Annotated in this window: 203 protein-coding genes and 2 tRNA genes (1 of these 205 running past the window's edge); 102 read left to right on the forward strand and 103 right to left on the reverse strand. The window is 51.6% G+C overall.

Features of this window, described 5'->3' with window-relative positions; genetic code table 11:
- Together DXV75_RS06325 and DXV75_RS06330 are read right to left on the reverse strand one after the other, a co-directional pair.
- Positions 1-654, reverse strand: partial view of an OmpP1/FadL family transporter gene (locus DXV75_RS06325; protein ID WP_115592558.1) — the 5' portion only. Its footprint begins 624 nt before the window's first position; 654 of the gene's 1,278 nt are visible here — the first part of the coding sequence; the start codon lies at positions 652-654; its stop codon lies beyond the left edge, outside the window.
- Between the two features lie 233 nt (positions 655-887).
- Entirely contained in the window at positions 888-1,364 is a 477-nt protein-coding gene (locus DXV75_RS06330) for a cupin domain-containing protein (protein ID WP_115592559.1), read from the reverse strand.
- An 84-nt stretch (positions 1,365-1,448) separates the two neighbouring features.
- Between DXV75_RS06330 and DXV75_RS06335 the strand changes: the two genes are divergently transcribed.
- The 13 genes from DXV75_RS06335 to tmpT all read left to right on the forward strand — a co-directional run bounded on the left by DXV75_RS06335 (position 1,449) and on the right by tmpT (position 11,576).
- Positions 1,449-2,567, forward strand: coding sequence for an FAD-binding domain-containing protein (locus DXV75_RS06335; protein ID WP_115592560.1), 1,119 nt, complete (start codon positions 1,449-1,451; stop codon positions 2,565-2,567).
- Positions 2,561-2,719, forward strand: coding sequence for a DUF2256 domain-containing protein (locus tag DXV75_RS06340; RefSeq protein ID WP_115592561.1), 159 nt, complete (start codon positions 2,561-2,563; stop codon positions 2,717-2,719). The genes DXV75_RS06335 and DXV75_RS06340 overlap by 7 nt, the downstream gene beginning before the upstream one ends.
- 114 nt (positions 2,720-2,833) lie before the next feature.
- A complete protein-coding gene (locus tag DXV75_RS06345) occupies positions 2,834-3,139 on the forward strand; it encodes a hypothetical protein (protein WP_115592562.1) in 306 nt (101 codons plus the stop codon).
- 6 nt (positions 3,140-3,145) lie between these two features.
- On the forward strand, positions 3,146-3,406 hold the full coding sequence (locus DXV75_RS06350; protein WP_115592563.1) for a hypothetical protein: 261 nt from the start codon (positions 3,146-3,148) through the stop codon (positions 3,404-3,406).
- A 37-nt stretch (positions 3,407-3,443) separates the two neighbouring features.
- Positions 3,444-3,857: a GNAT family N-acetyltransferase gene (locus DXV75_RS06355; protein ID WP_115592564.1), complete on the forward strand. Its 414-nt coding sequence runs from the start codon at positions 3,444-3,446 to the stop codon at positions 3,855-3,857.
- A gap of 148 nt (positions 3,858-4,005) precedes the next feature.
- Entirely contained in the window at positions 4,006-4,872 is an 867-nt protein-coding gene (locus tag DXV75_RS06360; protein ID WP_115592565.1) for an AraC family transcriptional regulator, read from the forward strand.
- A 362-nt stretch (positions 4,873-5,234) separates the two neighbouring features.
- Positions 5,235-6,086: a DNA alkylation repair protein gene (locus tag DXV75_RS06365; RefSeq protein ID WP_115592566.1), complete on the forward strand. Its 852-nt coding sequence runs from the start codon at positions 5,235-5,237 to the stop codon at positions 6,084-6,086.
- Positions 6,087-6,644: 558 nt separating this feature from the next.
- Entirely contained in the window at positions 6,645-7,202 is a 558-nt protein-coding gene (locus DXV75_RS06370; RefSeq protein ID WP_115592567.1) for a GbsR/MarR family transcriptional regulator, read from the forward strand.
- A 10-nt stretch (positions 7,203-7,212) separates the two neighbouring features.
- Entirely contained in the window at positions 7,213-8,604 is a 1,392-nt protein-coding gene (locus DXV75_RS06375) for a cytochrome ubiquinol oxidase subunit I (protein WP_115592568.1), read from the forward strand.
- Complete coding sequence (locus tag DXV75_RS06380) at positions 8,594-9,604, forward strand: cytochrome d ubiquinol oxidase subunit II (protein ID WP_115592569.1); 1,011 nt, start codon at positions 8,594-8,596, stop codon at positions 9,602-9,604. Before DXV75_RS06375 ends, DXV75_RS06380 begins: the two co-directional genes overlap by 11 nt.
- Positions 9,605-9,697: 93 nt before the next feature.
- On the forward strand, positions 9,698-10,414 hold the full coding sequence (locus tag DXV75_RS06385) for a 2-phosphosulfolactate phosphatase (protein WP_115592570.1): 717 nt from the start codon (positions 9,698-9,700) through the stop codon (positions 10,412-10,414).
- A gap of 67 nt (positions 10,415-10,481) precedes the next feature.
- Entirely contained in the window at positions 10,482-10,919 is a 438-nt protein-coding gene (locus tag DXV75_RS06390) for a GFA family protein (RefSeq protein WP_115592571.1), read from the forward strand.
- Positions 10,920-10,937: 18 nt separating this feature from the next.
- Positions 10,938-11,576 carry a thiopurine S-methyltransferase gene (tmpT, locus tag DXV75_RS06395; RefSeq protein WP_115592572.1) on the forward strand — a complete coding sequence of 213 codons (639 nt, stop codon included), beginning with the start codon at positions 10,938-10,940 and terminating at the stop codon, positions 11,574-11,576.
- Between the two features lie 258 nt (positions 11,577-11,834).
- On the opposite strand, the gene DXV75_RS06400 is transcribed toward tmpT, so the two are convergent.
- A complete protein-coding gene (locus DXV75_RS06400) occupies positions 11,835-14,189 on the reverse strand; it encodes a cytochrome c peroxidase (protein ID WP_115592573.1) in 2,355 nt (784 codons plus the stop codon).
- A gap of 671 nt (positions 14,190-14,860) precedes the next feature.
- Here DXV75_RS06400 and DXV75_RS06405 point away from each other — a divergent pair.
- The 7 genes from DXV75_RS06405 (at position 14,861) to DXV75_RS06435 (ending at position 21,933) form a co-directional block, all read left to right on the forward strand.
- The gene (locus DXV75_RS06405) at positions 14,861-15,310 is read left to right on the forward strand and encodes a YaiI/YqxD family protein (protein ID WP_115592574.1); all 450 of its coding nucleotides are present in this window, start codon (positions 14,861-14,863) and stop codon (positions 15,308-15,310) included.
- 403 nt (positions 15,311-15,713) lie between these two features.
- Positions 15,714-16,940 (forward strand): amidohydrolase family protein, encoded by a 1,227-nt coding sequence (locus DXV75_RS06410; RefSeq protein ID WP_245953137.1) that lies wholly within the window; start codon positions 15,714-15,716, stop codon positions 16,938-16,940.
- A 1-nt stretch (position 16,941) separates the two neighbouring features.
- Complete coding sequence (locus DXV75_RS06415; protein WP_115592575.1) at positions 16,942-18,237, forward strand: OprD family outer membrane porin; 1,296 nt, start codon at positions 16,942-16,944, stop codon at positions 18,235-18,237.
- 14 nt (positions 18,238-18,251) lie between these two features.
- Positions 18,252-19,742, forward strand: a complete 1,491-nt coding sequence (locus tag DXV75_RS06420) for a porin family protein (protein ID WP_115592576.1) — start codon at positions 18,252-18,254, stop codon at positions 19,740-19,742.
- A gap of 37 nt (positions 19,743-19,779) precedes the next feature.
- Entirely contained in the window at positions 19,780-20,382 is a 603-nt protein-coding gene (locus tag DXV75_RS06425) for a DUF4136 domain-containing protein (protein ID WP_115592577.1), read from the forward strand.
- Positions 20,383-20,696: 314 nt separating this feature from the next.
- Positions 20,697-21,041, forward strand: a complete 345-nt coding sequence (locus tag DXV75_RS06430; protein ID WP_115592578.1) for a hypothetical protein — start codon at positions 20,697-20,699, stop codon at positions 21,039-21,041.
- 232 nt (positions 21,042-21,273) lie between these two features.
- A complete protein-coding gene (locus tag DXV75_RS06435) occupies positions 21,274-21,933 on the forward strand; it encodes a YitT family protein (protein ID WP_115592579.1) in 660 nt (219 codons plus the stop codon).
- 6 nt (positions 21,934-21,939) lie between these two features.
- On the opposite strand, the gene gluP is transcribed toward DXV75_RS06435, so the two are convergent.
- From gluP to alr, 4 genes are all read right to left on the reverse strand, one after another.
- Positions 21,940-23,250 carry a glucose/galactose MFS transporter gene (gene gluP, locus DXV75_RS06440; protein ID WP_115592580.1) on the reverse strand — a complete coding sequence of 437 codons (1,311 nt, stop codon included), beginning with the start codon at positions 23,248-23,250 and terminating at the stop codon, positions 21,940-21,942.
- On the reverse strand, positions 23,247-24,392 hold the full coding sequence (gene nagA / locus DXV75_RS06445; protein WP_115592581.1) for an N-acetylglucosamine-6-phosphate deacetylase: 1,146 nt from the start codon (positions 24,390-24,392) through the stop codon (positions 23,247-23,249). Before nagA ends, gluP begins: the two co-directional genes overlap by 4 nt.
- 75 nt (positions 24,393-24,467) lie before the next feature.
- Positions 24,468-25,376, reverse strand: coding sequence for a glucosamine kinase nucleotide-binding domain-containing protein (locus tag DXV75_RS06450; RefSeq protein ID WP_115592801.1), 909 nt, complete (start codon positions 25,374-25,376; stop codon positions 24,468-24,470).
- Positions 25,377-25,816: 440 nt separating this feature from the next.
- The gene (gene alr, locus DXV75_RS06455) at positions 25,817-26,896 is read right to left on the reverse strand and encodes an alanine racemase (RefSeq protein ID WP_115592582.1); all 1,080 of its coding nucleotides are present in this window, start codon (positions 26,894-26,896) and stop codon (positions 25,817-25,819) included.
- Positions 26,897-27,029: 133 nt separating this feature from the next.
- On the opposite strand from alr, the gene DXV75_RS06460 reads away from it, so the two are divergent.
- From DXV75_RS06460 to DXV75_RS06480, 5 genes are all read left to right on the forward strand, one after another.
- Complete coding sequence (locus tag DXV75_RS06460; protein WP_115592802.1) at positions 27,030-28,610, forward strand: sodium:solute symporter; 1,581 nt, start codon at positions 27,030-27,032, stop codon at positions 28,608-28,610.
- A 13-nt stretch (positions 28,611-28,623) separates the two neighbouring features.
- Positions 28,624-29,556: an N-acetylmuramic acid 6-phosphate etherase gene (gene murQ, locus DXV75_RS06465; protein WP_115592583.1), complete on the forward strand. Its 933-nt coding sequence runs from the start codon at positions 28,624-28,626 to the stop codon at positions 29,554-29,556.
- On the forward strand, positions 29,553-30,710 hold the full coding sequence (locus DXV75_RS06470; RefSeq protein WP_115592584.1) for an exo-beta-N-acetylmuramidase NamZ family protein: 1,158 nt from the start codon (positions 29,553-29,555) through the stop codon (positions 30,708-30,710). The genes murQ and DXV75_RS06470 overlap by 4 nt, the downstream gene beginning before the upstream one ends.
- Positions 30,711-30,794: 84 nt before the next feature.
- Positions 30,795-33,632 (forward strand): FAD-binding and (Fe-S)-binding domain-containing protein, encoded by a 2,838-nt coding sequence (locus DXV75_RS06475; protein ID WP_181898369.1) that lies wholly within the window; start codon positions 30,795-30,797, stop codon positions 33,630-33,632.
- Positions 33,625-34,962 (forward strand): M14 family zinc carboxypeptidase, encoded by a 1,338-nt coding sequence (locus DXV75_RS06480; RefSeq protein WP_115592585.1) that lies wholly within the window; start codon positions 33,625-33,627, stop codon positions 34,960-34,962. Before DXV75_RS06475 ends, DXV75_RS06480 begins: the two co-directional genes overlap by 8 nt.
- A gap of 73 nt (positions 34,963-35,035) precedes the next feature.
- Here DXV75_RS06480 and DXV75_RS06485 read toward each other — a convergent pair whose 3' ends face one another.
- Positions 35,036-36,052, reverse strand: a complete 1,017-nt coding sequence (locus tag DXV75_RS06485; protein WP_115592586.1) for a mechanosensitive ion channel domain-containing protein — start codon at positions 36,050-36,052, stop codon at positions 35,036-35,038.
- Positions 36,053-36,150: 98 nt separating this feature from the next.
- Positions 36,151-37,947 (reverse strand): glycoside hydrolase family 3 protein, encoded by a 1,797-nt coding sequence (locus DXV75_RS06490; protein WP_181898370.1) that lies wholly within the window; start codon positions 37,945-37,947, stop codon positions 36,151-36,153.
- A gap of 169 nt (positions 37,948-38,116) precedes the next feature.
- On the opposite strand from DXV75_RS06490, the gene DXV75_RS06495 reads away from it, so the two are divergent.
- The 3 genes from DXV75_RS06495 to ggt (DXV75_RS06505) all read left to right on the forward strand — a co-directional run bounded on the left by DXV75_RS06495 (position 38,117) and on the right by ggt (DXV75_RS06505) (position 43,546).
- The gene (locus DXV75_RS06495) at positions 38,117-40,255 is read left to right on the forward strand and encodes an N-acetylmuramoyl-L-alanine amidase (RefSeq protein ID WP_115592588.1); all 2,139 of its coding nucleotides are present in this window, start codon (positions 38,117-38,119) and stop codon (positions 40,253-40,255) included.
- A 239-nt stretch (positions 40,256-40,494) separates the two neighbouring features.
- Positions 40,495-41,868 carry a Na+/H+ antiporter NhaC family protein gene (locus DXV75_RS06500; RefSeq protein ID WP_115592589.1) on the forward strand — a complete coding sequence of 458 codons (1,374 nt, stop codon included), beginning with the start codon at positions 40,495-40,497 and terminating at the stop codon, positions 41,866-41,868.
- Positions 41,869-41,872: 4 nt separating this feature from the next.
- Entirely contained in the window at positions 41,873-43,546 is a 1,674-nt protein-coding gene (gene ggt, locus DXV75_RS06505; RefSeq protein WP_115592590.1) for a gamma-glutamyltransferase, read from the forward strand.
- Between the two features lie 28 nt (positions 43,547-43,574).
- Here the strand turns inward: ggt (DXV75_RS06505) and DXV75_RS06510 are convergent, their stop codons facing one another.
- From DXV75_RS06510 to purE, 12 genes are all read right to left on the reverse strand, one after another.
- Positions 43,575-43,991 (reverse strand): VOC family protein, encoded by a 417-nt coding sequence (locus tag DXV75_RS06510; RefSeq protein ID WP_115592591.1) that lies wholly within the window; start codon positions 43,989-43,991, stop codon positions 43,575-43,577.
- 78 nt (positions 43,992-44,069) lie between these two features.
- Positions 44,070-45,476, reverse strand: coding sequence for an aldehyde dehydrogenase family protein (locus DXV75_RS06515; RefSeq protein WP_115592804.1), 1,407 nt, complete (start codon positions 45,474-45,476; stop codon positions 44,070-44,072).
- Positions 45,477-45,604: 128 nt separating this feature from the next.
- The gene (locus DXV75_RS06520) at positions 45,605-46,903 is read right to left on the reverse strand and encodes an adenylosuccinate synthase (protein ID WP_115592592.1); all 1,299 of its coding nucleotides are present in this window, start codon (positions 46,901-46,903) and stop codon (positions 45,605-45,607) included.
- Between the two features lie 166 nt (positions 46,904-47,069).
- The gene (locus tag DXV75_RS06525) at positions 47,070-47,255 is read right to left on the reverse strand and encodes a DUF2065 domain-containing protein (RefSeq protein ID WP_115592593.1); all 186 of its coding nucleotides are present in this window, start codon (positions 47,253-47,255) and stop codon (positions 47,070-47,072) included.
- A 19-nt stretch (positions 47,256-47,274) separates the two neighbouring features.
- Positions 47,275-48,435, reverse strand: coding sequence for an aminotransferase class V-fold PLP-dependent enzyme (locus DXV75_RS06530; RefSeq protein ID WP_115592594.1), 1,161 nt, complete (start codon positions 48,433-48,435; stop codon positions 47,275-47,277).
- A 95-nt stretch (positions 48,436-48,530) separates the two neighbouring features.
- On the reverse strand, positions 48,531-49,391 hold the full coding sequence (trxA, locus tag DXV75_RS06535; RefSeq protein WP_115592595.1) for a thioredoxin: 861 nt from the start codon (positions 49,389-49,391) through the stop codon (positions 48,531-48,533).
- Between the two features lie 136 nt (positions 49,392-49,527).
- Entirely contained in the window at positions 49,528-50,634 is a 1,107-nt protein-coding gene (locus DXV75_RS06540) for a PQQ-dependent sugar dehydrogenase (protein WP_115592596.1), read from the reverse strand.
- A 23-nt stretch (positions 50,635-50,657) separates the two neighbouring features.
- Positions 50,658-51,131, reverse strand: coding sequence for a Dps family protein (locus tag DXV75_RS06545; protein WP_115592597.1), 474 nt, complete (start codon positions 51,129-51,131; stop codon positions 50,658-50,660).
- Positions 51,132-51,261: 130 nt separating this feature from the next.
- Positions 51,262-51,738: a copper chaperone PCu(A)C gene (locus tag DXV75_RS06550; protein WP_115592598.1), complete on the reverse strand. Its 477-nt coding sequence runs from the start codon at positions 51,736-51,738 to the stop codon at positions 51,262-51,264.
- A 112-nt stretch (positions 51,739-51,850) separates the two neighbouring features.
- Positions 51,851-51,926: transfer RNA gene (locus DXV75_RS06555), tRNA-Thr, on the reverse strand.
- 62 nt (positions 51,927-51,988) lie between these two features.
- Positions 51,989-53,128 carry a 5-(carboxyamino)imidazole ribonucleotide synthase gene (locus tag DXV75_RS06560; protein ID WP_115592599.1) on the reverse strand — a complete coding sequence of 380 codons (1,140 nt, stop codon included), beginning with the start codon at positions 53,126-53,128 and terminating at the stop codon, positions 51,989-51,991.
- Complete coding sequence (purE, locus tag DXV75_RS06565) at positions 53,125-53,616, reverse strand: 5-(carboxyamino)imidazole ribonucleotide mutase (protein WP_115592600.1); 492 nt, start codon at positions 53,614-53,616, stop codon at positions 53,125-53,127. Before purE ends, DXV75_RS06560 begins: the two co-directional genes overlap by 4 nt.
- Before the next feature lie 284 nt (positions 53,617-53,900).
- Here purE and DXV75_RS06570 point away from each other — a divergent pair, with 284 nt between their 5' ends.
- Complete coding sequence (locus DXV75_RS06570; protein ID WP_181898371.1) at positions 53,901-54,818, forward strand: LysR substrate-binding domain-containing protein; 918 nt, start codon at positions 53,901-53,903, stop codon at positions 54,816-54,818.
- Positions 54,819-54,845: 27 nt separating this feature from the next.
- Positions 54,846-56,045 (forward strand): Na+/H+ antiporter NhaA, encoded by a 1,200-nt coding sequence (gene nhaA, locus DXV75_RS06575; protein WP_115592602.1) that lies wholly within the window; start codon positions 54,846-54,848, stop codon positions 56,043-56,045.
- Positions 56,046-56,121: 76 nt separating this feature from the next.
- Here nhaA and DXV75_RS06580 read toward each other — a convergent pair whose 3' ends face one another.
- From DXV75_RS06580 to trxA (DXV75_RS06595), 4 genes are all read right to left on the reverse strand, one after another.
- Positions 56,122-57,411: an amidohydrolase gene (locus tag DXV75_RS06580; protein WP_115592805.1), complete on the reverse strand. Its 1,290-nt coding sequence runs from the start codon at positions 57,409-57,411 to the stop codon at positions 56,122-56,124.
- An 81-nt stretch (positions 57,412-57,492) separates the two neighbouring features.
- Positions 57,493-58,674: a cyclopropane fatty acyl phospholipid synthase gene (cfa, locus tag DXV75_RS06585; protein WP_115592603.1), complete on the reverse strand. Its 1,182-nt coding sequence runs from the start codon at positions 58,672-58,674 to the stop codon at positions 57,493-57,495.
- A gap of 191 nt (positions 58,675-58,865) precedes the next feature.
- Positions 58,866-60,131 (reverse strand): transcription termination factor Rho, encoded by a 1,266-nt coding sequence (gene rho / locus DXV75_RS06590; protein WP_115592604.1) that lies wholly within the window; start codon positions 60,129-60,131, stop codon positions 58,866-58,868.
- Between the two features lie 277 nt (positions 60,132-60,408).
- Positions 60,409-60,735, reverse strand: coding sequence for a thioredoxin TrxA (gene trxA / locus DXV75_RS06595; RefSeq protein ID WP_115592605.1), 327 nt, complete (start codon positions 60,733-60,735; stop codon positions 60,409-60,411).
- Positions 60,736-60,836: 101 nt separating this feature from the next.
- Between trxA (DXV75_RS06595) and rhlB the strand changes: the two genes are divergently transcribed.
- Positions 60,837-62,129 carry an ATP-dependent RNA helicase RhlB gene (gene rhlB, locus DXV75_RS06600; protein WP_115592606.1) on the forward strand — a complete coding sequence of 431 codons (1,293 nt, stop codon included), beginning with the start codon at positions 60,837-60,839 and terminating at the stop codon, positions 62,127-62,129.
- 2 nt (positions 62,130-62,131) lie between these two features.
- A complete protein-coding gene (locus DXV75_RS06605) occupies positions 62,132-63,643 on the forward strand; it encodes a Ppx/GppA phosphatase family protein (protein WP_115592607.1) in 1,512 nt (503 codons plus the stop codon).
- A gap of 87 nt (positions 63,644-63,730) precedes the next feature.
- Here the strand turns inward: DXV75_RS06605 and hemB are convergent, their stop codons facing one another.
- Genes hemB through tatA form a run of 7 tightly spaced genes read right to left on the reverse strand, consistent with a single transcriptional unit; the run spans position 63,731 to position 69,304 of the window.
- Complete coding sequence (gene hemB, locus DXV75_RS06610) at positions 63,731-64,729, reverse strand: porphobilinogen synthase (RefSeq protein ID WP_181898372.1); 999 nt, start codon at positions 64,727-64,729, stop codon at positions 63,731-63,733.
- Positions 64,726-66,627, reverse strand: coding sequence for a sensor domain-containing diguanylate cyclase (locus DXV75_RS06615; RefSeq protein WP_115592608.1), 1,902 nt, complete (start codon positions 66,625-66,627; stop codon positions 64,726-64,728). Before DXV75_RS06615 ends, hemB begins: the two co-directional genes overlap by 4 nt.
- A 6-nt stretch (positions 66,628-66,633) precedes the next feature.
- On the reverse strand, positions 66,634-67,413 hold the full coding sequence (locus DXV75_RS06620; protein WP_115592609.1) for a TatD family hydrolase: 780 nt from the start codon (positions 67,411-67,413) through the stop codon (positions 66,634-66,636).
- Positions 67,414-67,953, reverse strand: coding sequence for a hypothetical protein (locus DXV75_RS06625; RefSeq protein ID WP_115592610.1), 540 nt, complete (start codon positions 67,951-67,953; stop codon positions 67,414-67,416). It abuts the gene before it with no gap.
- Between the two features lie 47 nt (positions 67,954-68,000).
- Positions 68,001-68,756, reverse strand: coding sequence for a twin-arginine translocase subunit TatC (tatC, locus tag DXV75_RS06630; protein ID WP_115592611.1), 756 nt, complete (start codon positions 68,754-68,756; stop codon positions 68,001-68,003).
- Positions 68,757-69,056, reverse strand: a complete 300-nt coding sequence (gene tatB, locus DXV75_RS06635; protein WP_115592612.1) for a Sec-independent protein translocase protein TatB — start codon at positions 69,054-69,056, stop codon at positions 68,757-68,759.
- On the reverse strand, positions 69,056-69,304 hold the full coding sequence (tatA, locus tag DXV75_RS06640) for a Sec-independent protein translocase subunit TatA (protein ID WP_115592613.1): 249 nt from the start codon (positions 69,302-69,304) through the stop codon (positions 69,056-69,058). Before tatA ends, tatB begins: the two co-directional genes overlap by 1 nt.
- A 238-nt stretch (positions 69,305-69,542) precedes the next feature.
- On the opposite strand from tatA, the gene DXV75_RS06645 reads away from it, so the two are divergent.
- On the forward strand, positions 69,543-70,463 hold the full coding sequence (locus DXV75_RS06645; protein ID WP_147291804.1) for a hypothetical protein: 921 nt from the start codon (positions 69,543-69,545) through the stop codon (positions 70,461-70,463).
- Between the two features lie 98 nt (positions 70,464-70,561).
- Here the strand turns inward: DXV75_RS06645 and ilvN are convergent, their stop codons facing one another.
- From ilvN to DXV75_RS06670, 5 genes are all read right to left on the reverse strand, one after another.
- Entirely contained in the window at positions 70,562-71,059 is a 498-nt protein-coding gene (gene ilvN / locus DXV75_RS06650; protein WP_115592615.1) for an acetolactate synthase small subunit, read from the reverse strand.
- Positions 71,059-72,777, reverse strand: a complete 1,719-nt coding sequence (locus tag DXV75_RS06655) for an acetolactate synthase 3 large subunit (RefSeq protein WP_115592616.1) — start codon at positions 72,775-72,777, stop codon at positions 71,059-71,061. The genes ilvN and DXV75_RS06655 overlap by 1 nt, the downstream gene beginning before the upstream one ends.
- Before the next feature lie 270 nt (positions 72,778-73,047).
- On the reverse strand, positions 73,048-73,422 hold the full coding sequence (locus tag DXV75_RS06660; protein WP_115592617.1) for a MaoP family protein: 375 nt from the start codon (positions 73,420-73,422) through the stop codon (positions 73,048-73,050).
- A gap of 186 nt (positions 73,423-73,608) precedes the next feature.
- Positions 73,609-74,097 carry a DUF4442 domain-containing protein gene (locus DXV75_RS06665; RefSeq protein ID WP_115592618.1) on the reverse strand — a complete coding sequence of 163 codons (489 nt, stop codon included), beginning with the start codon at positions 74,095-74,097 and terminating at the stop codon, positions 73,609-73,611.
- 148 nt (positions 74,098-74,245) lie between these two features.
- Positions 74,246-77,614 carry a TonB-dependent receptor domain-containing protein gene (locus DXV75_RS06670; RefSeq protein WP_245953139.1) on the reverse strand — a complete coding sequence of 1,123 codons (3,369 nt, stop codon included), beginning with the start codon at positions 77,612-77,614 and terminating at the stop codon, positions 74,246-74,248.
- Positions 77,615-78,140: 526 nt separating this feature from the next.
- Here DXV75_RS06670 and DXV75_RS06675 point away from each other — a divergent pair.
- Together DXV75_RS06675 and DXV75_RS06680 are read left to right on the forward strand one after the other, a co-directional pair.
- Complete coding sequence (locus DXV75_RS06675; RefSeq protein WP_115592619.1) at positions 78,141-78,995, forward strand: ABC transporter substrate-binding protein; 855 nt, start codon at positions 78,141-78,143, stop codon at positions 78,993-78,995.
- Positions 78,996-78,997: 2 nt separating this feature from the next.
- Entirely contained in the window at positions 78,998-80,479 is a 1,482-nt protein-coding gene (locus DXV75_RS06680; RefSeq protein ID WP_115592620.1) for a methyl-accepting chemotaxis protein, read from the forward strand.
- 403 nt (positions 80,480-80,882) lie between these two features.
- On the opposite strand, the gene DXV75_RS06685 is transcribed toward DXV75_RS06680, so the two are convergent.
- Together DXV75_RS06685 and orn are read right to left on the reverse strand one after the other, a co-directional pair.
- Positions 80,883-80,958, reverse strand: a tRNA-Gly gene (locus DXV75_RS06685).
- A 137-nt stretch (positions 80,959-81,095) separates the two neighbouring features.
- Positions 81,096-81,641: an oligoribonuclease gene (gene orn / locus DXV75_RS06690; protein WP_115592621.1), complete on the reverse strand. Its 546-nt coding sequence runs from the start codon at positions 81,639-81,641 to the stop codon at positions 81,096-81,098.
- 85 nt (positions 81,642-81,726) lie between these two features.
- Here orn and rsgA point away from each other — a divergent pair, with 85 nt between their 5' ends.
- From rsgA to DXV75_RS06710, 4 genes are all read left to right on the forward strand, one after another.
- On the forward strand, positions 81,727-82,770 hold the full coding sequence (gene rsgA, locus DXV75_RS06695; protein ID WP_115592622.1) for a small ribosomal subunit biogenesis GTPase RsgA: 1,044 nt from the start codon (positions 81,727-81,729) through the stop codon (positions 82,768-82,770).
- Between the two features lie 112 nt (positions 82,771-82,882).
- Positions 82,883-83,746, forward strand: a complete 864-nt coding sequence (gene asd, locus DXV75_RS06700; RefSeq protein WP_115592623.1) for an archaetidylserine decarboxylase — start codon at positions 82,883-82,885, stop codon at positions 83,744-83,746.
- Between the two features lie 12 nt (positions 83,747-83,758).
- A complete protein-coding gene (locus tag DXV75_RS06705) occupies positions 83,759-84,634 on the forward strand; it encodes a DMT family transporter (RefSeq protein WP_115592624.1) in 876 nt (291 codons plus the stop codon).
- Between the two features lies 1 nt (position 84,635).
- The gene (locus tag DXV75_RS06710; RefSeq protein ID WP_115592625.1) at positions 84,636-85,367 is read left to right on the forward strand and encodes a glycerophosphodiester phosphodiesterase; all 732 of its coding nucleotides are present in this window, start codon (positions 84,636-84,638) and stop codon (positions 85,365-85,367) included.
- Here DXV75_RS06710 and DXV75_RS06715 read toward each other — a convergent pair whose 3' ends face one another.
- The 3 genes from DXV75_RS06715 to DXV75_RS06725 all read right to left on the reverse strand — a co-directional run bounded on the left by DXV75_RS06715 (position 85,368) and on the right by DXV75_RS06725 (position 88,025).
- On the reverse strand, positions 85,368-85,820 hold the full coding sequence (locus DXV75_RS06715) for a MerC domain-containing protein (RefSeq protein WP_115592626.1): 453 nt from the start codon (positions 85,818-85,820) through the stop codon (positions 85,368-85,370). It lies immediately after the preceding gene.
- Between the two features lie 99 nt (positions 85,821-85,919).
- A complete protein-coding gene (locus DXV75_RS06720; RefSeq protein ID WP_115592627.1) occupies positions 85,920-86,714 on the reverse strand; it encodes a divergent polysaccharide deacetylase family protein in 795 nt (264 codons plus the stop codon).
- Positions 86,715-86,873: 159 nt separating this feature from the next.
- The gene (locus tag DXV75_RS06725; protein WP_115592628.1) at positions 86,874-88,025 is read right to left on the reverse strand and encodes a murein hydrolase activator EnvC family protein; all 1,152 of its coding nucleotides are present in this window, start codon (positions 88,023-88,025) and stop codon (positions 86,874-86,876) included.
- A gap of 191 nt (positions 88,026-88,216) precedes the next feature.
- Between DXV75_RS06725 and DXV75_RS06735 the strand changes: the two genes are divergently transcribed.
- From DXV75_RS06735 to gpsA, 4 genes are read left to right on the forward strand one after another with little or no spacing between them, the layout of a single operon-like run.
- Complete coding sequence (locus tag DXV75_RS06735) at positions 88,217-88,642, forward strand: rhodanese-like domain-containing protein (protein ID WP_115592630.1); 426 nt, start codon at positions 88,217-88,219, stop codon at positions 88,640-88,642.
- Between the two features lie 9 nt (positions 88,643-88,651).
- Complete coding sequence (gene grxC / locus DXV75_RS06740; protein ID WP_115592631.1) at positions 88,652-88,909, forward strand: glutaredoxin 3; 258 nt, start codon at positions 88,652-88,654, stop codon at positions 88,907-88,909.
- Positions 88,910-88,950: 41 nt separating this feature from the next.
- On the forward strand, positions 88,951-89,463 hold the full coding sequence (gene secB, locus DXV75_RS06745; protein WP_115592632.1) for a protein-export chaperone SecB: 513 nt from the start codon (positions 88,951-88,953) through the stop codon (positions 89,461-89,463).
- An 11-nt stretch (positions 89,464-89,474) separates the two neighbouring features.
- Positions 89,475-90,476: an NAD(P)H-dependent glycerol-3-phosphate dehydrogenase gene (gene gpsA / locus DXV75_RS06750; protein WP_115592633.1), complete on the forward strand. Its 1,002-nt coding sequence runs from the start codon at positions 89,475-89,477 to the stop codon at positions 90,474-90,476.
- Positions 90,477-90,494: 18 nt separating this feature from the next.
- Here the strand turns inward: gpsA and DXV75_RS06755 are convergent, their stop codons facing one another.
- From DXV75_RS06755 to DXV75_RS06780, 6 genes are all read right to left on the reverse strand, one after another.
- A complete protein-coding gene (locus DXV75_RS06755) occupies positions 90,495-90,749 on the reverse strand; it encodes a hypothetical protein (RefSeq protein WP_115592634.1) in 255 nt (84 codons plus the stop codon).
- A 492-nt stretch (positions 90,750-91,241) separates the two neighbouring features.
- The gene (gene trmL / locus DXV75_RS06760; protein ID WP_115592635.1) at positions 91,242-91,706 is read right to left on the reverse strand and encodes a tRNA (uridine(34)/cytosine(34)/5-carboxymethylaminomethyluridine(34)-2'-O)-methyltransferase TrmL; all 465 of its coding nucleotides are present in this window, start codon (positions 91,704-91,706) and stop codon (positions 91,242-91,244) included.
- A gap of 75 nt (positions 91,707-91,781) precedes the next feature.
- Positions 91,782-92,003, reverse strand: coding sequence for a hypothetical protein (locus tag DXV75_RS06765; RefSeq protein ID WP_115592636.1), 222 nt, complete (start codon positions 92,001-92,003; stop codon positions 91,782-91,784).
- Positions 92,004-92,163: 160 nt separating this feature from the next.
- Entirely contained in the window at positions 92,164-93,132 is a 969-nt protein-coding gene (locus tag DXV75_RS06770; RefSeq protein ID WP_115592637.1) for an alpha/beta fold hydrolase, read from the reverse strand.
- The gene (locus DXV75_RS06775; RefSeq protein ID WP_115592638.1) at positions 93,117-94,499 is read right to left on the reverse strand and encodes an ATP-binding protein; all 1,383 of its coding nucleotides are present in this window, start codon (positions 94,497-94,499) and stop codon (positions 93,117-93,119) included. Before DXV75_RS06775 ends, DXV75_RS06770 begins: the two co-directional genes overlap by 16 nt.
- A complete protein-coding gene (locus DXV75_RS06780) occupies positions 94,496-95,221 on the reverse strand; it encodes a response regulator (RefSeq protein ID WP_245953140.1) in 726 nt (241 codons plus the stop codon). The genes DXV75_RS06775 and DXV75_RS06780 overlap by 4 nt, the downstream gene beginning before the upstream one ends.
- A 192-nt stretch (positions 95,222-95,413) precedes the next feature.
- Between DXV75_RS06780 and DXV75_RS06785 the strand changes: the two genes are divergently transcribed.
- Positions 95,414-96,190 carry a Spy/CpxP family protein refolding chaperone gene (locus DXV75_RS06785; RefSeq protein ID WP_115592640.1) on the forward strand — a complete coding sequence of 259 codons (777 nt, stop codon included), beginning with the start codon at positions 95,414-95,416 and terminating at the stop codon, positions 96,188-96,190.
- 82 nt (positions 96,191-96,272) lie between these two features.
- Here the strand turns inward: DXV75_RS06785 and DXV75_RS06790 are convergent, their stop codons facing one another.
- A complete protein-coding gene (locus DXV75_RS06790) occupies positions 96,273-96,689 on the reverse strand; it encodes a methylglyoxal synthase (RefSeq protein WP_115592808.1) in 417 nt (138 codons plus the stop codon).
- Positions 96,690-97,237: 548 nt separating this feature from the next.
- On the opposite strand from DXV75_RS06790, the gene argC reads away from it, so the two are divergent.
- The 7 genes from argC (at position 97,238) to DXV75_RS06825 (ending at position 104,841) form a co-directional block, all read left to right on the forward strand.
- Positions 97,238-98,254 carry an N-acetyl-gamma-glutamyl-phosphate reductase gene (gene argC, locus DXV75_RS06795; protein ID WP_115592641.1) on the forward strand — a complete coding sequence of 339 codons (1,017 nt, stop codon included), beginning with the start codon at positions 97,238-97,240 and terminating at the stop codon, positions 98,252-98,254.
- Positions 98,254-99,042, forward strand: coding sequence for an acetylglutamate kinase (argB, locus tag DXV75_RS06800; RefSeq protein ID WP_115592809.1), 789 nt, complete (start codon positions 98,254-98,256; stop codon positions 99,040-99,042). Before argC ends, argB begins: the two co-directional genes overlap by 1 nt.
- On the forward strand, positions 99,039-99,950 hold the full coding sequence (locus DXV75_RS06805) for an ornithine carbamoyltransferase (RefSeq protein ID WP_115592642.1): 912 nt from the start codon (positions 99,039-99,041) through the stop codon (positions 99,948-99,950). Before argB ends, DXV75_RS06805 begins: the two co-directional genes overlap by 4 nt.
- 14 nt (positions 99,951-99,964) lie before the next feature.
- Entirely contained in the window at positions 99,965-101,173 is a 1,209-nt protein-coding gene (locus DXV75_RS06810) for an argininosuccinate synthase (RefSeq protein WP_115592643.1), read from the forward strand.
- 9 nt (positions 101,174-101,182) lie between these two features.
- Positions 101,183-102,565 (forward strand): argininosuccinate lyase, encoded by a 1,383-nt coding sequence (gene argH, locus DXV75_RS06815; RefSeq protein ID WP_115592644.1) that lies wholly within the window; start codon positions 101,183-101,185, stop codon positions 102,563-102,565.
- 7 nt (positions 102,566-102,572) lie between these two features.
- Positions 102,573-103,886, forward strand: a complete 1,314-nt coding sequence (gene argA, locus DXV75_RS06820; protein ID WP_115592645.1) for an amino-acid N-acetyltransferase — start codon at positions 102,573-102,575, stop codon at positions 103,884-103,886.
- Between the two features lie 64 nt (positions 103,887-103,950).
- A complete protein-coding gene (locus tag DXV75_RS06825; RefSeq protein WP_115592646.1) occupies positions 103,951-104,841 on the forward strand; it encodes an alpha/beta hydrolase family protein in 891 nt (296 codons plus the stop codon).
- Here the strand turns inward: DXV75_RS06825 and yghU are convergent.
- The 4 genes from yghU to DXV75_RS06845 form a co-directional block, all read right to left on the reverse strand.
- Positions 104,822-105,679, reverse strand: a complete 858-nt coding sequence (gene yghU / locus DXV75_RS06830; RefSeq protein ID WP_115592647.1) for a glutathione-dependent disulfide-bond oxidoreductase — start codon at positions 105,677-105,679, stop codon at positions 104,822-104,824. The genes DXV75_RS06825 and yghU overlap by 20 nt on opposite strands.
- A gap of 157 nt (positions 105,680-105,836) precedes the next feature.
- Complete coding sequence (locus DXV75_RS06835; RefSeq protein ID WP_245953141.1) at positions 105,837-106,817, reverse strand: DUF4382 domain-containing protein; 981 nt, start codon at positions 106,815-106,817, stop codon at positions 105,837-105,839.
- A 696-nt stretch (positions 106,818-107,513) separates the two neighbouring features.
- A complete protein-coding gene (locus DXV75_RS06840; protein ID WP_115592649.1) occupies positions 107,514-109,205 on the reverse strand; it encodes an NAD-dependent malic enzyme in 1,692 nt (563 codons plus the stop codon).
- Positions 109,206-109,259: 54 nt separating this feature from the next.
- Complete coding sequence (locus tag DXV75_RS06845; protein ID WP_115592650.1) at positions 109,260-111,929, reverse strand: penicillin-binding protein 1A; 2,670 nt, start codon at positions 111,927-111,929, stop codon at positions 109,260-109,262.
- A 140-nt stretch (positions 111,930-112,069) separates the two neighbouring features.
- Between DXV75_RS06845 and pilM the strand changes: the two genes are divergently transcribed.
- The 9 genes from pilM (at position 112,070) to DXV75_RS06890 (ending at position 121,346) form a co-directional block, all read left to right on the forward strand.
- On the forward strand, positions 112,070-113,134 hold the full coding sequence (gene pilM, locus DXV75_RS06850) for a type IV pilus assembly protein PilM (RefSeq protein WP_115592651.1): 1,065 nt from the start codon (positions 112,070-112,072) through the stop codon (positions 113,132-113,134).
- Positions 113,122-113,712, forward strand: a complete 591-nt coding sequence (locus DXV75_RS06855; protein WP_115592652.1) for a PilN domain-containing protein — start codon at positions 113,122-113,124, stop codon at positions 113,710-113,712. The genes pilM and DXV75_RS06855 overlap by 13 nt, the downstream gene beginning before the upstream one ends.
- Complete coding sequence (locus tag DXV75_RS06860) at positions 113,709-114,317, forward strand: type IV pilus inner membrane component PilO (protein WP_115592653.1); 609 nt, start codon at positions 113,709-113,711, stop codon at positions 114,315-114,317. Before DXV75_RS06855 ends, DXV75_RS06860 begins: the two co-directional genes overlap by 4 nt.
- 2 nt (positions 114,318-114,319) lie before the next feature.
- Complete coding sequence (locus DXV75_RS06865) at positions 114,320-114,859, forward strand: pilus assembly protein PilP (protein WP_181898380.1); 540 nt, start codon at positions 114,320-114,322, stop codon at positions 114,857-114,859.
- On the forward strand, positions 114,852-116,627 hold the full coding sequence (locus DXV75_RS06870) for a type IV pilus secretin PilQ (RefSeq protein WP_115592655.1): 1,776 nt from the start codon (positions 114,852-114,854) through the stop codon (positions 116,625-116,627). The genes DXV75_RS06865 and DXV75_RS06870 overlap by 8 nt, the downstream gene beginning before the upstream one ends.
- Before the next feature lie 408 nt (positions 116,628-117,035).
- Positions 117,036-117,551, forward strand: a complete 516-nt coding sequence (aroK, locus tag DXV75_RS06875; RefSeq protein WP_115592656.1) for a shikimate kinase AroK — start codon at positions 117,036-117,038, stop codon at positions 117,549-117,551.
- Positions 117,552-117,576: 25 nt separating this feature from the next.
- A complete protein-coding gene (gene aroB / locus DXV75_RS06880) occupies positions 117,577-118,644 on the forward strand; it encodes a 3-dehydroquinate synthase (protein ID WP_115592657.1) in 1,068 nt (355 codons plus the stop codon).
- Positions 118,645-118,751: 107 nt separating this feature from the next.
- A complete protein-coding gene (locus DXV75_RS06885; RefSeq protein ID WP_115592658.1) occupies positions 118,752-120,260 on the forward strand; it encodes an SPOR domain-containing protein in 1,509 nt (502 codons plus the stop codon).
- 249 nt (positions 120,261-120,509) lie between these two features.
- Entirely contained in the window at positions 120,510-121,346 is an 837-nt protein-coding gene (locus tag DXV75_RS06890) for a Dam family site-specific DNA-(adenine-N6)-methyltransferase (protein ID WP_115592659.1), read from the forward strand.
- 19 nt (positions 121,347-121,365) lie between these two features.
- Here the strand turns inward: DXV75_RS06890 and DXV75_RS06895 are convergent, their stop codons facing one another.
- The 3 genes from DXV75_RS06895 to DXV75_RS06905 all read right to left on the reverse strand — a co-directional run bounded on the left by DXV75_RS06895 (position 121,366) and on the right by DXV75_RS06905 (position 122,846).
- Complete coding sequence (locus tag DXV75_RS06895) at positions 121,366-121,563, reverse strand: DUF2970 domain-containing protein (RefSeq protein WP_115592660.1); 198 nt, start codon at positions 121,561-121,563, stop codon at positions 121,366-121,368.
- Positions 121,564-121,598: 35 nt separating this feature from the next.
- Positions 121,599-121,877 (reverse strand): hypothetical protein, encoded by a 279-nt coding sequence (locus DXV75_RS06900; protein ID WP_115592661.1) that lies wholly within the window; start codon positions 121,875-121,877, stop codon positions 121,599-121,601.
- A gap of 240 nt (positions 121,878-122,117) precedes the next feature.
- Entirely contained in the window at positions 122,118-122,846 is a 729-nt protein-coding gene (locus tag DXV75_RS06905; protein ID WP_115592662.1) for a TorF family putative porin, read from the reverse strand.
- Positions 122,847-123,236: 390 nt separating this feature from the next.
- Here DXV75_RS06905 and rpe point away from each other — a divergent pair, with 390 nt between their 5' ends.
- The 9 genes from rpe (at position 123,237) to DXV75_RS06950 (ending at position 132,255) form a co-directional block, all read left to right on the forward strand.
- Positions 123,237-123,905: a ribulose-phosphate 3-epimerase gene (rpe, locus tag DXV75_RS06910; protein WP_115592663.1), complete on the forward strand. Its 669-nt coding sequence runs from the start codon at positions 123,237-123,239 to the stop codon at positions 123,903-123,905.
- Between the two features lie 53 nt (positions 123,906-123,958).
- A complete protein-coding gene (gene trpS, locus DXV75_RS06915; protein WP_115592664.1) occupies positions 123,959-124,969 on the forward strand; it encodes a tryptophan--tRNA ligase in 1,011 nt (336 codons plus the stop codon).
- 22 nt (positions 124,970-124,991) lie between these two features.
- Positions 124,992-125,594 (forward strand): anthranilate synthase component II, encoded by a 603-nt coding sequence (locus DXV75_RS06920; RefSeq protein WP_115592665.1) that lies wholly within the window; start codon positions 124,992-124,994, stop codon positions 125,592-125,594.
- A 124-nt stretch (positions 125,595-125,718) separates the two neighbouring features.
- Positions 125,719-126,882, forward strand: a complete 1,164-nt coding sequence (locus tag DXV75_RS06925) for an HDOD domain-containing protein (protein WP_115592666.1) — start codon at positions 125,719-125,721, stop codon at positions 126,880-126,882.
- Between the two features lie 284 nt (positions 126,883-127,166).
- Positions 127,167-128,375, forward strand: a complete 1,209-nt coding sequence (locus DXV75_RS06930) for an aspartate aminotransferase family protein (RefSeq protein WP_115592667.1) — start codon at positions 127,167-127,169, stop codon at positions 128,373-128,375.
- Between the two features lie 25 nt (positions 128,376-128,400).
- The gene (gene astA / locus DXV75_RS06935) at positions 128,401-129,435 is read left to right on the forward strand and encodes an arginine N-succinyltransferase (protein ID WP_115592668.1); all 1,035 of its coding nucleotides are present in this window, start codon (positions 128,401-128,403) and stop codon (positions 129,433-129,435) included.
- Between the two features lie 15 nt (positions 129,436-129,450).
- Positions 129,451-130,920, forward strand: a complete 1,470-nt coding sequence (astD, locus tag DXV75_RS06940) for a succinylglutamate-semialdehyde dehydrogenase (protein WP_115592669.1) — start codon at positions 129,451-129,453, stop codon at positions 130,918-130,920.
- A gap of 18 nt (positions 130,921-130,938) precedes the next feature.
- The gene (locus tag DXV75_RS06945) at positions 130,939-131,748 is read left to right on the forward strand and encodes a DUF1338 domain-containing protein (RefSeq protein ID WP_115592670.1); all 810 of its coding nucleotides are present in this window, start codon (positions 130,939-130,941) and stop codon (positions 131,746-131,748) included.
- A gap of 117 nt (positions 131,749-131,865) precedes the next feature.
- Positions 131,866-132,255, forward strand: a complete 390-nt coding sequence (locus tag DXV75_RS06950; protein ID WP_115592671.1) for a GFA family protein — start codon at positions 131,866-131,868, stop codon at positions 132,253-132,255.
- Between the two features lie 4 nt (positions 132,256-132,259).
- Here DXV75_RS06950 and parC read toward each other — a convergent pair whose 3' ends face one another.
- Positions 132,260-134,581, reverse strand: a complete 2,322-nt coding sequence (parC, locus tag DXV75_RS06955; protein ID WP_115592672.1) for a DNA topoisomerase IV subunit A — start codon at positions 134,579-134,581, stop codon at positions 132,260-132,262.
- Between the two features lie 192 nt (positions 134,582-134,773).
- Between parC and DXV75_RS06960 the strand changes: the two genes are divergently transcribed.
- Positions 134,774-137,902, forward strand: coding sequence for a hybrid sensor histidine kinase/response regulator (locus tag DXV75_RS06960; protein WP_425451686.1), 3,129 nt, complete (start codon positions 134,774-134,776; stop codon positions 137,900-137,902).
- A gap of 18 nt (positions 137,903-137,920) precedes the next feature.
- Here the strand turns inward: DXV75_RS06960 and DXV75_RS06965 are convergent, their stop codons facing one another.
- On the reverse strand, positions 137,921-138,604 hold the full coding sequence (locus DXV75_RS06965) for a DUF2982 domain-containing protein (RefSeq protein WP_115592674.1): 684 nt from the start codon (positions 138,602-138,604) through the stop codon (positions 137,921-137,923).
- 367 nt (positions 138,605-138,971) lie between these two features.
- Here DXV75_RS06965 and DXV75_RS06970 point away from each other — a divergent pair, with 367 nt between their 5' ends.
- From DXV75_RS06970 to DXV75_RS06980, 3 genes are read left to right on the forward strand one after another with little or no spacing between them, the layout of a single operon-like run.
- Entirely contained in the window at positions 138,972-139,997 is a 1,026-nt protein-coding gene (locus DXV75_RS06970; protein WP_115592675.1) for an aspartate carbamoyltransferase, read from the forward strand.
- Entirely contained in the window at positions 139,990-141,270 is a 1,281-nt protein-coding gene (gene hemL / locus DXV75_RS06975; protein ID WP_115592676.1) for a glutamate-1-semialdehyde 2,1-aminomutase, read from the forward strand. The genes DXV75_RS06970 and hemL overlap by 8 nt, the downstream gene beginning before the upstream one ends.
- A 27-nt stretch (positions 141,271-141,297) precedes the next feature.
- Positions 141,298-142,389, forward strand: coding sequence for an adenylate/guanylate cyclase domain-containing protein (locus DXV75_RS06980; protein ID WP_115592677.1), 1,092 nt, complete (start codon positions 141,298-141,300; stop codon positions 142,387-142,389).
- On the opposite strand, the gene DXV75_RS06985 is transcribed toward DXV75_RS06980, so the two are convergent.
- Both DXV75_RS06985 and ggt (DXV75_RS06990) read right to left on the reverse strand, forming a co-directional pair.
- Entirely contained in the window at positions 142,386-143,303 is a 918-nt protein-coding gene (locus DXV75_RS06985) for a Dyp-type peroxidase (protein ID WP_115592678.1), read from the reverse strand. The two genes, DXV75_RS06980 and DXV75_RS06985, sit on opposite strands and share 4 nt — an antisense overlap.
- A 76-nt stretch (positions 143,304-143,379) precedes the next feature.
- Complete coding sequence (ggt, locus tag DXV75_RS06990) at positions 143,380-145,065, reverse strand: gamma-glutamyltransferase (protein WP_115592679.1); 1,686 nt, start codon at positions 145,063-145,065, stop codon at positions 143,380-143,382.
- A gap of 340 nt (positions 145,066-145,405) precedes the next feature.
- Between ggt (DXV75_RS06990) and DXV75_RS06995 the strand changes: the two genes are divergently transcribed.
- Entirely contained in the window at positions 145,406-146,242 is an 837-nt protein-coding gene (locus DXV75_RS06995; RefSeq protein ID WP_115592680.1) for a glycosyltransferase family 2 protein, read from the forward strand.
- A gap of 243 nt (positions 146,243-146,485) precedes the next feature.
- On the opposite strand, the gene DXV75_RS07000 is transcribed toward DXV75_RS06995, so the two are convergent.
- Both DXV75_RS07000 and glnK read right to left on the reverse strand, forming a co-directional pair.
- Positions 146,486-147,733: an ammonium transporter gene (locus tag DXV75_RS07000; RefSeq protein WP_115592681.1), complete on the reverse strand. Its 1,248-nt coding sequence runs from the start codon at positions 147,731-147,733 to the stop codon at positions 146,486-146,488.
- Between the two features lie 32 nt (positions 147,734-147,765).
- The gene (gene glnK, locus DXV75_RS07005) at positions 147,766-148,104 is read right to left on the reverse strand and encodes a P-II family nitrogen regulator (RefSeq protein WP_115592682.1); all 339 of its coding nucleotides are present in this window, start codon (positions 148,102-148,104) and stop codon (positions 147,766-147,768) included.
- Between the two features lie 583 nt (positions 148,105-148,687).
- Between glnK and DXV75_RS07010 the strand changes: the two genes are divergently transcribed.
- From DXV75_RS07010 to DXV75_RS07030, 6 genes are all read left to right on the forward strand, one after another.
- Positions 148,688-149,611 (forward strand): DUF808 domain-containing protein, encoded by a 924-nt coding sequence (locus tag DXV75_RS07010; RefSeq protein WP_115592683.1) that lies wholly within the window; start codon positions 148,688-148,690, stop codon positions 149,609-149,611.
- A 15-nt stretch (positions 149,612-149,626) separates the two neighbouring features.
- Positions 149,627-150,121 carry a DUF1993 family protein gene (locus DXV75_RS07015; protein ID WP_115592684.1) on the forward strand — a complete coding sequence of 165 codons (495 nt, stop codon included), beginning with the start codon at positions 149,627-149,629 and terminating at the stop codon, positions 150,119-150,121.
- A 134-nt stretch (positions 150,122-150,255) separates the two neighbouring features.
- Positions 150,256-152,355, forward strand: a complete 2,100-nt coding sequence (locus tag DXV75_RS07020) for a winged helix-turn-helix domain-containing protein (protein WP_181898373.1) — start codon at positions 150,256-150,258, stop codon at positions 152,353-152,355.
- Positions 152,356-152,496: 141 nt separating this feature from the next.
- The gene (gene mddA / locus DXV75_RS07025) at positions 152,497-153,258 is read left to right on the forward strand and encodes a methanethiol S-methyltransferase (RefSeq protein ID WP_115592686.1); all 762 of its coding nucleotides are present in this window, start codon (positions 152,497-152,499) and stop codon (positions 153,256-153,258) included.
- Between the two features lie 31 nt (positions 153,259-153,289).
- The gene (locus DXV75_RS17105; RefSeq protein WP_181898374.1) at positions 153,290-153,430 is read left to right on the forward strand and encodes a hypothetical protein; all 141 of its coding nucleotides are present in this window, start codon (positions 153,290-153,292) and stop codon (positions 153,428-153,430) included.
- Positions 153,431-153,786: 356 nt separating this feature from the next.
- Entirely contained in the window at positions 153,787-154,086 is a 300-nt protein-coding gene (locus tag DXV75_RS07030; RefSeq protein WP_115592687.1) for a hypothetical protein, read from the forward strand.
- A 250-nt stretch (positions 154,087-154,336) separates the two neighbouring features.
- Here DXV75_RS07030 and mrcB read toward each other — a convergent pair whose 3' ends face one another.
- On the reverse strand, positions 154,337-156,670 hold the full coding sequence (gene mrcB, locus DXV75_RS07035; RefSeq protein WP_115592688.1) for a penicillin-binding protein 1B: 2,334 nt from the start codon (positions 156,668-156,670) through the stop codon (positions 154,337-154,339).
- A gap of 160 nt (positions 156,671-156,830) precedes the next feature.
- Between mrcB and DXV75_RS07040 the strand changes: the two genes are divergently transcribed.
- Positions 156,831-158,042, forward strand: a complete 1,212-nt coding sequence (locus DXV75_RS07040; RefSeq protein ID WP_115592810.1) for a lytic murein transglycosylase — start codon at positions 156,831-156,833, stop codon at positions 158,040-158,042.
- 24 nt (positions 158,043-158,066) lie between these two features.
- Here the strand turns inward: DXV75_RS07040 and hrpB are convergent, their stop codons facing one another.
- Positions 158,067-160,511, reverse strand: a complete 2,445-nt coding sequence (hrpB, locus tag DXV75_RS07045; RefSeq protein ID WP_115592689.1) for an ATP-dependent helicase HrpB — start codon at positions 160,509-160,511, stop codon at positions 158,067-158,069.
- Between the two features lie 93 nt (positions 160,512-160,604).
- Between hrpB and thpR the strand changes: the two genes are divergently transcribed.
- The 6 genes from thpR (at position 160,605) to DXV75_RS07075 (ending at position 169,259) form a co-directional block, all read left to right on the forward strand.
- The gene (gene thpR, locus DXV75_RS07050; RefSeq protein ID WP_115592690.1) at positions 160,605-161,252 is read left to right on the forward strand and encodes an RNA 2',3'-cyclic phosphodiesterase; all 648 of its coding nucleotides are present in this window, start codon (positions 160,605-160,607) and stop codon (positions 161,250-161,252) included.
- Positions 161,253-161,365: 113 nt separating this feature from the next.
- A complete protein-coding gene (gene purU, locus DXV75_RS07055; RefSeq protein WP_115592691.1) occupies positions 161,366-162,220 on the forward strand; it encodes a formyltetrahydrofolate deformylase in 855 nt (284 codons plus the stop codon).
- Positions 162,221-162,348: 128 nt separating this feature from the next.
- On the forward strand, positions 162,349-162,627 hold the full coding sequence (ppiC, locus tag DXV75_RS07060; RefSeq protein WP_115592692.1) for a peptidylprolyl isomerase PpiC: 279 nt from the start codon (positions 162,349-162,351) through the stop codon (positions 162,625-162,627).
- Positions 162,628-162,787: 160 nt separating this feature from the next.
- Positions 162,788-164,962 carry a M3 family metallopeptidase gene (locus tag DXV75_RS07065; protein WP_115592693.1) on the forward strand — a complete coding sequence of 725 codons (2,175 nt, stop codon included), beginning with the start codon at positions 162,788-162,790 and terminating at the stop codon, positions 164,960-164,962.
- A gap of 235 nt (positions 164,963-165,197) precedes the next feature.
- Positions 165,198-167,117 (forward strand): methyl-accepting chemotaxis protein, encoded by a 1,920-nt coding sequence (locus DXV75_RS07070; protein ID WP_115592694.1) that lies wholly within the window; start codon positions 165,198-165,200, stop codon positions 167,115-167,117.
- A gap of 222 nt (positions 167,118-167,339) precedes the next feature.
- Positions 167,340-169,259 (forward strand): methyl-accepting chemotaxis protein, encoded by a 1,920-nt coding sequence (locus tag DXV75_RS07075; RefSeq protein ID WP_115592695.1) that lies wholly within the window; start codon positions 167,340-167,342, stop codon positions 169,257-169,259.
- A 56-nt stretch (positions 169,260-169,315) separates the two neighbouring features.
- On the opposite strand, the gene DXV75_RS07080 is transcribed toward DXV75_RS07075, so the two are convergent.
- Together DXV75_RS07080 and DXV75_RS07085 are read right to left on the reverse strand one after the other, a co-directional pair.
- The gene (locus tag DXV75_RS07080; RefSeq protein ID WP_115592696.1) at positions 169,316-169,903 is read right to left on the reverse strand and encodes a hypothetical protein; all 588 of its coding nucleotides are present in this window, start codon (positions 169,901-169,903) and stop codon (positions 169,316-169,318) included.
- A 155-nt stretch (positions 169,904-170,058) separates the two neighbouring features.
- Positions 170,059-170,964: a hypothetical protein gene (locus DXV75_RS07085; protein ID WP_147291805.1), complete on the reverse strand. Its 906-nt coding sequence runs from the start codon at positions 170,962-170,964 to the stop codon at positions 170,059-170,061.
- Between the two features lie 411 nt (positions 170,965-171,375).
- On the opposite strand from DXV75_RS07085, the gene DXV75_RS07090 reads away from it, so the two are divergent.
- Positions 171,376-173,175 carry a cation:proton antiporter gene (locus DXV75_RS07090; protein WP_115592698.1) on the forward strand — a complete coding sequence of 600 codons (1,800 nt, stop codon included), beginning with the start codon at positions 171,376-171,378 and terminating at the stop codon, positions 173,173-173,175.
- Positions 173,176-173,543: 368 nt separating this feature from the next.
- Here DXV75_RS07090 and waaA read toward each other — a convergent pair whose 3' ends face one another.
- The 12 genes from waaA to rpsJ form a co-directional block, all read right to left on the reverse strand.
- Complete coding sequence (waaA, locus tag DXV75_RS07095) at positions 173,544-174,851, reverse strand: lipid IV(A) 3-deoxy-D-manno-octulosonic acid transferase (protein ID WP_115592699.1); 1,308 nt, start codon at positions 174,849-174,851, stop codon at positions 173,544-173,546.
- A gap of 166 nt (positions 174,852-175,017) precedes the next feature.
- Positions 175,018-175,275 (reverse strand): 30S ribosomal protein S17, encoded by a 258-nt coding sequence (gene rpsQ, locus DXV75_RS07100; RefSeq protein ID WP_115592700.1) that lies wholly within the window; start codon positions 175,273-175,275, stop codon positions 175,018-175,020.
- The gene (gene rpmC, locus DXV75_RS07105) at positions 175,275-175,466 is read right to left on the reverse strand and encodes a 50S ribosomal protein L29 (RefSeq protein WP_115592701.1); all 192 of its coding nucleotides are present in this window, start codon (positions 175,464-175,466) and stop codon (positions 175,275-175,277) included. Before rpmC ends, rpsQ begins: the two co-directional genes overlap by 1 nt.
- Positions 175,466-175,879: a 50S ribosomal protein L16 gene (gene rplP / locus DXV75_RS07110; protein WP_115592702.1), complete on the reverse strand. Its 414-nt coding sequence runs from the start codon at positions 175,877-175,879 to the stop codon at positions 175,466-175,468. Before rplP ends, rpmC begins: the two co-directional genes overlap by 1 nt.
- Positions 175,880-175,881: 2 nt before the next feature.
- The gene (rpsC, locus tag DXV75_RS07115) at positions 175,882-176,586 is read right to left on the reverse strand and encodes a 30S ribosomal protein S3 (RefSeq protein WP_115592703.1); all 705 of its coding nucleotides are present in this window, start codon (positions 176,584-176,586) and stop codon (positions 175,882-175,884) included.
- A 9-nt stretch (positions 176,587-176,595) separates the two neighbouring features.
- Positions 176,596-176,928 (reverse strand): 50S ribosomal protein L22, encoded by a 333-nt coding sequence (gene rplV, locus DXV75_RS07120; RefSeq protein ID WP_115592704.1) that lies wholly within the window; start codon positions 176,926-176,928, stop codon positions 176,596-176,598.
- Between the two features lie 11 nt (positions 176,929-176,939).
- Complete coding sequence (gene rpsS, locus DXV75_RS07125; RefSeq protein WP_115592705.1) at positions 176,940-177,215, reverse strand: 30S ribosomal protein S19; 276 nt, start codon at positions 177,213-177,215, stop codon at positions 176,940-176,942.
- 15 nt (positions 177,216-177,230) lie between these two features.
- Positions 177,231-178,055, reverse strand: a complete 825-nt coding sequence (gene rplB, locus DXV75_RS07130; protein ID WP_115592706.1) for a 50S ribosomal protein L2 — start codon at positions 178,053-178,055, stop codon at positions 177,231-177,233.
- A 14-nt stretch (positions 178,056-178,069) separates the two neighbouring features.
- On the reverse strand, positions 178,070-178,369 hold the full coding sequence (rplW, locus tag DXV75_RS07135) for a 50S ribosomal protein L23 (RefSeq protein ID WP_115592707.1): 300 nt from the start codon (positions 178,367-178,369) through the stop codon (positions 178,070-178,072).
- A complete protein-coding gene (gene rplD, locus DXV75_RS07140) occupies positions 178,366-178,971 on the reverse strand; it encodes a 50S ribosomal protein L4 (protein ID WP_115592708.1) in 606 nt (201 codons plus the stop codon). The genes rplW and rplD overlap by 4 nt, the downstream gene beginning before the upstream one ends.
- Before the next feature lie 18 nt (positions 178,972-178,989).
- A complete protein-coding gene (gene rplC, locus DXV75_RS07145; RefSeq protein ID WP_115592709.1) occupies positions 178,990-179,628 on the reverse strand; it encodes a 50S ribosomal protein L3 in 639 nt (212 codons plus the stop codon).
- Positions 179,629-179,646: 18 nt separating this feature from the next.
- A complete protein-coding gene (gene rpsJ / locus DXV75_RS07150; RefSeq protein WP_010179497.1) occupies positions 179,647-179,958 on the reverse strand; it encodes a 30S ribosomal protein S10 in 312 nt (103 codons plus the stop codon).
- A 465-nt stretch (positions 179,959-180,423) separates the two neighbouring features.
- On the opposite strand from rpsJ, the gene DXV75_RS07155 reads away from it, so the two are divergent.
- The gene (locus DXV75_RS07155; RefSeq protein WP_115592710.1) at positions 180,424-180,606 is read left to right on the forward strand and encodes a hypothetical protein; all 183 of its coding nucleotides are present in this window, start codon (positions 180,424-180,426) and stop codon (positions 180,604-180,606) included.
- A gap of 93 nt (positions 180,607-180,699) precedes the next feature.
- Here the strand turns inward: DXV75_RS07155 and DXV75_RS07160 are convergent, their stop codons facing one another.
- The 13 genes from DXV75_RS07160 to DXV75_RS07220 form a co-directional block, all read right to left on the reverse strand.
- A complete protein-coding gene (locus tag DXV75_RS07160) occupies positions 180,700-181,299 on the reverse strand; it encodes a tetratricopeptide repeat protein (RefSeq protein ID WP_425451688.1) in 600 nt (199 codons plus the stop codon).
- Positions 181,300-181,331: 32 nt separating this feature from the next.
- Positions 181,332-182,144, reverse strand: a complete 813-nt coding sequence (locus DXV75_RS07165) for an SDR family oxidoreductase (RefSeq protein ID WP_115592712.1) — start codon at positions 182,142-182,144, stop codon at positions 181,332-181,334.
- Between the two features lies 1 nt (position 182,145).
- Positions 182,146-182,817: an iron-containing redox enzyme family protein gene (locus tag DXV75_RS07170; RefSeq protein WP_115592713.1), complete on the reverse strand. Its 672-nt coding sequence runs from the start codon at positions 182,815-182,817 to the stop codon at positions 182,146-182,148.
- 22 nt (positions 182,818-182,839) lie between these two features.
- On the reverse strand, positions 182,840-184,282 hold the full coding sequence (locus DXV75_RS07175; protein ID WP_115592714.1) for an AMP-binding protein: 1,443 nt from the start codon (positions 184,280-184,282) through the stop codon (positions 182,840-182,842).
- Positions 184,279-184,968 carry a thermostable hemolysin gene (locus DXV75_RS07180; protein WP_181898375.1) on the reverse strand — a complete coding sequence of 230 codons (690 nt, stop codon included), beginning with the start codon at positions 184,966-184,968 and terminating at the stop codon, positions 184,279-184,281. The genes DXV75_RS07175 and DXV75_RS07180 overlap by 4 nt, the downstream gene beginning before the upstream one ends.
- Positions 184,969-184,982: 14 nt before the next feature.
- Positions 184,983-186,764 (reverse strand): ArnT family glycosyltransferase, encoded by a 1,782-nt coding sequence (locus DXV75_RS07185; protein WP_245953142.1) that lies wholly within the window; start codon positions 186,762-186,764, stop codon positions 184,983-184,985.
- Positions 186,751-187,416 (reverse strand): TVP38/TMEM64 family protein, encoded by a 666-nt coding sequence (locus tag DXV75_RS07190; RefSeq protein ID WP_115592716.1) that lies wholly within the window; start codon positions 187,414-187,416, stop codon positions 186,751-186,753. The genes DXV75_RS07185 and DXV75_RS07190 overlap by 14 nt, the downstream gene beginning before the upstream one ends.
- Before the next feature lie 9 nt (positions 187,417-187,425).
- Positions 187,426-188,175, reverse strand: a complete 750-nt coding sequence (locus DXV75_RS07195) for a glycosyltransferase family 2 protein (protein WP_115592717.1) — start codon at positions 188,173-188,175, stop codon at positions 187,426-187,428.
- 134 nt (positions 188,176-188,309) lie between these two features.
- Complete coding sequence (locus DXV75_RS07200; RefSeq protein WP_115592718.1) at positions 188,310-189,014, reverse strand: hypothetical protein; 705 nt, start codon at positions 189,012-189,014, stop codon at positions 188,310-188,312.
- Positions 189,011-189,778 carry an FTR1 family protein gene (locus DXV75_RS07205; protein ID WP_115592719.1) on the reverse strand — a complete coding sequence of 256 codons (768 nt, stop codon included), beginning with the start codon at positions 189,776-189,778 and terminating at the stop codon, positions 189,011-189,013. The genes DXV75_RS07200 and DXV75_RS07205 overlap by 4 nt, the downstream gene beginning before the upstream one ends.
- Complete coding sequence (locus DXV75_RS07210) at positions 189,768-190,121, reverse strand: cupredoxin domain-containing protein (RefSeq protein WP_115592720.1); 354 nt, start codon at positions 190,119-190,121, stop codon at positions 189,768-189,770. Before DXV75_RS07210 ends, DXV75_RS07205 begins: the two co-directional genes overlap by 11 nt.
- Positions 190,108-191,427: an ATP-binding protein gene (locus DXV75_RS07215; protein WP_115592721.1), complete on the reverse strand. Its 1,320-nt coding sequence runs from the start codon at positions 191,425-191,427 to the stop codon at positions 190,108-190,110. The genes DXV75_RS07210 and DXV75_RS07215 overlap by 14 nt, the downstream gene beginning before the upstream one ends.
- A 4-nt stretch (positions 191,428-191,431) precedes the next feature.
- Positions 191,432-192,100 (reverse strand): response regulator, encoded by a 669-nt coding sequence (locus DXV75_RS07220; protein ID WP_115592722.1) that lies wholly within the window; start codon positions 192,098-192,100, stop codon positions 191,432-191,434.
- A 392-nt stretch (positions 192,101-192,492) separates the two neighbouring features.
- On the opposite strand from DXV75_RS07220, the gene DXV75_RS07225 reads away from it, so the two are divergent.
- Complete coding sequence (locus DXV75_RS07225) at positions 192,493-194,715, forward strand: GspE/PulE family protein (RefSeq protein ID WP_115592723.1); 2,223 nt, start codon at positions 192,493-192,495, stop codon at positions 194,713-194,715.
- A 22-nt stretch (positions 194,716-194,737) separates the two neighbouring features.
- Here the strand turns inward: DXV75_RS07225 and DXV75_RS07230 are convergent, their stop codons facing one another.
- The 3 genes from DXV75_RS07230 to DXV75_RS07240 form a co-directional block, all read right to left on the reverse strand.
- A complete protein-coding gene (locus tag DXV75_RS07230; RefSeq protein ID WP_115592724.1) occupies positions 194,738-195,463 on the reverse strand; it encodes a sugar-binding protein in 726 nt (241 codons plus the stop codon).
- Positions 195,464-195,602: 139 nt separating this feature from the next.
- Positions 195,603-199,583: an ATP-binding protein gene (locus DXV75_RS07235; protein WP_181898376.1), complete on the reverse strand. Its 3,981-nt coding sequence runs from the start codon at positions 199,581-199,583 to the stop codon at positions 195,603-195,605.
- A 198-nt stretch (positions 199,584-199,781) separates the two neighbouring features.
- Entirely contained in the window at positions 199,782-200,666 is an 885-nt protein-coding gene (locus DXV75_RS07240; RefSeq protein ID WP_115592726.1) for a LysR family transcriptional regulator, read from the reverse strand.
- A gap of 575 nt (positions 200,667-201,241) precedes the next feature.
- Here DXV75_RS07240 and DXV75_RS07245 point away from each other — a divergent pair.
- Together DXV75_RS07245 and DXV75_RS07250 are read left to right on the forward strand one after the other, a co-directional pair.
- The gene (locus DXV75_RS07245; protein WP_115592727.1) at positions 201,242-202,252 is read left to right on the forward strand and encodes a 5'-methylthioadenosine/S-adenosylhomocysteine nucleosidase family protein; all 1,011 of its coding nucleotides are present in this window, start codon (positions 201,242-201,244) and stop codon (positions 202,250-202,252) included.
- A gap of 486 nt (positions 202,253-202,738) precedes the next feature.
- Entirely contained in the window at positions 202,739-204,610 is a 1,872-nt protein-coding gene (locus DXV75_RS07250; RefSeq protein ID WP_115592728.1) for a sugar phosphate isomerase/epimerase and 4-hydroxyphenylpyruvate domain-containing protein, read from the forward strand.
- A 40-nt stretch (positions 204,611-204,650) separates the two neighbouring features.
- On the opposite strand, the gene DXV75_RS07255 is transcribed toward DXV75_RS07250, so the two are convergent.
- From DXV75_RS07255 to DXV75_RS07265, 3 genes are all read right to left on the reverse strand, one after another.
- On the reverse strand, positions 204,651-205,094 hold the full coding sequence (locus DXV75_RS07255) for a DUF2721 domain-containing protein (protein WP_115592729.1): 444 nt from the start codon (positions 205,092-205,094) through the stop codon (positions 204,651-204,653).
- A gap of 135 nt (positions 205,095-205,229) precedes the next feature.
- Entirely contained in the window at positions 205,230-205,796 is a 567-nt protein-coding gene (locus tag DXV75_RS07260) for a YceI family protein (RefSeq protein ID WP_115592730.1), read from the reverse strand.
- Complete coding sequence (locus tag DXV75_RS07265) at positions 205,789-206,355, reverse strand: cytochrome b (protein WP_115592731.1); 567 nt, start codon at positions 206,353-206,355, stop codon at positions 205,789-205,791. The genes DXV75_RS07260 and DXV75_RS07265 overlap by 8 nt, the downstream gene beginning before the upstream one ends.
- Before the next feature lie 113 nt (positions 206,356-206,468).
- Between DXV75_RS07265 and DXV75_RS17270 the strand changes: the two genes are divergently transcribed.
- The 3 genes from DXV75_RS17270 to DXV75_RS07275 all read left to right on the forward strand — a co-directional run bounded on the left by DXV75_RS17270 (position 206,469) and on the right by DXV75_RS07275 (position 208,026).
- The gene (locus DXV75_RS17270) at positions 206,469-206,600 is read left to right on the forward strand and encodes a hypothetical protein (protein ID WP_281268910.1); all 132 of its coding nucleotides are present in this window, start codon (positions 206,469-206,471) and stop codon (positions 206,598-206,600) included.
- Positions 206,601-206,997: 397 nt separating this feature from the next.
- Entirely contained in the window at positions 206,998-207,402 is a 405-nt protein-coding gene (locus tag DXV75_RS07270; protein ID WP_147291806.1) for a hypothetical protein, read from the forward strand.
- A gap of 201 nt (positions 207,403-207,603) precedes the next feature.
- Positions 207,604-208,026 carry a hypothetical protein gene (locus DXV75_RS07275; protein ID WP_115592733.1) on the forward strand — a complete coding sequence of 141 codons (423 nt, stop codon included), beginning with the start codon at positions 207,604-207,606 and terminating at the stop codon, positions 208,024-208,026.
- A 56-nt stretch (positions 208,027-208,082) separates the two neighbouring features.
- On the opposite strand, the gene DXV75_RS07280 is transcribed toward DXV75_RS07275, so the two are convergent.
- The 5 genes from DXV75_RS07280 to DXV75_RS07305 all read right to left on the reverse strand — a co-directional run bounded on the left by DXV75_RS07280 (position 208,083) and on the right by DXV75_RS07305 (position 216,460).
- A complete protein-coding gene (locus tag DXV75_RS07280; protein WP_115592734.1) occupies positions 208,083-208,583 on the reverse strand; it encodes a GNAT family N-acetyltransferase in 501 nt (166 codons plus the stop codon).
- 113 nt (positions 208,584-208,696) lie between these two features.
- On the reverse strand, positions 208,697-208,993 hold the full coding sequence (locus DXV75_RS07285) for an excalibur calcium-binding domain-containing protein (protein WP_115592735.1): 297 nt from the start codon (positions 208,991-208,993) through the stop codon (positions 208,697-208,699).
- An 11-nt stretch (positions 208,994-209,004) separates the two neighbouring features.
- The gene (locus DXV75_RS07290) at positions 209,005-213,537 is read right to left on the reverse strand and encodes a PAS domain S-box protein (protein WP_115592736.1); all 4,533 of its coding nucleotides are present in this window, start codon (positions 213,535-213,537) and stop codon (positions 209,005-209,007) included.
- A 251-nt stretch (positions 213,538-213,788) separates the two neighbouring features.
- Positions 213,789-214,625: a siderophore-interacting protein gene (locus DXV75_RS07295; protein WP_115592737.1), complete on the reverse strand. Its 837-nt coding sequence runs from the start codon at positions 214,623-214,625 to the stop codon at positions 213,789-213,791.
- A 623-nt stretch (positions 214,626-215,248) separates the two neighbouring features.
- Complete coding sequence (locus DXV75_RS07305) at positions 215,249-216,460, reverse strand: MFS transporter (protein WP_115592739.1); 1,212 nt, start codon at positions 216,458-216,460, stop codon at positions 215,249-215,251.
- Between the two features lie 873 nt (positions 216,461-217,333).
- Here DXV75_RS07305 and DXV75_RS07310 point away from each other — a divergent pair.
- The 6 genes from DXV75_RS07310 to DXV75_RS07335 all read left to right on the forward strand — a co-directional run bounded on the left by DXV75_RS07310 (position 217,334) and on the right by DXV75_RS07335 (position 224,446).
- Positions 217,334-219,877: an efflux RND transporter permease subunit gene (locus DXV75_RS07310; protein ID WP_115592740.1), complete on the forward strand. Its 2,544-nt coding sequence runs from the start codon at positions 217,334-217,336 to the stop codon at positions 219,875-219,877.
- A gap of 12 nt (positions 219,878-219,889) precedes the next feature.
- The gene (locus DXV75_RS07315) at positions 219,890-220,705 is read left to right on the forward strand and encodes an outer membrane lipoprotein-sorting protein (RefSeq protein WP_115592741.1); all 816 of its coding nucleotides are present in this window, start codon (positions 219,890-219,892) and stop codon (positions 220,703-220,705) included.
- Positions 220,702-222,018: a hypothetical protein gene (locus tag DXV75_RS07320; RefSeq protein WP_147291807.1), complete on the forward strand. Its 1,317-nt coding sequence runs from the start codon at positions 220,702-220,704 to the stop codon at positions 222,016-222,018. The genes DXV75_RS07315 and DXV75_RS07320 overlap by 4 nt, the downstream gene beginning before the upstream one ends.
- A gap of 10 nt (positions 222,019-222,028) precedes the next feature.
- Complete coding sequence (locus DXV75_RS07325; RefSeq protein WP_115592743.1) at positions 222,029-222,244, forward strand: YgaP family membrane protein; 216 nt, start codon at positions 222,029-222,031, stop codon at positions 222,242-222,244.
- A 295-nt stretch (positions 222,245-222,539) separates the two neighbouring features.
- On the forward strand, positions 222,540-223,373 hold the full coding sequence (locus DXV75_RS07330) for an MliC family protein (protein WP_115592744.1): 834 nt from the start codon (positions 222,540-222,542) through the stop codon (positions 223,371-223,373).
- A 113-nt stretch (positions 223,374-223,486) separates the two neighbouring features.
- On the forward strand, positions 223,487-224,446 hold the full coding sequence (locus tag DXV75_RS07335) for a cation diffusion facilitator family transporter (RefSeq protein WP_115592745.1): 960 nt from the start codon (positions 223,487-223,489) through the stop codon (positions 224,444-224,446).
- A 16-nt stretch (positions 224,447-224,462) separates the two neighbouring features.
- On the opposite strand, the gene DXV75_RS07340 is transcribed toward DXV75_RS07335, so the two are convergent.
- Positions 224,463-226,994, reverse strand: a complete 2,532-nt coding sequence (locus DXV75_RS07340) for a glycoside hydrolase family 3 protein (RefSeq protein ID WP_115592746.1) — start codon at positions 226,992-226,994, stop codon at positions 224,463-224,465.
- A 698-nt stretch (positions 226,995-227,692) separates the two neighbouring features.
- Here DXV75_RS07340 and DXV75_RS07345 point away from each other — a divergent pair.
- Positions 227,693-230,668: a TonB-dependent receptor gene (locus DXV75_RS07345; RefSeq protein ID WP_115592747.1), complete on the forward strand. Its 2,976-nt coding sequence runs from the start codon at positions 227,693-227,695 to the stop codon at positions 230,666-230,668.
- Positions 230,669-230,686: the final 18 nt, after the last annotated feature.

The following is a 230,686-nucleotide window of genomic DNA, read 5'->3' on the forward strand; positions in this document are numbered from 1 at the left end:
ACCCCAGTCGTCGCCTTCAAGCTGCAGAATGGTTGCGTTGCCCGGAATGGCACCCATTGTTGCCTGCCCGATCAGCTTGGGAGTTGAAGTGGAGATTTTTGCCTCTGCATAAGTAGCGCTCACGCCAAAGCCCAGGCTCAGGGTATCAGTTACTTTATAGGCCACAGCTGGGTTCAGCGTTACTGTGGTGATCTCGGCGTCATCTGCAAAATGAAGGGCATTGTAATCTTCACTGTAATCGGTAGACAGACCGTAATTCGCAAACGCTCCGAAACCAACAGAAAGCCTGTCATTCAGCGGCGTGACAAAAAATGCGGCTGGTACAAACGCATCGCCAGCGATATCGTCTTCACTGGCATCTACAGTAAGGGGCGTACCGGTAACATTAACTGTCAAGTCACCATCAACGTCAATGTTGGGGTTGATGTAGCTTAACGCCGCACTGACCTGGGTAGTTTTGAATACCGTCATTGCAGCAGGGTTTGTGGCCAGAATAGTGGCGTTTTCAGGCAAAGCCGCCTGGCCCGCAAAGGAACGGCCGAGGCCATTGGCACTGTGTTCGTTGATTTGAAAACCTGCGGCGAATACAGAAGGAGCGCTAGCTGCAGCCAGAGCGGCGGCAACAGACAGGCGCAAAAATGATTTAATCTTCATAAAAAACTCTACTACTGCTTGATAACTGGATAACGAAAAGCGGCCATAATACCGATACGACGCTAACGGCCAGAATACAGATTGACTCTTGATGATAGTCGGGTTCATGCCCGAACGCTGAATTTTCGGCGCGCAGTGTAATGAAGTCTTGGCTTACCTGCAATGCAAGTTAACGTAAAGTTCCGCAAGCTATACAAAAATGTGCTTTGACCTTTTACCAGAAAAATTAACCGTTACGGTTCCGCAGGTGCAGCCACCCCCTTGTTGTTCCATTTAAACACAACAAACTTCAAGGGCTTATCTCCGCTGTTTAGCACACCGTGCAAATCCCATGGCGCAGCATAAAGAATATCTCCGGCCTGGGCTGTAAAAGTTTCATCATTCAGTGTCCAGATTCCAGCCCCTTCGATAACCATTAGAAATTCTTCTTCTGCGTGCTGGTGCGGTGGGTGAATTTCCTGGCCAGGTTCGATAACCGCAACCCCAACCAAAGTATCCTCCGTTCCATACGTCTGGCCAGCAAAATACTGATAGAACACACTGCCGGATAACTGTTCCATCTGGGCCTGAGAGAGTGTAACCACGGACGTTGCCAGCGGAACTGGTTGCGTTTGGGCTTTGTTGTTTTCCTGACTGATCGCGTTCGCGCAGCACACCGACGAGAGCGCCCCTGCCACACAAATTGACCTGGCGAGTTTGAGTGGTTTCATAACAAGCTCCATTTGGATTAGTATCGCGGCGCACGCCGCAATACGGTGATCAGTTTGGTGTTAATACCTGTATTAACGTTCACTATGACCGATGCTCAATACGCCCGCAACTACCTTATTGACTACCAGGAACTGGATGCCTGGGTTGAGGCCGCAGACCCTGTTGCGTACGCCCAAAACCGCAATTACCTCAACGGCAATGTTACCCGGCTTAGCCCCTTTATTACCCACGGCATTTTGCAGTTACCCGGCATTTTGGCCGCTGTCCTTTCCCGGTTCAGCCCAGCACAATGTGAGCGGCTGATGGCAGAATTTGCCTGGCGGGAATACTTTCAGTACCAGTGGTTACAGCAGGCAGAGGGAATATTTTCTGATCTGGTTAGGGCGCAACCGTCAGCACTTTATAAACAGCCAGCACGAGCACTCATTAATGCCAGCAGCGGGATAGACGTTATTGATGACAGTGTCCGCCAGCTCACTCAGCGTGGTTATATTCACAATCATGCGCGCCTTTGGCTCGCATTCATGCACTGCCACGTTGCTAAAACCCACTGGTTCGAACCGGCCAGGTGGCTGTTTTATCATTTGCTGGACGGCGACCTTGCGAGCAATTTTTTAAGCTGGCAATGGGTGGCTGGCACTTCCCGAAACCGCATCTATACCGCCAACCAGGACAACATAAATAAGTACTCACATACTCTTCAGACCAATACCTTCATAGATCTCACTTACCCACAACTGGAAGACATGGAATTACCCCAATGCTTTGCACAACGCGACGAGCTTGCGCTTCCTTTTTCATTGCCTGAAAGCCATTTTGATTCACAGCGCCTGAGTCACAACACCACCCTGTGTTATTCAGTCTGGAATCTTGACCATAAATGGCACAGGGGGGCAGCCGTCAACCGGGTATTAATCATTGAACCGGATTTGTTCCAGCGCTTCCCCATCAGCCCACTGAGATGGCGCTTTATTTTGCATTGGGCAAACAAAATCGAAGGCATGCAGATATTTGTCGGCGAATTCTCCCGTTTTGAACATCAGTTGCCCGCATCGCAACGCCTTATCCATCGGGAACACCCTACCACGGTGCATTGGCGTGGAAGCCGCGAGCCCCGGCGCTTTGTTTGGCCTTGCCCAGATGAACCTCTTAAAGGCTTTTTCCCGTTCTGGCACAAAGTAAAACGGGCGCACCAATGTTGACCGATTCCAAGCTTTGCCCGGTTTGCCAGCGCCCTTTTGAGAATCGGAAAAAATGGCAGTCGCGCAATCAATGGGCCTCTATTGTCTACTGCTCAAAGCGTTGTCGTACCCAGGCCCGCAGCAGGACGAAGAGCCTGCCCCCTGAAGCCTGACACTATTTTTTATGGCCACCCATTTTACTCTCCTCGTAAAAACCTGGCGCTGGCATTTGTGGGCACTATCTGTCTAAACTGGCACTGAACCCGAAGGACGCAAGGACAGCACCTATGAAGCTCTCATTCAAACCCGACCCGGCGGTACTTATCACCGAGGTCCTCACCATCGTTATCGGTATTCTGCTGGCGCTGGCCGCCAACGAGTGGAATAACCAGCGCCTGCAATCCAACAAACTGGATGCCATCCTGCAAATGGTAGAGCAGGAAATCGACTACAACCTCAAAGTGATGGAGGTTATTCACGCCAAAAACACAGAGGCTCTGGCAAACCTTGAAGAGACAGACAGCGAGAAAGAGAGCCAGGTGATTCCTGGCCTGCAAATTCGTGAAACCGCGTGGCAGACCTTACTGACTTAAGGCGTGATGGAAAACTTACCGCTGCAGTTGCTCAAAAACCTGCATGAACACTACGCCATGCTAGATATGTATAAAACCCTGAGCTATCAGACCGTGCAAACCATCCTGTCCACCCAGGCCATTGTTGGCGGGATCGGCAAGGACATGAAACTGGCCCGCAGCAATACCCTGTATGAAGATAATATTAATCTGATTGTCAGCCTGGAAGCGTCATTGCTGGCCCATCAGAAACAAACTCTTGAACGGGTGCGAAACCGGGAAATCTGACTCATCCCTACTGGAAAATTCACCACGCAGACGCAACATGACGATTGAATACAAAATTAACCACTCCATCACCACTGAACAGTTTCTCACACTGCTTAAGGCCTGTACGCTCGGAGAGCGCCGCCCGGTTGATGACATACCGTGCCTGGAAGGAATGCTCGCCAACAGCAACCTGATCGTCAGTGCCTGGAGCGGTGAACGCCTTGTGGGTATTGCCCGCAGTCTGACGGACTTTCACTATGCCTGCTATCTGTCCGATCTCGCGGTAAGCGAAGACTATCAAAAACTGGGAATTGGAAAACAACTTCAAATTCTTACCCAGATGCAGCTGGGGCCTAAATGTAAGCTCATACTTATCGCAGCGCCCACCGCAAATGAATACTACCGGCAGATTGGCTTTAGTCACAATCCTCGCTGCTGGGTACTTGAGCGGGACGCATCGGTAGGTTGATTTCACCGCAGCCCGCCAGCAACCGTGTATCGACACTGTGGCTTAAGATCCGGATTACGATATAAAGCAAATGTGGACACGCAGGCGCGAAGACCAAGGTCTAGTCTGTGGCAAAACCTGTTCAATTCAATGTTAAGGAATAAGCCCGATGATTGACCGTAAAGCCTTGGTATTGTCACGTATGGAACGTGTCGTCACTTTATTGCAAGACAACCTGTTTGAAGAAACTGCTGTAGATTTGAACACCCTTGCCGAAGCGGCAGCACTGTCACCCTTTCATTTTCACCGGCTTTATCGCTTGGTAACCGGAGAAACCTGCGGGGAAACCCTCTGCCGACTGAAACTGGCTGCCGGAGCCAGACATCTGGCCATGGCCGCAACGGTCACCGATGCAGCTATGCAAGCCGGCTTTTCCTCCAGCCAGGCTTTTGCCAAAGCGATGAAACGAGAAACAGCCCTCAGCCCCACGCAGCTTCGCGATGATCCGGAGCTTTTGAGCAGTATTGCAGGCCAGTTGTCGCAACCTGCCAGTTTTCAATCCGCCGTTCCTCGTGGCTGGCTTACCATTGAACTGGTATCACTGGTGCCCATGCGCCTGGTAACCCTGCGCACCGAACACCTGTATCCAAACCTGTTTGAAACCTATACCCGACTGTTTGAAATTGCCGGAGATCCAACGCAGGTCACCGCCATTATCGGCATACCACGAGGGGACTCGGGAGACGCAGCCAGTGGCGTATTTGACAGCGCCCTGTTATTGAACGAGGCGCCCCAAAACCTGCCAACTGACCTATTCTGGCAGAATACCGCCGAGGGCGAATATCTGCGCGTGCGCCACGCAGGCAGCTATGATGGTCTGGAACAGACCGTAGACAACCTTTACCTGACGATGTTGAGTATAAACGACCTCTGGCCCGCCGATGCTCCCTGCATCTATCACTATCTCGACGACCCCGAGGAAGTTTCTGAACCGCTTCTGCGGACGGATATCTACCTGCCGGTAAACAGGGCCTGAACTAGGTATGGGAAAGGCTGGCAAGAATAAATACGTCCACATTTACCAAGTGAAGCTTTTCCAAAACTGATGAAAATCCTCGCCACTGTGGAGTCTAATTAAAGGTGAAATGAGTCAAATCATCTTGTCCTGAGACAAAGGAAAAGAATTGTTAATGGTAGTAGTAATTCAAGTGTAGGGAATGTGCCATAGCTGCCGATCGAGGTTCTTCAGACGTTCGGCAGCTCCTCAGTTAAAGCGGACACCTGATATCCTTTCCTCTGAAAACACAGATCATGTTTTTTCAGGGGCAACGGGTGTTACTATGAAGCCTCAGTAATAAGCTGTTAGTCCATGAAAAGGTGAGTATCGCAGGTAGCTAGATGACGTTACGAACGCCCAAAATTCCCTATGCACCAAGGTCAATCCAAAAGGGTACTCCGCTTAAGGTTTTGCTAAATCAAGAGGCCATAGAGTGTCTAGCCGAAAACATTCTATACGTTCATCAGGATTTTAAATCAAAATCATTTTGTGAGTGCGCACTTGCCGCTTTAGATACGCTTGAATTAATGCAACGTGGTCAGCACATCGCAAAAGCCCTGCATCAATTCCTGCCAAGCAACTATTCAGAGGCAATTGCAATCCTTGTAGCGTCACTTACCCCCGAACAAGCTGATGCAGACGAGTTTGGGTTGGCAGAATTTTTTTATCTGCCACATAGTTTTTTTATTTCCGAATACGGGCAAGATAAAAAATACAACAGCGGCAAAGACCCTTTCGAAACATCAATGTGGGCGTTGCATGCATTAACCACGAGATTTACGTCAGAGTTCGCAATTCGTACTTTCCTCATCCAGCAGCAAGAGCGCACACTGGAACAGGTTAATAAGTGGCTCAATGATCCTAACCCCCATGTCAGGCGCCTCTGTACAGAGGGTACGCGACCTAAACTGCCATGGGGCAAACGGATCCCGTCATTAATAGCTGACCCGAAGCCAACCTTGCATATACTGGAAACTCTAAAAAGCGATAAATCATTGTATGTGCGCCGCAGTGTTGCTAACCATCTTGGAGATATCGCGAAGGATCACCCAGAGGTCGTATTCACAATGTGCAAACGCTGGTTGCAAGCGGGAGCATCCAAAGAATTACGGTGGCTTATCCGGCATGCAGTGCGTCACCCAGCGAAAAAAGGAGACTCGAGGGCACTGCAAATTCGCGATGCGGCAAAATGAGGTTAGCTCTATGGCTTACAGGTCACGGACTGATAAGTACGTCACCGTCCGTTCCTTGTCTTACTGAGCCTGAATTCATTTATATGCGAATTCATCGTTCCACTTAATTTCTTTTTTTACGATCACCGATGAGATCAGCATAAGCACGAAAAGGCTGCCGACCGCCCACTTTTCAATGATGAAACTTGCAACCGCGAGCAGTATCATACATGCATAGCCTAAGTTTGAGTTAATCAGATTTTTTGGCATCTCGCAGGAGCCTTCCGTGTGATTCAATTTCCATTCAAATCAGAGTATCAAACAACGTATTGAATATCCGCAGTTTGTCTTCAGAGGAGCTTCACTGGAAGGAAATCAAGCAACCGCCTCCCGCTTAAAGCAGTCATTAAAGCTTGTGCAATACTCTACCCTGGCCGACGACAAAAATTTCCCAGACGGCGCTCAATCCATTTCACCAATGATGAGAATCCACAACTCAACAAAAATATTTTTCTTGATCTGGATCAAGCACCTTTATAAACTTTCAGTAATTTCTGAAAGTTTATAAAGGTGCATTTTATGCCAATGACCCCTCTGATGACTTCCGCGGTAATGCATTTCGGTGAAATGGGTAACCGCTGGGGATTTAACCGCACAGTTGGCCAAATGCTGGCACTCATTGTTTTGAGTGAAGCGCCGGTTTCGGCCCAGGAAATTGCAGACGACCTGAACATATCCAGAGGCAATGTCAGCATGGGCCTGAAAGAACTGCAATCCTGGCGGCTGGTTAAACCCCACCTGGTCCCAGGTGAACGCAAGGATTTCTTTATTCCGGCGGGAAGTGTCTGGGAACTGGCCAACCGGGTATTTGAAGAACGCCGCAAACGGGAAATAGACCCCACACTGAGTTTGTTGCGCGACCTGCTATTGGATGCCCCTGCCAACACTGGCGACAGCCAGGCACAAAGAAAGTTAACCGAGATCCACGATTTACTAGAAGCGGCAACGTCCTGGTCTGAGGAACTGCAGGCATTGGGGCCAGATAAACTGCAAACACTGATGAAACTTGGCGCAGGGGTTGGCAGGATGCTCGAACTCAAAGACAAATTACTGCCCGGTAAATCTTCTTCCAACTGAGGAGCCTGTTTTGGACGCCCTGATTCTATCCCGCCTGCAATTTGGCCTGAACATCAGTTTTCATATTCTGTTTCCAACCATCACTATCGCACTGGGTTGGTACCTGTTCTACTTCAAACTGCGTTCCGATATGAGCGGGCATCCGGTCTGGATGCGGATATACCGCTTCTGGGTACGAGTGTTTGCGCTGACATTTGCGCTTGGGGTTGTCAGTGGAGTGACCATGTCGTTTCAGTTTGGTACCAACTGGCCGGGATTCATGGAAACCGTCGGCAATGTGGCCGGGCCACTGCTTGGCTACGAGGTGCTGACCGCATTCTTCCTCGAGGCCACATTTCTGGGCATTATGCTGTTTGGTATCAGAAGGGTACCCAATTGGCTGCATACCCTGTCCACCCTGATTGTGGCCGTCGGAACCACCTTATCGGCGTTCTGGATCCTGGCGCTGAACAGTTGGATGCAAACCCCACAGGGGCATGAAGTCATTGAAGGTATAGCCTACGCGCGGGACTGGTCTGCGATTATTTTCAACCCGTCTTTTCCTTACCGTCTCAGCCACACACTGTTGGCGTCCGGGTTAACGGCAAGCTTCCTGATTGCGGGGCTGTCTGCCTACCGGACACTTAAAGGTGACAACAAGCTGGCACCAAAAATAGCAATTAAAACAGCCACTTACACCGCATCAATTCTGATCCCGCTACAAATTTTTGCCGGCGACCTCCACGGCCTCAACACGCTGGAACATCAGCCGCAAAAGGTTGCAGCAATGGAAGGGATCTGGGAGACCCGGCAAGGTGTGCCATTGCTGCTGTTTGCCATACCCGATGAAGCCAAGCGAACTAACCATTGGGAACTGCCTGTTCCCAATGGAGCCAGCCTGATTCTTACGCATCATATGAACGGTGAAATCAAAGGGCTGAACGAATTCCGGGGTCAGCACCCTCCCGTTGCACCGGTATTCTTTTCGTTTCGGATCATGGTGGGTATGGGCATGCTGATGCTGCTGGTTGCCTGGGCTGGCAGCGTTTACCTTTTAAAACAGAAGCCCATGCCGGTCTGGATGCTCAAGTGGCTTGCTCTCATGACCTTCAGTGGCTGGATTGCCACGCTTGCCGGCTGGTATGTTACCGAAGTGGGGCGGCAGCCATATCTTGTCAGTGGTGTACTCAAAACAGCCGATGCAGTGACACAGATCCCACCAGAAAACGTCGGCCTGTCTTTTTCCCTTTATCTGTTGTTGTACCTGTTTTTGCTGGTTTCCTACATCACCACTTTACGCCTGATATGCCAGCGCGCGGTCAACATAGAAGAAATCAGCGACGAGGAACGCTTATCCGCCCAACCGGCCCGGGTAGAGGGTATGCCACCATTGAGCGACAAAGGAGCAGACAATGCCATTTGATTACTTATCCACTGCGACTCTGGCCAATATTTACATCGGCTTACTGGGCCTTGCTGTGCTGCTGTATGCCATTCTGGACGGCTACGATCTGGGTGTTGGTGTTTTGTTTCCGCCCCGCAATGAAGGGTTTCGTGACACCATGATCGCGTCGATTGGCCCATACTGGGATGCCAATGAAACCTGGCTGGTACTGGCCGTAGGCCTGTTACTGATTGCCTTTCCATCCGCTCACAGCCAGATTTTGCAGGCCCTGTATTTGCCTGCCACCTTCATGCTGCTGGGGCTGATATTAAGAGGCGTAGCCTTCGATTTTCGTGCCAAAGTGATTGCCACCCACAAACGCAAATGGGACCTGACATTTAAATACGGCTCTCTACTCACAACTCTATCGCAGGGATACATGCTTGGCATTTATGTCACGGGCCTGCGAACAGACCTGTGGGCTCAGTGTTTCGCTCTGCTCGCCGCATTTGGAGTCACTGCGGCATACATGTTCATTGGTGCATGCTGGCTGATACTGAAAACCGAAGGGGAACTTCAACGCAAAGCCTTCCAGTGGGCAAAGCGGGGCCTTTGGGTGCTTTCCATCGGCATTGTGGCGGTGTCTGTTGCAAACCTTACCCTGCACAGTGAAGTGCGTGAACTCTGGCTTGGCACATCGATGGGCTTTGTGCTTGCAGCCATACCGGTGGCATGCTTTGCCTTTTTGGGCCTGTGCGGCCTCGTTCTTGCCCGTCTGCCACAGGCCAAAGGAAAGGGCGAGTGGCTGCCGTTTATGATCGCGTTACTGGTGTTTTTCCTGAATTTTCTGGCCCTGGGGCTCAGTTACTACCCTTATGTTATTCCAGGTCAGGTCACCATTCTGGAGGCCCTGAGTGACAGCGATTCGTTGCGCTTTTTGCTGGTAGGTACTGCCATTGTCGTGCCCTGCATTCTGGCCTACACGGTGTTGGTGTACCGGATATTTTCTGGCAAGGCCGAGCAGCTGACTTATTACTGAGGCCTGAGAGGTCGAATGACCGTGGTTTCGATTGGCCTTTGCCCGGCACAGTGATAATCTTGAAGTCTAAAACCCGGAACTGGCAATAAAATCATGCACATAGTAACAACCGATTTTGTTTCAGGTGCACAAGCTGCGCGCGGCGTAGCAGTTATCATAGACGTATTTCGTGCCTTCACCGTGGCCTGCTATGGGCTGGAGCGGGGTGCCAGTGCGTTGCTTCCGGTTGGCGAGGTAGAAGAGGCCCTGGCGTTACGCCAGCAATATCCGGATGCTCTGCTGATTGGAGAGCGGGAGGGCAAGCCCTTACCCGGTTTTGATATCGGTAATTCTCCGTCCCAGATCCTGAGTACACGCCTGAATGGTCGCCCGGTCATACAAACTACCCACGCAGGCACCCAGGGGCTGGTAAACGCAACGCAGGCCGACGTGGTTTTGACCGGTGCGCTGGTTAACGCAGCAGCCACCGCTCGCTATATTCAGAGCCTCGCTCCGGAAACAGTAACTTTGGTGCGAATGGGCTGGAAAGCCGAAACCCGAACGGATGAAGATGACGCGTGCGCGGAATATCTGCACCGCTTGCTGCTGGGTGAAACACCAGACACTAACTCGCTCAAGCAACAACTGATGCGCTCTCCCTGTGCAGCACGTTTTCTGGACCCTGCCCAGCCCTGGAATCCGCGCGAAGATCTGGGCCTTTGCCTGGCAGTAAACCGTTTCAACTTTGCCCTTAAAGCCAACCGGAACTCAAAGGGGCAGTTGGCGTTAACGCACGTTCAGTTGCCTCAAATCTGCCCGTCTCCACCCTAGGGGAACCCTCAATGGGTTGCGCTTGTCTACATAGCCAGTCCTCACCTGGCAGCCAAACGGAGCGCAGATGAACTTTAAAATACATTGCCAGTGCGGCCGGGTGGTTTTTGATGTCACCGGGCAACCCATTGTCCATGCAACCTGCCATTGTTCAGATTGCCGCACGCTTTTGGGTGTCCCTTTTCATGCAGTGACGGCCTGGAATCGGGATGACATAATCCTGAAGGAAGGTCAGCGTTTTCTGTCTTTGTTTCAACACCCCACTTTGAACATGCAAAAGCATTTTTGCGTTAACTGTGCGCAGGTCCTGTTCAATACCAACAGCATGGGCTGGCGGGTGCTAGCGCAACCTCTCATTGAAGCCTGCCTGCCAGAGGGCCTGCCTGAAGCTCTCAGCTCTGACAAACACCTGTTCTATGACCAACGGGTAGTCGATATTAATGACGAGTTACCCAAGTACTTGCGGGGAACCAGCGGCCCACTTTATGATGCTACGACATCCTGACCGCGAAAATCTGACCCTATGCACACTGAGTTCTGGCTGGAAAAGTGGCACAACAATGACATCGGATTTCATCGTAGTTCAGTAAATCCTCTGCTAACCCGCTTTATAGAGCGATTAAACCTGCCGAAAAGGGCTCACCTGTTCCTACCTTTGTGCGGAAAAACCCTCGACATTCACTGGTTACTCAAACAGGGCTACCGCATCACAGGGGCAGAATTGAGTGAAAAAGCCGTACAGGAACTGTTTGCAGAGCTTGGTTGTCAGCCCGAAATCGCAAATATTGGACCTTTCGTTCGCTATAATGCCGGGCCATTAACCGTTTTTCAGGGTGATTTTTTCTCACTGAGCCAATCGCACATTGGTGGTATTGACGCCCTTTACGATCGGGCAGCCCTGGTTGCTTTGCCGGCCAGCATGCGCCTCCGTTACGCCAATCATCTGAGAGAGATAACAGGCTCAGCGCCCCAGCTACTGATAACCTACGATTACGATCAAACCATCATGTCAGGCCCGCCATTCAGTGTTACCCCACAAGAAGTCGCGGAGCTTTACCAAGCGCACTGTCACCTTGACTGCCTCGAAGTCGAAGCGGTTGAAGGTGGCCTTAAAGGCCAGTGCGAAGCAACAGAGCGGGTGTGGTTGCTCACGCCCCGTTAAGGCACAGAAAAAAGCCCCAAATTTGGGGCTTCAGTGTGTTGATAAAGTCCCGTTTTTTACGCGAAACACTCTGCAGACTGGAGACAAACGTAGCGAGCGAAGAAAGTGCAAGGAAAAAGTCGCCGAAAAACCGCAGTTTACAAATGGTAAATGAGGATTTTGAGAAGACTTTTGACGCCGCAATTTCAAGCGCAGTAGTTTGTCATCAGTCTGAAGCCCCAAATTTGGGGCTTTAAACTTGATACTTACTTTACTGCACTACTCGGGAATAGTCCCTCTAGGGCCGCCTACCCGCCCCTGCATGCCAGAGGCAAACAGATCTCCGGAGTTAGGTATGCACCAACCTGAATCGGCGTCGTAACCACGCTGGCCAATAGCGGGTAATTCAAAAATGATGTCGTCCGCTTTACCATCACCGTTATTGTCGCTGTTGCTGTGCCCGACACTCAAAGGTAATGAGGGGTGATCAAATGGTGCGGCGTCGCACTGAACCCGTCGGTCGGTCAAAGATTGCAGAAATCTCACCAGCGCGGAAATGTCATCGGTGGCGACATTACAGTCGTTCCCTGGAAGCTCACAATCAAGTAAATTCAACCTACCCAGCCCGGTCTGAACATTGGAATGACAACTTTGCGTTGACTGCGTCAGTTCCTGATAAGTCCGTTCACCGTCTAAACCGGTGCCTGAGTTGTCACCGGTTGCACACTGTGCTCCCATTGCATCCAAATCACCGGAAAAATTGATGTTACGCCGGTTGGTGGCACGATTGTAATACTGAATCATCTGGCGCAATGTTGCGAACATACCGGATGAGGAATACGGAGGAGTCAGGGCTACGTTCCTCAAGGTTGGAGATTTAATGGCTCCCGCTACGGTCACCTTGGAATCAGCGGTAGTGGCATTGCGCCCAAGATTGAAATGCTGGAAGTTTTCCACCGCGGTTGCCAGTTCCGGGTCAACTATGTTGGCATTGATTGCCTGCTGTCGCCCCATTCCCCCGCGCATGGCCACCAGCACGTTTTTGTACTGCTGTGCATAGGAAAGTGGATTGCCATAGGGATCGGTGGCCCCCAGTTTCAAGTCGGTGAAGGTTGGACGTATCCCGGTATTCATAAAACCTGTATCAGAGATGCCCGGTGTCGTCCCGGCTCTGTCGAGCACGGTGCGGTTTTGCACCAGTGGCCCTACTGTTGCGTTGGCAAGGTTCTGGGCATTAGAGAAGGTATCCTTGCCACCGTGGCAAACGTTACATCCACCGCCAACCGGTGTGGAGTTTGGGTCCCGGCGCTGAAAGAAAATTTTACAGCCTCGAAGCAGCAACTCATCCACATCAGCGTTGGCGGTACAGCCAAATGGCCGGCCAGTGCGAATGTCGCGAACCGTCAAAGTACCATCGCTAACCATCTGATCAAATTCACTCTGGTTTGAAATGAGTGTTGATTCATAAGCCATGATGGCCACACCCCAGAACAAGCTGAAGTTATGCTCGGTTTGAGTAAAACCGGTGTCACTGGTGGCGCTGTTTAACTGGCCGTTCTGTACCCGCCAGTAGCCGGTTGCGTTCCAGTACTTGGGTTTGAACGCACGTTTGATAAGCTCTTCATAGGTGTAGGTCACTGCAAGACCCATATTGTTGAAGTACACCAAGCCAGAAAACACACTGTCGTTATCCGACACTTCCTGATGCATCAGCGGGCGCACAAGGTCTCCCATCAGCTTACGGCCAACGTGCGCCAGGGTTCTGCCATTGCACGACATTTCAATGTCATCCACCACTGGCCCTACCGCCTGAGAAGCAAGCGAAGCGTCAGCTATCGAAACGAAGCCCAGTTCAGGCTGCGAGCCTTCCTGGATGATCAAACGTTTATTGGGGTCACCATTAATATCACGCATACCATGCTTGCCAACGCCATTGAACATGTTGGCAGCGGAACCGTCCCAGTTTGATCGACGGTTAAACACTGAATTGATAATGGTCTGGCTATTGCGCCGGGCAGCCTGCCTGGAAGGCAACCCACCAACATGGAAAATGTCATCATTGGCCGGTGAGCAGGTTTCAGAGCCGTCCAGATCGCTGACTCCGATGAACTCCATATCGTAGGCTGCTGTAGATGAAACCACGTCGTTGGTTGATGTCACCACCCGCGAGTTTCGATTGTTTGCCTGTTGAATCTGGTACAAGGGAAAATCATTTTCCCTGAGTGTGTAGTTTGGGCCAGCAGACGCACCAGAGGGCATGTCGCCACCTCCAACAGTGCGGGTATCCGAACGGTCCGAACCAAAGCGATTGTCACCGTTATTGCCAGCAGTAACATCTTTGGCTCCGGGAGACAGTTGGTTAGTAAGACGAATATCGGCACCAGCGTTGAAATGGCAACTGGCACAGGCGACACCATCGCTACCTGCCTGTATGTCCCAAAACAGTGCTTTACCGAGTACGATCGCCCATTCCTCTCCTGACTTGCCGTCTGTGCGCTGATCATTGAGCACATCGGACAGATCCGGGCGGGCGGGGTTTAAACGAGCTTGTCCATTAGCAGGTGAAACGAAAAACGAAAGCATTATGGCCGCGAACACGGCCGGAATAAATGCCGGGAATAGCGTTCTTGTCATGAGTCTTTCCACCTTCAAAACGATTAGTGAGGAATAGGGGAAGTGCCAAAGGCGAAAAACAGGACAGATCCAAGCCCTATCTTGCAGTATCAACTCTGCCTGTAATCAAGACGAAAGAATTCACACCTTATTGAGAAACAGGGTGTTTTTCACATTTCGTCAAACAATTTCTCGAACGGCGGGAAACATGGTTTTTGGTAATTATGGGTTTGAGTATATCCCCAATATGACAAAAATCACTTTATTCACAAAAAATAAAATTAAGCTTTACTTCAACGTATTTTTTAATGAATGCATTCCAGTCAAAAGCGCCTGAATCCTTGCATTTTTTATTACGTACTGATCCCTAGTAACTTTCTACCCGCATTCGTGCCAAAAATTGTTACCGGCCCATCTCTCACCTGGAAACAACAGCTTTAAGATCTACTTAACGCTACAAACGGCAATAAACCTTCCGGCTAATGAGCGGAATAAACTCTTATAAATCAGCAACTTCTTTGAGCACGGGCCATTTACACGCTGTGATGTTGTTACTTCCCTAACAAAATCCAGGCTCGTTGACTGCCGGTGAGCCTGTGGTATTGTTCACAACAGTGCGGTTCCGTGCACAGTGTGTATCAAGTGAGCCCTGCGACTGAGTTCTCCCACTGCCGTTTCAGAAGGTTGTTCGTATGAAAATATGGGTAGATGCCGATGCATGCCCGGCCCCAATCAAAGAGATCCTGTTTCGTGCAGCTCAACGAACCAAACTCACACTAACACTGATTGCCAATCACGCCATGCGGATCCCGCCATCACGCAACATTTCCCTTCAGGTAGTCCCCAGCGGCTTCGACAAGGCCGATGAAGAAATCGTGCGCCTAGCCCAGCCCAACGACCTGGTCATTACCAGCGACATTCCACTGGCCTCGGACGTCATTGATAAAGGCGCGCTTGCATTGAGCCCCAGGGGCGAACTGATGACCAGGGAAAACATTCGCTCCCGCCTTAACATGCGGGATTTTCTGGATACCATGCGTGCCAGTGGTATCCAGACCGGAGGGCCGGCGGCACTGTCTCAAAGCGAACGTCAGGCCTTCGCCAACCAGTTAGACCGATTGATCCAACAATCCCTTCGCTGAAGTATTAGCAATTAAAGGTATGCCTGGTACTAATTCCGGTCAGGATGACGGTTTTGCACCTTACCTCAGGTATACCCGTGTAATCATTGTTTAACGAAAAAGCTTAGATTTCTGATGCTTGATATTTGCGCAACCCCATATCAGGTTATAAGCTTTTTACCGACTGATGTAAGCAAGTGCAGCCTTTGCAAACCGCAGCGCCGAAGTTTGGACGACCTGAATCCATTCCCGTTTCAGTGCGGTTTCCTTGACTTCTATTGTCCTGCCAATGGCTGGTGACTGAAAGGTTCATGAGACTCGTCGAAATTCCGTTTTGACTGTCCGGGCTTTCAGTCATCGCTCGGGAAGTAGTGCTTTTCGGCCCGTTCACGGGCTGTTCACGAATTCAAAAAGGAACGCTCTGATGTCAAACAATCTTCTTAACACTCTTCGCACTTTCAACCAGGTAAAGAATGGGCAACGTGCCAGTGATGTTTCCAGAATTACATTCCGCACCGCAATGACAGCTGCACTTGCGGTGTATCTCAGTGCCTGTTCCACCATGCCCGACGACGAGGAAGCCGAGCCTATGGTATCGGTCAGCAATGATTCCCGGCCATTGAGCTCTTTTGCACTTCCACCGGACCAGCAGGACTGCTACGACCGCACCAGCGAACCTTACACCGCCGTAGTCGACTCACATTTTCACCCGCGTCCTTTCGGCGGTTCGGCCATTCCTGCACCGGAACTGTTCAACTTTTTTGATAACACAACCGTTCGGTTTGTGAATTATTTTGGTATTGGCCAGGTTCTGGATCTTCAGTCAGGGTGCACCTACTACCTGGACTGCCCCGGCGTCCCTGCTTCCCCAAGCATTAAAAATGATTTTGTGAACGGTATGGAGGTCATGGCCTACCCCCATGAAAACCTGCACATAACACTTTCAATGACATTTATGGATTTGGCTCACCCGGAAAACATCACCTCGCTCATAGAGCTTTATGACAAAGAGTACCCCGGCATGTTCAGTTGGTCCGGCGAGCTGAATGTGATGAAGCAAGCCTTGCTTGGCAACCTGCACGAACCGGCTACCAAGGAGAGCATTGATGGCTGGGCGCCTTTTATGGCGGTGCTGCAGGAAAGAGGGATTCCGGTAACCCTGCATTCAGATTTGGGTAACGACGCCAATCCCACCGAATTTCTTCCGCTGATGGAATATGTTCTCGCCAGCTATCCGGACAACAAAATTGTGTGGGCACATATGGGTCTCTCCAAAGAGCTGGCCAATATGAACCCCTACGAACACGTAACCATCATGCAAAGACTTCTCGGCGACTATCCCAATCTGATGCTGGATATCTCTTGGGACGTGCTGTTCAACGCTTACCATGAGTGGGGACCGGTGTTCATCAATTTCTTCAACAGCCACCCTACCCGCATTCTGCCTGGCACTGACTTCGTCGCCGCAGGAACCAAAAGCTTTGACCAGTACGCCAAGGAACTGGATGTCACCAGTCGGGCGCTCAAAGCCATGGACGACAACGCATTCCGACACATCGCACTGGGTGAAAACTATTTTCGCCTGATGGGGCTGGATTACTACGCACCTGATATTTGCCCAACCACAGCAGCCGTATCTGCGGGGCAATAGCATGAAACGCGAAAAAGCCATAACGCTTGGCGGCCTTATGGCAGCCCAGCTGCTGTGCGGTTCGGTAGCTGCCGCTGCAGAAAACGAAACTGACGACGAACCAAACCAGCAAAGTGATCTGGAACCGTTACTGATTGAAGGATACAGCCGCAAAGCGTTTATTGACGACACAACACTGGTATTCAAACCGCGAACTTACTATCTGAACCGGGACAGGGATACCAATCCTGATACCGCCGGCTGGGCCGTGGGTGGCGCTTTGGAGTACAAATCAGGCTGGTGGAAAGACAGCATCCGGCTGGCGGCGACCCTTTACACCTCGCAAAAACTTTATGGCCCTGAAGACAAGGACGGCACGCTTCTGTTTAAACCTGGCCCGGACGGCTTTTCCACCCTTGGTGAACTGAATATTACCTACCGTTTCAGCGAAGATCAGGGCGTTCGCCTGGGCCGGCAGCGGTTTGAGCTGCCTTACCTGGGTAGTCATGACATTCGTATGGTACCCAATACGTTTGAAGGCATCGCTGTTGGAAATGTTTCTCCCGACGGCTTTGGCTATATGGCTGGGTACGTGGACAAAATTAAACGCAAGAATGACGATGATTTCATACACATGTCAGAGGCAGCAGGCGCCGAAGGATCGAAAAAGGGGGTATGGTTCGCCGGTGCACGTTATACCGCGAACGACGGCCCGCTGGTAAGTGGCATATATCAGCGCACCGAAGATGTTTTCGACACCCTGTTTGTGAAACTGGAAGGCCCTCTGCTGACCGAGCAGAATTTTAAACTCAAAGGCTATGTACAGTACACCGATCAACGCAGTTCGGGGAACGAGCTTATTGGTGAGTTTGATACGTCTCTGCTGTCCACCAAACTGGAAGTCTCGTACGGCAACGTTACCTGGAGAGCGGCTTACAGTACCACCGATGACAGCTACGGCATTCAGAAGCCGTATGGCAACCCGTCTAACTACCTTTCCGTCATAGTGGATGACTTTGACCGGGCCGGCGAAGATGCCTGGCTGTTTGGTGCATCTTATAATTTCAGTCGTGTGGGTGTCGGCGACCTTAGCGCCTTCGCGAACATTGTCTGGGGCGATACGCCCGATTCCGGCGTCAACGCGAGCCCGGATGAAACCGAATATGACCTGACTTTCGATTACCGCATTAAAGAAGGCTGGGCAGAAAGACTGTGGGTTAGGGTGCGCGCTGCCTATGTGGACCAGGAGGAAGCACAGGGCGGTAACGATTTTCTCGATTTTCGCATCATCCTTAATTACGACTTCAATTTGCTATGACCGGAGATTACGTTATGACTCTGCGCCCGACTTATCTGGCTGTCTGCTCGGCACTGATTTTCAGCTCTGCTGTGTATGCACAGGAACCTGCTGAAACGCAACAACTGAAGCAGGAAATAGAACAGCTCAAGGCACTGCGTGACGAACTGGCGCGGCAAGCCTCTGAATTTGAACGCCGGATTGCCGCCCTGGAAAATCAGGTGTCCGGAACCGAGCAGGCCATCACTGTAGTCCCTCAAGTACCTGCTCCCCAAGCCACTTCGCCAGTTCCTCCCGAGTACCATGTGAAACAGGTAGAGGATAAATCCACCTGGGGAACCTTCGAGCCCGGCAAAGGCTTTGTGCTGGCCCGTACCGATATGGGTGAAGTGGATTTCAGTGTTTTTACCTACGCGCGCTATCTAAATCAGGATAATTTTGACGACACTTACACCGACACATTCGGACGTGTGCGTGAACTGGACATTCGCAACGACATCCAGATGCAAAAGCTCACTCTGAACTTTAAAGGCTGGTTGTTCGACCCGAAATTCCGATATCTGTTCTACACCTGGACTTCCAACACCAGCCAGGGCGACCTTGCCCAGGTAGTGGTTGCCGGGAATCTGGGTTACCAGTTCAGCGACGCGTTTCAGTTGTATGCCGGTATCGGCGGTTTGCCATCTACACGCTCAACCAACTACACCTTCCCAAACTGGCTCAAGAACGATCATCGCTCCATCGCTGACGAATTCTTCCGCGGTTCCTACACCACCGGGATCTGGGCATCGGGTAAACTTGCTCCGGGTCTGGAATACCGAGCCATGCTGGGCAACAACCTAAGCCAGTTAGGGGTAAACGCGGCCCAGTTGGATGACGGGTTGAATACCGTTTCTGCTGCACTTTGGTGGATGCCTACAACCGGTGAGTATGGGCCAGGCAGCGGTTTTGGTGATTACGAATATCATCAGGAACTCGCTACCTTGTTTGGCATTCACTACACCCACAGCCGAGAAGATGCCCAGGGGCAGTCTGACACCGAAGGTTTTGAAAACTCCCAATTGAGGTTGTCGGACGGCACTTTGATTTTCAGTGATGACCCTTTTATGACCGGCGGCGATGTGCGTAAGGCCACCTATGAAATGGTGGCCGTAAACGGTGGTATGAAATACCGCGGGTGGTCTCTGGACGGAGAGTTTTACTATCGCCGGCTTGATAACTTCCTGACGACAGGGCCGATCCCCATCTCATCGCTGGATGACTATGGCTTCCAGGTACAGGGTTCAACCATGCTGATGCCTGAAACCTTACAGGCCTTTGTTGAGTACTCGAAAATCTACGGAGACTATGGCAATCCCTATGACTTTACCTTGGGGCTGAATTGGTTTCCGATGGCCCGCAAGGATGTTCGCATGAGCTTTCAGGGGCTTTATCTGAAAGATTCACCGGTTGGTTACTCCTCTGTACCTTTTGCGGTAGGTGCACACGGATGGGCCTTTTCCACCGATCTCATAGTGGCCTTTTAAACGCGTGCAAAGTTTAGCGAACCGATAAGGAAACACAATGAAAGCACTTAAAGTGTCTCTGATGTTGATAATGCTCATAGTAGTAGTGGCCTGCTCCAGTCGTTATAGCGTTGAATCCGATTATGACGACAGCTTTGATTTTAGTGCTCTGAGTACCTACCAATGGTATGCCGGAAACGAATACACGCAGCAGACCAAAACATTTCTCAACAATGACATTCTGGATAAACGCATTCGCGAAAACATCGATGGCGCGCTCCAAGCCCGTGGCTATTTGAGCAGTGATGCGAATGATGTCGATTTTCTGGTTAACTATAGCGTTACCTCTGAGCCAAGAGTGGACGTGGATACTTACAATACCTACAGCGGCTTTGCTCCAGGTTGGGGTTACGGCCGTTACGGGCCCGGCCCATTCGTATACGGCGGCGTTGGTATGGGCTATCAGAACACCGAAACCCGTGTGACCCACTATGACCAAGGTTCTCTGGTTATTGATGTCATCGACCCGGTAAGCAACAAACTGGTTTGGCGTGGCACCGCAAATGGGAGGCTGCCGAAAAATATGACCCCAGAAGAGAAATCGGAAGCCGTTAAAAACGTTGTGAATAACGTATTATCCAATTTTCCACCCTCTAAATGATTTGCGGGATCCATTTGCGTGAACCATACTTGCAAGGTGTTAATCTTTGGTTACCAGAAGCTACATCCTGTAACATTCACGCAGTTCTGTGCGAGCAATACCCTTTGAATCACGCTCTTCCACGGCGGTATTGAATAACCTTACCGCCACTTGGTTGTGGATAGGTTTATAACCATAGCAACACACTTTTCAGCTTTAACCGGAAGTCAATCGTCGTCGTTCCTTCGATAGCGTTATTCCGGCCGCATTTGCAACAAAAATCGTAATCTCAGGTCTTATCACTAATACGGAAATCACCGTAAAAGGAATTCATCATGTCTGCACTGTTGATTGCAGTTGTTGTTGATTTATCGCTTTTTTTTGCGATTGCCTGGTGGCTGGCCAGTTCCAGACACCTGAGTCGCCCTTCCAATGTCATGTGCGAGTTACAGAATGCTGTCTCTATCAGACAAAATTCTCTGGCGCGTCTTTTTACCGGCTTTTCAACCACTATCAGCAAAGCCAATGTTTGCAGGATACAGGTGACCGATCAGTGCTTAACCCTGTACACCCGCTCCAACTTCGCCATCGACATATGGGTGGCTCCAAGCCAACTTGATGCCAATGCCGCGCGGGCACGAAGTTTGTTCCCCTCGGCGGATTACCTCGAAGTCGTTTGAACTTGCAGGGCTGTTGCGCAGCACACCTGTGCTGCGCACTTTCCTCAATACCTCACACCCCCATTAACAAAATAAAAACCTTTTAGTTACTTAATTACCAAAAACTGTAAAGCATGGCGTACCCAAATGCATCAGGCCGCCTGTGGCAGATTGGTTCATAAACCTGAATCGCTTCAGCAGGCTGCGTATAATACGCGCCCAATTAATCCCCGTATTAATCAGACAGTCAGCTATGCAGAAACGTTGCCACAGTATTGTTGAAGATATTTTCGCGTTAATTTGCGCTGGCCTGTTCGTGGCATTTGGCGTGTATTTGTTCCAGTCCCAGAACCTGATGGTTGGCGGTGTTGCAGGCCTGGCACTGTTGGGTACCCACTGGCTGAGCCTGGATTTCAGTGTGCTGTTTTTTATCATCAACCTGCCGTTTTACCTGTTGGCCTGGCGGTATATCAGCAAACGTTTTACCTTGAACACTTTTACCACAGTAGCAACTGTGTCACTGATGAGTGAGTACCTGCCCCAATTCGTGAATATTTCTCAGGTTCACCCAATATTTGCGGCAATTTTTGGCGGTATTTTAATTGGGGTGGGCATGCTGATGATGTTTCGGCATACCTCAAGTATGGGCGGACTGGGCATTCTGGCGTTTTTTCTGCAAAGCCGCTTTGGCGTGCGTGCCGGCAGCTTTCAGCTGGCCGTCGACAGTGCCATCCTGCTCAGCGCACTGACGGTGATAGACGTTTCTCTGGTTATGATTTCCGTGCTGGCGGCGTTGTGCCTCAACATGGTAATTTCACTGAATCACCGCCCGGAGCGGTACAGCCTGCCCATGCGCCAGGCTAACGCATCGGAAGAGCTTGTTGATTCGGAGCTGCAAACACAAACCAGCTAGGGCCTGTTAATTGTCAGCACGCTTCCAACTGCGTTTTTTGTGCCCGTAAAGGGCATAAAAAGCAATGAATACGTAACCCGGAATCAACAGCAGATAGGCGGTTTTTCTGCTCATGATTTCTGCCATGCTTCCGTATACCAGTGGCAAAACCGCCCCTCCGGCAATTCCCATAATCAGCATGGCTGAACCCCGCGCCGTCAGCGCTCCCAAATCCGCCAGCGCCAGAGGCCAGATGGCGGGCCAGCACATGGCATTGGCCAGCCCCAGCATGGCAATTAAAGCAATCGGGTCCGGTATGACGGGTATCCCCGACCATCCCCATAAAGCTGAAGACACCCGATAGCTGTTTTCATCGCTTAATAGGATCAAAACCGACAGTAAGATTCCCAAAACCGCGGATGCCAGCAGCGCCTGACTCTGGCTGAGCCAACCCGGAACCAGCAACAGCCCCATTACGTAGCCCATTAACATGGCTGCCATTGTATAGGAAGTCAGGCTGGTCACGTTCTGCAGCCCCAATGAAGAGCCGTACAGGCCTATGGTGTCTCCCGCTATCACCTCAACACCAACATAGAAAAATATCGCCACTGCTCCCAACACCAGCTGAGGGTGCCGAAAAATGTGTCTTTGCCCAAAACTCCTGTCTTCCTTCGGCTCATGGATATCCGGCAACGCCACCCGAAACAACGCGGCAGCCAATACCAGCATGATTACTGCCATGGCCACATAAGGTGCAATCACCTGATCAGCCATAGCCGCGACTTTAGCTTCCCGTGCCTGCGGCTGAAGAGTGGCAACACTGGCAGCACTGACATCCTGAAAATTTGCCAGCACCAGTGCCGTAAACACCATCGGTGACAGCATACCCGCGCTCTTGTTAAGAAAGCCCATAACCGCAATTCTAACAGCCGCGTATTCCTGCGAGCCCAGCCGTACAACGTAAGGATTGGCTGCGGTTTGCAAAATGGTCAGCCCGCTGCCGACCACAAACTGCGCCAACAGAAATATTCCGAACCAGCGGGTGTAGGCTGCTGGCACAAACATCAGCAGACCCATCGCCACCAACACCAGACCGATCACCATGCCATTTTGATAACCGGTTTTTTCCAGCACCCGCGACATGGGTAATGCCATTACCACAAAAGCGATGTAAAAGCAGAATGCCACCAACAGCGCCTGAACTTCATTCAGGTCACAGATAATTTGCAAAAAGGGGATCAGAGCCCCGTTCAGCCAGGTAATAAACCCGAAAATAAAAAACAGCACCCCAATAGTGGCCATCGGCATCCAGGCAGGAAGGGCAGTATTCTTGGTCATTCCACCGGTTCCTGATCATTCAGCTCGATTTTTGTCCCCTGTTGCCATAAATGGCGAATGGACAGATTTTCGTCCAGACACAGAAAACTCGCTGCGCTACCAACTGCAATCTGGCCCATGGTATCCTGCAACCCAAGCAGGGTAGCCGGTGTGGTACTGGCCATGGCAACGGCGTCCGCTAAATCGACCCGACACCAACTAACAGCGTTTCGAACAGCCTCTATCATCGTCAGGCATGAGCCTGCCAGGGTACCATCCGGCGTAGTCAGTTTATTGCCGTGGCGCAGAATTCGGGTATCAAAAAATTCAACGTCATTAAGCTCGGTGCCCGCTGGCGCCATAGCATCGGTGACCAGAATCATACGCTCAGGCCCCTTCGCCCGCATTGCAACCTGGCAGGTTTGAGGGGCCACGTGAAACCCATCCAAAATGAGGCCACAGTAGGAGTGAGCACTTGCCAACGCCACCCCGACCATGCCTGGTTCCCGGGATTGCATGGGCGACATGGCATTAAACAGATGGGTAAATCCAACCGCCCCGGCATCAAGGGCCTGCTCAACCTCGGCAGCGTTGGCATTGGAATGCCCCAAAAACACCAGAACCCCGGCCTGGCTTAGCGTTTGAATCACGCTCACTGGCACGGTTTCGGGCGCAAGTGTCACCATCACTTTCCCCAGTGCAGGGTCGCTGATAATGGCCAGTTCCCTGTCTGTAGGAGGCCGAATGAATTGCTCACTGTGCACACCTTTGCGTACAGTGCTCAACCAAGGCCCTTCGAAATGCACACCGACAATACCGGCAACGCCCTGCTCTCGGGCTTTCACAATACTGGCTGCAGTGCGGGCCATAACCTCAACCGAGTCGGTGATGAGGGTTGGCAGCATTGCCGTGGTTCCAAAGCGACGATGGGCCTGCATCATTGTACTGATGGCATCCACGCTGCATTGCTGGTTCAGCAATACGCCACCACCGCCGTTGACCTGAATATCAATAAACCCCGGCACAATTTTAAACGGATAATAATCTGCATCCGCAGCAGAGTCGGCTTGTCCAACGGCAACGATGCGCCCGGCCGTAACTTCAATCAGCAGATCCCGCTGCCAGCCTGAAGGGGTTAATACCTGCTTACCTATCAGTTTCATTTCGCCCCCAAACCTGTACTAAACAGGCCAGAATAATCCTACTTTTGCCTCTGACAACCCAACTCCCATTCATGTTCAACAGGCCTTCCGGCAAGATTTCATATAGAGCACCGCCCCCCATTCCGGGCCGGATTGCGCTTCAACAATTGCCTTTAATACATCGTCGGCCAACCAGGGCTGTATCTTTTCAGCCAGGCCTCCGGCGAGCACCAGTTTGCCCTCGCAATGAAGCAGTGCTCTGCGTGCAATCTCACTCAGGTAATCAGCGCCACTTTGCACCAGGGTTCCTGCCACTTCGCTGTTGCCGGTCTGCGCCAATTGCAATACCAAAGGTGCCAGTTCGGCAAATTGGGCAGGAGCTGCCAGATTGAGCAGGTTCACCAAATCGGCACTGTCTTCCGCCTGGTAATGCTGCAACACCGCATCCACCAGCGGGTCGTTGCCAACCACTCCGTCCATGGCCTCCAGGGTGTAGCTTGCTGCCTGCCTGCCAAGCCAGGCACCACTGCCTTTATCTCCCAGTTGGAACCCATGCCCGCCTGACTGGATCAGCTTCCCATCGTGCAGGGCGGCGGCGCAGGAACCGGTTCCGGTAATAAGCACTGCACCGTTTCGGCCCAAGTGAGCGCCCAGTATTGCGGTATGAAGATCTGAAGTGAAACAGAAACTGTAAAATGGGTGTTGCCAATGGCTGAGCATTGCGTTTGCAGATGGCACATTCGCCCCTGCAAGACCTGCTGCAACCGGGGTGCGTTCAAATTGGCCGGGTTCAGCCAAGCCGGCATCTGCCAGGGCCGCAGTAACGGATTCGACAAGAGAATGGAGTGCACCATCCGGCTCGCGGGCAATATTGGCCGGGCCTCCAACTCCTGTACCCAAACACTGACCCTGAAAGTCAAACACCTGGGCGCGACATTTGGTGCCGCCGCCGTCCACGCCAACATAGTACTGTGAATCTGATCCCAGCTGTTTATCTTCGTCCATCACCAATAACACTTGATAGCCACCACAACGTGCGAGCTAAGGTAGCAGCGGCGCTCAATTACCTCAAGTACCCGAATTAAGATGAAAAAAATAACCAGTGAAAAAGGAGATTGAAAGCCACAATTAAAAAAGCCCGGCATTGCCAGGCTTGAACATCCTTGAACTACTTAGACGGTTTCTTCGGCACAGGACGGGAATACGCCCCCCGATTTACTCTTGGTCTTGAGTAAGTGGTACGCATAAGGTTCCTTGGTTAATTGTTTGAGTAGGATACTTACCCAATCAAGATTATGCTGTTCTACTGTTTGATTGGGCAGAGCCAGTATAAAGGAGTTCTGCCAGCCTTGGCGATAGGACAAAAGCATTTTTTCGTTCAAAATTTCAACACAATGCTAACAATTCGTCGCCAGCCCGCTAAAAATCAGGCCTGACACCAGAGGTCAGACATGCTTAACAATTCGCGGAACCCTCATAGAAAGCCGGGTCAGCAGTTCGTAGGAGATAGTTCCGGCCGCATGGGCCACTTCATCTACCGGAATTGTATTGCCCCATAACTCTACTCTGTCACCGGGATAAACGGGCTCCAGGTCAGTGACATCCACGGTGATCATATCCATCGATACCCGCCCGGCGAGGCTGGCCCGCTGACCATTTACAGCCACCGGAGTGCCATTCGGACAATGGCGAGGATAGCCGTCGGCGTAGCCAATCGCTACGGTAGCGATTCGGCTCGGCCGGGTTGCCCGCCAAGCCTGCCCGTATCCGACTGATTCTCCACTGGCAACGTTTCGCACCGCCATTACCGAGCTGCGCAATGTCATGGCAGGACGAAGCTCAGGGGCTCCGTCTACCGGCTTAACCAGTGGCTCACCACCGTACATTGCAATACCTACCCGGTTCCAGTCACCATGGCTGGCTGGCCAGCCAACCGTTGCCGGCGAGTTTGCCATACTGACAGCAAGCCCGGTTTGCTCACGCAGCAGGCTGAATCGCAGCAGTTGCTCACGGGTAAAGGGGTTATCGGGGTCATCCGCTGAAGCAAAATGCGTGGTCAGTACAGTTTGTGAAGAAAATACCGGAGCGTATTTGTCCAGCATTGGCAGCACCTGCCCTGGCTCAAAACCGAGACGGTGCATTCCGGTATCCACCTTAAGCCACACAACCGGGCGCTGTGACGACGGGCATCTGGCAAGCCAGGCCAGTTGTTGTTCCGTGTGCGCAACCAGTATGCAGTTGTGCTGCGCCGCCAGCTGACATTCCCGATCCTGATGCGGCCCTTCCAGCACCACAATCGGCGCGGTAATCCCGGCCTCACGCAATGCCAGCGCTTCTTCGATTATCGCCACGGCAAACTGGCCGCACTGGCCTCTCAGCAATCGGGCTACATTCACCGCACCATGCCCATAGGCGTCCGCTTTGATAACCGCCATGGTCTTACTGGTTGGAGCCAGCGCGGACAAAGCCTTGTAGTTATCAATAATGGCATCGGCGTGGATGATTGCCTGGGTCTGTCTGCTCAACGTCTACCTGCTTAAGTACTTGTTTGAAAACAAAGTCCCAGTGTACCACGAGAAAAATCGGAGAAAATTCCAACTTCACAATATATTTGCAATAATCTATTCTCAGCTTCACCCATTCAGCCTGATGGACCTTATGCTTAGTCAGTACTCCGGCGCCGATGTCCTGGTATTTTTCCTGTATGCCCTGTTGTTACTGGCCAGCGGCTGGGTACTGAATCAAAAGTCCCGCAGCAGCGACGACTACTTTCTTGGTGCACACCGAATGCCGGTTTGGGTAGTGGCTGTTTCAGTGTTGGCAACCTCTCAGTCTGCCGCCACGTTTCTCGGCGGGCCTGATCAGGGTTACCGCGGCGACCTCACTTACCTGAGCACCAACATTGCGGCCTTTCTCGCAGCGATATTTGTCGCAATTTTTCTGATGCCAAAGTTCTACCAAAACAGGGTTTACACCGTTTACGAACTGGTTGAACAGCGCTTCGGCGCAGCGGCCAAACGTCAGGCCGGGCTGATGTATTTATCGGGGCGGGTATTTGCCAGCGGAGCGCGCCTGTACATGGCAGCCCTCGCCGTTGCCATGATCCTGTTTGGCGACATTCAGGCCAGCAGTGTCATTACCGCTACCATTGTCATCACCCTCACTGGTTTGCTTTACACAGTATACGGTGGCATCCGCACAGTTATATACACTGACGTAATACAGGCCACAGTTTACGTCGTTGCAGCCATCGCGGTTATTGTCGTGCTGCTGCAGGCCATTCCAGTCAGTACCCAGGACATAATTCACGCGCTGCAACAACCCGCCGACGGACAACCTTCCAAATTGCGCCTGCTGAATACCGGGCTGGATTTCAGCAACAGCGGCGTGTTCAGCCTGGCCTCGGTACTGACCGGCTTTGTGTTACTCAATATCGCCGCTTTTGGCCTCGACCAAGATATGACCCAGCGGGTGCTGACCTGCAAGGATGCCCTTTCCGGCAGCCGGGCTATGCTGATGTCAGTGGTCATGCTGATACCGGTTATGCTGCTGTTCTTGGTCATTGGGCTGCTGCTGTATGTGTATTACCAGCGCCCCGACCTGATGAACACCGGTGCTCCCAGTTTTGCCGGCCAGACCGTCACCATATTTATGTATTATGTACTCAACGAGTTACCGCACGGTGTGAAAGGTCTTGTCACCGTTGGCATTCTGGCGGCGTCGCTTTCTACCCTGAATTCCGGGCTCAACGCCATGTCCAGCGTCCTGGTCCAGGACTTATACCGGCCCTGGCGACAGCAACGGGGCCACACTCTCGATGAGCAGCATTACGTTAATGCCGGGCGTCTGGGAATGGTGGCGGTTGCCCTGGCTCTGGGCATAATGGCCTGCCTGTGCTTTTACTGGCAGCAATACACTCAAACACCTCTGCTGCAATTTGCATTAGGGGTAATGGTATTTTCGTACAGCGGCTTGCTGGGCGTGTATTTTACCACCCTGTTCAGTCGTCGCGGCAACGCCACTACCGTACCGCTGGCGCTGGGAACTGGCTTTCTTACTCCACTAATGATGCAGCCGTTCGTCCAGCCACTGTGGTTACCCGAATCATTGCAATTTGAACTGGGTTTTACCTGGCAACTGGTAATTGGCTGTACCGTTTCCACCCTGATTTGCGCAGCAGGCAGCGCCCGGGAAACGGAAGCCTTACCGGCTGCCGACAACAATGTCACTCATATCTAATACAGGTTCGTTCATGCAAAAACACACACCCTCAAACGCGACTCTGCTTAATCAGCTCGATCGCATTATTTCTGAAGGGCGCAACCCGGATACACTGGATATTGACTTACTGCCCACCAGTGAAATTCTAGACAAAATTAACCGCGAAGACGCCAAAGTTGCACAAGCGGTCAAGCAGGAAATTCCGCATATTGCCGAAGCGGTGGAGGCCATTGTTAAAAGCTTTCAGGCTGGCGGACGGCTGGTTTACCAGGGCGCCGGTACCAGCGGGCGGCTTGGCATACTGGATGCGGTAGAATGCCGCCCCACCTTCAGTGTGCCCGATAATATGGTATGCGGCATCATTGCCGGTGGCGAAACTGCCATACAGCACGCAGTAGAAGGCGCGGAGGACAACGAGGCCCAGGGGCGTGCTGATCTTCAGGCAATTGGCTTTAACCGCAATGACACACTGGTCGGCCTCTCAGCAAGTGGCCGCACCCCCTACGTTCTGGGCGGCCTGAAATACGCTGCCGAGTTGGAATGCGCGACGGTTTCGATTACCTGCAACCCGGGCTCTGACCTGCTGACCCATGCCCAGATTGGCATTTGCCCGGTGGTCGGCCCGGAAAGCCTGACCGGTTCCACCCGCATGAAATCCGGCACCGCGCAAAAACTCGTGCTCAATATGCTCAGTACCGCCAGCATGATCAAGATGGGCAAAACCTACCAGAACCTGATGGTAGATGTGAACGCCAGCAATGAGAAACTGCGCGCACGCGCCATTCGCATTGTGATGCAGGCCACCGACTGCGATGAGGCTGCGGCGGCGAGCGCGCTAAAAGCAGCAAACAACCAGGCCAAACTGGCGATCCTAATGATCCTGACCAACAGCAACGCAGAACAGGCAGCCAGCCAGTTGGCGGAGCACCAGGGTTTTCTGCGTAAGGCCGTGCAAGCAAAATGAATGTTCAGCGCCGTTTTTTTCTGCTCACCTGCCTGCTGATTCCTGGCATATGTCAGGCCATGACAACAGCGGCGGAACAAAGCCAGCTCTACCTGCCCAAGCTGCAGAACAAACAGGTAGCACTGGTGGTAAACCAGACCTCGATGGTGGGAAATACCCACCTGGCAGACTACCTGCTGGAAAACGGCATCAAAGTTTCACGGGTGCTGGCGCCGGAACACGGATTCCGCGGCCAGAGCGGTGCCGGCGAACACATTGCGGATGGAAGGGATGACAAAACCGGCCTGCCAATATTGTCCATATACGGCAAAACCCGTAAACCCACCCCAGAGATGCTCGAAGGCATAGATACTCTGGTGTTTGATATTCAGGATGTCGGCGCACGATTTTACACCTACATCAGCAGCCTGCACTACGTCATGGAAGCGGCTGCCGAGCAGGGTGTGGCTGTGATGGTACTGGACCGCCCCAATCCCAATGGCCGCTTTGTGGATGGCCCCGTTCTTCAGCGTTCGTTTCAGTCGTTTGTGGGTATGCACCCCATCCCGGTGCTTCACGGCATGACCGTAGGTGAGCTGGCGCGAATGATAAAAGGCGAAGGCTGGATAAATCAGGCGGGCAAGCTCGGTCTTACCGTGATCCCGGTCAGTGACTACAATAAGTCCCAATCCTACCCTCTGCCGGTAGCTCCCAGCCCGAACCTGCCCAATGCCACGGCAGTAAGGCTATACCCGTCATTGTGTTTTTTTGAGGCTACCACCGTCAGTGTCGGGCGCGGAACCGACTGGCCATTTCAGGTTATCGGCCACGACAGGGTTCCTTTGGGCACCTTTGAATTTACTCCGCAAAGCCGCCCGCAAAGCGCCCCTCAACCCAAACTGCAGGGCAAAACCCTGATGGGCCAGGACTTAAGGTTTGCCCATATTGAAGGCCTTGACTTAACCCTGTTCATGGAAACCTACCAGCGGTTTGCACAACGGGGTGAAACCTTCTTTTCCAGCCCGGATTTTATGGACAAGCTGAGCGGCACCGATGAACTGCGCAAAGCCATCGAGGCAGGTAAAAGCGCCGAAGAAATTCGCGCCAGCTGGCAGCCCGCCCTGAACGAATTCAAGCGCCTGCGCCAACCCTATCTGCTCTATCCGGGGAGCTGAGCATTGCACAGAACAGATACAAAGCCATTGCCAGGCCCAACAAAATCCCCTTAAATAACCCTAACCTTTTCAAGGAGCGCCAATGTGACCGCAGACAGCCAGCCGCCAGCACACAGGGATCAATCTAACTGGGCGGAGTTTCGCAACAGGCTGCCTGATGTGATCCCCGATGAACGTATCATCAGCGATATCAGCCGGCGGGTGGCGTTTAGTACCGATGCCAGTTTTTACACCAAAATCCCCAGGCTGGTGGTGCAGGTTGCCAACACTGAAGAAATGCAGCAACTGCTGCAACTGGTTAGCCATCATGGTATTGCGGTTACCTTTCGGGCAGCGGGCACCAGCCTTTCCGGTCAGGCAATCAGTGATTCGGTACTGATAATGCTGACTCGTGACTGGCAGCAGACCCGAGTTCTGGAGGACGGCAGGCGCATTACCCTGCAACCTGGCGTTATTGGCGCTGCGGCCAATCAGGCACTGCGCCCATTTCAACGCAAAATCGGGCCGGACCCAGCCTCAATCAATACCTGCAAAATCGGCGGCATTGCGGCCAACAATGCTTCCGGCATGTGTTGCGGCGTGAAAAACAACAGCTATCACACCCTTGACGAAATTCAGTTTGTGCTCAGCGACGGCACCTGTGTGGATACCGGCAATGCGGCCAGTGTCGGGCGTTTCCGCACCAGTCATGCCACATTACTGAAAGGCCTGTCGGAACTGGCCATGGTAGTGCGCAATAACCCTGCACTTTCATCACGTATCGAACACCAGTACCGGCTTAAAAACACCTTGGGCTATGGCATCAATGCGCTGCTCGATTTCGATGATCCTGTCGACATTCTGAGCCACCTGCTGATCGGTTCAGAAGGCACACTGGCCTTTATCGCCAGCATCACCTACCGCACGGTTGCCATACCGGCTGCCAGCGCAACCGGGCTGTATCTGTTTGGTGATATTCGCCAGGCCTGTGAACAAATCCCGGCCCTGCGGCAACACAACGTCAGCGCGGTGGAACTGATGGATACCCGGGCACTGCGTTCGGTCGCCAATTTGCTGGCCCCCTTCTGCGACGCACCGGTTAAGGATGGCGAGGTGGCGCTGCTTATTGAAGTAGGTGCCGGTGACGAAGCCACACTGAATGCCCGCCTGGCGCACATAAACCGTGAACTTGAGGGCAGCGCGGCAAAACCCATGTGCCCCTTTACCCCAGAGCCGCAACGCTGTGCAGAGCTGTGGAAAATTCGTAAAGGCCTTTTTCCGGCAGTGGGTGCTGTGCGACAAACCGGTACCACGGTAATCATTGAAGATGTTGCCTTTCCGCTGGAGTATCTGGCCGATGGTCTGAATGGGCTGGAGCGCCTTTTCCGCCAGCATGGTTACGACGAAGCGATCATTTTCGGCCATGCCCTCGACGGCAATGTGCATTTTGTGTTCACCCAGGGTTTTGAAACTGCCGGGGACATCGAACGCTATCAGCACTTCATGCAGGATGTGGCACAACTTGTGACGGAGCAGTTTCAGGGCACCCTGAAAGCAGAGCACGGTACCGGCCGCAATATGGCTCCGTTTTTAGCCCTTCAGTGGGGCGAAGATGGTGCGGGAATAATGCGGCGCATCAAAAACCTGCTGGACCCGGCGGGCGTGCTCAACCCTGGGGTTATCATTAACGATGACCCGAAAGCCCACCTCAAAGATCTCAAATCCCTGCCCAGCGTCGACCCGATTGTAGATAAATGCATAGAGTGCGGATTTTGCGAACCCCAGTGCCCTTCATTGCACTACACCTTGTCTCCCCGTCAGCGCATTGCGCTTCAGCGCCGCAGGGCCACATTAGCGGTGGAAGAACGGGTGCAGATCGACCGGGATTTCCAATTTCTGGGCGTGGATTCCTGTGCCGCTACCGGCTTGTGTGCAACCACCTGTCCGGTGGGCATCAACACCGGCAACTGGATCACTGAACTGCGCACCCGCGCAGCCAGTCATGCATGGGTAGCTAACTATACCCGAAGCCATCTGAGCAGCCTGTTGGCTGCGGGCAGAGCAGGCCTGAGTACTGCCCGCCAGCTGGCCCGATGGCTGGGCCCAGACAGGCTGTCTGATTTCAGCAGGCAGGCGAACAGACTGACCGGAGGGTTGATTCCGGTGTGGTACGACGCCCTGCCGGATGGTGCCGACACCCATTACCAAACCAGCGCGGGCTTTAGCCAAAAGGTGGTTTACTTTATTACCTGCCCTAACCGGGTGTTTGGCAGTTCCGGTGGCGAAGAGGCTCTGCCGGATGTGGTTGTCCGGCTGCTCAACAAAGCCGGGTTTGAAGTTCTTGTTCCCAAACGCAGCGAGGGCCAGTGCTGCGGGCAACCCTGGCAAAGCAAAGGTTACCCGGACCACAGCAGGCAAGCCAAAGAGGGCCTCACAGAGTTATTGCAACGGTTCAGTGAAAACGGCAAATGGCCGGTAATTGTGGACGCCAGCCCCTGCGCCCGGCAATTGCAGGATAATGAAAAGCTAAAACTGTTTGAAATCACTGAATTTTTACTTACCCAGGCAGTACCGAGGCTAAAAATCACGCCTAGCGACGAAGCCATTATGCTGCACATTACCTGCAGCAGTACCCACATGGACAATGGGCTGGCATTAAGAACATTAGCGCACCTATGTTCTGAAAATGTCACTGAGGCTGAGAACATCACCTGTTGCGGTTTTGCCGGCGATAAAGGCTTCACGCACCCCGAATTGAACGCTGCTGCGCTGGCCTCACTTCCTGCCGCCATTCCACAAGGATGCCAGCGCGGCGTGAGCAACAGCCGAACCTGTGAGTTGGGCCTTAGCCACCACAGCGGGATCCCATACGCGCATATCCTTTATTTGCTGGATGAAGTCAGTCGTCCTTTGAGCCCCTCAGAGAGTGAGCAGCATGAATAAACCCGTTTATACCCCGGCAACGTTGGCCGCCGGAAATTTTAAAAAATACCACTGGCCGGAACTAAACCGACTCCACCTGACATTCGGTGATATCGAACCTGTGTTAAACACGCTGGCTCGGTCAGGGGAAATTGATTGCCAACTGCTGGGGCATTCCTATGCAGGGGTGCCAATCCAACGCCTGAGCATAGGGCGGGGGCCACGAAACATCCTGGCCTGGACCCAGATGCACGGCGACGAAGCCACCGCCACCGCCGCTGTGCTCGACTGGCTACACTGGCTTAACTCAGGCGCAGACACCGGTCTTCCTGCAGACTGGAAGCAACGGGTATCGATTCACATTATTCCCATGCTTAACCCCGACGGCGCCGCTCAATGCACACGGCATAATGCCCAGGGCATCGACATCAACCGCGATGCTCTTGGATTACAAACCCCGGAAGGAGCAATTTTGATGTCGCAGGCCCAATTACTGGAACCGGAAGTGGCGTTCAACCTGCACGATCAGAATGCCTATTACAGTGTCGGAGAAACCGCCCACCCCAGTACAATAGCCTTTCTGGCCCCGGCATTTAACACCGAAAAACAGGTTGATGACGCGCGCTACCGGGCCAAACAGCTGATTGCCTGCATGCAGGAGGCCATCCGTCACTGGCTGCCAAACGAAGTCGCCCGCTACGACGACACCTACTCAAAGCGTTGTTTTGGTGACAATATTGCGGCCTTGTCTATAAGCACCATTCTGATTGAAAGTGGCGCTGGTTGGGATGACCCTCACCGCCAGACGGCGAGAAAAATGAATGTAGTGGCCCTGCACAGTGCGCTGGCGGCGTTGCTTGACGGCAGTTATCGAAACTACACGCCGAAAGATTATTACCATATCCCGGAAAACCGTGAAGATGGCTTTTGCGATCTTAAAATCGAAGCCCTGACGGTTCCCGGCCGCCACCTTTTTGTGGCCGATATGGCCATCAATATTGATCGCCACAGCGGCGAAGCCCGCATAGCTGCAATTGGCGATTTGTGCGTCATGCAGGGGTTTAAAACACTACGCCAACCTGCTCTTCAACTATGCCCCCGCAAAGGCTTCGCCATTACCGGGCCAATGACGCTCGATGACTCAGAGTACCTGCAACTTATGCGTGAAGGGGTGGGTTATTTTTACGGTGATGCAAACGAGCTTAATATCCAGACCACGCTGCCGGTGCTGGTTGTTTCTGCCCCTTTGCCTGAACTGCCGATGCCCGGAGATCAGGCCTGTTTGCTGCTTTCTAAGCCAGATTCAGCACCGCATCTGGCAATACTGAACGGCCAACCGGTAGAGTTCTGACACCGCGTTCAACCGTCCTGTCAGCTTTGTTAGCCTTAGGAGGCCCGCCATCGTTTTCGGACTGCTGCTGGCTCTACACCAGCTCAGCCAAACGGATTTTTAGCTGCTCCCTGCGGCTTTTGAGGCTTTCCTTAAGTTCACCTTCTGCGGTTTTAAGTTGCTCCTCAAGCTCGGCCAGGCTGTTCTCCAGCTGCTGGCGCTTGCTTTCCTGCTGTTCTGCCTCCTGGGCCTTGTCAAACACAATAGCATCTGGGTCGCCTTCCTCTGCGCTATCTGAGGTAACTACCTTATGACGCGGGATCATCTGTACCCCTGGCTGCTGCGCTCGCTGATTCATAAAGGACGGCGAAACGATTTCGATGCCCGCCTGATGCAGATGATCCAGCACCGCTTTATGCAAGCGGGATCGGGCACCGAGCATACTTTTCACATCTTTCAGCAGGCCGGCAACGCGGTATGAAACGGAAAAATCGCCCAACTGCGTGATTTGCACGAAAGGCTCTTCCAGCTCAATCGATTCCGCTGCTTTAATCAGTTCAGCTTCAATATCACCGTGAAAAATTTCGTAACCCAGGCTCAGCTCCACCGAAATGATCGCCCCGGAAGAGCGCACCACCGTCACCGGCGAAGTGATCAGCGTATTGTTGGCAAATGCGATCAGTTCCCGCTTTTCGGTTTGTACTTCGGTATCCAGAATGCCCATTTCTGTTACCCGCCCGGCATGATCATGCACCCGGATAAAATCGCCAATCCGAAAGGGCCTGTTGATGCGAAGTACAATACCGGCCATCAGGTTCGACATGATGCTGGTGGAGGAGAAAGCTATCATTCCTGACAGCACTACCCCAATCAGGGCAATGATCTGGTTACGGGTTTCCACACTGACCGGCAGAAACAGCACAAACGTCACCAGGCCGACAATGCACAAAACCACAATACCCACCTGACGTGGCATTTTCTGGTCGCCGGTGAGCGCGGTTTGTCTGCCGATCAGCAGGTAGTAACACAGGTAAACAACACCGACGATCGCCGCCAGCGCCACCAGTGCCGGAATGATTGTGGTGATTAACACCACGCCCTCACTTTTCATGTGAGCCCCTGAATTTAAAGCGAAGTGTTTAAACTATAGCCAAATTCAGACTTTGCAAAAGCGACTTTCAGGGAAATTCAGCGCAGAAAAAAACGGGGTTAATCCGTCATTCTGACGCTCACTGGCAGGCTGCCAGATACCGGAGCCAGCCCCAGCATCCCCAATACCAGAGCATCGAACACCGCCCCCTGCATCTGCCCTTCGCGCTCATCCACGTTATAGCCGTAGGTGGTCAGCGCGGCATCTGCACTGTTAGTGAACTGACTGGCTACGTAGGGTGCCCGCAGGGCAACCAGAATAACGGGCACATGTTTACTGCGGGCGGCCTGCATGGCATTTTGCATCCACTGGTACTGGGCTGTTTTGTTCGCCCTGGGCTTCAATGTATTCAGATCGTCCATACCCCCCATTTCCACCACACTGTGTTGCGGTGAAATATCGCCAATGATCAGGGCATCCGCTTTTGCCCACTGAACCCAGGGTTTATCGGCAGGAATGGTAGCCAGGCTCAGGCAGGATACGGTCAATTTGCGGTTCGCCTTGTTCGCACTGTATTCAAACGCCTCGCAGCGGGCCTGATCTGGCATAACCGCCTGCCAGTGGCCGGAGGCTTCCAGCGGCAACACACCAGAATCGTAAATCAGCGTCAGGGCATCCCGGGCCAACTCGCGTTCCAGCTGCTGATTGGCAGTGTCGGGCAAGGCGCCCCGAGCCTGGTGGATTCGTTTGCTGAGCGGCTCAGCAAGAAAAGTCCCCACAGAATATCCCTCTTTCAGCTTCGCAATTCGCCGGGCGGATGCCATCATTGCCTTTTCTGACAGCTCACCCTTCACTACCGCCTGCTGAAGTGTTGAGCGCAATTTCCAGAACCCCTTGATATCGCTGGCATTGCGAATTCGGTAAGGCATCAGAGCGATGTCTGCTCCGGCGTTAAAGGTTTGTACCACCGCACCGGCGGGATCGAAATAATGGGCGATGCCCGCCATATCCAGTGCATCGGTGACAATGACGCCTTGGTAGCCCATTTGCTGGCGCAGCAATCCGGTCAGAATGGCCTTCGACATAGTCGCGGGCAGGATGGTCTTTTCGCCATTGAGGGCTGTGAAGGTTTGATTGTCCAGTTGAGGGTACTGAATATGGGCGGTCATGATCATGCCCGGCGCTGCCTCCTGAGCAATAATGTGCCGAAACGGGGCCAGATCGACCTGCTCTATGACGCTTTTGCTGTGCTCCACCCTGGGCAGGCCAGTGTGGCTGTCAATGTGGGTATCGCCGTGCCCGGGAAAGTGCTTGAGTGCACTGATTATTTGCTGGCTTTGCATTCCGGCTACCGCAGCAGCGCCGAGTTCGGCAACCCATTTGGGGTCCTCACCGTAGCTGCGCACATTAATGACAGGATTGTCGGGGTTTACATTTACATCTACCGTAGGGGCAAAATTTACATTAAAGCCCAGGCGTTTGATCGCCCTGCCCAGCCCAACTCCGACGCGGCTGGCGTATTGGGTGCCATGTTCAGGGTAAGTTGCCCCAATTGCCATATTGCCGACAAAACGGGTGGCAATACTGGCATCCAGCCGCGCCACACGCCCGCCTTCCTGATCGATGGCAATAAACAGCGGCGGCAACCCGTGCCGGGCCATTAAGGCCTGTAGCTGGTAGTTCAGCGTGACAATCTGCTCAATACTGTGCAAGTTTTCAGAAAACAGGATCACACCACCGATTTTTCCGCTCACCAGAATATCGGCTATTTCAGGCGTCAGCCCTTTCACCGGTTGCCGACACTGTTCGCTGGCCGTACTGTCATAGCAGAAATAACGAAAATCCAGCATCAGCTTCTGGCCCAAAGCCAGGTCGATATCCTCAGCAGCATCAACAGCGACGGCCTGGTTTGCCATACTGAAAGCTACTGCACACACAAGGCCCCACAGAACCGTTCGACGAATACCCAACATAACAACCCGAATTTGGAGGAATCACAATGCCCGCCATCCTACCCCAGGGTAGAAATAAAATAAATTTTACTGCCTCCAACGCCGCTTTCAGCGCCACCAACAGCAGCAAGCTATGGTAACTTTGGGCTTTTGTCGCCAGAATACAGGTCATCGCCACAAACAACCCGGGGTTACTTTGTTTTCCGTTTACTGGCAGCAGGGAAGAAAATCACAATTCAGGCAATTAGTGTACTCAACCGGGGCATTGCTGATGTTCGGCTGTGCGACCGTTAAACAGCTGCCTTCGGAAAACCACGATAAGCGAATCCGCTCGCTGGTCATTCATTTCACCGCCATTGATTATGCGCAAAGTGTGCAGGCCCTGGTTGGTAAGGACGGGCTCAGCTCACATTATCTGTTGCCGGAATCCCGCGATCCCAGTTATCCCCACTCCAACCTGACCCCCTTGCAACTGGTGCAGGAAGAAGACAGAGCCTGGCATGCCGGCAAGAGTTACTGGCAAGGGCGCACCAACCTGAATGACAGTTCAATCGGCATTGAACTGGTGAATGTACCAGACTGCCAGCCGGAACTACTGGCAGCGCCACAGGGCCCGGAATACAGCAGCCCCTCGTGCGTGTTTCCCGCCTACGATGGGGACCAAATCGGGCAGCTTATCGAACTCGCCAGCGACATACTGGCCCGCAATCCGGATATTCACCCTACCGCCGTGGTTGGGCATTCGGACATTGCTTTTAACCGAAAACGCGACCCCGGCCCCCGTTTTCCCTGGTATCAGCTTTATCAGGCGGGCATTGGCGCCTGGTATGACGATGGAACCCTGGCCCGCTATCGCCAGTTGTTCAGCGAGCAACGCCCGTCTGTCTACCTGTTTCAGAAGGCACTGCGTTCCTATGGCTATGGCGTCAATGAAAGCGGTGTCCTGGACAAGCAAACCAAGAACGCCTTGAGTGCGTTTCAACTGCATTTTTTGCCTGCCGGAGTGACCGGCCTACCCGACAGCGAAACGGCCGCCATCCTGTTTGCACTGCTGGACAGATATTTTCCTGACCAGTTGGCAGAATGTGTTAATGATTTTGAACAACAGGTAGAGCTCATAAGCACACAACAACCGCCCGATAAACGAGGCCAACTGGACCAAACTCTCATCGGCCAAACACCCGACAGCACCAACCAGCCTTATCTTCGACAGACTTTCAAAGCTTACGCCGGAGCGGGTTGGATTTCCCTAGCAGCCTCCCAGGATTCCTTTGCAGACATTCGCATAAACGGTCAGAAGATTAACATTGCCCAGCCACTGGAAGCTGGCCGGAACTATACGTATTCGCTGGCCAGACGCACCCGTAACGGCCTCAACACCCTCTCCCTGGAAAACTTGCAACCGGACAACGTCAGTCTGGACGTGCGCATTCCTTATCCAGTACTCACAGGCGGCCACGCCGAAACCACAATTGAAGATGATAAAGTGGATAAACTCATCCAGCAGCGCATTGCCGCTGGTTTACCGGAAGCCGTGCTGCTGGTTTTCAAAGACGGTAAAATTATTAAACACACAACTTACGGAACTGCCCGCAAATCGGCCTCCACCAGTCAGACATCAATACCTCCAGAATCGCCGAAGTCAGGCCACTCCCGTGGATTGCTGGCAATGTTCACACAGCGAATGACCGGCCTGACAGCGAACGAGTACTGCGAAAACCTGCAATACGCGCCGTTGGGGCTTGATTCCCATGGCGCCGCTGCGCAAGTTGCTGCCTTTGATGTCAGTGACGACTTCAATAATTCGCTTTGTTACGGTAAAAATTTACCTTTTAGCGCGCCTGACTTGACGTTGGCAGAGGATAAGAGTGCCACGCTGCATTCCGACGCGCTGGAACTGGCAACCCTGTTGCAATCGCTGCTAAACGGTGGCGGATACAATGATCGCAGATTGATAGGCACTGACACGGTGCAAGGGTTGCTGTCTCCGGGCAGCAAACAAGGTGGGAGCGCATCAGGCTTGCAACAGGCAAACAAGCTGCGCCACTACTTTGGCCCCTATGCCAGTAACTCTGCGTATGGCGTTGCCGGGCAGCCCGGGCTAATTGCACTGGTCGAACCCGAACTCGAGATGGGCATCGTTTTTCTGACCCGTGAACCCAATACATCCGACTACACCGACGAACCTGCCAGTACGCAAGCTTCAGCGGAGCCTGAGTTCTTTGCCGAAGTGGTAAGCCTGATTTACGAATCGGGGCTCAACGCTCCATAAGTCAGTGAAGATTTAACGGCGGTTTTCCGACAAAGCGAAACAGGCGCTAGGAATTACTGAGTAAACTGGGTAGTCTTATGTTGATTCCATTTGCCACCAATGCAGAGGCTTGTGGAATGTAAATTCTGTTTTTGGGTGGCACAAGCCCACCCATTTGAGTTTTTAGTTGTAAACCCACTGCGCAGCAAGGTTCAATCAACGCCCCAACAACAATCACAATAAGGTAATGGGAATTCTGTATGGACTGGGTGTCAATTCTCCCCCCGCTGGTAGCGATCATTGTCGTTTTCTGGAAGAAAGAAGTCATTATGGCGTTACTGCTGGCAGTATTGTGCGCAGAAGCGCTGATCCTGATTAACGCCGGCGGAGCTGTGGCGCTTTCCCCCATCACATCGGTGGAGCGAGTAATAGAAGTCGCGTCCAGCCCGGGCAACACCCGCATCCTGCTGTTTTCAGTACTGGTCGGGGCGCTGCTGGCCTACATCCGTGACTCCGGCGGCGTGACCGCTACCGTTGACTGGCTGACCCGCAAAGGCGTAGCCAAAAATCGCCGTCAGGTGGGCGGACTGACCATGTTTACCGGCATAGCGGTTTTCATCGAATCCAACCTGAGTGTGCTGACCGCGGGTATTTTCGCCCGGGGCCTGTTTGACAAATTCGGTATGAGCCGTGCGCGCCTGGCCTATATCATCGACAGCACCAGTGCGCCAGTGTGCATCCTTATCCTGCTAAACGGCTGGGGAGCCTTTATACTGGGGCTGCTCGACACTTACGAACTGGAGACCTCATCTGCAAGCATTCTTTGGGGCTCGGTACCATTAAACTTTTACGCGCTCTTTACCCTCGCCATCGTCGCGTACACCATTGTCAAAGACAAAGTTCACGGCCCAATGGCGAAAGAGGATGAGCAGGTTGCTCACTCTGACACCCCGCTGACCACCGAACCAGCCACCAAAGCCCGCTTTATGCTGGTTCCGCTGCTGACCATGGTTATCAGCATGGTCGGCTTTATGCTGTGGACCGGCAATGGCGTGCTGGCCGAAGGCAGCGGCAGTAAATCGGTGTTGTACGCAACCATTCTGGCCACTTCGGTGGCGTATTTCCTGTTGCTTTTCCACCGCCGGTTTAACCACCATGAAGCGGTTGCCATCGGTTTCAAAGGCATGGGTGAATTGCTCCCACTGGTAACCATTGTGTTGCTGTCGCTGACTCTGGGAAGCAGCCTGAAAGTGTTGGGTACCGGCGTATTTGTTGCCGGCATTGTGGGTGAGTATCTGCCGCTGTTCCTTATTGTGCCGATGCTGTTTATCGCCGGTGCCATCATGTCGTTCACTACCGGAACTTCCTGGGGTACCTTCGCAATTCTGATACCCATTGGCGTACCGCTGATTCAGGCTCTGGGGCTACCGCCCAGCCTGGTGATTGCCGCGATACTGGGCGGGGGCGTATTTGGTGACCACTGTTCGCCCATTTCCGATACCTCTGCCGTATCCTCCATTGCTGCCGGTTGTGATCTGCTTACCCACGTGCGCACCCAGTTGCCCTACGCGCTGGTTGCCGGTGGTATGACCCTTGTCGCTTATGTAATAGCAAGCCTGGTAATGATTGGATAACCCTATGCGAAGTATCTTTATAGCAGTACTGATATTGGTTTGTACCGGCTGTGCCCGCCAAATCGAAACCGTAACCATACCCTCTGCGGGCCAACAGGCGGTTGCCATGCCCGATACCTTCAGTGCCGACGCGGCCATGGCGGTGCTGGCCGAAGGTGGCAACGCTGTTGACGCCGCGATCACTGCCCAGTTTGTGCTGGCGGTTACCTATCCAGAGGCGGGCAACATAGGCGGTGGCGGCTTTATGACCCTATCCATCAACGGACAGGCAGATTTTCTCGACTACCGAGAAATGGCCCCTGGCGCCGCTCACCGGGATATGTATCTCGATGAACAGGGTCATGTTCACCCCTATGAATCCTTATTCGGCGCCAAAGCTTCAGGCGTTCCCGGCACTGTGGCGGGAATGTGGGAAGCACACCAGAAGTACGGCAGCCTGCCATGGTCACGGCTGGTCCAGCCCGCCGTAGACCTTGCTGAACAGGGCTTTGTAGTGCCTGAGCACCTTGCAGGCCGGATTTCCCGCTACCTGGCGCGGGTACAAAAGCAGGGGCTATTTTCCAATTTTGGCGATTACTTTGCCCACGCAACCGCAAACTCCGTGTTCTCACAGCCAGAACTGGCCGAAACCCTCAAGCGCATACGCGACCAAGGCAGGAACGGCTTTTATGACGGTGAAACAGCCCGCATCATTAGCAGTTATATGCAACAAAACGGGGGGTTGATTACCGCACAGGATCTGGCCAGCTATGAAGCCAAGTGGCGTACGCCCATTACTCACACTTGGCGCGGGTATACGGTTATTACCGCGCCGCCACCCAGTTCCGGCGGTGTGGCTGTGGTGCAGTGGCTGGGCATGATGGAACCCTGGTTGGAGTCGTTACCCGAGCACAACAGCAGTCAGTACATCCATCTGTTATCGGAAGTGGGCAAACGGGTATTTGCCGACCGCGCGGAATACCTGGGTGATCCCGATTTTGTTGAAGTACCGGTTCAGGCACTGACAGAGCCTGCCTATCTGGCGAAGCGCTCCAGCGAAGTCAACCCGGATGCCATTTCGGTAACCGAAGACATCGCTCCAGGTTTATATGAAAGCGAAGACACCACCCATTTCTCAATTGTTGATCGCTGGGGCAACGCAGTCGCCAACACCACCACCATCAACCTCAGCTTTGGTGCAGGTGTAGTGGTTAGTGGTGCGGGCTTTTTGCTGAATGACGAAATGGACGATTTCAGTGCCAAAGCGGGTGTGCCAAACTTCTTCGGCGCCATCGGCGGCACCGCCAATGAGATACAGCCCTTCAAGCGCATGCTGTCTTCCATGACACCCACCATTGTTTTGAAAGGCCGTGACGTGGCACTGGTAACCGGTTCTCCGGGCGGAACAACCATTATCTCGTCCGTAACCCAGTCGGTGCTGAATACCCTGGTATACGACATGACTGCCCAAGCTGCTGCGGATGCCCCAAGAGTCCACCATCAGTTATGGCCCAAAGACACCATTCGCCACCATTCGGGGCTGGACGCCAGCACACTGGAAGAACTGGAGAGACTGGGTTACACCCTCGACAACCGCAGTTTTGGTGACCTGCACCTTATTACAGCGACGGTGGACGGAATGGATGCCGCTTCCCAGTCCAGCGGGCGGGGCAAAGCCATCGTTAATCCAGCGCAGTAGTCACAGGGGGCTGCACCCGGCTGAGTGCTCAGCAGGCGAACAACTGTTCCAGATCGGCAAACGCTTTAAATTCCAGTGCGTTACCAGCAGGGTCACGGAAAAACAGCGTGGCCTGTTCGCCAGGCTGACCTTTAAACCGTATGTACGGTTCTATAATAAACTCAATGCTGGCAGCCTGAAGCTTATCTGCCAGTAGCTGCCAGTCCTGCATACTCAACACCACACCAAAATGCGGAACAGGCACGGCGTGACTGTCAACACTGTTGTGCCGGGGGGAGGAAGGCATTTCATCCACCAGATGGGTCACCATCTGGTGTCCGTAAAAGTTCCAGTCGATCCAGCGGTCGCTGCTGCGGCCCTGCTCACAGCCCAATAAATCTCCATAAAAGGCCCTGGCCTGTTGCAGATTATCCACAGGGATAGCAAGGTGAAATGGTTGTGGCATGAAATACTCCAATAACGACGATAATACACTGCCGGGCCTTTCAGCCCACTGGCCAGCCAGGCCCGGCTTTAAAAAAGACTAAATGAGCTTTTTCAGCAACTTGAGTTTCAGCTTGCTGAAGGGGGCATACCGGATGGGAACGTCCAGCCAGAAGCTGCGCTTCATCACCGACTTGAAATGACTGAAAGTCGCAAACCCGGACTCGCCATGATACTGCCCCATTCCGCTGCAACCCACTCCGCCAAACGGCAACGACGGGTTGGTCATGAACATCAGGGTGTCGTTAATGCAGACACTTCCGGCACTGGTCTGTGCCAGCACCTTTTGCTCAAACGCCTTATTATTGGTGAACAGATACATCGCCAGCGGCTTGGCCCTCAAGTTAACAAATTCGACGGCCTGTTCCAGCGTATCGACGGTGATCAACGGCAATATGGGGCCGAAAATTTCTTCCTGCATCAACGCAGAATCCAGTGGAGGGTCAACAACCAGAGTGGGTGCCAGCTTGCGTGCAGCCTCGTCAACTTCACCCCCTATAACTGAGTCAAGGTCGCTCAGGTAACCCACCAGGCGTTGCAAATGTCGCGGGTTGACGATGCTGCCATAATCACTGTTGGATAACGGTTGCTCACCATACTGGGCCTTGAGTTCAGCTCTCAGAGCCTCAATCAGGCTGTCAGCATACTGCCGGGTAACCAGCACATAATCCGGGGCAATACAGGTTTGGCCGGCATTCAGCCATTTTCCCCACACTATGCGCCGGGCAGTTGCACGAATATCAGCGTTACCATCCACGATGCAGGGGCTCTTGCCCCCCAATTCCAGTGTCACCGGTGTCAGATGCTCCGCTGCAGAGCGCATCACTATGCGACCGACCTGTTCACCGCCAGTGTAAAAAATATGATCCCAGGCCAGCGACAGTAAATCGGTTGTCTGTTCCTTGCCTCCTTCAACCACTGCCACCGCAGACGTGTCCATATAGCGATGGATCAGCCGGGCAATCAATGCAGAAGTGTGAGGAGACAGTTCTGAAGGCTTAAGTACCGCACAGTTGCCTGCCGCCAGGGCGGCAATAAAAGGGGCAATGACTAATTGAAAAGGATAGTTCCAGGCCCCGATGATAAGCACTGTACCCAGGGGTTCGGGCAAACGGAAGCTGGTTGCTGGTTGCGCTACCAGCGGCGTGGACACCTTTCTTGGCTTCATCCAGCCGGATAAGTGCTTCAGGGTATGTTTGATGTCTGCCAGTATGTAGCCAATTTCCGTGCTCCAGGCTTCGGATTCGGACTTACCCAAGTCGGCCTGCAACGCCCCTTGAATTTCCTGCTGGTTGTCTTCGACTAATCGCTTCAGCGCCAATAACTGCGCTCGTCGCCAGTCAAGTGGGCGTGTTTTCCCGGTTGAAAAACTGTTTTTCAGTGCGCTGACCAATTCACTGAAGGGCTTGACTGCATCAGCAGCCTGCATTGCGGGTTGAGAAGACATACGCCCCCGAAGCATTCGTAATAATCAGATGCCCACTATACCAGATCCGGTGACATTAAAAACAAAACAGCCTGCGCAAAAGGCAGGCTGTGAGCAGTGTGTTATTTGTCTGTGGACAAACTGTGTACTTAAGCGTCGTAAGGGTGGCGCATCACAATGGTTTCATTACGGTCCGGCCCGGTAGAAATGATGTCTACCGGCACACCGGTCAGCACTTCCAGCCGGCTGATATAGTTCTTCGCCGCTTTAGGCAGCTTATCGTATTCAGTAATACCAAAGGTGGTTTCAGTCCAGCCCGGCATTTCTTCGTATACAGGAGTCACCAAATCGTAACCGTCGGCTGCCATTGGCGGTACATCTTTGATGTTACCCTCGGCATCCTTGTAACCCACGCAAATCTGCAGGGTTTCCAGGCCGTCAAGTACGTCCAGTTTGGTCAGGCAGAAACCAGTGATAGAATTAATTTGTACGGCACGTTTCATGGCCACGGCGTCAAACCAGCCGGTACGGCGTTTACGCCCGGTGGTTGCACCAAACTCGTGCCCTTTAACGCCAAGATGCTCGCCTACATCGCAGTCGAGTTCAGTCGGGAACGGACCAGAACCCACACGGGTGGTATAGGCCTTAACAATACCCAGTACATAGTCCAGCTTCAGCGGGCCAAAACCGGCACCCGTCGCCACACCACCAACGGTAGTGTTTGAAGAAGTAACATACGGGTAGGTGCCGTGATCAATATCAAGCAATGTGCCCTGGGCGCCTTCGAACATAATGGGCAGGCCAGCTTTGTGGGCTTTATCCAGTTCATCGGTCACATCGACAACCATTGCCTTGAGAATGTCTGCCACAGCCATGGCCTGTTCAAGGGTCTGGTCAAAATCAACCGGCTGTTCACCATAGTACTCGGTGAGCATAAAGTTATGGATGGCCAGCACTTCTTTCAGTTTGGCAGCGAAGTCTTCCTGGTTGAACAGGTCACCCACCCGCAGACCGCGACGGGATACCTTATCTTCGTAAGCCGGACCGATACCGCGGCCGGTAGTCCCTATGGCCTTGCTACCGCGAGCTTTCTCGCGCGCCACATCCAGGGCCACGTGGTAGGGCAGAATGAGTGGGCAGGCTTCACTGATTTTAAGGCGCTCACGCACCGGCACACCGCGCTCTTCCAGCATGGTGATTTCTTTCATCAGCGCTTCCGGGCTCAACACCACACCATTACCAATGATGCAGGTAACGTTGTCACGTAAAATACCGGACGGAATCAAATGAAGAACGGTTTTTTCACCGTCAATTACCAGTGTATGACCTGCGTTGTGCCCACCCTGATAGCGCACTACGTATTTTGCCCGATCAGTCAGAAGGTCAACGACCTTACCTTTACCCTCGTCACCCCACTGGGTGCCGAGTACCACCACATTCTTTGCCATGAATCATTTGTCTCAGAAAATTAGGCGTGGATTCTATCAAAAATCGCCATGGATGATCATCACTTTTATGAGCAAAAATGCAGCAATGCGGGAAAAAATCATCCAAGTTATGGAAAATAAACGCCCGACATTATTTGATGAGGTGTTCACATCCCGGCGGCAATATTCAGTGCAGCAAATAAAAAAGGCTCACCGACCCGACAACGACCAGAATCCCTCCTACCTGCCGCAACTGATTGGAGGGCTGCTGGCTGACCTGCAGCATATATAAACGCCAGCGATTGGGCATTAACAGTGGCCCGAGACCTTCTACAATGCAGACAATTGCCAGAGTAGGCCAAAACCATTCCATACTGAACCTCCGATAAAGGTTATGTTTGAGACAGGCAATCCAGTTGAATACTGTCGGCTTGATGATACAGAGAGAAGCCAAAACGAAGACGATTGCCCCTGAAGTCAGTCAGTATCCCATGAGTTCGCAATTTGCCTGCCAAATCGGCAGTTACTTCGGCATCAGGCAGGTTAAACGTCAGAAAATGTCCGCGCTGACGGGGATCCTGAACCAGCAGGTTTGAATGATTTAACAGTGGGTGGCTATAGCCTTCCAGCCTTTCCAGAAAGGCATTTTGTACCTGGCGCACGTGATGATCAATGTCAGCCACCGTAATCCGGTGGGTGGCAAACAATTCAAACACTGCACGCATACGGTACAGCGCGCTGAAGTCCATGGTAGCTCCGGCAAACCGCATGCCATCCTGACTGTACTGGACATGACCGGCCCTGGGCTTGTCCAGTGCACCAAACTCGGCAAACCAACCGGTATACAACGGCCGCAAGTCACAACCTTTGGGCACATGGGCAAAACATGCTCCTTCACCTGCCTGTGCGTATTTATAGCCACCAGCCAGGTAGAAAACCCGGTCCTGCAACTGTGACAAATCGGTAGGTATCGCCATAAACCCGTGATACCCGTCAATCACAACAATGGTGTCTGTGTGGGCTGCAGCATCGACAATTCGTTGCAGGTCTCGAACAACAAAGCCTGAGTTAAAAAACACCTGACTGATGAACAATACATCTACTGCCTGTTGGGCGAGTTGGTCAATCATCCGTTGGCTGAAGTTATCAAACGGCTGTGTCGGCACAGTGATCAGATTGACGTTATCCCACTCCGCCATGCGGCTTGCCTGCCGGTGAAAGCTGTGGAACTCACTGTCAGTAGCAACGATATTGACGAGTTTTCGCCAGTCCAGACAACTGAGTATGCGAAATAGGAGCTCATGAGTATTGGGTGCAAATACGATTTGCTGTGGGCAAGCGGTATTCAGCACCGAACTGATGGATTGCTGTAACTCAGGGATGAGCGTAGCAAAAAAATACTGCCATTTATCGTCAACCAAGCGGGCGGTGTCATCCCAGTACTGAAGCATGGCCTGGCGGGTAACATCCGGCCAGTAGTAGTGACTGTGGCAAGAAAAGTGCTGTTTACCTTCATTGGCAGCAAGAAAACGTGAATAGAATTGTTGATACATGAGTCTGCTGTGTCAGGGTAAAAACCCAACGGTAACAAAAAAGCCCTGTGGTCCACAGGGCTCTGAATAACTCGGGTTAAACGGGTTGAAGCTGGTTAGTACAACAAACTGTACACTTTGCGGCGATACTGGGATTTGAGCGGGTCGCCGTCAGCCAGGGCATTAATCATGTCAAGCATAACCTTTTTCGCCTCGCCAAAATTCAAGTCCTTAACCAGCACCCCGTATAATAATTCCAGCGCCTGTTCGGCTTTATGGGCCTGCTGTAATTGCACCGCCAGTTCGACCTTCAGTTGCAGATCATCCGGTTGTTTTTCCACCGCTTCCTGCAACTGCTTCAGTTCCGGCGATTCTGCTGCCTGTTCTGCCAGTTCAATCTTGCCGGAAAGGGACTGATAGCGGCTGTCCTGATCCACCAGTTTGATACTTTCCAGTTCTGCTTTGGCCTGAGCGATCGAGCCGGTTTCAATCAAACAATCTATGAACAGGTAGCGGGCGTCCAGATTTTCATTGTTCAGTTCCCAGGCCTGTCTGGCAAGCGGGAAGGCGCTTTGATAATCACCTTGTGCAACCAGCTCTGCGGCCTTTACCAGAAATTCGTCTTCCGGCTTGGGTAAATACTTTGCCAGCATTTCACGTATCTGTGATTCGGGCTGAACGCCGGCAAAGCCGTCAATCGGCTGCCCGTCTTTTACCAGCATCACGGTTGGCAGGTTGCGAATACCAAACTGGGCGGCCACTTCCTGCTGCTGATCACAATCCACTTTGGCAAGGATCAACGAGTCAGAGTATTCAGCAGCAATTTTATCCAGGATAGGCATCAGGTCCTTACAGGGTTCACACCACTCGGCCCAAAAGTCCACCATGATGAGCTTTTCCCGGGAGTCCTGCAGGATCACCTGCTGAAAGTTTTCCAGTGTGATATCTACCGTGTTGTTTGCCACTAAATTGTCCATTCGTGCGCCTCTTGTTTCATTCTGTTCTGCTATATGGGGGAGAGAGGTAGAAAATGCAAGTAACGTCTCCCGCGTCGTCCTTTAGCTTACGCATAGAGAAGGCCCGACTTGCGGGCCTTCTCGTTACCTGGCTCACTTACTCTGCGGGTGACACCTGCAACAATTTTCCTTCCGGAGAATCGGTAAGCAGATAAATCAGGCCGTCGGGGCCTACCGTCACATCACGAATGCGTTCCTTTCGCTCCTTCAGAAATTCATGCTGTTCGCCGGGTGTGTCTCCGTCCATCTCGATACGCCTCAGGTGAGTAAACTTCAACGCTCCGACCAGTAGGTCTCCCTGCCAATCCTTGAACGCTTCCCCCGAATAGAAGGTCATCCCACTGGGTGCAATCGAAGGGTCCCAGTACAACACGGGTTGCTCCATGCCCTCCATGTGCGTTTTATCAGAAATGATATCGCCGTTGTAATTAATACCGTAGGTAATCACCGGCCAGCCGTAATTGTTGCCCTTCGCCAGCTTATTGACTTCATCACCGCCTTTTGGGCCGTGCTCCATGGCCCACACCTCTCCGGTAACCGGATGGATAGTCAGGCCCTGAACATTCCTGTGGCCATAAGTGAAAATTTCCGGCGCCTTACCGCCGATAAACGGATTGTCCGCGATGGGTTTCCCTTTGGTATCGATGCGCACTATGGTACCGAAATGGTTGTCGGTGTTTTGCGCTTCTTCCTTGAAGAAATTGCGATCGCCCAAGCTGGCATATAGGGCATTTTGAGCGTCAAAGGCTAATCGACAGCCAAAGTGAAAACCGTTGTCAGCCACTGAATCGGCGATAAAAATATCCGTGACATCGGTAATTGATGACTCGCCAAGCTTCGCCCTGGCAACACTGCTGCTACTACCGCCTTCAGTGGGGCGGCTGTAACAGAAGTAGATGGTTTGATTAGTGCTGAACCCAGGGTCCAAGATGATGTCCAGCATCCCGCCCTGGTTCACCGCTGCCACTTCAGGAACCCCGGCAAGTGGTTCCCCCAGCCCGGTTTGCATGTCGAAGCGACGAATTTTTCCGGCTCGCTCCGTCAACAGAATGTCGCCGTCGGGCAGAAATACCATACCCCAGGGGTTGGACAGCCCCACCGCCAGTTCCTTTACGTTGAGGGACGCAGCGAAGGTTGAGGAGGCAAATAAAACAGTGCCCAGCATTGACGCCAGGCACCCGAATTTCTTAAAAGATTTAGTCATAAATACTTGTCGTTTTTTGATGATTAATTCGGTAGCGAAGCCCGCAGCATCCAGGCGGTTTTCTCATGTACCCGCATACGGTCGCCTACCAGAGCCGCAGTAGACTCATCGTCTGCCTGCTGAGCTATTTTAATGACTTCGCGACAGGTTTTCACTACCTGCTCATGACCATGAGTAAGCAGACGCACCATTTCCTGTGCTTCCGGCACACCTTCAACTTCCTCAATGGAACTTAACTTGGCAAAGGCCTTGTAGGTTCCGGGCGCAACCACACCCAATGTACGGATACGCTCTGCAATTTCATCTACCGCTTCAGCAAGCTCGGTGTAGTGTTCTTCGAACATCAGATGGAGCTCCCGAAACAGGGGCCCGGACACATTCCAGTGAAAATTATGAGTTTGCAGGTAAAGGGTGTAGGAATCGGCCAGCAGACGTTTCAGACCTTCGGCAATTTCATTGCGATCACCTTCAGAAATTCCTATATCGATCTTGCTCATTGGATACTCCCGTGTTGGGTGGAGCGTTTCAGACAGAGCCTGGCTCCACGTTGGTTACCTTTTGATAGCCGTTCCGGAGGGATTTGGATTAAAAATACAGCTGACGTCAATCCCGCCCTTTGGCTGTTCTTTAGTCACCACTATGATGATGGTGGTGACCCGCGGGTTTATCAACCGTTAATATCGAAACGTCCAAATGAATCTGCTGCCCCGACACAAATGTCAGAGTAAGTGGCACTGTGTGACCTGGCTCTAGGGCCTTTTTGAGCCCTATTAACATGATGTGATAACCACCAGGGGAAAAGTCCAGCGTGCCGCCAGCAGGAATCAGTACCCCGTCTCTGACTTGTCGCATTTTCATCATGTCATTGTCCATTTCGGTAGTGTGGATTTGGGCATCTGAGGCGACGTCCAAACTGGTACTCACCGAAATCAATGTTTGTTCCTGACCGCCTCTGTTGACCAGCGTGAGGTAAACCGCACCGGTTTTGGCCATGGAAAACGTTGCCCGGGCATAAGCATCTGCCACTTCCACCTCCGCCCAGGCTGCGCTCACCGAACTGACAAGCAACCCTGACAATAACACTAACTTTTTGAAAAACTGCATAAAGATTCCAGCTCACGGTTAATTACCGAATAGTAGTGAAGAAATTGGAAAAGTGAAAGTAGCGCTGGAATAGCAAAGCTCTGCCGTCAGAGCAGAATCAAAATGGGAAGATTGGTGCCGGCTGCCGGAATCGAACTGGCGACCTACTGATTACAAGTCAGTTGCTCTACCAACTGAGCTAAGCCGGCGGAAAAACGATGGTGGGCGTTCAATATCGTTGGCCCTGATATTATTGTCAAGGCCAACTTTTTCAGCACTTAGACAAACGTTGTGCTTCGTTAACCAGTTTGGGGAAAAATTCCAGCGGCAGATACTGGCTCAGGGTGTGCATTTTCTCACCCAAACCCGCGTAACTTTTCGCCACCAGGTTAATGTGGCCCATTTTACGTTTGTCACGCACAGATTTGCCATACCAGTGTAAATGGCAGCCTGGAATGCTGAGCAAATCACGGGAAAAACTGCTACAACCAATCACATTGATCATGGCACTGGGGCCGATCGCAGCGGTATCACCCAAAGGTAACCCGGCCACCGCACGAAGATGGTTTTCAAACTGGCTGATGTCGGCACCACTGAGTGTCCAGTGGCCGGAGTTGTGCACCCGCGGCGCTAACTCATTCACCAGTAGCTCGTCCCCACACTGGAACATTTCCACTGCGAGTACACCGACATAGTCCATGCCCTCGGCCAGCGTCTTGAAGATGGCTTCCGCTTTCTCCTGTAGGGCCAATGATACCTGGGGAGCCGGTGCCACAGAAACGTGCAACTGACCCTGGTGATGAAGATTTTCAGCCAGCGGATAGACTTTCACTTCCCCACCCTTGCCACGGACGCCAATCAATGACAATTCACGATCAAAGCTGAGCATGCTCTCTACCACCAACGGCACGGTTTTCAAATCCAGTCCGCTCAGTGACAATTTCAGCTCGTCCAGTTGGCTGGTATCGGTCAGACGCCACTGGCCGTAACCATCGTAACCATCACGGCTGGCCTTGATAATCAGTTTGTCACCCAGCAGGTCGATGCACTCATCCAACTCCGACAGGTCGCTGATCACCTTATGCGGGCAATTTGGTACCTGAAGGGAATCCAGTAAACGCTTCTCTCTCACCCGGTCTGCCCCTACCAGAATGGCGTCGATTGAAGGCATCAGCTTGGCCGACCTTGCAGCTTGTTCAAGAAGCCTTTCCGGAACATGCTCAAACTCAACGGTCAGCGCGTCTGCCGCTTCTATCGCCTGGGCCAGGCTGGTGTCCAGTGGTTGTTTGCTGACCGGATGAACAACCGTATCGTTACTTACATCAACGGCCTGTACATCAATACCGAGCGGACACCCCGCCAGATACATCATTTGTGCCAGCTGGCCAGCGCCGTAAACGAGGACTCTCATTGGTCAAGCTCCAGGGTGCCATTCGCCATTACAGTATCTGTCTGCTGTTGGCGGAATGCACGAATGGCATCCCTTACCTTTGGTTCCTGCAACGCAACCACCTGAGCTGCCAGTAACCCCGCATTAGCCGCCCCGGCTTCGCCGATCGCCAGGGTACCTACCGCTACCCCTTTGGGCATCTGTACAATCGAGAGTAAAGAATCCAACCCGTTAAGTGCCTTGGATTTAACCGGGCAACCGAAAACCGGCAAATGGGTGTGTGCTGCAATCATACCCGGCAAGTGAGCGGCGCCTCCGGCTCCCGCAATAATCACACTGTACCCCTGTTCTTCTGCCGTTTCCGCAAACTCTACCAGCAGATTGGGGGTTCGGTGGGCAGAAACCACCTTGGCATCGAATTCCACACCAAACTCTTTCAGCATCAGCGCTGCTTGTTGCATGGTTGGCCAATCCGATGTTGAACCCATAACGATTGCGACTTTTGCCATGAACGATTCCTCGACAGGTTATTTTTCGGCCAGGAGCATCTCTAGAGACCGCCCCTTTCACCGGAGTTTTCTTCAGACTCGGCCAGGCATACGCCATTAGCCAAATCCGGCTTCAGGAAAAGCCGGCGATTGTAGCGCAAAAATTCAGCCATGCCCATAGTGGCGAGCTGGGCGCCACTGAATAGCCTGGCACACTGCCACCAGCGGTGGCTGTCGCCATCCCCTTATAAAAATCAATAGTTTGAAAAATGGATTTTACGCTACCAGCGACTAAACTCGATGCTATGAACTCATTAACGTTTCGGTTGCTGGAAGTTTTTCGTCACGTGGTGGACTGTGGCTCGGTCACTGCGGCTTCCTCGTCCCTGTCGTTATCCCAGCCAACGGTATCCCTGCAACTCAAAAAGCTTAGCGCAATTATAGGCATTCCGCTGCTTGAGCATGTGCACGGTCAGGTCATTATGACCGATGCTGGCAAAGCTCTGTACGAATACGCTCAAACGGTGCTCAGCGCACAGCAGAAACTGGATAGCCGGATTCACGCTATTCGGGGCATGCAGACCGGCTCGCTGAATCTGGCCGTGGTCAGCACCGCTCAGTATGTTGTGCCGCCGTTTTTGAGCCAGTTTTGTCACGAGCACCCAAATATTGAAGTCAATTTCACCGTAGGTAATCGGGCTCAGGTTATTGAGCGTCTGCGTCAAAACCTGGATGACCTGTACGTATTCAGCCATCCACCTGAAGACAGTTCCCTGATGAGTGCACCTTTTATGCAAAATCGCCTGGTTGTGATCGCACCGAGCTCCTATTCCGGGCCGGACCACTGCTCTCTCGAATCATTGTGCGGGCAAAAATTTTTGTTACGTGAACCGGGCAGCGGAACACGCCGAAGCCTGCAAACTTACTGCGAGCCAAGGAATATCACCTTCGCAAATGTGGTGGTGATGGAAAGTAATGAAGCCATCCAGGCTGCAGTCGCTGCCGGGCTCGGGCTGGCGATCATATCAGAGCATACGCTCACTCCGGCTTCGTCTGAGCAAATAAGGATACTGACGGTGCAGGACTTTCCACTTAATGCCCAATGGCATGTCGTAACGACTCAACACCGGCCTATGAATCTGGCAGCCCAGGCTTTTCGTAGTACATTACTGGCGAGTACCAGTGGTTTTCACACACTGCCGGTAAACCATCGCCCCCAGTGATAATCCAACCCTGCTTAAAAAAGGAGAATGAGGTTGAGTACGCCCCTGATAAGTGATTTCCTGAAACGGGAAACCATTGCTGGTTTGCTGCTTATTCTTGCTGCTGTTCTGGCTCTGGTCATCGCCAATTCACCACTGGATTATCTGTACGATCAACTCATCAGTGTTCCTGTCGTGGTGGCGGCTGGCTCCTGGAGTATTGATAAGCCTCTGCTGCTTTGGATTAATGATGGCCTGATGGCGATCTTCTTTTTTCTTGTAGGCCTGGAGCTCAAACGGGAAGTTTGCGAAGGGGAGCTTTCCAACCCAAAAGACATTGTGTTGCCCGCATCAGGGGCAATTGGCGGCATGGCGCTACCTGCCTGTTTGTACGTTTGGGTTAACTGGGGAGACAGCGTTGCCATGTCCGGCTGGGCAATTCCCGCTGCCACCGACATTGCCTTTGCCTTGGGCATTCTTTCCCTGCTGGGCAACAAGGTACCGCCCAGCCTGAAAATCTTTCTGGTGACACTGGCAATCATCGATGACATTGGTGCAATTGTAATTATTGCCCTGTTTTACACCGACAACATCACTGAAACCGCTTTAATTGTGGCCGCAGTGTGCTTGCCCATATTGTGGTGGATGAACCGAAGAAATGTGGTTGATTTGCCTTCCTACCTGCTGGTAGGGCTGGTTTTGTGGGTTGCCATGCTGAAATCCGGCGTGCACGCCACATTGGCCGGCGTGGTCCTGGCGGCTTTCATTCCAATGCGTAACCGCAGCAATCCGAAACATTCTCCAGTTCTTGAGCTGGAACACAGCCTTAATCCTGCTGTGAGTTATGCCATCGTGCCTGTTTTTGCCTTTGCAAATGCCGGTATTACGTTCTCCAGCATCAGTCCGCAAGGCATATTCCACCCGGTCACCTTCGGGATTTTTCTCGGCCTGGTAGTAGGCAAACAAATCGGGGTGTTCGGCTTCTGCTGGCTGGCCGTCAAACTCAAGCTGACGCGCCTGCCTGACGACCTTTCTTTCAGGCATATATACGGGTGCGCCCTCTTGTGTGGCGTTGGATTTACCATGAGTTTGTTTATCGGCGCGCTGGCTTTTGAACAAACCGGCGTCAACCGTATGTTTGACGAACGGGTGGGGATCCTCGCAGGCTCGCTGGTTTCAGCCATTTTGGGCTACTCTGTGTTGCGGTGGGTAGGGCGAAAATCAGGTGCCGAGGAACATAGCCAATAGAGCATTCCACGGCCGTTTTTGTCGCATTTCACAGCTCTAGCGAGTAACCACACTCTGAACCGACTCGAAGGCCTGATCAGTTTTGCTGCATATAATCCAGAGTAAGATTGGTAAGCAAACGCACGCCCAGTTTCATACCTTCATCGTCAACATAGAACTCAGGAGTATGATGGGCCGGTGAGTCAGCCTCTGGAACATCCAACGGCTTACCGCCTACCCAAAGGTACAACCCCGGCACCTGTTCCTGAAAAAAGGAAAAATCTTCCGCACCGGTAACAGCTTTGGCCAGAATCGTATTTTCCTTTCCAGCGGTGCGCTCCAAGGTTGGCAGCATGGTTGCTGTCAGCGCCGGGTCGTTGTAGGTAATCGGATAGTTGTAGTCCAGCGGCAGGGTTAGTTCTGCCTCAGCCCGCATACTCTCTGCAATGCCCTTAACCTTCCGATGCATGGCTTCATAAATGAGTTCGCGGGCGTCTTTATCAAGGGTACGTATGGTGCCCACCAATTCCACTTCGCTGGGAATTATGTTGGAGCGGTTGCCTCCATGGATTGAGCCCACAGAAACTACAGCCGCATCGTCTATCACGCGAACTTCACGGCTGACAATGGTTTGTAGCCCCATAATCATCTGTGCGGCGGTTACCACCGGGTCAACACTTTTCCAGGGGTAGGCACCGTGTGCCTGTTTGCCTTTGATGACAATTTTAAACGGGTCTACTGCAGCCATTGTGCCACCCGGCTGATAGCGCACGGTCCCCACATCGGCATTGGCACTGATATGCAAACCGAATATCACGTCAACATCCGGGCTTTTAAGTACCCCTTCCTGAACCATGATTTCAGCCCCGCCTTTTTCTCCCGCAGGCGCCCCCTCTTCGGCTGGCTGAAATATGAATTTTACTTTGCCGGACAGCTGATCCTTCATATCAGTTAGGATTTTCGCCGCCCCCATCAGCATCGCCATATGGGTATCGTGCCCACAGGCATGCATTACAGGTACTGTCTGGCCATTAAACTCGCCAGTTTGCACCGACCTGTAGGGCAAATCGTTTTGCTCTGGAACAGGCAGACCATCCATATCGGCACGCAGTGCGACAACCGGCCCTGGCTTACCACTGTCCAGTATGGCAACCACCCCTGTTCTGGCTACCCCGGTAGTCACATCCAGACCCAACCCGTTCAGGTAGCTGGCTATGTATTCCGCGGTTTTGAATTCCCGGTTGGACAGCTCGGGATACTGATGAAGGTGATGTCGCCATTCAATCACCTGAGGCTCCAGGGCATCGGCCAGCTCATCGACCTGGCTTTGGGCGTGACTAAATAACGGGAGTAACAACAAACTTGTGACCAGCAATGTGCGCTGCATAACGTTGGCTTCCATACGTGATGTGAGAATATTCAGAGTAAATGACCTTGCGGCCAATTCCAAGCTGCAACAATAGCTTCCTTAACGGCAGGTGTAGCGTGGCAAAGGGCGCAACTTTTTACGCAAAACCACCTGAAACAACTGAAGATTACGGCAGCGAAATGCCCCTGCGCAAGACTTCAGGTAATAACTCCACATCCTGAAGAAACGTTCTGAATAGCCACTTTTCAGGCTGGGCCAGGCAAGACTGAAGTTGTTGTGCCAGGCCATCAGGGTTCTATCGTAATCGGGGCCGAAGTTGTGCACATCTTCAATCACAAAATAGGGCTCGGCAGCTGCGCTGATTTCCCGCAACGAGGGGATCGCTCCGTTGGGAAAGATGTATTTGTGGATCCAGGGATCGGTGCATTTTCGGGTGGCATCTGAGCCGATAGTATGCAAAACAAATATGCCGTCTTCAGCCATAAGATCGCAGGCAGTTTGCATGTAAATAGGGTAATTTTTTGGCCCTACATGTTCAAACATCCCAATCGATACCAGCTTGTCGAATTCCCCCTTCAAGCTGCGGTAATCCTGCAACTCAATGTTAACCGGCAATCCGGCACAGCGCTGCAGGGCCAATACCTGTTGTTCGCGGGAAATGGTCACTCCGGTTACATTAACCCCATAATGCTCTGCGGCATATTGGGCAAAACTTCCCCAGCCACAGCCGATGTCGAGCACGTTTTCGCCTGGCCTGAGATACAATTTCTGGCATATCAGGTCCAGTTTGGCCACCTGAGCCTGGTAGAGGTCTCTGGCCTTTTGCCAGTATCCACATGAATAAGCCATGGTTTTGTCCAGCATGGCCTGGTAGAGGTTGTTGCCAACGTCATAATGCTGCTCCCCTACCTGCCACGCCCGCGTGCAGCTTTGCAAATTGCACAATTTGCCCAGCAGGCGATTTCTGATGTAGACCCATTTATTCTGCAGGCGCTGGTCAAACTGCACGCTCAGAACCCGGCTGACAAACTCATCCAGTTGCTGGCATTCCCAATCACCGTCCATATAGCTCTCGCCGGCACCCAAACTGCCCTGACGACACAGACGGTCGTAAAAGCGTGGATTCTGGACTTGGGGATCCCAGGGGCGCTCTCCGTTTAATTTTATGTCGGCTGGTGCCAGCATGGACTGCAATCCGTCACGGATTCTTGCCTGTTGTCGGGTTACCGATAGTGAGGAAAATACGGGATTTTGCTGGCTGTGAGGAACACTGTCTGCCATGCCAATCTCCTGCCGGTGACCTGTAATGGCCAGATTTAAGATTGATTAAAGTATAGACAGACTGATACGAGTTTCCTGATCATCTCACCACAGCAGGTGATACAAACAGAAACGCGAATAAAGCAGGGGATTTGAGACAAATTCGACGTATGCCAGCAACGGCCATCAGGCTGTTGCTGGCCGTCAGTGGATTAGCCCTTTTGACGCTTCATGGCGTCGAAGAACTCATCATTGGTCTTGGTCATGGCAAGCTTGTTGATCAGGAACTCCATGGCGTCGATTTCTGACATTTCGTGCACAATCTTACGCAGGATCCACATTTTCTGCAGCTCGTCCTGATTGGTCAGCAACTCTTCACGGCGGGTTCCTGAGCGGTTGAAGTCAATTGCAGGGAAAACACGCTTCTCAGCAATCTTGCGGTTCAGGTGCAGTTCCATGTTACCGGTGCCCTTGAACTCTTCGTAGATAACTTCATCCATTTTGGAACCGGTATCGATCAGCGCTGTGGCAATGATGGTCAGGCTGCCGCCTTCCTCAACGTTACGGGCAGCACCGAAGAAACGCTTCGGTTTATGCAGGGCATTGGCGTCAACACCACCGGTCAGTACCTTACCGGAAGATGGAATAACGGTATTGTAAGCGCGGGCCAGACGGGTAATGGAGTCCAGCAGAATCACCACGTCTTTTTTGTGTTCAACCAGACGTTTTGCCTTTTCGATTACCATCTCAGCGACCTGAACGTGGCGGCTGGCCGGTTCGTCGAATGTTGATGCAACCACTTCGCCCTGCACCAGACGGTGCATCTCGGTCACCTCTTCAGGACGCTCGTCAATCAGCAACACCATCAGTTCACATTCGGGGTGATTTGCGGCAATCGATTGGGCAATGTTCTGAAGTAACAGGGTTTTACCCGCTTTAGGCGGTGCCACAATCAAACCACGCTGGCCTCTGCCAATAGGTGATGCCAAATCCAGCACCCGCGCAGTAATATCCTCGGTTGAACCATTACCACGCTCCATGCGCAAGCGGGACGCTGCATGCAGTGGTGTAAGGTTCTCAAACAGGATCTTGTTGCGGGAGTTTTCAGGTTTGTCGAAGTTGACTTCGCGGATTTTCAGCAGGGCAAAATAGCGTTCACTGTCTTTGGGTGGGCGGATTTTGCCGGAAATCGTGTCACCAGTACGCAGATTGAATCGTCTTATCTGGCTGGGTGAAACATAAATATCGTCGGGGCCAGCCAGATAGGAAGAATCGGCCGATCGCAAAAAGCCAAAGCCGTCCTGGAGGATCTCCAGTACACCGTCTCCAAAAATGTCTTCACCGCTTTTTGCGTGGGCTTTGAGAATGGAGAAGATGATGTCTTGCTTTCTGGCTCGCGCCATGTTTTCCAGGCCCATTTCTTCGGCCAGGGCAACCAATTCGCTGATTGGTTTATTCTTGAGTTCAGTTAAATTCATACTGGTGGGTCTTTGTGCTTGAACTTCGCTTATGAGACTTAATAGTCACTACATGATTGAATAGGTTTATTTACGCCCAGATGTGGGCCAGCAGAACGGTGCTCAGATGGGAGCAATCAAAACGTTAGCACCATAATTGTCTTTGGTCCAGCGTTTTAATCAGAAAATGTTAAAAAAATTTTAAAAGACGTTCAGATTTGCTTAATGCATGCCACTACCAGGGGAATAAACTAAAAAACCCGGTCACTTCCGACCGGGTTTTTTTACTCAATTCGAATTATAGGTTTTCGTTCAGAAACTCAGCCAGTTGAGTTTTTGACAGGGCACCAACCTTGGTCGCGGCGACGTTACCGCCTTTGAACAATAACAGGGTAGGAATGCCACGGATACCGTATTTGGGTGGCGTTTCGTTATTTTCATCGACATTCAGCTTGCCAACTGTTAATTTGCCTTCAAACTCGTTCGCAATTTCTTCTAGAATTGGTGCGATCATTTTACACGGGCCACACCACTCTGCCCAGAAGTCAACCAGCACAGGACCGTCAGCATTGATAACATCTGCTTCGAACTTATCATCAGTTAACTGGATAATTTTGTCGCTCATTCTTTTCTCCGTAATTTGGTCTGTCGCTGATTTGTCTCAGCTCTACCATAAGTGTTATATAGAAACTGTTTTTTAATGCAAGCACAGATAAGCTATAAGCTATGCAAACTACTCACTTAACCGAAACTCACTTTTCTGATCTGCCGATCAATACCAAAGTCATTGATGCGCTAACGGCAGCGAATTTTACTCACTGCACGCCAATTCAGGCATTGTCTCTGCCTCCACTGCTGGAAGGTCTGGATATTGCGGGTCAGGCACAAACCGGAACCGGCAAAACCATTGCGTTTCTTGTCGCCACTTTCCACTATCTGCTCAGCCAGCAAAGTGCCGAAGAAGGCGCTTCGTCACCCGGACCAAGAGCCATTATTATGGCACCAACCCGTGAACTTGCTGTACAAATATATAATGACGCCAAGCTGCTCAGTGAACACACCGGCTTATCACTTGGCCTCATATATGGGGGTGAGGGTTACCAAAGTCAACGCGAAGTACTCGAACAGGGCGTAGATATTATTATTGGTACTACCGGGCGCATACTGGATTACTACAAACAGAACGTATTCAGCCTGAAAAACATTCAGGTTGCGGTACTCGACGAAGCCGACAGAATGTTTGACCTCGGCTTTATCAAGGACATCCGCTATTTGTTCCGGCGCATGCCTCCGGCAACAGAGCGCCTGAGTATGCTGTTTTCCGCAACCCTGAGCTATAGGGTGCAGGAGCTGGCATACGAGCACATGAATAACCCCACCCATGTGCAAATTGAGCCGGAACAAAAAACCGCCAGCCGGGTAAAGGAAGAATTGTTCTATCCCTCCGACGACGACAAGATGCTTCTTCTGCTTACCCTGCTGGAAGAAGAATGGCCGGAGAAAGCCATTGTTTTCGCCAATACAAAACACGCCTGCGAGAGAGTCCATGACTGGCTCAGCACCGATGGTCATCGGGTGGGCCTATTGAGTGGCGACGTGCCGCAGAAAAAACGCCTTTCCATTCTGAAAGATTTCAGTGAAGACAAGCTCGATATACTGGTTGCTACCGACGTTGCTGCCCGGGGCCTGCACATCGACAAGGTGTCGCATGTATTTAACTATGATTTGCCCGATGATGCTGAAGACTACGTTCACCGTATTGGTCGTACCGGCCGTGCAGGGAAAAGCGGGCACGCCATCAGTTTTGCCTGTGAGAAATATGCGCTAAACCTGCCAGACATCGAGCAGTACATTCAGCACGCCATTCCGGTAACCGATTATGATCGCACAGCATTGCTGGATGACGTAACACCGCCCAAGGCCCGCAAGCGCAGCCGTACGCCGAATGACCGCAACTCGTCCCGTCGAGGGCGCAGCAGCAGAGGCCGCGGTAAGCCTTCAGGAAACCAGAAGTCCTGATAATGCAGCCAGAGCGTCAGCCATCCCCCGTAATCCAAGGCGAATATTACGCCGCCGTTGATCTGGGTTCGAACAGCTTCCATATGGTCGTCGTTCATGTGGTCAACGGCAGTGTGCAAATCATCGGCAAGATAAAGCAGAAAGTCCGCCTGGCTGCCGGCTTGGATGAACATATGGCGCTCGACGACATTAGTATGGAAAGAGGCTGGCAATGCCTGCAGACGTTTTCGGAACGGCTTCAGGACATCCCTGCCTCAAACATACGGGTCGTTGCCACCGCAACTCTCAGACTTGCCACCAATGCCCAGGTTTTTATCAAGAAAGCGGAGCAGATTCTGGGTCACAAGCTTGAAGTGATCAGTGGTGAAGAAGAAGCACGCCAGATCTATCTTGGCGTCGCCTACACCTCTGCCAACCAGGGTAATTCACTGGTTATTGACATTGGTGGTGCCAGCACTGAAATCATCATTGGCAATGACATGCAGCCTATCCATCTGGTCAGCCTTGATATGGGATGTGTGACCTTTATGGAGCGCTACTTTCAGAACGGGCACCTGAGTGAACAGAATTTCGCCAGCGCCAAGGCGGCGGCTCACGCACTGCTGGATTCAGTGGCTGAGTCATTTTTATGCTTCGACTGGCAAAACTGTCTGGGCGCTTCCGGTACCCCTCAGGCCATTACCGAAATACTGGTCACGCAGGGCATCAGCGACGCTATCCGTCTGGATTACCTTCACGCCCTGGAGCAACAGTGCGTTGCCTGTGCGGAGTTGGAACAACTCGACATCGAAGGCCTGGAAGAATCCAGAAAGCCCATCTTCCCAAGTGGATTGGCTATTCTGATCAGCCTGTTTGAGCGCCTGGAAATCGACACAATGAACATTTCCGGTGGTGCCCTGAGAGAGGGTTTGATTTACGGCATGCTCGACAACACACAGGAAAATGATCGTCGACAGCAAAGCCTGAATCAGGCAATGGCCAGGTATCACATCGACAAACATCACGCCGAATCCGTGCGAACCGTGGCACTGAAACTGTGTCACCAAATGTGCGCGCAGGCCAGCATTTGCCATCTGGACACTGAGGCGGTGTTGGGAGCGGCGGCCACTCTGCACGAAATCGGTCTGCACATTGAATATAAAAAGCATCATGAACACGGTGCTTACATATTAACCTACATTGATCTGCCAGGTTTTACACGGCTACAGAGAGCCGGAATACGGGATTTGGTGCGCAGCCACCGCCTTACTATCAACAGCAATGTGTTTGAACATTACCACGACGAAGTACGCCCCATGCTCGAGGGTTTGCTTCGGGTGCTGAGGATCTCGGTGGTACTGTGCCTCAGACGTCAAAACAAACATGTGCCGGAAGTGAAACTGACGGTAAATGGAAACCACTGGTCCCTGAATTTCCCGGACGGGTGGCTCAAGGCCCACCCACTGATCAATGCCGAACTGGCCAACGAAGCCTGGTTGCAGCACAAAGCCGGTTGGGAACTGGTTTGCAGCTAAACTCCCCCGAAATGACTTTCCTGAACCACAGCGATTAAGCCACGACATCCCAGACCTGCGCCTGACAAGTTCTGTAGCAACAACTTCTTATGATTTAAGTAATCGTGCCGCCTGAGGCGCGAAATAGGTCAGAATGCCATCGGCGCCGGCACGCTTAAAGGCCAGCAATGATTCCAGTATGACCGCCTCTTCGTTCAGCCAGCCATTGGCAAACGCCGCCTGGTGCATGGCATATTCACCGCTGACCTGATAGGCAAAGGTTGGTACCCTGAGTTCATCCTTACAGCGTCGAACTACATCGAGATAGGGCATACCCGGTTTTACCATCACCATATCGGCTCCTTCCTGAATATCCAGCGCAATTTCATGCAAGGCTTCATCGCTGTTGGCTGGGTCCATCTGATAGGTTTTCTTGTTCCCACCCTTGATATTGGCCGCAGAACCCACCGCATCACGAAAAGGCCCGTAGTAAGCGGAAGCGTATTTGGCGGCATAGGCCATTATGCAGGTGTTCACGAAACCGGCTTCTTCCAGCGCGTTACGAATGGCACCGATTCGGCCGTCCATCATGTCAGAAGGGGCAACAATATCTGCCCCTGCCTGGGCATGAGACAGGGCCTGCCTGACCAGCACGTCCACTGTAGCATCGTTAACCACATAACCTGATTCATCCACCAGACCATCCTGTCCGTGGGACGTAAAGGGATCCAGCGCCACGTCAGACATCAGCATCAGTTGTGGAAAACGGCTTTTCAATGCCCGCAGCGCCTGCTGCGCCAGACCGTTAGGATTAAACGCTTCACTGGCACACTCTGATTTAAGGTTCATTGGCGTTACCGGGAACAGGGCCAGGGCCGGGATCCCCAAATCCACCCACTCCTCGGCCTGCTCCAACAACAAATCTACCGACAATCGCTCAACCCCCGGCATCGAAGGCACGGCTTCACGCAGCCTTTCTCCGGGCAACACAAACACAGGATAAATCAAATCCTTCACGGTAAGTTGATGCTCGGCGACCATATCCCTCAAAGCATCCTGAGCACGCAGGCGGCGCATGCGCCGGGCGGGGAAAGAAGAATGAATCATGTATCCTGTCCTGATGTTAAAAATTGGCCGTGAACCTGGTTTCTGCCACCTTGTTTGGCAGCGTACAGCATTCGGTCGGCAAGTTTGAGTAATGCCAGTTCCTGCTCGTCATAACCAACAATTGTGGTCCCCACCCCGGCGCTGAGGGTCATACTGACCGGATGGCCATCAACAATCACCGGTGTTGCCTCGATCGTTGCGCGGATCTGATCAACCAGTTGGGTTGCCCCTTCCAGCTCGGTATTGGGCAGAATAATAGCAAATTCTTCACCGCCATACCGACAGACATCGTCTGTAGGACGTTTCAAAATGCCTGGTAGTAACTTCGCCACATGGCGTAAACACGCATCGCCAGTCGCATGACCATAACGATCATTAATTTGCTTGAAATGGTCGATATCCACCATGACGAGGCTAAGCGGTGTCTGTTCGCGCCGGCTCAAACGGGCTTCTGCCTGCAGGCGTTTGTCAAAATGACGCCGGTTGCGAATACCGGTGAGGGAGTCAATGGTATTCAGGTTTTCCAGCTCCCGGTTGGCTTCAGAAAGCTCCCTGAGTGCAATTTCAAGTTCCAGCGTTCGCTCTCCCACCTGATATTCAAGCTCAGCCTGGTACTGCTGCTGAACACTCATTAGCTCGGCCTGCGCATCCAGTGCCTGCTTTTCCTGCTCAAGAGCCTTGTTCTGCGCATCGGTTTTCTCTTCCTGATTGTGGCTGTAACTGATGGCAAGCACCAGGGTAAGCAGTAACGTCTCTACTGCCGCGCCCAGGATGAGCAGGTAAGTGGAAGGCACAGGAAAGGCAATCAGATTGAAATTATCAAAGCTTGCTGTCAGGCCACTCAACAGAAGAATCGACCAGGCAAACGCATGATAACGGGCCAGCACATTGCCCTTCATTGCCAGCCAGACGCTTACGGACAATATGAAGACCACTACCGTGCTGAGCATAACCAGAAAAATCTTGATCACATAGGCATACGGCAACACCAGGCTGAGCAGGATATTACCCAGGAAAAGCAGACTGATTAAGGTAAGCAGCCGTGATACCAGTCGGCTATGCTGATCGACCTGCAACAGGCGATTGGTAAACAACACGGCAAACATTATGGTTGTATTGGCAAAAATGACAACCGCCCTGCCCTGGAACCAAACCTGGGCTGGCCACAAATGCGCGTATGCCTGACCGTGCAGCACGGCGAGTGTCAGCATCATGGAAAAAACGTAACCGGCATAAACAAGAAAACTTAGGTTGCGGGTAGTGAGGAAGAAAAAACCGTTGCTCAGGCCAATGGCCATGAGCACTCCGAAAAACATCCCCATCAGTAAATTGTGCTGCGAGGTATACTCGATAAACACCTGCTCTTTCCACAGGCGAAGAGGCAGCTTAATCGTCCCGGAAGTTTTTACCCTCATTAACACTTCGATTGGAGCTTCGCTGCGCGGAACCTCAACAATATGACTTTCATGAGCGATTTCCCGATATGCAAATGGCAGATTATCCCCCAGTCTTTTGTGCGCAAGCGGCGCAGGGTTTCCTCGGGAATAGAAGGTAACATCAATATTGTCCAGTAACGGATAATTGATCTCCAGCAGGTCCGCGTCATGCTCCGGCAAGGAGGCGGGCAAACTGAAGCGAAACCAATAGGGGTGGTCATGCATACCAAGGTTGACCGGATTTGCCGCTGGTTGCCAGTCTATCGAGCTGTCCCCCATGAGTTGCCGGGCATCAAACCGGCCGTCGGGATCACTCACAAAACGAAGTTGGGATATCTCTGCATAGTGCTGCTGCGCCGGAGCATACTGATGCATCACCACCACAAAAAACGCTATCACTGCTGCGGTAATTGCCAACAGCCAAACATCGTAACGGCGACTGGTAATCGAATTTAACTGCATCAGTGGTTATTGCCCCAGCCCGAACAGCAAACAGGTATTGGCATAGCTGTGCTGGCTTAATTGTTCCACTGACAGATTCTTGATTTCAGCTACCGTTTGAGCAATAAAAGGCAAATACGCTGGCTGATTGTTCGATGTTCTGGGCTTGCGATTTTTTGGATACAGATAGGGGGCATCCGTTTCCAGAATCAGTTTTTCGATGGGCAAAAACGGCAATGCCTGGCGTAATTGTTCACCGCGCTTCGGGTCACAGATCCAGCCCGTAATACCAATGTGCAAGCCCAATTCCAGATAAGCCTGCATGTGCTGCTGATGTGACGTAAAGCAATGCGCAATGCCAGAGGCGAGTTCACCCCGAACGTTGTTCAGACAGGCCAGTTGAGTATCGAATGCATCCCGCTCGTGCAAATAGACCGGCATATTCAATTCTGCCGCCAGTTCAAGCTGACGCTCAAACACCTTAAGCTGGGTATCCTGGGGCGAAAAATTACGATTGAAATCGAGCCCGCACTCACCGATGGCCACTACACCAGGCTTCCCGGCGGCAATTCTTAACGCATCAAAATCAGCATCTGTTACCAGCCGGGCACAATGAGGGTGCACTCCAACGGTGTAACACAAACTCTCGGGATACTGTTGGTAAAGCTGTTCAGCCAGCCGCCATTCTTTGGGTTGGGTAGTAATAACACACATCCGGTTTACACCGGCCTGGTGCGCTTCAAGCAAGGTTTCCCTGGGAGCCAACCTGTTATCCAGTAAATTGACTCCAGCATCAAACCATTGCATTTATTCCTCCCGTACGACTTTTATCCTGCGCTTGACCTTGTCGGTAGAGAGGTAAAATGCCCCCAGCATACCCCGTTCTACGTAGACCTGATCTCCCACTTTAAGCCTGAGCGGACTGCTGTCAGTTTGCGTCCAGACAGTACCATTATCCAGCGTAATGATGTACTTATCATAGGGAGTTTCGCTGAGTTTTGTAATTTTGCCATACAGACGCTCATCCTGGTCGACCTTGGGCGCCTGCTTGTGTTCCAGGCCAAAAGCAATTTCCTGCCCCGAAGAGGCAACTTTCGGAGAATTTACCTGGGCTTCGGTTTTGGGCGGCACAGCAACAACAGGAGGGTTTTCAGAGCCTTTCGACGGCTGGAGCTGGAGCTGGTTCTGATTCAGTGATTCAGCCAGCCTGTCGTAGCACAAAAGGCGTTTCAGGCTATCATTCTCAGCGCTACACTGACTCAGTGACTGCTCCAGTGTTGCAGCATTCAACATGGCAGGTACACACCATGTAAGTCCACAGCACACTAACAGGGCTTTGTACTTCATTGTGATTCCTTTTTGTTATTGAACTTTGTACAGGATAGGCCCCGGCATCACACCGTTGGGCGCGAGGCATCGTCTTCGGCCTCGTCATCATTACGGTTTGCGTACAGACCGCCAATAATGACCCCCACTTCAAACAGTATCCACATGGGAACTGCCAGCAGCGTCTGGGAAATGACATCCGGCGGCGTTAGCAGCATGCCAATTATAAACGCTCCCACAACGACGTAAGGGCGCTTAGCGCGCAAACTTTTAGCATCGGTAACCCCGGTCCAACACATCAGAATGATCGCGATGGGAATTTCAAACGACACCCCAAAGGCGAAAAACAGCTTGAGGACAAAATTCAGGTAACTGGAAATGTCTGTTGCGACAGTTACCCCGGCTGGCGCAACACTGGTGAAAAATGCGAACGCCAATGGAAACACCACGAAGTAGGCGAACGCCATTCCGGTGTAAAACAGCAGGGTACTGGAAAACAGCAAGGGTGCCACCAGCCGCTTCTCATTGCGATACAGGCCTGGGGCAACAAACGCCCACACCTGATACAACACGTAAGGAATAGCGATGAAGAAAGACAGTACCAGCGTCAGTTTAAACGGTGCAAAAAATGGCGACGCCACATCCGTTGCAATCATCGATGAGTTGTCCGGCAACGCATCCAGCAACGGCTTTGCCAGCCACTGATACAGGTCCTGGGCAAAATAGGCCAGGCACAAAAATACGATCAGAACACTCAGTAACGCTTTCAGAATGCGGCTGCGCAATTCTATCAGATGAGAAATTAAGCTGTTTGCTTCAGACATTTATTTTTTTTTGTAGGGTTCCTGCACAGAACTGGCGGCACTTTTCAGTTCATCGACACTCTGTTGCAACTCGGGAGACAGGTCTTTCAACCCCTTCTGTTCGGCCTTTTTGAGATTTTCATGTAACTCATGAACCCGTAACTGATGCTCAACCTCCTGCTTGAAACCAGAGGCCATGTTGCGCACACTGCGGACGGTTTTTATGGTTGAACGCATTGCCCCAGGCAAGCGTTCCGGCCCCAGCACCAGTAGCGCCAAAACCCCAATAACCAGTATTTCCCAAAAGCCAATGTCAAACATCAGGGTTTTTCTTTTGTTTCACTTTCCGTTTTCAGCGATTCACCCTGTACAGGTGACTGGTCTGCAGTTTTACTTTCAACCCGCTTGTTTTCCTGAAAATCGGCGTCTTCCTCTTCAGTAACGGCTTTTTTGAAACCCTTCACTGCACCACCCAAATCAGAACCAATACTCTTTAACCGCTTGGTACCAAACAGCAAAACAACGATCACCAATATGATCAACAGCTGCCAAATGCTAATACCGCCCATAACATCCTCCTAAACATCAAGGCGAACAGTATGCCACCGCCAGCGGAAGCTTTCATCAGATAATTTGGTATTGGTGAAACATCCTGCAAAAAATATCCGCCCATTTTTGAGCCTGTTGATTTGACCTGCCTGCAAGAAGGCTGCATGCTTGAATTCATGACGCATTTTCGCTCTCTTCGAATACATGCTGTGTAGCTACCTGCTTTTCTGTTCCACGTTCATTTTTGATCAGCAAGGTTTGACCTTTCGGCAACAGGCGCCACATGCGCAGACTGATCAGGCACAGGACCAGGCGGACGTGTTACAGCCTTCTCCAAGCTGGTTCGACAACTGGCAACAGGGCCTGACGAATTCGATGGACTACACCGTTCAGCAACTGGACAGTTTCTTTGCCCTTGAAGGCAGCGAAGCTTACCAGAACGCCCGTGCGGAAGGGCGCATCAGGCTGGGCTGGGAGCCCCGTTCCCGGGATATGAGCGAGGTGAAGCTGCGGTTCCGTATTCGGGTCCAGCTGCCATCACTGAAGAACCGTGTCGACCTGCTGCTCAGCGACAACGAAGAGTTTGCCGATGAAGACAGTCTGGACGCCGTTCGGGACCAATCACTCACCCGAAGCGACAACGCTACGGTAGCGTTACGTTTCAAGCGGCGGGAAGATTCAAAGTTGTCATTCCGTGTGGGTGCAGGGCGCAGAGACCAGCTTTACACCAAAACCCGATATCGCGACAGCCTGGCCATCAACCAGGCCTGGTCACTGCTTTACGACGCCGAAGCCTACTATTACACCCGGGATCACTGGGGAAGCGAGCTGGGCGGCGACATTCAGTACGTGACCCAGTCAGACAATGTGTTCCGCTTTAACAACCGCTTCTACTTTCGTGATATCACCAATGACTGGCTGTGGCGCCATGAGTTACAGCATCTGCAGGTGCTGACCCAGGAATCGGCCGCTATCTACACCCTGTACACCGAAGGATTGTCGCAACCCAACTGGAATCTGGATAAGGTTTACGCCAGCTTTCGCTGGCGCACAAATCCGCTTCGTGAGTGGTTATTCTTTGAGGTAGAACCCTTTGTATTGTGGCTGCGGGATGAATCTTTCGAACCGTCCTACGGCGTAGCTTTAAGGGTAGAGGCCCATTACGGTAAAGACAGCTGACCCTGACATTCAGCCGCGCAGTGAAATTTGAGGGGGCAGGATACGACAAAGCCGGCACTCGGCCGGCTTTGGTATTGAAGAAACACGGTTCTTGATGATCAGGGGCGAAGTGCCCGCTCCCCACGAGCCAAACCACACACACCGGTTCTGGAAGACTCAATGATCTCGGTACACTGACTCATGGTGGCAGCAAACGCATCCAGTTTGTCGCTAGTACCGGTAATTTCAATGGTATAATTTGCGGAATTCACATCCACAATACTTCCCCGAAAAATGTCACTGTTACGCTTCACTTCTGCTCGCACCGCTTCACTGCGTGTGGCCACTTTGATAAGCATCAGCTCACGTTCAATGTGTGCCCCCTCGGTTAAGTCCACCACCTTCAGAACATCAATAAGCTTATTCACCTGCTTGGTGATCTGCTCAATTACCTTGTCATCACCATGGGTGATGATGGTCAGCCTTGACAGGCTTGGATCGTCTGTGGGTGCTACGCACAATGAGTCAACGTTGTAGCCGCGCTGGGAAAAGACTCCAACAATGCGGGACAAGGCTCCAGGGGCGTTTTCCATTAATACTGAAATAATTCTCTTCATCAGGTTCGCTCCGTCTTGCTCAGGCGCATGTCATCCATTGCCCCAAATTTGATCTGCATGGGGTACACGTGTTCATTCTGGTCAACTGCAATGTCCATGAAAACCAGACGATCGGTATAACTGAAACAGCGCTCCATAGCCTCATCAAGCTGATCAAGGCTTTCAACCCGAATACCTACGTGACCATAGGCTTCAGCCAGTTTGACAAAATCTGGCATCGAATCCATGTAGGAGTGAGAATGCCGGCCTTTATAAATCATATCCTGCCACTGGCGTACCATGCCCAGTGCGCGGTTATTCAGTGAAATGATCTTGATAGGCAGGTTGTACTGCAGGCAGGTCGACAGTTCCTGAATGTTCATCTGGATACTGCCGTCACCGGTAACCACAACCGATGTGGCCTCCGGATGAGCAAACTGTACGCCCATAGCGGCCGGCAGCCCAAAGCCCATTGTCCCAAGTCCACCAGAGTTGATCCACTGACGGGGCTTGGCAAATGGATAATACAACGCAGCAAACATCTGATGCTGCCCCACATCTGAGCTTACGTAGGCCTCACCATTGGTGTGCTTGTACAGCGCTTCAATAACCCGCTGAGGCTTGATTACTTCGCCTTCCTGCTGGTAGCGAAGGCACTGGCGCTCGCGCCACTGGCCTATTTGCTGCCACCAGTCCTGAACCTTTTCCTGCTGCCCGGCCAGTTCTTCGTTGCCCAGCAGCTCAAGAATCTGTTCCAGTACCTTATCTACCGAGCCGACAACAGGAATGTGAGCGTTGACGGTTTTGGAAATGGAAGCCGGATCGATATCCACATGAATGATATCCGCGTGCGGACAAAACTTGGCGACGTTGTTGGTAACACGGTCGTCAAATCGCGCACCCAGAGCCAGAATACAATCGGCATTATGCATGCTCTTGTTGGCTTCAAGAGTACCGTGCATTCCCAGCATTCCAACGAACTGATTGTGGGTGCCCGGGAACGCTCCCAACCCCATAAGCGTACAGGTCACCGGAGCGTGCAGCTTTTCCGCCAGTTCAATAACCCTGTCGGATGCTTCGGATGCTATCGCACCGCCACCCACGTAAAGAATTGGCCGTTCCGCCTTTAGCAGGGCTTCCACCGCTTTGCGGATTTGCTTGTTGTGCCCGCGCTCGGTGGGGTTGTAGGAACGCATGCTGACATCAGTAGGGAACACATACGGATGGGAATCCTGCACATTAACCAAATCTTTTGGCAAATCAACCACAACCGGACCTGGACGGCCTGTGTTGGCAATGTAGTAGGCCTTGGCAATGGCTTCTGGAATGTCCACCGCACGTTTAACCAAAAAGCTGTGCTTAACAACAGGGCGTGAACAACCGACCATGTCGGTTTCCTGAAAAGCGTCTTCGCCGATATGCTGCGAAGGCACCTGACCGGACAACACAACCATAGGAATTGAATCCATATAAGCGGTAGCAATACCCGTAATGGTATTGGTCGCTCCCGGGCCGGAAGTCACCAGCACGGTACCGGTTTTACCTGTAGCCCGGGCATAGCCATCGGCCATATGGGCAGCCGCTTGTTCATGACGCACGAGCACATGCTTGACATCGTCCTGCGCAAAAAGCGCGTCATAAATGTCAAGTACGGCACCACCCGGGTAACCGAACACATGTGTAACTCCTACATCTTTCAGCGCTTCCACCACCATGGCGGCGCCCGACATCATTTTCACAGTGATATCTCCTGTTGTTTTTCAATGGTATGAATGCGAAAAGGTTGACGCAGCACGGTACGTTTTAAATCTTTAAAAGTCCAGATTAGATTCCACCGAAGCGACCTTGAAACCCTGTAGGGCGGACTATAGCGAAGGTATTAGGAAGATTAAACATCAAAAAACAGAAAAGTGAGATACATATCCCTATATATGATTTTTTTAGGATGAACATTTCACACAAAGACTAAAATAGCACCCTTGAAGATTAAAATATCCCCAATTTAGCGATTAAGGGCTATCGATTTCAATTTCAATATCATCGTCATCACGAATATCGTCATCATCGTCATCCACCGCGGCCTTTTTGCTGCCATAAATACTTGCTGCTTTCGGGCGGTTGATGCGGCTTTGATATTTCAGCCATGCCTTCTCCTCAACGCTCTGGGGAGTTCGATGCCCAAGCGCCGACTCAAGATAGCCCTGATCAACGTCATTGTCGGGGCCCAATTCACCATCAACCAGTGCGGCAATGAGACTGCCGTATTGTGTCAGGGCTTTGCTCTCACTGATGGAGAAATCCCCCGAGCGGGCGAATCCGTAGGGGTAATGTTTACGATCAACAAAGGGGCGTTTCAATAACATGTCTCGGGTAAATTTTGCCATGACATCACCTGTAAATACTCTTGGTATCAAATCCTCTTTGCAACCACAATGGCACCACGCACAGGCTGAAAGAGATTAATTTTAATCATCGGAGTGCAACGACTAACCAAGAATTAGTTGTAAAAATCGAGACTGTCAAAGAAAAATCCGGCTTTCAATACCTGACCGGAAGAGTTCATCAAACTGTCATCTTTTGGGGACCCAAGCCCAAATCATCTCACATACCACAGGTTCTATATTCTGCGCATCGGTTACGGTCACTTCTACACTGATTTCACCCTTGTCCTGGGTTTGCATCTGGTGGATTTGCCCGTCGGTCAAACGTGCGCTTGCCTGCATATCGCCGGTGGCACGCTTCACATAATTCAGTTGCATGGATTTGATTAACGGCAGTTTATCCCCGGGCAGGTTTACACCTACGACAAACCCGCTGGCCGATTCAGCCATCAATGCCATGCCAGCGGCATGCACGCTGCCAATGTGATTTTGAACCTTTCTATAATTTCTTTGCCGGAAAGTGACAGACTTCAGGTCAGTGTGCAGTATTTCAAGCCCTACCGTTCCGGTAAGCTTTACCTTATAGCGAAACATCCAGGTTAACAGCCTGCGACCAAGCCAATGGGGATACGAATTGGCTTTTATTGCGAACTGACGTAGCGGGTTGGGTTTGGACATTCGAGTGCTCTCCACATCTGGTTAGACCAGTGAGAGTAATGCGTCTTTGCGGCATTGGCAACCGTTCAGTCGGGTCTTTTCAAACCCCGGCATGCATAAAAAAGGGGCGATCCTATGACCGCCCCTATCTCTGCTTAAAAATCACCAGTTAGTTGATTTTCATATCCATACCAAGGAAGAAGTAGCGGCCACGCGGGCTGGCCGGATACGCGAAGTTGGTCAGGAATGGCTCTTCGTCCGTCACGTTTTTCACTCCGCCGTACACCATTACGGTATCGTTCAGCACGTAAGAAACGTTCAGATCATGTTGCCAGAATTCATCCATAACCACGGAATCGTCGTAATCACCACGCTCATAATCTTCAATTTCAACGAAGCGCACCAGCTGCTCGTCCATATACTGGGTTTGCCAGCCAACACTCAAATCGCCAAATGACCAGTTGAAGAAAATGTTGCCCGCCAGTTCAGGACGATTAACTTCACCCAGTTCCGGGTTAACCTCTTCCAGGTTGTTGGGGTTGGTGTAGTAATCCAGCTTCTCAACTTTGGAGCCTGAAGCCTTGACGTTGAACGCATGCTTGCCAACTTCAAAGTCATAGGCAACCGAGAAATCGTAACCGTCGGTCTTGATGCTGGCGAAGTTGATAGAGCCCGTGCGCAGGTAGTTGAAGCCACCAAACTGTGGTGAATTGCTGTCAGTATTACGAGTGAACTGGCTACAGAAATTCTCATTCAGAGCTTCACCCATGTAACAGCCGTTAACCACGTCATTGGACGTTACGGTTTCAATGGCATCATCAATTTCGATATTCCAGTAATCCAGCGTTACTGAGAACCCTTCCAGGAAGCCAGGCTGATATACGAAACCGATAGTGGTGGTGTCAGCTGTTTCTTCCTGCAGGTCCGGGTTACCACCGGTAACACCCGGGAATGCCGCTGACAGAGGATCAGAATACACGTATTCGCCATTTTCATATGGGTCCAGGCCAATTGAGGCGAAGTCTGCAACGCAGTTAGCTTCCAACTGGTCGGCCTTAGCCGGATCGTTCCCACGAATGCCTTCAATCACACTGGCATTACATGGGTCGGTTGGGCGGTAAGTGGTACCAATTTCCGGGCCGTACAACTCATTAATGTTCGGTGCACGTACCGCCTGAGATTTAGAGTAACGAATACGCAAATCTTCATATGGCGCATACATGACATTGGCTTTCCAGGTGAAGGTATCGCCAATCGTCGAATAATCGGAAAAACGTGCTGCCAGGTCCAATGTCAGCTCTTCAGCCAGGAATTCGCCTTCAATCAGAGGAATGGACGCTTCAACAAACGCTTCTATTACGTCGAAGTCACCGCGCTCATTAGACGTTTTAATTGACGGCTGAAACACCAGAGAGTTGTTTCCGGAATGATCCGAAACATAAGAGCCCGGGCCGTACGGAGCGCCTTCAGGAATGATACCCAGCTGCCAGTTATCAAATACTGCGGTAGACTCCTCTTGACGGTACTCAGCACCAAACGCAAACAGAACTGCGCCGTAAGGCATTTCAAACCAGTCAGAAGAGTCTCCGGCTACGCTTCCGCTAACCACTGTTTGAGTCAGTTCTGTTTTGTAGAAGCTGTCCTGCACTATCCAGTCAATCGCTTCCTGGGTAACGCCGGTTTTGCCCGCCCAGATATTCAGTGGCACACAGCTGCCGTCACCAGGGGTAAAGGAGAAGTAACCCGCCTCATAAGATGGAATGTCAAACGGCGTGGTGATTTGTGGCGCATCGGCATCCAGGTTCACACGACAGGTTGCATCACCGGTAGCCGGATCAATCACCGCATCAATGGCCGAGAAGAAGCGGTCAACAACCACATTGTCTTCCTCACCACGGGTTTCCAGGGTGAACTTGCCATAGTTCAGGCTAAGCTCGTAATCCCAACCGTTTTCAAAATAACCCTCGATGCCGATCACACCACGCAGTGTTTCACGCTCGGTTTCAGTGCGCCCTTTACCAACACCAATTGGGTCAATGGTAATGGTTACACCACCGGTTTCCTGCGCCAGAGGCTGAATGAATTCCGGCAAATAGGGGTTATCCGCCGCTCCGAACAGCAAATCCCAGTACGAAGTAGGCTGTGATTCGTTTTCAGTTGACTGGCGAACCAGTTTTAGCTCACCAAACAATGTCATGGAATCGGTCAGGTCATAGTGACCCAGCAGGTTTAGTGCAAGTTTGTCATTCGGCAGAATCAGATAGCCTTCCGGCTGCTGAAGGGTATTGTAGGAGTCACCACCAAAGCCTTCAAAGTTTCCGGCCACCAGGCCATCCTGAATCGGACGGTAGGTGCCATCTTCGGTTACATTCCAGCATCCGCCCAGCAATCCGAACGCCGCCGGCGCAAAGCTGCTGTTATAACCGGAGAAAGAGTCCAGACAGTCTGGCGTACCATTGCCGTCAAGATCGATATTGGTGCCAGCGTCAAAACCATCATAGGTGTAAGGGTTACCCGGAAGGATATAACCATAGCCAGAAGTGAACGGGAATGTGCGATAAGGCAGTACTGCTCTTGGAGCAACACCTTCAACACTGTTCAGCAGGTTGATTTCAGCCTGGGTTAGCGTGGGCGCGCGGCCAAATTCGTCAATATAGTTACGCAAGAATCCTGCGTGACCCGGGTTTGGCAAACCAAAATTCATGTAACCGGTGGTATTGTAATCGTAATATTCCGCCAGGTTAGGCATGGTTGAAGGGTCTATTTGCCCTTGCTGGAAACGCAACGCTGGGTTGGTCCAGTCGCGTGCAGAACCGATGATCATGCCATTGTCCCGCTCGGAAACCCTTACCCCTTCGTCGTTCTGGAATTCGAGTGCAAGCGCAATGTTACCTCTGTCATTGTCGAAGTTGGTTCCCATCAGGCCAGACAATGAGATTTGTTGACCGTCACCTTCGGAAGACAACCCTGTACTGATGTCGACTTCAAAACCTTCGTAGTCGTCCTTCATGATAAAGTTAACCACACCGGTTACCGCATCGGCACCGTAAACCGCAGAAGCACCGCCCGTAAGAACTTCAACAGACTGAATCAGTTTAACCGGAATTGAACCCACATCGACAGCTGAGGACCCTTGCAAGCCACCAACATGACGGCGACCGTTGACCAGTGTCAGGGTACGGTTTTCGCCCATACCACGGAGATCAAGTACGTTGGCACCAGCAGAAAACTGAGAAGTTGCGTCAATAGACGATTCTGCCGTGGTGGAAGAAAACAGTGCGGGAATGTCATTCACGACATCTGAGATAGAAAACTCACCGGACATCTGGATGTCTTCGGCAGTCACTGACTGAACCGGTGATGGTGCAGCCAGGTTAGTATCACGGGCAATGCGCGACCCGGTTACAACGACTTTCTCAACGTCGGACTCTTCAGGAATGGTGGATTCCTGGGCATAAACTGGCGCAGAGGCCAATGCACCAGCAATGGCGCCAGCCAGTACGGACAGTGCCAAAGGCTTTTTCATCTTGGTTTTCATGTGCTTCTCCGTGGTGCGGTAACCGTTGGCTCCGCATCGATTTTTTTAGAATGTAGGTACAGGGCAATTTTTATGCCGTTGTTTAAGGGGTATTTTCCCCCAAAATTGCGTGTGAGTACATAAAAAATGAATATATATTCATAAATTCATCATTAATTCGCACCAGCCAGAAAAATCATCGGGTTCGCGCACCATTAAAGTGCAACAAGAGTAATCCAAATGCAAATAGTATCTGCGCAAAATCCCATCGCATCGGCTTATTACAGCTTTGCACTCTTATAATGCGCACATTGCTGACTGAGTATTCACACTGAATATCCCACCCAAAAATTGCTGCTTTTTGGCGTATTCAGGTTTAAAAAATTGCGTTCCAGGTTAAATCTTTACCATTACTAAAAACTCCCTTTCTAATTTTTAGCCTGACATTTTTTTCCTGGCAGAATCACAATGCATTGGACTAATGATTCTTTTTAAAATAATGTAAACAAAAAGGATTATTGTTGTAAATCATACATTGGGTATTGAGATGAAATTAGGCTGTATCCTGTTCGCTCTCAGCTTTTCCCTGGTTTCTGCTGCTTTTGCGAAACCACTGCGCATCCCGGACTCATCGTCAGCAGACAAGCTTCCGATCACGCTAATCAAGGAGTTTGTTGCCCGCAGCGACCAGTTCGATAGCGTCACTTTTATCTACGGCTCCTCGGGCGACGTGGCTTTTTCCAAAACCGTTGCCGATCTCGAAAATCGTGCCCTGGATGTACTCTGGACCGCGACAACTACAGATTACGAAAACAATATGCAGGCCATATATATCCCGATCTACAGAGGATTGCTTGGCATGCGGATACCTATCGTTGAGCAGTCCAATCTGAATCTGTTCCGGGACGTAAAGCAGTTTGATGCGCTAAAGAAATTCATTCCCTGCCAGGGAAAACTCTGGGCCGATACCAAAGTTTTGGAAGCCAATCAGATCCTGGTGGCCAAGAGCGTTAAGTATCCGAACCTGTTCGACATGCTGGAAGGGGAACGCTGCGAATATTTCCCCCGCGCCGTGTTTGAACCCTGGGCCGAAATCGAACGCATGTCGCATTTCAACCTGGCGGTAGAACCCAATATTCTGCTGCGCTACACCATGCCGATGTTTTTCTTTGTGCACAAAAAAGATGCAGCACTTGCAAGACACATGAACAGTGTGTTTGGCGATATGGTTGAGGACGGCACGTTCAACCGGCTGTTTTTTGCTGACGGCCAGGTGAAAAGCGCACTGGCAAAATCAAAACTGGGCCAGCGCCGTCTGTTTGAGTTAGACAATCCCTACCTTAGCAAATCCGTTCAAAATATACCCAAACACTATTGGTTTGACCTTTTAAAAGAGCAGTAGACATGAAGTCAATAGCCTCAAAAATGACCCTGGTAATGGTGTTGGCAATTTTGCTGACAACCTCATTAGTTGTTGCGGTGTCCTATTCTCTGGCTTACCAGAATGAAACCGCAGAGTTTGAATTGCGCCGCAAAACACTCATAGACCAGCTTAGCGTTATTTTGAAAGAGCCGGTTTTTGTGTATGACCGCGGAAATATTGAGTCCATCGTTAATGCGTACAAACCCGATAAAACTATTGCATCCATGATCATAGAAGATCAAAGAGGGCAAACATTGGGGGCCTATCGAAACAACAACCTTGAAGCCGCTTACACCGACACGATTTCGCTGGAATGGGAAGGTAAACCTATCGGGAATGTGACCATTGGGTTTACAACCCAGGCAACCGACAGCAAGCTGGCAAATCTGCTGCTGGAAAACTTTATTTCGCTGGTGCTTCTGGTCGCCATCATCAGCGCTGCGGTGTTTCTGGGCATGCGGTATTTTGTCACCGTTCCTATGTCGAAGCTGAACTCCATATTGCACGATATCGCTGAGGGTGACGGTGACTTGACCGCCCGCATTAACATCGACACCAACGACGAGCTCAGTTTACTGGCGGGCAGTTTTAACCAGTTTATCAGCAGGGTGCAAAACATTATCTCCGATATGATGCAGGCGGAATCCAATCTGCTGAACGTGACTCAGCGAATTAAAACCATTACCGCACGTTCCGCTCAAAGTAGTGAACAACAAAAACAGCTGACTGACACTTCACTGCAGAACCTCAAACAACTGTCCGAATCCACCACCGAAATAGCCCGCAGCGCCGAGGAGTCAGCGGCAAACACGCAATCTGCCAACGACGTTTCCGCCTCGAGCCAGCAAAAAATTCGCCAGAACATCGAGGAAATCGGCAATCTGGTAGACAACCTGAAGTCCACCTCAACCGTCGTAGGGGAACTCAAAACCGCGGCAGACAACATAGGTAAGGTGCTCGATGTAATTAAAAGCATCGCTGAACAAACCAATCTGCTCGCGCTGAACGCCGCTATCGAAGCCGCCCGTGCAGGTGAATCCGGGCGCGGGTTCGCTGTGGTTGCTGACGAAGTTCGCTCTCTTGCCAGCAAAACTCACGATTCAACCACGGAAATTGAGCAAATCATCGCTCACTTACAAAACCAGGCAGATGTGTCCTACCAGTCTACTCAACGCAGTACTGAGCTCGTGAGCCAAACCATTGACAGTGCGAATGAAACTGAAATATCGCTAAACCAGATTGCGTCGCAAATGGAATCGGTAAACACCATGAATGCACAAGTGGCCAGTGCCACTGAGCAACAGTCCCTGGTAACCCGGGATGTAACGTCAGACATGGAACGCATCAGTGCAGGGGCCATCACCCTGAGCCAGGACGCCAATGCCATGCAACAGGCAACCGAAGAATTACTGCAGGTTGAACAGATGCTGGAATCGCAAATCCGCCGATTCAAAGTGGCTTGAGAAAAAACTGTAACTCTGGCTGAAAATAATCCAAAGCGGTTGGGGGTGCGTTTTGAAACTGTGTATAAAGGATAATTCCAAGATTCCGGAGATTTGGAGCGGGAAACGAACTCGTACTGGCCGGCATCCGGTCGCGACCCGGTTGGGGGAGCGTTTTGAGACTATGTATAAAGGATAATTCCAAGATTCCGGAGATTTGGAGCGGGAAACGAACTCGTACTGGCCGGCATCCGGTCGCGACCCGGTTGGGGGAGCGTTTTGAGACTATGTATAAAGGATAATTCCAAGATTCCGGAGATTTGGAGCGGGAAACGAACTCGTACTGGCCGGCATCCGGTCGCGACCCGGTTGGGGGTGCGTTTTGAAACTATGTATAAAGGATAATTCCGAGATTCCGGAGATTTGGAGCGGGAAACGAGACTCGAACTCGCGACCCCAACCTTGGCAAGGTTGTGCTCTACCAACTGAGCTATTCCCGCACACTTGAGATTCCTGTTCAAAACACGCTGAGTGGCGTTTTGAGAGGCACTTCGTTTGAAGTGGTGCGCATTGTACAAAATAATTTTGCCAACGCAACACCTAATTTGAAGTTTTTTTAATTTTTCGTTCCGTTTGGCTAAATAGCGAACACTTTCTGCCGGTAATAGCGCAATTCCTCGATGGATTCGCGAATATCGTCCAGCGCCAGATGCACGCCTTTCTTTTTAAAACCGTCCAGAACTTCCGGTTTCCAGCGCCTGGCCAGCTCCTTGATGGTGCTGACATCGATACTGCGATAGTGAAAATAGGCCTCCAGCTCCGGCATGTACTTCACCATAAAGCGGCGATCCTGGCCGATGGTATTACCGCACAATGGGGATTTCCCCGCATCGACATAGCCAGAAAGGAAAGCAATGGTTTGCTGAGCAGCCTGCTGCTCATCAATCTGGCTGGCCCGACAGCGCTGGGTCAACCCACTTTTGCCATGTACGTTTGTGCACCATTCATCCATGTTGTCCAGAATGCTGTCCGGCTGGTGCACCGCAATCACCGGCCCTTCAGCCAGTACATTGAGTTGCGCATCGGTTACAATGGTCGCAATTTCAAGCACTTTGCAGGTCTCTGGGTCCAGTCCGGTCATTTCCATGTCAATCCATACCAGGTTGGAATCCTGTTTACTCATGTTACAGCCTCTCTCGATTAGCGTGGCACCTTCGCCCGACAAACGGTATTATTTGCCACAGTATACGCCAAGTTGACCGGAAATCGTGGCTAAAAAAGCAAAACTCACCCACAGACAAAAACGTCAGGTTGCGGCAAATCGTAGCAAGCGCCTAAGCCGCAAACAGGCCGCCAATACACCTGATATGCCTCTGAATCAGGGGGCCGAACTGCACCCGGGACAGGTTATCGGGCGGTTTGGTCAACACGCCGATGTGGAGGACGCTACCGGCACCGTTGAACGCTGTCACATACGCCGTACCATCGATTCAGTAGTGTGCGGAGACAATGTCCTCTTCAGCAGGGGAGCAGCTACTGAGTCAGGGATCAGCAGTGTTATTGAGGCCGTCCAGGACCGTCACTCCGTACTCACTCGCCCCGACTATTATGACGGCGTCAAACCCATCGCAGCCAATATTGACCAAATCATCATCGTAAGTTCGGTATTGCCCGTTCTGTCACTCAATATTATCGACCGCTATCTGGTTGCCTGTGAAGACATCGGGATCGAGCCGGTGATTGTGCTGAACAAAGCCGAATTGCTCAATGCAGAGGAGCAGCAGGAAGTCGAACTGCAACTGGAAGTCTACCGTAAACTCGGATATCAGGTGCTGTATACCAGTTGTAAAGCATCCAGAGGCATTGATGATTTGAGTTCACTGCTTAACGACAAAGTGAGTATTTTTGTTGGTCAGTCCGGGGTGGGTAAGTCCAGCCTGATCAACCAGGTACTGCCTCACGCAGAAGAACTGGTTGGCGACATTTCCGATACCTCCGGTCTCGGCCAGCACACTACCACTGCGGCTAAACTTCTGCATTTACCTTCTGGCGGCGATCTTATCGATTCCCCCGGAGTCAGGGAATTTGGATTATGGCACATTCCCACCGAGCGCGTTACCTGGGGCTTCAGGGAATTTCGCGACTACCTTGGCGGTTGTAAGTTTCGAGACTGCAAACACTTGGATGATCCCGGCTGCCTGCTGAGAGAAGCGGTAGAAAAAGGCGAAATCAGTGCCAGCCGGTTTGAGAGTTACCATCGCATTCTGAGTACAATGGAAGAGCAGCGCCCCAGCCACGCCAATCCCTACTGAATAACAATCTCTGGCCCCTTATGCCAAACCCTGCTGAATCATAACCGGAAAGTGGTAACTCATCGCCTGAGTTAGGGTACAATTCCACGGTCATGATATTAGGAGACGCATTGTGCTGGACTGGTTTAAAGTAAACCTGCAATACCTGTTACCCAAACACCTGATTTCCCGTCTGGTCGGCAAACTTGCTGCTGCAGAAGCAGGCGGCCTCACAACCTGGCTGATCAAAATATTCATCAAACATTTCCAGGTGGATATGAGCGAGGCTGTGTACCCGGCTCCGGAGCATTACAAAACCTTCAATGAGTTTTTTACCCGACCGCTGAAACCGGAAGTTCGTCCACTTTGCGAAGAACCCAACACTCTGGTACAGGCCGTAGACGGCACCGTAAGCCAGTTTGGTAAAATTCACGATGACCGCGTGTTCCAGGCCAAAGGCCACGATTACAGCCTGACGACCCTGCTGGGTGGAAAACCGGAACTGGCAAAGCCATTCAAAGGCGGGCAGTTTGCCACCATCTATCTTGCACCGAAAGACTACCACCGCATTCATATGCCCATTGAAGGTACCCTGACCGACATGGTGTACATACCCGGCGACCTGTTCTCGGTAAACCCACTGACCGCCGAGAACGTGCCCGGTCTTTTTGCCCGTAACGAGCGGGTTGTTGCTTACTTTGATACTCCGGTCGGCCGCATGGCCATGGTGCTGGTTGGTGCGACCATTGTTGCCAGCATCGAAACCGTATGGGCCGGCACGGTAACACCACCTGCAGGCCAGAACGTGCAGCACTGGCAATACGAACAGGATTCAGAATCCGCCGTTAAGCTGGCGAAGGGCGAAGAGATGGGCCGCTTTAAACTTGGCTCGACCATTGTGGTCTGCTTCGAGCAGAATCAGATCGAGTTTGCAGATCTGGCAGCCGGGCAGGTTACCCGCCTGGGTCAGCCGTTCGCTACCCGTACGCCAAAATAAGCCTTTTGCTCCATGGATGCCGTCAAGCGCAGCCTGATCACGCTGCACATAACCGTGGTGCTTCTCGGCGGGACGGCATTGTTTTCACAAATTGTACCCTTGAGCGCCGCTGATATTACGCTGGGGCGCTCGGTTTTTGCCTGTATCGCCCTTTGGCTGTTTGTCAAAGCCAGTGGGGAACGTTTTGGTTTACACAGCGGCAAGGATTATGGGATAGCGCTGCTGCTCGGCGCGATGATGGCATTGCACTGGATCACCTACTTTGCCGCAATGCAGTACGCCGGAGTTTCCGCCGGTTTGATCGCCCTGTTTACCTTTCCGGTTATTACCGTACTCCTTGAGCCGTTGTTCGAACGCATCCGGCTGGTGTGGCAGGACTTGATCAGTGCCATTACGGTGCTCGCCGGCATCTGGCTGATAGTTCCGGAAGGCTCACTGGACAACCAGGTAACGCTGGGAGTTGCAGTGGGTGTATTCTCGGCGCTGCTGTATGCGTTACGTAACCTCATACACCGGCAGTACTTTTCCCACTATGGTGGTGCCAAGGCGATGGCCTGGCAAATTGGTGTGGTATGTATTTGCCTGGCGCCAATGGACAAAGCACCGCTTGCAGAGGCGTCAGCTCTTACCTGGCTGCTGTTACTGTTGCTTGGTACCGTATTCACCGCCCTTCCCCACGCGCTCATTGCAGCAAGCCTGTCTCACCTGCGGGCTAAAACCTTTTCACTGATTGCCTGCATGCAACCGTTTTACGGCGTCATTCTGGCAATTTTACTGCTTGATGAATCGCCGTCCTGGCAAACGCTGCTCGGCGGAATTCTGGTGACTTCAGCCTCGGTTTATGAAACTCTGAATGCCCAGAAACTTCATCACAAAGGCAGTAACTGATATGTGGGTTCTTGCCCATCGGGGCGCCAGCAAGGCAGCACCGGAAAATACGCTTAAAGCCTTTCGGCTGGCCATTGAAAAGGGTGCCACCGGCATTGAATTCGATACCTATCAGCTGGGTGAGCAGATTGTGGTGTTTCATGACCGCTGGCTTGACCGCACCACAAATGGCCACGGGCTGATTACGGCGCAGTCATTTGAAGCACTGCGCCAGTTGGACGCCGGCGACGGTGAAGTGATCCCTACCCTGGCAGAAACCCTGGCACTGATGCCCGCGAATGCTCTGTGCAATATTGAAATTAAACATCTGACCGATGCAGCAGGCTGGCTAAAGACTCTCGATCTCGCTATGGCCGCCAGCTCACTGGATTACTCCAAGCTCATCCTGTCCTCATTCAATCATACCTGGTTGCGGCAGTTGAAGAACCTGCGCCCTGAATTGCAGGTCGGAGCGCTGACGGCAACCTACCCGGAGAACGGCGCCGAGTTCGCCACCCATCTGAGTGCGTATTCTCTGCATATGGATTTGGACGTAATCGACCAACACTATGTGACACAGGCTCAGCAGGCCGGGCTTAAGGTACTGGTTTACACGGTTGATCAAAAAGAGGATTTGCTTCTCATGGCTGACTGGGGAGTAGACGGCGTATTCACCAACGTACCAGAACTGGCAAAACAGGTGCTGGCTGAGCGGGTCGAATCGGCTCTTGCTCCCGGCACTGAAGAGAAATAGTCAGTCGCTACCGCTTAAGGTAGGCGCAGACAAATCAGACGATACCGCCGATAAGGAACGTCTGTGCCCGCGGGGAGCCCAGGCACGAATCAGCTTCATGTTAAACCAGTGCCCGGCGACAATAAGCATGGCACCTATGGCAATGGTCAGCGGCTCGTAAGCTTCACCAAAGATGTCTTTAAACCAGTATATTGCGCCACCGGTTCCAAGCAGCACAACCGGATAATAGCGACCGTGATAACGCACAGCCCCCGACAACAGCGCAACCGCACCGATCATCAGGGATATGGATAGGATGGTGCGTTCAAACCACACCTGGGCAAAGAAGCTTGATGCAACTAGAGGAACCAACGGAATCAGAACCGGAAGCGCAAGACAATGCACTGCACACAGCCCGGAGATCCATATCCCCAGTCGGTCCAGTTTGGTTGGATTGTCGGAAACCACACTCATTTCAATACCCGGTCACTACCGCAAAAAAACAACGTTATAATATAACATTCGCGACCAATTTCAAAACCCGGATCGCATTTTAAGGCAAAAAATTGTCGATTATTTGGGCGCGACGCTCGCGGCCGGAAGCGCCGAATGGTGTTGCTGGGGGCTTAATTGAGGCGTAAACAACTGACTTACAGGAACAAGCTGCACATCGAGGTCGGACAACTGCTGCAGTGCAGTAGTCAGAAACCGCACAGTTTGGGGGTGAGGATGTGCAATCGCGATGGCCGTTCCCTGGCGGTGAGCCAATTCAACAAGCCGTTCAAATTGCTGCTGCATAAATTCCGGTGACTGCTGGTGGTCAATAAACACGTGGCGGCGGGCAACCGGCAACCCCAAATCACGGGCGGTTTGTTCCGCCACGGTCAGGGCAGTGGTGCGGCTGTCGACAAAAAACAGCTCCCGCTGCTTGAGTGCTTCCATCAATGCGATCATGGGCCCGGTTTCGCGGGTTAGTTTACTGCCCATATGATTATTTACCCCTATGGCATAGGGTACACTATTCAGCGCCGACTCAAGGGTGGCCTGAATGCGCTTTGGCTGCATATCTGCGGTAAGAGCTTTTGGGCCAAGTTTTTTGCCACTCTCGGCTTCCATGGGCATGTGCAGCATTACATCCCGCCCCTGGGCGTAAGCCTGTTCCGATAAGCTGGCAGACAACGGAGTATCCGGAAGAATTGAGAACGCCACTTCTGCCGGTAACGACAGAGCCTGGGAATCACTCAACCGATAACCCATATCATCGAGGATAACAGCCACCTTGGGCGCGGCCGAAACGGAAAACGAAGTACCAACAACAATCAGGCCGGCAAGAATCTTATTTTTTAATTTGGTGAGGATAATTTTCACACAGGCCTTCTATAATCGGTGTCACTGGCAGTATTTCGCCGCCAAGGATATCAGGCCAGGGCACCAAATTGAATTTTTTGCTCCACTGGCAGGTATGCACTGCCATACAGCTTGCTGTGCACTGAACTGGAATCAGCCAGCTGCATCCGGGCCCTCAGGCTACTTCGCCAGCCAGGTAGTAGGGTCAAGCGCCTTGCCTTTATGGCGTATTTCAAAATACAGATTCGGATAGCTCTGGCCACCACTCTGGCCCACCAGGGCTATGGTGTCACCTTCTGCCACCAGATCACCGGCCTGTTTGAGAAGCGCCTGATTGTGGCCGTAGACTGTCATATAGCCGTCACCGTGATCGATAATGGTTACAAGGCCAAAGCCCTTGAGCCAGTCTGCGTAAAGGATCCTTCCATGGGAAATGGATTTCACTGAACTGCCTTCAGCCCCTTCAATGATGATCCCCTTCCAGCGCACCTGCCCCTGTCTGCGATTTCCGAACAGATCACGCAACCGGCCACTGGCCGGTGGCTTAAGCTTACCTTTAAGTTTGGACAACCCGGACAATTCGGTTTTGGCTCGCTCGGCCTGCCGACGTGCGGTTTCTATGGCTTCCATCAGTGCCCGTTCACTGGCCTGCAACTGGGCCACCTGCTCGGCGTCGGAAGCAATTTGCTTGTTCAGTTTTGCCAGGGTTTGCTTGCGATCACTTTGACGGGTCAGCAACACCGCCTGCTGTTCCTTTTGCTTAGTCAGCAGCGCGGCCAATTCAGCGGCTTTCTGCTCCAGACGTGCATTCACCGTTTCCAGTTCTTCCACATTGCTGCGAAACCGGCTGATTTCCTGCTGCCTTGCTTTACTGAGGTACTGGTAGTAAGTGAGTACTCGCTCAAATGTGGTGGCTTCATCCTGATAAAACAGCATTTTGGCATAATCATAATGCCCGGCCATAAAGGCACTGCGCAGCTGGCTGGCGAGTAATGATTGCTGTTGAACAATAGCCGTTTTCAGCTCCGACTGCTGTTTCCGCAGCACCGTTTGTTCCTTACGGTTTTCTGCCAGCTGGGATTCGGTTTTGTTAAGCTGGCTGGCAACGCGGCCAATTTCAACTTCCGATTTTTTCAGAATATCCTGAAGTTGCTCGGCGTCGGCTTTATTTTCCGCCAGTTCCTGTTGCCTGGCCTTGAGCTCAGCCTGCAGTTCTGCCAGCCGGGACTGCTGATCATCCTGGGCAGATGCCGGAGCCAGCCACAGACCGCAAATCAAAAACAGCACACTGATGTGTGTTGTAAGAGGTTGGCGGTACTGCTTGATGATCATGACAATTTTAGTCTGGTGAAGAATCCAGACGACATTTCAACAGTTTTTTATCCTGCCAGCAAGTCAGCCACCCACACCAGTCAGCAATTCCTGACTGGCAGCGAAATCAACGCCAGACTGGTTTCTGTGCGTTTTTTCTATATACTTTGCAGTCATTTTTAATATTGGTCTGCATATAAAGGTTAGTGGTAATGGATCAGCTTATCGAGTTTGCAAGTAATCACGTATTTCTTGCCGGTATCTGGGTAGCATTGGTGGTGATGCTGGTATTCAGCTTCATCAGCGGATGGACATCTCCGGTGAAGGAGGTGAGTACCCACGAAATGACACAACTCATCAATAAAAAGGATGCCGTTGTACTGGATACCCGACCTGCAAAAGATTTTAAAACCGGGCACATTCTGGGCGCCCGTCAGCTTGGGGCGGAAGAATTGCGTACCCGGGACTTCAAGAAGCTTGAAAAATTCAAAGCCCAACCCATTATTGTGGTATGTGCAATGGGCAACAGTGCCCGTGCAGTAGCCGCTTCACTGGCCAAGGCCGGATTCAGCGAAGTAACCATCCTCAAAGGCGGCATGAATGCCTGGCAAAGCGCTGGGTTGCCGGTTGCGAAGTAGGGCCAGACCTTGAGCAAAGTTGAAATGTACACCAAAGGGCACTGCCCTTACTGCCATCATGCCAAGGCGCTACTGGCACAAAAAGGCGTAGCAATTGAAGAGTATGCAATTGATGTAAACCCCTCACTACGCAATGAAATGATCGAGCGAGCCAATGGCGGCTGGACCGTCCCGCAGATTTTTATCAACAATCAGCACATTGGTGGTTGTGACGATCTGGTTTCGCTGGAACGACAAAATAAACTGGACAACCTGCTTAACGCGTAATGGGTTAGGCGTCAGGCTCCAAAAAACGATTAGGACGTATCATGGCTGAAGAAAATCAAGCTAACATCGACGGCGAAGCCGGACAACAGGCGCAGGGCGCACAATTCAATATCCAGCGCATCTATACAAAAGATATCTCTTTTGAATCACCTAACGCGCCGGCAATTTTCACCAAAGAGTGGAAACCCGATGTAAAACTGGATCTGGATACCAGCACTCATCGTATCGACGAACATACATTTGAAGTAGTGTTGTCTGTCACCGTAACTGCCAGCATCGGCGAAGAAACGGCGTTTTTGTGCGAAGTACAACAGGCAGGTATATTCCAGATTGGTGAAATGCCAGAGCCAAACAAGGCGCACATGTTGGGCTCATTCTGCCCCAACGTTCTGTTCCCGTATGCCCGTGAGGCCATTTCCAACCTGGTTAACCGTGGAACCTTCCCTCCACTGAACCTGGCTCCGGTTAACTTTGACGCGATTTTTGCTGCGTACCTGCAAAAACGTGCACAACAAGCGCAGGGCGAAGAACAGGCCCCGACGCTAAACGCCTGAACCCTGTGAGCATGAATTCGCAGGCAGTCACTGTCATTGGGGCGGGGTCGTACGGCACCGCCCTTGCTTTTTGTCTGGCCCGCAATGGCAACTCGACCATCTTGTGGGGGCGAGACCCGCAACACATGGCCGAATTGGCCGAGCAACGTGAAAACGCCCGTTATCTTCCCGGCGCAAAGTTTCCTGAAACACTGGAGGTTGAAGCAGACCTGCATAAAGCCGTTGCCGCCAGCCGTTACATCCTGGTAGTTGTTCCCAGCCACGCTTTCCATCAATTGCTCGATACCATAAAGCCTATGCTCACTGGCGAGCATCGCATTATTTGGGCAACTAAAGGGCTGGAGCCCGGCTCCGGGCGGTTACTGCGCGATGTCGCCATTGAAGTGTTGGGCGATCAGACTCCGTTGGCGGTTTTATCAGGCCCCACCTTCGCCAAAGAGATGGCCGCTGGTCTGCCAACCGCTATTTCGCTTTCCTCTACCGACGAACAGTTGGTTAATGACTTCGCTGCAAAATTGCATTGCTCCCGTTCTTTCAGGGTGTACAAAAACCCTGATTTCATTGGCGTGCAACTGGGCGGCGCGGTTAAAAATGTTATTGCCATCGGAGCAGGCCTGGCCGATGGCCTGGGCTTTGGCGCCAACGCCCGTACGGCACTGATCACCCGTGGCCTTGCAGAACTCACCCGTTTGGGTGTGAAAGTGGGTGCACAGGCGGAAACCTTTATGGGTATGGCCGGATTGGGCGACCTGGTGTTGACTTGCACCGACAACCAGTCCCGAAACCGTCGGTTTGGTTTAGCATTGGGACAGGGAAAAAGCGTCGAACAGGCAATGCAGGAAATCGGGCAGGTGGTTGAAGGCTACCGAAATACCGAAGAAGTGCATGTTCTGGCCAAACGTTATGAGGTCGAGATGCCCATCTGTGAGCAGATTTACCAGGTGCTTTATCAGGGTAAATCCCCCCGCGATGCAGCCATGGCACTGTTAAGCAGAGACCTGAAAAGCGAATAGGCTTATTTGCCCCCTGTCTCAGAGCAAAGATTCATTCTGCGTTACCGGGCGGCCCCCTGCCGCCCGATATACATCCACCGCCGCGCGTATTGCATCCCGATTGCTGCACCCGGACACCCTGACGGACACAAACGGTAAATTTGCCGACTTACTCTGGCGGAGCAGAAGTTGCGCCCGCAGGATTCGCAACCTGCTATCCTCAGGAGAATAATTCTGCCCCTCCAGTTCCTGCATCAGCAGGTTCAATTCGGGGGATTCGAACTCACGCCACAAGGCCTAATCAATTCGAACAGACGCTCAGGCCTCTCTTTTCAGCTCCACAGATTCCTGCGATCCCAGCCGCTCTGCATCTGATATGGCGTATAGCTGCATCCGCCAAGGAACATCCATACAACGGCCATACTCAACAGATAGTTTACATTCAACTCTCTGCCAGCGCTTCTATCGGATTTAATCGGGCGGTATTATGTGCCAGGACGTAGGCGTTATCTGTCGTACAATCGAATGGTAGCGCCTGCGGGCATTTCCCAGAGTAGAGAAAAACACCGGCATTGCGCTCAGCCCGAATTTGGGCCAGCTCAAGTTGGGCACGAATTGAGAGTGAATGCCTAAGTTAACTGACCGCAATGCGGCCGCCACCTGTTTTTACACTTTTTTTACGTTTGATGGGGTACCAAAATCGCGTCAGAACACAAGTTTAAATCGTGGTTCTGGAAAGAAAACTACCTCCAATTGCTTTCAATTTGTGGATGGCAACCGATGAGTTCAGCAAGCGCCCGGGTAACCGAGCTGTCGCCAGCTTTCGTAAACAAATACGCTGACTGCATTGGATAGATTCATGCTCCGGCTATTTGGCAACATGGGAATTCGTACTCTCTGCTCGGGCGGAAGTGACTGGATATAGTCGTCCGGCAATCCACGACTTTCCGGCCCAAAGATCAGGGCATCGCCGGGTGCAAATGTTACATCGCTGTGAAAAGATTTCCCCTTGGTTGTGCAGGCAAACTGCCTTTTTGGTGCACAGGCTTGCAGGTATGCCTGCAGGCTGGGGTGGCGCGTAACATGGGCAAACTCGTGGTAATCCAACCCGGCGCGACGCACCCGCTTGTCATCCCACTCAAACCCGAGAGGCTCTATCAGATGCAGGGCGTAGCCACTGTTGGCACACAGCCGAATGATGTTGCCGGTATTGGGTGGAATTTCCGGTTGGTACAGCACGATATCCAGCATAATGTTTATAGCCTGAAACTAAATCGGCGCAAAGCATAGGCGGATTCAGCCGCTAACTCAAGCCCGGCTTCCGGGCTAACGTGCTTTTACAATGCGGGTTGCGGGCTTAAACTCCAGCGTTGAGTCGTTGGAAGAGTGGATTGCTCTTCCGCTCAATGCCAGAGGTGCCCAAAAGGTTGCAGGGTAATGCGAGGGCAACTGCTCCCCACCATGCAAAGAAGGGCCATATACCGCTGACAGGGTTTGAGAATCACAACTACTGAGTGGCATAGTTGCCAGAACTGCCTGATTTTTCATTCGAACTTCCTTTCGAGCTATTCGGTTGCACTTACCAGTACGACAAATCCATTTGCCTGGTGACGAAAATGCGCAGCTCAACTGCGTTATTTACATCTCAAAGATTGTACTGCAGTTCTTGTACCGCTTTTTACATTAGCAGAAAGATGGGAAGTTGTGGTTAGTCTTCAGCGATAAAATCCATCGCCAGCGTCAATGCCTCGTTGCGGTGTGAGTCAGTTTCAATGAACAGTTCGTGTCGGGCATGTTCAACAACATGGAAGCGGCCATCCGGAAACAGGTCGGCCACGCGTTTCTGGCGGCGATTGTCCACCACCGAGTCAGACCCGGCGCTCAGCACCAGCGCAGGTATTGCCAGGAGGTGTGCGTTACTTTCAACTTCAGCCATTCCCCGGTGTGCAGCATGCAACCATTCGCTGGTGACTCCCCCCAGCTGAATTTCCGGTTTCGCCGCATAGAGTTCACGAAATATCCGATAGCGAACTGCACTGTGAGTCAGTTTGTTCAACCCAAAGGGGGCAGGCGCATATGGTTTCTGGCCAAAAAAATACCCTGCAGACTGGCGACGGACCCGGTTTACCAGCAGCCAATAGCCTATTACACCGCTCGCCATCCAGCCCGGCATTGCAGGCCTGATACCAAACATTGGTGCACTCACTACAATACGCCGGAAAAGATCCGGTTCTCTGAGTGCAGCCAGAACGCCTATTGCTCCACCCATGGAATGACACAGCAGGTGCAGCGGGAGCCTTGTCCTCACTCTTACCTGTTGGTGAACAAAACTGATTAAGTCATCCACATAGTCGTTAAAATTTGCGACATATCCATGATGATGATCGCTGGTCATCCGCTCAGACAGCCCCTGGCCACGGTGATCACAAATAAACACTCCCAGACCATTACTGAATAAATCAAACACCAACTCTTTATATTTCAGCAGGGATTCAATTCGCCCTGAACTGATCACCACCACTCGCTCACAGCCCTTTGGTAGGCTCCAGGCATAATTGAGCCTTACGCCGTGCTTGCCCAGCCAGTGTCCACTGTGAACCTGAGATTGCCAGAACGGTTCTATGCTCTGCCGATACGTCTCTTCCAGTTGCTGCTCTGAGGTCAGGTTCCAGACCATTTTGTACTTCCGTCCAGAGGAAAACTTAAGGTAACTGCCAGCCCTCCGTTTGCAGCGGGCCTGGCCTGAATGGTGCCATGATGCAATTCCACTGCGGTTTTTGCAATTGCCAGCCCCAGCCCTACTCCGCCGGATTTACGATCCCGGGCCAGGGATGCCCGATAGAAGGGATCAAAAATGGCCGAACACTCCTCCTCTGAAAGCCCTGGGCCGTCATCCACTATGGTAATTTTCCAGTGGCTGGCATCCGCGGTAATCTCTGCATCCACATTAAGCTCAGAATAATGAATGGCGTTTCGGATCACATTTTCCACCGCACTGCACAACAACTCGGGATTGCCCACCACTTTGCAATCAGGGATGAGTGAGATCACAAAATGCCGCTGGCAGATGGTTGCTTCAAAGTGCGCGTCTGCCAACAGGCCGTCGAGCAAATCCGGCAGCATTATTGTCTGCATCTGCGGCGCATCAGCTTCCGCCCTTGCGAGTTGCAGTAACTGATTGATCATGCTTTCCATTCTGTCCGCTTCCCGCTCAATGCGGTCAAGTGCTCCAGGCTCAACCTGCTGTTGATGAGCCAGACCCACGGCCATTTGCAGGCGTGCCAGCGGTGATCGAAGTTCATGGGAAATATCAGCCAGCAATCGCTTCTGGGCAGTCCACAAACGTTCCAGTTGTTGCGCCATACCATTGAAGTCTCTGGCCAGCTGGCCGAGTTCATCCTGGCGTTCCAACCCGGTTTGTATGCGTGCGCGCAAATTTCCTTTTGCCAGTTCCTGGCTGGTTTTCTGCAACTGCAGAATGGGCTTGGCCAGCGACTTGGCAAACCAATAAGACAATACAATGGTGATCGCCACCGCCAGCAGAATCAGCCAAGGCAGGGTTCTCGGATACGCAGGCCGGTCGGTCATGGTTGCGGTGAAAAGCGCATACTGTTTGCCCTGGTATTCAAACTGCAAAGGGCCAGTCAGTTTCATGGGGCCACGTATCAGCGAAATGGGAGTGGGTTGGCCGGCCATTTTGATGAGGTCATCCATTTCCCGGTGAAGTGGTGGGCGCCCCTCTGTTCTGACCACAACTCTCGCTCCCAATTCTACTGCCAGTAAACGGTGCCTGAGGCTCCGTCCTGAACGGACCAGCGCCTGTCGGATACTCCTGCCACTTTGCTCATGCTGAAGGATCCGCTGGCGCCCCTGCTCAAGCAGTACAACATCCTGGGCTTGAGGCGTACCAAAATCCACGTCTTCCACCAGCATTCTGCCTAACCACAAAGCCAGCATTGCAGTGACCAGAAAGGTCATCCAAAACCATAAAAATACCCGTCCCACCAGCCGGCGGGTGGGGTTCAATCGATTTAAATAGATCATACTGCTCTTATCAGCATATAGCCTGAACCGCGGATGGTTCGGATGGTATCGGTTTTACAAACGGCCGACAGCTTTTTGCGAATATTACTTACGTGCATATCAATACCCCGGTCGAATGCCATCAGCTTTCGACCCATCACTTTTTGGCTGATATCCTGTTTGGTCACCAGTTGCCCGGCGTTAAGCATCAGCAACTGGAGAATCGAAAACTCGGTACCGGTCAGAATTACCGGTGTCTTATCAACCTCTACCGTCTGCCGGCTGGCACTCAGACAGATTCCGCCTACCACCAGATCCTGCTGTGACCGGCCACTCGTGCTAAGCTCCAGGCGGCGGAAGATGGCTTTGATTCGAGCCAGCAATTCCCGGTGGTTGAACGGTTTGGGCAAATAGTCGTCGGCACCCAGTTCCAGCCCCAGAATGCGATCATAATCGTCTCCGCGGGCGGTTAGCATCAGTACCGGCGTGTAATGACTGACACGAAGCTTTTTAAGTACATCAAAGCCGTCCATTTTCGGCATCATGACATCCAGCAGGATCAGATCTATGTGGTCAGAAGCGGTGGCCATTGCCAACCCACTCTCGCCGTCGTTCGCAACTGAAATGTTGTAGCCAGCCCCCTCTAAATAGGTTTTCAGCATATCTGTCAGTTCGATGTCATCATCAATCAGCAGCAGCGTGTGTTCGCCTGCTAAAGAGAAGGAATCCGGGCTTGTCATCATAATTATCCTTCGTTATTCATGTTTGCCGCCGCTAAAATCGCTTCCGTAGCGGAGCCATTGGGGTAAATCTACTGTTTGTGAGGTCATCACACAAATCAGGCACACCAATCTTTACGCAAGCTTTACATTTTGCTTGCCCAACTTTGCATTTCACCGGCCTAAACTGTCAGTGTTCAAAACAGGAGACTCACCATGTTAAAACGTACCCTAATTGCTGTAACACTTTCTGCTCTGTTCACTGTCGGTGTGCAAGCCAAACCGCAGGCCCCTCATGACGGCCCAAAAGTCCAGATGTTGCAACAGCTCAGAAAACTGGATTTAACCCAGGCGCAAAAAGAAGATGTACGCCTTCTGATGAAAGATTTTCGTCAGGAAGCCAAAGCACGGAAGGCTGACAAGCCCCATGGCGGCAAAATGCATCCAGCACCATCGCCTGATAGACTGGTTGCCACTGAGGTAGACGCCCAGGCGATGGCAGACAAACTAGCAGCGGGAATGGAAAAACGCCGTCCGATGCGACTCAGAGTCGCTCAACTGGAAAATCAGCTCTACAATCTTTTGACTCCGGAGCAACAAAGTGCGCTTTCAGAGATGCGCAGAGAACATCATCGCGACATCGCTAAAAAAGACAAGAAAAAGGATCGCGATCCACTCAGCCGCTTTGAACTGACCGAAGAACAGAATGCTCAGATGACTGCGCTGAAAGAACAGCGTAAAGAACTGAAAAAGCGGGCAATGGTCTCAGAGAAAGGCTTTCGCAAGCAGGAGAAAAGCCTGATCAAACAGCCACAGCTGGACGAAGCCCAATGGCTAGCACTGGTTAAGCAGCACGAACAACAGATGGTAGAAAACTTTGTTGCCATGGCTCAGCTTAGAGCCTCAATGATGGCTGTGCTGACCGAGGCTCAGCGTCAGGAACTGGCTGATGATTTGGAAACCTTTGGCCCACAGCGCAAGCACCGTGGATAACTGCAGCCTGTCTTACCAGGTTTAACGAAAAGTTCCGACACCCCTTCAGGGCAGAGCAATCATGATCTGCCCTTCTTTGTTTTTAACGATCGTAGCTTGGCTTTACCGGCTGATAGTCATCCGACAAAAACAGCGGGGACGTCACCACCATATCCGCCGTAGCAGCGGTACAGGCAACCGGCACATTCCATACCGAACACAACCGCAATAACGCTTTCACATCGGGATCGTGTGGCGCTGGATTGAGCGGATCCCAAAAGAAAAACAGAGCATCCAGTTCGCCATTGGCAATCAGGGCACCAATCTGCTGATCGCCGCCCAACGGGCCGCTTTTGAAACGGGTCACGGTCAGGCCGGTATTGTCAGCAATCAGGCCGCCTGTGGTTCCGGTGGCAACGATGGAACATTTACGCATCACATCAATATGCTTGTTCACCCATTGCAGCAACTCTGGCTTTTTATGATCGTGAGCAACCAGTGCAATCCTGTACTTCTTCATAATAATGTCCTGTTTTGGCTCACCCGGCAGTAATTTCAAATGATATGCAGTTTTATGCGAGCAGCAAGTGATCAGTAAAAATTGTCGCTGGAAATAATTAAGGCAATAGTACTGTTTGTCAATAAGATGTCACAAAAACGCGCTATTACTGTGGTTCAAGTGCACACATCCAACAAAAATATTTATACATTTTTATTGCATAAAAATTCATTATCAGTAAGATAGGCCCCGGTTTAATAAACTCTTGTACGGCCCCGCTTCCGGAATCACAAAAGCGGTCAACAAGAGAGCAGGATAGGATTAACACATGAATTTACCAACCAGCAGGCATTATCAGCGGGTTGACCCAGTAAAACAGTTTAGCTCTCCCCTGGCTGGCTACACACTGCACTTTTCGCGACGACCATTGGTTCGCGCGTCGTTGCATTTACGGTAGCGCACTTTTTACCTTTGTACTGCTGTACGGTTAAAGGAATTCCTTACCGGGAACAAAGGTAAAAAGTGGTTTTTTCCTTTATCTCTTCGATTTTTTTGAACTCATTTTAACTATGAAAAAAGTATCGGTTATTGGTGCCAGTGGTTACACAGGCGCACAGTTAGTAAGCCTGATTCATCAGCATCCGGACATGGAGCTGGTGCATACTTTTGTTTCTGAAAACAGTCAGGACGCCGGAAAATCCATGGCCCAGCTGCACGGTTCACTGGCTCATTTGCACCAATACAAGGTACAGCCAATCAATGAGTTGGTTCTCAAGGAACTGAGCCAGACAATGGATCTTGTCTTTCTTGCGACCCCTCACGAGGCAAGCCACGACTGGATGCCCGTCCTTAGCAGCGGCAATGCCAGGGTACTGGATTTATCCGGTGCTTTCCGCATAAAGGAACGTGACGTATTTGCAAACCATTACGGGTTTGAACACACCGCCGCAGCTTGCCTGGACCAAGCAGTGTATGGACTGGCCGAATGGTACAGCGAAGCGATCGCCGCTGCGCATATCATAGCCGTGCCGGGCTGCTACCCAACGGCCTCTCTCAGTGCATTAAAGCCATTGGCGGATGCCTCATTGCTGGATACCAGTGTTCGCCCTGTAATTAATGCCGTTTCCGGCGTCAGCGGTGCCGGGCGCAAAGCCAGCCTGACTACCAGCTTCTATGAAGTCAGCCTGCAGGCCTATGGGGTATTGGGCCATCGCCATACGCCGGAAATTGAAGCCTATCTTGGCACTCCGGTAGTATTTACCCCTCACCTGGGCAATTTCAAACGTGGCATTCTGGCTACCATCACGGTGAAAACCGCCGCCGGTACGCAACAAAGTGATTTGAACGCAGCGTTCCGCCAGGCCTATGGGAACAGCCCGATTGTGCGCCTGCGCGAATCCTTCCCTAAGGTGGACGATGTGGCTCACACTCCATTTGTCGACCTGTTCTGGAAACTCGATGAACAATCCGGCTATGCCGTGATAGCGTCGGCTATCGACAACGTAATGAAAGGCGCAGCCTCTCAGGCGGTACAATGTGCCAATCTCCTATGCGGCCTGCCCTCTGAAAAAGGGTTGATTTTATGATGACCTTGTCGCCAATTGTCATCAAAGTGGGCGGTGCGCTGATGGAAGATGCTGCTGCCACTGCATTGCTGAGCGAAATAAAAGCCGTTTCAGCCAACCGCCCGGTAGTTTTGGTACACGGCGGTGGCCCGCTGGTGGAATCGCTGATGGCAGCGTTGCAGCTGGAGAGTAAAAAAATAGACGGCCTCAGAGTGACCCCGGATGAACACATGCCTTACATCTGCGGAGCTTTGGCCGGCAGTGCAAACAAAGCCCTGTGTGGCCTGGCGGTCAGTTGTCAGTTAACTCCGGTTGGCCTGTCTCTGCTGGACGGCAATCTGGTGAAATGCGAGGCCATTGATCCAATTTATGGTGCGGTAGGCACTCCACAAGCCAACAACCCGGCATTACTCGAGCTGCTTATGCAACAAGGCATGCTGCCGGTCATCAGCTCTATTGGTTGCGACTCTGCCGGCCGTTTGTTGAATATTAATGCAGACCAGGCTGCAACGGTTATCGCCCAGCTGGTTAACGGCGAGTTACTGCTGCTGTCCAATGTTGAGGGTGTTCTCAACCAGGACAAACAATTGCTGGGTTCACTCACAGCCGGGCAGATTGAACAACTGGTCTGTGAGCAGGTCATCACCGACGGCATGAAAGTCAAAACTGATGCGGCCCTGCTGGCGGCATCTACACTACAACGCCCGGTTACCATTGCCAGTTGGGCGGCGCCTTTGTCAGCCATACTGAATGAGCAGACAGGAACCCGTATCCAGCCAAATACCGGGCCGTCAGGAGAAGCACAATGAAACAGGATTTGCTTACATTTGCCGACTGGTCTCCCGAAGACATGAAAGCGCTGTTGTCACTGGCAGTGACCATCAAGAATTCACCGGCTGAGTATGCCAGCGCTTTGGCGGGAAAATCAGTGGTAGCACTGTTTGAAAAACCTTCGCTGCGAACCCGCGTCAGTTTCGATATCGGTATAAACAAACTGGGTGGGCATATGGTCTACCTCGACAGTCAGGCCGGTAAACTGGCCGGGCGCGAAGACGCGGTAGACGTTGCCGCCAATCTGGCCTGCTGGGCTGATGCCATTGTTGCCCGGGTCTTTTCCCATGAAACCCTGGTGCAATTTTCCCAGGCGGCCAGCGTACCGGTTATTAACGCTTTGTGTGACAAGTACCACCCATGTCAGGCACTGGCCGATTATCTGACGCTGTATGAGCGTTTTGGCAAGGTGGAAGGCCTGACGCTTGCCTATGTAGGCGATGGCAACAATGTCACCCATTCCCTACTGATTGTCGGTGCACTGCTGGGCTGTAACCAGGTTGTGGTTACCCCCGCCGGCCACGAGGCCGATGGTGACATTATCGCCAAAGCGCAAAGTATTGCCGCTCAAACCGGCGCAACCATTGTGGTCAGCCAAAGCATGAAAGACGCCAAAGGTGCCGACGTGATCTACACCGACACCTGGCTTTCGATGGGCGATGACACCCCATTGGCCGCCATCAAGGATACCTTTGCGCCTTATCAGGTTAACGAATCCCTGATGGCTGAAACAGGGGCATCGTATGTGATGCATTGCCAGCCTGCGCACAGAGATCTTGAAATTACCGGCTCACTGATCGACAGTGATGCTTCTTTGCTGATGCAACAGGCAGAGAACCGTATGCACGGTCAGAATGCTATTCTTACTCATCTGTTAAGTTCCTGAGAGGACAGAGTTTTATGCAAAAAATAAATAAAGTCGTGCTGGCGTATTCCGGCGGCCTCGACACTTCAGCCATCATTCCCTGGCTGAAAGAGAATTACGATTGTGAAGTGGTGGCCTTTGCCGCCGATGTCGGTCAGGGTGACGAAGAACTGCACGGACTCAAGGAAAAAGCCCTCGCCTCCGGCGCCAGTGAATGTTACATCGTCGATCTGAAAGAAGAATTTGTCTCTGAATACATCTTTCCCACCATCACCACCGGTGCCATTTACGAAGGTGAATACCTGCTTGGCACTTCAATGGCGCGCCCGGTTATCGCCAAAGCGCAGGTGGCCATTGCGCGCAAAGTGGGTGCCGATGCCCTGTGCCACGGTTGTACCGGAAAGGGCAATGACCAGGTGCGCTTTGAAAGCACCTTTGCCGCGTTGGCGCCGGAGTTGACCGTTATCGCGCCCTGGCGGGAATGGGACATGGTTTCGCGGGAAGATTTGCTGGCCTATCTGGCCGAGCGCAACATTCCTACTACTGCCTCGGCAACCAAAATCTACAGCCGTGACGCCAATGCCTGGCACATCTCCCACGAGGGCGGTGAGCTGGAAGACCCATGGCAGGAGCCGACCAAACAGGTGTGGACTCTCACGGTTGACCCGGAAGATGCCCCAAACACACCAGAACGTGTGATGCTGACGTTCAACGAAGGCAAACTCACCCACGTGGATGGTGAAGCCCTATCGCCTTATCAGGCGCTGGTTAAGCTGAATGAGAAGGCAGCCGCACATGGTGTAGGCCGCATCGACATCGTTGAGAACCGTCTGGTGGGCATGAAATCCAGAGGCTGTTACGAAACCCCCGGCGGTACAGTGCTGGTTAAGGCCTACAAAGCACTGGAAACCATGGTCCTCGACAAGGCTGCGCTCAAGCACCGCGAGCAACTGGGGCTGGAATTTTCTCACGTTATGTACGATGGCCGCTGGTTTACCGCGCTTAATGATGCGCTGCTGGCAGGTGCGGCTTCGTTCGCTAAAAAAGTCACCGGCGATATCGTGGTGAAGCTGTACAAAGGGCAGGCCACGGTAACCCAGCGCCGTTCCCCCAACAGCCTGTACTCGGAAGACTTCGCCACCTTTGGTGCCGACGATGTTTACGATCAAAAACACGCAGAAGGCTTTATTCGCCTGTTCAGCTTATCCAGCCGCATTGAAGCGCTGAAGAAACAAAGTCTGTAGGAGTCAGTTATGGCATTGTGGGGCGGCCGGTTTTCGGCAGACAGCAGCAGTATGTTCCGGCAGGTGAATGATTCCCTGCCGTTCGACCGGGTTATGGCTACGCAGGACATGCAGGGTTCCATTGTGTGGTCCAGAGCGTTAAACAAGGCTGGAGTGCTCACCGACGCAGAACAGTCGCAGCTTGAGTCAGCATTGAACGAGTTGATTGCGAAGGCGGAAGCGGGCAAGCTGGATTTTGACGCCAGCCCGGAAGAAGACATCCACAGTTTTGTGGAAGCCGCGCTGATTGAACAACTCGGTGATGTAGGCCGTAAACTGCATACCGGCCGCAGCCGCAACGATCAGGTGGCCACCGACTTCCGTCTGTGGGTACGGGAACACATCGACTCGCTGAAACAGGACGTGATCGGCGTGATCCGCTCATTACTGAACACGGCCAGCCGCCACCAGCAGGCCATTATTCCCGGTTACACCCATTTGCAGCGTGCCCAACCCATTCACTTTGCCCACTGGTGCCTGGCCTATGTGGAAATGTTCAAGCGCGACCTGTCACGCCTGGACGACCTGCGCAAGCGCCTCAACCAGTGCCCGCTGGGCTCAGGCGCGCTGGCCGGTACCACCTACCCGGTAGACAGGGAAGCCATTGCCGAACAGCTGGGTTTCAGCTCACCCTGCCTGAACAGCCTGGATGCGGTTTCCGATCGCGACTTCGTGCTCGAACTGCTGTTTACAGCCAGTACCAGTATGATGCACCTGTCCCGTTTGGCTGAAGACATGATCTTCTACAATTCCGGTGAAGCGGGCTTTCTGCAGCTGGGCGATTCAGTGACCTCAGGTTCATCACTGATGCCGCAAAAGAAAAATCCCGACGCCCTGGAACTGATGCGGGGCAAATGTGGCCGGGTGTTCGGCGCCCTTCAAGGGCTGCTGGTGACCATGAAAGGTCTGCCACTGGCCTACAACAAAGACATGCAGGAAGACAAAGAAGGCGCCATAGATACGGTAAACCAGTGGCATTGCTGTTTGTGCATTGCCAGTGAAGTGCTGGATTCTCTGTCTCTTAATGAAACACGTTGCCGCGAAGCCGCCACCCAGGGCTTTGCCAATGCAACTGAACTGGCCGACTATCTGGTAGGCAAAGGGATCCCGTTTCGAACTGCTCATGACATTGCCGGTAAGGTTGTGCTGGTGGCCATTGACCAGGGCTGTGCCATTGAAGAGCTGGCGCTGGATACACTCAAGAGCATTTGCGATCAGATTGACGATGACGTGTATACCGTGCTGCAACTGGAATACGGCGTAAACCAGCGTAACATTCTAGGCGGCACCAGTGCACAAACTGTCACACAGGCCCTGTATCAGGAGCTTGAAGAACTGGATAAACTGGGATAACGCCACTATGGTGCTTGCACATCACGACGGCATTAAGCTGTTTCGCAGCTCACTGCCCTACATTAATGCACACCGGGGAAAAACCTTCGTGCTGATGTTTGGCGGCGAAGCTATCGAGCACGATAACTTTCCCAACATCATCCACGACATCGCGTTGCTCAACAGCCTGGGCGCGCGGGTGGTGATTGTGCATGGAGCCCGCCCGCAAATCGACCAGCGGGTGGCTCTGCGCGGCATTGAAGGGCGCTTCTGCGACAGTGTGCGCATTACCGATAAGCTCACGCTCGAATGCGTAAAAGACGCTGCAGGTTCGGTACGCTCACAGATCGAGGCCCTGCTGACCATGGGCCTGCCCAACTCCCCCATGCACGGTGCGCAAATCCGGGTTTGCTCCGGCAATCTGGTGGTAGCCAAACCCATGGGCGTACGAAATGGGGTGGATTTTGAGAATACCGGCCTGGTGCGCCGCATCGACACCACGGGCATAAACGACCATCTTAATGACGGTTCCATCGTACTGTTGTCGCCTATGGGCTACTCGTCTACCGGCGAGGTATTCAACCTTTCCCATGAAGACGTCGCCACACAGGCTGCCATTGCATTGAAGGCCGACAAACTGATCGTATTCTCCAACTACGACGGCATTTTCAACCGCGAAGGTAAATTATTGCGCACGGTTGAACGCCCACAACTGGAGCAACTGATTTTTAACGGTGAGATTGAAACCGAATCTACCGTACTCAGGGCCCTGACCACCAGCGTTGCTGCGGGCGTGCCGCGTGCACACTGCATCAGTTATGAGAAAGACGGGGCCTTGCTGCAGGAACTGTTTACCCGCGACGGTACCGGCTCACTGGTTATGGAACACCATTATGAACAGTTGCGCGGTGCTACCATCGAGGATGTGGGCGGGATTCTTAATCTGATAAAGCCGCTGGAAGAAAGCGGTGTACTGGTGAAGCGCTCCCGGGAACGGCTCGAAAATGAAATCAATCAGTTTATCGTGATTGTGCGCGATGGCATGATCATCGCTTGTGCGGCCCTGTATCTCTACCCCGATGATGGCTGCGCTGAACTGGCCTGCGTAGCAACACACCCTGACTACCGGGGCAAAAACCGCGGCGAGCGGATCCTCGACGAAGTGAAAAAACGCGCGCTGGCTGCCAGCATTGAACGCCTGTTCGTGCTCACCACCGTTACCGCACACTGGTTTCTGGAACAGGGCTTTCAGCCGGCCGACATTTCCGCACTGCCGTCGGCCAAGCAGGAACTGTACAACTACCAGCGCAACTCCAAAGTATTTACGCTGCCAATCGTCTGACGCTTGCGACGACACCCAAATTAAGGTTAACTGGTTCGATCAGAGCAGTTAACCTTAGTTCAAAATGTGTACTAACCTCACTATTCACTGTGCCGACCAAACTTTACTGGCAGCCACGCTATACGCTGCAAAGCATGCCCCTGCCGGAGGTGTGCTAATTGGCCCTGCTACTGGTGTAAAGCGTCAGTTCTATCACCACTTTGCCCGCTACCTTAGTAGTCAGGGGTTTACTGTTCTGACCTACGACAACCGAGGAATTGGCGACTCTCTGCACGGCTCCGTTTCCGACTGCATGGCGGATTTGGTGCAATGGGGCAGTCTTGACATGCCGGCAGCCTTATCGGCGCTCAGGCAACACGTTGCCGATGCGCCGTTGTACCTTTTAGGCCACAGTGCAGGAGGCCAACTGGCCGGGCTAATGCCGAACGTTCAGCAATTCAATGCCATATTCAACTTTGGCAGTTCATCCGGCCAGTTGGACAATATGGCGATGCCCTACCGACTCAAAGCGCATTTCTTTATGAACCTGTTCATTCCTCTGAGTAACCTGCTGGTGGGGCATACCCATGCCCAATGGCTGAACATGGGTGAGCCTCTACCGAAGCGTGTTGCGAGTCAGTGGAGGCGCTGGTGCAATGGTCAGGGGTACGCAGTAACAGGCTTCGGTAAAGAGATCGCTCAGCACTGGTATGAAGATGTTCGCGCCCCGATTCACTGGGTGCTCGCCAGCGACGACGATATTGCCAATTATACCAATGTGCATAACATGGCTTCGGTGTTTCGTCATGCTGACAATAGCTTTGAAGTGCTGCACCCGGAAGCCAATAACCTGCGGGAAATCGGCCATATGAAGTTTTTCTCCCGCAGATGTAGCGCATTGTGGCCGATGGTCAGCGAATTTTTCCGGCGGCACGCTTCAGTCAGTAGAGAATCACTCACCCAACATAGGCTTTAAGCGCATCATCGATGTCTGCAGCACTGTGACGCTCTTCCAGCTTTGGCCCGTCGCCACTGGTTTTATTCACGATGATGCCCCGCTTTACTGCCGGGCGCGCGGCAATTTCGGTCGCCCAGCGAAGAACATGCCCGTATTCCTGAACCTGTAAAAATTGCGCCGCATCGTAAAGCTTGCCCAACACCATACCTCCATACCAGGTCCAGGTGGCAATATCAGCAATGCTGTACTCATCACCCGCCAGATAACTGCGGGCTGACAGGTGCTTATCGAGCACATCCAACTGGCGCTTGGTCTCCATGGCATAACGGTTAATCGGATATTCCATTTTGTATGGCGCATAACTGTAAAAATGTCCGAATCCACCGCCCAGAAATGGCGCAGAACCCACCTGCCAAAATAGCCAGGACAGACATTCCGCCCTGTGCGCTGGCGCCTGGGGTATCAGTGCACCGAACTTTTCCGCCAGATACAGCAGTATCGAGCCGGATTCAAACACCCTTTGTGCGGGCGCAACACTGTGATCCATCAGAGCTGGTATTTTTGAGTTGGGGTTTACATCAACAAACCCGGAAGAGAACTGGTCCCCCTCGCCGATGCGGATCAGGTGCGCATCATACTGTGCACCTTCGAAACCCATTGCCAGTAACTCTTCGAGCATAATGGCTGCTTTCTGCCCGTTCGGGGTGGCCAGTGAGTATAGCTGAATGGGGTGCTTGCCTATAGGAAGCGCATGCTCATGTGTTGGCCCTGCGACCGGCCGGTTAGTTTTCGACCAGCGGCTGCCGTCCTGTTGCCATTGCCAGATTTTGGGTGGTGTGTATTCTTCTTGCGGCACGGGAAGACCCTTTGTATGGATGAACCTGATGGGTACTTGTACCCCGTCAGACAGCCTTTGGGTCAGTTAATTGAGAGAATCAAATAAAAAAGCAAGCGACTGATACGCTTGCTTTGGAAATAAAAGGCGGACAATCCGTTGCCCGCAAACTGTGAAATCAGTTGGTTACTGCTGTCATAGCTATCGAAGTTGTCTCTTTGGCAACCACGGTTACCGTCTGTACTGCCGCTACTGAGACGTTTTCGTCTTCGTCAGTTTCTGGCTGATCGAACTCTGCCAGGCAGTTGAATGCTACCGTGTAGTCACCCTGGGGAACAAAACCTACATTGAACTCATAAGCCATAGTCGTTTCGTTCAAATTCACCGTAGCAATGGTAAACGGACGCGCTTCAGTGTCATCCACACCGGCATCAGCATCATCGCCAAGGGCCTCAGTGGCAATGTCAGCGCCAGAATAAACATACACTGCGTTACCACTGTTGGCGTCGGTCTTAACGCTACATTCTTCCGCTGTGATCAGGGCTTCATCCACCGTGCCGCTCAAGGTGCCCACGTCGTCATTCAACACAAGGCGCACGCCACGAGGTTTCAGGTAAATGGCCTCCTGACCTACCGGGTCCACCATGGATTTTCTCAAATCAAATTCTACTGTATAGGCAGCATCAAACCCTGGCTGGGCCGTAAATCCGTCCAGTTTCAACTGGCCGCTGGGTACTTTCAGCGAGTAAGTCCCATCATCCATTACCACATAAGAGTCGTCAGTCACCACCAGGCGAAGCTGAGAATATTCGCCAGCCGGAATTTCTTCTTCCGTAACCAGGCCGGCAACGTTTTCACCTTGCAGGGTTAACAGGTCAATTTTACGTGGATCGCCGTTTTCGTCCGTGACATTGAAGGTAATGGGGTCACCGTTCCCAACCAGAACGACCTCATCAAAATACACATTCACTTCCTGAGCCGCGTCCACCGGCGCATCGGAAACACCCAGACTGAACACACTGGTCGTCGGCGCAGGAGAGTCGCTTCCGCCACCACAAGCAGCCAACGCCGAAACGGCGGCGACCAGAGCAGTGCGGGAGAAAATTTTAGCCAGTTTGGAGTTTTTAGCGCTGTGTTGCTTATTATTTGATATCAACAAACCACGTACCTCTTGTTGTATTGCATCATATTTAAATGCTCTTTCCCTGTTGAGAGTCAAACATTGTGCCAACAAAGAAAAAACATTAATTTTCATACAGTTAAAAAAATAACTGTGGTTTATAGCGAAAGAATGTTCAGATACATGTTGCCAACCTGCAACACTCTGAGTGAACTGCCATTAATCAACTGATTAACAGTAGATTTATTGCCCTAACCACCCTTCGACTATTTACCATAGCTTCAAAATTGCCTTCCTGAATTCAGCCTAACGGATATTGCAGATCCTGTTGTCTAACCCAACTAGGTTCAAACGCGATTAACATCAGAAAAACTGCCACCGTTTACATCTATCATATTGATTGCAAATACTTTAAAGCCGAGCCCAAACTGCACCCAGGGCACTAATACACTGTTGCAGAACTGGCGTAGCGAAGCTTAGCTCACAGAAATTGGCGATGACAGGCTCACAGGTATGCGGGTTTTTGACAAAGATATGCAAAGATATACTTAACAAACCTGAATCTGAGAGGTGATGCCAATTGTCAACACTACAAGGAAATTGTGCTGTTGAAGGGTTAGCGCTGTGTAACTTCAGGGCATAAAAAAACGTTGAACGCCATGCGACAATCAACGCTTTTTTATCTTTGTAACACCAAAAAGGCAGAGAACTGAAATTCCCTGCCTTTGCATAAGGCTAGATACTAACCCGTTTGTAAGGGCGATATTGCGGAGTCCAGAAATTGCGCTCGATGCTTTCCTCCAGCGCCTCATCAGACAATTCCAGAGCCAATTCCTGTTGCATCGCAACTTTGGCTACTGCAAACGCGATTCGCTTACTTAACGACGCAATTTCGGTCAGCGGTGGCAACAGCTCTCCTGAACCATGATTTGCCAAGGGCGAGGCATCGGCCAGTGCATTGGAAGCAGCCATCAGCATCTCATCGCTGATCAGGCTGGCTTTGGAAGCCAGAACACCTAATCCGATGCCCGGAAAAATGTAGCTGTTGTTGCATTGTGCAACCGGGTAACGCTTGCCATTATACTCAACCGGCTTGAACGGGCTCCCGGTCGCGATAATAACCTCACCTTCCGTCCATTCAATAACCTGCTCAGGGCGGGCCTCAACCTGGCGGGAGGGATTGCTGAGCGGGAAGATGATGGGAAGGTCACAATACTGTTTCATCGCCCGAATAACCTGTTCGGTAAACAACCCCGGCTGCCCCGATACCCCAATCAACACGTCTGGCTGAGCACAATTCATTACATCGAGCAATGATGGGTAATCACCACTGTAACTCCAGTCGGCAATATCTTCCGCACTCTGCTGAAGATTCTGCTGGAAGTCACGTAAGCCGTCCATGCCCTCGCACACCAGACCATAACGGTCCACCATAAATACCTGTTTGCGGGCCTGCTCATCGGAGAGGCCTTCATGGCACATCTGCTGTATCAGCATTTCGGCAATACCACACCCGGCCGAACCGGCACCGACAAACACCACCTTCATTTCAGAGAGGGTTTGCTTTTTCATCCTGCAGGCAGCCAGAATGGTGCCCAGAGTAACCGCGGCTGTGCCCTGGATGTCGTCATTAAAACAACAAATCTGTTCACGATAGCGATTCAGAATGGGCATTGCGTTTGGCTGGGCAAAGTCTTCAAATTGAATCATCACATCCGGCCAGCGCCGGGTAACAGCTTTAATGAATCGCTCTATGAATTCGTCGTATTCCTGCTGGCCAATCCGAGGGTGGCGGGCGCCCATGTACATAGGATCATCCAGCAATTTCTGGTTATTGGTACCCACATCCAGCATGACAGGCAGCGTATATGCCGGGCTTATACCGCCACATGCGGTGTACAGGGAAAGTTTCCCGATTGGGATCCCCATTCCACCAATACCCTGGTCTCCCAGCCCCAATATGCGTTCTCCGTCCGTCACAACAATGACTTTCACTTTCCGCTTGGTAGCATTGCGAACAATATCGTCCAGCTGATCACGCTCTTCCCAGGACAAAAACAGCCCGCGGGAACTGCGGTAAATGTCGCTGAACTGCTCGCAGGCATCGCCGACTGTTGGGGTATAGATGATGGGCATCATCTCGTCGATATGCGATTGAATCAGACGGTAGTAAAGGGTTTCGTTGTTATCCTGAATCGCGCGCAGGTATATGTGCTTGTTTATCGTTTCTTCAAAACTGCTGTACTGCATGTAAGCGCGCTCGACTTGCTCTTCGATGGTTTCATATCGGGGAGGCAGCAAACCTGTCAGGTTAAACTCCGCGCGTTCACGGGCAGTAAATGCACTGCCTTTGTTAAGCAGTGGTGTTTCCAGTAGTGAGGGTCCAGAGTGTGGAATATAAAGATATCTATTAGATTCTTCTGGCATGTTTAATCCGGGTTAAATCAGGCAAATGGTATTTCTGAGCCATCGAGCGGGTTATTAGAATATCTCTTCAGGCTCAGGTTTGGTTTCGACTTTCCGTTCTGTGAAATCCTGCACCTCGTTTTCAAGAACGTAAGCTTGCGGCTCCGTGCCTTGCAGGAAATATTCGAATAGTGTGGTATGGTCTGTGCGTCGGGTCAACTTTCCGGAAGAGCGATCGATTCGGACCCGCACAATATCATCCGGTACCGGGATTGGGCTTTCAGGCTTGCCATTCAGCGCACTCTGCATAAATCGAATCCAGGCAGGCCCGGCCGCTTTAGCACCGTCTTCTGTGCCTACCAGTGCATTGCCAATCCAGTTGAATTTTTCCGGGTTGCGGTTGATCAGGTTTTGGTTACGGGTTGCCCTTCCGAGCTGACGGTTCATGTCATCGAACCCAACCCAGGCTGTAGCCACCAGATCCTTATGGAAACCACTGAACCAGGTGTCGCGGGAATCGTTGGTCGTACCCGTCTTACCGCCAATATCGGTGCGCTCAAGTATATTTCTGGCCCGCCACCCGGTTCCCAACCAGTAGGTTTTCTTATTCCAGTCACCGTTGGAACGCACGCCAGTGCGCATCATATCCGCAACCAGAAACGCATTCTGGGCGCTTATTACCTGAGGGGCAGCACGTTTTTCTCTGGCTTCCTCTTCCTCCTTGAAAGCTACCTGTAAGCCAAACTCTGCAGCCAGTTGGGCCTCCACATCCGGCTCAGAAGAAACAGGTTGGGACTCCTCGCAAGGGTTACACGCCCAGACCGGATCGGCCTCCCACATCAATACGCCCTGATCGTCCATCACCCGCTCAATAAAATAAGGGTTAACCAGGTAACCACCGTTGGCAATAACAGTGATACCACGAGCGACTTCCAATGGGGTATGTGAGCCTGAACCCAATGACAGGGTTTCATCCAGTGGAATGTCCTCTGGGTTGAAGCCAAATTTGGCAATATGATTGGCCGTCTGACGCAGGCCCACACCCCGCAGCAGACGCACCGAAACTACGTTTTTCGATTTACCCAGAGCTACGCGCATACGGATTGGCCCGTCATACTCTGCTGGGGAGTTTTCCGGCCGCCAGGCCACCCCGGTCGCGGCGTTCCACTGATTTATCGGGGCATCATTGATGATGGAAGCCAGCGTGTAGCCATTTTCCAGCGCGGCTGAATATACAAATGGCTTAATATTGGACCCAACCTGGCGTTTAGCCTGGGTAGCCCGGTTAAACTGGCTCTGATAGAAACTGTACCCACCAACGACTGCACGCAGCGCGCCGTTTTGTGGATCCAGCGCCACTAAAGCACCGCTGACTTCGGGCAGTTGTGCCAGGCGCCAGCTGCCTTCCTGCAGGCGCACATAGATCACCGCACCTTCGGTCAGAATGTCACCTGCGGTTTCAGGTTCCGGCCCTTGCCGGCTATCTGTTATATAAGGCCTTGCCCAATCAAGCCCCTGCCATTCCAGCTCGCGCTCAATGCCATCTGCATCCAGCACGGTAACAGACTGTTCGGCGACTGCCATTACTGCAGCGGGAAGCAGCGGATTGATGCGGGGAACTTCTGCGAGCGCCTCAAGAATACTTTGCTGATCCCAGTCTTCCCTGTTTATCCGCGGAGCTGGTTCATTTTCCGGCTCGGATGTGAAGAAATCGTCAGATTCACCCGGGTCGTTACCCTCGGCTTCATCCTGTTCCGTTGCCGGTTTATTCCACAGGTAGTCCATAGGCCCCCGATAGCCATGACGCTCGTCATAGTCATGCAGGTTACGCACCACAGCATTCTGGGCCTCTACCTGCAAATCGGAAGGCACGGTAGCGTATACCTGGTAACCGCCGGTTTCCGCTTCTTCCTTACCGTAAATTTCTACCATCTGGTTATAAATCATATCGGCCAGATAAGGCGCATCCAGTTCAATTTCGGCACCGTGCCTGGATGACGTAACAGGCGCGGCTACGGCCTGGTCAAACTGCTGCCGGGTTATGAATTTCTCATCCAGCATCCGCAGTAATACAATCCGGCGACGCTCTTTGGCCCTGTCCGGCCGGCTGATAGGATTGAGTACAGATGGAGCCTGGGGCAATCCGGCAATCGTCGCCAACTGTGCCAGCGACAGTTCGTTGAGCGGCTTGCCGTAATACACCTGGGCCGCAGCTCCGACACCGAATGCGCGGTGCCCGAGTTCAACCTTATTCAGATAAAGCTCCAGAATTTCGTCTTTGCTCAGCACCTGCTCAATGTGCCAAGCGATAAAAATTTCCTTGATCTTGCGAATGTAGGTTTTTTCTCTGGAAAGGAAAAAGCCCCGCGCCAGCTGCATGGTCAACGTACTGGCACCCTGTTGCTTTTCTCCGGTCAGCATCAGATTGAATGCGGCACGCCCCAATCCAATGGGATCTATACCTTTATGCTGATAAAAGCGGCTGTCTTCGGTTGCCAGAATAGCGTTAATCAAATCCTGCGGAACGTCCTCAAGTTTTACCGGAATCCGCCGTTTAACCCCATATTGGGAAATCAGTTTGCCGTCCTGGGTAAAGATGCGCATAGGTGTTTGCCAGCGCACGTCCTTCAAGACAGTGACGCTCGGCAGGTCGGGTTTGATATAAAAATAGATACCCACTACCGCCGCTGCACCGAGCGTGGCACCTACCAACAATAATATAAAGAGGGATTTGATGTACTTCACAGAAACTATGATACCAAGGCCGCCGCGCCAAACTCATTTAAATTTAATACGTAGGTGTGGTTATTAGAACCATATACGCTAAAAAAATTGCGTAACATCCTAAATTAGAGAATTAACCCTAGTAGTTGGACGCCAGCAAAATGAAATCGTTGTTCAAGAAAAAGCTGCCACCCATTGTGGGCCTAGACATAGGCACGCGTCAAATTAAAGCTGTTCTGCTTGAGCAATCAGGCAGCGGTTATATTTTGCAGGGATACGCGTGCGAGAGTATTGGCAAAAATGCTTACTCAGAGCGTGAGATCAAAGACTATGACGCGGTCAGTCTGGCGATCAAAAAGCTCAAAAACAGCCTCAAAACCAAAGTAAAAGATGTGGCCATCGCAGTATCAGGTACTTCGGTAATCAGCAAAATTGTTTTCATGGAACCTGACCAGAACGATTTTGAACTCGAAAGCCAAATCGAAATAGAGGCTGACAGCCTCATACCCTACCCTCTTGATGAAGTGTACTTGGATTTTGAAGAACTTGGTCCCAGTCAAACCCACACGGGTAAAGTAAATGTTCTGCTGACCGCTGCACACCGCGATATGGTGGACAGCCGCATTACGCTGGTACGCGAAGACGCGTTCGAACCCAAGGTGGTTGATATTGAAGGTTACGCGCTGGGCAATGCCATCAACTATTTCTACCCCCACGAGCAGGACACCCGTGTCTGCTGCATCAATGTAGGCGCCAGCCTGCTGCAAATGTGCGTACTGCAGAACGGGGAAGTGATTTACAGCAAAGAGCACCCGTTTGGTACCAACATGCTGCTGCAGGATTTGGCTGCCATCAACATGATTGATAAAGAGGAAGCTGAGCGTCAACTGCTGACTAACACCCTGCCGGCTAACTGGGTTGAGGATACCCTGCCCATTTTCAGCGCCAACCTTCAGCAACAAATTAACCGTGCACTGCAAATGTACATGAGTACTCTGCATGCGGAGCGCCCGTCCAAAATTCTGCTGAGCGGTGGCGGCGCAACAGTAGGCCCGCTGACCGAGACGCTGCAACAGGATCTGGGAATTGAGGTTGAAGTGTTTAATCCTTTTTCCAACATGAGCATCAATCCCAAGCTGGATTTGGCCCACATCAATGACATTGCACCTCAGCTGGCAATTGCTGCGGGTCTGGCGAGCAGGAGTTTTACCACATGGCACATGTAAACCTGTTACCCTGGCGGGAAAAACAGCGTCAGTATCAAAAACAGCAATATCTGGGCGCCATGGGCGCTGTTGCCGCCATTGTTGGCCTGATCTTCTGGTTTGTCGGCCAGGCGATTGATCAACAAATCAGCAACCAGAACGGCCGCAACAGTTTCCTGCAAACCGAAATCGTTAAGCTGGATGCCAAAATTTCCGAGATCCAGAAAATCAAGGAAAGCAAAAACGCCATCGAGCAAAGAATGGCACTCATCGAGCAATTGCAGGCAAGCCGTAACATCGCGCCTTCCATTTTCGACGAACTGGCACGTATTGTTCCTCCTGGCGTGTCGTTCAAGTCCATGCGCCGCGTGGGTAACACCATTGAAATTGAAGGCCTGAGCGAGTCGAACAACCGCCTGTCAGACTTTATGCGCCGTTTGGATGCATCAAAAGTGTTCACAGGTGGGGATTTGTCTTCCATCGTAGCAGACGCCAAATCAAATAATGCGATCAGCGACTTTACGCTGAAATTCAATATCAGTCCGCGAATTGCGCCTCAGCAAAACGCCGCTCAATCGAACACCGGAGGCGCAAAATGAAGTTCGACGTCGCCAAACTCAAAGAGCTGAATGAACTGGATTTCGAACAGATTGTTATCTGGCCCCACGAGGTAAAAATTGTGGTTGCCGCGTTCGTAGCCATAGTGGTCGGCGCGCTCAGCTATTACTTTCTGATCAGTCCAAAACTGCCGGTACTGGAAGCGGCCCAGGTTAAAGAAGCCGAACTGAAAAACAAATTCGAGGCCAAGTACCGTATCGCCGTTAATCTGGATGCGTACAAAGAGCAGCTTGCCCGTATTGAAGAAGACTTTTCTTCCATGTTGCGCTCTTTACCGACCAGTAATGAAACGCCAGGGCTGCTGGACGACATCACCTTTGTTGGAACTACCTCGGGCCTGAATTTTAAGTTGCTTAACTGGCAGCAGGAAATTCCCAAGGAATTTTATACTGAGCTGCCGATTCAGATAGAAGTATCCGGTGGTTACCACAATTTTGGTGAATTTGTATCCAAAGTGGCTGATTTACCGAGAATTGTAACGCTACATAACTTTGACATTACCGACCATCAGGGTACCTTACGTCTTCAGTTACAGGCGAAAACTTACCGTACTGCCAGTTCAGGGGCTCAAGGAGGTGCAAAATGAGTATTAAACGTTTACCTCTGGCCGCCATTGTTATGGCTACCCTGAGTGGGTGTTCCCCACAGTTGGATGATTTGGTGGCTTACACCGAAGAAGTGAAATCCACTACCCGGGTGAACATCGAACCCTATCCTGAATTTGCACCACAGCCGGCGTTTGAATACAGCGCCAAAGATTTACGCAGCCCGTTTGTGCGCCCCAGAGATCAGTCCGCACCCATTGTGGTCGCGCAACAGGCGAACTGTCTGCAACCCGATTTAAACCGTCGCAAGGAACCACTGGAGAATTACGGTCTGGACGCCCTGAATCTGACCGGTAACTTCAAAAGCCAGGGGCGCCAGTTTGCGCTGTTTAAAACCAACGATGGCAACCTGCACAAGGTATCCATTGGCAATCGTGTCGGCCTGTTTTACGGCAAAGTTAAATCCATTTCTGGTCAGTCTGTGACCATTGAGCAGTTATTACCCGACGGAGCAGGATGCTGGCAACGAAAAGAAACCACGCTGACGATGTCTTCGGCAGCAGGAGATGAAGAGAATGTCTGAGCGATATATTTTTAATAAGAAACTGAACCGTAGCAGCGGCAAGTGGCGCTGGCTGGGTGGCTCTGCAGTGGCATTGGTATTGTTCAAGGTTTTTGCCCAACCCACGGTTGCGCAGGAACAGGAGCCTGTGTTGCTGGACCCCTATGCAGAACAGCAACAGCTTTTTTCCTCCACCCTGACCACCATCGACTTTGCCCGGGAGTCCCAGAATATAGCGGTCACCACCATTTCCTTTGACGGCAATGAGGTAAATCCGCAGTTAATCGAAGCCCAGGGCCAGATAACTGTCACGCTGCCGGGCACACAACTGGCTGAGGACCAGTTGGTTGAACTTGATGTCGCGCAGTTCGGCACCGATGTTTCTTCTATTGAAACCTTCCAGGACACCGATGGTTCCCGTCTGGTGATCCGCTACAACGGCAAGGTCTTTGCCCGCCACCACCAGCAGGACAACGTCCTGCGCATTGAAGTGGAACCGATGAGCGAAGAAGAAGCGGAAGAACTCAAGCAGGACAGTAAATACACCGGAGCACCAATTTCTCTGGACTTCCAGGACGTTCCTGTACGTCAGGTATTGCAGATCATCGCTCAGGTCAATGGTTTCAACCTGGTAACCACGGACACCGTTTCCGGTAACGTGACCATCAGTCTGACAGGCGTTCCGTGGGATCAGGCGCTGGACATGATCCTGAAAATCAAAGGTCTGGACAAACGTCTTGAAGGCAACATTCTGTTGATTGCCCCGCAGGACGAGCTGTCTGCAAGAGAAACCAAACAACTGCAATCCAAGCAGCAGGTAGCCGATTTGGCACCACTGAAATCCGTCAGTATCGTAGTTAACTACGCCAAAGCGGAAGGCCTGGCGTCCATTCTCAAGTCCCAGGAAGGTGGCGTGTTGAGTGAACGTGGCTCGGTGACGGTAGACGAACGTACTAACACCATTCTTATCCGCGATACCCAGGAGTCTATTGATGAGGCTCGCAGTCTGATCGATTCACTGGATATTCCTGTAAAGCAGGTTTTGATCGAATCCCGTATGGTCACCGTTCGTGACAACGTTGGCGAGGAACTGGGTGTTCGCTGGGGCTTTACCAACACCTTTGAAGATGGTGCCTCCTCGGGTTCACTGGAAGGCGCTGATTCAGCCAGCAGTGGCTTCGTTCCAAACCTCGGCGAGCGTCTGAACGTGAATCTTCCGGTTGCCAATCCGGCTGGACGTATCGGGTTCCAGGTGGCCAGCCTGCTGGACGGAACCATTCTGGACCTGGAACTTTCGGCTCTGGAGTCTGAAAACAAAGGGGAAATCATTGCCAGCCCGCGTATAACAGTGGCCAACCAGCAGGAAGCCTACATCGAACAGGGTACTGAAATTCCTTACGTTCAGGCTACTTCCAGTGGCGCAACGTCAGTGGAGTTTAAAAAGGCGGTACTGAGCCTGCAGGTTACACCTCATATAACTCCTGACAACCGTATCATCCTGGATTTGGTTGTCACTCAGGATACCCGTGGTGAAACCGTATCTACATCAACGGGGCCGGCAGTGGCCATCGACACGCAGGAAATCAAGACCCAGGTACTGGTAGAAAATGGCGAGACCGTGGTACTTGGCGGGATTTTCCAGCAGGTTAACACTGATGACGTATCCAAGGTTCCATTGTTTGGTGATTTGCCTGGCGTAGGTGCTTTGTTCCGAACCACCTCCAAGCTGTACCAAAAACGCGAATTGCTGATATTTGTTACACCGAAGATCGTGACAGAACAGCTTTAAATGCATACAATAACGCCAATGACCTTCTAAAAAGAGGCACTTACCAGTGCCTCTTTTTGTTTGTCCTCGCACCGCCCATTTTTCTTTGTGCCGCCTTAGGCCAAATTGTTTTTCCCAGAGCCACCTGCCTGCTCTGAGGGGTTTCGGTGCAATCATCACGCAGTAGTAAAGTATCAACAAAACTTGCAACAGTTCGCGTGATGCTGAGATAATCCCGCTCTCGAAAATAAAGCGAGGTTTGATGAGTGGTGCTTAGGCATTAAAACCCGCGTCTGCAGCGACACCGGTGGAACTGGTGTAAGTGGGCTGAAAACAGGCCGGGTAACATAAGCACGAGTGAATGGGTAGGTTAGAAACAGGCACAAATGCACTACCCCTAACATTATAAAAGTTGTGATATAAGCAAATATGGCTGAAAAACGTAATATCTTTTTGGTAGGCCCCATGGGTGCAGGTAAAAGCACAATCGGCAGACACCTGGCCGACGAACTACACCTTGACTTTTACGATTCGGATCAGGAAATTGAGCGTCGCACTGGCGCTGATATCGCTTGGATTTTCGATATCGAAGGTGAAGATGGTTTCAGGAAACGCGAAGAAAACGTTATTAACGACCTGACCGACCTGCAAGGCATTGTTCTGGCTACTGGCGGAGGCTCAGTGGTGAACAAGGCGGTACGCAATCGCTTATCTGCCCGTGGAATCGTTGTATATCTGCAAACCACCATCGACAAACAGGTCGCACGTACCCAGCGTGATAAACGCCGTCCGTTGCTGCAGACAGAAGATCCAGAGCAGGTATTGCGGGATCTGGCTGAAGCCCGCAACCCGCTTTATCAGGAGGTAGCTGACTACGTCGTAGACACCGACGACCAGTCTGCCCGAGCCGTTGCGAACCAAATTATCAGTAAAATCGGCCTATAATTTATCGTTAGAAGGAGCTACGCCCATGTCATCACTTACCGTCGAACTTGGAGAGCGTAGTTATCCCATACAGATTGAAGCCGGCCTGTTAGATCAGGCTGGCTTTTTTGTGCCCTACATAAAAGGGCCACTTGCCGTAATTGTTACCAACGAAACCGTGGCACCCCTGTATCTCGACAAAGTCAGGGCGGCCTGTGGCGACAAGCATGTAGAAACCATCATTCTGCCAGATGGTGAGCAATACAAATCGCTTGAGCAGTTTGGCGTTATCATGACCCGGTTGCTGGAAATGAATGCCGCCCGTGACACCACCCTGATTGCATTGGGCGGTGGCGTTATTGGCGACATTTGTGGTTTTGCTGCTGCGGCATATCAGCGAGGGGTACCATTTATCCAGGTACCCACTACCTTGTTGTCGCAGGTAGATTCTTCGGTGGGCGGCAAAACTGCGGTTAACCATCCGCTAGGTAAAAACATGATTGGGGCTTTTTATCAGCCGATTCTGGTTGCCATCGACCTCAACACACTGAATACCTTGCCTGCACGTGAGTTTTCCGCCGGAATGGCCGAGGTGATCAAGTACGGTATCATTTACGATGCAGACTTTTTCGCTTTTCTGGAACAGCACCATGCGGAACTGAAAGCACTCAACACTCAACTTCTGAAAGATACCATTTACCGTTGCTGTGAAATTAAAGCTGAGGTGGTTGCAAAAGATGAGCGTGAAGGGGGCCTGCGTGCCATACTCAACCTTGGGCATACGTTTGGTCATGCCATTGAAGCGGAACAGGGCTACGGTGCTTGGTTGCACGGTGAGGCAGTCGCAACTGGTACCATAATTGCTTGTCACGCAGCAATGCATTTGGACTGGCTGAGCGCGTCAGAAACCCGACGGGTTCGTGACCTGTTTGAAGCCTTTTCGTTACCGGTTTCAGGCCCGGAAAGTATGGATAAAGCCGCTTACATGTCGCACATGCGCCGGGATAAAAAGGTAGAGGCGGGCAACATCCGTTTTGTGCTGCCGCAGGGCATCGGTAAAGCTGTGGTAACCAAAGACGTCAGCGACGACATTCTGGCACAAATTCTCGCCTGAACCGACATTCGTCAAGATGCAGTTAGTTAGCTCGCCCGTGCGCGAGCTCAGGCATTAAGGCTTCATAGGTTTAGGGCCAACCGGTGAAGGTATTGAGGATTTCTTGAGTGTACTCCGAACTGCACGAACGACTGGAATATCTGGTTAATTACTCTTCCCAGCTGATCTTTGTCAGTGGAGATTCCATCGCGCAACAACAGCGTACGCTGGAAGCCTTTGTTTTTCAGCAGCACGACGACACCGAAATAGCCTATGTTACCGCCGATCCGAAACTGGACATTTCCGACTATCGTCGTCAACTGTGTCGTCAATTGCTCGGCCAGGTTGTCGGTAGCTACGTTCGCCCGTTAAATGAATTGCTGGCCGCTCTGAATCAGCATGAAGGCCCGATTCTTATCACCATTACCCAGGCTCAGCATATGCCCGACCGGCTATTGCAGGAACTGTGGGATCTGGTTTTGCAAAGTCGTTTTGCGGCCAATAAGCAGCATTTGAATGTGCTGTTATTCGGTGAGTCAGCCTGGGCAGAGAACGCCAAACAGTGGCTTCCGGCCAGAAACACCGACACGCCGCTGCTGATCAGCAGCCAGTCCGTCAATACCCAACAGCATAGCAGTGAACTGGATCGCCTGATCAGTCAGCGCAGAGAATCGTTTCATCAGCATCTGGCAAAGCGATACGGCCAAAGTACACCCCGCCGTAAAAACCCCTTACAATCCCCCTGGTTCTGGGGAGCTTCAGCAATCCTGCTCGCAGGATTGTCCGTCGCTATTTTTGCATGGCAGTACGGTGATCAGTTCGACAGCCTGTTCGCTCCCATCGATGCCCCACTGCAACCAGTCTCGGCAGACGCCGTCGTTCCCGGCTCCGCATTTGAAAAAGTGATTGGCGAACCCGCTTCGCAACCAGCAGCGGAGCCCAAAGGAGAACCTGAGTCAACCGAAGCTGCACTGGTAACGGACTGGACCCAGGCAGTCCGGCAACTGGACGACCAGCCAGATATACTGACCAGTCATTCACCAGAGGACCTGACAGCTGGCAAAAAGCCTGATGATGGTTCGTTGAAGCAGGCACCTGGTAATCCTCAGCCGAATGCGGGCAATGAGATAGCCTCAGCTGAACCTGCTCTCGCTGACACCACAGCTGTGGAACTCACACCCGTAACTGAGTCTGAAATCCAGGAGGTGGCTGCTCAAGGGATATCAGATACAGACGACTCTCTTTCCTCAACGGGTGCTGGGTATTCAGAGCCACAAGACAGCGCTGTCATGTTGTCCGAAGATGCAAATGCAAAATCCCAACCCGAGCAGGGAATCAGCGTTAGTCTGGCAGATAAGCTTAACAACCAACACTTCCTCATCCAGATAGCCGGCCTCAAAGACCCTGACTTGCTCAAGCAGTTTATCAGGGACAACAAGCTGGAGGCGATAACCACAACCTACAAAACCTTCCGTTACGGTGGGGACTGGTATGTAGTGATATATCATGAGGCCTTTACCACCATGGAGCAGGCCCGAGCTGCAATACCTACGCTGCCTGAGTATGCAGGTAAAAATCAGGCTTTTGTCAAACGTGGCGACCAGGTTCTAAGTGAAATTCAAACCGTTGCCCCCTGATTCTGATCCATGCTCAGTGAAGGTGCCCATATGGGACTCAGTAAAAATCCTCTCAGAAACGATTTGTTGGTTGTCGGTGCCCGGGTAGACAGATACAATCAAATGTTCGCAGTATCGGCCGATAGATCAGGCCGATAATACCTGGCCGAATTGGCCTAAATGGGCTCAAACGCTTACTTCGCTGAAAAGTGATCTGACCGGCACCACGTGAGCTGTATCAATAAGTACGTGTAGATTGCATTCTAAACAATGATGAAGAAGAAAAACCGGGCCTTTTTGAAATGGGCCGGGGGAAAGTACAGTCTGGTTGAAAACATTCAAGCGAAGTTACCGGCCGCCAATCGACTGATTGAGCCATTCGTAGGTGCCGGCTCTGTGTTTCTCAACACCCACTACCCGCGCTACCTGCTGAATGATATTAATCCTGATCTCATTGGTCTCTACAAATTTCTGCAGCAGGCACCAGATACCCTCATATTGGATGCTGAGCGTTATTTTAACGCTAAATACAACTGCGAGTCGGCCTATTACGGGCTTAGGGAAGAATTTAACGGCACGCAGGACCCTTACCACCGCGCTCTTTTATTCCTCTACCTGAACAGGCACGGTTACAACGGGCTGTGCCGTTACAGCCTGAGCGGTAAATTTAACGTACCCTTCGGCCGCTACAAAAAGCCCTATTTTCCGGCCGAGGAAATGCTGGTGTTTGCCGAAAAATCACAGAATGCAGTGTTTACCTGCCTTCCGTTTGAAAAGATCTTCAGCCGAGCACGCAAAGGCAACGTCATCTATTGCGACCCACCTTATGCACCAATAAGCAAAACCGCCGCCTTCACCAGTTATGCTGCCCGCAGTTTTGGCATGGATTCCCAGTCTAAACTCGCGACCCTGGCAATTAGAGCCTCACATAAACGGGGAATTCCGGTACTGATATCCAATCACGATTTACCGGTAACCCGGAAATTGTACCACTGCGCAAGCATTAGTTCGCTGTCGGTGAAACGTTCCATCAGTCAGAATGGCGCAATGCGCAAGCCCGCCAGTGAAATTCTGGCCTACTTTGCGCCGAATGATATTCATAAGTAATTAAATCCTGAAAGCAGATTCACGGCAAAATTAACCAGACAAGGCCCAGCAGGCTGAGAATAAACACCCCCACCATCAAAATGCCCACAGCGATGTAGATCCAAAGCGCACCCTGAGTAAAATCCCGCTTATAATTGCGCTGGGACTGAACTCCGAACAGGCTGGCCAGTACACTCAACAGTACGGATTTTACTGAAGGTTTTTGCTCATCCGGCAAAGCAGAATTTCCGCTTCTTCAGGCTGAAGCCACGCTTAATCGCCCTTTCCATAAAGGAGCTCGAGTAAATCGAGGAAATGAAACTGGTAGGTAGAAGACTTACCGGATATCCACGAAAGCCAGCTGACTTCCAAAATCCAGTCATCGGCACCAGAGGCACACGCGACCTCCTCACCATTAACACTAGTGTGCCTCTCCATGACACTGCTACCCCGTGAGCACCAGTCGCTATCCCGCGAACCGGGAATCATCACCAGCCCGATGATAAACGCCACTGCTACCAAGGTATATTTGGTTCTTTCCTTCCTGAACATGGTATTCGCCGTCTAATTATTGACCGATTGTCAACTTCGGCCAGTATAAACCGATGGCAAAAATCAACAAGGTTTAATGTACACAATTTATCGCAAATTACCTGTAAGTCATCCGCTGCGAGGTTAGCCACATTAAGAAAAAGCCCCGCTGCTTTCGCAGAGGGGCTTTAACAGACACTTACCAGCGCCGCCGCGCTGGATTTTTATGATGCACAGTATATAGATTAAAGCCTTGGGCTTTTACAGTTCAAAGTCTACGCCGTAGGAAACAGCGAATTTGACTGAATCATTGTCATATGCGCCACCAGCAGCTGGCTCGTCATCGTCCATATCAGTTCCGGTGATTGCAAAGCTGAAACCGTCACGTGAAATGGATACACCCCAGTCGTTGTAGGATTCAGTTACACCGTTGAACGCTTCTGCGAAATCACCCTGGTGGTTACCCACGTGCAGGCCGATCTCAGTGCCGCTTTCCAGTGCAATGGTATAATCCAAAGAAACGTAAGTTGCTTCACCAAAACCAAAGTCCTGACCCTCGCCTTCTTCAGCTTCGGTGTTCGCCAGAACGTATAAAGTGGCGCTAAAGTTTCCAAAACCTAATGTTCCGTATACTTCACCAAAATCAAACTCGGCAACGTCGTCATAGTTGTAGTACAGGTAACCAACGTCGTAGCTGAAGCTGCCAGCTTCGCCAGAAAAGCCGAAGTACAGGTCATGCTCGTAAGAATATACGTCGTCAGCGCCGTAATTTACATTTGAAGCCCATGTACCTGCGTAGAAGCCGCTGTCTGAAGCATAGTCAATTCCGCCCTGAACCGCTGCGTCATTGGTAGTTTGAGTCAGTCCACGCCAGATATAGTTATTCGTTACGCTGACGTTAGCTGAAAGTGAATCAGCGTAGCTTGGCATAGCGACTAAAGAAGCTGATGCAACAGCCAATGCTAAAACTGATTTTGAAACTAATTTCATTGTGTGTTCTCCGTTGAAATTAAAAACTTTGTTTTTCAAAGGTTTTCTGTCTTCATATTATTTTTGTACTGTCCTAGTACGCAAAACTGATGCCCGTTAACGAGAAACTGAAAGAAATTTACAACAATATAGTAAACTTCTGATTTTTAAGTGTTTTAAAGTGTTTCATTGTTAGCAACTGAAACGTCTACATACGATTGCACCAAACTTAATGCACAATAATGATGCAATGATGCGCAAATGGTGCAATTAACGACCTTTTTTCGACGCACAGATTTAGGTACACTTTTGCGCCATAGCCCGGTTTACGCTGTTACAGGACGGCCGGGTCAACCAAAGCCTCAGCCTTCCCGTGCCGGGCCTTACTTTTTGCAGCAGGAACTTACTTGTATGAGCGACTACCTGATCGCCCCTTCCATTTTATCCGCCGATTTTGCCCGACTAGGAGAAGAGGTCGAAAAAGTTATGGCGGCTGGCGCCGATGTCGTTCATTTCGATGTCATGGACAATCATTACGTCCCAAACCTGACGTTCGGGCCGATGATTTGTGAGGCGCTCAGAAAGTACGGCATTGAGGCACCCATAGACGTTCATTTGATGGTAAGCCCTGTTGACGAATTGATTCGCAGCTTTGCCGATGCCGGTGCCACCATGATTAGCTTTCACCCGGAAGCCACTTCGCATCTTGACCGTTCTCTGCAGTTAATCATTGATTCAGGCTGCCAGCCCGGACTGGTCTTCAACCCGGCTACCCCGCTTCATTATCTCGACCACATTATGGACAAACTCCATCACATACTGCTGATGTCAGTGAATCCCGGCTTCGGAGGGCAGTCTTTTATACCCTCTACATTTGATAAACTTCGTCAGGTTCGGCAAAAAATTGAAAAAAGTGGCCAAAACATCCGGCTTGAAATTGACGGCGGGGTAAAAGTCGATAACATTCGTGCCATCGCCGAAGCAGGTGCAGACATGTTTGTTGCGGGCTCAGCCATATTCAACGCTCCGGATTACGCTGAAGTGATCCGGCAAATGCGTTGTGAGCTTGCCAAAGCATAGTCACCGAATTCGCATATCAATGAAGTAATATTCCACAGTTAGGTAACATAAGCATGAGCAACAAACCCGTCGTACTCAGTGGCTGTCAGCCGTCAGGACAACTCACCTTGGGCAACTACATGGGCGCACTAAAGCAATGGGTTGCCATGCAGGATGATTATCAATGCCTTTATATGCTGGTAGATCTCCATGCCATTACTGTGCGGCAGGAACCTGAAAAGCTTACCAATGCGTGCCTGGACGGCCTGGCACTGTATCTGGCCTGTGGCATCGACCCTGCGAAAAGTACCCTGTTTGTGCAGTCTCACGTGCCGGAACACGCCCAGCTGGCCTGGGTTCTTAACTGCTACACGCAAATGGGCGAACTGAACCGCATGACCCAGTTCAAAGACAAGTCGGCTAAAAATGAAAATAACATCAATGCCGGCCTGTTCACCTACCCGGCCCTGATGGCCGCGGACATACTGGTTTATCAGGCGAATCAGGTGCCCGTTGGCGACGATCAGAAGCAGCACCTCGAACTGGCCCGCGATATCGCAACCCGGATGAATAACATCTATGGTGATGTATTTGCCGTTCCGGAGCCGTTTATTCCGGAATTCGGTGCCCGCATTATGAGCTTGCAGGAACCGACCAAGAAAATGTCGAAATCCGACGACAATCCGAACAACTTTATTGGTTTGCTGGAAGAACCCAAGAAAATTACCAAGAAAATCAAGCGCGCGGTCACCGATTCAGACGAACAGGCCCGCATTTATTTTGACCGGGCTGAAAAGCCGGGCGTATCAAACTTGCTTACACTGCTGTCACTGGCAACAGGAAAGAGTGTGGATGCACTGGTCCCGGAATACGAAGACAAAATGTACGGCCACCTTAAAGGCGATGTGGCTGATGCGGTGGTGGCACTTTTAGAGCCAGTACAGGCCAGGTTCAAAGCCTTTCGTGAAGACCGAGCCTACCTGGACACAGTAATGAAACAGGGTGCCGAGCAGGCGTCGGCACGCGCAGCAAAAACGCTCTCTGACGTCTACCAGGCAATTGGCTTTCTGGCCAAACCGAGATAACAGGCACCTGACGGGGCACGCCGTGCTGTTACTGATTGATAATTTTGATTCGTTCACCCACAACCTGGCGCGGTATTTTGTCGAGTTGGGGGAAGATGTGGAGGTAGTGCGTAACCACTGCATCAGCCTGAATGACATTCAGGAGATGTCCCCCGATCATCTGGTGATATCTCCCGGCCCCTGTACCCCTAATGAGGCTGGAATAAGTTTACAGGCCATACAGAAATTTGCCGGCCATATCCCGCTGCTGGGAGTGTGCCTGGGTCACCAGGCGATTGGTCAGGTGTTTGGTGCAAAAGTGGTGCAGGCGAAGCAAATTCGCCATGGAAAGGTTTCGCCGGTAGCCCATTCAAATAGTGGCTTGTGTAATGGCCTGCCAAACCCGTTCAATGCCACCCGCTACCATTCTCTGGTGCTGGAGCCTTCGTCGCTGCCAGGTTGTTTGCAGGTTGACGCCTGGTGCGAATATTCGAATGGCTACCGTGAAATCATGGCCATCAGCCACCGGGCGTTGCCGGTATGGGGGGTGCAGTTCCACCCTGAGTCTCTGCTTACCGAATGTGGCCATGAACTGCTGGCGCGGTATCTCAAAAACGCCAATTCGCATTTACCTGCAGCGGTATAACACTCAATTTGCCACAAATTTAACTGCCCAAATACCCGAAAATGAAGGTATTATTGACCCGAATCGCTGGTACCATTGAGAGTATAGGCAGGATATTGGGTAAAGTGGCAGGAGCTACCCTCGTATGACAGACACCGCAGCAACGCTGCCTTCCATTGACGAGCGTTTTGACAACCTATTGATTTCTCAGGCGCGGGTGCACCAAATGTTGGGGCGTCGCAGCCCCGGCGAAGTAAGATACGAAGAGTCCGAACAGGCCGATGCACGGCGGGAATTGCTGCATGTCGAGAAGGTGGCACTGCGGGATCTCGAACGTAAGGCGCTCAGCGACGCCAGTTTCCTCGATTCATTACGCAACAATCTGCACAACTCACTCATCACCGAACTGAAACAGCAGACCGATAACTCACGGACTCTGTTTAATCAAGTTCTAAACCTCACCGATGACGCCACTCAGATGCTCGACAATCTGGCTCTGAAGGCATCAACAATCTCCAAAATCGAACCGTATGCCGCAGCCCAGCCCTGGTTGTATGACGAACTGATTCAAACGGTCAATTCGCCTGCACACCGCAGAAAAGACTCCCGAGGCCGGGTTATTCAGGTTGAATCTTTGCGCACTGCACTGAGTTTTCTTGGCATCGACAATCTGCGTTTACAGTTACCTCTTTATGTATATAAGCGCACACTGCCCGTTATTACGGATCCCTACCCGACCATCAAGCATCAGTTATGGCAGTACGGTTTGGGAACGGCGGTGACGGCACGGGAACTGACAAAATTTTATACTGCCAAACCTACTGACGCCTACGTGCTGGGACTGCTCAGCAACATTGGCCGCTGTGCCATTCACCGTCTTTACTTTCGACTGTTTGACAAACTCCATCGTCAGGCACTGCAGGAAGCACAGAACAAGCGGCAACGGGAGATCCACGACGGATTACTGCAGGTACAACCCTCGGCCAATTTTCTGATTGCTTTGCAAAATGAATACGCCGATAAGTTCACCGCTGATTTGTTTGAACACATGCTATTCAAACGTCTCAACCTGACCAATCCAATGCGCCAGATAGCAAAAGCGGACTGGGAACCTGGCTCCTTGGCACATATTCTTCATCTCGCCCGATGTTACACCCGATTCAGGATGCTAAGGCCCCGCCGCTACATCGAGAAAGACGAGGCAAAAGCCTATCTGCTGTCTCTGAAGTACCCCACAGGTGCATTGGAATCGCTTAAAGAGTTGGACATATTTCAACCTCCGCTGGCTGAAGAAGCAGAAAACGACTAAATTTTTTGTGGATAATCATGCAATACGAGAGGCGACGGGCGTTACTCCCTGACAACGCCATCTGCCTTTGAAGCGGATTAAAAAAGTACGGTCTCACGGCAGCCATTGCCATTCTACATAGTTATGCACTTTTCCTGCAAAACCTGCCAAACCCCTTTAAAATCAAGGGCTGCAGGGCTTCCAAGGGAAGACATTTGATAACATTACTGGCATACTGTCAGGCCAGATTGCTCATTCAATGCATACGAGCACACGTGCGTATGCAAGACTCAGAGGTTTAAAAGATGAAAGTCACTCGTGCCACATTTGATGAGGTTATGGTTCCCAATTACAACCCGGCCGGAATGATTCCCGTCAAGGGTGAAGGCTCCCGCGTATGGGACCAGGACGGAGCGGAATACATCGATTTTGCCGGCGGCATTGCGGTTAATGTTCTGGGCCACTGTCACCCTGAGCTGGTCAATGCGCTGAACGAACAGGGCAGCAAGCTTTGGCATCTGAGTAACGTATTTACTAACGAGCCGGCGTTACGCCTGGCCAGCAAACTGACCGAAGCGACCTTCGCCGAACGTGTCTATTTTGCCAATTCAGGGGCAGAAGCGAATGAAGCCGCTCTGAAACTTGCCCGCCGCTATGCGCTGGAAAACTTCGGTGAGCATAAAAGCCAGATTATTGCCTTCAACAAAGGCTTCCACGGGCGCACGTTCTTTACCGTGACCGTAGGCGGCCAGGCGGCCTATTCAGATGGATTCGGGCCAAAGCCCGGTGCTGTAGATCATTGTGACTACAATGATCTTGCCGCATTTGAAGCACTGATCTCCGACAACACCTGCGCTGTTATGATGGAGCCTCTGCAGGGTGAAGGCGGCATTATTTCACCAGAGCCGGAGTTCGTTGCACGGGTGCGCGAGTTGTGCAACCAGCACAATGCGTTACTGATTTTTGACGAAGTTCAGACAGGTGTCGGTCGCACCGGCCACCTTTACGCCTATATGGGCCTGGAAGTTACCCCTGACATCCTTACTTCGGCTAAGGCACTGGGCGGAGGCTTCCCTATTGGCGCCATGCTTACAACGGCCAAAATTGCCGAGCACCTCAAGCCCGGAACTCACGGCAGCACCTACGGCGGTAACCCGCTGGCGTGTGCCGTTGCTGAACGGGCTCTGGATATCGTCAATAACCCGGAAGTTCTCGAAGGCGTAGTTAAAAAGGAACAGATGTTCCGCGACTATCTGGCCGAGATTAACAACAAGTACAAGGTCTTCAGTGAAATTCGTGGCAAAGGCCTGCTACTGGGTTGCGTTCTGAACGACGACTACCAGGGGCGTGCCCGTGACTTCCTGGTTGCATCTGCCGATGAGCATTTGATGTGTCTGGTTGCAGGGACCAACGTTGTGCGTTTCGCACCTTCGTTGATTATCCCTGAAGAAGACATCAAGGAAGGTCTGGTGCGTTTTGAACGTGCCATCGCTTCTATCGTTAACCAAAAGTAATGCCTTCTGGCTTGAGTAAGCGAACATGAATATTATTCGCCCAATCACGGCTGCAGATTATCATTCCCTGCACGACATCGCGGTGGACTCCGGTATCGGCTTTACGTCGCTACCGGTGAACGAAAACCTGCTGAAAAACAAAATTGAACGTGCAGAATGGTCGTTCCAACAAACTCCCAGCCAGCCTGGCAGGGAGTCGTATCTGTTTGTAATGGAAGACTCAACAACCGGTGAAGTGGTCGGTACGTCCGGCATCGAGGCGGCCGTTGGCATCGACGATGCTTTTTATCATTACCATTTGGGGAAAGTGGTCCACGCATCCCGGGAACTGAAGATCCACAATACGGCAGAAATACTGACCTTCTGTAACGACTACACCGGGGTCACCGAAATCTGCACCCTGTTTCTCAAAGACAAAGCCCGGCAAGGGTTAAACGGACGCCTGCTGTCCAAGTGCCGGTTTCTGTTTATGATTGAGCATCGCCATCGCTTTGCGGAAACAGTAATTGCCGAAATGCGCGGTGTCAGCGACGAAAAGGGGCGCTCACCATTTTGGGAGTGGCTGGAAGAGCATTTCTTTTCCATGGACTTTCCCACCGCAGACTATCTGACCGGAATTGGTAACAAGGTGTTCATTGCCGAACTGATGCCAAAGTACCCCATCTACGTTAAGCTGCTCAGCGAAGAAGCCCAGGCGGTCATTGGCCAGGTGCACACAAAAACCCGCCCTGCCCTGCGTTTATTGCAGGAGGAAGGGTTCAGCTGCAGAGGGTACGTGGACATTTTCGATGCCGGCCCGACAGTGGAAGCCAACCTGAGCCACATTCGATCAGCCCAGGCCAGCCGTAAACTGCCAGTAGTCATTGACGATCAAACCGCAGCGCTAGGACAGTCCTGCTACATCATCAATACTTCTGTGAAAGATTTCCGCGCCATAGCCACAGAGATGGCAGTCAGCGAGGAACAGCAGGTAGCCGTATTATCCCGACAGGCGGCGGCTGCACTGAATATTAGTGAGGGTGATTCCGTTCGTTTCACCCCGGTAAAATTCAGAGACTAACAACAGGATCCCTACATGCAAACTACACATTATATTGGCGGCCACTGGCTGGCAGGCGAAGGACACCCGATCTCGTCTGTCGACCCGGCTAAGAACCAAACCATCTGGCAAGGACATTCAGCCAACGCCGCCCAGGTTGATGCGGCCGTTGCTGCTGCGAGGGCAGCGGCTCCCCAATGGGCTGCACTGGGTTTTGAAGCGCGACTGAACATCATCAAACAGTATGGTGCACTGCTGGAGCAGAACAAAGCCCCACTCAGCCAGGCGATTGCCCGGGAAACCGGTAAGCCTCTTTGGGAAACCGCCACGGAAGTCGCTGCCATGATCGGCAAAATCGGTATTTCTGAGAAAGCCTACCACGAACGCACCGGCACGGTTGAAAACCCTATGCCAGTTGGCCAGGCGTTTATTCGCCATAAACCTCATGGTGTGGTGGCGGTGTTTGGCCCGTACAATTTTCCGGGGCACTTGCCCAACGGCCACATTGTGCCTGCCTTAATGGCTGGTAACACTGTTGTATTCAAGCCCAGTGACCTGACCCCAATGGTTGCAGAACAGATGGTCGGTTTGTGGGATCAGGCTGGCCTTCCTGCAGGCGTACTTAACCTGGTACAAGGCGAGGTTGAAACCGGTAAGGCACTGGCTTCCCACCCCGGTCTGGATGGACTTTTCTTTACCGGCAGTTCCCGTACCGGAAAAATGCTGCATGAACAGTTCGCCGGCCACCCGGGTAAAATCCTGGCACTGGAAATGGGCGGTAACAACCCGCTTGTCGTCAAAGACGTAACCGATACAGAAGCTGCCGTGCACGACATCATTCAGTCAGCGTTTGTTACTTCAGGCCAACGTTGTACCTGCGCCCGCCGCCTGTTTGTTCCCCAGGGAGAGGCTGGCGATGCGATGGTGAGTCGCCTGGTGGATGTCAGCCGCAACATTCTGATTGACGAATACGACGCCGAAGAACAACCGTTCATGGGCGCAATGATCTCGGCAAATGCCGCCAATATGATGGTTCAGGCTCAGGCCCAACTAGAACAGGCCGGAGCCACGGTTCTGTTACGCATGGAACAAAAAGATCCAGCCAAAGGCTTTGTTACCCCGGGGATCCTGGACGTCACTGATATGCTGGCCGAATTGCCGGACGAAGAACATTTTGGCCCATTGCTGAAAATCATCCGCTACAACGATTTCGATGCTGCCATTAACGAAGCCAACAACACCCGTTTCGGGCTTTCAGCCGGATTCATTGGCGACAGCGAGGACGATTATCGCCACTTCTTCCAACACATACGAGCCGGAATAGTAAACTGGAACCGCCCGATTACCGGTGCCAGCAGTGCAGCGCCCTTCGGCGGCATAGGCGACAGCGGCAATCACCGCGCCAGCGCGTATTATGCAGCGGATTATTGTGCTTACCCCGTGGCCTCAGTGGAACTGGACAAGGTTGCCTTGCCCGCCACACTCAGCCCCGGTTTGAAAATGTAATATCAGGAGTCTTTTTCAATGCATAGCAACATCAATACGTTGTTTGAGTGCCTGTGGGATAACTACGTTGCCATCACGCCTTCCGCACACAAAATTCACCGTTTGTTGGCGGGTGAAGAAAACAGCAGCGGGATCATCAACGACCATGTGGCGTTTCGAACCTTCAACCTCGGCAAAACCGGACTTGACAAACTGGCGGCGCATTTTGAAGCACTGGGGTATGTAGCCAAGGGTGACTACAACTTCGAAGCCAAAAAGCTGACCGCAAAACACTTCGAACATCCGGACGAAACACAGCCCAAGGTGTTCATCAGTGAGTTGCGGGTGGAAGAGTTGTCTGAAACCGCCCAGGCGATCATCACCAAACTGGTGGAACAGATGGACGCCGCGGCCGTTACTGAAGATAACTTCCTGTATTCAGGCCGCCACTGGGAAATCAGCAAGGAAGATTACGACACATTGCTGAGCGAATCCGAATACGCTGCCTGGATGGCAGCATGGGGGTTCAGGGCAAACCACTTCACGGTCAGCGTCAATTACCTGAAAAGCACCCAATCTCTCGTGGAAGTAAATACGCTTCTCAAGGACGCAGGTTTTGTGCTTAACACCGTAGGCGGCGAGATCAAAGGCGGCGAAGATGTTTACCTGGCCCAATCATCTACCATGGCCGATCGTGCCGACGTAGATTTCGGTTCAGAAGCCATCGCTATTCCCAGCTGCTTCTACGAATTTGCCCAGCGTTACCCAATGCCAAACGGCAAGCTCTATCAGGGGTTTGTTGCTGCATCGGCCGACAAAATATTTGAAAGCACCAACGCAAAAAGCTGAACAGCACTATATACCTCATACCCGCGCCCTCATCTAACCTGAGGGCGCATTTTCCATCCTAATTCATATCAAAAGCTGCTAGTGTAGTTCCCTCTGCAAAGCAACTCATGAAAAGCAATGTCTGAACTTAACTGGTACAAAGGCAGTTGTCACTGCGGCAAGGTCACCTTTGAGGTGGAATGTGAAGAGCAAATTGAAGTGGATGAGTGCAACTGCTCCATCTGTAACAAAAGCGGCTATTTGCACCTGATAGTGCCCAAACGACAGTTTGCGCTGAAAAGCGGGGAAGAAAACCTGACCTGCTACACCTTTAACACGGGTGTGGCCAAACACTATTTTTGCCGGACCTGCGGCATCAAGGCGTTTTACATACCCCGCTCCAACCCCGACGGTTACAGCGTAAATGCGCGCTGCCTGGACCAGCCCGCTCCGGTGTTAAAGGTTGTGCCGTTTGACGGCCAGAACTGGGAACAGAATGCCGCATCACTGGCGCATAAAAGCCAGTGATGCGTTAACCGGGCTGCAAGCCTGCCTCGTCCTCACCAACTGTCGGCTCATCAGCCGTTGCAGTTGCCTTGGCGGGCAATTCAACTTCAATGCTGTCTACCCGTTGCAGGCCACGAGGAAGTTTGTTGCCCCGACGCCCCCTCTCACCCCGATAGTGCTCAAGATCAGACGGGCTCAGCGTCATGCTGCGTTTACCGGCCGATACTTTCACCGACGCGCCTTCCGGTACAACAGCCAGAACTTTCACATACTCCTCGCGGGTCTGGGCTTTGGCAGAAGGAATGCTGAGCAGCTTATTGCCCTTGCCTTTACCCAGGCTGGGTAAATCCCGGATAGGGAACAACAGCATGCGCCCCTCGTTGGAAATTGCCAGACACCAGTCATGGGCAACATCGCTTACCCTCTGAGGAGCAATGGTTTTCGCCGCAGTGGGTAAGGTCAGGTACGCTTTACCAGCTTTGTTTTTGCTGATCATGTCAGCAAAGGAACCGACAAAACCGTAGCCGGCATCAGAGGCTATCAGGTATTTTTGTGACTCCTGCCCCATCAGAACGTGAGCAAACTGTTCGCCGCCAACAATGCTGAAGCGCCCTGTAAGCGGTTCGCCCTGGCTCCTGGCTGAAGGCAAACTATGAGCATCACAGGAAAACGCCCGTCCAGAGGTATCGATAAACACCACCGGCTGGTTGCTGCGCCCGGATGCACTGGCAAGGTACTGGTCACCGGCCTTATAACTCAAAGCTTCAGCGTCAATGTCATGCCCTTTGGCACAACGGGCCCAGCCTTTTTCAGACAACACCACCGTTACTGCTTCACTGGGTACCAGCTCTTTTTCAGACAGCGCTTTGGCCTCTGAACGCTCAACCAGCGGAGAACGACGGTCGTCACCATACTTTTCCGCGTCGTCCAGAATTTCCTTTTTGATCAGAGTTTTCAGACGTCGGTCAGAACCAAGCAACTGTTCCAGCTTTTGCCGTTCCAGCTCCAGGTCATCCTGCTCACCGCGAATTTTCATTTCTTCAAGCTTGGCCAAATGCCGTAACTTCAGTTCCAGAATTGCTTCAGCCTGTTTATCGGTAAGCGCAAAACGGCGAATCAATTCCGCTTTGGGCTCGTCGAAGGTGCGGATGATTTCAATGACTTCATCAATGTTCAAAAAGGCAATCAACAAACCTTCAAGAATATGCAAACGGGCCAGAACCTTGTCGAGGCGATACTGCAGACGCCGGGTAACGGTATCCTTGCGGTATACCAGCCACTCGCTGAGGATGGTTTTGAGATCCTTAACCTGAGGCCGGCCATCGAGACCAATCATGTTCAGGTTAACCCGGTAGCTTTTCTCCAGGTCTGTGGTGGCAAACAAGTGCTGCATCAGTTGCTGAGTATCAACCCGGTTAGAGCGCGGGGTAATTACCAGACGGGTTGGGTTTTCATGATCCGATTCATCACGTAAATCACTGACCATAGGCAACTTTTTCGCCTGCATCTGGCCGGCAATCTGCTCAAGAATTTTTGCACCTGAGGCCTGATGCGGCAACGCTGTGATCACAACATCACCGTTGTCTTCATGGTAGACCGCACGCATTTTTATGGAACCGCGCCCGGTTTCGTATATTTTGGTAATGTCCGCCCGTGGCGTGATGATTTCCGCTTCAGTTGGATAATCCGGCCCCTGCACTTCCGCCAGCAGTTCGCTGAGTTCAACCCGGCTGTTATCCAGCAGCATCGCACAGGCATTGGCCAGTTCACGCACGTTATGTGGCGGTATGTCGGTTGCCATACCCACTGCGATACCGGTAACCCCGTTAAGCAGAATGTGGGGCAAACGCGCCGGTAAAACCTTGGGTTCATTCAGGGTACCATCGAAATTGGGGATCCAGTCCACTGTCCCCTGGCCTAGCTCATTGAGCAAAACCTCACTGAATTTCGACAATCTTGCTTCGGTATAACGCATGGCAGCAAACGATTTCGGATCGTCCGGCGCCCCCCAGTTACCCTGGCCGTCTACCAGCGGATAACGGTAGGAAAACGGTTGCGCCATTAGCACCATTGCCTCATAACAGGCGGAGTCACCGTGAGGGTGAAACTTACCCAAAACGTCCCCGACCGTACGCGCAGACTTCTTGTATTTGGCGCTTGCAGAAAGCCCCAAATCAGACATCGCATAAATAATGCGGCGCTGAACAGGCTTGAGACCGTCACCAATATGTGGCAGGGCCCTGTCCATGATTACGTACATGGAATAATTCAGATAGGCGTCTTCGGTGAAACGTCGTAGCGGAAGTTGTTCCACTCCGTCTCTGTTTATGATTATTTGATCACTCATGGGGCGCTTTTCTTTGTGCGTTTATTACCACTACTTCGTGCATGTCATTGTGGGGCAAAGCGGCAGGCAACGCAATAACCGGATGAATGCGTCTGCCAGGGCCTGAGCCTCAACCCAAAACAGACTTTTGTACATTCTCATAAGTGGTGGTTTAATAGACCATTATTTGAATTCGCTGAAGTTCTGTTCCCTATGCGCTTACCTTTGTTCCAAATGGTTTTATGGCTGGCCGTTTTGCTCATGCCATGGCCGGGTAAAGGACAAACCACCATCCAGTTACTGAACGAGGAAAGCGAGATCAATCTGTCCCGCAACTTTGCCTATTACAAGGAATCCAGCGGCCAGCCATTGACCATCAGCGAAATCCTCAAACGGCGTGACCAGTTCACCTGGAATACCGACGACAACCCGAATTTTGGTTTCCAGCGGCAAGGGCTATGGCTGCGCAACCGGCTGACCAACCTCAGCGAAAAGGAGCACTGGGTATTCAACATTGATTTCAGTCAGCTCGATTATGTCGACTTTTACCTGGTTTCGAATGGCAAAACACTCGCCCAGAGCCATCAGGGCAAACTGCAGACAGAGCAAATATTCCGAACACCAACCTTCCGCGCCGATCTCCCACTCGCAACTTCACTTGAGCTTTATATCCGGGTGGAAAGTCACTCTTCCAGTCTGATTGTTCCTTTGGCCCTGAAACCAGAGACTGCCCACAGCCATGATTCCCAGCTGGATAACATCTTCTGGGGTTTTTTCTACGGCGGATTGTTTATTCTGGCTATCTATAACCTGGTGCTCTACATCGACGTACGGGAACCCAGCCTGCTGGCTTACGTCGGTTATGTTGTGGCCGTGATTGTCTGGCAGTTCATATGGGGTGGGCACATCCAGCTGATCGCAACCCAGGGCCTGCCGGTCTGGATTGCTTCGCACACCGAGTTGATTTTTGTGATCATTGGGATCAGCTCTGGTATTTTTACCATTACCTTTTTGGAAACCCGAGACCACGCCCCCTCAGCACACCCGGTGATTATGGCCCTGCTGACCATTCAGGGAATGCTTGGTGTCGCCTGTCTGGTCGACGCCTTGCCCCCTATATGGAAAAATAACGCCGTTTACGGCGTTGGGATAGCTGCTATTTCCAGTTACATCTATGCCGGGTTTGAAGCCTTTCTGAATCATTTTAAACCGGCCAGATATTTCATTTTTGCCTGGACCATACTGGCAATTGGCGCAGTCAGCGGCATGCTCAGCCTCATAGGCTGGTTACCCTCAAACAAAATTACAACCTACTGTTTTCAGGTGGCGGTGTTTCTGGAAGCCGGGCTGTTTTCAGTTGCACTTATGGAAAAAAGCCGCAGCCAATTGGAAACCGAGGTTGAACAGGCAACCAATGATCTGCGCAATAACATGGAGCTGATTGAAGAACAGAATGCCCGCCTGGACATCGCCCGCAAGGACGCCATCAAAGCCAGCAACGTAAAATCCCAGTTTCTGGCCAACATGAGCCACGAAATTCGAACGCCACTGAACGCGATTCTGGGCTTCAGCCGCGAACTTACCCATTCTTCGTTACCGGCAGATCAGCAGGAGCAGGTTCGCATCATCAACTCTGCCGCCGACAACCTGCTGAGCATTGTTAACGACGTACTCGATTTCTCTAAAATTGAGGCTGGCAAACTGCAGATCAATAACCAGCCATTTTCCCCAAATCAGTTGCTTGAGGAAATGGTGACCATAATGTCCAAATCTTCCCACTCCAAACGATTGGAGTTTGTGTTTGATTTGAGCCCCTTACCCGAAAAACTGATTGGTGACGTATTTCGTATCAAGCAAGTTCTCAACAATCTGCTCAGCAACGCCATCAAGTTTACCTCTTCTGGCACCATTACCCTGGCAGTAAGCGGCAGATCAATGCCTCATGGTATTCATGAACTCAATTTTCGCATCGAAGACACGGGTATCGGCATCAGTCGTCAGGACCGCAAGAAGCTCTTCAACGCATTCTCGCAGGTTGATGATGCCCTCAACCGAAATTACCAGGGCACCGGCCTTGGGTTGGTAATCTGCCGTGAGCTGGTCAGACTGATGCGCGGTGACATGCACCTTAAAAGTTCGCCGGGCATTGGCAGTACATTTACTGTCAGCCTTCGTACCAATCAGCTGAGCCAAAAATACTCACTGGCCCCTGCATCGCAGTGGAACCAAAAGCAGGTGGTGTTATACGACCCAATTCCAGCAACCCGCCGGGCCAGTGCCGGAATGCTCAGGCATCTGGGAGCCAGGGTTACCTCTGTCGAATCACTGGAATTTCTTAAATCCCTGAACATTCGCCCTGAGTACCTGTTTGCGGTAGTTCCGCACAGCCGCCTGAATGAAAGAGACAAGGTACTCAGTGAACTGGTGCAGTTTCCGGCTGAGAAGCGGGTGCTTTGGTACTCCGGCCCGGAACCGTTCAATCAGTACCCCAGTCTGGCACAGCATTTTAATACTCAGATTCGTATGCCATTTACCATCACCAAACTGGATGGATTACTGCATCACCGCGCCCGTGCCAACCGCAACCCCATGCAGGAAAAAATCACCGCCCTGCCAAAAGCCCGGATCCTGGCGGTTGACGATATGGATATGAACCTGAAGCTGCTGCACACCTGGCTTGATAATTCCCCTGTGCGGGTAACTTCCTCGATGAGTGGTCAGGATGCGGTCAACCGATGCCAGACCCAGGAATTCGACTTAATCCTGATGGACGTACAAATGCCAGGCATGGACGGCCTTCAGGCTTCGCGCCTGATCCGGCAGACGCCTCTCAACATGGGCACGCCCATCATAGCCGTCACCGCCCACGCGTTTAAAGAAGAACAGGAGCGCCTGTTGGCATCGGGTATGGACGACTATCTGCCCAAACCCATAGACGTCGGTAATTTACTTGAGCTGATTCGACGCTGGTGCCAGAGTCATGACCACAAAGCCATAGCCCTGCCGACGCTTGACTGGCAACTGGCCCTGAAAAGGTCCAATCACAACCCGGCCGCGTCAAAAGAACTGCTGCAGGATTTCATCAAGCTTCTGCCCACATCCATCGAGATCATAAAGCAGGAGTGGGAGAGCAAGAATTTCGCAGGATTACAGGCCGAAATTCACCGTCTTCACGGCGCAACCTGCTATACCGGCGTACCCAAATTACAGAGTCTGGCGGAAGAGCTGGAAAGTGCCCTTAAGTTGGGACAGCATTTACTGGTTGCAGAACATCTGCCGGCATTCATTCTGGAGGCCGAAATTATCTGCGCCGAGGGCACCAAACATCTGCAGGATATTTGAGGGCCGACACTCTAACCATTATCGGGGGCGGCTTTGTTCGCAGTCTTTAAGCAGCTGGACAAAATCACCAGGGGCACGGTCCAGTTCAACCGAGCTTAAAAACACATCAAATCCCAGTTGCTTACGCAGCTGGGCCATCCGATTGGCCAGCATGGCCCTCACACCGGTAAGTACTTCGCCGTTTTCCAGAACATAACGGCTGTCGTCCAGAAATTCGTTTCCAAAACAGGTGCCGGTTGCACAGCTTTCATCTCGATTTTGCAGCAACAGTGGCCGCTGCTCCATCAACAGGTGAGTTGCCAAGCGAGGGGAGACACTCTGTATAAAGGGAGCGTAGTCTTTCAGCTTGAAGCCAATCGCATCCAGTTCGTTAAAGTCCAGACCTTGACGCACCCGGGGGCAATCAAAACGCTGAAGGTTACTCCAGTCTATCCGCCAGTTCCCCAGCCTGTGACAGTACCGAATTGCTTCCGGCGACAGCTCAATGCTGTAGTCGGGTTCACGCAACTTAAACCAGCCCACCAGGATGGCAACAATTGATGCACTGGTCAGAAAGATACCTGCCAGCACCAGCCATTGCGGCACCGAGGCAATCCAGATAGCCGATGCTGTCAACCCGGCCAGCCCAACCAGCAGGGTTGCAATACCGTTGCGTTTGCTATTGGCCTTGATATAGATATTTTGAGCTTCAGTTCCAGACATATAAATACACGGTTAACATAATAATTGCCCACAGCACATACAGGCGCATACGTCTGCATTGCTGGCAGTCTGTCTTCCACCTTGCTAACAGTGCGGTGAACACTTTGGCAGATTTGTTCGACTGATACATGCTACTACTATTTACGTTATGGCAGGCTTGGCAGTTTACCTCAATTTATACCCGCAAGCCTATTCTCTGTAATGAAGCGTAGCGTCTGCGGAACGCTTCAAGACCAATGATTCTTGCTTGTGTTTTACCGGTGCGCATCGGTAGTCACTCTCATCTAAATAATTCCAGCTCACAAAGCTCTACAGGCGTTCAAGCATTTGCTAAAATACTCAGGTTTACAGTGATTAAGAGTGCCTCATGTCAGAATTTACCGGCAATCACATCCTTTCGGTCAATCAGTTCGACCGCGATGCTATTGACAAAATTTTTTCCGTTGCAGCGTCAATGCAGCCCTACGCTAAGCGACAAAAACGCACTACTGTGCTGGATGGTGCCATACTGGGCAACCTGTTTTTTGAGCCAAGCACCCGTACCCGCGTAAGCTTTGGTACCGCGTTTAATCTGCTTGGCGGGGAAGTGCGTGAGACCACCGGCATGCAATCTTCTGCACTGGCAAAAGGGGAATCATTGTACGACACCGCCCGGGTACTCAGCGGCTATTCCGACATTATTGCCATGCGCCACCCTTCCGCCGGTTCTGTCTCTGAATTTGCAGAAGGCAGCCGGGTTCCGGTGATTAATGGCGGAGACGGTGCCAACGAACACCCGACCCAGGCGCTGCTTGACCTGTTCACCATCAAGCGTGAGTTGGAATACAACGGTAAAGGTGTGGACGGCCTGCACATCGCCATGATCGGCGATCTGCGTTACGGGCGCACCGTACACTCCCTTTCCAAGTTGCTGTGTTTGTACAAGAACATTCATTTTACGCTTATTTCACCACAAGAACTGGCCATGCCCGACTACATTATCGACATCATCGAAAATGCCGGCCATCGCCTGACCATTACCGAACAACTGGAAGGCAATATGGATGCAGACATCTGTTATCAGACCCGCATTCAGGAAGAACGCTTTCCATCTCAGGAAGAAGCCAATAAATATCGCGGCCGCTTTCGACTCAACCAGGCCATATACACCCGCCACTTCCAGTCCAAAACCGTGATCATGCATCCGCTGCCAAGAGATTCACGGATGGAGGCCAACGAACTGGACAACGACCTCAATCTCAACCCCAATCTGGCCATATTCAGACAGACCGACAATGGTGTTCTGGTTAGAATGGCATTATTTGCATTGACACTGGGCGTCGAAGATCTGGTCTCGAAATACGAGCGGGATGTCATTTGGTACAGCCAAAAGAGAAGTGAAATTCATGGATAAATCGCAACAATTGTTTGCCCGCGCCCAACTCAGCATACCTGGTGGCGTGAACTCCCCCGTGCGTGCGTTCAAAGCGGTCGGCGGAACACCACGCTTTATCAGTAAGGCCGATGGGCCTTACATCTGGGATGTGGACGGCAAACAGTACATCGACTACGTGCAGTCCTGGGGTCCGATGGTACTGGGGCACAACAATGATCGAATCCGCAATGCGGTAATCGATGCGGCTCAGAGTGGATTGAGTTTTGGGGCTCCGACAGAAGCGGAAGTCATCATGGCCGAAAAGGTCCGTGAACTGGTTCCGTCAATGGAAATGGTGCGCATGGTCAACTCTGGTACCGAAGCCACCATGTCTGCCATACGTCTTGCCCGCGGTTACACAGGCCGTAACAAACTGGTGAAATTCGAAGGCTGTTACCACGGCCATGCCGACGCCTTGCTGGTGAAAGCCGGCTCTGGTGCACTCACGCTGGGCGTGCCCAGTTCACCAGGCGTACCCGAGGACTTTGCTCGCCACACTCTGACCGTAGAATTCAATAATCTCGACAGTGTGAAAGAAATTTTTGCAGCTCACGGTGATGACATCGCCTGCATCATCGTCGAACCCGTTGCCGGCAATATGAACTGTATTCCTCCGGTTGAAGGGTTTCTTGAAGGATTACGGGCCATCTGCGACGAATATGGCAGTGTTCTGATTTTTGACGAGGTGATGACTGGGTTCCGGGTTTCACGTGGTGGTGCCCAGGAACGCTATAAGATCACTCCGGATCTGACCTGTCTGGGTAAGGTCATCGGCGGCGGCATGCCTGTAGGAGCATTTGGTGGCAAGCGGGAAATTCTTACCCACATTGCCCCCACTGGCCCCATCTACCAGGCCGGAACCCTGTCCGGTAATCCGGTTGCCATGGCTGCCGGGCTGGCAGCACTGGAGCAGTTGTCAGACCAGGGCTTGTATGAGTCCATTTTCGCCAACACCGAGACTCTGGCCAACGGCTTTGCCGACATTGCGACGCGCCACGGCATCCCGATGTCTGTCAATGTGGCAGGAAGCATGTTCGGCCTGTTCTTTACCGACATCGGAAAAGTGACCAACTATCAGCAGGCAATAAATTGCAATACCGAACAGTTCAAGCGCTTTTATCATGGTATGCTGGACGAAGGAGTGTATCTGGCACCAGCCTCCTATGAAGCCGGGTTTGTTTCCAAAGCACACTCCAGTGAGATAATTTCTCAGACTTTGGATGCAGCGGAACGTGTTCTGCGCTCGTTGTAACGCAAGCAGTATGGAAGTAAGCACTACGTGTTAGATGGCATTGGATTATTGCTGATTCTGTTGGTACTGGCCTGCCTTTACGGGATGGTTGTAACCTTCCTGTACCTGCGCGAGCGCCAGCAATCCTCAATAACCGAAGGGCCCGCTGTTTCGGGCGGTCTCCAATTGCCAGTCAGCGTCTCCGAAGCCGAAAAGCAGCGCAGGTTCCAGGAGCGTGCCGACGAAGCGATGCGACTGAGCCAGACTTTCCAGAAATTCGTGCCGCGGCAGTTTGTCGAGCATTTTGCCAAACATGGCAGTGACACATTGGAGCTTGGGCGGGCCGACGAAGACGATGTAGCCATTCTGTTCTGCGACATTCGGGGGTTTACCGGCCTGTCTGAAAGGATGAGGCCGCAGGAATTGATGAACTTTCTCAACTCCTATTTCTTACGCATGAACGCCCCCATTCACCAAAACCGTGGTTTTATCGACAAGTTCATCGGTGACGCCATCATGGCTTTGTTCGACCACCCCGGCGGAACCCATAAGGATAAAGCCACGGATGCCCTGCAGGCAGCACTGGATCTGCGCAAAGCGCTGGATATCTATAACGAACACCGCAGGAACAGTGGGTACAAGGCGATCAACATCGGTATAGGCGTACACTTCGGGCCGGTTATTATCGGCACCGTCGGCTCTGATGATCGCATGGACACAACGGTTATTGGTGACAGCGTTAATATCGCCTACCGTCTTGAAGCATTGGCTCCCAAATACAGCGCCGACATCATTGTCAGTGCCAAGGTACTTGAAACCATCGGAAATGATTTCGACGTTCAGACTCGTCTGCTTGACTGGGTCAGGGTGAAAGGGCGACAGGCCCCGATTGAGATTTACGAAATACTGAGCCATCTTTCTGAACAGGAACAGCAAATGCGTCAGGCCGTAGAGCCCGATATCCGTGCCGGATTGGATTGCCGGCGAAATCAGGACTGGGATGGTGCAATAGAATTTTTTGAACGGGCTCTGTCTCAGAACCCTCAGGACCCGTTACCACAGCATCACCTGCAGGTTTGTCGGAATTTACGCGACACGGCTTTGGATGCCAACTGGGACGGTGCATTACGCACCCTTTAATACTGGGCCTGCTGACGGATAAAGCCAATGGCCGGGGCAAAGAAAGCAGCCCCGGTTTCAGCACAGGTATAATCCAGCCATCGGTCATAATCACCGTCTCCGGTACCAAATATCTGGCTGTGTAACATTGCTTTGAACGGTTGTGCACTGCTGGCGCAACTCACAAACATCAAACCCTGCAAGGCCAAATCACCATACGGCATACCCTGCTTGAGCAAACCAGGCAGTTCATCTCCCTGAGCCACCGCGCTGGCCCGAACACAATGAGAGGAAGCAGATTGCTCCGGACTGGGAAGATTGTGCTCGCGGGTGGTACCCATGATCTGTTCCTGCTGACGGGTCGCGAGACTAAACCAGCGCCTCAGGTCGTGCCGGAATCTCTGCACATGCACATAACTGCCTCCCTGAAATTCCGGTTCTTCATCCGTTACCACTGCCACATCCCTTCGTTTCATACCCCGGGGGTTGTTGGGTGCGTACAGGTAACCATTCAGGTCTCGGCCGTCCAGGTAACGGAATCCGCGCACCTGCTCAACCAGTTCAACGTGCAGGCGCAACAACTCCATGACTTCCATACCAATTGCATGACAGATATCCAGTCGGTCGGCGCGGATCTGAATAAACAGATCGCAGGGGGTAACCGGAGCGCTCCGATCCTCACACTGCATATCAGGAAAAGGGGCCAGCTCAACTGGGATAGGGCCGGGGTACAACTCAGTCCAAAACCCACTGCCGACCGCAATCATACCGGTTACCATAGCCTCGTAATGCTCATTTTCGTAATGATCGAAAATGTCCAGTACTCTGGCCAATTTGGCGCGAACAGCCTGGGTATCGTCGTCTACTACGTTCAGAAACAGGTACTGTGCGTGCAAATTTGGTTCAGCGCATACCCCTTTTTGTGGTTGAGTCATGCTTTTTCTATCCACTGGCCTGTACGGCTATTGTTATTCGGTATGTGAGTAAAAAGGTCTCTGTATTCAGTTTGACCTAATAACCGGCAGCTTGTCCATCACTTCGGCTTTCTGATGCACCAATATAGGTTTTACGGACGCTGTCCCACCTAATCGCCTGATATCCACCGAAAATTCCTACTTTGGGTTGCAATACATGACCGCGTTTTATCAACTCTCGTTGCACAGTGTCATCAAACCCGGATTCAAGCGCTACTGTGCCGCCGCTCGTCATCAGCTCACCGGTAGGGCTGCTGGAGCCGCTGTGCACTATCCGTGGCGCGTCGCCAGCCTCCTGCAGAGTCATCCCAAAATCTATCAGGTTCACAACGATCTGGGCATGCATCTGGGGCTGGGTATCACCGCCCATCACGCCAAAGCTCAACCAGGGTTCATTGTTACGGGTAACAAAAGCGGGAATAATTGTATGAAAAGGGCGCTTTCCCGGTTCATATTCGTTGAAGTGCCCCTCTTCCATGGTAAACAGCTGCCCCCTGTTTTGCAGAACAAACCCCAGACCAGGTGGGGTCATGCCTGAGCCCATGCCTCGATAATTACTCTGTATTAAAGACACCATGTTGCCATGCTTGTCTGCCACAGTAAGGTATATGGTGTCTCCTTCATGAATTCCGGCGTCCACATTTTTTGCTGCCTTGTCCGGGTTAATTAGTGCCTGGCGGGTAGCGGCGTATTGTTTTGAGATCAGCCTCTCAACCGGAATGTCATTGAACGCCGGGTCTGCATAAAATTTTGCCCTGTCTGCAAAAGCCAGCTTTTTAGCCTCAACAAAAGTATGAACGTAGTCTGCCGAACCGTACCCCATCCCTTCAATATCGTAGCGCTCCAGAATATTCAGGATTTGCAACGCCGCAATCCCCTGCCCATTGGGAGGCAATTCCCAGACATCAAACCCTCTGTAATTGCTGGAAACCGGCGCGACCCACTCGGAAGTATGTGTTGCCAAATCCTGATAGTCTAAAAAGCCACCCTGCTGCTTCATATACGCAGCAATGCTGCGGGCAATATCTCCTTTGTAAAAAGCATCTCGCCCACCGGTAGCAATTTTTTCGTAGGTGGTAGCCAAGGCGGGATTTTTGAATATATCGCCCTTACGCGGTGTTTTTCCATCAGGCAAAAAAATCTCAGAAAATCCGTCATAATCTCCCAGGCGCTCAGCATTTACCTGCCAGTAGTGGGCAATCAGCTCAGATACCGGAAAGCCGTTCCGAGCGTAACCGATTGCCGGTGAGAGAAGCTTGGACATCGGCAAAGATCCAAACCTTTCGTGCAGCATAAACCAGCCATCAACAGCGCCCGGTACCGACACAGGCAGAGCACCGAATGACGGGATGTTTGCCAGCCCCTGCTGCGTGAAATCCGACTTTTTCAGTGCTTTTGGAGAGCGTCCTGATGCATTCAGCCCAATCAGTGTTTTTTGTTCGGCGTCCCACACCATCGCAAACAAATCGCCACCGATACCACACCCGGTTGGCTCCACCAGGCCAAGCATGGCATTTGCTGCAATTGCCGCGTCCACCGCTGTTCCACCCTGCTTAAGAATATCCAGCGCAACCTGGGTAGCCAGAGGCTGACTGGTCGCCGCCATACCATGCTGTGCAATCACTTCCGATCGGCTTGCAAATGGCGAGCCCGTGATACGATCATACGCATGCCCATACACAACCCAGCAGCTCAGAAAAATCCCCAGCAAGCCAAATTTCATTTACCTCCCCCCTTAACTGCCCGCCCCCTAGATAAAATAAGTATAGGCAGGTCGTTCCTGTTTCGGCACACTCTTGCTAACTGAAGGCCAGCAGAAAGCTGCGTTTGAGCCGAAAAAATTCTGCTCCTCAAGTCCGATCAGTCAATCAGCGATTGCCAGGCCATCTGTGAACTGGGCTATACTGGTGCGTGAAAACTAAGCATGGTAAAGGCATACCATGTTAAATCTCGCTGTTTTTGGTCAGCTTGCTATTCCGTTGAGCTACCCGGTTTTTTGATTCAACCGGAGCCGTTTGCCGGTAATACAATGCTGCCTAACTGGCGTGGACACAGAGTATGATATGGAAAATCAATTCAGTATCGTGACCATCGTTCACAAACGAACCCAAGCGCTGTCTAGGCTCATCCGGGAGATTGAAAAATCCCGTTTACTTCCCCTGGAAGTAATAGTCGTGTGGATGGGTTCACCCTGTTCCGAATCATTACTCACCTCACCTCACTTCACCATCAAACACAAATTTGTAGCCAACGAACATTTGCCCGTCAGTCGTGCGCGTAATAAAGGGTTTGATTGTTGTAGCGCGACTCGAATTATCTATTTGGAGGTGGATTGTCAGATCCCTTCCCACCTGTTCGACGAGTTACTCAACAAGTTGACTGTGGGGCAGGTAGTGTGCCCCAATGTACACTATCTTGCGTCGACAAAAGAATGTTTGCCCGAACAGGAATTACAGCACACCCCCAAGCTGGTGCCAGGCCATGCAACTGCGCCCACGGATACACCAGTTTCCTTTACTTACTTCCGGACAATGGCCTTCGCCATTCACAAGCGGGACTATCACACCATCGGAGGGTTTGATGAGGAGTTCAGCGGGATAGGTGTTGGTGACATTGACTTTGCAATGCGCTGTAGCCAAAGCGGTCTTACTCTAATCAAAACAGCATCGGTGGTGCTATATCCCGATGCCGGAAAACTCAACCCTGCCATTCTGCATTTGTGTGACATTGTTAACAACGCAGCACGATTTAAGCAAAAATGGGGAAACTACCCGATGGAAAGCTGGCTCAGGGAATTGGTCACTGCCGGGCTTATCAATGACGATTATCCTCACACCGGGCTGAGGGTAAAGCGTATGCCCACCCAGCAGGAGCTTGCGGCCTGCCAGCCTGAAGAATAACCGTTGCCGACCACGCCACTCTGAACGCCCGGAACACAATTCAGTAGATAATCAGCACTTCAAATCCCCTGAGCCGGAAAAGCCTTAAAGCCAACCGGGATCATCAGGTTCCTGGCTCAATATGCAGCTATCACCACAATCCAGACAACGAAAAAAGCCCCGGCAAAGCGGGGCTTAAGGTAAGTGAGTCAGGCATTATTGCTGTTGTTTTATTTGCCTGCTCCGAGTTCAGTCAGGGTTCGATTAAGAACGACCGCCAGTAAAGTCAGGATAGGCTTCCAGACCACACTCGCTGATGTCCACACCATCAAACTCTTCTTCTTCGCTAACACGAACACCGATGATGGCTTTAATTGCCAGCCAAACTACCAGGCTCACCACGAATACCCATCCGAAGATAGTCAGGGCACCGATAAGCTGGCCGCTCAGGCTGGAACCGTCGTTGGTGAAAGGAACCAGGATAAGACCTAACAGACCAACAGTTCCGTGCACAGAGATTGCGCCTACTGGATCGTCAATTTTCAGTTTGTCCAGAGCAACAATGCTGAATACTACCAGTACACCACCCAGAGCACCGAACAGAGTCGCTGTCAGAGGAGTAGGATAGGAAGGTTCTGCAGTGATAGCAACCAGACCAGCCAGAGCACCGTTCAGTGCCATAGTCAGGTCAGCTTTACCGAACATAACACGGGCAAGTACCAGAGCAGCGATACAACCGCCAGCGGCAGCCGCATTGGTGTTCATGAATACCACAGCAACAGCGTTAGCACTCTCAACGGTAGCAGTAGCCAGAACAGAACCACCGTTAAAGCCGAACCAACCCATCCACAGGATAAAAGTACCCAAAGTTGCCAGAGGCAGGTTTGCACCAGGAATGGCGATTACCTTACCGTCAGCAGTGTATTTGCCTTTACGTGGGCCAAGTACCAGCACACCAGCCAAAGCAGCAGCGGCACCAGCCATGTGAACAATACCGGAACCGGCAAAGTCAGAGAAACCCAGGTCACCCAGAGTGTACATACCAAAAACAGCTTCGCCGCCCCAGGTCCATGCACCTTCCATTGGGTAGATGAAACCGGTCATGACAACTGCGAACAACAAGAACGCCCAAAGCTTCATACGCTCAGCAACAGCACCTGAAACGATGGACATTGCAGTTGCTACGAACACAACCTGGAAGAAGAAATCTGCCGATGGAGCATAAGTAGCAGGCTCTTCAGCTACGCCAGTGGCTCCGTCAGCAACGATGCCGTCCAGGAACAGTGTGAAGTCGCCACCACCGTACATGATGCTGTAACCGCAGATCATGTACATGGTACAGGCAATCGCGTACAACGCGATGTTTTTGGTCAGAATTTCAGTGGTGTTTTTTGCGCGAACCAAACCGGCTTCGAGCATGGCAAAACCCGCAGCCATCCACATTACCAGTGCGCCGCAGATCAAAAAGTAAAAGGTATCTAACGCATACCCAAGTTCAAAAGTTATTTCCATTGTGCTTATCTCCGCAAAATTCTCGTAGTGCCTTACAGCGCGTCACCATCTGCTTCACCAGTCCGGATACGGACCGCGTGTTCAAGATCGTAAACAAACACTTTACCGTCGCCGATTTTGCCAGTTTTGGCTGCACCTACGATGGCTTCCACCAGACGTTCAACCTGATCATCCTGAACCGCAATTTCCAGTTTGACCTTAGGCAGGAAATCCACCTGGTATTCCGCTCCGCGGTAGAGTTCTGTGTGTCCTTTTTGACGTCCGAAACCTTTCACTTCGGTGACGGTCAAACCGTCAATACCGATTTCGGAAATGGCTTCACGAACATCATCCAGCTTGAAAGGCTTGATGATTGCTGTGACTAATTTCATGTGTGTTACTCCCAATAGGTAGTTGGTTATATTGTGCATCGAGTGTCTTGCCCACCACTAACACAAGAGCTGTGCCACAAATTTAAACCAATAAAAATCAAAGATTTAATCCATTTAGTTAAAATTTCGTCACAATTTGTCGCACCAATTTCGTGCACTGAGCATTTTTTGCACCGCTTCGGTGCCATGATCGCATTCATTGCATTAATAGTGATGTAAGTTAATGGAAGCTAATAGAAAATTAAGAGACCGTGAACGTACCAGGGCAGGGATTTGCGCAGATATTGTGCCTAACCCGTGGCCTGAAGCCCAAAAAAGCCCCAACCGCAGAACCAGAGCATTACACGGCTGGTTTTGGTCTATTGCGATACACTCAACAGGGTTATTTCTGATCATTAAGCCAGCATCTCGATCTCTGCATCAACCAGCACAAACGAAAAACCAACCCGATCCGCACAGAAAAGAGCTCAGCTCAAAATACTGTGTCGACCGCTATCACACAATGAACTTGTATGCGTTAGCGGCTTGGCATATAACGGCCTTAACATTTATGCTGGTATAAATTAATAAAGGACATTTAATTGTGGCCGCAGCCAATTTACTCGCCTTATTCGACGACATTGCCACTTTGCTGGATGACATCGCGACCATGTCAAAAGTGGCTGCAAAAAAAACGGCAGGGGTACTGGGAGATGATCTGGCCCTCAACGCGGATCAGGTTCAGGGAGTTCGCGCCGAAAGGGAACTCCCGGTAGTCTGGGCCGTTGCCAAAGGCTCATTTCTCAACAAGCTCATACTGGTGCCAGCGGCCTTGCTGATTAGTGCCTTTGTACCCATATTAATTCTGGTCTTGCTGGTTATTGGCGGCCTTTACCTGTGCTTTGAAGGCGCCGAAAAGGTTTTGCACCGTTTTATACCGCCACCGGATGACGAGCACACCCGAGAAATCAGGCTGAACAATCTGGCCACTGAAAACGTTGATATGGTGGCACTGGAAAAAGAAAAAATAAAAGGTGCCATTCGCACCGATTTTATACTTTCTGCTGAAATTATTGTGATAGTGCTCGGCACCGTACAAGAAACCGACCTACTCACCCAACTCGGGGTGCTCAGCGCTGTGAGCGTTGCGATCACTGCCGGAGTCTACGGCATTGTGGCAGGCATTGTTAAAATGGATGACGCAGGCCTTTACCTGCTAAGAAAGTCTGTCAGTGGCTCTTGGAACCGTCTCCAACGCACTTTGGGCCGGGGCTTGCTTATCACCGCCCCCCTGCTGATGAAAACCCTGGCAATTCTGGGCACCATTGCCATGTTTCTGGTTGGTGGCGGGATTCTTACTCACAACATTCCTCTGCTGCACCATTTTAGTGAGTCACTAACCCAGTTAGCGCCTGCGCTGGTCAGCGTACTGCCTGTTATCATTGATGGTATTTTCGGTTTTATTGCCGGGACGCTACTGGTTGGGGTAATGTCGGTAGCCAATCGTTTTCGGCATGCGGCCAATTAGGCATAAGCGCCAACTATGCAGGTGAAAGGCGTTTTTCTGCACTATCTGAATCAGTTAGACAGAATGCTGGCTAAAATTAATCAAAATCACTTTCCGAAATCGTTGAGTGATGACATGTTCTCCCTGGCGGTCAATGCCAGGGTTGCAGCCAATTTTGCTCTCAGGGGCTATTGCCCTCTGATTGGCGAACCCATTCCAAACCTGGACTCTGATACCGCAGCAAAACAGGACATATGTCGGCAGATTCAGGCAACCATTCAGATACTGGAAAGCTGCGCCAATGTAGCATCGCTGGACGACTCGATCCTGATCACGGATAAAGCCGGCTTTACTGAGGTCAGCCTGCCACAAAGCGAGTATGTTTTTCACTACATCGTGCCGAATTTTATTTTTCATATCAGCATGGTGTACGCCATTGCCCGTGCCTCGGGCGTTCCATTAGGTAAAAGCGACTTTGACGGTTACCACCGTTACCCGGCACACTTTCAGTTTGGCAATGGTTCGCAGTAGTCGAATACGAAGTGTGATGCGGCCATTGTCGCAGAGGCAATAAAACGCTATAACAATTCAACCCGGGTATGTAAGGAATACTATTACCCATCCATTTTTGGAAAAAAGGCACGATGCCTGGGAGAGTCGCCTCCATGCTCGGCAATACGCAATCTCAGATACCTTTACTTCGCATTCTCGCAATTTATGCTGGAGTGAGCCTGCTGGTTCTCGAACTGTTGCCGATTTTTTCACGTTTTTTTCCCGCCCCTTCCACCAATATCACGCTTTGGGCGAAAATCACTCTGTTAGCATTTTTGCCCGTGGTGGTTGGAATTTTCGGTGCCAGAACTCTGAAGCGCAGAACATTACCTACTGTAGAAAGTTCAACCAACGTTGCAACCCTGTTCCAAATCGGTTCAGCCTCGGTGGATATCAATAAACGGCAAATCCGTTTCAATAACAAACCGGCGGAAGTGCAACCGAAAATCTTCGATTTATTGGTCTATCTGCTCAAACAGCGCCACAGGGTAGTCCCCAAGGAAGAGCTGCTCGATGAAGTATGGCCCGACGTAGTGGTGTCAGAATCGTCACTGACACAGTCGATAAAACGTCTGCGGGACCTGTTTCGCCAGCAGGGGGTTGAACAGGACATTGTGCGAACTGTATCGCGCAAAGGATACCAATGGGATCATCCTGTTAAAGAGTCGGCCCATCAGCCCCGGCCGTCTGCGCCATTCTGGATAACACTGGCCACCCCGGTGCTGACAACCGCTGTTCCGGCCGCCCTCATGGTGGTTCTGATGCTTTACCAGCACAATCAAAATCGACCGTTGCAACCTGCGCAGGACACTGATTATTCACTTGCGGTTTTACCGTTTTCCAACTTCACTGGCGAAGGTGAGTTTCAGTATTTTTCCGACGGTCTGACCGAGACGGTCACCGACTCACTTACCCGGGTCAAAAACCTTAAAATTATTGCACCTCATTCAGTGTTCTCTGCCGTTGAAGCACAACAGGATTTTCTGAATGTGGGGCAGGAATTAGGCGTAAGCCATTTGATTATCGGCAGTGTGCAGCGCGATGGCGATGAAGTAAGGATAAGCGCACGCCTGGTAGATGTTGTTAACGGGCAGCAACTCTGGTCGCAAATGTTTCAGCGACCTTTCGACGGGATTTTCATGATCCACGATGAAATTGCCCGTTCGATAATGCATCAACTCGGTTCGCTGTTTCACATTTCGATACCCTCGTTGGCTCTGCCAACAGAACAGCACGACTCTTTTGACTCCGAGGCATACCGACTGGTTCTGAAAGGCAATGAGTTGCGGCGTAATGGCGACCAGAACGGGCGTGTGCAGGCCATTAGCGTTTATAGGGAAGCACTGACAATCCGCCCGGACTATCCTCAGGCGATGGTCGCATTGGCGGATACCCTTCGAACACAATCCATCCTGGGTGAAATTCCCCGACAGGCCGGATTTGCAGAAGCCATCACACTTATTCAACGGGCGTTACGCATCAACCCCGAGGATGGCGAAGCCTACGTGCAACTTGCAGATATCCAGCACCGGCACTTCTGGGATTTTGAGAATGCCCAGTCTTCTTTTGAACAAGCACTTAATTTAACCCCCGGCAGCGCAGCCGCTCATTCCGCCTATAGCCGATTTTTGAGTAAGGCAGGGCAATACAATGAGGCTGTCAATGAAGCCCGCATAGCCCGTGAACTGGATCCACTGTCACGTTCATCTGCATCTTCACTGGCCATCAGGCTTATCCGGGCCAGAGAGCTGGAAGAAGCCCGCAAGTGCATTGATGACTTCAAGCAACATCACCCGCAAAATGCCAATATCCCCTGGCTCGAAGCCAACTGGCACATCCGCTTTGGTGACTATACAGAGGCGCTCCAGTGGAGTGCCCAGGAGGAACTGGCCTACCTTAGGCTGTCACTGAATGCCATCGCTTTGCATTTATTGGGGCGAACGGAACAGGCCAGCCAGCAACTTAATGAACTGATAGCAACCGACGCTTCAGGAGCGGCTTTTCAAATTGCGGAAGTTTATGCCCAGTGGGGTCAGGTTGATGATGCCTTTGCCTGGTTAGAGCGGGCGTTTTCACAGGGCGATCCTGGGCTGTCAGAGCTTTACTCCAGCGTAAATCTGGAAAATCTGTACACCGATCCCAGGTTTGAGTCGCTGGCAACACGAATCGGATTACCTCCGATGCCATTATCCATCACCAAGAAATCTAAATAACTTCAAATAAATCAACGATGTCATAAAAAGTCATCACAATGTCACAGACTGATCAGCGTTTGATCAGGACTTTAACTCACGGCTCTCCCACACTTGCCGCCACGTCACCAGACGTCAAACTTCAAACATAGGGAGACCTTTATGAAACCTGTAATGATATTCGCCTACGGCCTGCTCAGCTATGCGCTGTTTTTTGTAACCTTTCTGTATTCGATTGGCTTTCTCGGCAACCTCTGGGTGCCAAAATCCATCGACTCGCAACCCACAGTTTCGCTTACCGTGGCGCTATTGACCGATTTGGGGCTACTTACCCTGTTCGCAGTTCAGCACAGTGGCATGGCGAGGCCCGCCTTCAAACAATGGCTAACCCGCTTTATTCCAAAGCCAGCCGAGCGCAGCACCTATGTACTGATGTCAACGCTTTGCCTGGCACTAATGATGTACTACTGGGCACCACTTGGCGGTACGCTCTGGCAGGCAACGAGCAATATTGCCGTGTGGACCCTGCACGGACTGTATCTGACCAGCTGGGCATTACTGCTTTATGCCACCTTTCTGATTAACCATTTTGATTTGTTTGGCCTTCGGCAGGTATATCTGGCGTTGCGCAAGCAGCCTGAAAAACCACTGAGATTTGTTACTCCGGCACTGTACCGCATCGTACGCCACCCTATCTATGTCGGCTGGCTGGGCATTGTGTGGTTCACGCCAACCATGACCGCGACTCACGCATTGTTCGCATTGGGTGCCACGGCATACATATTCCTCGGCATCAAACTGGAAGAACGGGATCTTGAAGCCGCACACCCTGAATATGCCCAGTACAAGCGCAAAGTACCGGCTCTGATCCCAAATGCAAGCCGCAAACTGAGACGCAGCGACAAACTGACGGCTGCCCAGTGATCACCCGACACCAATTTTCAGGAGAGACATTATGACTACCCACCCTTTTCCAGCTGCACGAAACTGGATCTCAAAAGCAGGAGTTGCCGGTGTACTGTTCTTTACTTTCAAAGGCATTCTCTGGCTGCTGATCCCCTATGTCGCCGGTCAGATTGCAGGTATACCGCTCTAGCGGATTCAGGAATGCAATGCGTATTAAGTGGGGCTTTTTTGAAGTTGGTCCCACTTAATCCCCCACGGTCAGATTTGTATCACATATTAGCAATACCTTGCTGGGAGCCAACAAGGAACCAACAGTTGGCAAATTTGACCAAAATGACTGGTTAAATTCACCACCATTTAATGTGAAAAATATTTAAGCAACATTGAATACTTGTGCAAACTTAAAATAAAACCTTGTTTTTCATTGGTTTAAAAAAAATTTTAAGGCTGGCACAACTATCGCTTTAACGTTAGCGACTTAATGAGTACTGCCAGGCAGTTCGTAGTAAGAGTGCAGTTTCAGATATTGAAATCCAGGAGATTGTTATGTCCATCCAACTTCGTCTTATCACTGCACTTGTCTTCAGCGGATGCATTTGCGCCGGTGCCTACTGCGCGCCTGCAGCCGAGCAGTCAGCAATCAAACCTTTGGCAGACACTGCGGTTGCCACCACCGTTTTTGGCACCTTGTCCGAATTGAATCAGCAAGCCCACCAGGATGTCCAGATAGCGAGCTACCGCTTTGAACCGGACACTCCCGATACGGAACTGGTGGCCAGAGTATCCGTACAGTTTTTCGATGCCGAGGGCAACGAGATTGAGACTGCCGACAAGGATGGCGAATAATGCTTGGCTCAAGCGTCCTGCTGCTACTGGTCATGGCGCCAGTAGTCGCTTTCCTGGCGGGGATTGTAGTCTTTCACGGGCTGCGCCTCGCCTTGTCAAAAGTTTTCCAACCCAATCCTTACTCCCGTAGGGCCATTACCTCAGGTTAATCGGCGCGCCGGCTTGTGGATACCGCAGCCCCGTTAGTTCAGAATTGCACTATCCTGACCGGCAACCCGATTCTCCTGAGGATTTTTTACTCCTTCAATAATCAGTTTTTGATTCCAAACAGCTTTTTCCACCAGCTTTTCTTTTGTTCGGTATCAGGAACTGATTCCACCGGCCGCCCCAGGCAATCCTGACGGGGTGGAGGCAATACATCCAAAATCGCCGGTACGCTCAGACTGTCGGGGCAACCCGGTACGGTAACCTCTCCGGTCATAGCATCGAAATGGGCAATCCCCAGTGCCGCCGGAAACCGTCGAGATAATGACTTGGGTGTCTGCAACTGCTGATATCGAATAAATACCGGTAACGCGCCGCCCGCTCCGGTCAGACTGACTGGCTGGTTTTCGTCGTTGCCGACCCAAACCGTAATCACGTTGTTACGGTCAAATCCACTGAACCAGCTGTCGCGATAGTCATCAGTGGTGCCTGTTTTTCCTGCCATGTTCACACTCGGGAACGTACTGCCGATACGCTTGGCCGTGCCCTCAGTGGTCACTTTGTACAGCGCGTAGTTAAGCAGGTAAGTGGCAGCTTCATCCACCCGCTGTGAATAATACTCTGCCTGCTTCCACAGCAGCCGATTGTTTGCTGATACAACTGCTGTCACTGCATGCAGCGGAATGTATCGGCCATTGTTCGACAACGTCTGATACATCTGATTAATTTCAACCGGTGTCAGAGACATGGCACCCAGCGTAAGTGCCGGCACCTCCCTGAATTCACTTTCCACGCCCAGCTGGCGTATGGTATGAGCAATATTGTCCAGCCCCACCTGCATACCCAGGTTCACGGTCGGAACATTAAGGGAATGGCTGATTGCCTCCACCAACGGCACCTGACCACGGAATTGCTTGTCGGCATTTTGCGGCGACCACAGTTTGCCGCCGGTACTTTTCAGGGTTATCGGGTTGTCCTGAAGCGGCGTCGCCAGGTTGAAACGGGTGGGATCTTCAAGTGCAGCCAGGTATACCGCCGGCTTAATCAGAGAGCCGACCTGGCGATGGGCGTCCAGGGCACGATTAAAGCCCTGGAATCCGATTTCTTTACCGCCAACGATAGCGCGAATTTCACCGCTACTGATGTCACTGACCACCATTGCAGATTCTAACGCCACAGAACGGTCACTCTGCAATCCTGCCAACGTTTCCTTGACCGACAGCTCTGCTCTGCGCTGAGCGTAAATATCGAGCGTAGTAAAGACTTTCACACCGGAATCGCGCAGGCTGGGATCGGCCAGTATTTCACTCAGCTCACGTCGAACCCGATCCATGAAAGCGGGATGCTGGCCACTGGCTAAGCGTCCGTCGGTAGCCAGGCCCAGCGGCGTGCTGATGTAACGCTCGTATTCCTGGCGGGTAATTTCATTGGCATCGAATAAAATCCGCATCACCAGGTCCCGACGCTCCTTCACCCGCTCCGGATAACGCCGGGGGTTATAGAACGAAGGGCCCTTTATCATTGCTACCAGCGTGGCTATTTCCGGCACATTCAGCTCGTTGGCCGGCCGATCAAAATAGAAATAGCTGGCCAGCCCAAAGCCATGAACCGCCATATCGCCGTTCTGACCCAGAAAAACTTCGTTCAGGTAAGCCTGCAAGATTTCTGATTTACTGTAACGGGCATCAATCAGGATGGCCATCAGCGCTTCTTTAACTTTGCGGGTAATGGAGCGCTCACGGGTGAGATACAGATTTTTAACCAGTTGCTGGGTAAGCGTGCTGCCCCCCTGTACGGTTCGTCCGGCAGCAATATTGGCCATCAATGCTCGCAGGATGGACAAAGGAGCCACGCCATGATGGTCGTAAAAATTCTTGTCTTCCACCAGGGTCAGCGCTTTGGGCAATAAGTCCGGTACCTCGTCCAGCGTCAACAACATGCGGTCTTCGCGGCTGCTACTCACCATGCGGGTTACCAGCCAAGGTTCCAGACGCACATTCCCTATATCCTGCTGCATACCGAGATCCTGAATGGAGGCAATCCGTTCCCCATTCCAGGAGATCACCAGCTCACGCATCGGTTCGTTGCCATCGGCAAACTGAAATCCCCGCCGCATCAGTTTGAGCACACCCGCCTGGTAATGATATTCACCGCTGGAGTCCGCCTTACTTACGCTTCGATATCCCAACAGTTTCAGTTCATCCAGTATCTCTTTGGGCGTGATCTCCTGCCCTTTACTGATAACCAGCGGGCGGGCAAATATTTGCGCCGGAACCTGCCACTTGTTGCCGGTAAAACTGTGTTTGATTTGTGCATCCAAATAAAACAGGTAGGCCGCCAGACCGATCATCGCAACCAGCAGCAGCTTAAGAATGAGTCTCAACCAGCCACCTCGTTTTGAACTGGTATTTGCTTTTGATTTGGTTTGTTTTTTAGCCACAAATCACGCCATTAAAATGTCCGAACGAGGATTCTGGCGGTTTCAGCTCGGAATTTCCAGTGTCAGAAACACCAGTTCCGCCCGTGGCAGCGGTAAATTCCCTCGCGTTCTGCCCGTGAGTTGGGTAGCATTGAGGCGATTTCAGACAACGGTAAATGATATGAAACGCAATTTGTTGCGTGGAGCCAAAACGCTTTTGCTGGCTTTTTTTTCAGCGTTACTTTTCGTTCCCGCCCACGCCCAGGAATCCTTTTCACAGTGTAAAACCCGCCTGAACGAGATGGCCGTTAACCGCGGCATCGACCGTGAAACTGCCAATTCAGTATTCGCCCAGCTCACCTATCAACCCAGGGTTATTGAGCTTGACCGCAGCCAGCCGGAATTTGTTCAGACCTTTCCGGGTTATTTCAGCAAGCGCGTCACTCAGTGGCGTGTAGATAAAGGCCGGGAAATGCTGGCCAAACACGGTGCGCTGCTGGCAAAACTCAACGAAAAATACGGTGTTCCACCTCATTACCTGCTCGCATTCTGGGGGCTGGAAACCAACTTTGGATCGTACAAAGGCAAAATGCCGGTGCTCGACTCATTGGCAACGCTGGCCTGCGACCCCCGTCGTAGCGACTATTTCACCCAGGAACTGATGGTTGCGCTTCAACTGTTGCAGCGGGAAGGATTGACCGCACAAAACATGATTGGCTCCTGGGCCGGCGCAATGGGGCATACCCAGTTTATGCCTTCCGCCTATATCAATTACGCCAAAGACGGTGACGGCAACGGCCAAATCAATTTATGGGACAGCGAGGAAGACGCCCTGACCTCTGCAGCCAATTTTCTCGCCCAGCTTGGCTGGCAACGCGGTTTTCGATGGGGCCGCGAAGTCAACCTGCCTGACAATTTTGACTATACCCTGGCCGGGTACTCTGATCGCCGCACGGTTGCCCAGTGGAGTGCTTTGGGCATTACCAAAACCGACGGAAACCCGGTTGGAACGGGGGATTTAACCGCTTATCTGGTTGTGCCCGCAGGCCACCAGGGCCCGGCCTTTATTGCCTACCCAAATTTCAGGGTAATTCTTCGCTGGAACAATTCTGAATTTTACGCCATTGCGGTAGGGCACCTGGCAGATCGCATTGCCGGTGGCCCGGAGTTGTCAGCTGCCTTACCGGAGTTACCCGCTTACAGCCGCACAAGCATTCTGTCACTGCAAAAAGAATTGAATCGCAGAGGTTACGATGTTGGCAAACCAGATGGCATCATAGGCCCCGCTACGCGGGCCGGGATCAGACAATTTCAAACCGCCAACCAGATGATCCCCGATGGATTCCCAAGCCTCGAAGTCATGCAGGCAATGGGTATCAAGCTGGATACCTGAGTTTGTTCTGTTGATTTGCCGGGATCAGAGTCCTGGCAAATCCCATTGATGCTTGGGGTATCGCCCCTTCATTTCTTTTTTCACTTCGGCATAGTTGCCGTTCCAGAACGCCCCCAAATCGGAGGTGGTCTGGATTGGTCGATTGGCCGGAGATAAAAGTTCTACCACCACCGTTAACTGGCCTTGGGCCAGAACAATCGGCTGTTTAACCGCAAACATGTCCTGTAAACGCACTGACAGCTTTACACTGCCATCCGGTCGGTACTGAAGACGGCATTTGCGCCCGGTGGGCGTTATCCAGTGGGTTGGCAACAAACTGTCTAGCGCGTGTTGCTGCGGCCAGCTTAGTTGTTGATGTAATGCCTTTGCCCACACCAGGGTTTCTACATCACGTAGGGAACGGCATTTTGCAAGCTGCCGCTGAAATTCTGTGCATACCGCGCGGCTGAAGGGGCTTGCAAGCATCGGCCAAGGGGCAGGTTCATCAAACGCCTGAGGCTGAGCCAGGTTGAGCTCGCGGGCCAAACTTAACCGATACCACCACTGCCAAGCTTGCTCATCCAATGGCCAGTCATTCATCGCCAGCCCAGAGAGATGACTCAGCCATGCCTCAAACCAAATCTCGCCGGCGACCTGGCCTATGGGTTCACTGCGAAGCTCAATCGCCATAAACCCTTCGCCACGGCGCGCTTCCATTTGTTGCCTGGCGACATTAAAGGCAACCCGGTCCTGGGTGGCAAATTTTTCTTCGAACAGCTGTCGTAAAAGAAATTCATCAACCGGCTGAATTCGGCGTACAGTCACTTCAGCACCGCTCTGCTGTCCCTCCAGCACCACAATCCAGGCTTCCTGGCTTTGCTCTCCGGCTGGCATGACAGCCCCTTTTCCGCTGGCCAGTTTATAACGTCCCGGGGCGGTGCGGTACCCAATTCGCTCCGGGTAGGCCAGCGCCAGACAATGGGCCAGCTCTGTGTCGCCCACTTGGCTCAGGTCATCATTGTACCCAGCAATCCTGAGCGCCTGGGCAAATCGTCGCGCCTGCCTGAGCAACGCCTTGGCAGAGTAGCTATTTAACTGACGTAAATAATCGCCCAGCAGAAGCGGCCCTTTTTGATCTCCACTGTCCTCCAACACCGCCGCTACCAGGGTAGCAACTGCCGCCAGTTCTGGCTGTGATGAAACCTGGTAAAGCATGTGTGCGACCTTGGGATGACAGGGCAGCGCAGCCAGTTTTCGCCCATAGGCAGAAATTGACCCACCGGGCTCCAGTGCACCAATTTCAGCCAGACTCTGGCACGCATAGTCCCGTTGCGCCTGGGAGGGCAGATCCAGTATTTTCAGCTGCTCCAGGGTTGTACCCCAGCTCAGCGCCTCAAGAGTAAGAGCAGTAACGTCTTCGCGCAGAATCTGTGGTTCTGCATGACGCGCCAGCCGATGCTGTTGTTCCTGAGCCCAAAAGCGGTAACAGATACCCGGCCCAAGCCGTCCGGCTCGCCCCTGCCTTTGAATGGCCGACGCCTGGGATATGCTTTGCTCGTTCAACTGTGTAAGCCCGGTTGAAGGGTGGAATGAAGCCACTTTTTCGACTCCGGAGTCTATGACTACCTTCACCCCTTCAATGGTCAGGCTTGTTTCGGCGATATTGGTGGCAAGAATGATTTTGAAACGACAACGAGAGTCCGGTTCCAGCGCCTGCTGTTGCGCGGCTTTGTCCTGAGCACCGTACAGTGGCAGTACGACAATTTGAGACTGACCGGAAAGCCGTTGTTCAATGAGTGACTGAACCCGACGGATCACACCCACACCACTTAAAAAGACCAGCACATCGCCCTGATGCTCCTCAACCGCCTGTAGCGCTTTCACTGCCAATTGCTGAGGCAACTTTTCGGCCTGTACTGAGCCGGTGTAACGCAACTCAACCGGATATTGCCGACCTTCGCTGGTGATGATTTTGGCATCCGGTATTAACGCCCGGATTGCTTCCACATTCAGCGTTGCCGACATCACCAGCAACCGCAGGTCGTCGCGCAACCCTTCCTGAACCTCGAGCGCCAGTGCAAGACCGAAATCGCTGTGAATGCTTCGCTCGTGAAATTCGTCGAAAATGATCACTGACACGCCGGTAAGTTCCGGGTCCTGCTGAATCCGCCTCGCCAACACCCCTTCGGTGATAATTTCCAGCCGGGTGGCGGCACTTACCTTCGACTCGCCGCGAATGCGATACCCCACCGTCTGCCCGACTTCCTCGCCAAGCTGTGAAGCAAGAAAGGCGGCCAGGTTGCGCACCACTACCCGCCGCGGCTGCATCATCACAATCCGCCCTGCCGGGACACTTTGCAATAACGCCAGCGGCAACACTGTGGACTTACCGGCTCCGGGTGGCGCCCCCAGAATCACGTTGCCTTGCTGAATACAGCGGCACAATTCATCAGCAATTGCCTGGGCGGGTAACTGGGAAGGTAACAGCATAGACGGGAAGACTCTCTACTCTTGCTTGACAGAAATAAGCTGGCCTATTGTACTTAGGCCTAAGTCAAATTACATCATCGATGAACCTGAACAATGCGTTGTTTTATCGGTTTGGACCTTGCACCCAGGCAAAAGCTTGGCCTGGAAAACTGGCGTGAGCAGGCATTGCCAGACATTGTTGCAATACCAGAACGCCCCACTCGCAATAAACCCGCATCCGGCAGGGGGCAAAGACGCGGACATCCGCCTGCACCACAGACAAAAGCATCTCCGGTTGCCGTCCCAACGGCCAACTATCACATTACGCTTTGCTTTCTCGGCCACATAACTCCCCGACAGCACGAAGCGCTAACTGCCGAGCTGGCAAACCTGATACAGGAACCGATATTCCTGAATCTGGACTGTGTGGGCTTCTGGCAGGGCCCAAAGATCCTGTTTGTTGCTCCCCGGCAAGTGCCCGACAGCCTGCAGCAACTGGCGAGTGCGTGCCGTAAGGCAGCCAGACGGGCAGGCATTGAAACCGATAAGCGGGACTATCGCCCCCACGTGACCATTGTCCGCAAAGCCCAGGCTACTCTCCCGATACCCGAGCTCGCACTGGATATTGCCTGTGTATTTAGTCAGTTCCACCTGTTTGAGTCTGTATCAACCCACGGAGGAGTGAGTTATCCCATACGCGCCAGCTGGCCATTAAGCGAACCCTTAACGGTTCGCGAAAGGCTGAAAAGAGGATTGCTGTAGTTTTTGGCCTGCTGCGACCACAGGTTAAGAATGACTTATGCCATTAGGGCACTTTACTTCGCCAACCTGCCTGAGTTAAAAGAGAGAATACACACAATAACAAGCTGTAGAAAATGCAACAAACATATCGCCTGGTAATTGATTGCCCCGACCAGATAGGTCTGGTGGCCCATGTTTCACAATTTTTGGCCGACCACGGAGCCACCATCGTCGAAGCCAGTCACCACACCGACCTACAGACCGGCCGGTTTTTCATGCGTCATGAGATAGGTGCGGATTCCATTAAGCTTGACTATGCGGGTTTCCTGAATGAATTCACCCCGCTGGCAAACGAATACCAGATGCAATGGAAGCTGACAGACTCGCGCCAGAAGCAGCGTGTGGCACTGCTTGCCAGCCTCGAGTCTCATTGTCTGGTCGACCTGCTGCATCGCTGGCATACGGGCGAATTGCATTGCGACATTCCGTGTATTATCGCCAACCACCCGCAAATGAAACAGTTTGCCGACTGGTATAAAGTGCCGTTCCACTGGGTAGATTTTAAAGCCTTGGGCAAGGAGCAGGCGTTTGAGCAAATAGCCACACTGCTGCAGGAGTACAAAGTCGACCTAACAGTACTCGCGCGCTTCATGCAGATCCTTCCCGACAGCCTCTGCCAGCAACTGGCTGGCCGCGCCATAAATATCCACCACAGCTTTCTGCCATCGTTTGCCGGTGCCCGCCCCTACCAGCAGGCCTATGATCGCGGAGTAAAGCTGATCGGTGCAACCTGCCATTACGTTACTGCGGATCTGGATGAAGGTCCGATTATCGAACAGAGTGTAAAACGCATCAGTCACAGCGATACTGCCGCCGATATGGTAAGAAAAGGAAAGGATTGTGAAGTAACCGCACTGGCGCATGGCGTACGCTACCACCTTGAAGATCGGGTGATCATCCACCGCAATAAAACTGTGGTTTTCGCCTGACAGCCTCACAACAGGCATTCAGACAAAGCCTGCTGGATGCCTGCTGATGCAGAATACCCTGTATCAAATCGCAGCCCCCGCTCGTTTGCAGGTATACTGTATTGGTTTCATTCCTATTGGATATCTATATGGCCATTGCCGCAGCTGTACACATTCTGGTCAAAACCGAAGCCCAGGCACTCGAAATCCTGCAGCAACTCAACAAAGGCAAAAATTTTGGTCAACTGGCAAAGCGCTATTCCATTTGCCCTTCAGGCAAACGGGGTGGTGATTTAGGAGAGTTCAGGCGCGGACAAATGGCCAAACCCTTTGACGATGTGGTGTTCAAAAAAGACATTCTGACCGTACACGGGCCGGTTAAAACCAAATTCGGCTACCATCTGATCAAGACCCTGTATCGCCGCTGACATCGCGGGCAGCAAAATTGCCCCCGTTTATCGGTCATCAGCCAGGTAACACGGAGCGTTATATAGCGCCAGAGCGGGTTAAAAGGCATTTAACTTCCGATTTCTATCCTCTAGTATGGTTGTGTAATTTTTATAACTACAACAACGTACAGGAAATAAAATGGGAAAATTCACTTCCTCGCTCACCGCGGCGGCGGTTCTGCTGGCTTTGGCGGGCTGTTCGGGGCCACAATCAGATACGGCTTCAGAATCCACACCGGCCACAAGCACAATAAACGACACCATATCAGACAATGTGCTGCTCGCTGAATACAGTGGCCCTTATGACGGCGTACCTGCGTTCGACAAAATGCAACTGGCCGACCTCAAGCCCGCGCTGGAGCAGGGTATGGCGTTAAACCTGGCCGAAATTGAAGCCATCGCGAATAACCCAGAGCCACCCACGTTTGAAAATACCATTGTAGCAATGGAAGCCGCGGGCTATGCGCTCGGGCGCGTTTTCACTTATTACGGGATCTGGAGCTCAAACCTTTCCAGCCCGGAGTTTCGTGAAATCCAGGCAGAGATGTCGCCCAAACTGTCTGCATTCTTTTCCGAGATCACCCAAAATGAGAAATTGTTTGCCCGGGTCAAAGCCGTTTATGAAAGCGATGAAATGGCCAGCCTGACAGAGGAAGAAAAGCGCGTTACCTGGCTGACCTATAACGGTTTTGCCCGTAACGGCGCGACTCTGGATGAAGCAGGCAAAGCGCGGTATGCAGAGATTAACCAGCAACTGGCAACCCTTTACACCCAGTTTTCCAACAATGTACTGGCTGACGAAGAAAATTACGTCACCTACATCACCGCCGATCAGCTTGACGGCTTACCGGAAAGTTTTGTGAAAGCTGCCGCTGCAGCGGCTTCAGAAAGAGGAGAGGAAGGTAAGTACGCAATTACCAACACCCGTTCTTCGATGGACCCTTTCCTGACCTATTCCACCAATCGTGAACTGCGCGAGACAGTCTGGCGCACCTATTACAACCGTGGTGACAACGGCGATGAGTTTGATAATAACGACATCATCAAACAAATCCTGACACTGCGGGATGAGCGGGTTGAACTGCTGGGATACGAAAACTATTCGCAGTGGCGCCTGGAAGACCGAATGGCAAAAACTCCGGAAAATGCCATGGACCTGATGATGAAAGTCTGGCCTGCCGCCATTGCCCGGGTAGACCAGGAAGTGGCTGACATGCAGGCCATTGCGGATGCTGAGGGTGCGGACATAGCAATTGCCCCCTGGGACTACCGTTTCTATGCCGAAAAGGTTCGTCAGGCCAAATATGAGCTGGATTCCAATGAAGTGAAACAGTACTTGCAACTGGACAAACTGCGTGATGCCATGTTCTACGTTGCCGGCCGGTTGTTTAACTTTGATTTCACCCCGGTGGCGGAAGGCGAAGTCCCGGTTTTCCACCCTGATGTAAAAGTCTGGGAGGTAACTGACAAGAGTTCGGGCGAGCACGTTGGTCTGTGGTACCTGGATCCGTTCGCCCGCAAAGGCAAACGTTCGGGCGCCTGGGCAACCACCTACCGCAGTTACACTACTTTCAAAGGCAAGGAAACCGTACTGGCCTCCAACAACTCCAACTTTGTGAAAGGAGCGGAAGGCGAACCTACGCTGATTTCCTGGGATGATGCTGAAACCTACTTCCATGAGTTTGGCCACGCACTGCACTTCCTGTCAGCAAAGGTAAAATACCCTACCTCCCATTCTGGCGTTCGGGACTACACCGAGTTTCAGTCCCAGTTGCTGGAACGCTGGCTGACAACCGATGAGGTCATAGACCAGTTCCTGGTGCACTATGAAAGCGGGGAACCGATTCCTGACGCACTGGTTGCCAAAATCAAGCAGGCAGCAACCTTTAACGAAGGTTTCAAGACCACTGAATACATGGCTTCGGCAATCATGGACCTGCTCTACCACACCACTGATCCGAAAACGATTGATCCGGACAGTTTTGAGCGCGATCAGCTGACAAAACTTGGCATGCCTGAGGAAATTGTCATGCGTCACCGCAGCCCTCACTTCGGACACGTGTTCTCAGGCGAGGGATACGCTTCTGGTTACTACGGCTACATGTGGGCGGAAGTGCTAACGGCGGATGCTGCAGAAGCTTTTGCTGAAGCACCGGGTGGTTTTTACGATAAGGAAGTTGGAGAGCGTCTGGTCAAATACCTGTTCTCCATACGCAACGCGATGGACCCGGCAGAGGCTTACCGTAAATTCCGGGGCCGTGATGCCAAAGTGGACGCACTGATGCGGGACCGTGGTTTTCCGATTCCGGAGTAAGCCTGAACTCCACATCATCTAAGCAGGAGAACACTTCTGCAATTTAAAACGGGGCGCGAAAAATCATCGCGCCCATTTTATTTTTCACATAACATCAAGTTTTTGTTGAGAAAACTCCACACAACATCATAATAGTCTTCCCGCTGATTTTTCCATCAGCGTTTGAATTGCTTAACTGTCTCTGTACCCCCTGATAGCCCGCAGTTTATTTTTTCAACAGAAGTAGTTGTACATCATGAGTAGTAGTGCCTTCAGCATCAAACAAAAACTTATTGTTTCATTAGTACTGGCTGTACTGGCCTCCACACTGCTGGTTGGCACCATCAGTCAGTGGATAGCCCGGAATTATGTCAGCCAGAACCTGGAACATACCGAATTGCCCGCCGTGCTGGCCCAGGTCGCCAACCGGGTTGACAAGGAAGCTTCGGTAATGAAAGCGGTAGCCCACGGCATTGCAACCAACCCGGACATTCTGTCCTGGACCCAGGTCGGTACCGACAAGGAAGGCGAAGCCCGGCTGGTGAGCTACCTGCAGGAAAGCCTCAGGTACAATGATCTGACCGTGGCCTCGTTCATTGATCGCCAATCCCATAAGTACTGGAATCAGGACGGCTTTTTACAGGTATTGAAACCTGGCCCGATGACCGAGTGGTTTTTTAGCTACAAAGACAGCGGGCGGCCAGTCTCCCTTAGCCTCTACAATGAGCCGGGCCTGGGCTTTCGACTGTTTGCCAACTATCAGCAACTGGACGGCCGGGGCATGTCTGGCGTCGCAAAATCCGTCGACGAATTGGTGGGCATCATCAACCAGGTGAAGATTGCGGCTGAAGGCGTAGTCTTCATGATAGACGGTCAGGGTAACGTTATTGCGCACCCTGACGAAGACAAAGTAGGCCAAACCAAGCTCTCTCAACTTTTGGAAGGTGCCCCTTTGGGCCCGCTGATGGACAAATCCACGTTTAACCTGCAAAAAACAGCAATCGACGGTCAGTCGGTCTGGTTTGCAACCAGCTTTATCCCCTCTGCAGGCTGGTATGTGGTAGCACAGTTGCCAGAAGACCAGCTCTATGCCGAACTCGACAGCGCTGGCAATCATATGGTGATGTGGTCACTGGTTATCGCCGGAATATTCGCAATAGTGGGTATCTGGCTGGCCTCGTCCATCACCCGTCCGATTGAAAGGCTTGCTATGGTGTTTCAGGAACTGGGCCGTGGCCAGGGCGACCTGACGCACCGCATCAGTACGTCCGGCCAACAGGAAACCGCCCAGCTGGTAAACGGATTCAACAGCTTTATCGCCAGTTTGCATGGAATTATCAGTACAGTTGCCCAGACAAGTTCGCAGTTAAGGGATTCGGCCATAGAAGTGGCAGATAAGTCCCATCTGACCGAAAAGAACAGTGAAATACAGCGCGACAGCACTGCCCAGGTGGCCACTGCGCTTACCGAAATGGGCACTACCGTTGGCGACATCGCACAGTCTGCGCAAAATGCAGCCCGCTCAGCCCGGGTAGCCAGTGAAGCTTCAAGTCAGGGCCGCCTGCTCGCCTCGGATGCCGTAAAAGCAATTAACACACTGGACGTCCAAATTACTACCATATCCGAAGTCATTCGCACTCTGGATAATCATTCCACGGCCATTGGCAGCATTCTGGATACCATTCGCGGCATCTCGGAACAGACCAATCTGCTGGCACTGAACGCGGCTATTGAAGCTGCCAGAGCCGGAGAACACGGGCGGGGCTTCAGTGTGGTTGCAGACGAAGTGCGCAGCCTGGCACAAAGGGCGGCCACAGCGACCGGTGAGATTCAGTCGATGCTGGACGAATTCCAGCAGGAATCACGCTCTGCGGTCAGAGAGATGGAAATCAGCCAGGGCCATACCGCCAAAGTGGCCGAAGTCACCAACCAAATCGATCTGGCTCTGCACTCCATCGACTCCGACATCAACAAAATTGATGAGGTTAATACCCTGGTAGCCACTGCAACCGAACAGCAGGCCATTGTGGTGGAGAACATCAACCGCAATATTCATGACATCAGCCAAAACAGTGAGGACAACCTGAACACGGCATCGCAGTTGGTGGACGTCAGTAGACGATTAGACCAGCTTGCACAGGACCTCGCCAGCCAGGTCGGGCGATTCAAACTATAGGCAATACTCAAATTATGTCCTCCTGAACAATCCAGCCTTAAGATTCACCTGCCCCTCGGTGCGAAACAGGCCCTAGGTGTACGCACATCAAACCAGATTTTACTGATGAGATCGGCCCCCCTGGCCGATAACCAGAGAGTACGCAGTGTATGATGAAGCCGCTGTTGCTGCGGTTATTTCATCACATGGTTTCTGACTGTTGATTTATAAGTAGTTTCCCCAATGAATTTCAATGCTTTCAGTATCAAACAAAAACTCATCGCATGTTTATTGCTCGCGGTACTGGCCTCAACTTTGCTGGTTGGTACCATTAGCCAGTGGATAGCCCGGGACTTTGTCGAGCAGAACCTCGAGAACAGTGAATTACCTGCGATTCTCGCCCAGGTTGCGAATCGGGTAGACAAGGAAGCGTCCGTAATGAAAGCGGTCGCCCACAGCATTGCAACCAATCCGGACTTTGTATCCTGGGTCACTAATGGAGCCCCTCAGCAAGGCGAAACCCGGCTTGTTGGTTACCTTAACGAAGCCGTTGAATACAATGATCTCACGGTAGCATCCTTTGTAGACCGCAAAACGCATAAGTACTGGAACCAGGATGGATTTTTACGGGTGCTTGAGCCCGGTAAGCTTGACAACTGGTTCTTCGATTACAAGAACAGCGGCGAAACCGTTTCTCTGAGTCTTTACAATGAGCCCGGCGAGGGGTTCCGTCTGTTCGCTAACTATCAGCAACTGAACGGCCGCGGCATGTCAGGGGTTGCAAAGTCAGTAGATGAGCTGGTTAGTATTATTAACAGTGTAAAAATTGGCACTGACGGGAAAGTCTTTCTTCTCGACAGCTCTGGTACCGTCATTGCCCACCCGGAAGTGGAAAAAGTCGGCAACACCCGGCTTAGCGACTTAATGGGGCAGGAAGGTGCATACGGGCTTACACAGGAAGCCTCATTCCAACTGGCTAAAGTCACGCTTGAAGGGCAAGCCCAGTGGTTTGCCAGCAGCTACATTCCTTCGGCGGACTGGTATGTAGTAGCTCAGGTATATGAGCAACAGCTTTATGTCAAACTGAACTCTGCCAGCAATCACATGGTAATGTGGTCTCTGGTTATCGCTGCATTGTTTGCTTTCGTCGGTATTTGGCTTGCATCCGGCATCACCCGCCCAATAGAACGACTGGCCTCAGCGTTCCAGGATTTGGGGCGAGGCCAGGGTGATCTCACCCGTCGTATACCGCCATCAGGACAACCGGAAACGGCGATGCTGGTGGACGGATTCAACAGTTTCATTGCCAGCTTGCATGGCATCATCAGTTCAGTAGCTCAAACCAGCTCACAGTTACGGGAGTCTGCATTTCAGGTGGCTCAGCAGTCTCACACTACCGAGGACAACAGCCAGATTCAAAGAGACAGCACCGCGCAGGTAGCTACCGCATTAACCGAAATGGGTACCACAGTCGGCGAAATCGCGGGTTCAGCACAGGAAGCAGCCAACTCAGCACGGGTCGCCAGCGAGGCGTCCCATCAGGGGCGACAGCTTGCGTCAGAAGCGGTCGGCGCAATTTCGACACTGAACCAGCAAATCAATACGATATCGACGGTCATCGGTACGCTGAACCAACACTCCTCGGCCATTGGAAGCATTCTGGATACCATTCGCAGTATCTCTGAACAGACCAACCTGCTGGCATTAAATGCGGCAATAGAGGCGGCCCGTGCAGGGGAACACGGAAGAGGTTTCAGTGTCGTCGCCGATGAGGTGAGAAACCTGGCTCAGCGGGCAGCCAGCGCGACGGATGAAATCCAGTCGATGCTGAATGAGTTTCAGCAGGAGTCCCGATTAGCGGTGAAAGAAATGGAAGTTAGTCAGGAGCAAACTGCAAAAGTAGCTGAAGTCACCGGCCAAATTGACCATGCGCTGAACACTATAGACAAGGACATTAACAGAATTGATGAAGTGAACACCCAGGTTGCAACAGCCACCGAACAACAGGCTAAAGTGGTCGAAGACATTAACAAAAACATCCATGAAATCAGCATGAACAGTGAAGGGAACCTCACCACTGCTTCGGAACTGGTGGCAGTCAGTCGTCAGTTGGAACAACTGGCTCAGGATCTTGCCGGTCAGGTAGGCCGGTTCAACCTGTAACAACCTTCCCTGTGGTAACGCCGCCCGTTTAAGGGCGGCACACAACAGCCAAATGGCTAAAAGGCAATCTGATAACTGAGGTAAAGCTGATTATCCAGACTACGATGCCAAGGGAGTGACAAGTCGTTTTTTTGGGCCTGCCAGGTTTCTCTGACAGCAGAAAGAGCAACAGTATGATCGTCTCGCATTCCCGCAAATTCCAGGTGCAGGGCAACCGCACGACTGGTTGGCAGCCTCAGCAGCTGAGCCATCGGCAAGGCAATCTCATGTTCATTACGAAATTTGCGTCCAACGCCAATCCGAATTGAGGAAAAATTCCACCAGGACAAAATTTCGTAAGCCTGGGATTTGACCCTCTGGGCAACAAACCCTTCGTGTAAACGGGCCTTTTCGTAATGTGCAATCCCTTGCAGCTGAAAAGCTGGGCCAAACTCCTGGGTAAATGCCAGCTGGTACTCCTGCTGTTTACAGCCCTGAAACGCAATTCGTTGTTTATTCAGCGTAACGAAGAAAGAATCGGAAAATGACAGCTGATTAATCAGCCAGTTTTTGGTTTGCTCCGGGAGTGATGCAGCTCGGGTCACGGAGGTCACTGCCAGACAAAAGGCCAGCACAGCTGTCTGCTTTATTAGGGTACGCATCATTCACTACTCCCTCGACCGGTGCATGCCATTGCTGGTCAGTGATTAAGTCTTGAACAAAGTATAGGCACAAAAAAACCGTATAATGGGTATGAGTAACGATGCTTAGGCATGTTGAACAGAAACTAACCGGCGAACATAACAGGCCGGATGTTGGATCACTGCGTGAATCGGAAACGCACCAGACGGGAATCTCTGAAAGGGCTGGCTTCCTGGCTAAACCAGACATCACCATTGGCAGCCACACACACACCCTCAACCTGCCCGTATCCGGTTAACGGCCAGGTCTTTGTTACAACAAAGTCAGTGGTAATCTCCGCCACGAAGGGTGAGAAGGATGAGAGCAGTGAAAGCTGATACCCCACTACCAGAAAGCGCTGGTTCAGGCTATCCCAATCCACTCCGGTGACAAGGCCGGGAAGGCCGGTGATAGTTGCAACAGGGGCAAGGTGTTGGCGGGGTTCCCGCGGGTCCACACGATAAACTTTAGCTTCTCCGGTTGCCCAGCTTTTGGTGAACAGCCACAGGGCCTGGTCTTTCAAAACCATGGCTTCGGCATCAAAATCATGCTGTCTGATACGATAACTTCCTGGTACGTACTCATCCGGAACAACTTCAATATTAAACCGGGTATCGGCCGTAATGCGGTCAATCTTGCGAATGATAAGGTGGCGCCGGCGGCCAAAATTATTCCCGATGTCGCCGACATAAAACGAAGCCTCGTCTCCACTGAGTGCTTCAAAATCAAAGTTCGGCTCTTTTAGCGATTGAATTTGTGTGACCTCGCCCTGTGAGTTCAGGGTGAATATGTCTGGGGGATTTCCGGAGTCATTAAGGGTAAAAACCTGCTCATGAGAACAGAACAACCCGGAAGTTTCAGACATCTCTGAAGGCAGTTGCCTATCAAACACAATTTGAATTTCGGCCTCCGCATTCACACTCTGTGCATTGCCTGGCACGTTATGGAACAAAGCCATAGCACATCCTGACAGCGCCAGCACAACCGCCAAACAATACCCTGCTAACCTTCGTACATATCCGGTTGGCGCTTTCAGCTTCGCCATTTTTGCCTACCCTTCCTAAAAATGTTGCTTCCCGTCTCACTCAATGTACGGGCAAACTCTGCACCGGCAAGCACAAAGCCTCATACAATCCCTTTGCACTCTGCTTTGCAATACCAGTGCCGAGCCAGATTGAGTTTAAGCGAAAACTTATCCTGCAAAAGAGCTTCCGGCTGAAACATTCCACCACACACGTTGACAGCATCAGCCGGACTCTCTATTTTTTATTTCTAATACAATGTATTGAGCAGCCGTGCTTTGAGCTTCACCATACAGAAAAATGGCCGGGAGTATCACCTGCAACTTGATCAACTCTGTATGACGGCTACCGCTTGCTTCGAACCAGTCCGCATCAGCAGTCAATACAGCACTGAAACTCACTATCGCAGCCCATAACAGGGAAGGAACACCCGCTTGTCTGAGCCATTAGTATCACTTGTTCTGGTTGGATTGTTATCCATAGCCTGCCAATATTTTGCCTATCGCATCCGAATCCCGGCAATTTTGCCCTTACTGGTAGTTGGCATTCTGGTTGGCCCGGTTTTCAATATTCTTAATGCGGAGGCGCTGTTCGGTGATTTGCTGTTTCCGGTGGTTTCCCTGTCAGTAGCTATCATTCTTTTCGAAGGCTCACTAACGCTGAAGTTCAGCGATATTGCCGGGCACGGCAAAATGGTAAGAAACCTTTGCACCATAGGGGTGCTGGTTACCTGGATTATTGCAACCATCGCCGCCCATTTCTGCCTCGATCTCAACTGGCACCTGTCTTTTCTTTTCGGTGCATTGGTAACGGTTACTGGCCCTACGGTCATCGTTCCCATGCTGAGAACCGTCCGTCCGCAGTCAAACCTCGCCAACATTCTGCGTTGGGAAGGCATCATTATTGACCCTGTCGGCGCACTGCTGGCTGTACTTGTGTTTGAATTTATTGTTGCCTCGCAGGAAGCTGCAATTACCCACACCCTGTTCACCTTTGGCAAAACCATCGGCATCGGCACCCTGTTGGGAATTGGTGCGGGTTTCGCGCTGGGCCATTCGTTACGAAAACAGTGGATACCACATTACCTGCAAAACACTGCTGTTTTAACACTGATTCTTGGGGTATTTGCGCTGTCAAATCATTATGCCCATGAATCCGGTCTGCTCGCTGTCACCATCACCGGCATGGTTATCGCAAATATGAGAAATGTAGAGGTGGAGGACATACTCGAATTCAAAGAAACCCTGAGTGTGTTGTTGATTTCCGGCCTGTTTATTCTTCTTGCAACCCGTATTGAGCTGCACGCCATCTACGACATTGGCTGGGAAATGCTGATTGTGCTGGCAACCATTCTTTTCATTGCCAGGCCACTCTCCGTGCTGGCATCTTCGCCGGGCACCGGTCTGAAAACCAATGAACTGGCGTTACTCAGCTGGATCGCCCCCAGGGGCATTGTTGCTGCAGCCGTATCCGCGCTGTTTTCTCTCAAGCTTGAAAAGCTGGGTTACGAAGGTGCGGGTGTACTGGTGCCAATGGTGTTTCTGGTGATCATCGCCACAGTGGTAGTCCAGAGCTTAACGGCCCGCTCTGTTGCAACCTGGCTGAATGTCAGAGCACCCGCCCCTACCGGATTTTTATTGTTCGGCGGCAATCAGTTCTGCCGCATGCTGGCAAAAGAAATGCTGCAACAGGGCCTGAGTGTTCGCGTTGCCGACACCAACTGGGACGCCATTCGAGAGGCTAGAATGATGGAGATCCCGGTTTATTTTGGTAACCCCATGTCAGACCATGCCGCCCGTTACCTGGATGTGAGTGCTATCGGTACAGTTTTGATTTTATCTCCGTATAAACAGCTCAATCCTCTGGTTGCCTACCACTTTGAATATTCGCTTGGAAAAAATAAAGTTTGGGGCCTGACCAACAACGAACAATCCACCCGGCCCAGTCACCAGGTCAGCGAACAGTACGCTAGAAAATTAACCCTGTTTGATGATGGGGTGACTTACGGATATCTCGCCTCGGCAGTTGCACGGGGAGCCAGCATCAAAACCACTCGTATCACCGAAGAATTTAGTTACAAAGACTATTATGAAACCTATAAAGGCCGGGCAACCCCGTTGATAGCCATCGACGAAAACAATCGCTCAATGACGATATTAAGTGGCGAAAAGAAAGAACCCAAACCGGGCTGGCGTTTGATAAGCCTGATCCTGCCAGAGAACGTTCCAGTTTGAAGTTGGAACAGAAAATTGGGGCCAGAACCGCACCCTGCCACAAGTGACAGGGTGCGTCTCCCTGGAATAACGTGTAAAAGGGCTCTGCCCGAAAGCAGGTTTGTTGTATTTTTTGGTGCCCCAAATACGACGTCGTAGCCAAGATAGCAAAGGTCAGGCCACAAATAATAAAACCAATAAAATCAAATATATAAAACTCCAAGGCTGAGCATCCAACAAAAAAAACCTAGACCAAAGTACTAATATGGGGAGCCTGCGCACCCTTATGGGGTTTATTTTTTGATCTCTCAGCCTCAATAACTTCGCACTTCAATTTCTACTATCACGATTTAGGGCAGCGTTTGTCTCGCAAACTTGAACAGCAGAGATCAACAGGCCCTAATTACGTCTAAGGTTTTTTCAACCGCGCCGCTGTTGTTTTGCAGTACCGAAAGGCCGGCAACCCCGGCCCTCTTTGCCTCTTCAGGCTGCGCCAGCCATTGCAGGCATATCCGGGCTATGTCATCGCTGCTGTTGACCAGAGTCAGTGCACCCTGTTCCTGCAGATACTCACAGATAATCGGATTATTATAGGTGTGTGGGCCCATCAGAATCGGCAGCGCCTGGGCAGCTGGTTCAAGAGCGTTATGCCCGCCCCGGTCCGCCAGACTGCCCCCCACAAAGGCCATATTGGCCACTGAGTAAACCTGATTAAGTTTGCCCATTTCATCCACCAACACGACCTGGCAATCCTCGTGGATGTGGTCAACCTCAGAAGTTCGGACAAAAACGACCGCTTGATTGACCAGCAACCCGGCCACCGTGTCAAATCGTTGTGGGTGACGAGGCACCAGTACCAGTAGCAGGTTTGGATAATGAACCCTCAATTTTGCTGCGGCATCCAGCAATGCCGCTTCTTCCGGGTCATGGGTACTGCCTCCAATCAGGACCGGGCGCTGGCCCCGAGAAAGGTTCAGAAAACCTGTGGCCTGGCCATTGACCGATATGCCCGCTGCCTGATCAAATTTGATATTGTTAGTTAGCGTTAACTTACTTTTTTCCAGGCCAAGATAAAGGTAGCCGTCATAGTCCCTCTGGCCCTGTGCACAAACATGGCTAAGCTTTTTAAGCATGGGAACAAACAGCGCACTCAGCTTGTGATAACGGCCAGCGGAACGCTCTGTCATCCGTGCATTGATAACCACCGCAGGAATATTTCGCTTCCAACAGGCATGGATAAGATTCGGCCAAAGTTCGACTTCGGTAATTAAAACCTTTCGCGGCCTGATTCGTGAAAGCAGCCCCGCCATACACATGGGCAAGTCGTATGGCAGATAGCAATGGTGGACCTGATTTGCGAACAGGTCTGTGACCCGTGCCGAACCTGTAGCGGTAGTAGTGGTGACGGTAATGGGAATATCCGGCTGTTCCTGCCGCAGGCGCTTAATCACACAGGAGGCCGCCACCACTTCTCCCACTGAAACACAATGAAACAGATAACCGTTTGGCTGGGGTGCCGTGGGAACCAAGCCAAAACGTTCGAGTCGGTTGCGGTTTGTGGCCTTAACGTAAAAAGATCGGCTGACTAACTGACTCACAGCAACAAGCGGAACGACCAGCAACAACAGACAGGTATACAGCCAACGGGTTACCGTATGGGTTAATGACGGCGAGTAAGGTCTCTGCGGTTGACTCATGAAGCCCGAATTCCTTGTTTGCTGTAAGTGCCTTTGATGTTCACCGATGTCGGTAAGTCAGGATGATGTCAATACATTCCAGTCTGGCCGATTGTAACATCAAAGATGCGCGCACAAAAAAGCCGCTCGAGTGAGCGGCTTTTTTAAGTTTGACTAAAGTCAGCGATTAAACGCCGGCTTTTTCAACAACGTTAACCAGAGTCCAGGTTTTGTTTTTGGACAGAGGACGACACTCACGTACTGTTACAGTATCGCCTTCGTTGCACACGTTGTTTTCGTCGTGGGCGTGCAGCTTAGTAGAACGCTTGATGAACTTCCCATAGATAGGGTGCTTAACGAAACGTTCAACCACAACAGTGATGGTTTTATCCATCTTGTTGCTAACCACACGACCTTGTACTGTACGAATTTTTTGCTCAGTCATTACGCATCAGCCTTTTGAGTCAGAATGGTTTTAACACGCGCGATGTTACGACGCACTTTTCTCAACTGGTCGGTTTTTTCAAGCTGACCAGTTGAATGCTGCATGCGCAAGTTGAACTGTTCGCGTAGCAGGTTTAACAACTCTGCGTTCAGCTCTTCTACGCTTTTGTCTTTCAGTTCAGTCGCTTTCATTACATCACCGTCCGAGTTACAAAGGTTGTTTTAAATGGCAGTTTAGCCGCTGCCAATTCAAACGCTTCCCGTGCCAGAGACTCAGGAACCCCTTCCATCTCATACAGAACACGACCAGGTTGAATCTGGCATACCCAGTACTCAACGTTACCTTTACCTTTACCCTGACGCACTTCAAGAGGCTTCTGAGTAATTGGCTTGTCAGGGAAAACCCGGATCCAGATTTTACCTTGACGCTTAACGTGACGAGTCATGGCACGACGCGCTGCTTCGATTTGACGCGCTGTCATGCGACCGCGGCCAACCGCTTTCAGGCCATAAGTACCGAAGCTTACATTGCCTCCAGCAATCGCAAGTCCGCGGTTACGACCTTTATGCTGTTTACGAAATTTCGTACGCTTTGGTTGTAACATGATTAGCCCTCTCGCTTAGCGCTGCGGCCTTTCTTCTTAGGTTGAGCGGCAGGTGCCTGCTCTTGAGTAGTAGGCAGACCGCCCAGTACTTCACCTTTGAAGATCCATACTTTAACGCCGATGATACCGTAGGTAGTTGACGCTTCAGAAGTTGCGTAATCAATGTCTGCACGGAAAGTGTGCAGTGGTACGCGACCTTCACGGTACCATTCGGTACGGGCAATCTCTGCACCGCCCAAACGGCCGCTTACTTCAACTTTGATACCTTTGGCACCTAAACGCATTGCGTTTTGTACCGCACGCTTCATGGCGCGACGGAACATTACACGGCGTTCCAGCTGGCTGGAGATGCTGTCAGCAACTAGCTGACCATCCAGCTCAGGCTTGCGTACTTCAGCAATGTTGATCTGAGCAGGCACACCGGCCAGCTTAGAAACATGGTTACGCAGCTTTTCTACGTCTTCACCTTTCTTACCGATGACCACGCCAGGACGAGCAGTGTGAATGGTCACACGGATGCTCTTGGCCGGACGCTCGATCACGATCTTAGACAGTGAAGCGTTTTTCAGTTGTTTCGTCAGGTACTGACGTACCTGATGATCGTTAAACAGGTTATCCGCATAGTCTGCGGTATTAGCGTACCAGGTAGAAGTCCATGGTTTGCTGATACCCAGGCGTATACCTGTAGGATGTACCTTCTGTCCCATTATCTACTCCTAGTTATCCGCTACAACCACAGTGATGTGACTGCTACGCTTAAAGATACGATCAGCACGACCTTTGGCACGTGGCTTGATGCGTTTCATAGTTGGGCCTTCATCAACGAAGATTTTGGCAACGCGCAATTCGTCGATGTCCGCACCTTCATTGTGCTCTGCGTTTGCAATCGCAGATTCCAATACTTTCTTAATCAGCGCTGCGCTTTTCTTTGGGCTGTACGCCAGAAGCTCAAGAGCTTTCTCAACGTGCATTCCGCGAACCTGATCCGCAACCAAGCGTGCCTTTTGAGCCGACGTGCGGGCAAAACGATGTTTAGCTAATGCTTCCATTTCTTTTCCCCTTAACGTTTGCTTTTCTTATCCGCGACATGGCCGCGGTAAGTACGCGTTGGCGCAAATTCGCCCAACTTATGGCCAACCATTTCGTCACTGACGATTACAGGAACGTGCTGGCGACCGTTATGGACCGCAATGGTCAACCCAATCATATCTGGGATGATCATGGAACGACGAGACCAAGTTTTGATTGGTTTACGGTCGTTCTTTTCCACTGCAGCCTCTACCTTCTTCAGCAAGTGAAGGTCGATAAATGGACCTTTCTTGAGAGAACGTGGCATGGTGAATCCTCGCTTTTACTTGTTACGACGACGTACGATAAGCTTATCAGTACGCTTGTTGCTTCGGGTCTTCTTACCTTTAGTAGGAATACCCCAAGGAGTGACTGGGTGACGGCCACCAGATGTACGTCCTTCACCACCACCGTGTGGGTGGTCAACCGGGTTCATGGCAACACCACGAACGGTAGGACGAACACCGCGCCAGCGGCTTGCGCCTGCTTTACCCAGTGAACGTAGCATATGCTCTGCATTGCCCACTTCACCAATGGTGGCGCGGCAATCAGACAATACTTTACGCATTTCGCCAGAGCGCAGACGCAGAGTGACGTAGTTTCCGTCACGCGCCAGGATCTGAGCGTATGCACCAGCAGAACGTGCGATTTGCGCACCTTTGCCAGGCTTCATTTCAATTGCGTGTACAACGGTACCTACAGGCATGTTGCGCATCGGCAGGGTGTTACCTGCTTTGATAGGCGCATCAGAGCCAGACTGAACAGAATCGCCAGCCTTCAGACCTTTAGGAGCCAGGATGTAACGACGCTCACCATCTGCATACAGTACCAGGGCAATGTTGGCAGAACGGTTAGGATCGTATTCCAAACGCTCAATTTTGGCAGGAATGCCGTCTTTGGTGCGTTTGAAGTCGATTACACGGTAGTGGTGCTTGTGACCACCGCCGATGTGACGAGTAGTAATACGACCGTTGTTGTTACGACCGCCAGACTTGCTGTTCTTTTCCAACAGAGGAGCGTAAGGCGCGCCTTTGTGCAGATCAGGGTTAACAACCTGAACAACGTGACGACGACCGGCAGAAGTTGGCTTAGCTTTCAATAATGGCATTTCTAATCCCCTTCTTACTCAGCGCCACCGACAAAGTCGATGTCCTGACCTTCTTTAAGAACCACGTAGGCCTTTTTCCAGTCGCTGCGCTTACCGAAAGACATGCCGTGACGCTTGGTTTTACCCTTAACGTTCACAGTGCGAACACCTTCAACTTCAACTTCGAACAGTTTTTCAACTGCTGCTTTGATTTCGGCTTTGTTCGCGTCTTTAGCTACTTTGAATACAACTGTGTTGTTCGCTTCAGCAGCCATAGTAGACTTCTCTGAAACGTGAGGTGCTTTAAGCACCTTCAGTAGACGTTCTTCTCTCATGCTAACGCCTCCTCAAGCTGTTTCACTGCATCTGCAGTCATCAGCACTTTTTCAAATGCAATCAGGCTGACCGGGTCAATACCCGCAACATCACGTACATCAACTTTGTACAGGTTGCGCGCAGACAGGAACAGGTTCTCATCCACTTCAGAAGTTACGATCAGAACGTCGTTCAGCTCCAGCTCGTTCAGCTTAGCTACAAGAGATTTAGTCTTAGGTGCATCAACACCGAACTTCTCAACAACGATCAAACGCTCTTGACGAACCAGTTCAGACAGAATGCTCTTAATAGCACCGCGGTACATTTTCTTGTTAACTTTTTGCTCGTGGTTACGAGGCTTAGCAGCGAATGCACGGCCACCACCAACAAAAATCGGGCTGCGGATAGTACCGGCACGGGCACGACCAGTACCCTTTTGACGCCAAGGCTTCTTACCACCACCACGTACTTCAGAACGCGTTTTTTGCGCTTTGGTACCCTGACGGCTACCTGCACCATAAGCAACGACTACCTGATGAACCAGGGCTTCGTTGAATTCACGTCCAAAGGTCGCTTCGGATACTTCAAGAGCGCTTTGCGCATCTTTCAATGTTAATTCCATCAGTTCACTCCCCAGACGTTACGCTTTAACAGCAGGCTTAACGATAACATCGCCGCCTGTTGCGCCAGGTACGGCACCTTTAACCAGGATCAGGCTGTTTTCTACGTCAACACGTACTACTTCCAAAGACTGGGTAGTCACTTGCTTGTTACCAAGCTGACCGGCCATTTTCTTGCCTTTGAAAACTTTACCTGGAGACTGGTTTTGACCAATCGAACCAGGGGCACGGTGAGACAATGAGTTACCGTGCGAGTTACGTTGATGGCTGAAGTTCCAGCGCTTGATAGCACCAGCAAAACCTTTACCTTTAGATGTACCTGTTACATCAATTTTCTTGGTGTCGTTGAAGATTTCAACAGTGATTTCACTGCCCACTTCAATTTCGGCACCCTCGTTGTCTTCCAGGCGGAATTCCCACAGACCGCGACCAGCATCAACACCCGCTTTAGCAAAATGACCTGCTTCAGCTTTGTTCACGCGGTTCGCTTTCTTGGTTCCAGCAGTAACCTGAAGAGCGCGATAACCGTCAGTTTCCTCAGTGCGAAGCTGAGTAACACGGTTTGGGGTCGCTTCAATAACAGTCACAGGGATAGACGTGCCATCTTCAGTGAAGATGCGGGTCATACCCACTTTACGACCGATTAGACCAATCGCCATTGTTATTACCCTCTCTTATTAGCCCAGGCTGATTTGAACATCAACACCAGCAGCCAAGTCCAAACGCATCAGGGCGTCTACAGTCTTGTCAGTTGGCTCGATGATGTCTACCAAACGCTTGTGAGTACGGATTTCGTATTGATCACGCGCGTCTTTGTTGACGTGCGGAGAAATCAGAACTGTATAGCGTTCTTTGCGAGTCGGCAGTGGAATTGGACCGCTGACCTGAGCACCAGTGCGTTTCGCCGTTTCAACGATTTCAGCCGTAGACTGATCGATCAACTTGTGATCAAACGCTTTCAAACGAATACGAATTCTTTGATTTGGCATCGATTAAGCTCCAATCGAAAGAACAAAAAAATTCACCTTTTCTCTCCCATTACTTCCGGGAAGAAAAGATGTGCGTAAACCGGTGGTTCCCAATTGGAACCCTGTTCTTTGTTCTAGCACGCCGGTAAAAGCTGCAAATCCTGCGGAATTGACTCTGTTACTTCGGCAACCACCCTAAAAGCAGTGAGGCTGCGGCTAAAAACTCCATTGCCCCCGTTCGGGCAAGTGGGCGCGAATTATACAGGTATTGAGGCTGAGCGCAACTGTTTTTGTGGGATATTTGTACACCCAAGCTCTGTTTCCAATTCTCGGCTTGAGTACAGTTTAAGGTCTGGCGCAAAAACGCTGTTATAAGCAACAATGCACCTAACAGACTCTTAATTACTGGCTACTGGGCTGGTGAGGGGTGCAGGGTAGTTGTGTCACTTTCTTCAAGCGTTACCAACCGTAAAGGAACCTGATGAAATGAACTTTGCTATCTACCGGGCTGGGTACGCAAGCGGGCTCTCTGCGCTGGTGTGCGTTGCTGCGTCTTCGCTCAATCTCATCCCTTCTAAATTGCTGATATACCCTTTTATGGTCAGCGTCGTGTGTTTTTTCATTCTGTTCCATTACATCGGTACGCGGCAAATAGGAAAACGTCGCTGATGCACAGCATCGCTATATACAGCGATGCTGTCATGGTTGTGAACCAGCCTGATTTAACCCTGGCCAGTTCCCATGAGAAACCACCTTACAAGGCTATTTGCTCTCCAGTTTTTGCCACAACAACGCCACTTCCTGCTGGCGGCCACTGTCCGCTAAAGGGCGATCAGGGCGTGGTTGCGCATTTTGTGCTATCAGCAGGTAATTGCGCGCCTCCGCATACTTGCCATTATCAAATAAATACTCAGCGTAGAAATAGTTGGGGTCTAGTCCGCCGGGATTGATTTCCAGCGCTTTTGCCAACAACTGCTGCGCCTTTTTATCCGACCCAAAGCCAATCGGCCAACCGGGTACCTTATGGTACAATACACCAAGGCTGGTCAATGCCGAACCCTGCAGCGCAGTCTCGTCCAGGCGTAACGCCTGCTCCAGGTTCTTTCTTGCCGCTTTGGCATATTTCAATGCCCCCAGTCCACCTTCCGCACCGGCCGTACTGGATTGAACAATACCCAGCCAGATGTGGTTGGCTGCATTTTCAGGCGCAGCTTTCACCAGCGCTTCCGCTTCAACAATCAGCGCTTTGAACGCATCGGCTTTGGAGTCTCCCTCCAGTTCGTAATTAATGTGTGCCCATTGGCGCTGAATGCTCAACAGTTGGCTGTCACTGCTGTTGCCTGCCAGGCAGGGCCGCGACATCAGCAAAGTAATTGCAATTAGTGGTAAGAGTTTCATATCTGTGTCTCCTGATGGGATGAAGCAATGTGGTGCTTTACCGTTGGGAGTTGCTTTCTCAGTGCACTGTCAACCAGCCCCGGAAAGATCCCATTAATTCTTGCAAACAATTTTTCCGGAAAACCTATGAAACATCGAGGCTGCTTTTTCTCAAGTTGTTGCACCAGTTCTGTGGCCACCAGTTCTGGTGGGTCCATCTTGTTTCCTAATGCCTTATTCATGGCCACCACCTCACTGGAATTGATTTCGGTGTGGGTGGCTCTGGGGGCGAGATAGTGAAAACTGACACTCTGGCCGTGGTGTTCCCTTTGCAGGGCTTCGGTCCACCCTCGCAGGCCAAACTTGCTGGCACAGTAAGCGGCATGATAGGGAAAGCCAATGCTGCCAAATGTCGAGCCCACATTCACTACGTGCGCTTGCCTGGCCTGTGACAACATCGGCATCAAGCGCTGAGTAAGCGCCATGGGTGCCAACAGGTTAGTCTGCACCAGCGCACTTTGCTGGTCTTCACTCAGTTGAGTAAATGCTCCCGTTATACTGGTTCCGGCGTTGTTGATAAGCAGACTGATGTAGGGCATTTCAGCGCAGGTTTCTACCAGGGCATTGCGCCCGGTTTCAGTATTGATATCCGCAGCCACGGTTATGTGTTCGCCCGGTAACGCCTGGCGCAAAGCCTCAAGCTTTTCGGCGTTACGGCCATTCAGGAGCAGGGTTACCCCTTTCTGTGCCAGAACTCTGGCAATGGTCTGCCCTATCCCTCCGGTTGCTCCGGTCAGAACTGCAATATCATTTTTCCAGACCATGCTCATATCACGCTACCCGCATCAGGCCGTGATCCGGCTCCAAAGTACGAAATATGTCGCCATACAATTTGAAAAACATAGTCGCACTGTGAACGATGAGCGCCTGCTCCTCCGGATCAGTAATCCGATTCATCAGGCCTTTAAAAAATACGATGTGTTCCTGATCCAGTGAACCGTGAGAACGCAGGTAGCTGAACGCACGATCAGGCAAACCAAGACTGGAACGGATTTGGCCAGCAGCAGCATCTGCCAGTGCGATACTGGTGCCTTCCAGCACATATACCATGCCAAAGAAGCACAATGGGTTAACCCTGCGAATAGCGTCGTAGGCATAAGCGACCATAAGCTCGGTAGCGGCAGATGGCCGGCTGTTTCTGGCCTGTTCCTTGTCCACGCCGCACGCAGCCAAATCGTTGAGGATCCACTCCTGATGGCCCATTTCCTCTTCTATATACTCGCCCACCGCCTCCCGCAGCCATTCCTTGGATTCGGGTAACGTCGCACCGGCTGCCATCAGCAGAGGCACCGTATGCTTTACATGGTGATAAGCCTGCTGCAGGAACGCAATGTAATCGTCCAGTTGAATATCGCCTGCAAAACAACGCTCAATAATCGGCGCCGTTATCAGGGATTGTCGCGCTCCCTCTGTTTGAGATTGCAAAGTATGATAGAAACTCATGAGACCACTCCGTCGTCTTTCGCTATGCCTGTAACCGGTACAGGGCATTAAGGTCGTTTTGATACCGGGCCAGGATTGCAGCACGCTTGAGCTTACCGTTTTGTGTCAGCTGACCTTGCTGGGCGGAAAAAGGAGCTACCTGAAGCCAATTACATATTTGTGCATAATCGGGCAGGCGCTGATTCACCTGCATCACGGCCTGCTGAATATGTTGTTCTGAAAGTGAGTCAGACATGGGCACCAGAAGGGCGACACAGTGGGGCATGGCATCCCCCGCTACCATCACCTGCAGAAAAAACCCGCTGGCCATCAACTCCGCTTCAATCCACTCTGGCGAAATATTGCGCCCGAACGAATTGATCAACAGGTTCTTGCGACGCCCGTCAATGTGAAGAAAGTCGCCTGCAAAGCTGCCCAAATCGCCGGTTTTGACTTTGGTTGGATAGAAAGAATCCGGTTCATTCAGATAACCCAAAAACAGGTTGCCTTGCACCACTACTTCACCGTTTTCTATAGCAAGGATATTGTGATTCAGTGGCACACCGGCGGAACTGGGCTGAACATTTGTGGGCAGGTTTAACGCAGTAACTGACACACACTCTGACAACCCATAGCCCTGATACACCGGCAAATTCAGAGCCTGCGCCCGTTCCAGCAACTCGCTAGCAACATGAGCTCCACCCACTGCAATAAATTTCAGCGACGTGGGCGGCTGCCAGCCACTCTGCGCTGCCGTCAGCAATATGTTAAGCAGCTCAGGCACCAGGATCAGCGTATGTGGATGTGTATCCACCAGCAACTTCAAAAGGCTCTCTGGCTTTACCAGTCGGCTGCCGGCAAAGCCCCGCATTTCTTCACTGGCCAGCACCACGGTTCCACCGGCCAGCAGCGGCGCATACACGCCCGCGATGTTCTCCAGTAAGGTTGGCAGCGGCAACAGGCACAAATGCCGAACCTGTTCCAAGCCAACCTGTTTGACCAGCGACTCCGCCACCTGCCACTGGGACGCGGTACTCAGACAAACGCCTTTTGGCGCTCCTGTAGAACCGGAGGTAAAGGTAATTTTTTCACAGCCATGGGGTATTAGCGGCTCCCAGAGAGGCGAAAACCGGAAGGCATAAATGCCGTCAAAGAGGCAAACCACCTCTGCAGCAGGCAGCTCCGCCGCCGCTGAATCTTTGAGTAGCAGTTCAATTCCTGCCTGCTCAAAAAGATGACATAGCTGGGTTGCCGAAAAGAAACCCGGCACCGGCACACAGCAAACGCCCGCTTGCTGGCAGGCAAGATCAAACAGCACCCACTCCGGCGTGTTGTCCATCATGAGAGCCACCCGTGACACTTTCTGCGCCCTGAGCCACGCAGCTCTCAGCTCAACAGCCTCAACAAGCTCAGCGTAAGTCAGGCGGCCATTACGAAATTCCAGTGCCGTGCGTTCGCCGGGCCAATTAGCTATTTTGCCAATCATCCTAAACACCTTAACTGCTGGTCCAGCGGGGCTAGTTGCCCGGACACCTCATTCCACAAACGTCGTAAGCCAGGCTCAGACAGCATCAGCCGAACAACATCTTCCACTGCCAGTGCGAACACCTGAGGATTAGTTTGGTAGTAGCTGCCCCAATCATCCTTGGGCTCTTTAAGGCAGGCTTCGCGCGCATCGGCCAGGTAATGCAGTGATAAATCGTTACGACAGAAAAATTCTTTAAGCTTTTGAGTCGCAGTAAATATCAGATAGCGCTTACCCCGGATAAACACGCCACTGCAGACCGCCAGCAACAAAGGCAACGTAAAACGCGAAGACACACTGCACAGATTGCCCACTTCAATGATTTCATTCCGGGGTACCACAATGCCTTTGCGGGCTAAGCTCTCCGTCAGTGGCTCTGGCAGATATTGCTCTGTAAAGAAGGGCTGCTGAGCACTGCGCAACCCCAGCGCCGCACGCACCCCATTGCTATCAACCGCAACCAGCACAGGATAAAAATGCCTGATATTGGCATTGAACGCATTGGCATACCCATTGGCAATGAATGTTTCAACATGCTTGCGGTTCGGCGAGATAGCGGAAGCCGTGATAAGCGTAAACTGCCGTATTGAGCGATTACTTTCCGCCGCCGGGCGAGTCTGCAGGACTGAAGTGGAGATTACTGTCACAATGAAATCCTTACTCAAGATTCTTGTGACAGACTATGGACGGGCAACCTTAAGCTAACATTAATCCCGCGCGATTTTTGCCCGGCTGAATAAATATTGCCTTTCGCGGGGGCACTGGCACAACTCGGCAACGCACTTGCGGCCGAATACAGATACCAGCTTTGCCGGTGGGCAACGCCAAGATAAATGCCCTTGTGTAAATCAAAACAGGGCAGCGCTGCCGATTCCGGTGCCATCAACCAGCGCTCAGGCTCGGCGCTTATCCATAGCCAGGCAAGTTGTTGAGCCTGTTCAGAAGATGTATGGAAGCCGAAATGGACCAGAGGGCGGTCAGCGTACAGCAAATATTGGCTGCGAAAATCGATAATGGCAATGTCAGCTTGCTCGGAAACACGCTCTGCCGCAGCCTGCAACACATTCACTGGAGTGCGAAAAGGCTGCAACAGGGCATACCCAAAGGTGCATACCGGCAATATCACCGCCATTACCATTGCCAGTAAAGTAACCAGCGGATTGGCCTTTCTCCCGAACCACACGATTAGCAAAACCAGCCCTCCGACTGCCAAACAAAGCCAGCCAAGCGCATCCAAAGTCGCCATATTACCCTGGTAATCCTGCACCTTCGTTACCAGTTCCGCAGGGTGGTTCAGCGCCAGCAATCCAACCAGGCTGGCCATCAGGCCGGGCAACACACACACACCAAGAACCATCGCCCGGAAGCGTGGGGTTATTCCTGATGTCGACAGCAAAACACCAGCCGCCATTGCCATTGCAGGCACGGCGGGCAAAAGATAAACGCCGCGCTTGCCAGGGCTGATACTGAAAAAGGCTACCACCAACACCCCCCATGCCAGCAGACTTACTGCAGCAGGTTGATGAAACAGGCGGCGCCAATCCAGTTTGCGCACTGAAAAGAACACCAGCAATGCTGGCAACCAGAACACGGGGATGACCTTGAGTATATAGTAATACCAGGGTTCGATGTGATGCCAGGCATTGGCATAACGCTCACCGGTTTGCTTAAACAGAATGTTGTTCCGGTAGGTATGCAGCAGCGGGTCATTGCTGTGTTCCACGGCCCAGTACATAGGAACCAGCCACAGGGCTATAACTGCCAGCATAACCCCCGGCCCCAATGCCGCCCGCCATTGCCAGCGCCCGGGCAACTTGCCCCTGAAGGCAAAGAAGCCTGTCGGAATCAGGAGAAAAAGAGGCAGAAAACCCACCCCTTTTGTAATCACGCCCAGCCCCATCATAGCCCAGGCAAAATAATAGTGCCGCCAGGACGAGCGGATAAAGAAGTGATACATAAACCCATACACACCCAGCATGATCCAGCACGACACCATGGCATCAATCTGTGCAAATTTGGCCTGTATCAGAAACTGGGGCATCAACAACAACACGGCTGCCGCAATCACAGCAACCGCGCCACCCCAGAGCAGCCGACTGAGCCGATAAGTCACCCACCACGTCAACAGGCTGCAGAGCGCACTGGGTAGCAGAACTGCCAGATGGAGGTTGCCGGTGAGTTTGTACAAAATGGCTATTGCCCACATAAACACCGGGGGTTTATCCGGGTAATATTCACCACCCCGTGTGGGAAACAGCCACTTACCGGAATTCACCATTTCTGCGGCTACCTGCGCAAACCTGGGTTCATCCGGAGGCCAGGGGCCGCGGATACCCAAACCTGCAAAAATAAGAACTGCCGCAATACCAAATAAGGCGAAAAACAGGGCCCTGGAATGAACTGACATCCATTGAAAATCAGCATGCACTTCAAACCTTGGCATCGCTCACCTGCTCAGTAACATCATGCCGTCTTCTAGCGAGAAAGATCCCCACAGCCGTAGCCAAGGCAAACAGGACGAGGCTGGCAACCAAATGCCCACCACTGGAAATGGCAATACCCTGGCCAGCTAATGCAAATATCAGAGTTTGCGGCACATATCCGATGACGCTTGCGGTCACAAAAGCGACCGGAGGAACACGCAAACTGCCTGCCAGCAAATTGGTCACCAGATTACTGCCCACAGGCAACAGGCGAATCACCAGTACTTTGAAAAACGTATCTGTAGTCAGCCAGCGCTGCCACGATTCCGCCCTGCGAGAGTATCGGTGTGCAATCCAGTCGCTCAGCCAGAAACGCGCCAATGCGTAAGTCAGGGCACAGGCCAATCCACTCACAAATGTTGCCAGAGCCATGCCCATGGCTGTTCCCATCCACAGACCGCAGACAAAGCCCACCACCTGTCTGGGCAAACCGATGCAGAGTAAAACGGTCATTGCACCGACGCTGGCCAAAATGGTCCAGCCACCTGCACTTTTGGCGTATTGACTCAACCAGGTGGAATCGGTCAGATGCTCCAACACTGGCCAGGACTGCGTAAGCATCCACGCCAGTGCCAGAAACGCCACTACGCTGAACTTCTTTAACCAGGACATCCGAGACTCTTAGTGTTGGGAAGATTGAGGCGGTGTTTTCTCTGTTGCCTGGATGAAGTGACTTCGGTGCATCAGCCAGCGAACACCAATAATATCAAGCACCCCTGCCCACCCCCGGTTCCCGGCAGTGTATTTTGATTCGCCACTGACACGGGGCCTGTGATTGACCGGCACGGTCAGAACTTTCCCTCCCAGCCGTTTTACCAGCGCCGGAATATAGCGGTGCATATGATCAAAGTAGGGTAACGATTTGAATGTGGCGGCGGGCAGCAACTTGATTCCACAACCGGTGTCGGGAGTGTCATCGTGCAACGCCCATTGGCGCACCGAATTGGCAATCCGGGACTGGATAAGTTTCCAGCGAGTGTCCTTGCGCTTCTGGCGATGGCCGATTATGCAGAAATGCGCCTCGTCCTGCTTTTCCGCCAGTTCTATAAGCTGTTGAATATCTGCCGGGTCGTTTTGCCCGTCTGCGTCCATGGTGACAATCCATTGGCCATTTGCGGCCTGCACCCCGGTATATACTGCAGCACTCTGGCCGCAACAACTGGCATGACAAAGTAAGCGGCAGGTAAAGGGCAACGCGGGGGCCAGTGCCAATACCTGCTCCCGGGTATCGTCGCAACTGCCATCGTCGACAACGATGACTTCCACGGATTGGGTGTGGGGTACTGCCTGGGCAATTTCTTCGAGCAGACGTGTGAGGTTATGAGCCTCTTCTTTTGCCGGCAACACCACACTGAGATTAAATGAGCGCATATCAATCTGGTCTGAACAGAGTTTACGCGAATGTTAGACAACCAATATTAAGATAACCTTAAATTGACCAACCCCAAACGGGTATTACAGTAGCCGCTCCAAAACTTAGGGCGGTTTATTGCCGTTTTGCATGTTTAAAATTCAAACTCCAGCGCCATACGAAGGGTATGGTCTTTGTTGTCACCATTTAACCCGGTAATAAACCCCAGTTCCCACTTGAGTTGCTGCTGGCCGTCAAACCGTTTTATGCCCATGAACGCGGGCCCTATCCCCAGGTAGTCTTCCGCCGCGTAGAACTCTACCGCAGGCTGTACTTCCGGGATCCATCTGTAACGGTATTTGAGCTTAAATTCGCCTTCCCATTCATCATTGATTTGAGCGCCCCATTCGTACACGACCTTAATATTTGTGGTCAGGCTGGTGCGCCCAAACTCCTTCTCAGTGAGAAGGCCTGCTGTGGCTTCCCAAATGTCCTCATGATGCTGCTTTTCCACTTCAAAAAGCAGCCCCCAGTCTGCCCAGTACTGCCCCTGCTCAGTCAGCATCCAGCGCGCTTCAAGCTCATACCCCTCCAGCCCAAAATCGCCGTAATCGTCCCTGGCCCCGACAATATAAGCTTCCAGGATCACACGCTCCGAAAGCGCATGCCCGAACGCAAAGCGCTGTTGAAGCACGTTACCGTTGTCATTCTGGCGGGAGGTCAGACGCCACTCGAACTCCCGCTCAAAAGGCAACACATATGGATGGTATACCTTGTCGACAATGAAATTATCCGCCCACAGTGGCAGACAGGAAAAACCGGCAATCAGCATCCCTGTGCGCAGTAACCACACTTTCATAACCACCTCGCAGTATGACCCGAAGCCGGAGCCCCACGCATCACCAGCCGGGCGCAGAATAGGGGCCCAACCAGCGTTAACACATAAATCAGCAAGTAGAAAAGAGACGGGGTCGCCTCATAGCCAAACAAGGCGTTAAAAAGATGCCCGTATTCGCTGTCGTCCGCTACCCAACGACTGGTGTCCCACAATCTGGATTGATTCGGTACATAATCAATTTGTTCAAGCAACGCTGCAACAGGCGCAATTTGCCCGGCACAGAACAATAGCAGGATTAACCACTTGAATTTTGTGCTGCCCAGAGGGGAAATTAGCAAATACAGTAAAATAGCCAGGCAGGAGCTGATTCCAAGCCCGATAATGATGCCAAAGACCAGGTTAAAATCGCTGGTTTCCGTCGGCCAGTAGGCCACTGAATAAATAAGAAAATGAATGGCATTAGGCGCAGTGAGTGCAAGCCCCAAAATCCACACAGAGACAGCAGGCGGTTTTCCGTTGCTGGCTGCAGCCCTACCAAGGCAAACACACAAGCTTCCCAAGGCCACCATCAGAGTCGCAATTTTTAATAGTTCCAGCCCGGCTCCGGCCGCCATTTGGCTGAGCCAGTCCAAATTGAAATAGAGCACGATCGCCAACAAAATACCCGATCCGACAGACAAAGGCGGTATTCTGGCGGACATCCCGGGCAATGCTGACAAATAACTGTAAAGCAGAAAAATCGGCAAGGTATCACGAATGAACAGGATCACGGTGTTAATCAGCATTCGAACCCTCCACAATGTCTGTCACCTCCACGATACCTACTGCGGTATTGGGATGATATTCGCCGAAAAACTGATACTCACCCGGCGGCAGCGGCCCCACGAAAATGGTGGCCCGGCTGTGCCCAAGCACCACTTTTTCACGGTTCAAATCAAAGCTGTCAATTTCCTCAGGTGTGTCGTCGTGATTCACAAAAATGATTTTCACTTTGGTATTAGCCGGAATGGTGACCCGTTGAGGAATGAACAAATGATTACGAATTTCAATAACCGTTTCCGGCAGGGCCCAGGCAGACGCAGCAGTCAATCCGAATATCAGGCACAGCAAAGCATTAATCCGAATCATTTGTCCGTTCACCTTCCGTGTGAGGGAATATTACCCTGACCCGCAAACCGCCCAATGGCGAATCTCCCAGCTCAATTCTGCCATTGTGAAGCTGAACAATTTGCCCCACTATCGCCAGACCCAGGCCGCTGCCATGGGATTTATACCGGCTGTCCTGCTGATCGCGGTAGAAACGCTGCATTACGTTTTGGCGCTCTTCCAGCGGAATACCTGGCCCTGAGTCCTCCACGTCAAGAACTACCTCCCCAGTATGCTTACGTATCGATACCCTCAGCAGCGCCGCTTCAGGAGAATACGCAATGGCATTGGCCAACAGGTTCTGGATCAGGGTGTACAGCACAAATTCATTGCTGATTATCGTAACCGCGTCACCGTGCAGCTCAATCTGTTGCTGCTTGCTCTCTATCTTACTGTACAAGTCAGTAATGACCTGCTGAGCCACCTGGTAAAGATTGGTGTCAACACGCTGGGACTGAAACATCTCCGGGCTGGTGCGGCTGAGCAACAGAATTTGATTGACCACGTGAATCATTCGATTTGTGTCCTGCTGCAATGACGCCAGTTTATCCTGTTTGTCACCGAGCTCCTGAGCCAGATTGTGCAGGTTGATTTTCATTACGCTTAAGGGCGTGCGTAACTCGTGCGCGGCATTGGATGCAAACTGCTGTTCCCGTTCAAAAGCATCGTGCAACCGGCCGAACATTGAGTTGAGGGTGGTGACCACCGGCTGCAGCTCCTGTGGAACCTTGGCCAGGCTGATTTGAGACAAATCTTTCCCCTTGCGCCCGGACAACTGTGCAGACAGCCGCTTTAACGGGCTAAGCCCCCAGGACACAGCCCAGAACACGACAAATGCCAGCACAGGAACGCTGAGAACGGCGGGCATTACCGACGATACCGTCATCGATTCGGTCAGTTCGAAGCGATTCTGCAGCGGTTGCGCCACCATGATCCAAATTCCCTGCGGACCGATATGCCTTACGTGGGTACGCCAGCGTGTGTTATCAAAATTGCGGTCCGAATATTCTTCTACCTGCGGAGCCATGGGAGTGAGTGGTGCGTTGGCCGAACGCTCCAGCAAAGTGTCGTTCTGCCATATCTGAAAAGCGATGTCTGTGGTTCGAATACGCTCGCTTTGTATGTGATGGCTGCTGGCAACGGTTTGCAGCACACTTTCCAATTCACGGTCGAGCAACTCAGAAGAGACATTCATGGTTGCCCGATAACCGTGAATGGCGGCCGCAAAAATGATCACCACCAGCGAGCAGATCAGTAACAGGGTAAGGTAACGGCGCATTGATGCCATAAAATCAATGAGTTACCTTATTTGGAATGCAATATCCCACCCCGCGCACCGTTTTAATAAACCCTTCCGGCAATTTCTTGCGCAGATGATGAATGTGCACTTCAATGGCGTTACTGGCAATTTCCTCACCCCATTCGTACAGACGTGATTCCAATTGCTGTTTGGACTGAATGCGGCCGGCATTTTCCATCAATACTTTGAGCAGCATTAGTTCACGGCGGGGCAATTCGACGGGCGTACCTTCCATTGCCAGTTCGTATGTCTGGGTATTCAGCGAAACACGGCTAATTTCAATCAGTGCACTGTTGGCAGTTCCCAACCGCCGCTCCATCGCCCTGAGTCTGGCCAGCAGTTCGTCCATCTCAAACGGTTTGGGTAAATAATCATCCGCCCCGGCGTCAAGACCGAGTATTTTGTCGGTAACTTTGTCCCGCGCTGTAAGAATAAGCACAGGCATGGCTGGAAAACGGCGTCGTAATTGCTTCAGTACTTCCAGACCATCCATATCCGGTAACCCCAAATCCAGAATCACCATATCTGTCTGTTTGGCCTGGAGCGCATTCAATGCAACCTGGCCGCGATAAACACAGTCCACCACATAGCGGGCATTGCGCAGTGACCTGGCCAATGCATCCGATAATGGCGCGTCATCTTCTACCAGCAGTACACGCATTCAAGGTTCCCGAACGATATTACCTGTAAGGTCAGCCTAACCCACATTACTTAAATTATCCTTAACTATAATAAAGCTAACCGCACCCGCTTAGTAATTTCCATCCCATACTTTGTTGCACCATACGTTTGTTATATAGTCATAAAAAGTAAAAGTGCTAGACTATCTTTGAATACAAACAGTACGATAGCTTAGAAATCAAGGTGCTGAGGAGCGCAGGATCGGCAGGCTGGAAAGCCCGAAGACTTCTCGGACACCAACACTCAGTAAATCACGGAACGTGTTTTTCTGTACAGGTGCACCCCAGCGCACGGTGCTTCATACTGTCAGGCAAATAACCGGGCAACCAACCTTCCTGATTTACAAGGATAATCACAATATAGAAGTAACTTATGCTAGGCACCTCCGGACACCAACAGGCTCTCGACCAAATTTCATCGCTACTGCGTAGCCATTCCTCATTAATGGACGCCTACCAGAGTCTTGAGCCCATGATCCTGAAATTGTTTGGGGCTGGCCGCATGAGTATCTTTCAGCGCCGACGTCAGCATCAGGACCTGGTTGCACGTTTCAAAACGGGCAAGGAAACCCTGGAAATCAAGGTGCCTATCAGCCCCATGTCCATCGCTGGTTATGTTGCCCTCTCGCAATTGCCATTGATGATTGCCGACCCCTACGACGCCGCCGAACTGCAGCAAATTCACCCGCGCCTTCGCTTTGCCGATAAATTCGACAAAACCAGCGACTTTAAAACTGACAGTATTCTGTGCTTGCCTATTCTGAATGCCGGCGTGATGATGGGGGTGATGCAAATCATCAACAAACAGAATGGCAAGTTTGATGACCAGGACCTGGAACTGGCTAAAGAGCTGACCGCCATTCTGGGCAACAAGTTCCGCTATGAACTTGGCGGCACCAATGGCCCGTTTGACTTGCTGGTGCATCAACAGGCCGTTACCGAAAAAGCCCTTAAAGATGTAATCGACACCTCCCAGGATCACCGTCATGCGGTGCAGCGCATGATTTCCGAATTGCGTTTATCGGAAGAACTGATCGGTAACTCATTGTCGATTCATTACCAGGTACCGTTTGTTCCTTTTCTACCTGACAAATACCACTTGTACCAGAGTGACAGCCGTCTCAACCTGTCCTATCTGAAACGCAACTTTGTGGCGGTGCTGGCTGATGTGCGGGACAAGCCCATCGTGCTTATGGCTGAGCCAAACAACGCGGCGCTGCTGATGGAAATTGAGAGCGCACTTGGCATTGACAGCTACGACATTGCCGTGGGTTTACCCAATCAAATCATGCAATACCTCGGCGGCGGTGGTGGTGGCGCTGCGCCAGGTGAGATGAGCGAGATTCTGGATGAAATTGGTTCATCCGTTGAAGAAAGCGAAGACCAGGTAGACGAACTGTCTGACGATGCCCCGGCAGTTGTGCGTTTGGTAAGCCGAATTCTGCACGATGCCAAGCGCCTGAATGCATCTGATATTCACATCGACCCGGAAAAAAGCGGCCCAACACGGGTTCGTATGCGGGTTGACGGCGTATGCCGCGATATGAACCAGATCCCGCAGTCACACCACAGCGCAGTAATTGCCCGTATCAAAATTATGTCCAACCTCAACATTGCTGAAAAGCGGGTGCCGCAGGACGGCAAACTGGCATTCAAAATGTCGGGGCAGACGGTAGAAGTGCGGGTTGCGACCATTCCCACCGTAGCCGGTGAAGGAGTGGTCATGCGTATTTTGGCTGCCGGTGGTGCCATGCCAATTGAGAAGATGAACATGTCACTGGCCAACATGGAGCGACTGGAAGGCATGATCCAAAAACCCCACGGCATTTTGCTGGTTGTGGGGCCAACCGGTTCTGGTAAAACCACTACTCTGCACGCCATTCTTGGTTACCTGAACACGCCGGAGAAAAAAATCTGGACCGCCGAGGACCCGGTGGAAATTACCCAGCCTGGTCTTCAGCAGGTGCAGGTGAGCCCGAAAATTGGTTTTACGTTTGCCAATGCGCTGCGGGCATTTTTGCGGGCTGACCCGGACATCATCCTGATTGGTGAGATGCGGGACAAAGAAACCGCCCACGCCGGTATTGAGGCGTCACTGACCGGTCACTTGGTATTATCTACACTGCACACCAACTCCGCTCCGGAAACCATTACCCGTCTGCTGGATTTGGGGCTCGACCCGGTCAACTTCTCCGACGCCTGTGTGGGCATTCTGGCTCAACGTTTGATTCGAACCCTGTGCGGAAAGTGCAAAGAGAAATATCAGGCCAGCGACGACGAGATTGCCTTTATTGAGCGCCAGTACGGCCACGAGTTTGTCGGTGAACTCAAACTCAGCAAACCGTTGCAGCTGTATCGGGCCAAAGGGTGCGATGAATGTGGTGATACCGGTTACCGTGGCCGAACCGGCGTACATGAACTATTGGGTATGACACCGGCGCTGCGTTCGATGGTTTATAAAGAAGCCAGCGTGGCCGACATGAAGGAACAGGCCATGAACGACGGTATGCGCACCCTGGTTCAGGACGCCATTTATAAAGTGTTGAAAGGCGACACCGATCTGGCACAGGTGCAGATTGTCGGGGGTGGGGACTGATAAGCCCCCTTTATAGCTGTGCTTACGGCTTAACCAGTTTTACTTTTTCAAATACCGAAGCATCCAGGTAGCCCAGATTTTTATCACCATTCACCGGGGTGATTTCCCATGAACCCATGAAGTGCTCACGCTGCGGGCTGCCATCGTTATCGCAATAGGCCAGCATAAATCCAATAACCTTGTCAGCGCTTAAAGTTACCGGCTGACCGGGCTCTGTGTGCGTATAGGTATCAGGATAAACCCGTACCGCCACTTCCCAGGTGATGGTGTAAGGCGCAACCTCAGAACGGGTCCAAACGCTGTCTACATGGTCATTGTGCAGGACTACTTCATCGCCGGTAAACCCGCGATCGGCATTATTGCCATCCAGCGCTATGTGGTAGGCGAATGCGTTATTGCTGAAACGATGGGGACCACCCGAAGCATCCTCATCCACAAAAATTTCCAGCGTATCATCATCCCAGTAATGATCCCGTGGGTCAGGATGCGTATCGATCAGCACGTCATCAATGATTTCCACCAGCAGGTACAGTTGCTGTTCATCCCACATCAGCTTGAAGCGGGCTGAAAAATCCTCCGGTGCAGGTACGGTACCAACCATATGTTTGTCCAGTGGTCGCCACCGGGACTGCTGCCAGGCAGGGTCGCTTCCATCACCGTCAACCGCTATTGGCTGGGTGGCGTACTTTACTGGCTCCAGTGTACTCGCTGTGGCTGCCTCCACTGAAAACAGCAAAATTGCTGCCATGAATGAAAACTGAAATCTGTTCACCTGTTGCGCACCCGTTTAATCGCTTTATTTTCTGGAATCCGATACTAGTTCAGTTACTGCGGGTGGTAAACAGGCAAAGCAGCAGAATGCTTAACGCGGCCGTTACGATTTTTCATCACAATGGTTGCAGATTTTCTTCCTGCTGAGCGGCGTACCGGGCCTGATACTGACTCGGGGTAACGCCATAAACCTCCCGAAAACAGGTGCTGAAGTAGGAATGGTTGGCAAACCCTACTTCAAACGCCACCTGGGTAATTTGCCCTCCTTTTCTCAATAGGGGCTTTGACTTATGCAAACGGAACCGTTTTAAATATTCAGCAAAATTGTAGTCAAACAACACCGAGAGTTTGCGGTTGAGCTGACGCTCGCTGACCGCCAGCGCCGATGCGGCTATTGCCCGGCTAAAGGCCTCATCAGCATAGTGCTCTTCAAGCAACTGAACAAATTTGACATAGAAGGCCTGTTCCTTATCGTTACCGAATTCGGCAGTATCACCCAATTCAACAACCGGCACCTTGCCGGTTTTAACTTCCCCATTCTGAGCCATAAGTTTTTTTCTTATCTGCAACAGGTTCTCAATTCTTAAGGTCAGTTCCAGTGGCCGCACAGGCTTGGTGAGACAACAGTCTATGTTTGCCCGCAGACTCTCCACTTGCGTAGTCTGATTGGTCAGTGCGGTCAGCATAATAATGGGGACATGGGATAAAACCGGGTCCTTGCGGATTCGTGTTGCCAGTTCAATGCCATTCATTTGCGGCATCTTGCAATCCGTGAGGATCAGGTCCGGGCGCAGGACACCGGCCACTTCCAGCGCCTGCACGCCGTTGCGGGCAACCGCACACCGATAGGCCTTCTGCAAAATGGCTTTTAGGTAATCCCTCATTTCATCGTTATCTTCCACAATCAGGATGACTGGCTTCGAAATAGGGCCTTCTGCATCAGGATGCACCCGGGCAATATTTTCCTGCCCTCCTTCAGAAGGAGCGTTCGGTAGCATGCGGGCATACTTATGTGAATTGAAATCAAACATGGGTAAATTGACACAGAAGCAGCTGCCTTTACCCACTTCACTTTCAACTGAAATCCAGCCTCCATTTGCCATAACCAACTCTTTTACCAGCGCCAATCCTACCCCGGAGCCTTGTTCGTCTGCCGTATTATCCAGCCTGGTGAAGCGTTTAAAAATTACCGCCAGCTGTTCCGGACTCATCCCCTTGCCGGTATCCCGTATGCGCATGGTCAAATGAAGCTGATGACACTCCGCAGTGATTTGAATGGTGCCGCCATTGGGCGTGTACTTCACCGCATTGGAAAAAAGATTTGTGATGATCTTTTCAAGACTGTCGACCAGAAGTCGGATTGGCCCACTGCCGTTCAATTTGAATTCAACGGTATGATTCTTGAAATCAGCCAGCGGCTTAATTTCATTTATGATCTGCGGCAGTGACTGTTCTACCGTATAAATTTGCCGGGGCTGAAGCCGAATGGATTCAAACCGCTCAATTTCCATTAGCTGATCAACCAGCCCCTCCAGGCGTTCGACATTTCGCCTTATGATCTGAAAGCGGTTCGGGTTGTCGGGGCTGTTGGGTTCATCCTGAATTTGCTGTAACGGACCGGTAACCAAAGTCAGGGGCGTTCGCAATTCATGGGAAACATTGGTAAACAGCCGTTGTTTATGCTCCAGCAACCGCTTGATGGATGCGTGACTCTCCTCAAGGGCCTTTTGCTTGTCATTAACCAGCCCATCAAGCTGGATGTCGCGCAGCGCTGCCTCATACCGATAACGCCGATAGGCAAACCAGGCGGTCAGCAGGGCGAACAACACATAAACGGCCATGGCGGGCCAGCTCAGCCAAAACGGTGCTCCTATCCGGATTGGAACCGTGACTATGGGCTGTTCAGACTTGCTGATCGGGTCCAGAACCCTGGCCTGAAATCGATAGGAACCATGCCCCATGGGGGGGAAGCCTACCGTTAATGAGGCACCTGAAAATCGGGTCCACTCCTGCTCTATTCCCAGCATCCGGTATTCTATCTGTTGCCCGGAATGATAAAGAAAATCCGTAAGTGTTATTTGAAAAGAAAGGGAATTATCACCGTGTGCCAGTTCAATTTCAGGTACGTCTGACATTACCGATGAATAAATTAACTCACGGCCACCTTTGTCACTTGAGACATCGGTTCTATGACCTAACCGAACATCTATCCGGCTGATGCGTTTTGCTCGCAGTTCCAGATATCGGTGAACGTCACTGGCAGAAAACAGATAACGCATCCGATCCCCCAAGACCAACATCTGATCGCCAACTGGAATTACACCATTCAATTCAAAGTCAGTATCGAGCACTCCTGTCAGCTGGTTGAGCGGATAAGCCGCCTGCACTGACGGCTCAAACACAAACAACCCACGATTTGTTGCCAGCCACAAATGGTCTTTGAAGTCCCGGGCAGCAAACCTGACATAACGTGACCCACCGGTGATTGAAGGGTCGAGAAACTGGAGTTGCAGGTCCTGTTCTTCGAAATACGCAAGCCCTTTTCCCGAAGTGCATACCCAGATTTTATTCTGTGCTTCGAGCAGACAGTTCACTGCTGTTGTTCTTAAACGCTCATCATCCACCGTATTCCAGGAAAATTTTGAACGCTGAACATGCAATCGGCCAAAAGCATCGACGACATACAATTCCCTGCCACTGCTATAGAGTGCATGGATAACGTCAGCGGGTGCCGCAAACTGGTCAGCTTGCTCTCCCTCTCCACTGATTACATGGAAATCTTTGCCATCATAAACAAGTATATTGCCCTGTTCGTAACGCATGGCAAAGCTGTGTGGGGAGGAGCAATAGGGCAGCAAGCGGCGTTGCGCAGGTTCTGGTAGCGAAAAGGTATACTCGAGATCACGCTGACATTTGGCGTTTATTGCAGCTGGCAATTCCGTGACTGGTGTTCTGGACTCTATAGCTCCGGACTCCTGGTTCATACGGTAAAGCAGGTGTTCAGAAACCACCGTTATGGTGTCATCTGCAGCGCGCAAAACCGAGAGTACCTTATCGGTAAAATACTCCCTGTTTTCAGTTATATAATTAAAACTTTCTGCCAGCGCCGGAACCGTAACCAAACCCGGCAGAGGGGCATAAAAAAGCAGTTCCTGATGCGCCGTTTCACCAAGTGCCATCACCATCTGGGTATCGGTTCGCGGAATGATCGGGTAAAGCCAGGCCGGCTCCTTGAGTGAATTTGTTGTTGTATCCAGCCGGAAAAGACTACCCGCTGCAACCCATAGTGAGCCACTGCGATCCACTATCATCCGGTGTACACCTTGCTGAAAAACTGCAGCATCCTCAAACGGAAAAAATCTGGACAGTCCGGATTGGCGTTCATACCGATAAACCCCGGTATCTCCGCCAAGGTAAATTGTGTCTCCCGAGCTCACCAGCGAGGACAGTCGTGACAGTTTGGAAAAGTGGGTCTCCGAATCCAGCGCACGGACATTTCCCTTCTGGAGGTTAAAAATGATCAGCTGCTGGTTTTGAACAAATGCCAGTTCATTTTCAGACACGGCCTCGATCTGCGACAAGTGCGCAATCGGATTGTCAGAGATTTGCGTGTAGACCCGCTCAACCTTTTGCTCAGAGGGGTTGTAGAGAATCAGCCCGGTTCCAAAAGAGATGACCAGCCGGTTTCCCACCATGGCGAGCGCCACGGCATAATGGATGTAGGGATGCGCTATATCAGCTCTGAGAATCTCAGAGGTATGGTTGGGAAGAACAAAAACACCACCGCCAAATTCTGCAATCCAAAGATTACCGTCCTGATCGGATCGCAGAGAGGAAATATACCCCTGTCCTAATGGGCTGTTTGCATGGTCAAAAACACGGATGGTTGCACCGGTAATTTGAAACAGGCCATTTTCGGCACCCAGAAATACGGTGTCTCCCACGGTCTCAATGTCTCTGACAATGCCCGTAGGGTGGCCTCCCACCATTGTTTTACCAGTGGCCGGAAAATTCTGTGATGCGCACCATGGAACCGCACTTAACCACACAATCAAGGCACACACCAGATGCGATGTAAGCCCCGTATACCGTGTCATTTGTCTAACACACATTCCCTTTTTACTTCATAGCTGCAGGCATCTATAACGCCTGTAAATCAATCCATTACACGGACAACATGGCATCCCTGGGTTGAATTTGTCAACCTGATTGTGCCGTAAATGACCAAGAACAGTAGTTACGCACACCTACTGCGGACTGCACAATGGGTCGTCGCCCGATACGCAAAATTCTGGCTAAATAGAAGAAAACCATTTGTGCAGGCAATTCACCGCTGCCAGTGTTTTAACCGGAATATGCTCCTGTTTGGGCGTCACGGCATACACACTGTAGTCGGGTAATTTCCAATCCGGCAACAGTGGTATCAGAGTTTCATCGCGCAAATAATGCCGTACTTCAGGTTCTGGCAAAACTGCGTAACCAATGCCGTCGCAGGTTAGCTGAATTAGCGCCTGCATGGAATTCACCACCAGTCGGGAAGGCGGCAGGGTATAGGGAGCGTTGTTCAGATTTTCGAGATTATAGTGCTGCAGGTTCTTGTGAGTTAAATGACAATGCCCTTCAAGCTGTGTGGGGGATTGCACATCCATACGTGCCAGTTGGTGCAACCGCGACACACACAGGATCCTGCGCCAGCTGGCCAGATGATGTGCAGTATGATCAGCGTCGGACATGGAACGAAAACACAAGGCCAAATCTGCCCCGGATGCCATAATATCGCGGGGTTCATCGGTCAGAATCAGTGAAACCTTTATTTTAGGAAACTCACTTGTGAGGTGAGTGAGCGGTTTGCTCAATAACCCTCCACCAAATCCTTCTGGCGCAATTATCCTCAAAGTACCGGATGGTGTAAGCTGCAGCTGCTCTATCTCATGCTGCGCTTTCTCGGCAACGGAAATCAGACGTAAACTGGTGCGGTAATAGATGCGCCCGGCTTCAGTTAAACTCAAGTTACGGGTATTGCGGTTAAATAATGTTAACCCTATATCCTGCTCAAGTTTTCGAAGTTGCTGGGAAATGGCCGATACTGTCATGTGCAACGATTTGGCTGCCGCGCTCATGTTTCCAGTGTCCGCAACCCTCACAAACACCTGTAGCGACCTGAGCAATTTCATGTTCATGGTTGATCAACGTCCATGGTTTATTGTTCTGAAAATCCATTTTCACGTGCGTTTACTACCAGATACGTGACCTTACTGAACCGCATGTTGTGTTGATGGCTAAGTCCATGGCTACCACGATCCTGGTGAATTGTTTCTGATCGGATTCTGAACCATCAACACATTGGTAACCGGAATACAGAATTTCTTGTAAACCCTATATTGTGAAGCGCAAAAAGATACACTGGAGAACAACCCGCTGAAAATTATGATTATATGCAACGGCTACAGACATATGCGGGTGACCTGAGTCTTCATCCGGCTTAAATTAGGCCATGCATTCGAGCCCGAATAGTGCAGAAAATTGGCCGAAAAGTCAGGTTTGAACAAATAATATACTCTTATCGCAAATGATGAACAATCGCATTCAGGAATAAAAACCAGAATGTTCAAACTATTTGTCGCAAAAGTAGCGCCGCCATTCTCAATAAGCTGGCGTAAACAGTTGTATTAAAGAGAAATAAAAACTGATAGGGTGTAGGCCCCATGCACCAATCCCGTTTTAACTCAAACGAATACCAAGTAGTGAAGTTTTTATGGCAACACATTTTGCAACAGTACGTGTCCTGTTCTGCACGTTTTTCACCCTCTTAATTGTCTCCGGCTGTACCACCACCACTAACAACAGCTACGGCCCCAAGCTATTTGCCGACCAGACAGGCCTGACGGCAGTCGTAGTGGCCTACGGGCCGGAAATGCAGGGTCTGCTTGGCCGCATTGAAGCTGATCCAGAGGCCAGAATTGACAACATCGTTCGATTCAAAGGCATTGACTATCGCCTGGGGCACTATCATGACGAACCCATCCTGATATTCGCTACCGGCATGAGCATTGCCAACGCTGCCATGTCAATTCAGATGGCGCTCGACTACTTCCCTGTCAAACAAGTTATCTATATGGGTATTGCCGGTGCAGTGAACCCACAGTGGCAACCGGGTGATGTAATTGTACCCGAGCGTTGGTACTACCATGACGAGAGCGTTTATTCGAATCCGAATCCTGCGGTGCCTGGCGAATACATTCTGCCTGAATACTACGCCAAGTTTATTGCCGAGCAGGAACAGCGCCGCGCCGCTGACCCACACATCCCGAACTACAAGCCTTTTAAATTTATCCACCCGGATGAGGTCCTGATCATTAAGGATGATATGCAGCAACCCCAGGACACGCCTTACTTTTCAGCCACGCCGAGACTGCTGAATGCCGCGCGAAAGGCGTTGTATTCAATGCCAGACCAGATGATTCTGGGGGAGCGCAAGGCTTCGCTGACAGTCGGTGGTAATGGTGTCACCGGCTCGGTATTCCTGGACAACCGGGACTATCGCAAATGGACTCGGGAAGTCTTTAATGCCGAGGTCACCGAGATGGAATCTGCGGCAGTGGGCCAGGTCTGTACAATTAACAACGTTGACTGGATGATCATTCGTGCCATCAGTGATCTGGCCGGTGGTCAGGAAGGCGTCAACGTTGAGCATATCTACGATCAGGAAGTATCCCGCGTCGGCGCAAACGCCCTGTTTGCGGTATTGGACGAACTGGCCAAATAATTTATGTTCCCGGCCGTAGGGTACCTCAGCGCACCCTACGGCTTTTCTGGCGCAGACCAGCCATATTTCAGGTTCATTTTCCCCTCGGTTCACTATTCACAAACTGCCTGTTTTTTAGCCCAAAACGATTGACATCACCTGCGTATCTGGCTACTTTCTAATTTCCTCGCCGAGGTTTTTTCGGTGACAATAATAACAGTGCAGTCAATTCTGTTTCGGTTAGTTACTCAGTCGAAATTTGAAGGATTACGGAATTGCTGCATACAAGGATGATACTGTTTTTTCTTTCACAAATGACTCGGCCCGTTGTATTTCTGCAGTGCCGTAACCTCCTCCTCGTTTGTGCAACCTCACTACAGTCGATCATCCTGACCAACACACCGATGCGGTCATCTGGAGCGGGCCAGAACGCATATGCAAGAGGCCTTTACCTCTGGTACAGCCAATTGCGTTTGTAGACATCATCAATATTAACAGGATGTTAATGTGAAACGGTCAATCGCTACGGTGTCTTTATCTGAAGACCTTGAAAGTAAGCTGGCGGCAATTGCAAATGCAGGATTTGAAGGTGTTGAAATCTTCGAAAACGATTTACTGCTCGCCAATCATTCTCCCAAACAGGTCGGTGATCTCATTCGCTCGCTCAACCTCACTGTGACCTCATTACAACCTTTTCGTGATTTCGAGGCCATGCCGCCTGCATTTCGAAGCAAAAACATCGAACGTGCCCAACGCCGCTTTGAGGTGATGTCTGATCTGGGCACCGACACTCTGATGATTTGCAGCAATGTGTCAGATCACACCATTAATGATCCCATGCGGGCAGCGGAAGATTTGGCACTGCTTGCAGATTTAGCTGCCCAATATGGCTTTAAACTGGGTTATGAAGCCTTATCCTGGGGGCGTTACGTGAATGATTATCTGGCGGCCTGGGAAATCGTAAAGCTGGCTGACCGGCACAATCTTGGTATTGTGCTGGACACCTTTCATATCATGGCTCGCAAAACGCCAATAGAGCCCATTCGAAGCATCCCCAAGCACAAGATCACGCTGGTACAACTGGCTGATGCACCATGGATGCAACTTGACCTGCTCCAGTGGAGCCGGCATTTCCGCTGCTTTCCAGGGCAGGGAGAATTCCCGCTGAATCCGTTCTTCGACGCTTTGCAGGCGACAGGATATGATGGCTACGTCTCTCTGGAAATATTCAACGATGAATTACGTAACGCGCCCTGTGACTCTGTCGCGCTGGATGCAAGCCGTTCCCTGTTATGGTTGGACGAACAACGCTACCGCGAAAACCCACAGTCCCCATCGCTCTGGAACGACCCCTTGCGTGGAATCATGCCACCCGCCAATGTAGAGCAGATTGGTTTTATGGAACTGGCCCTCAGCCAGCAGCACGGGGAATTTATTAAACTATTGAAATCAATAGGTTTTCAGCATATTTATCAGCATAAAAATAAAGAGGTTCAGATATATCAGCTTAATGATGTCTATTTCGTGGTCAACCGTGAACCAGACAGCTTTGCTCAGGCAGGTACACTGAACACTTCTGTAGACAGCTGTGCAATCGGATATTTTTGTCGTGACGTAGAAGACATGTCTGACCGTGCCAGACAGCTGGGGTTTGTCCCCTATAAAAGTAATGGTGCAGCCGGTGAATTGCCGTTTCCGGCCTTTCGTAACAATTCCGGTAAGCTGATGTATTTTTCTACACCAGACAATTTTATACGCATCCTCAATAGTCAGTTTGACACACTGCCGGCAGAAACCATGCACTCTCCCAAGGCTATGCCGATAACCCGGCTTGATCATGTCGCAGATTTTGTGCCTTTCAACGAGTTTCTGTCTTCGGCCATGATGTACCGAACCTTGTTGGGGTTTGAACTGGACCCGGTTCAGGACGTATTCGATGTACAGGGCGCTCTGCTCAGTCGGACTGCTCACAGCCAGGATCGCAAAGTCAGACAAAACATCATAGTTAACAAGGCTTCTGTTGGCGTACCTCCTTTTTACGCATACGGTCAAAAGCAGGCGGGGCTACAGCATATGGCGTTTGCCTGCACTGATATCTTTCAAATGCTGCAGGCTCTTCCCCACAATGTGATTTTGCCCATTCCTGAAGAGTACTATCAGAGCATTCAGCACAAGAATCTGGTTGAGGATTCGGTTCTGGATAGAATGATGTTTTTCAGCGTTCTGGTAGACAGCAGCGACGACGGCCTTTTTTTCCATGCCTTCACCAAGCAGGTTGATGGGGTGTACTTTGAATTCGTGCAACGCGTTAATTATGAGGATTACGGTGAAAACAACAGTGCCATTCGAAGCAAGGCTCAGGTTGTGTCGAGCCTTTAATTTGTTGTAGAGGTCTTCCCGGAAAGTATACCTGGCTACATTACCGCACCGTTCTGACAATATTAATGGTGCTGGTAGCCAGGCGAACCTCTATAAGAAATACAATCAGTGCACTGATCAGGAGCAACATGGCAAGAACAAACAAGGTGACTATCAACACCTTGAGATCAAAGTGCCACAGTTCACCTGCAAACAGACAAACGATTACGGTACATACCATCAATGCAGAAGCAACGCACAAGCCGATTGCCCAATTGATTACTTTTACCCTTCGCCAGAGAACAAGAATCTCCAGTCTTATTCGGGCTGTTCGCTCACGGTCACCCCAACTGTCTATGTTGAGTTCCGCCACCCTGACCCTATCGGATATGCGCCCTAAGCGGCCCGACATCACATTGAGAAAACCTGCAATGCCGGCCAGCAAAAATACCGGAGCGACGGCTATTTCAATCAGTTTTGACAACGAAGGAATGATGGCGTCCAAAGGGGTTCCTGATAATGTAAGGCACAATAGCCCATAATATAAATGCTGGTTTTGGTGTCAATGATTACGCCAGAACACACAGCCCGGCAATTGACCGGGCTGTGTGTTGACTGATTAAAGCTTTCACTTATAACGCTACTGGCGAACACCTTCAACGTGCAGACTCAGTTCTACCACCTGAGAGGCGGGCCCCAGGTCATAATCAATTCCGTAATCTTTCAGCGCAAAGCTGGTCGTGCCGCTAAACCCCGCCCGATAACCGCCCCAGGGATCCTCACCCTCACCAATTTTATACGCCATTATGGTAATGGGCTTGGTCACGCCATGAAACGTGAAGTTTCCTGTGATTTGCATAGATCCATCATCCTGTGGCACCACGCTGCTGCTGACAAATTTTGCCTCCGGATAATCATCCACTGCGAGGAAATCATCCCCTCTCAGGTGTTTGTCACGCTCCGCGTGATTTGAATCCACACTGTCAGTCTGAATACTGATGCTTACGGAAGAAGTTTCAGGCTTGTCTTCATCGTAACTGAAGGTTCCGCTAAACTCGTTGAAGCGTCCCGTTAGCCAGGAATACCCCAGATGCTGAATTTTGAAGTTAATGGACGCATGAGCCCCTTTCGTATCAACAACATAATCTGCAGAATTTGCCGCACCTGTGAAACACAGGGCCGCCAAAGCCAATGTCAGTTTATTCACCTTTTTCTCCTACTTGCGATTGTAAACCCAACATAAGCTTCAATGTTGGATGCTTGTCTAAAAAATGATGCTTTAATGCGCCAAGAGCGTGTACGCACACCAGTCCGATCAAAGTCCAGGCAACATAGAAATGAATATCACCTGCTACATCTTCCTGATTTTCAAACAGTTGCCCAAGTGCGGGCACAGAAAACCACCCAAACACATCAATTCCCCTTCCGTCCGCTGTCGATATTAAATATCCGCTGAAAAACAGGGCAAAAAGAAGCACATAAATAACTATATGGACAACAGAGGCAAGGTATTGGGCCTTCCTCGGGCCATACCTCACGGGTCGGGAACTTTTCAGCCTGAGTACTATTCTCAAGAGCGTTACCAATAACAGCAGTATGCCAACACTCTTGTGCAGGAAGGGGGCTGTTTTGTACCAACTACTATAGTAGTTGAGACCCACCATCCACAAACCGGATGCGAACATGCCAAAAACAACCAACGCCGTCAGCCAGTGAACAATAATGATAGCCAGCCCCCAGCCGCGAGCGGATTCTGTATGTTGCATGACGTTCTCCTGAATTGCCCGGTGTTTATTTGTACCGGTAAATACACTAACCCATAAGCCGCAATACGAAAATAGCGACTTATCGAGTCTATGTTTCGAAAAACCCGAATATTGTGATTGTTGTCACAGCCATGCGCCCCAAAAAGGCGCTGCAATCCTTCGACTATAAGGATCTCACCAAGGCAACCGTCGGTGATGTTATCGATCGCGATACGCATGAATTTCTGTGTGATCAGCGTAAGTGACATCGCCCGACAACTCAGGTTACCAGTCGACATACAGGTTCAGCCCTCGTTCTTGGAACTGTCAAAAGTATTGGCCGCCTAACCAGAGTTCAATAACGTATGTGCAGCGACCTGCGACACAATGGCTACTGCCGCAGGCTCCTGTCTCAATTGAATTCATGTACCGGTTACTGTGATTCTGCGACCTGTCCGGATCCGGCTTAACCCGGACCGCAGATTTGGCATTTGTGGCTCTACTGCCACATACTTAACATTCATTGGGAGAGGGCATTCATTTCCAGCCGGATAACGCCAAACGTTTTCAGGACGTCGTCCGCTTTCTAACGAAATACCCCTGACACAGAGCACCATGAACCTAATCCATGGAGACTATTGCATAACCCGCTCGGGTAACATAATGCTGATACACGCTCGCGGGCCATGGAACGCAGAGTGTGTGGAGGCATTCGGGCAGGATTACCGGCAGGCGATGACCACGTTGGGAGCCGGAAAATGGGCCGATCTGATCACGCTGATAGGCGAAAGTCTTTTCACTCCGGACGCTGAGTCCAGCCTTCGAAACCGGATTGTGCAAATTCACCAGTTGGGATTAACTCACGTTGCACTGAATTTGACCAATAGCACCGTTCAATTGAGTTCAATAATGCAAAGTCAGCGTTTATACCGGGGCACCTCAATCAGTTTGAACACATTCTCGCACCAGCAGGAAGCTATGGATTGGCTGAAGACACAGGGTTTTTACACCTGCGATGATGAGACTCATCAGCACCAGGAAGCAGTAAAGAAGCTGAATAGCGCTTGAACTACAGGCAAATCCAGTAATAGAAAGGGCTTTTTTAAAAATAAATTCGCACTAACCGCATTTATCACGGTCGTAATAAAAGATTAATAATACAAATTATAAAGCTGGAACGATTCTGGCAGGTGTATTCACCGAAGCATCAATTGGCATTTGGCAGTAACACCAAACCAGTAAGCAGTATTATTTTGGGAGTGCTCTACAATGACAATAGCCAACAACCCACCCGCAGTGGTGATGAAAGCCTTTACCTGGGCTTATGAGGAGCTGTCGCTCACCTGCAGCGAAGCCGCCCTGATGCTAGGGATTAGCGAACAGGCTCTGCGTCAGACAGCACTGGTCGGATTCAGTTGTGATTCCGAAGAAAGCAAACAGCAGCTCGCATTTATCCGGCTTTACCATCAATTGTATGCGCTTTGCGACGGTGATACTGACACCATGACCCAGTGGTTTCATCAGTATCAGGAAGACATTAAAGGCGTCCCCAAGCATTTGTGCATAAACATCAAGGGTATCCGAACTTTGAGCGACTATCTGAGTAACAGATCTGAATTGGGAAACGTTGAATCGCTGCAGGGCAACTTCGTGCAACCCGGCGGTGCATTTCAGCAGCTGGTCGCACGCTGACGCTTCAAGAGCACATTACGCTGGCTGCTGATTCCAGCTGTACTCGTTCGGATGGATTAAGTCCCGAAAGCCCGGTGATATCTGACCTCGCCCTTGGGAACTACACCCCGAAACCGCAATGCCATAAAGTAATGCTCGGGAACTCCGGGAAGAGTAAGTTCGGGGTGCACACGGAAGCCGAATCTTTCATAAAAGGCCGGCTCGCCAAGCAGGACAGCGCCATCAGCAGGCAATTTTTGCAACGTTTCAATACAACTGAGAACCAGCTTACTGCCGAGCCCTTTGTGCTGTTCTGAAGGCACAACTGCAACGGGTCCGATTCCATACCAGTTGACTGTTGCGCCATTTACAGTGACCGGTGAAGCTGAAATGTAACCGACAATGCGGCCATCCAGTTCCGCCACTCTTGATACAGAAAGGGCTTTTTCCTGTCGCAGAAGATCAACAATCAGATGTTCTGTATGGTCGGAGTGGTCTGCCGATTTAAACGCGCTCTTTATGACTTCACGGATAACCGGCAAATCATCGGGATGCTCGGGGCGAATGGTCAGTATCATGACAGTATTCCGGTTAGTACCCGGGTTGCAGAGCGTGAATCGCCTGACAACCTTTTGCTGATTAAATCAATAGCACAGGTGCGGCTGAACAACCAGCTGCAACGCACAGGATCCTACCAGCGCAGGTCTTTTTCACACGGAATTCCGTCATTATCACCGTCCAACTTGGTATTCGGGCAATTCTGCAGGAAGAATTCCGCTTCCTCCCGGGACGTCATCTGGCTGCAGTACTGACGCTCATCACATCGAAATACCCTTCCGAAGTTTTTAGAAGACGCTCCTGAACCAGAAAGGTACGCCGACGACGCATCAAAGGTATCAAGAGTAACAATCGGCTCGTTTGAAACAGGAGCCTGGGTAAAATAGTTAATAATCAGGGCAGTTAAAATGACAAATAAATGCTTTTTCATAACGACACAACTCATTCATGCATGTGAGAATAAATCACCCGGAGGGTGCGCTGAAGGTTTTGCTTGGCAATAGGCCAGAAGATCGAAATGTTATCGGTATTGTTCTGTTCGCAATCCAACATCAACCGACTCGACATGTCATTTAAAGGCTCGGCATGAATAGGCTCGATCACTTTAATCAGTTTGCGGGTCGATAGCAGGATCTGACGATGATCGTCTTCCATTACCGCCTTGTCGGTATCGTTCATGGCATTTTCCAGGCCCGTCATTAACTTGGTCAATGACGTTCCAAGTGAACCCACCTGGCGGTTTTGTTGTAAATAGGGCAATAAATCAAACCATAACTGTGGCTCTGGAGGCATCTCCAGTTTGGCGTATTCTGGCTCAGGTCGTTTGACTGCTGTGGATTTCTGTTCGCGGTGCAGCTCTGCCTTCTGCGCGTCAATAAGCACCTGCTCCTGATTGGCCAGCTTCTTCTTGCTTGTCTCCAGCTGATTTTGGGCACTCTGCAAGGCCTTTTCCTTATTCGTCAGCTGTGACCGGCTTTCTTTCAGTTCCTGCTCCAGTTGCTTAAGCTGAAGGTTAAGGTCGGACTGACTGCTGCCCTGCTGAGACAAGGAAGCCTTGGTAGACTGATATTCTTTCTGCACTGCCTCAAGCTGCGCCGTGAGGGTTGCCTGTTGCTGTTTGAGCGCTGAAATACTCGATTCATTGTCTTTCAGAGCCTTCTGCTGTTCCACCACTTGCGACTGTAACTGGGCTTCACGCTGCTCCTGCTGCTTCAGTTTGTCTGCCAGGCTCTCAGCCTGGGCTTTAGCGTGATTTAGCTCCTGCTGCAGTTTTTGTTCCTCTGACTGAGTTTTGGAAACCTTGGCTTCAGCGTCTGCCAAATCAGCCATACTTGACTGCAATTTGGTCTGCATCTGCGAATTCTGCGACTGAGCCTGTTTCAGTGCCTGTTGCAGCTGTTGCTTCTGGGCTTCAATTTCTTCGTGATGTTTGCGCCATTGCTCGTCCGAGCCAGCCATCAATGCCTGCTGTTTGGCAGCCCGCTGCTCTACATCAGACAGTTCTGATTTAAGCTGCGAAAGCATGTTTTGCTGTTCCATTCGCGCCAGCTTCTCTGCATCCACCTGCTTCTGGTGTGCGTCCAGCTGCGCCTGAGCTTTATCCAGCTGAGCCTGCTTCTCAGCCAGCTCCTGTGCCAGCGACTGCTGCTGGTTTTGCCAGTTTTTATCGCTGACCTGCATAGCCTGACGCTGTTCATCAGCCTGGGCCTGCATGTCCTCAAGCTCATTTTTAAGCTTGTTGAACAAAGCCTGCTGACGGGCTTTTTCATCTCTTTCGGCCTGCGTTTGCTGTTTGGCGTCGTTCAGGAACTCTTCGGCTTTTTGCAGTTGCGCCTGCTTCTGAGCCAGGGCGGCCTGCAGTTTTTGCTGCTGTTCTTTCCATGCCTGATCCGCTTGCGCCACTTGTTGTTGCTGCTGCTCAGCCCGCTTCTGAACCTGCGCCATTTCTTCCTGCAAACGCGCAAGGGTATTTTGCTGCGCTTCTTTTTCGCGCTTCTCCTGTTCTGCCTGCTTTTGCAACTGTTCCAGAGTCAACGCAGTTTCACTAAGCTGAGCCTGTTTCGATCTGAGTTCATCCTGCAACTGCTTGGCATGCTTCTCCATGTCGCCTTTTTGCTGTTTCGACATCTCTTCGAGCATCTGCATTTCATGCTGAAGATGGTCGATATGGCGGGCTTTACCCGCCAGCTCCGACTCAGCCTTACGGCATGCCAATTCCAGCTCACGGCGCTCTTTTTGGGCCTGTTCACTGGCCTTGCGCTGATTCGCCAGTTGTTCTCTGAGAGAATCACTGACCTGGCTGGAATTCTGCAGTTCTGACTGCAAGGTTTGAATCTGATGACTGACAGCAGCCATTTGCTGATCCTTGTCACTGATCGATGAACGTAAACGCTCTATCTGGCTGGCGTAACTGTCAACCTGTTGTTGCTGCTCTTTGCGTGCCTGTTTTAGCCGCTCCGTTTCCTTGCGGCTTTCATCCAGCTGCAACTGGGCTTCCTTATGCTGCTTTTCACTGTATTGCAGTGCTTCGGCTATCTGGTTACGCTGCTTCTCCAGACGCCCGACCTTTTCACCGGATTGCTGAAGCTGTGATTCCAGTTCACTGTTAGCCTGCTGACTTCTGGCAAGCAATTCCCGGTTTTGTTCATAGTCCTGCTGCAGGCTAGCCAAATGCGAGCTAATGTCTTTATGAGCCTGCTGAAGATCGGAAATGGTAGAAATCTTTTCCGACAGGTTATCTTCAGCAGATTTCAGGCGCTCTGCGGTATCAGCAAGGTTTTGCTCAGTTTGCGCCAAAGCCTGGGACTGCTGCGCCAGTTTATCCTGGTTATTTTTCAGCAACTGCTGCTTCTCTGCCACTTCCTGCTCGGCAGCCTGTCTTAGCTTAACCGCTTCAACCCGTGCGGCATTTGCCTGCTCAACAGCCCGTAAATCAATCCAGATACAGATCACCGACTGCAAAACGCCGTCCCGGAACACCGGAATGAATGTAGCTTCAGTAGGCAGTATCTGGCCCTGATAATGATGCTGCCAGTCAAAGGTCAGTACCTGTCCCTGCTCACGCACCAGTGTCAGTTTTTCAGACAAGGCTTTAGCCTGCTGCTCTGTTGCGTTTAACTCAATGCTGTCCGGACGGCGTCCCAGCAAGTCTTCTTCCTGGACACCAAAGAAGGCACAGGCTGCAGTGTTTAACTGTGTGAACCCGTCATCCCCAAGTAACGCCACCGGCGCACTGGTATATTTAATGAGACGCTCAAAGCGATTGTTGAGGTATTCCTGTTCGGCTCGACCGCCGACCCAGCACACATACTCCTCAGGAATTTCACGGATTTTACTTGCGTAGAGCGTGGTTGAGACCGGTTTGTCATTGACATCTTTGAGGCTGGCGGCAAATTCATTCAGGGCATCGTGGCGATGCAGTTTGCGGGCAGCAGTAGCGGAATGTTCGGAATTGGCGAACAACTGATAAAAAGAGCGACTTTTGAGTTCGTCCGACTGCAGCCCCAATTGTTTGCACAGCGTCTGGTTCACTTCGGTCAGCTTGTCATTGCCGTCAAACACGGCAATCCCCATCGGGGCACGATCCATAAAGGTTGCCAGTCGATTTTCTGCTTCACTGAGCTCCTGCTTGAGTTCATAGTGCTCTGTGAGGTCGCGAACTATCCCCACCATCCCAATGCGTTTAGTATCGATAACAATCCACTGCAAGGTGACATGCAAGCGCTTTTCACTGCCGTCACTTCTGTTCAGTGTCACTTCGCTGCGCTTGGGCATCATGCTTTCTACTTTACGGTGTAAAGCTTTGAGTTCATCGTTGAAACATGCCAGTTCCTCAATGTGCTTTCCTTTAACCCGCATGGGTTCTGCACCAAACAAGGTGGCAAACGGGCGGTTGCAGTCTACCAGGCGGTCATCACCATCGAGGAAATAAATCGCTTCTGCTGAAGCTGCTGACAGTGTCTGCAAGCGACGGGTAACATCGGACACCTGCGCTTTCAAATCGTATTTCTGTGCCAGGCTGGTCACCACCAGATGCCCTATGGGCGCGTCACTTTCCCGGGTATGCGGAGCAACAGAACCGCTAAGCATGACCGGTATGCTGCCTTTAGGCGATATCAACTCGGCTTCCACCGCTATGGTCTGCCCTTCTGCCATGTCACTGAATGCCTGGGTCACATCACCACGGGATGTTTCGCTGAACAAATCAAAAAATGCCTCATCTTTTCGCTCTGAAGCTGCATTTTCTCCCAACCAGATCCCAAACTGGTGATTAACTGAAACCTGCTGCTGACCGAACTGTATCTGCACCAAACCAAACTCTGCCTGATCCGGCAGGCCCAGAATGTGCTGCTGCATATCAGTTTGATAGTCCAGTTTCTGTTGGTAGGGATGCACATCTTCCAGACAGACCATTGCGCTGTAGCCGGTTACATCGGGCAAGCGAGGGTTTATGCGTAACAGATAGTGGCGATTGCGGCTGGGCAGTAGGCACTGCAGGCGTTGCTCACGGGTCCCGTTAAGAATTTGCTCAATTTCACTGTGGTGTTGTTCTGGCAATAAATCAATAAGTTGTCGGCCATATAAAGCTTCGGCTTTGCAGCCCAGCAGGTAGGCGGCACTTCGATTGGCAAATGCAATGCCACCCGTATCGGTAAGGAAAACCACGCCACTGCTGAGGCTGTCAAGCTGCTCGGTGCGCTGATCAAGAATCTGTTCAGTACCCGCTGCCTTGGTGCGCATTCTGCGTATGCCTAAGTGTTGGATAAGAACAGTTATCAGTAACGCAGCCGTAACCAGCAGTACCGCAGACGCAGCAATTTGAAACACGTCAGAGGGTAATTGTTGCAGGGGAGCCGTAAATGCCAGTGCAGGGCTGGCAAAGGCTGCTGCCAGAATACCTGAAAGGGCCCATTTTTTACCTGTCCGGACATTTCGAAGGTTCGCCTTCCCCTCTCTTTGAGCCAAACTGCGCATGATTAATACCTTTTTACACCACCGGGATCTTTGAATGCACAACTATAAGGATTTTCTGGCGAAATTTTAGATAGTATTCATCGACAAGGTGTGAAAAATGATACCTTTCAACTGCCGTTGACAGGCAGTCCGAAAGCTTCCGGCAACCGGTTTATGAAAAACCGCACCTGACTACGCCCCTGCGTGGGTCAGGAATTCCTGCCAACGCACAATTCAGAAGCAGATAAAAACTCAATCAATAAATGGGTTCACTACATCGAAGGCTGGGTATTGAAAGCCCGCTGATCCCGCTGTTTGTCTTCCTTATGCTGCTCTTCTGAGCGCCCTATTCGCCAGTAGCTGCTGATATACATCTGCTCGTGATCGACCTGGCGGTGAACACGAAATTCCTGGCGAAGCTGGCGCATTAAGGAAAACTCGCAGGCCACCCACACCGCAGGCTTACCTTTCAGCCATTGCAGATCACGGATTCTTTGCATCATTTCACTGCCTTCGCCAACTACCCACTGCACTTTGACATTGGGCGGTTTTTTCAGCGGTTGCACATCTCCCAGATCAACAACCTGAATAACTGCGTACCCCCGGGCAGTGCCGGGCAGTGCTTCCAGATAGCCCGCAATTGCGGGAAGAGCAGTCATGTCTCCGGCAAACAACACCCAATCGAAACCTCCAGGAAGAGGTTTGATGCTGCCAGGCCCCTGCAGCAAAATGGTTTCGCCAACTTTTACCCGGCCCGCCCAGCGGGAAGCAGGCCCACAATCATCAACACTGTGCAGCACCATATCCAGCGTAACCATCTTCATTTTTTTGTCTATATGGCGGATTGTGTATGTACGCATAAGCGGACGAACGCCATCCTGCGGCAAAACCTGTAATGGTTGCCCCTGGTGATCAAATAACAATTTCAGATAACTGCCGGGCGCAACATTGGGAAAACTTGCAACAGCTTTTCCACCGAGAGTAACGCGCTGCATATTAGGTGAGAGTTGTTCAGTTTTTTGTACTGTCAGGCTGAACGGTAATCTGGAAGGGGCCACCTGCCCGATGGATTGTTTCAGCAGTTGGCGCAATTTAGCAAATGTAGTCATCCCTGTTTATGCCTATCATTCCTTGTCCTGACTCAATTCTATGCCAAATTCAGTCCAACTATTAAACAATTTGCAAAAAACGAACAGAAAAGATTCTAACGTACCGGCAAAAAGGAAAGGGGCGGAAACGCCCCTTCAAAGAAACATCGTGAAAGCACACATTGGAATTCAGCAATGAGAACACACAACCCACTGCTGAATTCAGACTATCAGGACAAATACGGACTGTCTTCACGCTGTTTTATATTCAGGTAGCAACTTCAATACCTAAAGTAAAATCAGCATGTTAGAAGATATTCTTTCCAGCCTCCGATGAAGCTGGCTTCAGACCAGGCCTGAACAAATTCTTTTCTGTGTGGCTATTGCGGGCAACCTTTTGTACGGTTCCATCCGAGCTGACAGAAGCGACACATGGCTTCCAGGACACACAGGCTACTTCAGACACAAATGCAAGGGCAAAAGTCACAAGACAGGCCAGCAACAAAAGAAGATGCTGGCCGTATTCACGCTGCCGGGGCAACTTTGGATAAAATGAAACATTCATTGGGCAGCCCCTTGATTAAGTAGAAATGGAAAGCAGCCGGAAACCTATGTCTTTAAGTCGCACAAAGGCGCTGAAAAGTTTACTTTGAGAGAGAATTTTTTGAGAATTTTTCGGATAGCGCGCGTTTTAGTATTCCCATGCAACTTATCGACATAAGAACCATCGCCATGATAAACGGAAAGCGAGGGCTAAAAGCGTAAACAAACGCTGCCAAAGGAGGCCCTATGATGTATCCCATGGCGGGTGTCGCAGTAATCAGGCCAGTAATTCTGGCCTGCAAATGTGCATCGCTTTGGGCGGTTGCCATCGCAGCCACTGAGGGATACCCCATTCCCATTCCCATCCCAAGCAACGCCATGGCAACATACAACCCCAGGTACCCCTGATGCAGAAACAACAACAGATAGGCCAGGGCTAACAGGGGCAGAGCTAATAGCAGTAATCGCCTAGCCCCAAATGATGTTCGTTGTACAACGGTCATCTGTACCGCCAGCGAACTAAAAGCACTGACCATCATGGCCCAACCCACCTGACGTGCTGCATCTACCGGGGTAAGGGACAAAGTGTCCATCATAAAAAATCCCAGGCTTTGCTGCATCATGGCCATTGCACAAAACATGCTGGCACTTACGACAACCAGCGCCCACACCTCCGCTGCAATTTTGCCATGTCCAATCGGGGACAATGAAGCCTGGGGGCCGCCCTGCGAAGTGCCGGCTGGCAAATCGGGCAACTTTCGCCACACCAGCAGCAGCGCCAGAATGGTCAGCGCAGCTACACTGTACAGAGGAACCAGCAAACCCAACCCGACCAGAGCGCCGGCGAAGCTGGGCCCAACAATCTGGCCCAGATTATTGGCCGATGTAACCCGACTGATGGCGCCTACCCGACTGTTATTACCGCTGACAATAACCGCATAGCCAATTGCAGATGGCGGCGTGGCTGACATTACAGACGATTGCAGCGACCGGGAAACCAGTAAGGCAACGAACAACCCTGCACCACCCAGCCATAGGTTCAAGCCTGCGAGCCAGACACTGGCAAACACCAGGGTGCCGATGGTATACCCCGTCAAGCCGATCATCAGGATCCTTCGGTGCCCGAGACGACGCACAAAACGGCTCCAAACCGTTGTTCCCAAAGCGAAAACACACGCGGAACTGGACATGATGATGGCAACCTGCAACTCAGAAATACCAGCCTCTCGCCCAAGTGAAGGCAGAGTGGCCAACATGACACTCTGGCCGATGGCCGTCGCAAGCAAAGCGCAAAACAGAATTCTGAAAATCATGTGCTTACGGGAACGCTGCCTGAAACGGCTATCCCGATACCCAAGCGGTTGAAGAAGTCCTGCACTCTAACAAACTTTATTCCGGTCCGCAGCGAAATTCAGGTTCATGCGAGGCCCGTTTCTTTGCCAATGACTATGTGAATCCACATAAAAAAACACCCGCCAAACCGGCGGGTGAAAGTCAGAGGTATGGATAGGCCATGACAGGCCTAGAGGGGAGGTTAACTGCCAAGTCGACAGTCCACTTGCAACGTCCTCTGCGTCGCAGGTGTCATTTTAAAAGCAGCATTACTTTCAATGCTGCCCTACTGCATGCCTGTCCGGGAGTGACTCACCAGACAAAAATGCTTCGTGGATACGCCCTCCTGTTTGCGGTGTTTGCCGAAAGCAAAACAACGCACATAGGTTTCAACATGGTATGTATCCTCTAACCTATATTTAGCGAGTATCGTGCCACACTGAATAGCGAGCAACAAAAAAACTAACCCTCTGATTATTATATATTTAATAAAATAGCGTTAGCTGATTACAATTTATAACCCGGAAAACGGCATGTTACTGTGACGACATGTGTCGTTGCTTACAGACAGTCAACTGAACCCTGTCTTTCGCTGGAATAACACAAAAAATCGTGTAGTCACGCAGTTTTGGTCAAATCTTCCTCGATTTTCATCGAAAAACCATGCCCTCCCGGGCGGTTTTCTGCCCGATGTCTTCAAATAACGACGCATTTTTACTCATGGTTCGAAACCTCGGTCAATAGTAACCATTTAAAACAGATCGACTAGAATTTCTGAAGAGTAAAATGAACCGGGTTGTATATAAGAAAATTTATATATATAATAAATCTTATATTAAGGACCGAGATTGATCATGCACAACATTACCAATCGCATCGTGACACTGTGTACCCGCCACCCTTTGGTGGTTTATGCACTGATACTGACCCTGACCCTGCTGGCAGGTATTCAGATACCCAAAATTCAAATTGATACCGACCCGGAAAATATGCTGGACAGCGGCCATCCCGCCCGCGTCTTCCACAACCAGACCAAAAACGCCTTCTCAATGTACGACGCCATCGTGGTTGGCGCGGTGAATGAGCAGACCCCAGACGGTATTTATACCCCCGCATCGCTGGCCAAACTGCACCAGCTCACTGATGCAATTCTCAATATTGACGGAGTTGTTGATGCGGATGTGATGTCGTTGTCCACCGTGGACAACCTGACCCAGGCAGGCCCCGGCACACTGCGCTTTGAGTGGATGATGGCAACTCCGCCTGAAAGCCCGGAGCAAGCCCGGGAGGTACGCCAGCACGTTGAGCGTCTGCCGCTGCTGTTCGACACTCTGGTATCCCAGGACAGCCAGGCTGCGGCCATCTATGTTCCCATTTTGGATAAAAATGAAAGCTATCGCATCGCTGAAGAAATCCGTGCACAAATTTCCCTGTTTAGCGGTGAGGAACACTGGTACATCACGGGTTTGCCTGTAGCGGAAGATCAATTCGGTTATGAGATGTTTGTACAAATGGGCATTTCCGCTCCACTGGCAGGGCTGGCGATTTTTGTTCTGTTGTGGGTATTCTTCCGCTCTTTTGCGCTGATCATGGCACCAATGATGGTCGCCATGAGTACCGTCATAGTGACCATGGGGTTGTTGATTGGCAGCGGGTTTACCGTGCACATCATGTCTTCCATGATTGCCATTTTCCTGATGCCCATTGCGGTGGTGGACTCGGTTCACATCCTGTCGGAGTTTTCCGATCGCTACAAACCTGGCGAAAATGCCAAAGAGGTCATCAAGGAAGTGGTTGGGCATCTGTTTACCCCCATGCTGTTCACGTCAATCACATCATCCGTGGGTTTCTTCTCGCTGATGCTGACGCCGATTCCGCCGGTTCAGGTATTCGGGGGCTTTGTCGGCTTTGGGATCCTGTTCGCGTTTGTGGTGACCATTGTCCTTATCCCAGCCTATTTGTCCCGGTTGAGCGATTCATCTTTAGACAAGCTACAAGCCAGCCTGCACCACCACGACAGCCACAACGGGCTGCTCGCCCGCGGTGTGCGTGCCATTGGGCACCTGGCCACCCACTATCGAGGCAGCATTGTGATCACCAGCGCTGTGGTGATGGCAGTTTCTGTTTGGGGGATCATGCAGATCCAAATCAACGACAACCCCGTGCGATGGTTCAAGCCCTCCCACGAAATCCGCGTGGCCGACAAGGTTCTGAACGAGCACTTTGCCGGCACGTACGATGCCTATCTGGTACTCAGTGATACCCGCGAATTATTGTCGGTCGGGCAACTTCTGCCTTCACAGTCGCTGCCGGAAAGCTTGGTTGAATGGCGCTCTGCCTCCAGCGATTACGTGCTTGAGCAACCTGCAGAAGAACGCCTGCAGGCGCTCGCCGTGGCACTGGAAGACAAACTGTTTGATGACCTGAACCAAGCAGAATCTTCTTACCTTGAAACCGCACTCCGTAATACCGAAGATGCCCTGAGTACCAGCAAAGCGTTTTTGTCGCCCGGCAATCTTGCCTACATAGAAGCCTTGCAGATTGACTTGCAACAATCCGGTCTGGTGGGTAAATCCAACTCACTGGCGGACGTAGTCAAGCTGGTTAACCGTGAACTGAAATCCGGCCAGCACGAAGACTACCAGTTACCCGCCAGTGCCCAGGGCGTGGCGCAGGCGTTGCTTCAGTATCAGTCCTCACATCGCCCCGGTGATCTGTGGCATATGGTGACTCCGGATTATCGCCAGTCGCTGATTTGGCTGCAGCTGAAGGAAGGTGACAACCAGGACATGACTGCGGTAGTGGACAGGGTGCAAAACTACGTGAGCAGTCATCCGTTACCCGGTGGCATGGAGCTCAACTGGGCCGGTAAGGCCTATTTGAATCTGGTTTGGCAGGACAACATGGTCGCCGGCATGCTCAACAGTCTGGTCAGCGCCTTCGTGATTGTGTTCATTATGATGATGCTGCTGTTCCGTTCACTGGTGTTCGGGCTGCTGGCCATGCTGCCACTGACCCTCACCATCAGCGCTATCTACGGGCTTATCGGTCTGATTGGCAAAGACTATGACATGCCGATTGCCGTGTTGTCATCGCTGACGCTGGGTTTATCGGTGGATTTCGCCATCCACTTTCTTGAGCGGGCCAGGGCCAGCTGGCGTGAATCCGGCAGCATTGAACAAACCTTCCGGGAACTGTTCGCCGAGCCTGCCACTGCCATTTCCCGCAATGCATTGGTGATAGCGCTGGGCTTCACACCGCTGCTGTTTGCACCGCTGGTGCCCTACATTACCGTTGGCGTGTTTCTGGCCAGCATCATGATCATATCCGCACTGGTTACGTTAGTGGTTTTGCCCGCTGTAATGTGGCTGACCCGACGCTGGGCGTTTACATCTTAAGGAGCTTTTGTCATGAACAATTCGAGCGCTTCACCCTCTTCACTCAAATGGTTACTTGTTGCGGTGATAACTGCCTTCAGCACGCTCGCCGTTGCCCAGCCGGATGTTGCCGAAATAGTGCAAAAATCCGAACTGGCGGCCTATTACGCAGGGCAGGATGGCCGTGCCGATGCCCGTATGATGATAGTTGACAGCCAGGGGCGCAAGCAGCTGCGCCAGTTCACTCTGCTGAGAAAAGACGTGGCGGACAACGGCGATCAAAAAATGCTGGTGTTTTTTACCCGCCCCACGGATGTAAAAGACACCGTATTCCGGGTCGAAAAACATGCCGCACTGGATCAGGATGACGACCGCTGGCTGTACCTGCCGGCGCTGGATTTGGTCAAACGCATTTCTGCCGGCGATAAACGCACCTCCTTTGTTGGTTCGCACTTCTTTTACGAAGACGTATCCGGGCGTGCGGTAAGCGAAGATTCCTTCACTCTGGAGCAGGAGAACGATGACAGCTGGATTCTAAGAGCGGTGCCCAAAGTCACCTCCAGCGTGGAATTCGCCTACTACCTGGTCACCATTGATCGAACAAATTATCTGCCAGTCAAAATCGAATTTTACCGCGATAACGGCAACCAGTACCGCCAGGTAGAAGCGGTTCAGATTGAGGACGTTCAGGGTATCCCTACCGTCCTGCGCTCAAAAGTCTCTGACCTCGACAGCGGCGGTTACACACTGATGGAGTTCCGCAATGTTCAGTACGATTTGGGGTTGCCGGAAGACCTGTTCACCGAACGCAGTCTTCGCACTCCGCCTGTACAATGGTTGAAGCCATGACGCGAAGTTTCCTCAACGCACTGGTAATTGGCGCATTGGTTGCGCCACTGCCCTTGCTGGCCCAGCAAAGCGGCCAGTCTGACGAATGGTCAGAATGGGAGGAATGGGAGGAACCTGCGGCGGCATCCAACTTCAGCCTTAACGGCTTTGTTGAGCTGGCTGGAGGGCTGCGCCTGGCTACCGACCCGGCCCTGGATGACAACACCACACTGGCGGATGCCCGGGTTCAGTTGCGTGGTGACTACAAGCTGTCCTCTTCTGTGGTCACGTTTCGTGGCGACCTCTACTACGACGGCGTAGTGGATAACGTCGAAGCAGATTTACGCGAATTACACTGGCAATCCAACCTCGGGTTTATGGGCGACTGGGGGAATCACCTCGACCTTAAAATTGGCCAACAGGTGCTGACCTGGGGGACCGGCGATTACCTGTTTTTGAATGATTTGTTCGCCAAAGACTACCAGTCATTTTTTGCCGGAAGAGACGACGAGTACCTGAAAGCCCCCAGCCTGTCAGCCAAACTGTCTGCCTTCACTCAATGGGGTAACCTCGACCTGGTACTGACGCCCAGATTCACGCCGGATAACGCCATTACCGGTGAGTACTTTTCCTTTTTCAGCCCACAGGCAGGTCAGAACATCGCCCCTGGTTTCGTGGTTGCTGATGAAAACCGCCCCACCTCACCGGAATGGGCCCTAAGGTGGTACAAAACAGCAGGTAGCACTGAATTGGCTGCCTACGGTTACCGGGGCTATCAGAAAACGCCTGTAGCCGCAGACGAGCAGGGTCGCCCCCGCTATAGCCGGCTGAACGTATACGGCGTGAGTGCAGTACGCCCTCTGGGCAAAGGCCTGGCCAATGCCGAATACGCCTACTACGACAGTAGCGAAGACAGCAACGGCAATAACCCTATGGTCCCCAACAGCCAGCACCGCTGGTTACTGGGTTATGAGCAGGAAATCGTAGCCAACCTCACTGGTTCGGCCCAATGGTATCTGGAACAAATTCGGCACCACAGTGCCTTACTGGCCCATTCGCCCTGGCCCGAATACGAGCAAAGCCAGCGGCGTCAGGTAGTCACGGTTCGTCTTACCTACCTGATGTTGCGCCAGACCCTGACACTCAGTGGGTTTAATTTCTACTCTCCGGGCGATGAAGACGGCTATCTGAAATTCAGGGTCAGTTATTCGCCGGGAGACGACTGGCAGTTAAATGCCGGGTTCAATCTGTTTTACGGGCAGCAAGCTCACACGTTTTATGCCCAGTTTGAAGACGCCAGCAACCTGTACGCGTCATTTCGTTATTATTATTAGGAGTATAATTATGTCTGCAGAACGTGCCCTTACCGCCTTTGCCGGATTCATGGTGCTGTTGTCAGTTGCACTGACCTGGCTCGTGCACCCCTATTTTGTGTGGTTTACCGTGTTCATTGGTGCCAACCTGTTTCAACAAAGTTTCACCGGGTTTTGCCCTGCCACCATTTTTATGCGCAAAGTGCTGGGCCTGAAAACCGAAAAAGAGCTGGCACTGAACAAATAATGGCCCGGCCTAGGGTGTGTTTATCTTTGTTCATTGTTTATGCAGTCGGTCATTATTGCGCCAGACAATCACAAATGAGTGAAGTTTAGTGGGCCTAAATGAGCGAATTTGTGGGCAGTATGGCGCAATAATGGCCACTGCCCAACGGGTTGGACCTAAAATGGCCGATAACGGCGTTGTCGCTGACTTATTTGGATTGCCAAACTGCGTCACCGACGCCTTGTTCTCAGCCATTTTAGTGTCCAACATAAATAATGAACAAAGATAAACACACCCTAGTGCCGGGGGAGGACCGATGAAAAATTCCGTGCTTGTTCTGGCCGCCTGCTGGCTGATGAATGCCTGCGCCAGCGACCATACAAAAGAGCTGGAAGCAGATACAGGCTGCACCACTGCGGCCCTGCAAACTATTGAGGAGCGGGTAGGCAGTGGTGACGGTGCAGGCCATGGGCCGGATATCGCCAGCGCTGAGTGGTATTCGGTGATTGAATTCCGGTTGGGTGTGCGTGGCCTGCCTTTGCTTCCAGAAGCCGGAACCCATGAATGGTGCGAGCAAATGCTCAACCTGGCAGAATCTTCGCCCAGTGCGGCCGGGCCCTCATTTGATTGCACCAGTGTGCGCCCTGGCAGTATGGAAGAACGAGTCTGCCAACAACCCTCGCTGGCCAAACTCGATCTGAAGATGGATACAGTCTATCAACAAGCCGTGAAACTGTCCGACGAACACATGCTCCCCAACCTGAGAGCTCAGCAGCGGGGCTGGATAAAAGGCCGGGATGACTGCTGGAAAAGCGCGGAACCAGACAACTGCATTGCGCTCAGTTATCAGCAGCGAATCAGCGAACTGCAAGCCTGGTATAGGCTGGTGAACCACTCTGACCCAGTTGACTATCAATGTGGCGAATCCCCGGCTAACGTGATCACAGTCAGCTTTTTCCAGTCACTGATGCCAGCTCTGGTTGCCGAGCGTGGCGATCAGGCTGAACTGATGTACCTGCAAGCCAGTGCCAGCGGCACTAAATATTCCGGGCGAAACCACGAGTTCTGGGAACATTCCGGCGAGGCCAGGGTAGTGTGGGGCACAAATTCCACCGTTATGACGTGCACTAAGGTCACCACGACACAATGACATGACGATATTAGCCGCTGGCCTGGGCGAGCAAACCAACCTGCACACCTTGACGCCACAGCCCAGTTGCGGTTAATTGTGTGTATCTGAACTCACCCTGTAACGGAGTCGCGGTGTCAGCTCACCATTCCCACGAACATCACCACAGCCACCATAAAGGCCACTCACACGGCCACCATCATCACATTTCCGACAGCGATCGGATAGGCTGGGCATTCTGGCTGAACTTCACGTTCACGCTCATCGAATTTGTCGGAGGCTGGTGGACCAACAGTGTTGCGATCATGGCCGATGCCGTGCACGACCTCGGTGACTCTTTGTCTATCGGCCTGGCCTGGGTGCTGAGCAAACTGGGTAAACAGGAGGCTACAGCAACTTTTACTTATGGCTTCAAACGCCTGAGCCTGCTTGGTGCGTTAATTAACGGCATCATTCTGGTGACGGGTTCGGTCTGGATCCTGTCTGAAGCCATCCCCCGCCTGGCTGACCCACAAATGCCGGTTACCGAAGGCATGATGGGACTGGCCGTACTCGGGATCCTGGTTAACGGTTACGCCGCGTTCAAACTGCATGGCGGCACCACCCTGAACGAGAAAGTGCTCAACTGGCATCTCATCGAAGACACCATAGGCTGGGTGGCCGTTTTACTGGTGGCGATTGTGCTGCACTTTGTACACTGGCCGATACTCGACCCGATACTCTCCATCGCCTTCACGCTGTTTATCCTGTTCAATGTGGTGCGCTACGTGATCCACACCATAAAACTGTTTTTACAGGCCAATCCCGATGAGCAACAACGGGATGCCATTCAGCAGGCTTTGCTAGGCGTAGAACACGTTACTGAAATTCACGACGTACACTTCTGGTCACTGGATGGTGAAAACCACGTACTCACCGCACACCTGGTACTGGATATCCGTGCCGATGCCCAAACCACCATCGGCCTCAAGCAGGAAATCCTCGCCAGGCTTGCCCCTTTCGGGCTGGCGCATACCACCATTGAATTTGAATTGCCGGGGGAGCCCTGTCGGGACGAACTCCCCCAGAATCATCTGCACGAACACGCGCACTAGGCTACCGTGCCCTAGGTTACCGTGGGCAGCTATGCTGCCCCGGTTGTTCGGCCACTAACTGCACATTAGAGATAGTAGCCTTGCCCGCTTTAGTACTTTCAAGCACGAAAGGCGCAAATATTTCACCAAATCGGGCACCTGCATTAATGAGGCACTGGCTGGGAACCACTACCTGCTGCCACTCAGACGTAGGTTTGAGATAGTCAGCCAATGGCAGCGTTGCTGCACAGTTTTCACCGCAGGCCATCGAAAGGAACAGCTCACCAGCCGGGTTTTCCAGTTTGATATCAAACACCAGTGCACCCTGGCTGCCCGCGAAGTTAAGCAAATCTTCAGGGAATGCGGCCATAAAGCCAACCTGGGTTCCGCCGCTTAGCCACTGTATTTCCAGGCTGTCTTCCTGAACTTCCCGGTCGGTAGTGCGAACCTGTACTGATTCTGTCTGCAATACGTTGCTGTTCATTACCGACGGCGACTGACCATCCATGACGGCAAAACTCCAGGGCTTCTGGGTAGTCAGCACGTAAACTGGATGGCTGTCAGGTGCGGTGTTTGCGTCTGTCACATAGGTTTCGGGAAGTGCTGAACTTAATGGGTCTGCCTCACCGAAACTCAGCCCATAACCCAAAGGAAACAAAGGCGTTTTACCATCCCCAGCGTTTATTGGATTCTGGTTGGGGTCCGCGGGCCAGGAAAAAGACAGTTTGCCGGTTAGCGGATGTTTGATTTGGCCGCTTTCATCGGTAAACAGCACATCGGCCACGCCCTCGCCCTCTGAGCCAGGCAACCAGGCAACCACAAACGCATCACTGGCGTTAAGTTCCGCATTGACCCACAACGGGCGCCCGGTCAAGAACACCGACACCACGGGAATGCCCGCCTGCTGCAAGCGCTGCAGCAGTGCCAGGTCCGTTTTCTGACCGCGCTGGAATTCCACATTCGCGAGGTCACCATTGCCCTCGGCGTATGGGTCTTCGCCGTATACCACAATCGCTACATCCGGTTTTTCGCTGAACTGACCGTCTTTGGACAATACGGCCTGCCCGCCTGCAGCCTCGACAACCTTGCTGATTCCATCGAAAATGGAAGTGCCGCCGGGAAAATCGCTGTTTTCGTTGCCGGTACCCTGCCAGGTCACACTCCATCCGCCGGATTGTTTACCAATATTGTGTGCACCGTCTCCCGCTACCAGTACTTTTGCAGAGGGCGAAAGCGGCAGTAAGCCTTGTTTATTTTTCAGCATCACCAGTGATTTACGCACGGCTTCACGGGCAATTTCACGATGCTCGGGAGCCCCGATGAGGTAGGTTTTGCCCGACAGCCTGCGAGCTTTAGGTGACGGCGCGTCCAGCAACCCTGCCCGAACCTTGACCCGCAATACCCTGCGCACGGCATCATCGAGACGGTCAAGTGAGATCACACCCTCTTCAACCTGTGCAACCAGATTGTGAAACAAGGGTTTCCAGGCAGAAGTGGGCACCATGTACACATCCAGACCAGCGTTAATAGCCTGGGGGCAGTTGTCATTGGTGCACCCCTCTATCTGCCCGTGCCCGTTCCAGTCTCCGACGACGAAACCGTCAAAGCCCATTTTGTCTTTCAGCACGGAAGTAAGCAGGTACTTACTTCCATGAATTTTATTGCCTTGCCAACTGTTGAACGATGCCATCACTGACTGAGCACCGGCATTCAGCCCTTCCACATACCCTTGAGCATGAATACGGAACAGGGTTTCCTCTTCAGCAATGTTATTGCCCTGATCATCGCCGCCTTCCGTTCCGCCATCGCCCAGGAAGTGCTTTACCGTTGAGATAACATGGCCGTCATCAATGGCACCTGATCGGATGTCCCCCTGCAGGCCTGACACAATGGCTCTGGCGTACTGACCAACCACAGCCGGATCTTCCGAATAGCTTTCGTAGGTTCGGCCCCAGCGGTCATCCCTGGCAACCGCGACAGTGGGGGCAAATATCCAGTCGATGCCGGTGGCTCTGACTTCTTTTGCTGTGGCTTCGGCAATGCGTTTGATCAACTCCGGGTCACGGGCTGCGCCAAGGCCAATATTGTGCGGAAACAGGGTCGCACCAATTACATTATTGTGGCCATGCACTGCGTCGGTACCCCACATGGTTGGGATACGGCTGCCATCAACAGAATCGTCGACGGAAGCCTGATAGAGCGCTTCGGCCAGGTCAACCCAGTCCTGAACGGTGGCATGCTTGTCGTTATTCGGAAAAGCACCGCCACCATTCAGGTAGGAGCCAAAGCCGTATTCGCGCATATCTTCAACGGTAATATCACGTATTTCCGGCTGGATCACCTGAGCCACTTTCTGCTTCAGTGTCATTTCAGACAACAAAGCTTCTACCCGGGCTTCCACCCGCTCATGATTAGCCGTGGTGAAACTGACTGCTGGCCAATAATCGGCGGCAACGTCTTCTTTCAGAGGGACAGTTTCGGTGGATGTGGAGGAAGTCTGATTACAGGCCGTCAGAGCAGTGAGAGCAAGAAATCCCGCTGAGAGTGCGCGCCAGGAACGAAGGGTCATGTGATTCTCCTTAAAATATGATGCTGAAGTTCACCCATAACCGCAGAGCCAGCATAACAGGTTGATTCAGACTGAATAGCTACTTCCCCTTTCCCCGTCACGTCGCGACTTTCACTGCGAAGGAAACAGCTGGCAAACAACCAGCAAACAGGCCATCTAAGGCCCGACTGGTATTCATTGTTCTAACGCATCACTTAGCTGATACGCATATTACAGGGCAGTATAGGAGTGCCGCCGAAAAATGCAAGCGCTTACATTTTAATTCAAAATAACCTAACCCTATAAATCTGAATGACTATTAACTAAAAGCCTGAAAAATAATAATTCTCACCGGTTGTGAGTATTGCTTGTCAGGATTAACCAATTACCAGAAAAAAACGCTAACTCTCCAGCAGAGTTAACAATTACAGCCTCTCTGAACTATGCCCTAACATTGATTTTAAAGGTCGAATCAGCAGCCCACCAAACAAATTAACAAAATAAAAACACTTGCATCACACTTAGATTACGACTAGATTTACTGAAAGCGCTTACAACTCGCTTGCCCGCTATTGTAAGCGCTTTCATACAAACATTGGAAAAATAAGTATTTTTCAATGGAAAAAGGACGTTACGCAGAGCAATTACCGACATGAGGCTATCCCGCGCATCAACTAACCGGAAGCAACGGACCGCCCTCTGAACTGCTGGGGAAATACATGATAACCAAATCTTTCAACAAATCCCGTATAGCGACCAGTGTGTCGCTGATAATGGGTGCTGTAGCGACTATGCCAGGATTGGCACAGGAAGCCAGTGACCAGGCACAACTCGCCAATACCGACTTCGAGGTCATTGAAGTCAGCGGCATTCGAGAGAGTCTGACCAAGTCCATGCTCACCAAACGTGCCGCTTCAGGTGTGGTGGACGCCATTTCAGCCGAAGACATTGGCAAGTTTCCAGACACCAACCTGGCCGAATCCCTGCAACGGATCACCGGGGTGTCGATTGATCGGGTGAATGGTGAAGGCAGCCGGATTACCGTTCGGGGCTTTGGACCTGACTATAACCTGGTCACCCTGAATGGCCGCCAGATGCCCACCGCATCCATTGATGCCACCACAGCTTCTGGCTCACGGTCTTTTGACTTTGGCAACCTGGCCTCAGAAGGGGTGGCAGCAGTCGAAGTGTACAAAACCAGCCTGGCTTCCCAGCCTACCGGCGGCATCGGTTCTACTGTTAACCTGGTTACTGCCAAACCGTTAAGCAACCCCGGCATCAAGGCCTCTTTTGCCGCCAAGGCCGTCAGTGATCAATCCACCGAAGAAGGCAACAAGATCACCCCGGAGTTGTCTGGCATCTACAGCCAGACCTTTGCCGACGATACCTTTGGCATTCAGCTAATTGGTTCCTATCAGGAGCGTGACAGTGGCTCTGCCAGCGCTGAAACCGGCAATGGCTGGTACACTATCCAAGGCACCCAGGGCGATTGGGGGTCCCTGCCGCAGGACGGCAGTTTTGTGAATCCACCGCAGGAAAACGACGTTTACTCCGTACCCCGTAACCTGGCTTACAACTTTAACGAGTTTCGCCGTACCCGCACCAATGGCCAGTTAACCCTGCAGTACCGCCCGGTTGACGAATTTACCGCCACCCTGGATTACACTTATTCCGAGCTGGAAAATCAGACTCTGCGTCAGCAAATTTCAACCTGGTTTAACGGAAACCCGGCCTACGGTGAGTACACTCAGGGTACCAATACGCAAGGCTCAGTGATTGGCCCGGTTATTTATGCGGATTCAACCTGTTGTGATATCGGCCTGGGTACCAGTGATTTTACCCGCGTAAATGAAAACAATTCCGTTGGCCTGAACCTGGAGTGGCTGGTTAACGATAATCTGTTGTTAGAGCTGGATTATCATCACTCCACCGCAGAAGCGGGCCCGGGTAACAATCTGGGCAGCGACAATGTTATTAGTGGCGTGCAATTTGACCGGGTAGTGACAGAGGTGGATTACAGTCGGGATTTCCCGGTTATGGACATTATGTACGCCGATGGTGTGACGGGCCTGGATCCGGCCCGCATGCTGACTTCCGGTACCGCATTCCGCAACAGCTTTATGCGCTCTGAAATTGACCAGTTCCAGTTTCGCGGCAATTACACTTTTGACGATGGCATCATCACCAGCATCGATTTTGGCCTTGCCAGCATCGAGGTGAAAAACCGCTCGGCATACTCCAATGCCCAGCGTGATACTTGGGGCGGATACGGCTCACCTGATGATTACCCGGATGATATTTTCATACAGAAAAGCGTTGCTGACCGTTTTGATGATATGCCGGGGGCTGGCTCTGCCAATCTGGAGCCGTTTTACTACGCCACCAGTATGCAGGATTTCCTGAGCGTGATTTCGCAAATTGCCACCGCCAACGGTGATACTTTGGGACCTTGCGGCACCGAACTGTGCATGGACCCGAACTTCACCACCGACCGTCGTACCACAGAAGAACAATGGTCTGCTTACGTTCAGGTGAATATGTCATTTGATATTGGCGATATGCCGGCCAACCTGGCAGTCGGAGCGCGTTATGAAGACACCACAGTTGATTCCAGTGCCAAAGTGCCTGAATACGAAACCATTGCCTGGACCGGCGACAATGAGTTCAGCGCCGTTCCCACCGGAAACGACCAGTTTACCTCGCTTTCCGGGGGCTACGATCATTTCCTGCCTTCGGTAGACTTCAATATTGAGGTGATGGAAGACCTGATTCTGCGCGCGTCTTACAGTGAAACCATTTCCCGCCCTAATTACGCTGACATTCAGGGGGGCTTAACCATTAATCAACTGGCCCGCTTCAATGGGGGATCAGGCAGTGCCGGTAATCCGAATCTGCTGCCGTTCGAATCGACCAACATCGATTTCTCTGCCGAGTACTATTACGGTGATGGCAGTTACGTTTCGGCAGGTTACTTCGATAAGAGCGTGGACAACTTTATTGGTAACGATACCTACACCGATACGGTGTTTGATTTGGCGACTCCCTTTGGAGGGCCACGTTATCAGGCTGCCGTTGCCGCGTTGGGTGAAGGCGCCACTACCACGGCTATTCGGGAGTATATTATTGCCCAGGGCGTTGGCGTTGATGGTAACAACATACTGGGTATACCAGGTGAAGACCCTATCCTGGAGTACACCATTACCCAACCGGTGAACTCTGACAGCCGAGCGGTGGATGGTCTGGAAATGGCCTGGCAGCATCTGTTCGGCGATTCCGGTTTTGGTTTTATCGTTAATTACACGGCGGTTGACGGCGATGTGAAATACGATGACTACAACACCAACAAAGGTGAAAACCCCAACCAGTTTGTATTGTTGGGCCTGAGTGATACTGCCAACGCCGTGTTGTTCTACGATAAAGACGACTGGGAAGTGCGTATTGCCTACAACTGGCGGGACAAATTCCTCGATGCCACCATCGATGGTAACGGCGAACGTAACCCCACCTACATAGAAGATTACAGCCAGATCGATGTAAACATCAGTTACGACATCAACGAACATCTGGTGGTCTTTGCCGAGGGCATTAACGTTACCAACGAATACAAACGCTCCCACAGTCGTCATCCAAACATGCTGATTGGCGTGTATGACGCCGAGCCTCGTTATCAGGTAGGGCTTCGTTACACCTTCTAGGAACAAGCACTCATTGTG

Source organism: Alteromonas aestuariivivens, assembly GCF_003367475.1.
Taxonomy (GTDB): Bacteria; Pseudomonadota; Gammaproteobacteria; order Enterobacterales; family Alteromonadaceae; genus Alteromonas; species Alteromonas aestuariivivens.

Excerpts from the sequence above, each read along its gene's own strand:
- DXV75_RS06330 (WP_115592559.1), bottom strand. The coding sequence starts at position 1,364 with ATGAAACCACTCAAACTCGCCAGGTCAATTTGTGTGGCAGGGGCGCTC.
- DXV75_RS06335 (WP_115592560.1), top strand. The coding sequence starts at position 1,449 with ATGACCGATGCTCAATACGCCCGCAACTACCTTATTGACTACCAGGAA.
- DXV75_RS06340 (WP_115592561.1), top strand. The coding sequence starts at position 2,561 with ATGTTGACCGATTCCAAGCTTTGCCCGGTTTGCCAGCGCCCTTTTGAG.
- DXV75_RS06345 (WP_115592562.1), top strand. The coding sequence starts at position 2,834 with ATGAAGCTCTCATTCAAACCCGACCCGGCGGTACTTATCACCGAGGTC.
- DXV75_RS06350 (WP_115592563.1), top strand. The coding sequence starts at position 3,146 with ATGGAAAACTTACCGCTGCAGTTGCTCAAAAACCTGCATGAACACTAC.
- DXV75_RS06355 (WP_115592564.1), top strand. The coding sequence starts at position 3,444 with ATGACGATTGAATACAAAATTAACCACTCCATCACCACTGAACAGTTT.
- DXV75_RS06360 (WP_115592565.1), top strand. The coding sequence starts at position 4,006 with ATGATTGACCGTAAAGCCTTGGTATTGTCACGTATGGAACGTGTCGTC.
- DXV75_RS06365 (WP_115592566.1), top strand. The coding sequence starts at position 5,235 with ATGACGTTACGAACGCCCAAAATTCCCTATGCACCAAGGTCAATCCAA.
- DXV75_RS06370 (WP_115592567.1), top strand. The coding sequence starts at position 6,645 with ATGCCAATGACCCCTCTGATGACTTCCGCGGTAATGCATTTCGGTGAA.
- DXV75_RS06380 (WP_115592569.1), top strand. The coding sequence starts at position 8,594 with ATGCCATTTGATTACTTATCCACTGCGACTCTGGCCAATATTTACATC.
- DXV75_RS06385 (WP_115592570.1), top strand. The coding sequence starts at position 9,698 with ATGCACATAGTAACAACCGATTTTGTTTCAGGTGCACAAGCTGCGCGC.
- DXV75_RS06390 (WP_115592571.1), top strand. The coding sequence starts at position 10,482 with ATGAACTTTAAAATACATTGCCAGTGCGGCCGGGTGGTTTTTGATGTC.
- tmpT (WP_115592572.1), top strand. The coding sequence starts at position 10,938 with ATGCACACTGAGTTCTGGCTGGAAAAGTGGCACAACAATGACATCGGA.
- DXV75_RS06400 (WP_115592573.1), bottom strand. The coding sequence starts at position 14,189 with ATGACAAGAACGCTATTCCCGGCATTTATTCCGGCCGTGTTCGCGGCC.
- DXV75_RS06405 (WP_115592574.1), top strand. The coding sequence starts at position 14,861 with ATGAAAATATGGGTAGATGCCGATGCATGCCCGGCCCCAATCAAAGAG.
- DXV75_RS06410 (WP_245953137.1), top strand. The coding sequence starts at position 15,714 with ATGTCAAACAATCTTCTTAACACTCTTCGCACTTTCAACCAGGTAAAG.
- DXV75_RS06415 (WP_115592575.1), top strand. The coding sequence starts at position 16,942 with ATGAAACGCGAAAAAGCCATAACGCTTGGCGGCCTTATGGCAGCCCAG.
- DXV75_RS06420 (WP_115592576.1), top strand. The coding sequence starts at position 18,252 with ATGACTCTGCGCCCGACTTATCTGGCTGTCTGCTCGGCACTGATTTTC.
- DXV75_RS06425 (WP_115592577.1), top strand. The coding sequence starts at position 19,780 with ATGAAAGCACTTAAAGTGTCTCTGATGTTGATAATGCTCATAGTAGTA.
- DXV75_RS06430 (WP_115592578.1), top strand. The coding sequence starts at position 20,697 with ATGTCTGCACTGTTGATTGCAGTTGTTGTTGATTTATCGCTTTTTTTT.
- DXV75_RS06435 (WP_115592579.1), top strand. The coding sequence starts at position 21,274 with ATGCAGAAACGTTGCCACAGTATTGTTGAAGATATTTTCGCGTTAATT.
- gluP (WP_115592580.1), bottom strand. The coding sequence starts at position 23,250 with ATGACCAAGAATACTGCCCTTCCTGCCTGGATGCCGATGGCCACTATT.
- nagA (WP_115592581.1), bottom strand. The coding sequence starts at position 24,392 with ATGAAACTGATAGGTAAGCAGGTATTAACCCCTTCAGGCTGGCAGCGG.
- DXV75_RS06450 (WP_115592801.1), bottom strand. The coding sequence starts at position 25,376 with ATGGACGAAGATAAACAGCTGGGATCAGATTCACAGTACTATGTTGGC.
- DXV75_RS06460 (WP_115592802.1), top strand. The coding sequence starts at position 27,030 with ATGCTTAGTCAGTACTCCGGCGCCGATGTCCTGGTATTTTTCCTGTAT.
- murQ (WP_115592583.1), top strand. The coding sequence starts at position 28,624 with ATGCAAAAACACACACCCTCAAACGCGACTCTGCTTAATCAGCTCGAT.
- DXV75_RS06470 (WP_115592584.1), top strand. The coding sequence starts at position 29,553 with ATGAATGTTCAGCGCCGTTTTTTTCTGCTCACCTGCCTGCTGATTCCT.
- DXV75_RS06480 (WP_115592585.1), top strand. The coding sequence starts at position 33,625 with ATGAATAAACCCGTTTATACCCCGGCAACGTTGGCCGCCGGAAATTTT.
- DXV75_RS06485 (WP_115592586.1), bottom strand. The coding sequence starts at position 36,052 with ATGAAAAGTGAGGGCGTGGTGTTAATCACCACAATCATTCCGGCACTG.
- DXV75_RS06490 (WP_181898370.1), bottom strand. The coding sequence starts at position 37,947 with ATGGCAAACCAGGCCGTCGCTGTTGATGCTGCTGAGGATATCGACCTG.
- DXV75_RS06495 (WP_115592588.1), top strand. The coding sequence starts at position 38,117 with ATGGTAACTTTGGGCTTTTGTCGCCAGAATACAGGTCATCGCCACAAA.
- DXV75_RS06500 (WP_115592589.1), top strand. The coding sequence starts at position 40,495 with ATGGACTGGGTGTCAATTCTCCCCCCGCTGGTAGCGATCATTGTCGTT.
- ggt (WP_115592590.1), top strand. The coding sequence starts at position 41,873 with ATGCGAAGTATCTTTATAGCAGTACTGATATTGGTTTGTACCGGCTGT.
- DXV75_RS06510 (WP_115592591.1), bottom strand. The coding sequence starts at position 43,991 with ATGCCACAACCATTTCACCTTGCTATCCCTGTGGATAATCTGCAACAG.
- DXV75_RS06515 (WP_115592804.1), bottom strand. The coding sequence starts at position 45,476 with ATGTCTTCTCAACCCGCAATGCAGGCTGCTGATGCAGTCAAGCCCTTC.
- DXV75_RS06520 (WP_115592592.1), bottom strand. The coding sequence starts at position 46,903 with ATGGCAAAGAATGTGGTGGTACTCGGCACCCAGTGGGGTGACGAGGGT.
- DXV75_RS06525 (WP_115592593.1), bottom strand. The coding sequence starts at position 47,255 with ATGGAATGGTTTTGGCCTACTCTGGCAATTGTCTGCATTGTAGAAGGT.
- DXV75_RS06530 (WP_115592594.1), bottom strand. The coding sequence starts at position 48,435 with ATGTATCAACAATTCTATTCACGTTTTCTTGCTGCCAATGAAGGTAAA.
- trxA (WP_115592595.1), bottom strand. The coding sequence starts at position 49,391 with ATGGACAATTTAGTGGCAAACAACACGGTAGATATCACACTGGAAAAC.
- DXV75_RS06540 (WP_115592596.1), bottom strand. The coding sequence starts at position 50,634 with ATGACTAAATCTTTTAAGAAATTCGGGTGCCTGGCGTCAATGCTGGGC.
- DXV75_RS06545 (WP_115592597.1), bottom strand. The coding sequence starts at position 51,131 with ATGAGCAAGATCGATATAGGAATTTCTGAAGGTGATCGCAATGAAATT.
- DXV75_RS06550 (WP_115592598.1), bottom strand. The coding sequence starts at position 51,738 with ATGCAGTTTTTCAAAAAGTTAGTGTTATTGTCAGGGTTGCTTGTCAGT.
- DXV75_RS06560 (WP_115592599.1), bottom strand. The coding sequence starts at position 53,128 with ATGAGAGTCCTCGTTTACGGCGCTGGCCAGCTGGCACAAATGATGTAT.
- purE (WP_115592600.1), bottom strand. The coding sequence starts at position 53,616 with ATGGCAAAAGTCGCAATCGTTATGGGTTCAACATCGGATTGGCCAACC.
- DXV75_RS06570 (WP_181898371.1), top strand. The coding sequence starts at position 53,901 with ATGAACTCATTAACGTTTCGGTTGCTGGAAGTTTTTCGTCACGTGGTG.
- nhaA (WP_115592602.1), top strand. The coding sequence starts at position 54,846 with ATGAGGTTGAGTACGCCCCTGATAAGTGATTTCCTGAAACGGGAAACC.
- DXV75_RS06580 (WP_115592805.1), bottom strand. The coding sequence starts at position 57,411 with ATGCAGCGCACATTGCTGGTCACAAGTTTGTTGTTACTCCCGTTATTT.
- cfa (WP_115592603.1), bottom strand. The coding sequence starts at position 58,674 with ATGGCAGACAGTGTTCCTCACAGCCAGCAAAATCCCGTATTTTCCTCA.
- rho (WP_115592604.1), bottom strand. The coding sequence starts at position 60,131 with ATGAATTTAACTGAACTCAAGAATAAACCAATCAGCGAATTGGTTGCC.
- trxA (WP_115592605.1), bottom strand. The coding sequence starts at position 60,735 with ATGAGCGACAAAATTATCCAGTTAACTGATGATAAGTTCGAAGCAGAT.
- rhlB (WP_115592606.1), top strand. The coding sequence starts at position 60,837 with ATGCAAACTACTCACTTAACCGAAACTCACTTTTCTGATCTGCCGATC.
- DXV75_RS06605 (WP_115592607.1), top strand. The coding sequence starts at position 62,132 with ATGCAGCCAGAGCGTCAGCCATCCCCCGTAATCCAAGGCGAATATTAC.
- hemB (WP_181898372.1), bottom strand. The coding sequence starts at position 64,729 with ATGATTCATTCTTCTTTCCCCGCCCGGCGCATGCGCCGCCTGCGTGCT.
- DXV75_RS06615 (WP_115592608.1), bottom strand. The coding sequence starts at position 66,627 with ATGCAGTTAAATTCGATTACCAGTCGCCGTTACGATGTTTGGCTGTTG.
- DXV75_RS06620 (WP_115592609.1), bottom strand. The coding sequence starts at position 67,413 with ATGCAATGGTTTGATGCTGGAGTCAATTTACTGGATAACAGGTTGGCT.
- DXV75_RS06625 (WP_115592610.1), bottom strand. The coding sequence starts at position 67,953 with ATGAAGTACAAAGCCCTGTTAGTGTGCTGTGGACTTACATGGTGTGTA.
- tatC (WP_115592611.1), bottom strand. The coding sequence starts at position 68,756 with ATGTCTGAAGCAAACAGCTTAATTTCTCATCTGATAGAATTGCGCAGC.
- tatB (WP_115592612.1), bottom strand. The coding sequence starts at position 69,056 with ATGTTTGACATTGGCTTTTGGGAAATACTGGTTATTGGGGTTTTGGCG.
- tatA (WP_115592613.1), bottom strand. The coding sequence starts at position 69,304 with ATGGGCGGTATTAGCATTTGGCAGCTGTTGATCATATTGGTGATCGTT.
- ilvN (WP_115592615.1), bottom strand. The coding sequence starts at position 71,059 with ATGAAGAGAATTATTTCAGTATTAATGGAAAACGCCCCTGGAGCCTTG.
- DXV75_RS06660 (WP_115592617.1), bottom strand. The coding sequence starts at position 73,422 with ATGGCAAAATTTACCCGAGACATGTTATTGAAACGCCCCTTTGTTGAT.
- DXV75_RS06665 (WP_115592618.1), bottom strand. The coding sequence starts at position 74,097 with ATGTCCAAACCCAACCCGCTACGTCAGTTCGCAATAAAAGCCAATTCG.
- DXV75_RS06670 (WP_245953139.1), bottom strand. The coding sequence starts at position 77,614 with ATGAAAACCAAGATGAAAAAGCCTTTGGCACTGTCCGTACTGGCTGGC.
- DXV75_RS06675 (WP_115592619.1), top strand. The coding sequence starts at position 78,141 with ATGAAATTAGGCTGTATCCTGTTCGCTCTCAGCTTTTCCCTGGTTTCT.
- DXV75_RS06680 (WP_115592620.1), top strand. The coding sequence starts at position 78,998 with ATGAAGTCAATAGCCTCAAAAATGACCCTGGTAATGGTGTTGGCAATT.
- orn (WP_115592621.1), bottom strand. The coding sequence starts at position 81,641 with ATGAGTAAACAGGATTCCAACCTGGTATGGATTGACATGGAAATGACC.
- DXV75_RS06705 (WP_115592624.1), top strand. The coding sequence starts at position 83,759 with ATGGATGCCGTCAAGCGCAGCCTGATCACGCTGCACATAACCGTGGTG.
- DXV75_RS06710 (WP_115592625.1), top strand. The coding sequence starts at position 84,636 with ATGTGGGTTCTTGCCCATCGGGGCGCCAGCAAGGCAGCACCGGAAAAT.
- DXV75_RS06715 (WP_115592626.1), bottom strand. The coding sequence starts at position 85,820 with ATGAGTGTGGTTTCCGACAATCCAACCAAACTGGACCGACTGGGGATA.
- DXV75_RS06725 (WP_115592628.1), bottom strand. The coding sequence starts at position 88,025 with ATGATCATCAAGCAGTACCGCCAACCTCTTACAACACACATCAGTGTG.
- DXV75_RS06735 (WP_115592630.1), top strand. The coding sequence starts at position 88,217 with ATGGATCAGCTTATCGAGTTTGCAAGTAATCACGTATTTCTTGCCGGT.
- secB (WP_115592632.1), top strand. The coding sequence starts at position 88,951 with ATGGCTGAAGAAAATCAAGCTAACATCGACGGCGAAGCCGGACAACAG.
- gpsA (WP_115592633.1), top strand. The coding sequence starts at position 89,475 with ATGAATTCGCAGGCAGTCACTGTCATTGGGGCGGGGTCGTACGGCACC.
- trmL (WP_115592635.1), bottom strand. The coding sequence starts at position 91,706 with ATGCTGGATATCGTGCTGTACCAACCGGAAATTCCACCCAATACCGGC.
- DXV75_RS06765 (WP_115592636.1), bottom strand. The coding sequence starts at position 92,003 with ATGAAAAATCAGGCAGTTCTGGCAACTATGCCACTCAGTAGTTGTGAT.
- DXV75_RS06770 (WP_115592637.1), bottom strand. The coding sequence starts at position 93,132 with ATGGTCTGGAACCTGACCTCAGAGCAGCAACTGGAAGAGACGTATCGG.
- DXV75_RS06775 (WP_115592638.1), bottom strand. The coding sequence starts at position 94,499 with ATGATCTATTTAAATCGATTGAACCCCACCCGCCGGCTGGTGGGACGG.
- DXV75_RS06780 (WP_245953140.1), bottom strand. The coding sequence starts at position 95,221 with ATGATGACAAGCCCGGATTCCTTCTCTTTAGCAGGCGAACACACGCTG.
- DXV75_RS06785 (WP_115592640.1), top strand. The coding sequence starts at position 95,414 with ATGTTAAAACGTACCCTAATTGCTGTAACACTTTCTGCTCTGTTCACT.
- DXV75_RS06790 (WP_115592808.1), bottom strand. The coding sequence starts at position 96,689 with ATGAAGAAGTACAGGATTGCACTGGTTGCTCACGATCATAAAAAGCCA.
- argC (WP_115592641.1), top strand. The coding sequence starts at position 97,238 with ATGAAAAAAGTATCGGTTATTGGTGCCAGTGGTTACACAGGCGCACAG.
- argB (WP_115592809.1), top strand. The coding sequence starts at position 98,254 with ATGACCTTGTCGCCAATTGTCATCAAAGTGGGCGGTGCGCTGATGGAA.
- DXV75_RS06805 (WP_115592642.1), top strand. The coding sequence starts at position 99,039 with ATGAAACAGGATTTGCTTACATTTGCCGACTGGTCTCCCGAAGACATG.
- DXV75_RS06810 (WP_115592643.1), top strand. The coding sequence starts at position 99,965 with ATGCAAAAAATAAATAAAGTCGTGCTGGCGTATTCCGGCGGCCTCGAC.
- argH (WP_115592644.1), top strand. The coding sequence starts at position 101,183 with ATGGCATTGTGGGGCGGCCGGTTTTCGGCAGACAGCAGCAGTATGTTC.
- argA (WP_115592645.1), top strand. The coding sequence starts at position 102,573 with ATGGTGCTTGCACATCACGACGGCATTAAGCTGTTTCGCAGCTCACTG.
- DXV75_RS06825 (WP_115592646.1), top strand. The coding sequence starts at position 103,951 with ATGTGTACTAACCTCACTATTCACTGTGCCGACCAAACTTTACTGGCA.
- DXV75_RS06840 (WP_115592649.1), bottom strand. The coding sequence starts at position 109,205 with ATGCCAGAAGAATCTAATAGATATCTTTATATTCCACACTCTGGACCC.
- pilM (WP_115592651.1), top strand. The coding sequence starts at position 112,070 with ATGAAATCGTTGTTCAAGAAAAAGCTGCCACCCATTGTGGGCCTAGAC.
- DXV75_RS06855 (WP_115592652.1), top strand. The coding sequence starts at position 113,122 with ATGGCACATGTAAACCTGTTACCCTGGCGGGAAAAACAGCGTCAGTAT.
- DXV75_RS06860 (WP_115592653.1), top strand. The coding sequence starts at position 113,709 with ATGAAGTTCGACGTCGCCAAACTCAAAGAGCTGAATGAACTGGATTTC.
- DXV75_RS06870 (WP_115592655.1), top strand. The coding sequence starts at position 114,852 with ATGTCTGAGCGATATATTTTTAATAAGAAACTGAACCGTAGCAGCGGC.
- aroK (WP_115592656.1), top strand. The coding sequence starts at position 117,036 with ATGGCTGAAAAACGTAATATCTTTTTGGTAGGCCCCATGGGTGCAGGT.
- aroB (WP_115592657.1), top strand. The coding sequence starts at position 117,577 with ATGTCATCACTTACCGTCGAACTTGGAGAGCGTAGTTATCCCATACAG.
- DXV75_RS06890 (WP_115592659.1), top strand. The coding sequence starts at position 120,510 with ATGATGAAGAAGAAAAACCGGGCCTTTTTGAAATGGGCCGGGGGAAAG.
- DXV75_RS06900 (WP_115592661.1), bottom strand. The coding sequence starts at position 121,877 with ATGTTCAGGAAGGAAAGAACCAAATATACCTTGGTAGCAGTGGCGTTT.
- DXV75_RS06905 (WP_115592662.1), bottom strand. The coding sequence starts at position 122,846 with ATGAAATTAGTTTCAAAATCAGTTTTAGCATTGGCTGTTGCATCAGCT.
- rpe (WP_115592663.1), top strand. The coding sequence starts at position 123,237 with ATGAGCGACTACCTGATCGCCCCTTCCATTTTATCCGCCGATTTTGCC.
- trpS (WP_115592664.1), top strand. The coding sequence starts at position 123,959 with ATGAGCAACAAACCCGTCGTACTCAGTGGCTGTCAGCCGTCAGGACAA.
- DXV75_RS06925 (WP_115592666.1), top strand. The coding sequence starts at position 125,719 with ATGACAGACACCGCAGCAACGCTGCCTTCCATTGACGAGCGTTTTGAC.
- DXV75_RS06930 (WP_115592667.1), top strand. The coding sequence starts at position 127,167 with ATGAAAGTCACTCGTGCCACATTTGATGAGGTTATGGTTCCCAATTAC.
- astA (WP_115592668.1), top strand. The coding sequence starts at position 128,401 with ATGAATATTATTCGCCCAATCACGGCTGCAGATTATCATTCCCTGCAC.
- astD (WP_115592669.1), top strand. The coding sequence starts at position 129,451 with ATGCAAACTACACATTATATTGGCGGCCACTGGCTGGCAGGCGAAGGA.
- DXV75_RS06945 (WP_115592670.1), top strand. The coding sequence starts at position 130,939 with ATGCATAGCAACATCAATACGTTGTTTGAGTGCCTGTGGGATAACTAC.
- DXV75_RS06950 (WP_115592671.1), top strand. The coding sequence starts at position 131,866 with ATGTCTGAACTTAACTGGTACAAAGGCAGTTGTCACTGCGGCAAGGTC.
- parC (WP_115592672.1), bottom strand. The coding sequence starts at position 134,581 with ATGAGTGATCAAATAATCATAAACAGAGACGGAGTGGAACAACTTCCG.
- DXV75_RS06960 (WP_425451686.1), top strand. The coding sequence starts at position 134,774 with ATGCGCTTACCTTTGTTCCAAATGGTTTTATGGCTGGCCGTTTTGCTC.
- DXV75_RS06965 (WP_115592674.1), bottom strand. The coding sequence starts at position 138,604 with ATGTCTGGAACTGAAGCTCAAAATATCTATATCAAGGCCAATAGCAAA.
- DXV75_RS06970 (WP_115592675.1), top strand. The coding sequence starts at position 138,972 with ATGTCAGAATTTACCGGCAATCACATCCTTTCGGTCAATCAGTTCGAC.
- hemL (WP_115592676.1), top strand. The coding sequence starts at position 139,990 with ATGGATAAATCGCAACAATTGTTTGCCCGCGCCCAACTCAGCATACCT.
- DXV75_RS06985 (WP_115592678.1), bottom strand. The coding sequence starts at position 143,303 with ATGACTCAACCACAAAAAGGGGTATGCGCTGAACCAAATTTGCACGCA.
- ggt (WP_115592679.1), bottom strand. The coding sequence starts at position 145,065 with ATGAAATTTGGCTTGCTGGGGATTTTTCTGAGCTGCTGGGTTGTGTAT.
- DXV75_RS06995 (WP_115592680.1), top strand. The coding sequence starts at position 145,406 with ATGGAAAATCAATTCAGTATCGTGACCATCGTTCACAAACGAACCCAA.
- DXV75_RS07000 (WP_115592681.1), bottom strand. The coding sequence starts at position 147,733 with ATGGAAATAACTTTTGAACTTGGGTATGCGTTAGATACCTTTTACTTT.
- glnK (WP_115592682.1), bottom strand. The coding sequence starts at position 148,104 with ATGAAATTAGTCACAGCAATCATCAAGCCTTTCAAGCTGGATGATGTT.
- DXV75_RS07015 (WP_115592684.1), top strand. The coding sequence starts at position 149,627 with ATGCAGGTGAAAGGCGTTTTTCTGCACTATCTGAATCAGTTAGACAGA.
- DXV75_RS07020 (WP_181898373.1), top strand. The coding sequence starts at position 150,256 with ATGCTCGGCAATACGCAATCTCAGATACCTTTACTTCGCATTCTCGCA.
- mddA (WP_115592686.1), top strand. The coding sequence starts at position 152,497 with ATGAAACCTGTAATGATATTCGCCTACGGCCTGCTCAGCTATGCGCTG.
- DXV75_RS17105 (WP_181898374.1), top strand. The coding sequence starts at position 153,290 with ATGACTACCCACCCTTTTCCAGCTGCACGAAACTGGATCTCAAAAGCA.
- DXV75_RS07030 (WP_115592687.1), top strand. The coding sequence starts at position 153,787 with ATGTCCATCCAACTTCGTCTTATCACTGCACTTGTCTTCAGCGGATGC.
- DXV75_RS07040 (WP_115592810.1), top strand. The coding sequence starts at position 156,831 with ATGAAACGCAATTTGTTGCGTGGAGCCAAAACGCTTTTGCTGGCTTTT.
- hrpB (WP_115592689.1), bottom strand. The coding sequence starts at position 160,511 with ATGCTGTTACCTTCCCAGTTACCCGCCCAGGCAATTGCTGATGAATTG.
- thpR (WP_115592690.1), top strand. The coding sequence starts at position 160,605 with ATGCGTTGTTTTATCGGTTTGGACCTTGCACCCAGGCAAAAGCTTGGC.
- purU (WP_115592691.1), top strand. The coding sequence starts at position 161,366 with ATGCAACAAACATATCGCCTGGTAATTGATTGCCCCGACCAGATAGGT.
- ppiC (WP_115592692.1), top strand. The coding sequence starts at position 162,349 with ATGGCCATTGCCGCAGCTGTACACATTCTGGTCAAAACCGAAGCCCAG.
- DXV75_RS07065 (WP_115592693.1), top strand. The coding sequence starts at position 162,788 with ATGGGAAAATTCACTTCCTCGCTCACCGCGGCGGCGGTTCTGCTGGCT.
- DXV75_RS07070 (WP_115592694.1), top strand. The coding sequence starts at position 165,198 with ATGAGTAGTAGTGCCTTCAGCATCAAACAAAAACTTATTGTTTCATTA.
- DXV75_RS07075 (WP_115592695.1), top strand. The coding sequence starts at position 167,340 with ATGAATTTCAATGCTTTCAGTATCAAACAAAAACTCATCGCATGTTTA.
- DXV75_RS07080 (WP_115592696.1), bottom strand. The coding sequence starts at position 169,903 with ATGATGCGTACCCTAATAAAGCAGACAGCTGTGCTGGCCTTTTGTCTG.
- DXV75_RS07085 (WP_147291805.1), bottom strand. The coding sequence starts at position 170,964 with ATGGCGAAGCTGAAAGCGCCAACCGGATATGTACGAAGGTTAGCAGGG.
- waaA (WP_115592699.1), bottom strand. The coding sequence starts at position 174,851 with ATGAGTCAACCGCAGAGACCTTACTCGCCGTCATTAACCCATACGGTA.
- rpsQ (WP_115592700.1), bottom strand. The coding sequence starts at position 175,275 with ATGACTGAGCAAAAAATTCGTACAGTACAAGGTCGTGTGGTTAGCAAC.
- rpmC (WP_115592701.1), bottom strand. The coding sequence starts at position 175,466 with ATGAAAGCGACTGAACTGAAAGACAAAAGCGTAGAAGAGCTGAACGCA.
- rplP (WP_115592702.1), bottom strand. The coding sequence starts at position 175,879 with ATGTTACAACCAAAGCGTACGAAATTTCGTAAACAGCATAAAGGTCGT.
- rpsC (WP_115592703.1), bottom strand. The coding sequence starts at position 176,586 with ATGGGACAGAAGGTACATCCTACAGGTATACGCCTGGGTATCAGCAAA.
- rplV (WP_115592704.1), bottom strand. The coding sequence starts at position 176,928 with ATGGAAGCATTAGCTAAACATCGTTTTGCCCGCACGTCGGCTCAAAAG.
- rpsS (WP_115592705.1), bottom strand. The coding sequence starts at position 177,215 with ATGCCACGTTCTCTCAAGAAAGGTCCATTTATCGACCTTCACTTGCTG.
- rplB (WP_115592706.1), bottom strand. The coding sequence starts at position 178,055 with ATGCCATTATTGAAAGCTAAGCCAACTTCTGCCGGTCGTCGTCACGTT.
- rplW (WP_115592707.1), bottom strand. The coding sequence starts at position 178,369 with ATGAGAGAAGAACGTCTACTGAAGGTGCTTAAAGCACCTCACGTTTCA.
- rplD (WP_115592708.1), bottom strand. The coding sequence starts at position 178,971 with ATGGAATTAACATTGAAAGATGCGCAAAGCGCTCTTGAAGTATCCGAA.
- rplC (WP_115592709.1), bottom strand. The coding sequence starts at position 179,628 with ATGGCGATTGGTCTAATCGGTCGTAAAGTGGGTATGACCCGCATCTTC.
- rpsJ (WP_010179497.1), bottom strand. The coding sequence starts at position 179,958 with ATGCCAAATCAAAGAATTCGTATTCGTTTGAAAGCGTTTGATCACAAG.
- DXV75_RS07155 (WP_115592710.1), top strand. The coding sequence starts at position 180,424 with ATGAACTTTGCTATCTACCGGGCTGGGTACGCAAGCGGGCTCTCTGCG.
- DXV75_RS07160 (WP_425451688.1), bottom strand. The coding sequence starts at position 181,299 with ATGTCGCGGCCCTGCCTGGCAGGCAACAGCAGTGACAGCCAACTGTTG.
- DXV75_RS07165 (WP_115592712.1), bottom strand. The coding sequence starts at position 182,144 with ATGAGCATGGTCTGGAAAAATGATATTGCAGTTCTGACCGGAGCAACC.
- DXV75_RS07170 (WP_115592713.1), bottom strand. The coding sequence starts at position 182,817 with ATGAGTTTCTATCATACTTTGCAATCTCAAACAGAGGGAGCGCGACAA.
- DXV75_RS07175 (WP_115592714.1), bottom strand. The coding sequence starts at position 184,282 with ATGATTGGCAAAATAGCTAATTGGCCCGGCGAACGCACGGCACTGGAA.
- DXV75_RS07185 (WP_245953142.1), bottom strand. The coding sequence starts at position 186,764 with ATGCCAAGGTTTGAAGTGCATGCTGATTTTCAATGGATGTCAGTTCAT.
- DXV75_RS07190 (WP_115592716.1), bottom strand. The coding sequence starts at position 187,416 with ATGTCCTGGTTAAAGAAGTTCAGCGTAGTGGCGTTTCTGGCACTGGCG.
- DXV75_RS07195 (WP_115592717.1), bottom strand. The coding sequence starts at position 188,175 with ATGCGCTCATTTAATCTCAGTGTGGTGTTGCCGGCAAAAGAAGAGGCT.
- DXV75_RS07200 (WP_115592718.1), bottom strand. The coding sequence starts at position 189,014 with ATGAAAGTGTGGTTACTGCGCACAGGGATGCTGATTGCCGGTTTTTCC.
- DXV75_RS07205 (WP_115592719.1), bottom strand. The coding sequence starts at position 189,778 with ATGCTGATTAACACCGTGATCCTGTTCATTCGTGATACCTTGCCGATT.
- DXV75_RS07210 (WP_115592720.1), bottom strand. The coding sequence starts at position 190,121 with ATGATTCGGATTAATGCTTTGCTGTGCCTGATATTCGGATTGACTGCT.
- DXV75_RS07215 (WP_115592721.1), bottom strand. The coding sequence starts at position 191,427 with ATGGCATCAATGCGCCGTTACCTTACCCTGTTACTGATCTGCTCGCTG.
- DXV75_RS07220 (WP_115592722.1), bottom strand. The coding sequence starts at position 192,100 with ATGCGTGTACTGCTGGTAGAAGATGACGCGCCATTATCGGATGCATTG.
- DXV75_RS07225 (WP_115592723.1), top strand. The coding sequence starts at position 192,493 with ATGCTAGGCACCTCCGGACACCAACAGGCTCTCGACCAAATTTCATCG.
- DXV75_RS07230 (WP_115592724.1), bottom strand. The coding sequence starts at position 195,463 with ATGGCAGCAATTTTGCTGTTTTCAGTGGAGGCAGCCACAGCGAGTACA.
- DXV75_RS07235 (WP_181898376.1), bottom strand. The coding sequence starts at position 199,583 with ATGACACGGTATACGGGGCTTACATCGCATCTGGTGTGTGCCTTGATT.
- DXV75_RS07240 (WP_115592726.1), bottom strand. The coding sequence starts at position 200,666 with ATGAACATGAAATTGCTCAGGTCGCTACAGGTGTTTGTGAGGGTTGCG.
- DXV75_RS07245 (WP_115592727.1), top strand. The coding sequence starts at position 201,242 with ATGGCAACACATTTTGCAACAGTACGTGTCCTGTTCTGCACGTTTTTC.
- DXV75_RS07265 (WP_115592731.1), bottom strand. The coding sequence starts at position 206,355 with ATGCAACATACAGAATCCGCTCGCGGCTGGGGGCTGGCTATCATTATT.
- DXV75_RS07270 (WP_147291806.1), top strand. The coding sequence starts at position 206,998 with ATGCTGATACACGCTCGCGGGCCATGGAACGCAGAGTGTGTGGAGGCA.
- DXV75_RS07275 (WP_115592733.1), top strand. The coding sequence starts at position 207,604 with ATGACAATAGCCAACAACCCACCCGCAGTGGTGATGAAAGCCTTTACC.
- DXV75_RS07280 (WP_115592734.1), bottom strand. The coding sequence starts at position 208,583 with ATGATACTGACCATTCGCCCCGAGCATCCCGATGATTTGCCGGTTATC.
- DXV75_RS07285 (WP_115592735.1), bottom strand. The coding sequence starts at position 208,993 with ATGAAAAAGCATTTATTTGTCATTTTAACTGCCCTGATTATTAACTAT.
- DXV75_RS07290 (WP_115592736.1), bottom strand. The coding sequence starts at position 213,537 with ATGCGCAGTTTGGCTCAAAGAGAGGGGAAGGCGAACCTTCGAAATGTC.
- DXV75_RS07295 (WP_115592737.1), bottom strand. The coding sequence starts at position 214,625 with ATGACTACATTTGCTAAATTGCGCCAACTGCTGAAACAATCCATCGGG.
- DXV75_RS07305 (WP_115592739.1), bottom strand. The coding sequence starts at position 216,460 with ATGATTTTCAGAATTCTGTTTTGCGCTTTGCTTGCGACGGCCATCGGC.
- DXV75_RS07310 (WP_115592740.1), top strand. The coding sequence starts at position 217,334 with ATGCACAACATTACCAATCGCATCGTGACACTGTGTACCCGCCACCCT.
- DXV75_RS07315 (WP_115592741.1), top strand. The coding sequence starts at position 219,890 with ATGAACAATTCGAGCGCTTCACCCTCTTCACTCAAATGGTTACTTGTT.
- DXV75_RS07320 (WP_147291807.1), top strand. The coding sequence starts at position 220,702 with ATGACGCGAAGTTTCCTCAACGCACTGGTAATTGGCGCATTGGTTGCG.
- DXV75_RS07325 (WP_115592743.1), top strand. The coding sequence starts at position 222,029 with ATGTCTGCAGAACGTGCCCTTACCGCCTTTGCCGGATTCATGGTGCTG.
- DXV75_RS07330 (WP_115592744.1), top strand. The coding sequence starts at position 222,540 with ATGAAAAATTCCGTGCTTGTTCTGGCCGCCTGCTGGCTGATGAATGCC.
- DXV75_RS07340 (WP_115592746.1), bottom strand. The coding sequence starts at position 226,994 with ATGACCCTTCGTTCCTGGCGCGCACTCTCAGCGGGATTTCTTGCTCTC.
- DXV75_RS07345 (WP_115592747.1), top strand. The coding sequence starts at position 227,693 with ATGATAACCAAATCTTTCAACAAATCCCGTATAGCGACCAGTGTGTCG.